Source organism: Amphritea sp. GJ51-11 (assembly GCF_055808735.1).
Window position 1 is genome coordinate 110,001 of sequence record NZ_CM147881.1, and the last position, 230,686, is coordinate 340,686.

A 230,686-nucleotide genomic window follows, 5' to 3' on the forward strand; every position below is an offset into this window, starting at 1 on the left:
CGCCTCGTGTCTCACCATTGGGGGTAGAGCACTGTTTCGGCTAGGGGGTCATCCCGACTTACCAACCCGATGCAAACTCCGAATACCAATGAGTGCAATCACGGGAGACACACGGCGGGTGCTAACGTCCGTCGTGAAAAGGGAAACAACCCAGACCGTCAGCTAAGGTCCCAAAGTTATGGTTAAGTGGGAAACGATGTGGGAAGGCTTAGACAGCTAGGAGGTTGGCTTAGAAGCAGCCACCCTTTAAAGAAAGCGTAATAGCTCACTAGTCGAGTCGGCCTGCGCGGAAGATATAACGGGGCTCAAACCATACACCGAAGCTACGGATGCCACTTGTGGCATGGTAGAGGAGCGTTCTGTAAGCCGTTGAAGGGAAAGCTGTAAGGCATCCTGGAGGTATCAGAAGTGCGAATGCTGACATGAGTAACGATAAGGGGAGTGAAAAACTCCCCCGCCGGAAGACCAAGGGTTCCTATCCAATGCTAATCAGGGTAGGGTGAGTCGACCCCTAAGGCGAGGCTGAAGAGCGTAGTCGATGGGAAACAGGTTAATATTCCTGTACTTTTTGTTATTGCGACGGAGTGACGGAGAAGGCTAGGCCAGCACGGCGTTGGTTGTCCGTGTTTAAGGTTGTAGGTTTAGGACTTAGGAAAATCCGGGTCCTTTTAAGACTGAGAATTGATGACGAACCCTCTTTTGGGTGAAGTGGTTGATGCCATGCTTCCAGGAAAAACTTCTAAGCTTCAGATAACAAGAAATCGTACCCCAAACCGACACAGGTGGTCAGGTAGAGAATACCAAGGCGCTTGAGAGAACTCGGGTGAAGGAACTAGGCAAAATGGTACCGTAACTTCGGGAGAAGGTACGCCGATGTGGGTGATAGGACTTGCTCCTTAAGCTTACGTCGGTCGAAGATACTAGGTGGCTGCGACTGTTTATTAAAAACACAGCACTCTGCAAACACGAAAGTGGACGTATAGGGTGTGACGCCTGCCCGGTGCTTGAAGGTTAATTGATGGGGTTAGCTTCGGCGAAGCTCTTGATCGAAGCCCAAGTAAACGGCGGCCGTAACTATAACGGTCCTAAGGTAGCGAAATTCCTTGTCGGGTAAGTTCCGACCTGCACGAATGGCGTAACGATGGCCACACTGTCTCCACCCGAGACTCAGTGAAATTGAAATTGCGGTTAAGATGCCGTATATCCGCGGCTAGACGGAAAGACCCCGTGAACCTTTACTATAGCTTCGCAGTGGACTTTGATATTACTTGTGTAGGATAGCTGGGAGGCTTTGAAATCTGGACGCCAGTTCAGATGGAGCCAATCTTGAAATACCAGCCTGGTACTATTGAGGTTCTAACTCAGGTCCCTTATCGGGATCGAGGACATTGTGTGGTGGGTAGTTTGACTGGGGCGGTCTCCTCCTAAAGAGTAACGGAGGAGTACGAAGGTGCGCTCAGCATGGTCGGAAATCATGCATCGAGTATAAAGGCATAAGCGCGCTTGACTGCGAGACAGACACGTCGAGCAGGTACGAAAGTAGGTCTTAGTGATCCGGTGGTTCTGTATGGAAGGGCCATCGCTCAACGGATAAAAGGTACTCCGGGGATAACAGGCTGATACCGCCCAAGAGTTCACATCGACGGCGGTGTTTGGCACCTCGATGTCGGCTCATCACATCCTGGGGCTGAAGCCGGTCCCAAGGGTATGGCTGTTCGCCATTTAAAGTGGTACGCGAGCTGGGTTTAGAACGTCGTGAGACAGTTCGGTCCCTATCTGCCGTGGACGTTTGAGATTTGAGAAGAGTTGCTCCTAGTACGAGAGGACCGGAGTGAACGAACCTCTGGTGTTCGGGTTGTCATGCCAATGGCATTGCCCGGTAGCTACGTTCGGACAGGATAACCGCTGAAAGCATCTAAGCGGGAAGCCCCCTTCAAGATGAGATCTCACTGGGGCCTTGAGCCCCCTGAAGAGCCGTTCAAGACCAGGACGTTGATAGGCTGGGTGTGTAAGCGTTGTGAGGCGTTGAGCTAACCAGTACTAATTGCTCGTGAGGCTTGACCATATAACGCCAAAAGCGTTTGGGAAGCTGATAAAGAAAGATACCGACTGAAAAGTCACACGGATTAGAGCTTGTACAGCTCATCTCAAAGCAGCACCGTTACAGGATTCTAATGACGCTTGAACTAACAAATCGTTTAGTTCAATCGTTAGAGCAACCAGTTTTGCTTGGCGACCATAGCGAGATGGAACCACCCGATCCCTTACCGAACTCGGAAGTGAAACGTCTTAGCGCCAATGGTAGTGTGGGGATTCCCCATGCGAGAGTAGGTCATCGCCAAGCACCTAATAAGATAACCCCTTGCACAGAGTGCAAGGGGTTTTTTTATGTAGGTATGTTATGACCGAATCGAGCGTGTGCGACAACAGCGCGCAGCGCGTTGAACGCCGGAGCGTGTGACGGCGGCCCCGAAGCACGCAGTGCTGAGAGGGTGAAGGCGAAGCCTGAATAAAGTAGGTCATCGCCAAGCTTCAAATAAGAGACAGCCCCGATCATTAGTTTGGTCGGGGCTTTTTCGTTTTCGGGTGTTTTGGAGATGTTGTTTGCCAGCATAAGAGCTAACCATCAGCCGGTGCTTCAATCATCACCACGATTTTTCCTTTCATGCTGTTATACTGACCGGACACTATGTTCTTGTCGCTTGATAGGCGTCTAGCTGTTTACTTTGTTGGGATTATCAATGTCTGAAACAACACTTTATATTTTGATCGCACTAAACTTACTGATTGTTATTGGTCTGGTTAGCTATATTGTGCGTCTGTTACAACAACAGAAACAAAAGCGTCTCGAGACTGAACGTAAACTACAGAGCATAGCGGCTGATGTGAGTAAGCATCGTTTGCATTTAATTGAGAGTTTGCAGGTGATTAGTCGCGCCATTCTTAACGAAGAAATTCCGTTAACTGAGGCGAGTATTCGCTGTAAAGTGTTGCTTGATAACTTAGATCCGCAGTTGGCTCAGTCAGAGGCGTACATCGTTTTTAACGAGGTTTTTGAGCAGAGCAAGCATATCCCCCGCCTAGCTGCGTGGAAGCAGCTGAAAGGCCCTGAGAAGCTCGAGTTTATCGCCCATATGGAAACACTGGAATCAGACTATAATGATCAGGTTGTCACTGCCGCTAGGTCTTTATTAGCTGAGGACTTCAATCGTTATCATTGAGGTGCCGATGGAATTTGTCGTCGTTTTTTTAGTTTGCCTTTTTGTTCTGATGTTGTTGGTCGTTGGGCTGCTTTTTGGCCGTGCTCCAACTTACCGGCCCGAGCGAGAATATGTGTTAGGGTTACTGCAGGGGGTTGAAGACCGATCAACGAACGAACAAGCTTGGAGTCTGTTTGTGCATACTCCCGTGACTCATGATCTTGATTTAGAAGTATTCCGCCTACGTTGTTATCAGTTTGATCAGGGCGAGGTGGTGGGTGTTAAGGCAAGGCAGGGTCTAAATGGTTATCTGTATGATGCTAAAGGGCGTTCTTATATTAAGCAGGTAGCGGAGGAGTTTGATCTTTTTATTCGTAATGCACCCTTGTCTGTTGATTTTTAGTCAAGGTATTGTTGGTGTGTTATAAGGCGTTCTAGGCGCCATAATACCTGCCACACATCACGTATCTTACCCGCCTTCGCGGCTTCATTTAGTTCAATGCTGCAGTTTTCAAGTTCTGGCAGTTCGCACAGCCCTGCCAACCCTGTTAGCTGATGGCTGTGATCTCGTATCCCCTTAATATTCTTTTGGCTAAATGCCTGCCTTAAACGACTCACTTGCGTAGTAAGCTCCTCATGAAGGTCTGATTTACTTAACTGGTATCGTGCTAAGTTGATATCGCTTGAGGGTGAGGCGGGGGGCTCCAGCGCTAGTGTGGCTGTGGAGGCTTTTTTGTGACAAAGGGTTGTCAGTAACTTGATCAGTCTCGTGTCATTAATGGGCTTATATTCAATTTGGCTAATGCCTGCTTGTCGTAATGCCTGTTCTTCGCTGGCGATAACATCGGCGGTTAAAGCGATAATCGGGATCTCTGGGAAGTCTTTTCGTACCTCTTGGGTTGCTTCAATGCCATCCATAATCGGCATATGTACATCCATGATAACGATATCTGGCTCTACCTCATGAATACGTTTGATGGCGTGCGCGCCATTGCTGGCTTCAAACACGGTGGCGCCGGCGGATTCAATAATTTTTCTTAACAACAACCGGTTAAAATCATTATCTTCGGCAATCAAAGCGGTTTTGTCGGCTAAGGGGTACGACGTATTGTGTAAAGGCAGTAATTCATGGTCATCAATTGGGGTATATCCCAGCCATTTTCTCAGCATTTCGCGGTGTAAAGGTTTGCTGTTAATCGTTAAATGAGGCTGTTTTCCAAGGTGAGCGAATTCATCCAGATTGCCTGTTAATGCGGGCATTAACAGCAGTATATTGCCTTTAAATGAGGCAAATATGGTCGCTATTTTAAGCTTTTGTTGCTTCGCAATATCGGGGTTGGCACTTAGACCAAAAATGAGTGCTGATGAATCCCTTTGAGTGTTTGAAATGGCTTTTTCTAACTCTTGAAGTGTTGCACAAGCATGTACTTTTGATACCAGGGGTTGAGTGATAAAGCTTAGTGATTCAAGACTTTCTGGATGGCGATCAAAAATAATCACGTCACTTTGATTTGGGTAGGCGATCTGTTGTGGCTGCTCAGCAGACGCTTTTTTAACGATAAAGTTACAACAGATTTCAGTGCCTCGTGCTGGCTTACTGCTGAGCGTGACATTTCCGTGCATCAACTCAACGAGCTTCTGCACAATGACTAACCCTAGGCCACTTCCACCGAATCGGCGGGTGATGGAGGAGTCTGCCTGAGCAAATGCATTAAAGAGCCCTTTTTGTTGCTCATCGGTGATGCCGATACCGGTATCTTTAACGCAGAAGCGAATCTTTTTCTCTATCGTGTTTTCATTTTCCACTTGCAGCAAGACAAGTACCTGACCTGAATCGGTGAATTTAATCGCATTGCTAATCAGGTTGGTGGCTATTTGGCGTAGCCTTGTCGGGTCGCCTAATACGTCTGAATAGGCCGCCTCATCGACTTGATAGGCTAACTCCAAACCTTTAGCAGCAGCACTCTGTGACTGCATTTCTAATGCTTCAAAAACGACCTGTTCCGGGTTGAAGGTTATCTGTTCCAGTTTAATGGCGTCAGACTGTAGCTTTGCGAAATCCAGTATGTCATCGATAATGGATAGCAACATGGTCGAAGTTTGATTAATGATTCGACAATGTTCCTGTTGTTCAAAATTGAGATCGGTTTGTCTCAACATATTGGTAAAACCAAGGATGGATGTTAGCGGGGTACGCAACTCATGGCTCATCTGGGCGAGGAAGTTATCCTTGGCTTTATTTGCTTGATCGGCATGCTGTCTCGCTTGTTGTAGTTCAGCGTTTTGCTCCGTCAACTCTTGCATCGTGTGACGTAGTTGAGCTGTCGCTTGCTGAATTTCACTTTCGAGCTTTTGCTTCGAACTTTGAACCTGTTCCGCGAGTAGATTAATACCTTTTTCTAGCGACCCTAGTTCAGCGTAGGATTGTGTTTCTACTCGAGCGTCGAGTTCTCCAGTTTCAAGTTTTTTAACAAGAGATGTTAGGTTGATGATGGGTTTTGTTAGGGTTTCTGCAAAGCGGGCGGCAATAATAAAAGTGCCAATAAGGCCTCCCAGTAAAATCAGCAGGCTATTAGTGACGATCTGATTTTCTCGACGATGCATCGGTGTGGTCGACATTGCCACAGAGACCCAGCCTAATAGCTCCCGTTCGATCTGGCGGGATTTCGTTTCGGGAGAGTCGCCAATGATAATGCCTTGGGTGGTGACAGGCATGGTAAACAGCCAAATATCGGTACCTAAATATTGGCTTGGCTGTAGTTTGCGCTCGAGGTTGAGTTCGAAAGTGTCAGATCGGTAGAGTATATTTCCAGATAGGTCGGTAAAAATCACATCTGCGACATCGGCTTCTTGTATCGGTCCTTGACTGAGGGCTGCTAATTGATGGGTTAAACCTGAGACTAGACCGAACTCTGAAGCTTGGGCAAGCAGTCGTGACATGGTTTCACCTCGCTCAATCAGGGCTGATTTGTTGTCATCAACCCGGGTCGAAACAAAGTAACCGGCTAATATTAACGTCATTATCACCAATGGAATAAGGGTAATGAATAATACTTGCTGGCGAATACCATAGCGGTTGTTCTTTGTGTCCGTCACAGTAACTCATCCTCGATAATCGCTTGCTGGAGAGCATCTGCGGTTTTTATTGGCAGTCCGAGCTGTTTTGCAACCCGCGGATTAGTAATAATCGTAAAATAGGGGCTATGAGCGGGAGGGGGACGGTGCCTTCAACGATTAGGTGCAATTGCTCAGCGGTGTATCGTCCGATATCTTCCGGCGTGGTTATACAGGCGGCGACCGCACCCGCTTTGACATAATTTTGTGAGAATGCCAAGAGCGGCACTTTGTTTCTTAGCGACATATATAATAGCCACTTAGCGGTGGTTCTGTTTAGCGTACTTTGGTCTGGGATAACCATAAACAGATCGGTGCTTTCCATAATGGGCTGAATACGTTGAATCGGGTTGCTCTCAAGCGTCAGAGTCTGATACTTGAGCGTTATATTTATCTTGGCGGCAGCGGTTTCTAATTGCGGAAGTAGATATTGGGAGTCTGGGCCAAGTGTGAACCCCAGCTTTTTTATCCCGGGCATAATATGAGTGGCCAGTCTTAATTGCCGCTCTAGAGGTTGATCAAGGTATATAGCGCTGCTGCGCACCCTTTTCTGCGTAAGCTGTGCCGCATATGTTTCTGAAAGTGCTTGATATCGTTGGCTGGGGATAAAGGTGCTAAGGATAATGCTATCTGGCGCAGCAAACTGCATGGCAAATTCAGAGGCTTTACTGCCGATAGCGATCAGCAGACGATAAGAGCGTAGGTGTTCTTCAGTGTTATCCGTCAGGTTGTCCGGGTATGACGTATCCATACGGATAGCCGGACCTTGGCTGATAATTGATGCGGCCACATTTTGATATGCGGGGCTATCAGAACTTAATAGTAGCAATGCGTCAGAGGCTTTTACAGGAGTGCAGACGAGAAAAAATGCTATCAGTAAACAGAGTGTCTGACAGTGGTGTTTAATCTTAGTGACTACTTCCCATGTAGCTTTTAGCATATTCCGTTCAAGCAGAAGTTTAAAAGCTTAGCTGAGCTTGTAGGTAGGCTCGTTGTTCAAACATGTTTGCAGCATAAAACTCTGAATAGTGTTTATCCAGTAAGTTCTGCACTATCAGGGCAATACTTAGATCACTTTCGGGTGAAAGCTTAAAAGCCTTGGCTATTTTAAGGTCTGTGCGGTGATAGCTTGGATTGGGTGGGCTGGTATCGCTAACGGCTTCTTGCCAACGAACCGCGCTTAGATAATAGTGACTTAAGCTAAGTTGCAGCCTGCTAGGTAAGGTGATGCTGGCGAGTGCCGAAGCGGTATGCATGGGGTTACGAGTTTCCAAGCGATCGATAATGTCGGTAGGACTGCCATTTTGATTGCCATCGTTGCGATAGCCGTTGCTGTCGATATAGCCATAATTTAAAACAAGTAACGGTTTGAGTTTGGCATCAGACTGATATTTGTATTGTAACTCTATGCCGCGGTTGCTCCACTGTGCGCGATTCATATAGGCGCGATACACATCATCCAAAGGCGCTGATGCTTGCATCGTCGAATCGAGAAGTTGGTAACTCGGTGTTATACCGTCCTTTATGTTTTCATAAAAGATACGGGTATCCAATTGTGAGTGCTGTTCAGGCCAACTAATCATTAAGCCGAGGTCTATCGAATCGAGTTTTTCCGGTGAAAGGTCTTCATTGGCTAAAAATTCATAGTCATAGACCTCGCCAAACACACTGGAATAGGGCGCGGGAATATAGATAACCCGTTCAAAATTGGCTTCTAGCAGAGAAGGCATTCGGTAAGCTCGGCTGACAGATGTTCTTATCGAGCTGTGTTCTGATAACTGATAATTAGCCGCTACACGAGGAGATATGCGGGTAGCACTGTTGCTGATATGCTCGAGCAAGGCACCGGTATTGAGGGTCCAGTCGTTAAACCCTGAATATTCCCAGTTAGTAAATAAGCGTGCGCTTTCCTCTTTTACCCATTCATCGGTATTCAGTAATTGACGATTTTGGGCACTGCCGGCTCGGTAAGCGATACCGGATATCAGCTGAGAGTTGAACGTGGGTTGCTGTTTTAGTGTGATTTCTAGGTCATGCTGCTTAACGTTACCTGTTTCCGTTGTGACTAATGCCGGCGGGTTGGTATCTATCAGCGCTTGAGCAACAATTAAGGGTTGCCGTATTAACTTTGAAACCTCTGCAGCGGTTAGCTGCCGGGCATCAAAATTATTGACAGAATGGGCATAACTCACTTTGAGTTCAGCGGAACCATTGAGAATGTGAGACCAGTTGATTTGTTGAAAATTTGTTTCAAATTCCCTGCGGTGGAAGTCCCAGTTAGGTTTTGCACTGATGTCCCCAACCGAGCTGTAGCCTTCTGTATAGCCCAAATCAAGAGTAATGGTATCGAGTAATGTTGGTGAGATAGTGCCTTCAAAGCTAATATAACGCTTCAAGTAGGGGTCCTGCGCATCATTGGCAAAGGTATTGCCATCATTACCTAAGATGCCGGTTGAAACACGGTAATGTCCATTGGCGGTTTTTTGATTATGTTCCGCCTGAATGTTACGGGTATTGAATTCGCCATGGGTGTACTGGATAAAATCTGACTGATCACTGAGCGGCGTGTGAGTGATAATATTGATTGCGCCAAGGAAGGCATTAGAGCCTTGGGTTACGGTGTTGGTGCCTCTTATAACTTCAATGCGTTCAATATCAGCGATGGTAATAGGGAGTGTGTCCCAAACGACCGTGGAAAATAATGGGATATAGATCGATCGCCCATCAATCATCACTTCCATACGTGAAGGAAACTTATTACTCATGCCATGATAAGCCGCGGCAGAGGTATTAGTGCCAGTATGATAGGACTGCATACCCGGTACGAGTCTAAATAGCTCTGAAATGCTGGTCGCACTAGAGGCGTTGATCATTCGGCGGTCAATGATCGTCACGGATGCTGGCGCTTTACTTAGGGTTTGAGGTAGTCGTGTCGCGGAAAAAGTGACAGGTAGGTCGGCCAAGTAATCCACTTCTGATAACACATCGAGTTCTGAACTGAGTGCGGGAATAGGGCATAACAGTGTTGTGACAAACAGACCGTGAAGGGTTCTGCGAAAATCAAGAAATAGCATGGCCGTGGTTTTACCTATGGGTAGGTTAGATAAAATCCGTGTATCAACCTAGATAACAAAAAACCCTTTCAGTACGGTATTGGATAACGCAACGATAAGTTTGATTATCCAAAACATATGCAGGACTTCGTTATGTTTACTTGCCCTGTAAACATACACCCGGCATTAATCAGGGAGAGTAATGCCGTTAAATATACCGGATATCGACATCTCGGTCGATTCGCATTTAGACGCAAATGTTATTTTTTGATCGCTTTGAGAACCACAAATTTTTTATTACTCGCGATGGTTTCGCAAGAGCCAAAGAGTTTTTTAAGTTTAATATGATAATTCAGATGACGATTACCGATAACCCAGAGTTCGCCGCCCTGCTTCAACGCAGTTTTAGATTCGTTAAACATCTGCCAAGCAATAAAGTCACCGATCGCATTTTGCTGATGAAATGGCGGATTATTTAATACCAGGTCACAACTGGCAGGGGAGATGCCATTTAAACAGTCGGTGACCGAATATTCAGCAGTACGATCCGGGAATGCATTTTTAAAGTTAGCCTTGGCGGAGGCGACCGCCATATAAGATTCATCAACAAAACTAATCGTTGCGTTTGGGTTAGCGGTTGCTGCCATCAGCCCGACAATACCATTGCCACAGCCTAGATCGACAATTCGTTGATAGCGCTGATCGACGGGTAGGTGTTCGATCAGGAAGCGGGTGCCAATATCGAGCCTTTCTCGAGAAAAAACATTAGCGTGATTGAGAATCTGATAGGGGGTGTTTTCTAATGGGTATGATTTGGGGTAGTTGTTTTCAGGTGGTGTGAGTGCTGGGTTAAACGTACTAAAAATAAGCCGGGCTTTTTTTCGCGCCAGTGATGTTGTGGTCTGGCCAATAATGGTGTCAAACAGTTGTAGTGTTGAGCGATGAATCGCCTTAACCATCCCCGCGGCGATGATTATCGTATTTTCATCCACATAGGGTCTAATCCGATGTAACTGATCTTCCAACTGAGCGAGGCTTTTGGTGATCTTTAATAGCACAATATTATAGGGCTTATCGGAAGTACCATAATCCATCAACGAATGATGAAATAGCACCGCATCGGGATTCTGTTGATTTAACTTAAGGTTATTGCGCATCCCTTGTTGGGCAATAAATGAATCACTAACCGAGAGAGTCTGATAATCGGCGAGGGCACAGGCGAGAGCACCAAAGCTATCGTTCAATAACAAAACTCGGCTATCAATCGTGAGCAACTGCTGGTCGAACAGATAATTGAGTAGGTATTCATCGGCCGCATCCCAGGCGCGCAGAGTTTCCTGCTGACGTACTGGATAGCGTGACAGTGAAAAGGTGCCTTGGGGAACGACAAGGGTTTCCATTGTAATCCTGTATGTTGAGGGTTCGAGTTATTGCTGGCCGATTATAAAGAATTAACGCCGTGTGGCCAGAAAAACACCGGCACTGATCATAATCGTGCCAGCGGATTGATTAAGTCGTTTAGTGGCTTTGGCGGATTGTAAGCGCTTGCTAGCCCAGTGAGCACCGTAGGCAATGAGCATCAAGCCCAGCATAAGCGCGATAAGCGTGAGCCCCGCCGCTAGCAAAATATCATTGCCGTTAAGACGGCTAAGATCCATAAATGTCGGGAGAAAGGCGATATAAAATAGAATGACTTTAGGGTTGGATGCTGAAATCAAAAAGCCTTGTATAAATTCCAATGACGAGCGGCGCGTTGTCGGTGCTGATGTGGCCAGTGTGGGTTGGCTGGTAAACAGCTTAATGCCCAACCAGATAAGGTAAGCAGCACCGACCCAGCGTATTAGCGTGAAGAGTTCTCCCCAATGTTCAGCAATAGTCGCGAGGCCTAAGCAAGCGAGGGTCAGGTAAATAATATCGCTGACCACCATACCGAATGCCAACATAAAACATCGACGACTACCTTCCACCATGGCTTTCGCTAGAATGGCAAAAACGCCGGGACCTGGAGTGATACCAAAAATAAAAATAGCGATAAAAAAAGTCGCGGCGCTTTCGAAAGACATCATTGTCTCACAGGAAAAGGGAGTGAAGCCGCAGTTTACCTGCTGTGCTGGTTGGAGGCTATATGGTTAACGTTTACACGGGCTTATTGGCAGGTAAGGCATGCTTGTTAGCTGTCCTGTGACGCTGAGGATAATCGAACCGACTATCGGTCTACCGGGTTATTTAAGCGATGTTTATCAAATAAACTGCATTTTTTAGGGCTATTGTGCGAAAATGGCCGCCCAAAATTTTACCAATTGCTGCAGGAATGAAAATGTTCAGGAATCTAGTGCGTGGATTGTTACTGATGTTGCTGGCGGGTGCGGTGAATGCCGCTCCGGTGTTTGTTTTTACGGCTATCCCCGATCAGGATGAAACCCAGCTGAAGCAACGCTTTCAGAAAGTGGCAGACTATTTACAAGCGGAGCTGCAAACCGAGGTGCGTTTTGTCCCGGTTAAGTCCTATGCGGCAACGATTACAGCATTCCGCAATAATCAGGTGCAGCTAGCTTGGTTCGGTGGTTTGTCCGGTGTAAAAGCACGGGAATTAGTGCCCGGTTCCATCGCCCTAGCGCAGGGTATTGAAGATCCTGAGTTTAAATCATTCTTTATTGCCAACACGAGTACTAGGCTCAAGCCTGCTGATAGCTTACCAGAGTCGGTGCGTGACCTGACCTTTACTTTTGGTTCTAAAGGGTCGACCTCTGGTCGGTTGATGCCTGAATATTATCTGCGTGAGCAGTTTAAAGAGAGCCCTGATGAAGTGTTTAGCCGAGTCGGTTATAGCGGTAATCATTCGCGCACGATTGCGTTGGTTGAATCGGGAGCTTATCAGTTGGGTGCGTTGAACTACAAAGTTTGGGAAGCGGCGGTTGCTGACGGTAAAGTTGATACTTCTAAAGTAAGCGTCATCTGGGAAACGCCAACCTATCCTGATTACCAGTGGACGTTGCGTGGCGATATGGATGCGATTTATGGCGAAGGCTTCTCAGAGCGTGTGCAACAAGCTCTATTGAAAATGACCGATCCCGAGCTACTTAGCAGTTTCCCACGTTCAGGCTTTATCCCTGCCTCGAATGATGATTTTGAGCCTGTTCGCATTGTCGCTAAGCAGGTCGGCTTGCTGGATTAATCACAATGTCTGCACTGACGATCCAGAGTGATTCTCTGGGGTATGGTGGTCAAACGGTGCTGGGGCCTGTCAGTCTGGAAATTCGGACTGGCGAGCATCTGATTCTGTTGGGTAAAAGTGGCTGTGGTAAGTCGACACTGCTTAATCATATCTATAGTGAAAACCGTGCCGAATGTGCCCTGATTCCTCAGGGGCTAGGCTTGGTCGGCAGTTTAAGCGTATTCCATAATATCTACATGGGCCGCTTATCGCGTCATAGTGCGTTGCATAATCTGCGTAACCTAGTGATGCCGTCTAAGGCGCGGGTGACTGAAATAGCACCACTGCTCGAACGGTTAGGGTTGAGTGATAAATGTTTTGCTGCTGTGGCCGATCTATCCGGTGGTCAGCAGCAGCGGGTCGCCGTCGCACGGGCCCTATATCAAGGGGCTGATGTGTTGTTGGCGGATGAGCCTGTGTCAGCGCTTGATGGCCCGGAAGCGGATCGGGTAATGTCCTTATTGAATCAGCATTTCAATACGGCGGTGATTACGTTGCATGATGTTGAGCGGGCGCTGCGCTATGGTCAGCGAATTATTGCGATTCAGGATGGTGCCTTGGTGCTAGACGAACCTGCGGCACGCCTCTCGATCAGTGCATTGAATGCGTTCTACTAAATCCATGGTGAACTCAAACTATCATTGGCCTCGGGGCGTGCGTATCGGTCTGTGGTTTATCCTGCTGGCGTTGTTGTGCATCCCTTTTGCCGATATGGACATCTCTAGTCTTGATCCTTGGACTGATTTGGGACGCTTGCTGCAGGGCTTTATTTCGCCGCAGATGATGGCTTTTGATATTGTCATAGAGGCGTTATTGGCGACTTTGGCGTTCGCCTTTGGTGGCGTGTCGTTGGCGGTTGTTTGTGGCTTTATACTGGCCTTGGCTTTCCATCACCCATTAATGCGCGGTCTCTGCGCATTGATGCGCTCGGTGCATGAGCTATTCTGGGCACTGATTTTCTTACAGTTTTTTGGTCTTCATCCGTTAACGGGTTTACTGGCGATCGCCGTGCCATATTCGGGTATTTTTGCCCGCATGTTTGCTGAAATTCTTGATCAGGTAGCAAAGCAACCGGAACAGGCTCTTCCTGCACGCACTGGCTATTTAAGTGCGCTACTGTATACCCGGTTACCCCTAGCTTGGCCGCATCTGGTGAGTTATACCTCTTATCGTCTTGAATGCGGTATTCGCAGTAGCGCAATCTTGGGTTTTGTTGGCTTACCTACGCTGGGTTATTATCTTGAGTCATCGTTTTCTCAGGGGTATTACCCCGAAGTTGCGGCGTTATTGATACTGTTTTACCTGCTAGTGGCAACGAAAAAACTTTGGCTGCGACGTTGGACACTGCCTGTCTTTATTGTTGGTTCTCCCTTTTTTATGGGAGAGGGGATGCCGATTATCTGGGGCAATGTTTGGCGTTTCTTTTCCGAGGATATTGTCCCGGCTCCGCTACGCGCCAGTGATCCAAGCTGGGCGTCATTGTCTGATTGGGGCAGCAATATTTTATTACAACAGGCGTTACCGGGCATCTGGAATACATTGGTGCTGTCTCAGATGGCGCTCGCGGTGACCGGTATCGTTGCCCTCTGTTTGTTTCCGCTGATCAGTCGTCACTGCTTTAGTGCTACCGGGCGGTTACCGGGCCATATTTTACTGGTGATCGCGCGGTCTACCCCTGAATATCTATTGGCTTATATTTTATTACAGTTACTCGGGCCTTCGATGCTGCCGGCGGTTATCGCGCTGGCGATCCATAATGGCGCGTTGATCGGTTACCTAACTGGACGTAATAGTAATGAGATTAAGTTGAGGCATGATGCTCCCGATAGGCGGCTAGATCGCTATTGTTATGAACTGCTACCCCGTACCTATCCGGCTTTCTTGTCGTTTATGCTATATCGCTGGGAAGTGATTATGCGTGAAACGGCGATTCTGGGTATTCTCGGTATTCAGACTATCGGTTTTTTTGTTGATAGCGCGATTCAGGAGATCCGTTTTGATGTGGCTCTGTTGCTGATTCTGATCGCGGCGATGATGAATATCATGGTGGATATGATCGCCCGTCGAATTCAGCAAAAAGTTTCTCGCTAAGCTTTCCCTCCCTCTAGCGGCTAAACCTTCTCACCTTGAGTACCAAGGCATTACCTATCGTTAGCTCGACTTAAATAAATCTGATGCGGTTACGATTCCAATGTTTTCTGTTGGTCGACTAGCAGGCGGCATTTGATTTCGTAGGTGAGTCGATGGTAGATTGCGGTTCAAATAATAATTTAAAACAAGTGTTTGTTAGTCTGGTTTCTGTTGTTTTGAGTTGATGTCATTAGCACCATGACAGCCAGTGTCGAATCGCTTCTTTTGTTCGCCGTCTTGCTGGTATGTCTGTGCGTTAACTCTTATAGATCATAGATTCTGATATATCTAACCAATACGATCGGAAGCCTGCTATGAAACTCGTTCCGTTTGTGAAATACACGTCATGCGGCAATAACTTTGTAATCGTTGATGAAACGGAACATTCACAACTCTCAGAAGCGGATATGTCACGCTTCGCCTTTCAAGCAACTAATACCAGTTTTGGTGTTGGGTGCGATAATCTGCTGGTTATTCAGCGCTGCACACCTGAAGTACTAACATCTATAGCGGAGGATCGAGGTTATTGGCCTGTGCTGCCTAATGCCGATCAAGCTGATTATCTGTTCCGTATGTTTGAGCCTGATGGCGAAGAAGCTCTTTGCTGTGGCAATGGTTTGTTGTGTGTGGCCGGTCATCTACTCAACAAACACGGCATTTCAGCGGCATCTATCTTGACCGAAGTGCCACTGGCGCAGCCCAAGGTTATTCAAATTGGGGCGCAGAGTGATCCATTCGGTGGTTGGGTGAATCTAGGTCATCCCCGCCGCACACCTAATGAGTTAGCGCTGGGTGGACAAGAGATCCCTCACAGCCAGACAATTGATCTTTATTCACAGATAAGCATCCAGTTCCGGGTCGGCGACCTTCGCAACGTGAGTGGCTCTCCCGAGTTGCAGATGAAAGCTCATCTGGTCTTTACCGGAGAACCCCATTTGGTCATCTTCCCAGATACCGACTTTTCGATACCGGAATTAGCGGATTATATTTTTAGCCCTTCAGAATCGTGGCCAGTTAAAGATCGTCGTGAAAGTTTTGGTACTTGGCTGGTGGAGCATATCGGGCAGTATCTGAATCATCATTATCAGGCGCAGTTCCCCGCAGGGATTAATGTTAATTTGGCGCGCCGACAAAGCGATGGAGTGATCGAAAATCGTTGTTTCGAGCGGGGTATTAATCGTGAAACGTTGGCCTGTGGCACCGGAGCGCTGGCGGTAGCCTATGTTTATCGTCACTTTAATCAATCAAACTCGGGAAAGATTGATATTTTACCTCACCGTTGCCGGTGGCATGATGATCAAGCGCGGATTCGTATACATCTCAATGATGCTGGCTGGTCTCTGTCCAGTCATCCTGTGATGCTATTTGACGGTGTCTACCGTCTGTTAGCGGATCAACCAGTCGGTGATCCAATGATGGCTATCTCGATGAGCGATGATGGAGTGATAACATGAATCGCGGCACCGTGTTTAACTCGGCTCAGCGATTATTTCTAGCGGGCAGCTTACAGTTGATCTGCATCCTGATGATGGCCGTTTTTCTGCTATTTGCCGCGTATCAGCGGGCTGATGTTGAGGTGGATCTGAGTGAGATAGCCAGCTGGGGGGGCTATGCAGCACTGGTTTCGCTGAGCTGCTTGCTCGGGATTCAGGTTTTTCGTCATAAAAGGGATCCGTTGAGTGGTAAGGGTATTAGTCGGCTGATGATGGGGCTCAGTGGTGCCGCGCTCGGGATACTTTGCTTACAGCATTTCAGCTTTGGTTATCAGGCGTTGAATCTGTTTGATCTGGCGAGCATTCTCTTAATTAGCTTGCTGATTGCGCTAGAGTTGGCGGTATTACAGCAGAGTCGCTGTCGATTGATACCCGCAGGTTCTGAACGCTATAAACAGATGCGCCCGGCGATATTCCTATTTTTATTTGGCATCGACCTGTCGATGGCATTTATTCCGTTACATATGGAGACATTGCCTCAGCGCTTTAGTGGCATCAGTGCGGAGATATTGATCGGTCTGCCGATCTCAGTGGAGTTTTTCTGTGTTGGCCTCGCGATTCTTTTTTGTGGTGTCTGGTTGGATCGACGGGGCTGGCAAGCTCCTTTCTATTGCGGCTTAGGCTTAACGGGAGTGGGGTGTTTGTATTCCTGGCTGGCACCTGATGCGTTGCAGTTCATTCTTTCCCGTGGGGTGCTGGGATTTGGTTATGGCTTAACACTGCTCGCTTCCCAAGGGTATGTGATTCGTCATACCGATAAAACGAATAAGTCTCGCGGTTTGGCTCATCTCTTTGCTGGGCTTTATTCCGGCAGTATTTGCGGTGCGGCTACCGGTGCTGTTTTAGCCGATCAGTTTGGTTACGGGCCGGTTTTTCTCTTAGGTGCGTTGATTGTATTCAGCGTAGTTATATATGCGGTGGTGTTATTAAAGCCATCGGCCGCTGAACTAAAGGCTGTACCTAGATTTCTTGCCCCAGAAAAACCGAAACAGTCGGCGGCTTTTTGGCGTTTCCTCCGTGACCGGCAGGTTTTGGCGGCGATTTTATTCAGTAGTATGCCTGCCTCGATAGCGGTGGTTGGCTTTCTTAATTACTTTAGTCCGGTTTATCTGAATCGTGCTGGCGTGAATGATGCGGCTATCGGTCAAGTGTTAATGCTGTTTGGGGTTGTGCTTGCGCTCTGCGGCCCTGCTATTGGTCGTTTTGCCGATCAGAGTGACACGAAACGGTTGCCTATTATTTTAGGGTGTTTGTTGGGCGGCGCTGCTTTTTTAGTCTTTAGTGTGTTGGATGGTGTGATCGCCGTTACGCTTGCGATTCTGTTGCTCGGATTGTCCAATTGTTTAGTGCTTTCTGCACAGAGTGCCTTTGTTTTAAATCAACCTGTAACCGCTGCCTATGGTGAAGGTAAGTCGATGGGAATCTTCCGTTCCAGCAGTCGTATTGGACAAATGCTTGGGCCGGTTATTTTTGCGGCAATTATTGCCATGACCGATATTGAGTTTGGGGTGATGCTGTTTGGCCTAGCCTATCTGCTGACGGCGGCACTCTTCGCGCTATTGAGCTGGACGCCTCGCCAGACGGCTGAATCGATTAAATCGACCGGGCGGCAATAGTCATATGTTGAGTGAGAAACGTAACCCGGCCTGCGGCGCAACGCCAGAGGCACGACTGGAGGCGTTACTTCAGTCGGTAGCGGTTCGTGCCTCGGTAATTGAGCGGGTGTTATCGAGTGCGGGTCAGCAATCCTTATTAGAGTACTTAACCAGTATCTGTTGCATCAGTCCGGTTAGTTTTCAGTCTCGTGATGACCTAGCTGGCGTCGTTGAGCAGTATCTGATGCCGCTGTTAGGCGATTCGCTGGCTAAGCAGGCGGCATTAGATCTGTTGCAGCACCCGGTGGCACTGACTGCCAACCATCATGGGGTGGATTTCTTCGCTCAATCGGTGCAGGGCAGCTTTCTGTTTGGCATAGCGAAACAACAGGTACCGGGTATATGCACTATCCCTGTATTTTCATGTGCCAACATTCCTTTGGACAATTTGACCTACCCCCGAGGAGCACTGCTTTATGCCAGTGATCCTCAGCAGAGTTGGCCACAACGGATCCCTTTTTTTCCAATAAGCTGAGGCGACAGCCGGTTGCTCGAGTTAAAGGGCTTGATCGACCGATGTTGCAGCAGGCGGCAAAGCAGGTTCGTCGCTTGATCGAGATTGGACAAAATACTGCCTCCCTTGAGTGCTTGTTGGATGTGTTGGAAACGGAGTATATGGCTGAGGACGTGTTATCTAAACCGGGCTACTCTGCCCAGTCTGTGATCTTAAATCAGCGGATCTGGAGCCGTCTGTTTTGTCCATCTGCTATGATGCCTGAACTGATTACTATTGAACTTGAAACACTGGCTGAGGGGTTGTTTCTTAAAGACCTATCGAATAGTGAAAGTTTAGTATCGGTGTTATTTGCCATGCCCATGATCAGTGAGCTCTACCGACAATTGGATGGTGTAGGCGGTTGCTGGAATGATCAGCAGCTGCAACAGCGCTGGGCTGATAGGCGGGGGGCTGAACCTTTGAAAACATCGGGTTGTGGTACCTTTTGCTTTTGGGGGGTTGATCAACGCCAACGGCGGATTCCGTTAATGCTGGCCTCTGTAGCAGGAGTACTCATGTTACAAGGGTGTGATGATAATGGTAATGAGTCTCAGTTTCATATAAATTCAAAAGCATTAATACAAGCGATTGAAGAGGGGCGGCTACTTCCTTCGGTGTTTGGTTGTTTTCTGGTGATTGCGCTGGCGCGGGGAGTTACCTGCTTAGGTGGCTATTATCAGGCTGAGTATCTGCCACAAATGCAAGCTGGAGTGATCGCCGTGTTACGTCAATATGACCGTTTGGATATTGCCGCAATACTGGCAGAATGTTGTACTGATGGTTATTTGTCAGGGATGCAAGCGGTAATGGTTGAGCAAGCTGGTGCGTTGTTACCAGCAGGGGTGCTAGAAATTTTGGCTAGCGGTGCCATAACGGCGACCGAACTTGCTTTTATCCGTACCATCTCGCTGCGCGATGCTCATTATGCTTCGCTGGCTGAAACCACTGCGGATCTTATGCCTCAAAAAATGGATTCACAGAGCCGAGTATCTCTGATGATAGATCAACACAAGTATTTGTTAGATAAAGTTATTTTGAGACAATGAAGTTGAATGTCATTAGAATTCAAACAAGCGTATAAAATAGTGTATGGTTTAGTTAATCGAATAGGAGTGAGTTATGCGTTTTATTAAGAGCCTGTGTACGGTATGGCTCTGTATGTTAATGATACCTTTTGCTGTCGCAGGTGCTGCTGATAAGGGCGTTTTTGCAACAGCTCCGGTCATGAACAACGGCGAACGTTGGCGCATTGGTTACTTTGAAGGTGGCGAGTATATCGATTATCAGAAAGTGCTGACCGAAACAGTTAAAGGGCTAATGGCGCTTGGCTGGATCGATAAAACCGAGATTCCGGCACAGCCTGGCGAGCAGACCGCTCAGTTATGGCAGTGGTTGAATAAAGTGCCTAGTGATTATATTGAGTTTGTGCCCGATGCCCATTATTCCGCGCATTGGGATGAAAGCAAGCTTGATGGCGTGACTGATAAGGTTATCAAACGCCTTAACCAGCATGACCTGGATTTGATGATCGCTATGGGAACGCTCGCCGGCAAAGCGCTATCGAATGATCGTCATGATACGCCGACCATGGTGTTATCAACTAGTGATCCTTTAGCGACGGGTATTATCAAAAGTGTAGCAGACTCCGGCTATGACCATATCCACGCCACGGTTGACCCCAATCGCTATGATCGTCAGGTGAGGGTGTTCCACGATATTGTTGGTTTTAAAAATTTAGGTGTGGCTTATGAAAATTCAGACAACGGTCGCAGTTATGCGGCGTTAGATGTAGTTGAAAAACTAAGCGCTGAACGTGGCTTTAATATTGTTCGCTGTTATACCCAGAGTGATATCAGCGATATGACGGTGGCTGAAGCGAGTGTCGAGAAATGTTTTCGCGAATTAGCACCGCAAGTGGATGCCATCTATGTAACGGTTCAAGGGGGGTGAATGAACAGAGTATTGCCTCCTTGGTGAAAATTGCTAATGACAATGGCGTGCCTACGTTTTCGCAGTCAGGCGCAGATGAAGTGCGCAAAGGCTTTTTATTGAGTTTGTCGCAAGCGGGTTTTCGTTATGTCGGTGAGTTTCATGCACAAACCTTTGCCAAGGTATTTAACGGCGCAAAGCCTAATCAGTTAGCACAGTTTTTTGAAGAGCCACCGCGTATGGCGGTAAACCTGAAAACCGCAGAAATTGTTGGTTTTAACCCGCCGTTGCTGTTGTTGGGTGCCGCTGATGAGGTTTACCGGGACATCCCGGCAGACTGATGGCCGCTTGGAACGAGATCGGCCTTAAGCTTCAGATCCTGCGGATAACGCAGGCATTGGCGGGTTGGTGTTTATCCGCCATGCTGTTGTTTGTGATCTCAATGCCGCTTCAGGCTGGTAATGAGCAGAGCCCTGTTTTAAATCAGGGGGAGAAGTGGCGTGTCGCCTACTATCAGGGCGGCGAGTATTACGATTATTACCAATATTTAAAAGCTACGACCGAAGGATTGATGGCGCAGGGGTGGATCTCGCCTGCAACGATTCCCTCAGAATATTCAACTACGGCGCAATTGTGGCGTTGGCTGGTGGATCATGCCCAGAGCGATTATCTGACCTTTTTAGCCGATGGTTTTTATAGCCCGGAGTGGGATCGCCATGATCGCGAATTATTGCGCCCAAAGGTGCTCGAGCGGTTACGTCATAACCACGAGGTGGACCTGCTGTTAGCGATGGGCACTTGGGCCGGTATGGATATGGCAACGGATGATCACCGAGTGCCCACCATCGTCATGTCGGTCAGCGATCCTCGTGGTATTGGGTTGCTGACTGAGCAAGGTTCTCTTTATCCCCATCTTTATGTTAGCGAAGACCCGCAACATTATGAGCGACAGGTAGCGTTATTTCACGACCTTATTGGTTTTAAAACACTCGGAGTGGCCTATGAAAATACCCTCGAAGGGAGTAGTTATGCATCCATTGAGCTTATCCATCGGCTAGCACAAGAACGTGATTTTAAGGTGGTCAGTTGTTTTACTCAGAGCGATGTGAATGATCAATTAGCCGCTAACACATCCGTTATTGGTTGCTTCCAGGCATTAGCGGGGCAGGTTGACGCTATCTATGTGACCGCCCAAGGGGGCGTTAACAATGACACCATTCCGCAGTTAGTTCACATCGCTAACCAAAACAGCATTCCGACCTTTTCACAGTACGGACAACGTGAGGTGAAAATGGGCTATCTTATGAGTTTGTCGCAAATTGAAGGTTATCAGCGCGAGGGAAAAATATTATCCGGTGTGGCGAGTCATATTTTGCATGGATCAAGTCCCGCTTCTGTTGGTGAAAAACAGAGAAACAATAAACGGAATTAGTCTGAATCTGAAAACGGCAGAGCAGATAGGTCTTTACCTGAACGCAGACCTATTAGCGGCTGTGGATCATTTTTTTTGGCAGATAGAGCAACCTTGAGTACTGAGTATGTTGTCCAGTTTTAAATTTAAAATTATCGCCCTGATTGTTGCGGTGCTGTTATGTACTGCGGCAGGGGTGATGTATTTTACTCAACAGGGGGTGGGTCAGGCCATGCTGGTTGTTGAGCAAAAATCCGCGCGAAACGTGCTGCAGTTGGCTGATTTGAATATTCGAGCGGGCTATAACCAGCTGGTCAGTAAAAAGGTGGATATTCTTGACGAAATAAAATCGGATATGCAGCGTTTGGCCCGTATGGCCCAAGCGACACTGGCGAGTTATGCGAACGCGGCAGCACAGGGCGTGATCAGTGAAGAGGTTGCTAAGCGTATTGCCATGCAGTGGATATCGAATGTGGATGTTCAGAATGGCGATCTGATTATATTCGCGCCGGATGGCATTATTGTGAGCTCAACGGATGACCAGTTGATGGGTATATCGATCGAAGGGCTGCGTGATATCAAAGGGCGTGACGTGAATCACGCTATGCGGTTTGATCGTTTAAGCTCTGAGGGCGATAGTAGTATTTTTTTCTGGCATAAGCCGGGCTTCTCCGCCAGCGATCGGTATATGGGACATTTCCTACCCCTGAATGACTGGGGTTGGACCGTGGCATTGATTGTTAATTTTGCTGAGGTTGAGCAGGAAAGTCAGAAACAGACAGATGTTATTATCGATGCTTTGCGGCTGACATTTAATAAACTTCAGGTCGCGCAGAGCGGCTATGCCATTCTGTTCAATGGCGATCAACAAATACTGATCGGGCCGCCCGAGCATTCCTTTAATAGTGAACATTTAGATTGGAATAAAGTCTCCGTGCTCGAGCAAATTATGGCGGCTTATGAGCGGGGTGAAAGCTCAATTAGTCATCAGAGTGAGTTTACAGGGGGACGTCAGGTACAGATTTTCTTTAGCTACTTTAAAGCTTTCAACTGGTATTCGGCGGTTGTTGTTCCGGTATCTGAAATTGCCGCGCCGGGGCGGGCGCTTGCGGCTCAGCAGAGTATGATTATCGGTTTGATTTTCTTACTCAGTATTGGCGCTGCGTTCATTTTGATCCTTCGTATGGCCGCGCCGTTGAACACTCTAGCGGCCTACGCGAAATCATTGCCAGAGCAGGACTTTATTCGACCGGTGGAGCAGAGTCGTAAAATTGTCAATCTTGCGCAGAATAAATCGGATGAGATAGGGCGACTCGCGGAATCATTTCTCTTTATGGAGAAAGCGATTAGAAATACGATCCAGCAGGTACATAAAGAGAAAGAAATCGCGATCAATGCCAGTCAGGCGAAAAGTGAATTTTTGGCCACCATGAGCCACGAAATTCGGACACCCATGAACGGTGTGCTGGGGATGGCTGATCTGGCGTTAGATACTGATTTAAGCCCTGAGCAACGGCGCTTTATTGAGATGATACGTTACTCCGGTGAAGGGCTGCTGGATATCATCAATGATATTTTAGACTTTTCTAAAATTGAAGCGGGTAAGTTGCAACTGGATTATCAGCCGCTGAATCTCGCTGAGCTTATTCAGGCTCAGACATCTATTTTGAGCTTGCAGGCACAGCAAAAGGGGCTCGATCTCAGTTGTGAGCTGCCAGCTGAGCTCAACACCGTGGTCTTGGCGGATAGTATTCGCTTAAGGCAGGTTTTGACGAATCTGATCGGTAATGCCATCAAATTCACGCCTGCAGGGACGGTTAAAGTCTCGGCTGAACTGCTGGCGGAGCACGACCAAGATATTGAATTTAAACTGTTGGTCAGTGATACCGGTGTGGGCATTGCTGCCGCCCACCAATCCGTTATTTTTGAATCATTCTCTCAGGCCGATAGCTCAACGACGAGGCACTTTGGCGGTACCGGGTTGGGCTTGGCGATCTCTCGACAGTTGATTGAGATGATGCACGGGACGATTGATTTTAGTAGTGAGCCAGACAAAGGATCGACTTTCTGGTTTACGCTGACACTGTCGAAAAGTGATGCGCAACCGGTGTCGGAACTGCCAGACATTAAGCCGCTGGTGGTCGCGGATACAATGGTTGGGCGTATTCTGTTAGTCGAAGATCACCCTGTGAATCAGGAGTATGCACGTCAGTCGCTCAGAGGATTGGGGGTGACCGTTGATCTTGCCGGCAATGGGGTTGAAGCACTGAAACTACTCAAGAAAGGCGATTATCAACTAGTATTAATGGATTGCCAGATGCCCGAGATGGATGGTTACCAGGCCACCGCTGAAATTCGTCGTCGGGAGATGGCTGAAGGGTTGACTCGTCTGCCGGTGATCGCCTTGACCGCTAATGCGATGGCTGAAGATAGGCAACGTTGCTTGCAGGCGGGTATGGATGATTATTTAGCCAAGCCGTTTAATCAACTGCAGATCCAGCAGATACTTAAGCGTTGGCTGCCTCAAACAGGAATTACAACGGCGGCATCGGTGGACATAAAGGCGGATACGAGCGCTAGTGATGATACCGCTATATCTATTGATAATACTGCGATTGATGAACATGTCATCTCGCAGTTAATTGATATGGATATCGATGGGACTTTTCTACATAAAATGATTGATGCGTATCTTGAAAAATCCCCGGATGACTTGGAACACCTAAGCCACGCCCTTGCCGAGCATGATGCGGAGAGACTGAGAGTGGCAGCCCATAGCTTTAAATCAAGTAGCTATAATTTGGGTGCATTAACATTAGCCGCATTATGTAAAACTTTAGAGCACGTAGGTCGAGATGGAGCATTGGCGCAAGCGCCTGTATTACTGCAAGAAATTGAGAATGAATATCTGAGAGCAAAGCAGGTATTGATAACCATTAGACAGACAAAAGGGGTATAACCCGGTGGCCATTGATAAAGTCTCAACACCTTTTCGGGTGTTGGTTGTAGATGATGATCTTACTGCCCGTATACTGGCAACACACTCTCTGCAGCAGGAGGGGTTTGAGGTTCTGCTCGCGGATAATGGTGTGACCGCTATTCAGCTGTTTCAACAAGCGCAACCCGACATCGTGCTCATGGATGTGGAGATGCCTGGGTTGAATGGATTTGACGTCTGCCGACAACTACGCAGTATGCCTTATGGCAAATTAGTACCGATCTTGATGGCCACGGGGCAGGACGATATCGATTCGGTGCGTGAGGCCTATGCGGCTGGCGCCACCGATTTTGTTTCAAAACCCTTCAATTGGAAAGTCTTAGGCCATCGGCTTAATTATATGATTCGGGCCAGCAATACCAATGAACAGCTACGTCAGTTACAGAAAAGCGAAGCGCGTCTGGGGAATGCTCAGCGGATTGCCCGCTTGGGCAACTGGGAATGGCACATCAGCACCGGCGAAGTGTATTGGTCCGATCAGTTTTATCATTTACAGAACGCTAAGCCAGGGGTGACTTCCCGTAGCCTTCGCTCATTTCTACGTTCGGTTCCTGCGAATGAATGGCCTCAATTAAGACATTGGTTTCGAGAGCTGCTTAACTGCCACTATTCAGGCTTTATGTCGGGTATTAATCATAGTATCTGTTTAGCCGACGGCGATATTCGAAATATGCAGCATCAAGCTGAAGTATTTTGTGACAATCAAGGGCGAGCCTCACTGATTTCGGGCACGATGTTAGATGTGTCAGAGCTTAAGCAGGCTCAAGATCAGGTACTAAAACTAGCACGCTTTGACAGTTTGACTGGGCTTTCTAACCGTAGTGTCTTCTGCGAGCGGGTTCAATTGGCAATGGATCAAGCCGAACGCAATGGTAGCCTTGGCGCGGTGCTGTTTCTTGATCTTGATAATTTTAAGCGGATCAATGATACCTTTGGTCACGGGATGGGTGATCTGCTATTGAAAGAGATGGCTACTCGCTTGTCACAGAGTATCCGTGTGGATGAGATTGATTCCGTTGATGGGGAGTCCTCGGGTAATCTTTCGAGCGATAGTGAAACGATTGATTTGGAGACGAGTGAGGCAGAGCCGAACCGGTTATTACCGCAAGTCGCCCGTTTTGGTGGTGATGAGTTTACCGTGCTGCTGCCGGAAATTAGCCAAGTTAAAGATGCTGAGCAGGTTGCTCGACGTATTTTGGATACTATTGGTCGATCGATTGACCTCGCGGGTCAAGAAGTCGTGATTACCCCCAGTATTGGCATCGCTGTTTTCCCCCATCATGGCGAAACGGTTGATAGTCTGATGAAAAACGTTGATGCCGCTATGTACTATGTCAAACATGCGGGTAAAAATGGCTATGAACTGTTTGTAAAATCGATGAACGTGGTCGCTAAACGCCGTTTGGCACTGGAAAGCGCATTGCGTCATGCCATTGAAGATAATGAACTAACCTTGAACTATCAGCCTCAGGTTGATATGTGCAGCGGCAAAATTGTTGGGGTTGAGGCACTACTGCGTTGGAACAGCGACCAGTTAGGCTTCTGTCTCGCCAGTGGAGTTTATATCGGTGGCTGAAGAAACGGGGTTTATTTCGGCCATTGGTGAATGGGTGATGCGTGAAGCCTGTCGGCAAACTCGGCAATGGCAGCTAGACGGATTACCGCATGTCCGCATAGCGGTTAACTTATCGGTGCGTCAGTTTGCTAAGCAGCATCTCGAAAAATTAGTGACTCAGGTGTTAAAGGATACCGGGCTGCCGGTTAACTGTCTGGAACTCGAGATCACTGAAAATATGTTGATGGATGATGTTGAAGGTTCGGTTGAAACTCTGCATCGTTTGAAGGCGCTGGGGATTCAACTGGCCATTGATGACTTTGGTACAGGGTATTCCAGTCTCAGCTATCTTAAACGTTTCCCCATCGATCGTTTAAAGGTCGATCGCTCCTTTATTACCCATGTGACAACAGATTCAGATGATGCTGCGGTGACCCAGGCGATTATCGCGGTAGCCCATAATATGGGCTTGAGCGTCACGGCTGAAGGGGTGGAGGACAAAGATCAACTGGCGTTCCTTAAAGAGCATGCGTGCGAAGAGGTGCAGGGTTATCTCTTTAGTCGTCCACTGACCCCAGACGATTTAGCGGCACTGCTTAAAAGCGGCAATGGTTATATCTCCCTTGCACCTAATGGGTGATTGGGGCTTCACTCGTCCAAGCCACCCCCTTATATCTCGTGCTGTTGTTTTAACTTAGGTGCTCGGCGAGGTAATCGACGAGCATTCTTACTTTCGAGGAAAGGTGTCGATTATGGGGATAGAGTGCCCAGACCCCTTCTCCTGAGTGTTGATAGTTTTGCAATAATGCGAATAACTCTCCACTGGCGAGGTAGGGTTCGACATAATAGTCGGGGAGCTGAACGATACCGATGCCTTTAAGCGCCGCATCGAGCAGGGCTAATCCGCTGTTACAGTGCAGGTTGCCGCTCACTTTGATATTGCGTTCCAGTTTTTGCTCATTGAAGCGCCAATATTCTAAGGTTCCGAGCAAGCAGTTATGGTGACTGAGTTCGCTGAGTACATGGGGTTCACCATGGGTGGTTAGGTAATCGGGTGACGCGCAAACAAATAGCTGACGTGAAATCAGCGGGCGGGCGATCATGGTGGAGTCTTCTAATTTACCTAGCCGGATGGCTAGATCAAATCCTGAAGCGACTAAATCAACGGTTTGGTTGGTGAGATGACACTGTACTTCTAACTCTGGATAGAGGCAGATAAAGTCATTGATCAATGGCATTATCTTTTGTTCGCCGTAGGTCGCAGGGGCGGTGATTTTGAGTTTGCCACGGGGTGTATTTTGTAGATTGGTGACGGCTCGCTCGGCTTCTTCTAAGCCGTTTAGAAGTTGCCGGCAATATTGATAATAGGTCTGACCGGCTTCGGTGGCAGTGACTTTACGGGTGGTGCGATAAAATAGCTTGGTGCCGAGGCGGTTTTCCAGTGCACTGATCTGACGACTGACCTGAGCGGTGGAGATCCCCAGTTTTTTGGCAGCGGCAGTGAAACTCGATGTTTCTGTCACGGCGATTAGCTCAGAAACCCCTTCCCAACGGCTCATTGTTACAGTCTCGTAAAAGTATATTAATGAAAAGCTAGATTATCTTGTTTTCATAAACAACTACAATGAATACTTACTGTCTTATGTTCGTTTGAAACCGAATCTGAAATTTAACCCGCAACGAGTTGAAGAAAATGACCATGATTAAGTCTAAAGCTGCCATTGCTTGGGGACCAAACCAGCCCCTGTCTATCGAAGAAGTTGATGTTATGCCGCCTCAGGCGGGTGAAGTGCTAGTGCGCATTGTGGCTACCGGTGTTTGTCATACCGATGCGTTTACCCTTTCTGGTGAAGATCCAGAAGGTATTTTCCCGGCGATACTGGGTCATGAAGGTGGCGGTATTGTTGAGCAGGTCGGCGAAGGTGTGACCAGCGTTGCCGTAGGCGATCATGTTATTCCGCTGTACACCCCGGAGTGTGGTGAGTGTAAGTTCTGTAAATCAGGTAAAACTAACCTGTGCCAAAAAATCCGTGAGACCCAAGGCAAAGGGTTGATGCCTGACGGTACCACTCGTTTCTACAAAGATGGTCAGCCAATTTATCACTACATGGGCTGTTCAACATTCTCTGAATATACCGTGCTGCCAGAGATCTCTTTGGCGAAGGTTAATAAAGAAGCGCCATTAGAAGAAGTTTGCCTGTTGGGTTGCGGCGTAACCACCGGTATGGGCGCCGTGATGAATACTGCCAAGGTAGAAGAGGGCGCAACCGTTGCTATCTTTGGTATTGGTGGGATCGGTTTGTCCGCGATTATCGGGGCGACGATGGCGAAAGCTAGCCGTATTATCGCGATCGATATCAACGAATCTAAGTTCGATCTCGCCCGCAAACTGGGTGCTACGGATTGCATCAATCCAAAAGACTATGACAAGCCGATTCAAGACGTGATTGTTGAGCTAACCGATGGTGGTGTGGATTACTCGTTTGAGTGTATCGGTAATGTAAACGTGATGCGTTCGGCGCTGGAATGTTGCCATAAAGGTTGGGGCGAGTCGGTTATCATCGGCGTGGCCGGTGCGGGCCAAGAGATCTCTACCCGTCCGTTCCAACTGGTCACTGGGCGAGTCTGGCGCGGTTCTGCTTTCGGTGGTGTTAAGGGTCGTTCTGAGCTGCCAGAAATTGTTGAGCGCTATATGCAAGGGGAGTTTGCCTTGAATGACTTCATTACTCACACCATGGGTCTGGAAGACATCAATACGGCGTTCGACCTGATGCATGAAGGTAAGAGTATTCGCAGTGTAATTCATTACGATAAGTAACGATCTATGGCCGAGGCTATCGCGGCCATCGCGATAGCCTAAACGGTTGTTGTTAATCGAATCCTAAGGAATTCACCTATGAGTTTAGAACTTGTAAGCCAGACGAAGAGCTTCGGCGGCTGGCATAAGCAGTATAACCATCCTTCAGCAACACTGGGTGTGAGTATGCGCTTTGCGATCTTTCTGCCGCCACAGGCTCAGAGTGGCGAAAAGGTACCGGTACTGTATTGGTTGTCCGGTCTGACCTGCAGTGATGAAAACTTTATGCAGAAGGCTGGTGCGCAGCGGGTTGCTGCCGAGCTTGGTATCGCTATTGTGGCGCCGGACACCAGCCCTCGTGGTGATGATGTCGCTAACGATGATGGCTATGATCTGGGGCAGGGGGCCGGTTTCTATGTTAATGCGACCCAAGCGCCTTGGAACGAACATTACCGGATGTACGATTATATCGTGGATGAGCTGCCTAAACTGATCGAAGCGACTTTTCCGGTATCACAGCAGCGGGCGATCGCTGGCCATTCGATGGGAGGGCACGGTGCGCTGATGATTAGCCTGCGTAATCCCGGACGCTATGCGTCGGTATCAGCGTTTAGTCCTATCAGCAACCCTATGAGTTGCCCTTGGGGGCGTAAAGCTTTTAACGCCTACTTAGGCGACGATGAAAGCAGTTGGGAGCAGTACGATACTACGGTCTTGTTACGTAACCAGCCTGAGCATCTGCCAACACGGGTTGATCAAGGGCTGGCCGATGATTTTCTGACTGAACAATTACAGCCAGAAAAACTTGCGGCCGCTGCAGCTGAATCGGGCTATCCGTTACAGCTAGAGTTGCATGAAGGTTATGACCATAGTTACTACTTTATCGCCAGCTTTATCGAAGCGCAGCTGCGCTTCCATCACCGTTATTTAACGGCACAATAGACGCGATGTAGGTAAGTGCGACGATCTATAGAGGGCCTTCTGGCCCTCTTTTTCGTTGCCTTAGCCCTGTCTAATTGACCAATTTGAAGAGCGGTTCAAGTAAGCCACTGCCCTGTTGATACTGATCAAACAGCAACTTAGCGGACATCGTTAGAGTCACGACCACAACCAGTGGCCGAATCAGTTTAACCCCATGGCTGACGACTAGCTGTGCACCGATTTGACCGCCAGCCAGTTGCCCGGCGGCCATAATAAAGCCTGCCAGCCAGATAATATTGCCGCCGATGGCAAAGAAAATCAGCGCGGCAATATTTGAGGTGAAGTTTAGGATTTTCGTATGGGCTGTCGCGCGGGCCATACTGAAACCTAGCAGAGATACAAAGCCCAACGCAAAAAAGGTGCCGGTGCCGGGTCCGAAGAAACCATCATAGAAGCCGATCGCTGCCGTAAAGACAAAGGCAAACAGGGCATCGCTAACCTTACGTGCTTTTTCGGTATCACCGATCTGCTTGGACAGCATAAAGTATAGGGCGATGAGTACCAGTAACAACGGCATAACCGATGCCAGCAGACTGGTATCGAGCTGCTGTACGATTACTGTGCCTGTGACGGCGCCAACAAAGGTACAGAGAATCATCAGTTTCATCTGTGTCAGGTCGACGAGTTTTTTGCGGACAAAATATAATGAAGCGGCAAAGGTGCCAAAACTACCCTGTAGTTTGTTAGTCGCTAGCGCTTCTACCGGGCTCATGCCCGAGATCAGCAACACCGGCAGGGTAATCATGCCTCCGCCGCCCGCGATTGCGTCAATGACGCCGGCGGCGAGTCCGGTCAAAATAAATAATAAAATGAGTGCTACATCAAGCTCCATAAGCCTATCCTCGTTTGATCAGCGGCACTTTAACAGCTCAGTGGCTCACGGTGATAGCGCTATTTAATCCGAATATGGACTAACCAAAGCCTTATCGAGGAATAGTTCGTCTTAGGTTTATATATCCCACTCTGAGCTAATTGGTGATACTTAAAGCACCTAAGTTGATGTTAAAGTGCATCTTTACCGTTGAATGTAAGGTTAAGCCATTTGTATTGCTTACACTGCTTCATATAAATGCGGCTATTGAAGGCTGCGTAGATGCCGCTTGTTATCCATAGTATTGGGGAGCTAAATGCTGAATGATTGGCTGAAAACCGTTTGCTTGATGCTGAGCGGGGTCAAATTGGCGGGGGTGTTCTCGGTTGCAAGAGGGCTGCCCGAGCTAATCGGCCGTTGGCCTGAGGATAACGAGGACGCTTTGGCGCCTCTCCTCCCCCAAGTTGATCTGGCGGCAAACAGCGATAACCCGGTGATTAGTTATGTTAATGTTAACGGCGATTCAGTCTGTGTTATTAGTAAGCAGTTTATCGGCCCAGACGGCCAGCGGTTGGTCTTTTTAGCCAGTTTTACCGGCGTTGATGTGAATCCGCGGTATCAACTCTCTCTGATCGATTGGAGCTTGGTTTGGTATCAGCTACTGGCTCGCAAAGTGCCGCTCAATGGTGAGTTATCGGCCCACAGTGCTTCGGTTCCCGCTGAGCCGAGGCGATCTCCTTTGTTTCAACGGTTCTACGAATGGCTTAAGTCTTATCCTGCCTACCTGTTGGCGGGATTGGTGTTTGTCATTGTCGCGTTATATCTGCCGGTGGATCAGTCTATTAAGTCGCCGGTAGTGGTTGAAGGCAGTGTGCAACGCTCGATTACCATTCCGGTGGACGGCTTCATTAAAAGTATTGATGTGTTGGCCGGTGATATTGTCAAACAAGGCCAGCTAGTCGCTGCGCTGGATGATGCGGATATTCGTCTACAACTCGATCAGTTATTAAATGATGTGGCGGTGGCTGAGAAGCAACATCGTCAGGCACTGGCGCAACTTAACTACTCCGAAGCACAGCAGTTCTCTCTGCAAGGCGATATCGCCAAGATTGATATTCGGTTATTACAACAAAAACTTGATCGATTAGCGCTGCGAGCCCCGATTACCGGGCAGATTATCAGTGGTGATATGGGACGGGCCATTGGATCGGTTGTGAAGCAGGGGCAAGTGTTGTTTGAAATGGCACCGGTTGGACAGTATCGGCTAGTGTTTGAAGTCGATGAAGGTGATATTCGTTATGTTCGTCAGGGCGATAAAGGCGAGATTTTGTTAACGGGTTTGGGTAATCAGGCTTATCCGGTCATGTTAGATGCCGTGTCGGCTGTTTTTACCGCTCAAGCTGGACAGCGATTTTATCGAGTCGAGGGACATATTGAAGGTGAGATAAGTGCTGACTTGAGGCCGGGGATGAAAGGTGTAGCGGATATTGTGGTCGGGCGAACTCGGCTAGGTTCGCTGCTGTTTGATCCGTTAATTCAATGGTTCAGGTTTAAAAGCTGGCAATGGCTACCATGACGGAGAGGATCATCGGGATAAATGTTGAGGATTGGTGGGCTAAGTTAAAAAACGCCCAGCTAGTCTGTGCACCGGGTGTTAAGTTCAGTCATCGTGTTGATGGGGGAGCCTCTTGGTGGTTGATGCAAAAAGAGGGTTCGGAGCATCAATACCGTATTGATGATCTGACACGTACAGTGCTGCAGCAGTTAAATGGTCGCGTGAGTCTCGAGCAGATCTGGTTGCGTGAGCCCGTCGTGGTTGCTCCAGATATGTTGGCAAAGCAGATTGCTCAGTTGATCGAGTTGGGGCTGGTGATGCCCGTCGCCAATAGCGGAGCCCCCTTTGAAGTCCCGGAGGGGCGTGCGAGGAAAACCTTCAATCCGGTGAGTTTTGTTTTTTTTACCTTTAATCCAAATGCCATCTTGGCGTTCCTGTCGCCGTTGAGTCGCTTGTTTTTTAGTAAAGTGTTTGCCATCGTCTGGTGTTTAGTGATCGGCGTGGGATTACTGTTATGGCTCAATCATCAAACTGAGCTCTATACTTATTTAGCGATGCGAGCGAGCGATCCTGCTTATCTGGTCTGGTTTTGGCTGGTCTATCCATGCTTAAAGGCGGTGCATGAAATTGCCCATGGGCTGGCCGTTTGGAAGGGCGGCGGGCGGGTTAAAAAGGCTGGTTTAATGTTGCTGGTTTTTATGCCGGTACCGTTTGTCGATGCTTCAGATAGTTCTCATTTTAGCGCTAAGCAAACCCGTATGCTGGTGGCCGCGGCTGGGGTGATGGCCGAGCTATTTCTAGCTTCAATTGGATTGATGGTTTGGTGCTTTAGCGAGCAGCCGGTGTTACAAGAGATCGGCTTTGTGGTCGCACTGATCGGGTCGGTATCCACGCTGTTATTTAATGCGAACCCTCTGCTGCGATTCGATGGTTATTATTTTTTCGCTGATTGGATCGAGGTGCCCAACTTAGCGACTCGGGCGCAGCTTTACTTTCGTCAGGGTCTCTTGCGCCGGGTGTTTGGTTTACAAATTGCAAAGCCCTTAGTGTGTCAGCCCCGAGAAAAGATATGGTTGTTGCTTTATGGCCCCGCCGCGCTCTGTTATCGGCTGGTTATTATTCTGGTGATCGTGGCGCTAGTGAGTGATTATTTTTTGTGGCTGGGTGTCTGTATCGCGGTTTGGGCACTTTGGATTCAGTTGTTTAGACCGCTAGGCCGCATCATTTATGATATTTGGCTGAGTGCGCGCACCCAGGGCCGTGTTACACGCTTTAGTACGGTGATGCTAACGGCGGTATTGTTGGTTGTGCTGGTGTTATGTATACCTTTACAAACGACGTTGCTGACGGAAGCGGTGATCGTGTTACCGGAGCAATCACAGGTACGTGTTGTGACGGAAGGGATGGTGAAGCAGTTGCATAACCCCGGCCGTGAGGTTAAGCCAGGTGATTTAATCCTCGCGTTGGAAAACCCTGATTTATTGGCTCGGCGGGACAAAGTCAGTGCTGAACTGAAAATTAAGCAGAACCTGCGTAACTCAGTTTTGTTAGCGGAGCCTCAACGGGCTTCTCTGTTACTAGAGCAGATAGGCTCGTTGCAGAAGGAGCTTAGCCATCTGGATAAAAAGATTGCTGGGCTATCAATCATAGCGTCGGAATCTGGCATGTTGGTTATTGATCGATGGCAGGACCTAGAAGGTCGCTATATTGAGAAGGGAGAATTACTAGGCTTTGTTTATCAGTCGGGGCATTATGAGGTACAGGCGGTTGTGTCTGTCGCTCAGGCTAAACGCTTAAAAAGAGAGGGCGTGACTGCCGAGGTGCGTTTTGCCAGTTATCCTGATCATAGTCTCGCGGTTAAGCAGATTAGGGCGGTGCCTCAGGCGATTACTTACTTGCCAGATGCCGTGCTGGGTTCGGCTCATGGGGGAGATGTTTTAGTTGATATGACCGACGACACTGGTTTGAAAACATTACATCCAATGTTTCAGTTTAATCTGGATTTGGCGATAGCCGGTGAGGCATCGGCTTGGGAAAATATTCTTAATCAGCGTGTGCCAGCAAAAACGGCGCTGGTGAAGTTTACCCATAGTCCGCATAGTTTACTGAGTGAGTTAATTTATCGAGGACGTGAGTTGTTGTTTCAAAAGGCGTTGTAGAGATCACTAGGCTTAACCGTTAAACAACATAATGAAGAGGATGTTTAATTTGAGATCACTGATCAATTTTTTTATCTGTATAGGGGTGTTGCCCTCCTTGGTGATGGCCGAATCGGAGCAACGTGAGCCGTTACCGGCTTTGGATTGCGTTATTAGTCCTTCCAAGAGTATCGACCTGAGTAGTTCGTCACCGGGTGTGCTAACCGAAGTGTTGGTGAAGCGGGGAGAGCGGGTAGCGAAAGGGCAAAATATCGCCCGGCTTGATGATCGAGTCGAGTTAGCGTCGGTTAAGCTGGCTAAAGCACGGGCGGCGATCAGCTCTGATTTAGATGGTGGCTTGATAAACCTTAACTATGATCGTTTGTCTTATGAGCGAATGAATGAAGTCTATCTAACCCATGCCGCTTCCTCGCAGGATAAAGAACAGGCTGAACGTGCAGTTAAGTTATCAACGGCCTCAGTTAAACAGGCGAAAGAGCAGTCGCAGATAAGAGCGTTGGAGCTAAAAAGAGCGAAAGCGTTGCTAGATCAACGTGTTATCACTAGTCCTATTGATGGTGTGGTGCAACGTAATCTTAAGTATCAAGGTGAGTATATTGATGAAGACCCGGTGGTCCGCCTCGTTGCCCTAGACCCTCTGTATATCGAAGCGATGGTGCCTATTCAGTATTTTGGCAAGCTATCGCTTGGTTATTTAGCCGATGTTTATCCTGAGGTTGATGCTCAGCACGCGAGGACTGCTCGAATTATTGCTATCGATCCTGTTGGCGATGTGGGTAGTAGTGCTTTTGGCGTTCAGCTTGAAATGGATAATCCGGAGCTAAAAGTACCGGCTGGGATTAAATGTGACCTTAAATTTACCGATGCGAGCTTGAACGCAGAGCCTGTGAATAACTAAGAATTGTTAGCTCACGGGCTGTTAAACGGTTGTTAGCGAGTGAATATTTCGACGGTTTAAAGGAGAGAACAGAGGAAGACTTTAAAAAACAGTCATCAATATGAGAGATCAAAGGTTGGAGTAGGTCGAATATCTTAGTTATTGTGTATGCCTATGAAAGATATTGTGAGCGCCATGCTTAAATGGTGATCGGCTTGCCACTTAGAGACTAGTGTTGAGAGCCTGCTGGAATTAAAGACTTGTGTTGTTTGATGGTTATGAGGATGCATCTACTGGACTGGAGGCCTGATGTCAGAATCACATATAAGTACTCGCCCAGTAGCTGTGCTATTGTTGGAAAGAGCTGAACCAAGATTGTTGTTATCAGCCGATCCGGTGACGTCTGTACTATCGGTGGCAATGGATTATGCCGATGACATGGATAGCGATAATGGGGTTGATCTTGACCAGCTAGTGATCACTAATTTCCCTGAAAATAGTCCGGCCGATCAGTCGCCACTGACTGAAGTGGATTACCCACAATCCCTATCTCCGGATATAGGCTTAGCAGACCCATTGGGCGGTTTGGGCGAAATAACCACCGTTTCTGAACTGATTATTGTTGATAGTCGGGTTGCCGATGCCGGTACATTACTTGAAAGTATTAGCCCTACCACCCAAAATGCCTTAACGATTTTTATCAATCCAGACCATGACGGTGTTGAGAACATTACCGCCGCCTTAAATGGTTATTCCGGTATTCAGACTATTCACCTGATCAGTCATGGCGATGATGGTGCTCTCCAGTTAGGTAACAGCACATTAAATAGCGATACGTTAAGCCAATACTCCGATCAACTTAGCCTTTGGCAAGAGTCACTAACCGATAGCGCCGATATTCTTATCTACGGTTGTAATGTTGCCCAGTCAGCCGCAGGGGAGGCCTTTGTGCAAGCACTGGCTAGCCTTACGTCGGCGGATATTGCGGCCAGTGATGATTTAACCGGCGATGCTTCGCTCAGCGGTGATTGGCAGCTTGAGTATCAAGTAGGGCAGGTCGACGCGACAACACCTCTTAGCGTAGGTCCGGCGGGGTGGTCTGGAACATTGGCGACCAATGCTTTTTGGTTTTCTACCGACGGCGATGTGGATTTGGATAATGGATTTCAAGCCTTGACTTGGAATGATGCTGAAATTGTTAATTTCCTGCCTGTCCCTATCCCTCAAACGACTATCGGTGGCTTTGGTAGTTCTTCCGGAGGAATCCTCGAGACAACGGGTTTTGATATTGAAAACTTCTCCAATAATACAAATATTGATGCGCTTCATCATGTAGCCCGAGATATTAGTATTGGCACAGAAACTCCGATTGATTTACAGACCGGCGATATCTTACTGTCCATCACTAATGATCAAACCTTAACGGACTCGAATTTAAATAGTCTTGATGTTGATAAAGGCGATATTGTTATTTTCAGGCCAGACAGCCTCGATGACTATAGCGCGGGAACTTTTTCGTTATTGTTTAGCCATCCTTCCGATAAAGATATCACTGGTATTTCGTTGGTTGAAGAAACAACTATTGTGGGCGATACCAGCCTGCCAGCCGGTAGCTTTCTGTTTACCGTGCAAGGTGATGGCAGTAATGATCAGGGAATACATCTATTTACCCCAGGCGATCTGACATCCGGTGCGACAAATGGCACGGTTACAACCTTGATTGACGGCACTGAAAAAAATGCTGCAGGCGATGAGCTATTTAAGGATAAGTTAGTAGGTATTGAGCTGGTTGAAAATGATTACACGATAGGTACTGTCGATTTAACGGCGGGTACGATTTTAATAACCCTTAGCGGCAATAATGGTGTTGCTGCCGATAATGTTGAGTTAGGTGAGCGTCAGGATATCTTTGCCCTGAATGTGTCGCAAACGACCTTAGTGAGTGGGTCTACTGCAGCAACAGTCTCACTATTTTTCGATGGTTCCGATCTCGGTTTAGTTGAAAACAAAGAAAGTCTCGATGCCATTAGCTTTTACGCCGCGCAAGGTAGCACCAACGCGGAGCCAGAGGGCGGGGTAAGCATTAGTGGGACAGCGGTTGAAGACCAAGTTCTCATGGCAGATGTCAGTGCTTTATCAGATGCTGATGGTTTAGGCGCTTTTAGTTATCAGTGGCAGCGTGATGGCGTCACCATTGCAGGCGCCACGGGTAGTCAGTATCGACTAGACGATGTCGATGTTGGCGCGGTTATTAATGTGGTTGTTAGTTACATGGATGGCGGTGATACCCATGAGGTTGTGATTAGCACGGCGACCGCGGTTGTAGGTGCCGTGAACGATTCGATCAGTGGCTTGCCGCAGGTTAATGGTAATCCTCAGGAAGGTCAGATGTTAACGGCGAATACCAGTGGTATTTCCGATGACGATGGTTTAAGTGCCGGCTTCGACTATCAATGGCAGCGTTCCGCCGATGGCACAAATTGGAACGATATTGGCACTGCAACCGGTGTCAGCTATACGCTGGGTAATAGTGATGTCGGGCAGCTTATACGTGTTGTGGTGAGTATCACCGATGATCAAGGTTTTGCTGAAGGGCCTTTATTAAGTAGTGCTGTCGGTACGGTCAGTGGAACAGATGATGGCATCAGTGGGCAACCTGAAATAAACGGTACTGCTGAAGAAGATCAGACGCTGAGTGTTGATACTAGCAGTATCAGTGATCCGGATGGCCTAAATAACAACAGCTTCACCTACCAATGGCAGCGTTCTGCCGACGGTGTGAATTGGAGCGATCTGTCTGGTGCTACTCACGCGACTTACACACTCGATGATGCGGATGTCGGCCATTATCTAAGAGTCGCCGTGAGCATCACCGATGATCAGGGGTTTGCCGAAGGGCCATTAATCAGCAGTGCAACCGACGCCATCAGTGCTGTGAACGATCCTATCGTTGGCCTGCCACTAATTAGCGGCAGCGCCGCGGAGGATCAAATTCTCACTGCCGATACCAGCGGTATCAGTGATGTGGATGGCCTGAGCAATAACTTCAGTTACCAATGGCAGCGTTCCACCGATGGTGTGAACTGGAGTGATCTGACGGGTGCCACCGCGGAGACGTATACCCTCGATGATGCTGACGTCGGTCAATATCTAAGAGTCGCCCTGAGCATCACCGATGATCAGGGCTTTGCTGAAGGGCCATTAATCAGCAGTGCAACCGATGCCATCAGCGCCGTCAACGATCCTAGTGTTGGCCTGCCACTGATCAGCGGCAGCGCCGAAGAAGACCAAACCCTCACTGCCGATACCAGCGGTATCAGTGATGTCGATGGTCTGAATAATAGCTTCACCTACCAATGGCAGCGTTCCGTCGATGGCATAAACTGGAATGATCTCACCGGTGCAACCGATGTGACTTACACATTGGATGATGCCGACGTCGGTCAATATCTAAGAGTCGCCGTGAGCATCACCGATGATCAGGGCTTTGCCGAAGGGCCATTAATCAGCAGTGCAACCGATGCCATCAGCGCCGTGAACGATCCTATCGTTGGCTTGCCACTGATCAGCGGCAGCGCCGAAGAAGACCAAACCCTCACTGCCGATACCAGCGGTATCAGTGATGTGGACGGCTTGAGTAACAGCTTCAGCTACCAATGGCAGCGTTCCACCGATGGTGTGAGCTGGAGTGATCTGACGGGTGCCACCGCGGAGACGTATACCCTCGATGATGCGGATGTCGGCCAATATCTAAGAGTCGCCGTGAGTATCACCGATGATCAGGGCTTTGACGAAGGGCCTTTGGTCAGCAGTGCAACGGCTGCCATCAGTGCCGTGAACGATCCTATCGTTGGCTTACCATTGATCAGCGGCAGCGCTGAAGAAGACCAAGTCCTCACTGTCGATACCAGCGGCATTAGCGATGTCGATGGCTTGAGCAACAGCTTCAGCTACCAATGGCAGCGCTCTGCCGACGGTGTGAATTGGAGCGATCTATCTGGTGCTACTAACGCGACTTACACACTCGATGATGCCGATGTCGACCAGTATCTCCGGGTGGCGGTGAGCATCACCGATGATCAGGGCTTTGCTGAAGGGCCATTAATTAGCAGCGCAACGGCTGCCATCAGTGCCGTGAACGATCCTATTGTTGGCTTGCCATTGATTAGCGGTAGTTCCGCTGAGGATCAAACCCTCAGTGCCGATACCCGCGGCATTAGCGATGTTGATGGCTTGAGCAACAGCTTCACCTACCAATGGCAGCGTTCCGTCGATGGCATAAACTGGAATGATCTCACCGGTGCAACCGATGTGACTTACACATTGGATGATGCCGACGTTGGGCAGTATCTCCGTGTGGCCGTGAGCATCACCGATGATCAGGGCTTTGCCGAAGGGCCGTTGGTCAGCAGTGCAACCGACGCCATCAGTGCCGTCAACGATCCTATTATTGGCTTGCCATTGATCAGCGGCAGCGCCGAAGAAGACCAAACCCTCACAGCCGATACCAGCGGTATCAGTGATGTGGACGGCCTGAGCAACAGCTTTAGTTACCAATGGCAGCGCTCTGCCGACGGTGTGAATTGGAGCGATCTATCTGGTGCTACTAACGCGACTTACACACTCGATGATGTCGATGTCGGTCAATATCTAAGAGTCGCCGTGAGCATCACCGATGACCAAGGCTTCGCTGAAGGGCCATTGGTGAGCAGTGCAACGGCTGCCATTAGTGCCGTGAACGATCCTATCGTTGGCTTGCCATTGATCAGTGGTAGCGCCGCAGAAGACCAAACCCTCACAGCCGATACCAGCGGTATCAGTGATGTGGACGGCCTGAGCAACAGCTTCAGTTACCAATGGCAGCGTTCCGCCGATGGCATAAACTGGAATGATCTCACCGGTGCAACCGATGTGACTTACACATTGGATGATGCCGACGTTGGCCAATATCTAAGAGTCGCCGTGAGCATTACCGATGACCAAGGTTTTGCCGAAGGGTCATTAATCAGTAGTGCGACCGATGCCATCAGTGCCGTCAACGATCCTATTGTTGGCCTGCCACTAATTAGCGGCAGCGCCGAAGAAGACCAAACCCTCACTGCCGATACCAGCGGTATTAGCGATGTGGACGGCTTGAGCAACAGCTTCACCTACCAATGGCAACGTTCCACTGACGGTGTGAGCTGGAATGATCTTACCGGTGCAACCGATGAGACGTATACCCTCGATGATGCCGATGTCGGCCAATATCTCCGTGTGGCCGTGAGCATCACCGATGATCAAGGCTTCGCCGAAGGGCCATTAGTCAGTAGTGCCTCCGGTGCGGTCAGCGCGGTGAATGATCCGATCGTTGGATTACCGTCAGTGAGTGGCAGCGCCGAAGAAGACCAAGTCCTCACTGCCGATACCAGTGGCATCAGTGATGTGGACGGCTTGAGCAACAGCTTCACCTACCAATGGCAGCGTTCCGTCGATGGTGCGAACTGGAATGATCTCACCGGTGCAACCGATGTGACTTACACATTGGATGATGCCGACGTTGGCCAATATCTTCGTGTGGCCGTGAGCATCACCGATGATCAGGGCTTTGCTGAAGGGCCATTAATTAGTAGCGCAACGGCTGCCATCAGCGCCGTGAACGATCCGATCGTTGGCCTGCCACTAATTAGCGGCAGCGCCGAAGAAGACCAAACCCTCACAGCCGATACCAGCGGTATCAGTGATGTGGACGGCCTGAGCAACAGCTTTAGTTACCAATGGCAGCGCTCTGCCGACGGTGTGAATTGGAGCGATCTATCTGGTGCTACTAACGCGACTTACACACTCGATGATGTCGATGTCGGTCAATATCTAAGAGTCGCCGTGAGCATCACCGATGACCAAGGCTTCGCTGAAGGGCCATTGGTGAGCAGTGCAACGGCTGCCATTAGTGCCGTGAACGATCCGATCGTTGGCCTGCCACTAATTAGCGGCAGCGCCGAAGAAGACCAAACCCTCACTGCCGATACCAGCGGCATCAGCGATGTTGATGGCCTGAGCAATAGCTTCAGTTACCAATGGCAGCGTTCCGTCGATAGCATAAACTGGAATGATCTCACCGGTGCAACCGATGTGACTTACACATTGGATGATGCCGACGTCGGTCAATATCTAAGAGTCGCCGTGAGCATCACCGATGACCAAGGCTTCGCTGAAGGGCCATTGGTGAGCAGTGCAACCGATGCCATCAGTGCCGTGAACGATCCTATCGTTGGCTTGCCATTGATCAGCGGCAGCGCTGAAGAAGACCAAGTCCTCACTGCCGATACCAGCGGTATTAGTGATGTGGACGGCCTGAGCAATAACTTCAGTTACCAATGGCAGCGCTCTGCCGACGGTGTGAATTGGAGCGATCTAGCTGGTGCCACTAACGCGACTTACACACTCGATGATGCCGATGTCAGCCAATATCTAAGAGTCGCCCTGAGCATCACCGATGACCAAGGCTTTGCCGAAGGGCCATTAATCAGTAGCGCAACCGATGCCATCAGTGCCGTGAATGATCCGATCGTTGGCCTGCCATTGATCAGCGGCAGCGCCGCAGAGGACCAAGTCCTCACTGCCGATACCAGCGGCATTAGCGATGTTGATGGCCTGAGCAACAGCTTCAGCTACCAATGGCAGCGCTCTGCCGACGGTGTGAATTGGAGCGATCTATCTGGTGCTACTAACGCGACTTACACACTCGATGATGTCGATGTCGGTCAATATCTAAGAGTCGCCCTGAGCATCACCGATGACCAAGGCTTCGCTGAAGGGCCATTGGTGAGCAGTGCAACGGCTGCCATCAGTGCCGTGAACGATCCTATTGTTGGCCTGCCACTAATTAGCGGCAGCGCCGAAGAAGACCAAACCCTCACTGCCGATACCAGCGGTATCAGCGATGTCGATGGCCTGAGTAATAGTTTCAGTTACCAATGGCAGCGTTCCACCGATGGTGTGAACTGGAGTGATCTGACGGGGGCCACCGCGGAGACGTATACCCTCGATGATGCCGATGTTGGCCAGTATCTAAGAGTCGCCGTGAGTATCACCGATGATCAGGGCTTTGACGAAGGGCCATTAATCAGTAGTGCAACCGATGCCATCAGTGCCGTCAACGATCCTATCGTTGGCTTGCCATTGATCAGCGGCAGCGCCGCAGAGGATCAAATTCTCACCGTCGATACCAGTGGTATCAGCGATGTCGATGGCTTGAGCAATAGCTTCACCTACCAATGGCAGCGCTCTGCCGACGGTGTGAATTGGAGCAATCTATCTGGTGCCACTAACGCGACTTACACGCTCGATGATACCGATGTCGGCCAATATCTAAGAGTCGCCGTGAGTATCACCGATGACCAAGGCTTTGACGAAGGGCCGTTAGTCAGCAGTGCAACGGCTGCCATCAGTGCCGTGAACGATCCTATTGTTGGCCTGCCACTAATTAGCGGCAGCGCCGAAGAAGACCAAACCCTCACTGCCGATACCAGCGGTATTAGTGATGTGGACGGCCTGAGCAACAGCTTCACCTACCAATGGCAGCGCTCTGCCGACGGTGTGAACTGGAGTGATCTATCTGGTGCTACTAACGCGACTTACACACTCGATGATGCTGACGTCGGTCAATATCTAAGAGTCGCCCTGAGCATCACCGATGATCAGGGCTTTGCTGAAGGGCCATTAATCAGTAGTGCGACCGATGCCGTTAGTCCTTTTAACCATGAACACACCGGTAGTTTAACGATTAGTGGCAATGTTGCGGTTGGTGAACGGTTGATGCTTGATAATACTCTGGCAGATCCTGATGGAATCAGTGCTATTGCATACCAATGGTATCGCAGTGGTGTGGTGATTAATGGCGCCACCGAACAGAGTTATGTTTTAACCGCGGCTGATGCCGGTAAAGAGATCTATGTGATTGCTCGTTATGTTGATTTACTGGGGCGTGCAGAATCCGTGACGAGTAATCAGGTCTTTTTGAGCGTTCCAGAAGTAGAGAGTGTTGTCGTTGCTATACCGGAGGCCGAACTTGAGGAGAGTGAAGAGGCTCCAGATGTTGCCTCGGGGCCTGCTGATTCAATAAATACACCTGAGCCGGTGGTTGTGGTGATGGAATCGGATAAAGTTATTACGGTCTATGAAACGCCACAATTTATTATTGATACCGCCGATCATGTAAAAGAGCAGCTAGGTGCGAATAAGCTGAATAAAGCCATTGCGCAAGAGATTAATACTCTGCGATTCCAATCGGTTCTCGATACGATGGCCCAACCGTTAACGTTGCATAAATTTGATCAATTTATGGCTGGTATTGACCAGCTTCAGGACGAAGCCGATCAACAACATGCCTTGAATACCATGATGGTTGGTGGATCCATCGCACTGTCTTCTGGTTTGTCTGTTGGCTATGTTATCTGGCTGGCGCGGAGTGGCGTGCTCTTGAGCACTGTATTGACGTCTTTGCCTGCGTGGCGCTTTATTGACCCTCTGCCTATTTTGTCTAAGACCTCAACCAATGAAAGTAATGCCGCAGGTGCTGGGCAAGATGAGGAAACGCTGGGTTCGATGGTCGAAGGAAACGATGAAAGCTCAGATGGTTCAGACGACGAGAGCAAGGATGACGACGATGAAGCGGATAAAGAGGGCCAACCATGATATGGCTTAAGCGATTGTTCTTAGCGAGAAGTACAACCAGTCGTATCGCCGTGGGTCAGGTGAGTATGTTTATCAGTGTGGCACTGATTGCGATTATGTTCGGTATTTTACCGGATTTTTTAGGGACTCGGTTTAAGGATCGTGTGGCGTTAGCGGAAGCGATTGCGGCAAACAGTTCGATGTTGATCACTCAGACCGACGTGATACGGCTGGAGTCAGTATTAACGTTGGTGGTGGAGCGTAATGCCGAGATTTTGTCCGCTGGTGTTCGTAGTGCATCGCAGCGATTGGTTGCAGAGGTTGGGGATCATCGGGATGCATGGCTGACGAATAGTGCAGATCGGCAAGTGGATGAACAGATGAGCGTACCTATTTTTGCGGGCAATCAGCAATGGGGCGCGTTAGAGCTTCGTTTTAAACCGCTCTATGGGCAGGGCATTATTGGTTTTTATCAGCGTCCAACAGTACAGTTCTTGCTATTTTGCTCCGTTATTCTGTTTTTGTTGTATAGCCTCTATTTACGCAAGATGTTGAAGCAACTAGATCCATCCCAAGCGATACCGGACCGAGTCCGCTCTGCTCTCGATACTATGGCAGAAGGGTTAATTGTTCTCGATAGAAAATTCCAGGTGGTGTTAGCGAATAAGGCATTTTCTGACCTATTAGGTCGTTCAGCAACGTCATTGATGGGTTATGAAGTGCGTCGCCTACCTTGGCGTCGAGGCGATAGCTCGACCTCGGCTGATTTCCCTTGGCAAACCGCGCTGACCAGTGGCGAAACGGTGATGAACAAGACTGTGCGTCTCGAGCTGGAGGATGGGGTGCGAACCTTTATGGTTAACTGCTCGCCGGTGTTGGCCGATAAAGGTAAACCAAGCGGCGTTTTGGTGAGCTTTGATGATATTACCGAACTAGAAGAAAAAGAGATTGAGCTGCGTCGCTCTAAAGAGGAAGCCGAGGCGGCAAACCAAGCAAAAAGTGATTTTCTGGCGAATATGAGTCATGAAATACGCACGCCGATGAACGCGATTCTTGGCTTTACTGAGGCTTTACGGCGTGGCTATGGCAAGGATGAGCAAAGTAACGACCATTATCTGAGTACCATCTTAGTCAATGGTGAGCATCTATTGAATTTAGTGAATGATATTCTTGATCTGTCCAAGGTGGAGGCTGGTCGCTTAGAAGTCGAGTCTACAAGATGTAAGCCTTACCAGATTATTAAAGAGGTTATTCAGGTGTTGTCGGTTAAGGCGGCAGAGAAAGGTGTTGAACTTAAATATACTCCCCAAGGTAGCATTCCCGAAACATTACTCAGTGATGCGGGTCGTTTACGCCAGATAGTGACTAATTTGATTGGCAATGCGATTAAGTTCACGCAACAGGGAAGTATCGTTGTTTATACTCGTATGAGTAAAGACCATAAGCGATTGATTATTGAGGTTGCAGATACCGGTATTGGTATGACCGAAGCGCAAGTGGCGACGGTCTTTGATCCTTTTGTCCAGGCAGATGCGTCAATTACTCGTCGATTTGGCGGCACAGGGCTTGGCTTAGCCATTAGTAAGAAGTTTGCAGCGGCCATGCATGGCGATATTTACGCAACCAGTAAAGAGGGCGCGGGAAGTCAGTTCTTTTTTGAAATGGAGATCAAGACCGAAGGCCCTGTGGCGTTAATTGGTGCGCCTGCGATACAAAATTGGCAAGATCAGTTAAGTGTGGCAGAGGGCGCGCGATGGGTATTCCCTGCAGCTCGTATATTAGTTGTGGATGATGGGGCCGAAAACAGAGAATTAATCAGTCTTGTCTTACAAGAACAGGGGCTGCATACTGATGAAGCAGCGGATGGAATAGAGGCGTTGTCGCTCATTGAATCACACTCTTATGATCTGATTTTGATGGATGTACAGATGCCGCGTATGGATGGTTATACGGCCGTGAAGGCTATTCGTGCACAGGGTAGTAAGGTACCGGTCATTGCGTTAACGGCCCATGCGATGAAAGGTATCGAGCAGCAATGCCATGCTGCGGGTTACTCGGGATATATGAGTAAGCCCATCAGTATTGATAAATTATTATTGCTGCTGGTTAAAGAACTCGGGGCAGTGAAACAAACTGATACCGTCGTTAAAACGGCAGGGGACGAGGTTATCTACGTCGATCAACAGGAAATACTATCAGTCACTTCGCCTTTAAATAGTTTGAGTCCGCTCTATTCAGAGCTGCCTTTGAGTAATCCTAAGTTTGCACCAATTATTGAGCATTTTATTGTTCGTTTGAATGACGTTTTTCGCTTGATGCAGGCCACTTTTCAGCAGCAGGATTATTCGGCTTTAGGTCGTCATGCTCATTGGATGAAAGGATCGGCAGGTTCTGTTGGTTTCCCAAAGTTAACGGACCTTGCTCGACAGCTTGAGCGCGCGTTGGTGGATGTTAATGAGGCGGAAATTGAGTTGCTGCTGGCGGAAATGGAAAACCTCGTGGCGCGTATTAATGTAGCCGGCCCTCGGCCGGTTGACGCCGAGGCAATGGCGCCTAAAGATAGCTCAGTGGCGAATGCGCGTTGGCCCGTGCCGGATCAAGTAACCTCCGAGCTTGCTGCTAATAGTGATAAATTTAGAGCGATAGTTGAAAAATTTGTAGATAAGTTGGGGTTTAAAATTCAAGCGATGGAGGATGCCGTTGAGGCGGCTGATTTTGACGCGTTACAACAGGATGCCCATTGGTTGAAAGGGGCGGGTGGTTCAGTTGGCTTCGATATATTTACTGATATATCCAGTGCTTTAGAAAAAGCCGCCGGTGCACAAGATCGTGCTGAATGTAGCACCTTGCTTAAGGTTATAAATCAAATTAATCGCAGGATTAAGATTTGAATATTCTGCAGCCCGAGACGTTAATATGAATGTGTTAAAGGATAATAACGCACTCATTATGATGGTTGATGACGAGCCCATCATGATGGAAATTGTTCAGGCTCACTTGGAAGAGGCCGGATATTCGCGTTTTATTAGTATCGATGACTCAAAACAAGCATTTGATGTGTTGAATCATCGACGGCCGGATATTTTATTTCTTGATCTGGTGATGCCCGACGTCAGTGGTTTTGATCTGCTCGAGCGGATAAGAGCCCATGAAGAATTTACCTATCTGCCGGTTATTATTCTGACCTCATCTACGGATTCTTTTTCTAAGTTAAAAGCCTTAGAGCTAGGGGCCACCGATTTCTTAGCGAAACCGGTTGATGCCAGTGAGCTGAAACTTCGGTTGCGCAATACTCTGACATTGAAAGCTTATGTTGATCAACTTTCGAGTTTTGACGCGCTCACTGATTTCGCTAATCGGAAGTCGCTGAGTGAAAAAATGGTTTGGGCGTTGAAGTTTGATCAGTTAAATGAGAATAAAACAGCCTTGTTAAGCATCGGTTTAGACCGCTTTGGCCAGGTGAATGAATCCTTTGGTATACAGTGTGGTGATTCGTTGTTACGTCAGGTGGCGCAGCGGATTAAGTCGGTGGTGGACAGCCGGAACAACTTATTCGGTGTTCATAGCCAAGAGACCGAAATTTACCCCGCACGGCTTTCCGGTGATGAGTTTGGTGTGTTAGTTCCTTCGATTAAGGAGCGTAACCATGCCGCATCAATCGCTAGGCAGATTATTAAAGAGATCTCCAAGCCCTTTGATATTAATGGCAATGAGCTTTTTATTAATGCACGTATTGGTATCACGGTGGCGCCTGATGATGGCATGTTGAGCGATGAGCTTATTAACACGGCCAGTACGGCGATGCGCCAAGGGAAAACCGAGAGTGTTGAAACGGTGCGTTTTTATTCGCAAACCGATAGCGCAGAGCTGAAAGAGAAAATTGAACTTGAAACGGCGTTACACAAGGCCCTCGAAAATAACGAATTATTGTTACATTATCAGCCTAAGATTGATCTGCGAACTCGACGGGTAACCAGTGCCGAGGCGCTGGTACGCTGGCAACACCCAGAAAAAGGTATGATCTCCCCCGTGGTGTTTATTCCGTTGGCGGAAGAAAGCGGCTTAATTCTCGATATCGGTGATTGGGTGCTTAATGAAGCTTGCCGTCAGGCCCAGGAATGGGAGTCTTCGGGACTTGGCAGTATCGGTGTATCCGTGAATGTCTCGAGTCAGCAGTTTAAAGAGGTAAATTACCGACAGCATGTGAAAGCGGCCCTGCTTAAATCAGGGTTATCTCCCTCTTTATTGATGTTGGAGTTAACAGAGAGTCTTGCGCTGCAGAATGTCGAAGCCAATGTGGAATTATTAACCAGCTTGAAAATGCTGGGTGTCGGCCTATCGATCGATGACTTCGGTACCGGTTTCTCGTCCTTGAGCTATTTGAAACGCTTTCCTTTGGATGAACTTAAGGTCGATCGATCTTTTATCTCGGGGATTCCTGAGAGCGAAGATGAGGTGCAGATCGTGTTAGCCATCATTGCATTGGCAAAAGCGTTACGTTTGACTGTGACAATCGAAGGGGTCGAGACGGAAGCGCAGATGAAGCTTCTTCAAGGCACCCAGAGCGATCTTATTCAGGGGTTCTATTTTAGTAAGGCGCTTTCAGTCGCTGACTTCAGGGCGTTCGTTGAGCAATTTAACCGTTAGTCGCGTACTTACCTTTTTAGCGTCTGGTATTGCCCTAGCCTAACGCTTAGATAATGTATACGGTCGCAAATTTCCTCGGGGCGCTTTGCTTAATTGGTATTGTTTCTTCGGTGTCGTTTCTGCAAGGCTATAGGTTTCCTACACACTTGTACTCCCTTGTATCATTAGCCAATGATCTCCTTCGTTTTTAGAGTGTTTGGGGTGTTCAATACCGGCTATGTTGAGTGGTATGTCTTAATGGGGACAAGCGTTGTTTTCGATAGCAGAAACCGGAGCAGTTGCTCCGGTTGTGTTGGCTGGGAATTGTTAGGATTTCATCCGCGCACCGCTCGGGTCATAAAAGGGCCGTAAAGAGGCATCGGCACTAAAGCGTTGTTTCGCTACTTCAATTTCAAACTGAGCGTTTTTAAGGCGTTCGGCATTTAACGAGGGCACATCCACGTAGCCCATTCCGATAGCCCCACTAACACTATGACCATACATCCCAGAGGTTAGGTAGCCAACAATGTCGCCATTCATAACGATGGGTTCATTGTGATACAGCAGCGGTTCTGGATCCTGTAAGCGGAACTGCACCATACGTCGATCGGGTAAACCGGCCATTTTGGCGTTGAGAAAGGCATCACGGCCGATAAAGTCACCACTATCGGGGCTGGCGGCGAAGCTCAGGCCTGCTTGCAGTAGATTATCTTCAGAGCCGATATCATGGCCCCAATGGCGAAATCCTTTTTCAAGCCGCAGGCTGTTAACGGCGTGTAGGCCGACATTACATAGCTCATAGGCGGCTCCGGCTTGCTGCAGAGCATGGAAAAAGGCCGTTGCTTGGAGGGCCGGGACGAAAATCTCCCAACCTAGCTCGCCGACATAGGAGAGTCGTTGTATCCAGACATCAATGCCGGCGACCTGGGCAAAACGGCCAGTCCCGAACAGAAAGCTATCAACGCCGAGGTCAGTTTCGGCGATCTGTTCCAGCAAGACACGTGCATTAGGGCCTTGCACGGATAGGCAAGCATAGTTAGCGCTGATATCCCGTAACTGCACATTGCCTTTTAAGTTTTTCTTCAGGTGCCACCAATCGCGATAAAAAGAGCCAATGCCGGTGGTGATCATGAAACGATCATCGGCCTGCTTGGACACGGTCACATCCGCCTCGATTCCGCCGCGAGGGTTAAGCCATTGGGTATAGATGAGTGAGCCGACCGGTTGCGCAATATTACCGGCGCAGATCCACTGTAAGGCTTGTTCGGCATCTGGGCCAGAAACTTCAAATTTGCCGAATGAGGAGATATCGTAAACGCCGACATTCTGCCGTACCGCCAAATGTTCCGCTTGATAGAACTTAAACCAGTCTTGACGTTTATAGCTGTAATGGTATTCGGCTTTTGCGCCGTGCCGGGCAAACCAGTTGGGGCGCTCAAAACCGCCCACTTCTCCGAAGCATGCACCTTGTTCCAGCAGTGTCTGGTGCAGTGGTGACTGGAGCTTATTGCGCCCTGTTTCATATTGGTAGAAGGGCCAATGCATCGCATAAGTGTGGCCTAAAGCTTCGGGAATCCGTGTTTCAATATAGGCTTGCTCACGTTGAACCGGATTGTGTCGACGCACGTCACACTCCCAGACATCGCCCGATGGATAGCCATCAATAATCCAGTCGGCCATTAGTTTGCCTAATCCGCCGCCGGCTCCGATGCCCTTGGAGTTAAGACCGCAGGCAACGAAAAAGTTATCCACTTCCGGCGTTGGGCCCAGCAGGTGTAGATTATCCGGGGTGAAGCTTTCTGGGCCGTTAAAGAAGGTACGGATACCGGTTTGTTCCAGTTGCGGGAAAGTTTCCATGCTGTTGAGTAGGTATTCTTCGATATGATCAAAATCGCAGGGAAACTCATCGAAGCAGAAGTCTTCGGCGATGCGAGTCATAGGACAGCCTCGAGCATTATGCTCGAACCAGCCAATCAGCATCTTGCCGGCATCTTCTTTAAAGTAGATGCCTTTATCAAAATCCCTCAGTACAGGGCGGCGGCTGAGCTGGTCCATCTCTTCGGTGACCACATAGAAGTGCTCACAGGCGTATAGCGGCAGATCGACGCCTATTTTAGCGGCGATATCACGGGACCAGAGACCTCCGGCAAGAATAACCTGATCGGCTTTAATCGTGCCTTGCTCCGTTTGCACCCCCACCGCGCGCCCATCTTCAACCAGTATCTCTTCTACTTTTACGTTTTCGAGCACCTTAGCGCCGCCCATGCGGGCCCCTTTAGCCAGCGCCATGGTGGTGTCGACAGGGTTAGTCTGCCCATCTTTTTCAATATATAGGCTGCCAAGCACGCCTTCGGTATCGATACCGGGGTACAGCTCAACGAGGCGCTGATTATCAATCATTTCGGATTCCACACCAAAGACGCTGGCCATCGATGAGGTTCGCTGTAACTCTTCTAAGCGTTCAGGGGTTCGGGCGATCGACAGACTACCGATCCGTTTATAGCCAGTGGCTTGACCGGTTTCGGCTTCCAGTGAGGCATAGAGTTCATGGCTGTATTTAGCGAGGTTAGTCAGTTCCGGTGTTTGCCAGAGCATGCTCACTAGCCCCGCCGCATGCCAGGTAGTGCCGCAGGTAAGCTGTTTACGTTCGAGCACCACTACATCGGTGACTCCCCGTTTGGTGAGGTGGTAGGCGATTGAGCAGCCAACAATACCGCCACCGATAATAACGACCTGTGCACGGGATGGTAGTGGTTTTTTTGCTTCCATCGTTGAATCCTTATCTAAAGAGGTAACCGCGCAGTTTCTCGGTGTGGGCCTAGCCTAAGTCTGCCACACCGACCGCCATGATTGATTATGAGAAGCTAGATGTTGGAATACCTACCGGCACAGTACAATTGATAAAAATTTCCTTAATGGTTAGTTTTTTTTGTTATTTCATGGGGCGCAATCCCGTGCGATCATGCTTACACTAAACATCCTTCTAAATGACCAACTGACGACACCCCCGAGGTCCTTAATGCCGCAGCCGCTTGATATTAGAAAGTTACCTCCGCTAAAGGCGCTGAAAGGCTTTGAGGCGGCGGCCCGCTTGCTGAGTTTGCGTCAGGCGGCGGAGGAGTTACATCTGACACATGCCGCCATTAGCCATCAGATTCGCGCTCTGGAAGACGATTTAGGTTGCGAACTTTTTACCCGTAATGGGCGAAATGTTGTGCTGACGCCTCAGGGGGCACAACTCTATCCGGTGGTTCGTGAAGTAATTGAGATGTTGATCAATGGCGCGGAAACCATCCGTCGAGCCGGCGCACCCTCGGTGCTGAGTGTGCAAACCTATGTGACGGTATCAATTCGTTGGCTATCCCGGCGTTTGCCACGGTTTAGAGGGCTCTATCCCGACTTAGATTTACGGGTGTCATCTCAAATTGTTAACCAGCAGTTTGATGAGGCGAATGCGGATATCGGCATCATCTATAGTCAGACCCTCCCGCCGGATCACCTGCACTGGACGCCTTTGTTCAAGCCTAGTTTGTTTACCGTCTGTAGCCCAAGCCTGATTGGTGCACGGGGCACCGAACTGCAACCGGCTGACTTGTTGGATTATCCGTTAATCACGGTGAATACCGAAAAATGGCAGTGGCCTGATTGGCTGATGTCGGTTGGTCTGGAGGGCATCTTGCCGATGCAGGCGCTGGTGGTTGATACCACGGCAACCGCTTTGGAGATGGCTATCGACGGTGAAGGTATCGCGCTGGTGAATGGCCCGTTTGCGGATGATGATCTTAAATCAGGTCGGCTGATTCGGCCGGTGAGTCATGCGATGCTCAGTCCGGGTGAGTGGGGCATTATTTGTCGTAAGGATATGCTGAATGATGAGCGGGTCAGTATCTTTATGAGTTGGTTGATTGCTGATGTTAAGGGTCATGGTTAATCGCAGCTGTTAGGGCGGTTAACGCGCGTTTGTGCACAGGCATCACTTGTTGGTGTGTTTAATATTTACTCTCCTCTGTTTCTCGGTTGTTGATGTTCCGTATTCATCGGATGTTATTCATTAGCTGAAAATCTCTTCGCCTTAACCCGTGGAAAAGTCGATTTGTGAACGCATAGGCCGCATTGAGATAAATGGTTAATTTTCTTTGTGGTTTGTACAAAAAATGTATGAGTTGGCTTCATTGACACTAAAAAGCGGCTATATGACTATGTAAATCGAACTTACTAGTGTTTTTTACTCATATAGCACGGCACGTATTAGACGCACTGCTGAGCTATGCCCCTGTAATGGTTGTCACCTCGGTGGCGGATGGCCGGAGAGCGATAAAATGACGAGTCGAACGTTTAGAATTGTACTAGATTGTCCAGATCGGGTTGGTATCGTGACTCGGGTATGTGAGGCGATTACCTCCAACGGCGGTTGGATCAGTGAAGCAGCCCATCACTCTGATGTCGATAGCAACTGGTTCTTTTCTCGTTTTGAGATACAGGCGGATACTCTACCTTTTGGCCTGGATAAGCTAGAGCAAATCCTGATGCCGTTACAGCAAGAATTAAGCATGAATCTTAGGCTGGTGGATAGCGATCAGCCGAAGCGGGTGATGTTGATGGCGAGTAAAGGTAGCCACTGCCTATCAGATCTGCTGGATCGCTGGCGCAGCGGTGATTTGCGGTGTGATATTGTCGGGGTGATCTCTAACCATGAGGGTATGCGTGGGCTGGTGGAGTGGTATGGTATTCCTTATCACCATGTGGTGATCGATAAAGCGGATAAAGCCACTGGGTTTGCCAAGGTTGAGGCATTAGTTGAGGCGAAGGAGGCCGACTGTGTTGTGTTGGCCCGCTATATGCAAATTTTGCCGCAAGCGCTCTGTGAGAAATTGCGCCATCAGGTGATCAATATACATCACAGCTTTTTACCTTCATTTATGGGCGCCAAACCCTATCATCAGGCGTCTCGGCGAGGCGTTAAGTTGATCGGAGCAACCTGTCATTATGTGACCGAACAACTCGATGAAGGGCCGATTATTGATCAAGACGTGGTACGCGTATCCCACAGCGATAAGGTGAGTGATTTAGTGCGTCTGGGTAAAGATGTCGAGAAAAGCGTTTTAGCGCGGGGCTTACGCGCTCATTTAGAAGACCGAGTGCTGGTGCATGGTAATAAAACGGTAGTGTTTAATTAACCACGTGGATTGATTCGATCTGTATTTGTTGTTTCCGGGACGATGTTTGATAACATGACCCGCCGATAGGGTATTCAATGGCTAAGGTCGAACAATAATAGAGAGGATTAATGAATGTCTGCACTGATTCTGGATGGTAAGGCGGTCGCAAAGCATCGCGAGCAGCAACTGCACACCGCGGTTGAAAAGCTCCGGGCGGATGGCGGTATCAAACCCGTATTGGCAACCATTCTAGTCGGCAGTGATCCAGCATCGGCGACCTATGTGCAGATGAAAGCGAATGCTTGTGAACGTGTCGGGATGGGATCTGTGCGGGTAGATATGCCTCAAGCCACGACCACTGACGAGTTATTAGCGGTAATTGATCAGTTGAATCGGGATAGCGATATCTGTGGTATTTTATTGCAACACCCGGTGCCAGCGCAGATCGATGAACGACGTTGTTTTGATGCCATTGCGATTGCTAAAGATGTGGACGGCGTCACCACCCGAGGGTTTGGTTTAATGGCGATGGGTGAGGCCGCCTTTGGATCGGCGACTCCTGCGGGCATCATGACACTATTGCGACACTACGATATTCCCTTGGCAGGTAAACATGCGGTGGTGGTCGGACGCAGCCCTATTTTGGGTAAACCGATGGCGGCAATGTTACTCAATGCGAATGCCACGGTAACGATTTGTCACTCCCGGACAGTCGATCTTGCACAACAGGTTGCCCGGGCTGATATTGTCGTCGGCGCCGTTGGCCAGCCGGAATTGATTAAAGCGGAATGGATAAGCGCCGGTGCGGTTGTCGTAGATGCTGGCTATCATCCGGGTGGCGTTGGTGATATAGAAAAGACAGGCTTGGCTGAGCGTGTTGCCGCACTGACACCGGTGCCCGGTGGTGTCGGCCCGATGACCATCAATGCGCTGATCAGCCAAACATTGGATGCGGCGCTACAACGTTAACGGCGTTATAGATCTAAACCATACAGCGGCTGTGTTTGATCCTGGCTGATCATAAAGTCGCTGATAATCTGCCTAACTTTTAGTACTTCGGGTCGTTCACTGTGTTCAAGTGACGACCAGAGTGCGATATCACGACGGGATGAGGCCACTCCCTCTACCTGAAGCATTTGCTGGGGGTTTATCTCCTTGGTCATTAAGGCCAAACGGGCGGGTAACCAGACCAGCATATTAGTGGTGTTGAGTAGATGGATAACTGAGCGAATACTGCCGGTAAACGCCATCTGTGCGGCGTCCACCCCGGTGACCTCGGCCTGACTTTCTAGAAAGCCAGCACTAGCCCCCGCGATGATCCATTTTTGCTGGGCGATATCGGCTTTGCTTATCGGTTGTTTAGCATCAATCAGCTTGGATTTCTTCCCTGCAAAGATGCCTGCTCGGTCGCGGAATAATATCTGTCGATCGAGTGATTTCTGCGTCACCGATAAATGTGCTGGGGCAATTAAAAAATCTAATTCACCTTCCTGTAACAGACCTATCTGTGCCGCGGCAGAACCAGTACGGAAATGAAAGGCATAGCGTTTCTCGGTGAGAAAGTAATCGGTCATCTGTTTGACCGTAGCAAACTCCCAGAGCGGGTCGATACCGACCACAAATTCACTTTTATAGCCGCTATGAAACTGTCGAATAACTTCATCTGCTTTCACACTTTCAGCCAGAATTCGCTCACCAATCTGTGAGAGCCGTGCGCCAATCTCCGTAGGGATAACACCATAGCGGGTGCGCTTTAATAGGGGGGCACCGACTTTCATCTCTAACTGCTGAATGCTGCGACTCAGGGTCGGTTGGGTGACGTGCAGTTGCTCACAGGCACTGGTGAGAGAACCCTGTTTGACGATAATGGCTAATTGCTTCAATAAGTTAGGGTTCATCTATGCATATTCTTTATGTCTGATCTTAAAAAGTAATTATTCCTTATATTTATAGTGCTTTAAAGTGGTCTTTGCTATAAGTGAAAATTTGTGCAGCGACAGGCAAGCGACTGATACGGATTAAAACATGCTGCAAACGTTGTTTACGCTACTCTGGCTAGAATTAGGGCTATGCTAAAAAGAGGGATATCCAATTCGCGAGGGTTTACTGCTGGGTCGGCAAAGAGTGTCGCCGTCGTCGCCATGGGTTTGCGGGTTGTTTTATCAGCGTAAAGCAGACAATGGGTTTCTAAGACGGTTGTGTTTTAGAGATAGAACAAAAATAACATCAATGGATACTATGCAATGAAGAAAACAATTTTAACGGGTGTACTGGCGGTCACCGCTGGTTTAATGGTGCAAACCACGCAGGCGGCGGATTACACGTTACGTTTAGCTCATTTTTTCCCACCGGTAGCAGCGATACACAAAAATGTCGCGCAGGCTTGGGCAGATAAGGTCACCGCAGAATCTGACGGGCGTATCGCCGTTGAAGTGTATCCTTCGTCGACTTTGGCTAAACCTCCGGCACTGTATGATGCGGTGACTAATCGGATCGCCGATGTCTCGCTGACGGTGCAAGGCTACACCGCAAACCGTTTCCCCCTGACCCAGATTGTCGAACTGCCGGGAGTGGCGAAAAGTGCCGCTAATGGTTCTTGTATTATTCAGCATCTGTATGACGAGCAGCTGATTAGCGATGAGTATAAAGATACCAAGCCGCTTTTCCTCTTTACCCATGGGCCGGGCCATATTCATACCACTGAAAAACTGATTAAAGAGCCAGCCGATTTTGAAGGTTTAAGAATTCGTCGTCCAACCGCGGTGGTCGCAAAGCTGTTGGAAGGTTTGGGCGCCAAACCGGTGGGTATGCCTGCACCTCAGGCTTATCAGTCGGTGCAACGCGGCGTTATTGATGGTGTTGCACTGCCATGGGAAGGGCAACTGACGTTCCGTATGAATGACCTGACGCCTTACCATACTGAGATTGGTGGTTTGTATACCTTGTCGTTCTTGATGACCATGAATAAAGATGTCTACAATAGTATGCCTGCTGATCTGCAAAAGGTGATCGATAATAACTCCGGCGATAGCTGGTCGCAGATTGCGGCGAGTGAGTTTGATGCGGCCGATGTCCGAGGTCGGGCACAGGCTAAAGCTGAAAAACATGAGATCTATCGTGTTAAAGATGGCGTTAATAATCCGGCTTGGAAGCCCGTGTTAGATAAGGCGGCAGAAGAGTACCTTGCGGCGCTGGAAGCTAAGGGATTAGCGGCAAATAAAGTTTATGCTCGGGCACAGGAGTTGGCGCAAAGCTGCCAATAACATGCTGCTGCGGCCTATCCATATAGGCCGCAGTTGATTCCTCGATTGAGACTAAGGTGATGTGCTTAGCGCTACCGCGCTATTGAACCTTAAGTCATCCATCTATTCTCTATCTCTCGCAGGGCTTTGCCCCTCTTTGATTGCTCTCGCCAAGTGTGACACCTTTCATCTCCCTGCTTATTCAGTCGTAGTCATGGCGTCATCCATCAAGTCCTTCCATTCAGCCTTTGGCGTTATTGAAGTCTGCACTTGGCTGAGCTCTGTGTTATCCATTGGTTAACGGTAAGGCATACAAAAACTTTATATCTGGCATTAAAAATCAATTATTCCTTATATCTGTAATAAGCTAAAGTGCTGTTATCTCAAGAACGACATAACAAGAAGGATGATGCGATGCAATATTATGTGGATGGATTTCGTGGTGGCGATCCCGATAAGAAAAATGCGACCAACACCCGCCGTGATCGTGGCGAGTTTGCGCCGCTACCGGAAAAGGTCGATGTATTAATTGCCGGTTGTGGCCCTGCTGGTCTTTGTCTGGCAGCACAGCTATCGCATTTTCCTGAGATCGATACCATGATCGTCGATCCTATGCCGGGCCCGCTGGAAAAGGGGAAAGCAGACGGTATTAATACGCGCACGATGGAGATGTTCCAAGCGTTTGGGTTCGCCGATAAGGTGAAGCGTGAAAGTTATTGGGTGAATCAGACCAACTTTTGGATGCCTAATCCTGAAAACCCCGCCCATATTAAACGTATTGGCCGAGTACAGGATGTTACCGATGACTCGTCAGAGATGCCGCACATACTGATTAATCAGGCGCGGGTGCATGAACTGTTTCTGGATGATATGAATCAATCACCAACACGGCTGACACCCGACTATAGTTGGTCTGTGGTTGATCTCGAGGTCGATACAACCGCAACTGATTATCCGGTGACGGTGATTCTTGAAAATACCGGTATCAATGCGGGCGAAAGAAAAGTCGTGCGGGCTAACTATGTGGTTGGCTGTGATGGCGCGCGTTCGGCAGTGCGTACGGCGATTGGTGGCAAACTGCATGGTGATGCGGCGCATCAGGCGTGGGGCGTGATGGATATTCTGGCGAATACGGATTTCCCCGATATTCGACAAAAATGCCTTGTTACTTCGGCTCATGAAGGGAATGTGCTGATCCTTCCCCGTGAAGGGGGGTATCTTTTTCGGATGTATGTCGAGCTAGATAAACTGAATGCCGATGAGCGCGTTGCTAACCGTAACTTCACCGTGGATCATTTGATTGCTGGGGCTAACCGGATCATGCAGCCCTATAGTTTGGATGTGAAAGAGGTCGTTTGGTGGTCGATCTATGAGATTGGTCATCGTATGACTGATCGCTTTGATGATGTGCCTGAGGGGGAATCAGGTCGCCGCAATCCACGCGTCTTTACTGCTGGGGATGCCTGCCATACCCATAGCCCGAAAGCCGGGCAGGGTATGAATGTCTCGATGCAGGATACCTTCAATCTGGGCTGGAAGCTGGTGCATGTGTTGCAAGGGCGTGCTTCGGCTGACTTGCTACACAGCTATTCCTCTGAACGTTGGACCGAGGCTAAGCGGCTGGTCGAAACCGACCACGAATGGGCCCGCATAATGTCGGCCCCAGTAGGTGAATCCACATTGGATAACGGCGATGAACCCCGCTTTATGCAACAGTTTAAAGCGAACTTGGAATTCACTGGCGGGCTGGCGGTTAAATATGATCCATCGTCGCTGGTTGGTACACCTACCTATCAGGCGCTGGCGAGCGGCGAGGAGATCGGCCGACGTTTCCATTCAGCCCCGGTGGTTAGGCTTGCTGATGCAAAACAGATGCAGTTGGGGCATGTCGCCGAGGCTGATACTCGCTGGCGGATCTATGCTTTTGCGGGTAAAAACGACAGTTCATCGCCGGGTTCTGCGATTCATCAACTGGCGGATTGGTTGCAACATGATCTTCGCTCTCCAGTGCTGACATTTACCGCGGAAGATGAAGATATCGATGGTTTGATTGATCTGCGGGCCGTGTTTCAGCAAACCTTTGATGAGCTGGCTTATGAAGAGATGCCGTCGCTGCTGCGGCCAACAAAAGGCAAGTTGGGTCTTCAGGATCATGAAAAAGTGTTTTGTGTCGATCACAAAGGCTTGGGTGATATTTATGATATGCGGGGTATCGATCGTGAGCAGGGCTGTATGATTGTTGTGCGACCGGACCAATACATTGCCCATGTACTGCCGCTGGATGCTTATGACGCTTTAACCGCGTTCTTTGCCGGGATCTATTTGCCCACAACCCAATGATAAAAAGATAGGGAAAACGGATGAAAGCAGGTGTTGGCGTTATCTAGCAGCTGCTTTTTTTATTACCATTAGTCCGGTGTGCAGGCTCAATAGGTTATGTGAGTGATGTGCCGTGATTATTTAGCCAATCGATAAGGACACCCCGATAGCTATTGTGATTCTCTTCAGACGCCGGCCAGACGATATGTAACCCTTCCTGGTCTTTACCTTCGATCTTTCTCAGCACTGTTAGTTTTTGTAGTGCTAACTCCTCCTCTAATAAGAACCCGTGCACGAGTGCTATTCCCTGGCCGTTAACGGCGGCATCAATGGCAAGATAGGAGTGGCTCAAGGTTAATACCTGCCTAGGGGTATGACCGAGTAGGCGAGACCAGGAGTGATGACTGTCCTCTATTAGACGATGATCGGCAAAGTCCGCCAGATCGACAGGCTGTTCCTCTCTCGACAATCGTTGTGGCGCACATACCGCATATAGAACCATGCCTGAGAGCTGCTGATGGTTGAGTTTAGGTTCGCTAGGCGGAGCGCCTAAGCGGATTGCGAGGTCGACATCCTCCGTTGAGAAATTGGTAAGATCTTCGCTGGCGGCGATAGAGACATTGATATCGGGATAGCGTTGGCTAAAAGCAGCCACCCGAGGCATCAGCCATTTAGTGACAACCGACGGTGGAGCGCTTATGGCGAGCCGTTGCCGTTGCCCAGTCAATTCATCCGTCGCCTTGTTAATCAGGCTCAGCGCTTGTCTGATCGATTGGTGATAGGCCTCCCCTTTAGGTGTGAATGTCACTCCCCGAGCGTGTCGGGCAAATAATTTAATACCGATATCCTGTTCTAGCTTTCTAATTCTTTGGGCAACCGCTCCTTGGGTTAGGCATAGTTCTGCAGCGGCCAGCCTGAAATTTAGGTGGCGGGCTGCCGCATCAAATATTCTCAGAGTATTTAGATTGATCTGCATCGGTGATCATGTCCATCTGCTGATGAGGATGTAGATTTTCTACATTCTTATGACAGCTTATATGATTAGTCAATGTCCGCTGTGGATTTTATAGTCATCGACATCGCCTGTGATGCACTTAATATGATGAGGAATAGCAATATGCAGATGATCGCAACCAACCGTTTTTGGCATCGAGACAGAACCGCTTTTTGGCTTAAATGGGCTGCTTCGGTGATACAGATACTGGGCTATTCGGCAACAGCTTTTGGTTACACGCCTATGAATATCTATCTGTTTTTAGTGGGCTTAGTGGGTTGGTTTATCGTCGGTGTACTGTGGAATGATAGGGCGATTATGTTGATTCATGTGATCGCACTGGGAGCGATGTTGGTCGGGATGCTACAGTCGTTTTAAGAGGGGCTAGCCGAGGAGATAGGCTAGGGAAAGCGTCCACAGACCTTTATATATCGATCTGTGGACTTTTTTAGCAAAGGCTGGTTAATGATTATTCATATGAACGGGCAATTTGCCGAAGTTCATTTAAGGCGGATTTAGCGTCCACACCTTGCTCCTTTGCCATGTCGATAAATGCCTGATCCATCCCCTTAATCACCTGCTCAAATTCTTGATAGATAGCATCATGGGTGGTGATTTCGGTAATCTTAACACCATAGGTTTGAGCCGCATTTAATCCATCTGTATCACTTTGATCCCAGGCTCTGCCCGCCATCGCTGAGAGTTTTTCACCCGATACACTGAGTATTGCTTGTTGATCTTCGGTGGATAGGGATGCGAGAAAGTCGGGATTCATGAACATACCAAAGCTTCCTAGGTACATACCTCCCGGGAGTAAGGTGAGATAGGGGGCGACCTCTTTTAAACGCAATGATTTTTGCACATCCGTCGACATAAACACGCCATCAATGACCCCCTGTTGCATCATTTCATATACTTTTGTTGCCGGGGCGCCCACCGCGGTGATACCAAGGCGATGACCGATCTCTCCCTGAATACCACCACCGATGCGGATTTTCTGTCCTTGCAAGTCAGCGAGTGAATTAATTGGGTGAGCGCTGTGTATTTGCCCGGGACCGTGAGTAAACAGCCCAATCACTTCCAGTCCTTCATGTTCGTTGGCTTGGGCTAAGTATTTATTATGTATGCGCCAGTGTGCGACTGACGCTGCTTCGGCGTTGGCTCCGAGTAACGGTAATTCAACCATTTGGGTGAGTTTGAAGCGGCCTGGGACATAGCCATGATAACTCCATCCGGCATCGGCTACGCCGTCTTCGACGAGCTCAAAGATCGTTTTTGGATGGCCGAGTCCATATTCAATCTCTACCCTGACACGGCCCTCTGTGGCTTCCTCTACCCACTTCCCCCACGTTGGGATAACGACGCTGTTTTGTACATGAGATGGTGGTGCCCAACTGGCAAACTTCATCACGGTTTCAGCGGTCGCAGACATTGAGGTGATAAGTGTTAATGAGAAGACGCAACGCTTAGTTATTGTCGATAACATCGTATTTATACCTAAAATTATTATTGTTGTTGAATAGCGCGAAGGTCGCGGTAGAACGGGAGCTCAAAATTTAACGACTTAAAAAACGTTCAGCGTCCAGCGCCGCCATGCAGCCCATGCTTGCTGAAGTAATTGCTTGTCGATAAATATGATCAGCGACATCGCCTGCCGCAAAGACCCCGTTAATACTGGTCTGGGTTGTATTGCCTTCTAGCCCTGCGTTTACCGTGAGGTAGCCATTCTTCATATCAAGCTGTTGTTCAAATAGGGTTGTGTTTGGCTGATGGCCGATGGCAATAAAAACCCCGTCAACATCAATGATTTTTTCTTGATGATTAAAGCGGTCTTTCAAGCGTAAATGGCTTACGGTTTGACCATCGCCTAACACCTCTTCTAATTGATGGTGCCAAAGGATATCGATATTGCCGGTTGCTGCTTTAGCGGCGAGCTTTTCCTGGAGTATTTTCTCCGCCTTTAACTCATCGCGGCGATGAATTAAGGTGACGTGACTGGCAATATTGGCTAAATAAAACGCCTCTTCAACGGCCGTATTACCACCACCAATCACAGCGACTTTTTGGCCTTTGTAGAAGAAGCCATCGCAGGTTGCGCAACCACTGACACCTTTGTTCATATATTCAGCTTCAGATGGCAGACCTAAGTACTGTGCCGATGCACCAGTCGCGATAATCAATGCATCGGCGGAATAACGCACACCGCTATCACCAATTAAGCTAAAAGGGCGGCGAGATACGTCGGCTGAGACAATATGATCGTATATGATCTCTGTCTCAAAGCGTTCCGCATGTTGTTGCATTCGGGTCATCAATTCAGACCCCTGAACGCCGTCAACATCACCCGGCCAGTTGTCCACATCCGTGGTGCCGGTTAATTGCCCGCCGATAGCCGTGCCGGTAATGATCACCGGATTTAGGCCTGCCCGTGCCGCATAAATCGCCGCGGTATAACCGGCTGGGCCTGATCCAAGAATAATCAACGAAGCATGTGTACTCTCAGTCATGGCCGTTATCCACATGTTGATCAAGCCACTGGCTAATCTGACTTTCCATGAGGGCTCCGCTGCGTCGAGCAACTTCTTGTCCGTGCCAGAAAAGAATCAGGGTTGGTGTTGTTTTAATCTCGTATTGGGCGGCAGTGAGTTCAAATACTTCCATATTGGCCATACCTATTTGGAAACGCTCGGGCTGCTTCCCTAATAGTCGTTTTATGGCGGGCCCTACCATTTTGCAGGGCCCGCACCAAGGTGCCCAGACATCCACTAACACAGGCTTAGTTGCCGAGTTGATGAACGTCTCAAAAGTGTCATCAGTTACATCTAAAATATCCATTCGAGGTCCTCTTATACGTGTTTGCCAGCATCCCAACCTTTGTGGCCGACCGCACGTTCAGTTACTTGGGTCGGTAGCTCCTCCAACTCAGTTGCCATCGTGTCGTTCCAACGATTGAGATATCCAAATAGCGCAACGGTCGCCACAATTTCAACAATTTGGCTTTCATCAAAATATTTTTTCAGGGCATCAAAATCTTCTGACGAGACTTCATTTGGTAGCGTGCCACCCTTAATACCGATGGTGATGGCTGCGCGTTCTGCGTCAGTGAATTGTTCACTGGTTTCAAACTCCCAAATGGCAGCGATTTTCTCGTCTGGCGATTTGTAGATGCTGGATAGGTTGCTCATATGTGACTGACAGTAGCGGCAACCTGAGGCGAGGCTGGATGCCAGTGCAACCAGCATTTTGAGTTCTTCAGGTACGCTTCCTTCATATAGAATGACTTGATTTAACTGGCCGAACACTTTCGATATGTTGGGGCGGCGGGCCATTGTTTTTACACTATTCGGGCAGAAGCCACGGGTGTTTTCATAGTGCTCAAACATCTCGCGTAATTCTTGATCTACTTCGCTGTTTTCTAAAGGTCTTAGGTGAGCCATCATTGTTCCTCTTGTCTGTTCTTCTGCTTGAGTGATACTGTTTGAGGTTATATTAGGGATGGCTCGCAAAGCTGTCTGTCCCTCTAAACAGGGACAAATAATTAAGATGTTAAATAAAACCAGTGAGGCCAGATGTCGGTTTTAAATGAAGTAGCAGATTCAGCGTGGGTAGACTCCGTTGCTGAGACCATCATCGCGCTTGGCAGTGCGGGATTCCCCGCTAAGCTTCTCGATAAATTGAATCAGTTTGTGACGGTGAATCACCTATCTCTTGTTCATCTAGAGGAAAATAACCGGGTGACCTATGTGTTTTCGGCCAGTGATCAGCAGGTGAATATCACCAAAACGATGCAACAACTCTATCTGTCTATTTATTACCGCTTAGATCCCAATAAAGATTTTTTCGATCATTTTAATGAGGATTATCAAACCTTAGTGCGTCGGTTACAGCCAAAAGATATTCAAGATCTTGATTATCGAAAGCTTTGGTATGAGCGAATGGGCATAGTTGATCGGCTTTCTATATTAACCAGGGCCGATAACGGGCTTTATTGTTTGAATCTGTTCCGGACTGAAAAAGGCTTTACGGCAGAGGAAGTATCCTTGATTCAAGCTTTGAGTAAGGTATTGTCGGCGTTGGTGGTTAGGCACACACGTTTGAGTGGCTCTTTATCGAGCTTTATGACACGGGGCGCGCAGATTTACACCTTGATTGAAAGGCTTGAAACCATCGATGCGAGCCTGACCAAGCGAGAGAAAGAGGTCTGTTCTCGCATTCTGTTAGGCATGAGTTCGGAAGGCATTGCACTGGACCTCGATATAAAGATGCAGAGTGTCCAAACGTATCGTAAACGGGCCTATGCTCGCCTTAGTATCACCAGCCAGAATGAACTATTTTCTCTATGTTTAACAACTGCTTAAATCGGTCATGATTGGGCTTGTTTAGCCCTGTTCTTCAGCGAGTTCAACGTCATATTAACGGCTTTAGTTGTCGGTTTCTGATAGCGTGCTTAACGGCGGGCTCATGCTTTTGCTGTTGTCGATGCCATGACCGGGTAAGCCGGTGAGTAAGGCGCCAGAAGGGGATCTGTTTGGCACAGATTGCTCCGTGCTTTTTTATTTTTACTGCTTTCAGTTTAGTTTCAGTTTTAATCATTAAAGTGTGAGACATCAAGTAGAGATGAAGCGGCGCTGATGTAAATCGTTTGCTTATATCGATTCGGTGTTGGGCTAGCGATTAATTAAGTTAGCCGATGGATAACCTGATATTAGAGTTATCTACATACCGAAATAGCCTGTGCTTGAATACGTTTAACTCAAAGATTAAATGTAAAAATAACGAAAGCAATATTATCGATTTAACGTGGAGTAATAAAAATGAATAAGGCAAGCTTAGCGACAGCACTACTTCTTGGCGCATCAACTGCACTGCTTAGCGCAGGTGCTGTTGCCGGTCCTAATAGCCAACTTAAAGTCTCTGAAACAGCATCTGCTGAAGTTCAGGCGAAAGTGAATGGTTGGTTAGCGGGCGATAAAATTAGTGGCCGTAAAGATAAATGCTTTGGCATTGCGTTAGCCGGTGAGAATGACTGCGCTGCCGGTGCGGGTACTAGCTGTGAAGGTACTTCAACTCAAGATTTCCAAGCGAACTCTTGGACCTATGCGCCTAAAGGCACTTGCGAATCGATTATCACTCCAAATGGAACAGGTTCTCTTGAAGGTTAATAAATATCGGCCTCTGCCGTCTTTGACAGCAGGGGCGCATCTCGGTGCCGGCCTGGGTTTAAAGGCCGACCATCTGGATGATATTTTAGCCTTGCCGGTGGCTGATGATGCCCCGCAGGGCAATCGCCTTTGGTTTGAGGTGCATACGGAGAACTACTTTGTAGCAGGCGGTCCACGGCGACATTATTTGCGCTCAATCCGTGAACGTTACGAGCTTAGTTTTCACGGTGTGGGCGGCTCACTCGGTTATGACCATCAATCCATGCCTGAGCATATTAAACAGGTTAAAGCGTTAATTGATGAGTTCGAGCCAACCCTGATATCCGAACATGCCGTTTGGTCCCGTTCTGGCGGCGCATATTTTGCCGATTTGATGCCCCTGCCTCGAACACAGGATGCACTGCAGTCATTGGTGGATGGTGTGGATCGTTTTCAATCCGGTATCGGGCGGCGTATTTTAATTGAAAATCCGAGTAACTATTTGGATTTTACCAGTGAGATGGATGAGCCCCAGTTTTTAGTTGAAGCGGCGCAGCGTAGTGGTTGCGGCTTATTAATCGACATTAATAACCTGTATCTCAGCAGTAAGAATACCGGTATTGATGCCGCACAGTACTTATCACAGATCCCCGCTGAGTTGGTGGGCGAAACTCATATAGCAGGACATGATCCTGATCCCGAGTTAGGCCAAGCGTTATTAATCGATAGCCACGCCTCACCCGTTGATTTGCCAGTATGGGAGTTATTACAGCATGCGTTAACGCTGTTCGGTCACCGACCTGTACTGGTGGAACGGGATGCCAATCTACCGCCGTTTGCTGAATTAATGAATGAACGTCAGCAAGCACAAGGTTACTTAGATCAATGCCGCCATGAAGCTGCCTCAGCTAACGTTTCTCTAGGGGAGACTCGGTAATGGCACTTAGCCCTTATATTGATGCTTTTACAGACTACCTGCGTACCGGTGATACACGCGGGATGAATGACTATTGCGTTGATGCAACGCAGATAAAACGGTTAGCGGTTTATCGGAATGGTTTTTATAAAGGCTGTATAGACGCACTAGCCGCGAATTTTCCGGTGTGCGAAAAAAGCCTAGGGCGAGAATCTTTTAACAAGCTTGCCAGTCTGTATGTGGATCACTATCCACCGGAGATCGGCACATTGGTCGGTTATGGAGAATACTTTCCTTATTTTATAAGAGATCTATTGGCGGTATTAGAAGAGCAAGGAGGGCCAATGCTCTTGCCCGCGAGTCTAGTTGATCTGGCACGCTTAGATTATGCCTGGCTTACGAGTTTGATGAGTGCTGATGCGACGCAGACCCTAACCGCCGAAAAAATCACTTGGTTGGTTGAGCATGGTGAGGATTTTACTCAAGTGCAGGTGACATTAAATGCCAGTGTTGACCTGCTGCGCGTTAATGCCGGCACCTTGAATCAATGGATTGGCTTTAAAACGAATAGTCCTGATGTCGAGCCACTGGTGTTGTCTCCAGAAGGGCATATGAATTTGTCTGAGTTGGCGCAGGCGGATAGCACTATAGATGTTGATACTGTGATGTTTTGGCGACTCAACGATGCGGTTCAAGCGCGCTTACTGTCAGCCCCTGAAGTGGCATTGATGCGAGCATTACAGGATGACGGTGTACTCGAAAAAGCGTTTGCTGCCGCATTGGCCTTAGATCCTGACTTTGATGTGAGCGATGTTTTTTCTGCCTGCCTGCAGAATGAAATATTAGATATTGATTTGACGAAATATAATTATAAACATTAGGACATTAATATGAAGATGATAGAGAAGTTTCGCGCGTTATATGTGCAAATGGGTTTACAGCTATCTCGGTTTTTAGAACCCTTAGCTCTATTTTTTCTTCGTTTTATGGTGGCGAAGGTTTTTCTCGATTCGGGCTTGAGTAAGTGGGATGGCTTCCTGCAGTTTAATGTTGATAAGTATGACCTGTTTATGTATGAATTTTTCTGTCCTGATCCGGTGAGGCCGGGAGCTTTGCAGTTATGTAACCCTGAAACACTCGACTATGTTGAAGGCTCATTTGTAGTAAAAATGATTGAGCTGCTGGCGGTATTTGCCGGTATTGCTGAAGTACTGTTACCCATATTATTGATTATCGGTTTATTTTCTCGTTTTGCTGCGTTAGGGCTAATTGGTATGACGATGTTCATTCAACTGGCGGTGTTTCCGACCTGGGATCATTGGATCAACCCTGCATCTTGGTGGGCGATCTCCTTATTAGTGATTGTTGCACGGGGCCCAGGCATCCTCTCGATCGATCGCTTGCTTGGCTTGGACGCAAAGCCAACGTCAGTTCATCATGACGCTAGCCATTGATCTTAAGCGGGCTTGGTTGCTCTTCAACTAGGCTCTATAATAACGGTTTAGTTGGCTATCATAGCGGCTAAACCGAGTGCCGGACGCAATATACCCTAGAGATATGGGTGATTCCTTGTTTTGGGACATTCAATAGGTGAAAAAATGCGTCACATCTATTAGGCTGTACTGAGATTATTGCAATGATGTAAGGATAATGAATGAAGATAGATCAAATGGTCTCTTTGGAAGACTGCTTAACTGATTTAACCTGCGAACAACTCGATAATATTCTGGCTAAAATCCCCGACTTAGGTAGACAAAAACAAAAGAAGCGACAGGAATATCTTTCACGCAAGCTGGCAAGATCAGGCGTGACGGTAGAGCTACCAAAAGTGGGATCTGTTCTTAATGAAGCAGCGACCCTCGGTTATGATTTTGGTGGATTAGTGAAAGATATGGCGCGTTATCAAAAAAACAAACGATAGTCGAAGCGTTCACCGAGCTTTTTCCGTATTTTGTATAATTTTTGTATAAGCTCGAATGTTTTTATCTTTATGAGTACGATTTTATGACCCAGCTGAACTCGCGATAACCTAGGTTGTCGTTTGTTAAGTCTTAGGTGACAAAGATAAAATGCTATTTTATTGATGACATGGGTTGACCCTTGTTAGCTGTGGATAAGTTGAACGGCTAAATGTCTGCTGGGCTGTGTATTAGGTTATATTATTTTTATGAATTTTTAATCGATGCTTTCTTTTTTATTAAGTTGGATAATGAAAGTTAGTCACGATTATTTTTAAGCGGTATGTCTGGACGGTTTTTCGTTTTTTATTCTCTATATAATTATAGCGATAAATAGAAAACCAAGAGGTTAACCGATCTTAACTATGTATTGCTTTGTTTCGCATAATGAATACTTAAATGGCTAAAAAAGCCTGTTTGATGGGATGAAAATCAAACCTGAATAGGCAAATATAAGGGTTAGATTGCGCTTTCAATCAAACTTGTTATTATTCATCCATATAGTCGGGGGGCCGTTAGGCTGAGATTGCATGTTTCGAGACCCGTTGAACCTGATTCAGTTAACACTGGCGTAGGGAACTATAAATCTAGCTTGGTATGATTTGATCCCCTTAAGTCGTAAATCTTCAGCTCGATAAAGTTCCTAGACCCTGGTGTTAGGAGCTTTTATGTCAAATATTACAGCTACGCGGCCGATGCAAGGCTCTTCCACACCTATCGTATTAACGATTGCAGGCTCCGATAGCGGTGGCGGTGCGGGTATTCAAGCCGATATTAAGGCGATCTCCGCGACGGGCAGTTATGCCTGTTCTGTGATCACCGCCATTACCGCCCAAAATACCTTGGGCGTGTCCGCTATTTTTCCGATACCGCTGGAACATGTTGAAAAGCAGCTAGATGCCGTGTTTACCGATCTGAATGTCGTTGCCGTTAAGGTGGGGATGTTGGCTGATTGTGACATCATCAAGATCGTTGCCGCCAAAATAAAACAGTATCAGCCAGCATTCTTAGTGGTCGACCCGGTTATGGTCGCTACTAGCGGTGACTTATTATTACAAACTTCAGCGATCAACACGTTGAAATCAGAATTGCTTCCTCTAGCCGATCTTATTACGCCAAATCTACCCGAAGGGGCTGCCCTGATTAACTGCGAGGTGCCCGACAATGAAGATAGCATGGCGACCATGATCTCTGGCCTTCGTCAGTTGGGCGCAACCGCTGTGTTACTCAAAGGTGGTCACCTAGAGCAGGATGAAAACAGTAATGATCTGCTGATTTTGTCAGAGCAGGTACACCACTTTGCGGCTAAGCGAATTAATACGCGCAACACCCATGGCACTGGTTGTACCCTGTCGTCGGCTATTGCTTCCTATTTAGCTCAGGGCCGTGAACTATTAGAGGCGGTACGGTTGGGTAAACAGTATATCTCTCAGGCGATTGCCCATGCTGACGAATTAGCGATAGGCAAGGGGCATGGTCCAGTCAATCATTTCTTCAGTGGCCATGCGGATGTCCGCTAATCGACTAGCGGCTAATAACCAAGCGGTTAGTATCACTATCTCGGGCGGCTATCTGCGTTACCACGACAGTGACGACGCTATCTTAACCGGATTGAATATTGATGTGCCTAGCCGAGCTTGGACCTGTATTTTGGGCCGTAGCGGTTGTGGTAAGAGTTCATTACTGCGGTATCTAGCCAACCTGCTTGATGATAAAGCGGATTGGCGCGGCGAGTTAAGCACACAACCACCGTGTGACCTGAAAGATCATATTGCCTATATGGCACAACAAGATCTCTTAATGCCGTGGTTATCGGTATTAGATAACGTCCTGTTAAGCACTCAATTTGGTATAGATTCTCAGCCAAGCGCCATCGATGTGCAGCGGGTGAAAGCGCAGGGGTTATTGCAACAAGTAGGCTTGGCGGACCAATCAGACTATTTACCGCAGCGGCTCTCGGGGGGGATGCGCCAACGGGTAGCATTGGCGCGGACGCTGATGCAAGACAAGCCCATTGTGTTGATGGATGAACCCTTTTCGGCGTTGGATGCAGTCACCCGCTATCGATTACAAAACCTAGCCCATCAGTTGCTGCAAGATAAAACCGTGGTATTGATTACCCATGACCCACAGGAAGCGATTCGCTTGGCTGATCGGCTCTATATCATGCAAGGTCGGCCTGCTTTTGCCGAATCCCTAACGGTGCCCGATTCGGCGACACCGCGCGATTTTGGGGCTGAATCTGCACAGTTGCAGCAAACCATTATGGCGCGTCTGGAGCATGATTATGAATGATCTCATTCAGGCCAACGCTGTATCGCGTCAGTTAAAAAACAAAGAACGCATCCCCCATCCGTTGATGCGCATACTTATCAGTGCAGCAGTGATGATTGGGCTATGGCAAGCGGTGGTGGTCTTGTTTGAGATGCCTTCATTTATTCTTCCTAGCCCCGCTGACGTGTTTGCACGGCTGATCGAAAGATATGCGATTTTGTTGCAGCATAGCTGGGTGACGGCGCAAGAGATCTTATTGGGGTTGTTATTTGGCTTAACCATGGGGTTGTTGTTTGCGTTACAAATGTTGCTATTTAAACCGGTTAAACACTGGTTACTGCCCCTTTTGATTGCCAGTCAGGCGATCCCTGTCTTCGCCATCGCGCCGGTACTGATGTTGTGGCTGGGTTATGGTATCGCCTCAAAAATCGTTATGGCGGCGCTGATTATTTTTTTCCGATCACCATCTGTTGTTATGACGGTTTACGCAATACTCCGGTAGGCTATCTGGATCTGGCCAAAACCATGGGGGCGTCAAGGTGGCAAATGTTACGCCGTATTCAACTTCCATCGGCGTTACCTGCACTGGCTTCGGGCATTCGTGTGGCGGTGGTGATCGCGCCGATTGGGGCTGTCGCGGGTGAGTGGGTGGGGTCCAGCGCGGGCTTGGGCTATCTCATGTTGCAGGCCAATGCGCGCATGATGATAGATGAAATGTTTGCCGCGCTGTTTATATTATCCGTGTTGTCTATCGTGCTGTATTTTGTCGCCGACCGGCTGCTGAAAAAACTAATTCCCTGGGAAATCTAATCCCTAGGTCGTTATGAATGTATCGATTCGATGTATGTCGAACAATCGCAATATTAAAGGAAATTTCATGAAAAAGCGTATTCTTTTGGCCGCACTGGCAATGGTGGCAACGTTGCTGTCGGCGACGACTCAGGCAGAAACGAAAAACCTTAGCCTAATGCTGGATTGGTTTGTAAACCCGAATCATGGTCCTATCGTTATTGCTAAGCAGCGGGGCTATTTTGCCGATCAAGGTCTTGAGGTCGAGATTCAAGAGCCAGCCGACCCGAATATGCCACCTAAGCTGGTGGCCGCGAATAAGGTTGATTTAGCGATTAGCTATCAGCCTAATCTGACGATTGATGTCGCCGCGGGTTTGCCATTGATTCGCTCGGCCACCTTGATTGCAACACCGTTGAATATGCTGATGGTGCTAGATAACGATAAGATTAATGATCTAGCAGATCTAAAGGGAAAGAAAATTGGTATCGCGATCGCCGGCACCGAAGAAGCCAGTATCGGCACCATGCTCGATACCGTCGGTGTGAACTATGCTGATGTTGATATTATCAATGTTGGTTGGGCGCTATCAGCGTCACTGGCATCGGGTAAGGTTGATGCTATTTGGGGTGGGTTGCGTAACTTTGAAACCAATCAATTAGCCCTAGAAGGTTTTAAAGCGAAAGCCTTTTTTCCCGAAGAGCATGGCGTGCCGGTGTATGACGAATTGATCTTTGTTGCGAATGCCGATACCTATGATAAAGACGCCATCCGTGGTTTTAATAAAGCGATCGAGCAGGCAACAATTTATATTACGAACCATCCGCAAGCGGCTTGGGAAGAGTTTGTCGCTTACGCGCCGGATACTTTGAACAATGAACTGAACAAGCGGGCTTGGCGCGATACTCTTAACCGTTTTGCTCTGCGTCCTTCGGCGGTCGATCTGCAACGCTATGATGATTATGCTGAATTTATGTATGAACAGAAGATCATCAAGACGTTACCGAAAGCACAGGATTATGTACCTACGCTGTAATACAGGCCCTGAGTATCCGTCGTCGCGGCGGATGCGCACAAGAGTGTAGAGTTAACGGCGTTTCTGACACTGGGGCGAGACGCACGTGACGGATCTGATTGGTCTATCTTTATATCATCAGCTATCGAGGAGTGAGGCATGTTAGATCTATTGGTGCGCAATGTGAATTTGCCCGATGGTCGCAAGGGTGTTGATATTGCCATTAAAGAGGGCAAAATTGTTCAACTTGCCAAGGGGATTGAAGCGGCCGCTGTCTCGGAGATTGATGGACAGGGATATCTGGCGTCACCGCCCTTTGTGGATAGCCATTTTCATCTAGATTCGGCCCTCAGCCTTGGTCAGCCACGCTTAAATCAGAGCGGCACCCTGCTTGAGGGGATCGCCTTATGGGGCGAGCTAAAGCCTCAGCTGACGGTGGAGTCGATTAAGCAGCGGACATTAGCGATGTGCCGTTGGTCTATTTCGCAAGGTACCCTGTGTATTCGTAGCCATGTGGATATATGCGACGATCGTTTGCTCGCTGTGGAGGCGCTGCTTGAGGTGCGCGAAGAGATGCAGCCATATCTCGATCTACAGTTGGTAGCGTTTCCTCAGGATGGATTTCTACGCTACGGACGTGCTCGGGAAAACCTGTTACGGGCACTGGATAAAGGGATTGATGTGGTGGGAGGCATTCCCCATTTTGAACGGACCATGAGTGAGGGGGCCGCCTCGATACGCGAATTATGTGAGATCGCCGCCGCTCGGGGCCTACGGGTTGATATGCATTGCGACGAAAGCGATGATCCTCAATCGCGCCATATCGAGACACTGACCTATGAAACGCAACGCTTGGGGTTGAACGGTCGGGTGACAGGTTCCCATTTGACCTCGATGCATTCTATGGATAATTACTATGTCAGTAAGCTGCTGCCACTGATGTGTGAAGCTGGCATTCATGCGGTTGCTAACCCATTAATCAATATTACTCTGCAAGCCCGCCATGATAGTTACCCCAAACGACGGGGCATGACACGGGTCCCCGAATTAATGAATGCGGGTATCAATGTTGCCTTTGGCCATGATTGCGTCATGGACCCTTGGTACAGCATGGGCACACACGATATGTTAGAGGTGGCGAGCATGGGTTTGCATGTGGCTCAGATGACTAGTCTAAAGGGGATGCAGCAGGCCTATGATGCGGTTACGGTCAATGGTGCAAAAGTGCTGGGGCTAGAAGGCTATGGGCTAGAACCCGGTTGCTATGCTGACTTGGTGATTCTACAGGCTCGCAGCCCGATTGAGGCGTTGCAGTTGAAGCCAGCGCGTTTATATGTGATTCGTAGGGGGAAAGTGATCGCCACCACTCCAGAGCAACAACGTTCTATTATGTTGGGCGGTCAGCAACAGGCGGTTAGCTTTTCCACCGGTCTCATCTGAACTTAAGCCCTGAGCGGCCGCGTTATTCGCTGTCTTTTTGCAGGTGAATCGCCTCTTCTCGACGATGTCGGTAATGCTTCGGTGATTCATTGTATTTACGTTTAAACCAGCGGGTCAGGTGGGCGCTGTCGGCGAAGCCACATTCTTGGGAGATTAGGGTGATGGAGCGGGCGCTATTGGTAAGTAGCCATTCGGCATGTCGGATACGCATATCGCGATAGAAGTCGGAGGGGGTAACATTGAGTGAGTCCATAAAGGCTTTATTCAATTGCCTCATGGTGACATTCAGCTGTTGAGCAATTTCTCTAATTTCCAACGGTTCAGCGATGGTTTTTTCCATCATGGCGACCGCGCGGCGAACGCGAACATCATTCACTTGCAAGACAATATCGGCAAACTGATTACCTATATGGGTTTTACTTTGCTCGTCGTTGCCGTAATCCAAAATAACCAGCTTGAGTGCTTTGCGGGCCAGCAAAGGGCCGCAATGTTTTTTCACTAACTCGGCGGCTAAATAGGCGGGGGCGGCGCCGCCTATGGAGGTAAAACGGTCGCGATCGACGGTATAGGTTTGGTCTGATAAGGGCAGTGGGGCCGAATATTTTTCGGTAAATTCATTAAAGTGCTGAAAGTGAATGCTGCAGCGATAGCCCTCCAGCAAGCCGAGTTCTGCCATGATAAAACTACCGGTGCAGATGCCCACAATTGGTAAGCCATGTTCTGCACCTCGCTGGATAAATTCGCCTAAGGCGTCAGGTAATATATAGCTTCCGCGCAGAATACCGCCGACAACTACGATGTAATCGAAGTCATCATAACTAACCTCCGTGATCAGCTTTTTGGGGGCTATTTCAATCCCCGAGCTGGCACAGATATTATCATTGTTGTTGGACACCACGGTCCAATGACAGAGGTTCATTTGGCTGCGGTCAGCGGTATCACCGGCCAAACGCAATACATCGACGAAGGCCGAAAAAGAGAGCATGCTGAAAAAAGGGCTTAGTACAAAGGCGACACGCAAGTTAGGCTCCTGAGTGTTAATTAACATATCGATGGGCGGGAGAGTTTCATCTGCGTCAGTCATAACAGCAAGCCTGATTAATATCGTTAATTGACTATAGCGTATCGATCAGTAGGCTCAAACCCGTTATGTGACTCTCAGTTAAATAAGGCAGCAATGCTGCCCCAGCGGTATTGTAACTCGTTGTTTTTGATGATTAGATTTCAGGCCCCCAGGTATCTGACAGTGTATATCCCAGCGGGAAGGGATCGGATGGGTCAACGCCATACTCTTCCATCGAGTAGATCCAAGCCCGGCCCTCAATACGCGGAATAATGGCCTGTTTATCGCCGACGGTGGTCTCGGCGACGACTTCGCAGATAAAGCGCCCATCAATCGTGGATTTTATCTTCACCGGCTCATTCATTGCGATCTGATGACGGGCATACATCACTGCTAAGCGGGCGGAGCTGCCGGCTCCGCAGGGAGATCGATCCACTCTACCGGGGTAGATAATATTGGTACTGCGCAACTCGCCCTCATAGTTTCCGGTAAAAATGGCATATTCAATCTTATTCAAGGAGGGGTAGAGTGGGTGTTGGACGCTAATTTGTGCGGCCGCCGCCTGCTTTATACGGGTGCCCAGTTCTACCAAGGTGCGGGCCTCGGATGGGCGTAGTTTTAAGCCCAGGGCATTGGCATCGACGAGGGCAAAGTAGCAACCACCATAAACGATATCAACGGTTAGTTTCCCGAGGCCTTCAACCTCGATCTGCTGATCGAGGGCTTCGACAAAACTGGGCACCATGGTCAATGAAACGCTTTTACACTTGCCGTTTTCGCAATGTGCCGTGGCGGTGACTAAGCCTGCTGGGGTATCCAGTACCACTTCGGTGTGTGGCTCCTGCATCGGTATCATGCCGGTTTCGAGCAGGGCGGTGGTGACGCACATACTGTTGGAGCCCGATAAGGCATGGGCACAATCGGGTTGCATCGGGATAAAGCCAACATCGGCTTCCGGTTGGGTGGCGGGCAATAACAGATTCACGGTCATCTGAGAAAAGCCGCGGGGTTCAAAGAGTGCGAAGCGGCGGATGGAGTCATCGACCGTATTGATATAGTTCATTTTGTCCATCATGCTGCGCCCGGGAATATCCAGTACGCCAGCGGTAATCACTCGGCCAATCTCTCCCTCGGCATGTACGCCCAGCACCGAAATTTTTTTATTCCATTGCATGATATTACCTCTGCTGAGAGTGTCGGCCAGTAGTCTGGCCGACCCCCGTTGCTGCTGTACGATGCTAGTGGTTATATTCCTTCGCGGCGTCGAGCAGCCAGCTCCAGATATACTCGCTATAGCTGCGTTCGACATAGATGTCGAAACTATCGACACTGTGTCGATGCAAGAACACCTTGGTGATGGCTAGGCGGGTTTGTAAGCATTGTCCCGGTGGGAAGGTCGTTTCACTAAAATTAAGACTGCAGCCTTTTTTTAGCAGATCGACACTGGCTTGGCCCTGAAGGTGAAAGCAACATTGCCCATCGGTCACCGACATATAAACCTGACCACTTTGTGCCAGTTTATTCGCCAGTGTCGCTTCCTCTTGCTCTTCACAGATCAGATACCAGCGTTGCGGATTCGCCCAGATAGCGCGAAAGGCACCCGCTTGAGTAACCTCTCCGCTTTGCTGCGGCAGTGTTAATCCCGTTGCGGTAAAGACGGCGTCGGTGAAGTAACTATCCTCGGGATTGCCCCAAAGAATAAATTTACCCCGGAAGCTTTGATCCGATAGTTTCAACGTCTTCAGATTGCTACTTTGCTGTAGCAAGCGGGTTGGAATAGGCCCAATGCGCTGGGCTTGCATGCTCTTAGAGGCGATATTAAGCATTGAGTAGTCCTCCATCTTCGTCATAAAACAGTGGCTTGGTGACCTGAGCGGTCACGGTTTTACCATCAATATGCAGGGTGACTTTTTCGCCCAACCGTTCGAGGCCGTTTTCCAGCAGCGCCATGGCCATTGAGCGACCGAGGGTTGCACTCATATAGCTTGACGACACATGACCTTGCGAGCGTGTTTGCCCGGCAGATTCAAGACGGATTTGAGCCCCTTCGGGGATCACATAAGCAGGTTCATCGGTCAGCAAGCCAACCAGTTGACGTCGGCCAGAACGGGTTAGCTCCGGTAGGCTCAGTGCCCGTTTGCCGAGGAAGTCAGCTTTTTTCTTACCGACCGCCCAGCCCATGCCAAGATCGAAGGGCGTGACCGTGCCATCGGTTTCTAGGCCAACCGCGATATAGCCTTTTTCTGCCCGCAGTCGATGGATCGCTTCCAAGCCGAAGGGTTGAATACCTAGATTCGCACCGGCTTTGATCAACGCATTCCACAGAGCTGGCGCATAGCTTGAAGGCACATTAATTTCATAGCTATGCTCGCCGGTGAAACTGATGCGGAACACTCTCGCCGGTATCTCGGCAACGGTGCCTTCCCTAAATTGCATATGCGCAAAGGCTTCGGTGGAGAGGTCAATATCCGTGCTCACCTGTTGCAGGAGTTCACGTGCATTTGGACCGGCAATCGACACGGCAGCCCATTGTGTGGTTACTGGCGTGACATAAACATCCCAATCACTCCATTCACACTGCAGCCACTCTTCTACCCAGCTATAAACGGTTTCGGCATTACCGGTAGTGGTGGTCATGTGATAGTGGTTTTCACCCAGACAGGCGGTGACCCCATCATCAAAGATAAAACCGTCCTCTTTTAACATCACGCCGTAGCGGCAAGCCCCCGGTTTGAGGGTGTTCCAGCCGTTGGCATAGAGCATATTAAGAAGCTTCAGTGAATCAGGGCCCTGAATATCCAGCTTGCCTAAGGATGAGCCATCAAAGATACCAACCCCTTGACGTACGGCACGGCATTCGCGCAGTACGGCTTGTTCGCGGTTTTCGCCCGCGAGTGGGTAATAATCGGGACGCAACCAGAGTCCTGCCGGTTCAAAAACCGCCCCTGCTTGTTGATGGGTTTCATACAGGGATGTCTTGCGTCGAACTTGGAAAAACTCCCCAACCTGACGGCCAGCAACAGCGCCAAACGAAAGCGGAGTGTAAGGCGGACGGAAGCGGGTTGTGCCAACGGCCGGAATGGTACTGCTCTGTTCTTCGGCCAGAATGGCGAGCGCATTGATGTTGGATGTTCGTCCTTGATCAGGGCCCATACCGGTTGCGGTATAGCGCTTCAGGTGCTCAACGGATCGATAGCCTTCACGGTTAGCCAGTTCTACATCGCTGCTGGAAACATCATTATGCAGATCGACAAAGCGTTTGGTGCCCTGTTTGCGCACCGGCACTCGCCATAAGGCTTGTGGTGTGCAAGATGGCGACTCCTCGGCCCCTGGCCAGTTAGCCTGAGAGCTTTGGAAACCGGCCGCGAGCAGCGCCTGATGAGCGGCTTCAGCGCCTTCACGTAAGGCATCTATCAGACTGAAGTGGCCATTGCAGGCACCCACCGACTGAAGCTGCTGAGGAATGGAGGCGGGATCGGGTCGCAGGCAAAGCTGTGCTTCATCATATAGCAGTTTACCACCGGCCTGTGAAAACAAGTGTACCGTTGGTGTCCAGCCACCGGATTGGATAACCAGGTCGCACTGAATCTGCTGTTGTTCAGAGGTGAGTGTGTTTTGCGCGCTAAGGCCGCCTACTTCAACCGCGGTGACGCGCTTCTTACCCAACACATTGTGTACAACCGAGCCGCTTATTAGCGGGATATTGTGGTTGCTTACTTGTTGGCGTAGCGTTTCCGGTGGCGCTTGGCGAACATCTACAATAGCGGCAATAGTAACGCCTTTTTGCTGTAATTCAATGGCCGTCTGATAGGCCGTATCATTATTGGTAAACAGAACCGCTTTTTGCCCCGGTTTAACGCCAAAGCGATTGATATAGCTACGGGCACCAGAGGCTAACATCACACCTGGACGATCGTTATTACCAAAGACTAACGGTCTTTCGATTGAGCCGGTGGCCAAGATGACCTGCTTGGCTCTGATTTTCCACAGCCGTTCACGGGCAATGCCTCGACGGCGGACGTTTTCCGCCAGATGATCAGTGACACGTTCGAGGGCGGTTAAAAAGTTATCATCGTAATAGCCTGTCAGCGTGGTGCGTGGCAATAGGGTGACGTTGGAAAATTGTTGCAGTTCGGCGAGGCTTTGCTCGACCCACTGCAGCGGTGCTTGCCCATCGATTTTAGCAGTGTCCGCTAATAGGCTACCGCCAAATTTAAAATCCTGCTCGACCAGCAAAATACGGGCGCCACTCGGTGCCGCCTGACGTGCTGCCATGAGACCGGCTGGGCCGGAACCAACGATGACGAGGTCGAAGTGATCATAGCGATATTCATAGGTATCGGCATCCTCGACTTCAGGTGCCTTACCTAGTCCCGCAGAGCCGCGAATAGCATGCTCATAGATGTTCCAGAACTTAGCCGGCCACATAAAGGTTTTATAATAAAAGCCGCTGGGTAATAGGCGTGAAAATGCCCCGACCATCGCGCCAACGTCATGTTCGACACTCGGCCAGCAATGAATGCTGCGGCTGTTGAGACCTTCATAGATCTCAATTTGGGTCGCATTGACGTTGGTGGTGTGTCGCGCACCATTACCCACTTGAACATAGGCGCTACACTCTTCAACACCGGCGGACATGATGCCTCTTGGGCGATGCAGCTTAAAACTCCGGCCGATCAGATCGACACCATTAGCCATCAACGCCGAGGCGAGGGTATCACCGGCGACACCGGTATAGGGCTTATCATTAAAGCTGAAGTTGATCGTCTGTTGCCGGTCGATCAATCCACCTTGAGTGAGACGGTTTTTGGCATGGCTCATTGCAGACCCTCCGGAGCGTCATCGCCCATTTTATACACGGCCTTAAATTGATGGGTCTGGCTGCAGCGTAATGCGTTAAACCACTGGCCACAGCCAAAGCTGTGCTGCCAACGCTCGGCCTGCAGGCCCAGAGTGTTTTTGCGGTAATATAGATAATCAGCCCAGGCTTTATCATCTACCTGTTCTGGATCTACCGGGCGGTTAATATGGGCCTGCCCACCGTAATGAAATTCATGTTCTTCGCGGGCCCCGCAGAAGGGGCAATTAATCAATAGCATGGTTTTTCCCTCTGTTAGTGCACGCCGGACGCCGCGCCTTCATCAATCAGTCGGCCGGATGTAAAACGATCCAGGCCAAATGGTTTCACTAGCGGATGGGCTTTATCATTGGCGACGGTATCAGCCATCAAATCGCCTGCACCGGGTGTTGCTTTAAAACCGCCTGTGCCCCAACCACCATCGAGATAGAGGCCTTTAACATCGGTTAGTCCCATCAGAGGACTACGGTCTGGGGTGATATCGACGATACCGGCCCAGTGACGCATCATTTTGACGCGGCTGAATACCGGATAGAGTTCGAGAATCGCCTGTAGAGTCTCTTCGTTGACTTGCCAGCTGCCCCGTTGCGAATAGGACAGGTATGGGTCATTAGAGGCGCCGATAACCAGTTCGCCTTTATCGGATTGACTAATATAGGCATGCACGGTGGAGTCATTAATAATGGTGTTCATGCAAGGCTTCATGGGCTCAGAGACCATCGCCTGTAACGGTACGCTGACCATCGGTAATTCCAGTCCCGCCATCTTGGTGAGGTGACCTGAGTGGCCTGCAGCACAGAGCAGTACTTTATCGGCTTTGATTGTGCCTTTGGTGGTTTCCACCCCTTTGATCGCATTATTGGTGACGATCAAATCCTGCACTTCGCATTGCTGAATAATATCGACGCCCAGTGCATCGGCACCACGGGCATAACCCCAAGCAACAGCATCATGGCGGGCGGTTCCGCCACGGCGCTGCACAATGGCGCCAGTAATGGGATAGCGGGCAGAGCTTGTTAGGTTGGCATTAGGCAGCCATTTCTTTAATTGCTGCATGTTGAGAATTTCGGATTCGATACCGTTCTCAATCATGGCGTAGTGTCGTTGTAACAGGGTCGACATCTCATGATGGGAGTGTGCGAGGTTGAGCAAGCCGCGCTGGCTGAACATCACGTTATAGTTAAGCTCTTGCGAGAGGCCTTCCCACAACTGTAGGGAGTGCTCGTACAAGCGGGCACTATCATCGCGTAGATAATTCGAGCGAATAACCGTGGTGTTGCGGCCGGTGTTACCACCACCCAGCCAACCTTTCTCAATGACTGCGATACGTTTAACGCCATGTTTCTTAGCCAGATAATAAGCAGCGGCTAATCCATGACCGCCACCCCCGACGATAACGATATCGTATTCACGGGCAGGCGCCGGATTACGCCAAGCGGCCTGCCAGTTTTTATGGTGGCTAAGGCTGTGTTGCAGGAGTTTGAAAAACGAGTACTTCTGCATAATGGACTCCTATAGAGCGTTTATATTTATTGATGCCTTCGAGTGGATGGCCATTACAATTTAAGAAGATATGGCTTGTTTAAATTGAACGCTAAGTGCGTTTTATTGTACAGAGAGGTAATTGCAGGTAAAAAAATGCAGAAGCGGGGCTTCTGCATCAATTGTGGTGTGAATTTGCCTTAACTTGCAGGGTATTAAGCGGATTAAGGTAAACCGATGAAGGTTAAGTGAGAGCGTTTAGGTCCATTCGAGAATGACTTTACCTGAAGCACCAGACAGCATGGCATCGAATCCCTGCTGATAGTCATCGATGTTGAAACGGTGGGTGATAATGGGAGAAAGATCGAGACCACTCTGTAGCATAGCGCTCATTTTGTACCAGGTTTCATACATTTCACGGCCGTATATCCCTTTAATGATCAACCCTTTGAAGATCACCTGACTCCAATCGATGGCCATATTGTCACCAGGAATGCCGAGCATGGCGATCTTACCGCCGTGATTGATGCAGTCGAGCATGCTATGAAACGCCGAGGCAACTCCGGACATCTCCAAGCCTACATCGAAGCCTTCGCTCATGTTGAGTTCCTGCATGACGCTTTTGAGGTCTTCGGTGGCGACATTGACCGCCCGGGTAACGCCCACTTTCTTGGCCAGTTCCAGTCGGTAGTCATTCACATCGGTGATTACCACATGCCGGGCACCGACATGACGACAGATCGCCGCTGCCATAATGCCGATAGGGCCAGCACCGGTAATCAACACATCTTCACCAACCAAATCGAAAGACAGTGCGGTGTGGGCCGCATTGCCGAGTGGGTCGAGAATCGAAGCCATTTCATCACTGATAGAATCCGGCAAATTGAACGCGTTACTCGCCGGAATCACCAGATATTCAGCGAAGGCACCGGGCCGGTTAACACCGACACCGACGGTTTCGCGGCAGAGATGTTGCTTGCCCGCACGACAGTTACGGCAATGACCGCAGACGATATGACCCTCACCGGAGACCCGATCACCCAGTTTAAAACCGGAGACTCCTTCACCGATCTCAACCACGGTGCCAACATACTCATGGCCAACAGTCATGGGTACGGGAATGGTCGACTGGGCCCAACTATCCCAGTTATAGATATGCATATCGGTGCCGCAGATGGCGGTCTTATTAATCTTGATAAGAATATCGTTATAGCCCGGCACCGGTTTCGGTTCATCGCGTAACCAGAGCCCGGTTTCGGGTTTTAATTTCGCCAGTGATTTCATGCGATGACTCCCAGCTCTCGTCCGACCTTGGCAAAGGCCGCGATTGCTTTATCGATATGCTCTTTATCGAGCGCGGCGGATATCTGGGTTCTGATACGGGCTTTACCTTGAGGCACGACAGGGTAGAAAAAGCCGACCGCGTAGACCCCCTCTTCTAATAATCGGGCCGACATGGTTTGCGCCAGTTTGGCATCCCCAAGCATTACCGGAATGATCGGGTGTTCACCGGGTACTAAATCAAACCCAAGTTCACCCATTGCTGCACGGAAATAGGCCGCGTTGTGGTGCAGTTTCAGGCGAGATTCGGCCGATTCTTCCAGCATATCCAGCACTTTTACCGAGGTCGCGGCAATTACCGGCGCCAGAGTGTTTGAGAACAGGTAGGGGCGAGAGCGTTGACGCAGGATCTCAACGACCGAAGCTTTAGCGGCGACATAGCCACCCGAGGCGCCTCCGAGGGCTTTGCCCAACGTGCCGGTGATAATATCGACTCGTCCCATCACATTACAGTGCTCATGGGTGCCACGGCCATTTTCCCCCATAAAGCCAACCGAGTGAGAGTCATCCACCATCACTAGTGCATTATATTGTTCGGCTAAATCACATACGCCCTGTAAATTGGCAATGGTGCCATCCATGGAGAAGACTCCATCGGTGGCGATCAACTTAAAGCGCACACCCGCCGCATCGGCGGCTATTAGCTGAGCTTCTAGATCGGCCATATCATTATTGGCATAACGGTAACGTTTGGCTTTACACAAACGCACTCCGTCAATAATGGAGGCGTGGTTGAGGGCATCAGAGATGATCGCATCCTCAGGCCCTAACAGGGTTTCGAATAAGCCGGTATTAGCGTCGAAACAGGAGGAGTAAAGGATGGTATCTTCCATCTGCAAAAACTGGCTAATACGGTTTTCTAACTGTTTATGGATGGTTTGAGTACCGCAAATAAAGCGCACGGATGCCATGCCATAGCCATATTGGTCAATCGATTCTTTGGCTGTTTCCCGTAGTTGTGGGTTATCAGCGAGGCCTAAATAGTTATTGGCACACATGTTGACCACCTGTTCACCGGTGGTGATGTTAACCTCCGCTTTTTGATGCGAGCTGAGCACCCGTTCGCGTTTAAACAGACCTTGCTGCTCAATGTTTTTAAGTTCGTTTTCAAGGTGATCAAAGAATGATTGTTTCACAGAGGTTGCTCCTCATTAATTATTAGTGGGTAAAAAAAGCGTTGTGCAGGGATTGAACCGCCTGGCTAATATGCACATCATCGATCAGTAACATCAGATTGATGCTTCGATAGCCAAGACTGAGCATCTCGGTGTCGATCTGTTGTGCTTGTAGGATCGCCAACACATCGACGTTATAGCGGATGAAGTCGTTTGGCTGTGGCGCAACAATCGCGATAATGGTTTTGTTATTAACCACTTCACAGTCGCCGAACGCTTTTAGCTCCCGCAGTGCTAAATTAAGTTGAGCAGAACTTTCCGTCGAAAATGATAACGACACTTCTGATGTTGAAATCATATCGACAACAATCTGGTATCGACCCAGTATAGTGAAGATTTCCGCGAGAAAGCCTGAATGTTGCAACATCGCCGAAGAATTGATGGTGACAATGGTTTGGTGTTCTTTATAGGCGATGCTGGTGATGTGATCTCGATGATCCGATGTTGTTTGGCGAATCAGTGTGCCGGGATGCTCCGGGGCGTTAGTGTTCATCACTCGCAGAGGAATGGCTGCGCGAGTGACCGGCTCGAGTGAAGCCGGGTGTAGAATACGGCTGCCAAAACGAGCTAGTTCGGAGGCCTCTCTAAAGCTCATTTGAGGAATATTACGGGCATTGGCAACTAGGCCAGGGTCCGCACTCATGACACCGTCGGTATCACTCCATATCTCGCAGCTGTCGGCGACTAACGCCTCAGCAAATAGGGTCGCACTCAGGTCACTACCATTACGGCCAAGGGTGGTGATATTGCCCTGCTGATCCTTAGCGATAAAACCGGTTACGATGGGAATAACGTTTTCAAAGGTGGTCCGTTGTTTGGCAATCGCCTGTTGATAACCCTCGATAGGACGGGCTGCACCAAAATTGGAATCGGTGATTAAGCCTAATTCCCAAGCATCGAAGGGCAGTGCATTAAGCCCCTGTTGCCGTAGATACCAAGCAATCACTCTGACCGACATACGCTCGCCAAAGCTGGCGACATAATCGAGTGTGCGGGCACTCAGTTCGCGAACCAACGAGATGCCACGTAGTAGGGCGGTTAGCTCTTCATAGAGTGTTTTTAAGCAGGCATCAGGACAGCCCAATGATTGGCAAATTTGCTGTTGTCGAGCCAATGCTAGGGGGATATCAAGATGGCCTTGTGCCGCTTGAGTCGCTGCTTCGATCAGTTGTGATGTCACCCCTTTATGGGCCGAACTAATCACCATCTGAGGCTGGTCAGCACGGCTTTTGATAATGTTGGCTACTTTCTCTATCTGCTGTCGGTCGGCAACTGAGCTGCCACCAAATTTAATTACTATCATCATGTACACCCGGGTTATTATTTTTCTTCTCGGTGCCCCGCGAGAAGACAGGAAGTATAGGTATAACATAAGGGGCAGGGGACTTTGAAGATTGAATAAAAATAGCGTTTTTTAGAATAAAAAAGCAGCCGCGACGAGATGCTCGCGGCTGAAGGGGTGTTCTCAAGCGTTTTAGTGTTCACCTGAACACCGAGGCAAGATCCGCACCATCGATGTAAATATGTTAATTCTGGGTTAGGCATTGGCGAAGATAATGGTTTTACCTTGGTCAACAAAAATCCGCTTTTCAATATGGTATTGCAGTGCCCGGGCCAATGTTTGGCATTCGATATGGCGGCCCTTTTCGGTCAGGCCGGCGGTGCTGTAAGTATGATCAACCGTTTCGACACACTGAGTAATAATAGGGCCTTCATCCAAGTCAGGTGTGACATAATGGGCAGTGGCCCCCACCAGTTTTACACCTTTATCAAAGGCTTGTTCATAGGGCTTTGCCCCTTTGAAACCGGGCAATAGCGAGTGATGAATATTGATAGCCCAGCCATTTAACTGCTGGCATATGTCCTGAGATAGCACCTGCATATACCGAGCTAGCACCACGAGGTCAGCATTTTTTTCTTGGATAATTGCCATCATCTGACGTTCTTGTTCTGGCTTGGTGTCAGCGGTTATCGGCAGGTGATAATAGGGAATGCCATGCCACTCGGCCAGCGACGCCAAGTCGGGATGATTGGAAATGATGGCAGGAATTTCTATTTTAAGCTGCTGGGTTCGGTAGCGATAAAGTAGATCATTCAGGCAGTGATCGTGTTTGGATACTAGTATTACAACCCGAGGTTTTTGGCCTATTTCTGCGAGTTCCCAGGTGATGTCGTGTTGCGCACTTTTAGCTGTGAAAAAACGGTTAAATTCAGCCATATCAAAGTCTTTACCGTCATCAAAACCAAAGGCTGATCGGAAAAAGAATTTATCAGTTTTAACATCGTCGAAGGAGTGAACTTCGTTCATATAGGCGCCAAAATGAGACAGGCTGGAGGTGAGTAGGTCAAGCGCACCGATCTTTCGAGGAGCCGATGCGGTGAGTATATGGGTGGTATCTGTATTCATATTGGCATACCTGTTTCATTTTAGTTGTTATAGGGTGATCTAGGGTATTCAATGCGGCGCGCTAGCATTCGATAACATTGACCGCGAGACCGCCGAGTGAGGTTTCTTTATATTTACTTTGCATATCGATGCCGGTTTGTTTCATGGTTTTGATTACTTTATCGAGGCTGACAAAGTGCTCGCCATCACCGTTTAAGGCGATGCGACAGGCATTGATCGCTTTCACCGCCGCCATCGCATTACGCTCAATACAGGGCACCTGAACTAAGCCGGCAATCGGATCACAGGTCAGGCCGAGATTGTGTTCCATAGCGATTTCAGCGGCATTTTCGATCTGCTGTGGCGTGCCTCCAGAAACGGCGGCTAAACCTGCTGCCGCCATAGAGCAGGCTGCGCCCACTTCGCCTTGGCAGCCGACCTCGGCACCGGAGATCGAGGCATTCTTTTTGCACAGAATGCCGACCGCTGCCGCGGTTAAGAGAAAGCGAATCACACCGCTTTCATTGCCGGAATAATAAAAACGCATGTAGTAATGCAAGACAGCCGGAACAATGCCTGCCGCGCCATTGGTGGGAGCCGTGACGACTCGGCCACCGGCGGCATTCTCTTCATTAACCGCCAAGGCATACAACGACACCCAATCCAGCGCAGAAAGAGGATCACGCAGTGATTGCTCTGGACGGGATGTCAGCTTGCGGTGCAGTTCAGCGGCTCGTCGTTTGACGTTGAGGCCACCGGGAAGAATACCTTCCTGCTGACAGCCTCGATTGACGCAGTCTTGCATCGCTTGCCAGATGATCATTAATTGATCGTTGATCTCGGCACGGCTGCGCCATTGTTGTTCGTTAGCCAGCATGATGTCACTGATCGACAGTCCTTCGCGCTGACAATGCCCTAGCAGTTGTTCCATACTGTCGAACGGGTAGGGTGTTTGAGCGTCGATTAAGTCGCTGTCTGTTGCGGCGGCATGTTTGAGGGCCGCATCATCGACGACAAAACCTCCGCCAATAGAAAAATACTCGCGGTTTAGGAGGGTTATTCCCGCCGCATCTCGTGCGCTAAACCGCATTCCATTAGGATGCTGCGGTAAAGGTGTGAGAATTAATTTGAGATCGCCCGCTTCATTAAATGGAATGCGATGGCCATCAGGTAGGCGCAATTGGCCCTGTTCGCGAATCTCTTTTAAGCGTTGCTGCATCACCTCCGGCTCGGCGGTATCGGGTCGCTGTCCTTCTAACCCGAGGATCACCGCCATATCGGAGGCGTGGCCTATTCCTGTGGCGCCGAGCGAACCCAGTAGTTCGATTTGAATACGCACAACCTGCGGCAGTAGGCCACTAAGCTGCAGTTCGTGGGAAAAACTAGCTGCCGCCCGCATCGGTCCAACCGTATGCGAACTGGACGGGCCGATACCTATTTTAAAAAGATCGAAAACGCTGATGGCCATATATACCTCTTAGGTTCTTAACCTATTATGCGTAGACAGGAAAACGGGCGCAGAGCGCTTTGACGTTCTCTTTTACTTGGGCGATTACGAGAGGGTCTTCGAGGGCGTCCATGACGTCACATATCCAGCCGGTCATTTGGCGGACTTCTGGCTCTTTAAAGCCTCGGCTGGTGATCGCTGGTGTGCCGACGCGAATACCGCTAGTGACAAACGGCGATTGTGGATCGTTAGGCACGGCGTTCTTATTAACGGTAATGTTGGCTTGGCCTAAGGCGGCGTCGACGGCTTTACCTGTCAGTCCTTTATCGATCAGATCAACCAGCATCAGGTGGTTGTCGGTGCCGCCGGAGACGATGTTATAACCCCGCTCAATAAAGACTTCCGCCATGGTGTTGGCATTCGCGACAACCTGACCTTGGTAGTGCTTGAATTCGTCGCTCATCGCTTCGTTAAACGCGACCGCTTTTGCCGCAATGGCGTGCATCAACGGGCCGCCCTGTTGTCCTGGAAAAACCGCAGAATTAAGTTTCTTCTCAAGTTCCGGGTTGGCTTTTGCCAGAATCAGACCACCACGGGGGCCGCGCAGGGTTTTATGGGTCGTGGTGGTGACGACATCGGCATAGGGAATCGGCGTGGGGTAGTGGCCGGTTGCGACCAGTCCGGCAACATGTGCCATGTCGACCATCAGGTAGGCGCCGACACTGTCTGCAATCGCGCGGAATTTCGCCCAGTCAACGGTTCGAGAGTAGGCAGAGAAACCCGCTAAAATCATTTTAGGCTGGTGCTCATGGGCGAGACGTTCCACCTCGGCGTAATCGATCTCGCCACTGGCTTCATCGAGTCCATACTGTATGGCGTGGTACATTTTTCCTGAGAAATTGACATGAGAGCCGTGTGTTAAGTGACCGCCGTGGGCGAGGCTCATACCGAGTACGGTATCGCCGGGTTCTAGCAGGGCCATATAGGCGGCGGCATTGGCTTGTGAGCCTGAGTGCGGCTGCACATTGGCATGGTCGGCATTGAAGAGCTCTTTCGCCCGTTCAATCGCCAGAGATTCGACAACATCGACATGTTCGCAACCCCCATAATAGCGTTTAGCGGGGTAGCCTTCGGCATATTTATTGGTCAGCGAGGTGCCCTGAGCTTCCATCACCAGTGGGCTGGTGTAGTTCTCTGAAGCGATAAGCTCAATATGCTCTTCTTGGCGAATGCCCTCAGCGGTAATGGCGTCCCACAGTGCCGGGTCACTTACTTGAATCGAATTTTTTTATTAAACATAGAACCGATACTCATTAGCAAATCAATTGGAGCGCTAACGTTAATTCACAGTTCGGTCTTTGAAATAGAACGGTTGATACTTAAATTTGAATAAAAGGGTTTGTTAGTGGCTTAACTAAAAAGGCATTTTTCACCCTGTAAGAGGTGTGGTTTCATCGCGTTAAAGCGGTTTCAGCAGAGTGTGTGGCTGGCTTTTCATCAATGGTAGTCGTGGCTGAAGGTGTGGCGGCTGGATCGCTCGTTCTAGAATAAGTTGTCTGCGTTCAATTTTGCTTTGGCGATAACTTGCAGGATGAATAGACATCAAAGCGACGTTCCCCGTCCGGTGTGAGCAACAAATATAACAACGAACTCTTTTAGGGCTACTTTTATGAACAAGATAAAGTCGATATCGAAAAGCATTATTTCTAGTCTTACCATCGCCGCCGCTTGCTTAGGCGGTATTGAGGCTAGCGCGGCCACACGACTGACGATGGCAGGGCAATTTAACGAAGACCACATCGCCACCAAAGCGCAGCGGGTGTTTGCCGAGCGAGTCGAAGCTGAAACCGACGGTCGGGTGCAGATTCGTGTGTTCGCCGCTAATCAGTTGGGTGATTATACTCAAGTGTATGATGAGCTGCGTATCGGGACCATTGATATGGCGTTGATCAGTGTGCCCAGCCAGTACGATAAGCGTTTAGAGCTGGGTTACTTGCACTATATTGCCAAAGATTATGAAGGGATTCGTAAAAATTATTCACCAGGTTCTTTTGTCTATAACAAAATGAACCAGCTCCATAATGAGCAGGGTGTGAAGTTCATGGGGTTCCATGTTGATGGTTTTGGTGGCATCGGACTGACCAAGCTACCTGTAAAAATTAAAGATGTTAGCTCACCTAAGAATGATGTTTTAGTGCGAGTGCCGCCGATGGATATCTTTAAACTCACGGCGGATGACCAAGGCTTTAGAACGGTTTCCATCCCTTGGGCCGATCTTTATACCGCGATGCAAACCGGCGTAGCGGATGGTTGGGTAGGCGGCACGTCGAGCCTCAACTATCAGCAGTTCCGAGATGTGATCAAATACTATGTGGTCAATAACAACTTTATTGAGCACACCGCATGGTTGATGAGCCAGAAATCCTTGAGCAAGGTATCGCCAGAAGACGCCGCTACGATTGAGCGGCTTGCCAATGAATTGGCTGCGCAAAGCATCGATGAAAGTAAAGAGAATGATGAAAAAGGGCTGCAACAGCTCGAAGCCGCAGGCATTCAGGTTATTCGTCTGAATGATACTGAACTGCAAGACTGGGCTAATAATGCCCGGGTTAAAACCTGGTCAAAACTCAGCACCGTTTTAAGTGCTGATCTGATTGAAGAGCTCACACAGGAATTTGTTAAGTAAACCCTGTGTATTTGCGGAGGGTAATCCCCTCCGTTATTTTCGTTCAGCTTTCGATCGGGTATATCACATGTCATTACTATGTAGATTAAACAGACTGCAACTTAAGGGTCAGGCCGTGCTGATGGTGTTGGCTTCAGTCTTTATTGTTATCGGCGTCAGTGCGATGGCGATCATGCGCTATGTGTTTGAAAGCAATCTTTATGGTGCAGAAGAGATCATTTTGATCAGTGCATTTTGGATCTATTTTCTAGGTGCTGGCCATGCCAGTTATCAGCGTAAACATATCTGCGCGGAAGTCTTTTCAGTCTATTGTCGCTCGGAAACGATTAAATCAGCCGTCAAAGTGCTGGCCGAGATGATCACCCTAGGACTCGCGGCGCTCTATACCTACTGGGCAGTTGAGTTTGTCTCACGCAGCTTTCTGGAGGGCGGGGTAACACCGGTTTGGCGAATCCCCTTAGTCATTGTACACGTATCAATTTTAATTGGTTTTATCCTGATTACGCTTTATTCCGCACGGGACTTAAAGCAAACAATAAAAAAATACGTTCATAAAGTTAATCTTTATATTCTAAGGATGGCGGTTCTATGGTTATTGCACTTGCGCTTACTATTCTTATCTTTACCCTGATTATCGGGGTGTCTGTGCCATTCGCTTTTTTGGCCTCGGCAACCTCAATCATATTTCTATATGATTATGATCCAGCATTTATATTGCCCTATGGCTTTAGCCGTATGAATAATATCGTCTTACTAGCCATCCCGCTGTTTATTATTGCGGGTAGTGCTATTAATAAATCTCACCTAGGCAATAAATTGGTTGATCTGATCGAACTGTTTGTTGGTCATATTAAAGGCGGTCTTGGGGCGGTGACGGTTGTCTCCAGTGCGGTCTTTGGCGCGCTAACGGGGAGCGCATCAGCAACGCTCTCAGCGATCGGCACCATTATGTTTCCGCGCTTGGCGAAATCAGGATACCCGGTCGGGCACTCAGCCGCGTTGATTGCCAATGCCTCGGTTTTAGGGTTGTTAATCCCCCCCAGTGCCTTGATGATTCTCTATGCATGGGTGGGTAACCAATCGGTCTTAGCCTCCTTCTTAGCCTGCTTTATACCGGGCATTATTGTCACGTTATTGCTCTGTGTCGTTAACTACTTCCTCCTCCGTAATCACGATGGTCTTACGGTTTCACCCGCGCCAAAAGGGCGTGAGTTTGTCGCCGAGTTTCGTCGTCGCGGTCTGAATTCAATGCCCGCATTGGCGATGCCTATTTTGATCTTGGGCGGAATCTATGGCGGTTTTGTCACCCCGACAGAGGCGGCCGCGTTATCGGTGTTGTATGTCATCCCTGTGGGTATCTTTGTGTATAAAGAGCTGAATCATAAAACCCTGTGGGAGGTTTTTTTAGAGTCCGCCGTTACCACCGGTGTGATTATGATCATGCTGTATTGCGTCATGATTTTGAGCCGTTTGTATGTGATGGAAGACTTGCCCGGCACCATTCTAAGCTTTTTTGATGATCTATCGATTAGCCCAATTATGGTGTTATTACTGATTAACATCGTCATGGTTGTTATCGGTATGCTGATGGATGATGTCAGTGCCGTGTTGCTGGCAACCCCACTGATGTTACCGCTGGCGCTTGAGCTGGGGGTGTCGGGCACGCAGTTTGCCGCCATCGTTGGTGTGAACTTAGGGATGGGCAACATTACACCGCCTACCGCGCCATTACTGTATCTTTCGGGTCAACTGAGTGGGGCGTCTATTAAAGACACCATGAAGCCGACTCTGTATATGATTTGCTTTGCTTGGATACCCACCTTGATGTTGGTAACCTTTGTACCCGAGGTCTCCCTCTGGTTACCGAAGCTAGCCGGTTTAGGTTAGTCGCGGCGTTTAAGCGTTGATAGCGATGGCCTAAATCTCAGCAATGAGGTTTAGGCGATGCTTTGTTGGCTGTTTGAAGAGATCATCGCCGGCTAATCGGTATTAATCTAAACAGCCATCAAGGCTGGCTAGTTGTTTTCCTTGCGCATCAAAGTTGTCCGACGCAAGCCAGCGTTGAAAAGCCGCCTTTTGTCGCGGCCACTCCGTATCTAACAGCGAAAACCATGCGGTATCCCGGTTGCGGCCCTTATACATTGTCGCTTGTCTGAAGATCCCTTCAAACTGATAACCAAGCCGAAAAGCGGCTCGTTTCGATGCTTCATTGCAGGCATCACATTTCCATTCATAGCGTCGATACCCTAGTTCATCGAAAACATACTGCATCATTAAAAACATCGCTTCTGTGGCGATAGGTGTTTTTTGTAAGCGCGGTGAAAAATGAATATGTCCGACCTCTATCACGCCAATGGCTGGCTCAATACGTAGAAAACTGGCGATGCCGACGGCCTTGTCTGTGGCGTTATCGAGGATGCTGTAAAAGAGCGGGTCTTCACCGTTACAGCTGTTTTCCAGCCATTGGTTAAAGGCATCAAAAGAGTCAAAAGGTCCATAGGGTAGATATGTCCAGTTCTTACCTTCAGTATCCTCAGAGAATGCTGTATATAACGATTCAGCATGATTTTTAGGTGAGAGAGGCTCAACGGTACAATAGCTGCCCACCATCGTGGTGCGCAGCGGTCGGGGCCGCGCCGTCCAGTTATCGAGAGGCAATCCTGTCGGTTGTCCTAAAGCATTGATCTGGCTAGTCTGTGGTAACGTATTCTTGAGCATTTGATTATTCCACCTCTGTCGGTTCTGCCCTTATCGCTCTAATCTGCCATTTTATTGCTGCGCTTATCTATTTAGCTGGGGCGTCTTTATTTTTACCATATCTAACAAGGCTTGGGCATTAATCGAGAGGCGTATCGTGATCGCCATGGGGCGGATTATTGCCGCGTTCTAAGATAAACCACCCCTTTTAGTATTCGCTGAAAGGGGCTAACGCAACGGTGTTTATGTTCATGTTGAGATGATTATATAGGTAGAATTTTCCTGTCATATGAGCTGCCGACTAATCACAAAACGGCGATATCAACGGTCATAAAAGCACCGTTTTTAATTGTTGATTGCTTAGAAATTAAGGCCGGTTAAAAGAGCCCCTAAATACTTATATAACGGTATTCCGGGGCGTAAAAGAAGATAACCATCTACTTTTTTCCTACTTTGATGGTTTGTTCATGTAGATCTCGAGGGGGTCTTTGTTGGGTTCCTGTTCGAGACAGCCAAGCGAGTTAAGGAACAGTGAAAACAGCTCGGCTTGAGAGTTAATGTCTAGCTTGGCATAGATGTTTTTACGATGCCGCCGTAGCGTTTCGATCGATATGTTGAGCTGTTCAGCACAGGCTTGGGTGCTATAGCCCTGTAGGGTGAGACCTAAGACATCTTTTTCGCGACCGGTTAAGCATGAGCGGCCAAACAGATCAAAAGCTAAGTTAACGCTTTTTTCAAAACCGGGCATCACTTTTAAGTCTTGCTCTTCTTGCCGAGACAGCTTTAAAAAAGCCCACTGATGTAAACTTAATTCTCTAATAATCGGTTCGACACTGCGCAGAAATGCTAAGGCTTGCTCGCTAAATTTTGAGGAGCTTTTTTTGCGCATTAGCGATATCTGTAAATAGGTATCTTGATCGATCTCGATGATATAGACAATCTCATCGGCGGTATCACATTGGGCGTAATAGCTGCGGTAATATTCGCTTTGTTGAAAGCCTTTAGCACTTAACTCGGTAATGCGATATAAGCCGGGCGATTGCTGGTTGATGAGTGCGGCCAGATAAAAAGGATCTAGCTGGTATGAACCGTCTATATAGGTATCAATTTGTGCTGCGCGCTCTTCTCGGCTGACCTCAAAATAGAGGGCTTTGGGTAGTTTTTGACGCCGATAAAGCCATACTTGAGGGTAGTCAATTTGTACAGACTGCCTGAGTACGTCGATTAAACAGGGGAAAAATGCATCATCTCCCAGTGTTTTCACCAATTTAGCTAACTGTTTGTTCCACTCGGCGAAGCTGGGTGTTGATGAAAGAGAAAGGGATGTCATGGGCTCTTCTAGACGGAATAAACCGCTCGCTTGTCACTATTTATGCATCTTGTTGATGCCCGGCATATAGCATCTGACGCTACGTTAAGGGCATCTCAAAGTCAAACAGCTAGCCTTTATCGAGGCGTGTGCCGCTAATGCTCTCCACAGGGGTGCTTTTCTGTATCGGTAAATTCCACACTAATTTTTTTAGCCCGAGTAACGCTTTAAACCAGCTTTTACTGTAACCAAGGTGGGGTATATAGAACCTTTCGTGCTCTCGTTACACTGAAAGTCAAATCACACCACTCATCTTTACCGGTGGTGATACTTAGGGTGACGTTATGAATGTTATGAACGACGAGCTGTTACAGCAGAAAGCAAAAGACCATCTATGGATGCACTTTACCCGTATGGGGTTTTATCAAAATCGAGAGATTCCCATTATCACTCATGGCGAAGGCTGCTATGTCTATGATACTCAAGGCCGTAAATATCTTGATGGCTTAGCGGGGCTGTTTACATCGCAGTTAGGTCATGGCCGTAAAGATATTGCTAAAGCGGTGGCAGAGCAAACAGAGAAGTTGGGCTTTTTCCCAATCTGGTGTTATGCCCACCCCTCAGCCATTGAATTGGCATCGCGGATTGCGGATATGGCTCCGGGGGATTTAAATCGGGTTTTCTTCACCAGTGGCGGTGGCGAATCCGTAGAAGCTGCATGGAAACTAGCTCGCCAGTACTTTGCCGAAATTGGACAGCCGCGGCGCTATAAAGTGATCTCGCGAAACTTGGCATACCATGGGACTAGCCTAGGGGCATTGTCGATTAATGGTGCTACTGGAATTAAGAATGTGTTCGAGCCGTTGGTGCCGGGTGCTCGCCATGTCGAGAATACCGATCAATATCGTTGCAATGGTGTCGAGTTTAATGACAGTCAGCTTTCTTATGCGAAAAAATGCGCCTTGGATATCGAACGTGCCATTGAGATTGAAGGGCCGGAAACCGTTGCCGCTGTCTTTTTGGAACCCATACAAAATGTGGGTGGCTGTATTGTCCCACCTGACGGTTATTTTCAGGAAGTCAGGAAAGTCTGCGATAAGTACGGCGTGCTGTTGGTCTCTGATGAGGTTATCTGTGCGTTCGGTCGACTCGGCTATATGTTTGGCTGTGAGCGCTTTGATTATATGCCCGATATCATTACCTGTGCTAAGGGATTAACCAGTGGTTTTGTACCGATGGGCGCAATGATCTGCCGTGATTTCTTGATGCAGCCGTTCCTCGAAGATGAAGAGAAACTGTTTCTACATGGTTCTACCTTCGGCGGACATCCGGTCGCTTGTGCCGCTGCGTTAGCGTCTTTGGATGCATTTGAAGCTGAAAATGTGTTAGCTAATGTGCGTGAAAATGAAGCGTTCTTTAAGAGTGAGTTAGATAAGTTACTCGAGTTGCCTATTGTGGGTGATGTCCGAGGGGCAGGCTATTTTTACGGTATCGAGCTGGTTAAAAATAAGCAGACTAAAGAGCATTTTTCGGCAGAAGAATCTGAAAATGTGTTGTTTAAATTCCTCTCGCCAAGACTCTATGAAGAGGGGTTGATGTGCCGTACCGATGATAGAGGCGAGCCGGTTATTCAGCTATCGCCACCTTTGGTCGCAGGGCGCAAAGAGATCAGCGAGATGGCGGCGATTCTTTACAAGGTGATTGCTGAGGCAAGCGAACTAGTGGAAGAGACGTTAGTGACATCGACGGTCTGATTTTTTAATGGATAACCTTGATGTATGTGAATTGAGAGTAGGGTGCGTGTATGAGTAAGCAGCTTTATATTGGTGGTAAATGGGTTAAATCGACATCCTCTAAGACTATCCCAGTGGTCAATCCGGCGACAGAGGAGGTCTTTGATTCGGTTGCGGCCGCTAATGCCGAAGATGTAGACGCGGCGGTTAAGGCTGCTCGTGATGCTTTTGATAATGGTCCTTGGCCGATGATGAGTGGTGCGCAGCGGGCGGTATTTTTACGCCAGATAGCCACCCAAATTGAGCAGCGCAAGGATGAGATTGTTCGACTTGAAGTGCTGGATAATGGTAAGCCTCAGCCTGAAGCCGAATGGGATATTGATGACGCGGTGGGCACCTTTAACTTTTACGCCGATTTGGCTGAAGGGCTTGATGATGCTGATGAGACGATCGAACTCTCGGACGATAGTTTCAGTTCCATCGCAGTAAAAGAACCGTTAGGGGTTGCCGGCGCGATTATTCCGTGGAATTTTCCGTTATTGATGGCGGCATGGAAAGTGGCTCCGGCGTTAGCGGCGGGTTGCACCATGGTGTTAAAACCGTCGGAAGTGACGCCTCTGACAGCCTTGGTCTTGGCTGACATCGTTGATGATGTGAAACTGCCGGCGGGTGTGCTGAATGTCGTTACCGGTTTTGGTGCCGATGCTGGGCGGGCTCTGTCTGAGCACCCTGGAGTGGATAAACTAGCGTTTACCGGCTCGGTACCCACCGGTTCGACGATTATGCGTGCGGCCGCTAAGGATGTTAAAAACATCAGTTTAGAGCTAGGCGGCAAGTCGCCGTTTATTGTCTTTGCCGATAGTGATATTGAGGCGGCGGTTGAATGGATTATGTTTGGTATCTTCTGGAATCAGGGACAGGTGTGTTCCGCGACCTCTCGTGTTCTGGTAGAAGATTCTCTGTACGCCCCACTGCTCGAACGGTTGGTTGAAGAAGCGAATAAGATCACCATAGGGCCAGGCAATGAAGCGGTCTTACTTGGCCCGTTAGTGAGTGAGGCGCAATACCAGAAAGTGTTGGCGGCTATCGCTCAGGGGGTGAAAGAGGGGGCTAAGATCGCCTGTGGTGGTCAGCGTCCGGCTGGAATGCCGCGGGGCTATTATGTTCAGCCTACCGTGCTGATCGATATGGCTGAAGAGAGCGAAGTTTGGCAGGAAGAAATCTTCGGCCCAGTGGTCTGCGTAAAGCCCTTTAGTAGCGAAGCTGAGTCGGTTCGTATGGCTAACGATTCTCGCTTTGGTTTAGCGGCCGCGGTGATGTCGAAGGATGACTCTCGGTGTGATCGAGTTGCTCGCAAATTGCGTGCGGGCATCGTCTGGATTAACTGTTCTCAACCAACGTTTACCGAAGCGCCCTGGGGCGGTTATAAGCAATCGGGAATTGGCCGCGAGTTAGGCAAATGGGGATTAAACAATTACCTGGAAACCAAACAGGTGACCAAATACAACAGCGATAAGCCTTGGGGATGGTATCTAAAATCGTAACACTGAGCGTTGCCTGATCGCAGAACATACTGTGACAACTTGAGAAGCTTAAGTGCTGCCGCCGACATCAGCGGGGCAGCCATTATAAAAAATATAATCGATATGGCTCTGATAAGCGCCGTTTACGGCATTTAATGAGTTCAAGCTTATACGATGAAGCGGCTGAAATTGTGACATCGAAAGCACCTTAATTGGAGCATCACATGAATCTGAAGAAGTTAAGTCTTACTGCTGTTGTAGCTATGTCAGTGTCCATGAGCGCCTCGGCCAACGAGTCGATCAAGTTCTATAACTGGTCTGACTATATTGCCCCGGACACCCTGTCTAATTTCGAAAAAGAGAGCGGTTTACCTGTCACCTATGATGTGTTTGATAGTAACGAGGTGCTTGAAGCGAAGCTAATGGCGGGTGGTTCTGGCTTTGATCTGGTTGTGCCTGGCTCTCAGTTTTTGGGTCGTCAAATTATGGCTGGCGTTTTTCTAGAGCTTGATCGGGATAAGCTGCCCCATTATAAAAACCTAGACCCGGGCTTGATGAAAGTGTTGAGTGAAGTCGATCCGGGTAACCGTTATGGTATCCCTTACCTGTGGGGGACGACGGGTATTGGTTATAATGTGGACCAGGTCAAAAAAGCGCTGGGAGATGATGCACCGGTGAATAGTTGGGATCTGATTTTCAAACCCGAAAATCTAGAGAAACTTGCCTCCTGCGGTGTTGCTCTGCTGGATGCCCCCTCTGAAATACTGCCGATCGCGTTGAACTATCTGGGTAAGAATCCAAATAGTATGGAAAAGGGCGATTATCGTCGTGATGCTGAGCTCGGTCAGCTACTGTCAGCGATCCGTCCGAGTATCTCTTACTTCCACTCTTCAAAATATATCAATGATTTGGCCAATGGTGATATCTGTGTTGCCGTGGGTTGGTCTGGCGATATTCTGCAGGGGGCGACTCGAGCAGAAGAAGCGGGTAACGGGGTCAAGGTGGCTTATAGTATTCCGAAAGAGGGAACTGCGGTTTGGTTTGATATGCTGGCGATCCCTTCAGATACGAGCCAACCCGATAAGGCGCATAAGCTACTCGATTACCTACTTCAGGCCGAGGTGATCGCTGGCGTGTCTAACTATGTTGCCTATGCGAATGGTAATAAAGCATCCTTACCGTTAATCGACACCGCAATTACCAGTGACGAAACCATTTATCCAAGTGAAGAGGTGCAAGCCAAGTTGTTTTCGCTGAAGGTGATGCCGAAGAAAATCGACCGAGTGTCAACACGGCTCTGGACCGACTTTAAAGCTAATCGATAAGCTTTCAGCTTTCGGGGGCTGTAGGCCCCCGATATTAATTTGAGTGCTATCAATAAATCAGAGTAGCGGCTGAGGTTGTTATTTAACGAGTGATATCCCTGTTTCCCCGTTTTACCAAGGCTCCACTATTTAAGGCCCAGTAATTAAGGTTAAAGCTTTCCTTCTGAAGCGGCTTGGCTTCTTTTTACAACAGCTCTGCCTCGGCGAAACGGATGCCGTTTATATTGTTGTCGTTAAGCAAAAGATGATTCTATTCACCACAGGGCTGCATAATCGTTTGAAAAGATCTACCTGATAAGTAAGCCTTAATGGCATCCTTTCATCAGCCAGATCTATTTTAAATCTATCTAGTGGCTATCTTTTCGCTTTGCGTGATGGCTTGTGCCGTTTTATCAAAGCACCCTGCGACGCCTCAGAACGACTAAGTTAGCGATAAACATCAGCGCGCCACCTAACACTAATGAGATCTCAAACGCCTCGGCATAGAGCGAAATGCCAACAAGGGCGATTAACGGAAGTCTCAGAAAATCTAATGTAATCACCTTCGTTACTTCCGCATATTGCATCGCTTTCGCCATGCAAAAGTGGGCAGACAGTGCAGTCATGCCGATAATGACCAACCACAGCCATTGCAAGCCAACCGGCCAAGACCAGTTACCAATAGACAGGAATAGGCCAATGGGAAGCTGAATTAAGCACATATAAAATAAGATAGAGATCGCCGATTCAGAGGCACTTAAGGACTTTGTCGCCGTATGTGATATGGCATAACAAACAGCGGCACCGAGTACTATTAATGATACGGGATCAACGATGGCATAGCCGGGTTGAACAATAACTAAAACCCCCGCCATCCCGAGTAATACCGAGACGATTTTGGTGAGCGTAACTTCTTCTTTGAGAAAAATAGCCGCGATAATCAATGTCCATATAGGGACTGTGAACTCAAGGGCAAAAACCTCAGCTAACGGAAGAGCGCCTATCCCTAAAAACCAGCCGTACTGCCCGGCAAAGTGGAAAATATTGCGAAAAACGTTGAGCCCTAATCGTTCTGTGCGCAGGTTGATTTTTTGGCTGGAAAACGCGATAACGGCCGATATGCAGAGTAGCCCGATTACACTACGACATAGTAGGATTTGAAATACTGACAATTCACCACTTAATTCTCGGGCACCAATGGCCATTAGGCAAAATGAGAAAAGTGTTCCCGACATCCATGCGACAGCATACATTTGAATTCAACTCCATCAGCACAAATCGGTGCTATTGATGAAGAGTGTATCCTCATCGTTATTATTTTGATTCCCCAGCAGCAAGATAGGGCGACCTATGTTGGGCAGCGGCAGTCGTCACCATTGGTGTCTTTCAACAACAGACAGGCCACCGATATCGGGCCCAGAATAGTTAGCTTCAATACTAGATGCAAATCGGTAGAGCATAGAGGGTAAAGAATTGCTTGCCGGGGGAGCCTATGGAACCAACTTGTCCATCGAGCCTTGGGCTTTTTTGGGGACGTTTGTCGCTGGTGGTGAGCTTGATCACATCCTCTTATGTGAGGTGTATAAGGGAGTTTAGTTCTTTGGAGCTGGGTTTGCTCGGGTGGCCTAAAGTGAGGAAGGTGTACTCGGTGGCTGAGCATGAATCGCCAAGCCCGTGAAGGACATATTATGAACCCGTTATGACTACCTATTTGATCATACCGGCATATCGCTTCTCTACATGCCTCTACATGGATATTTTAGTGTGTCTTCATTGTTTTGGCTTTAGGATCTTGAATCAGCGCGTTTTTAAGGTCGGGCAAAAGTCTTATAGAAAGCGAATCTCCGATGCCTATTACTCAAGTTACAGACACAAAAAAGCCCTGCTAAGAAGCAAGGCTTAAATGATTTACGTTTGTGGTACCAGTGGCCGGACTCGAACCGGCACGCTTTTAGGGGCGGGCAGAGATCTTATAGAAAGTGAATCCCTGATGCCTTTTACTCAGATTACAGACACAAAAAAGCCCTGCTAAGAAGCAAGGCTTAAATGATTTACGTTTGTGGTATTAGCGCCGGATTTGAATAGACACGCTTTTAAGGACGGGCAAAGGTCTTATAGAAAGCGAATCTCCGATGCCTATTACTCAAGTTACAGACACAAAAAAGCCCTGCTAAGAAGCAAGGCTTAAATGATTTACGTTTGTGGTACCAGTGGCTGGACTCGAACCGGCACGCTTTTAGGGGCGGGCAGAGATCTTATAGAAAGCGAATCCCCGATGCCTTTTATTCAAATTTCAGATACAAAAAAGCCCTGCTAAGAAGCAAGGCCTAAATGATTTACGTTTGTGGTACCAGTGGCCGGACTCGAACCGGCACGCTTTTAAGGGCGGGGGATTTTGAATCTAATTGGCTTACAATTACTACTTAAGTTTCAGTGGCTTAGGTGGTATTATTGTGAACTCTACAGGTTTGTCTACATATGATTGGCAAAGGAATGGTGTTCGTATGGAAAAATTGGATTTTATCCAACTCGTCACTAGGATGGATGAAAAACAGTATCAGATGCTGCTGTCTCAGCTGGATCTGAACAAAGTTTTATCCTCTGATTCGGATGCTGATTTAGCCCCCTCAAAAGATACTGATTGGGTGTATGTCAATGAGTACATCTCGGTGTATCGGCAGAAAAGTAGAACAAAGTTTTGGTCTGCTAGGATCAAAATCGATGTGGATGGCAAGGTTAAAGAAAAGCGCTTTTCAACGAAAAAAGAGCATGTTGAAGACGCTAAAGTCTTTGCTACTGAACAGCGCTTGAAGTTGATGGGCAAAGTTGAGTCTGGCTACTCCCTCGATTTGAATTCAGATCTTTCATTCAGAGTCGTCGCCAACAAAGCAATTGCAGAGATGCAGGCCGTTATCGATAACCCCGCATTAAAAAATACGACATACAAAGACTATATCTCCTTACTGCAAAACCACATCATTGAGTTTTTTGGTGATACTAATATCAAGAATGTCGATTACCCCATGCTCATGGAGTATTTCGAGCAAACGACCGTGCGTTCAAAGTCTCGGATTGTTATGCAAAAGACCAGTATTCGTAAGGTCTTTGCCTATGCAGTGAAAAAGCGTTTGGTAAGCGCGATGCTCGTACCTGACATGCCAACTGACATAGTTATTAAAGACCCTGATTATAATGTTCAGCCATTCAGTGAACATGACCTCAAAGTGCTTCGGGATAACTATCCGAGCTTTATTGAAGCCAGTCGGACGAAACAAACAAGGCACTATCGTGAAGCATTCCAGCACTACTTTAGCTTCTTGTTATCCACAGGTGTTAGGCCGGGTGAAGAGCCTAAAGGTATTGCTTTTAAGGACATATCCAAGCATTTAGATAAAGAGAGTGGCAATCACTACTATGTGATTCGATTACACAAGGGTAAGACGCAAACGAGTAAAAATAAGTATCGAGATATTGCGATTGATGCCACGGCGGTTCTGGCAATCGAGCATGTGAGTAAAACGCTCATGGGCTTCAAAACGACAGAGCGTTTGGATTACTTGATTAAGAATTTCCCTGATCGCTTTGTGTTTAAAAGCTATGTTTATGACACTTATCCGGCCTATGAGCGAATTTTTAGTCGGCAGCAGTACTTGGATTACGTCAGTGACAAGTTACATCATGACAAGTATGTGACTTACAGTGCTCGACATACCTATATCAATAACCAATTGGCAGCCAATATCACCCACAATGACATCGCTGAGCATTGTGGTAACTCGATTCAAGTCATTGAAGCTCACTATCAAAAAGCGAAGCTATTGAACAAAGCACCGCAGCACATCGCCGGTAATATCGTTGATTACAGTACCCCTACAGGCTTGCGAGAGGGACTGGATAAGCTAGGTTTTTTGGAAGCTAATCCGAGCTATAAGCTATAACCAAAAAGCGAAGTTGTTGAACAAAGTGACGACATTTAACAGTTATATGATGTTATTTAACACGGCTGTCGATGTATATCTACATCGTACATGTGTACACGGTGTCGATGTTAAACAAACCGCTTCGCGAACGGGTAGAGGTGATTAAGCGTTACCCCATAAAGCCAAAGGTGGTAAACCACAGTTGATGGTCAATCAACTTCTACTTTTAGCGCCTGCTAAACAGGAGAGGATTACCGCTAAATAAATTATTTCCGTCATGCACTACAATTATTTATTGAAAAAGAATTACAGTGCTTAGGAGTCAATTTTAAGATTGTTATTAATTGATAAGCACTTAAAAGTCGGGCTGAGACGCTATTAGACGGCATTGATAATGCCAACTTTAATAAGTTGGATTTTAACTGGCAGACAGTGTTCGTTTTCGATACAGTATAGATAGTCTAAATTTTAATGTTAGGCTTCTGAAAATTCCACACAGTTAGTCGTATATAGCCTTCTTAAAGTTATATGATAATTATCGTTATCTGAATTTATTTAAGCAGGCTAAAAAATATTTTCTAGGGCTAGTGAGTACATTCGTCAACACAAGTATTCCATAGGAAATTAATAATATATAAAAAACCATTAAATATTTAAGATATATGGAAAAATGTATTAAATAATTATAATCAGATATTTTGTATATTTTTATTTCTATTTCTGATATGTGAATTATGTTTGAAAAAAAATCAAGAGTAGGTGCCCATGATGATATAAGAATCGATATGAGCAGAAGTGATATAGATATAGTTATTATTAAAATACCATCCTTGGAATATTCTTTTCTTGACGTGTTGTTGATAACTTCACAATCTATCCCATTTTTGTTTAACAATGCTTTTATTTTTTCAGCTTTAGCTAAAGGTATGTTTTCTTTTATAACGGGTTTGCTATTAATGTAATCAGAAGTTAGTGACTTGCTTTTATTTTTAAATATTTTTTGGGCAAAGGTGATTGATAGATTCCTGTCTTTTGTAAATCGCCCAGTGAGCTTTACGCTATAAATAGAGTCATTCATTACATAAATTCCTTTTATGATTTTCATTGATGTAGAATAGAATAGAATAGAATAATAAATTTCAATATATATTTAATTTTTTGAAATTTGATGACTCTAAAGTATCTAAATTTAGAGGGTTGTCTTTCTAAAAATTTATATATGTATTGTCCTATTTTTCTGAAGAATATTTCTCAGAAAACTCTGCTCTTGATATTTTTGTTTGCGGTTCTGAATTTTATTAATAATTGACTGGTTAACTTTGTTCTCTGAGCATCCAGCCCTAATTATTAAGGTCAAACTAACGATTTTTAGCGCAATTTCTGTCCTAACTTGCAATGCTATCATCCTGATTTCTCCCTTTCAGTCTAAGTTTGTTTAGATTAACGAAGTTATTGTCTTCGATATGAGTACTCCAAATATCCTTCTTATTGGAGTATATCGTAATGATTGTGTTGATAGCTAGGTCGCTTTTACTCGAATCGGCCTGTTTTTTGACAGGTTAACAGAGTTCTAATGAGATGTGCATTGGCACGAAATAGACTGGAACGTTAACCTACAGTTGCTCCGGCGCTTTTTGGTCGCTAACCGACACGAAGTCGTTTTTTTAGTCTATTTCTTTGTGAGTAAAAAGGGAAAGGTATGGATAGCAATATTTTCTTAAGTTTGGTTATATTGAAGATGTTGTTAAACCTAATAATTCTAGCGGTAAAAACAGTATTTTTTCTATATATAAATTGCTGGGCAATATGCATGTTAGTTATTACCAAAATATGATGATGTCTTGGATTGTGTCGATGGCCTGAAGGGATTTCCCGAAGCAATTAATACGGTCTTTCCTAAACACCGCTCGGTATCGTACATATGGTTCGCAACTCGGTTAAGTACGTCTCATGGGAAGACTGCAAAGCCGTTGCCGCCGATCTCAAACAAATCTATCAGTTTGTCACGGAAGAGGAAGCCCTGCTGGCACTGAAGTAATTCGCTGATCGATGGGACGAAAAATACCCCCAGATTAGCCGCTCTTGGCGTGCACACTGGGAAAATCTGAACACCTTGTTCGATTACCCTCAGGACATACGCAAAGCGATCTATACGACCAACGCGATCGAGTCTCTCAACAGCGTTATCCGTAAGGCGATCAAGAAGAGGAAGCTGTTTCCGACGGATGACTCCGCACGAAAGGTGATCTATCTGGCGATTCTGGATGCTTCCAAAAAATGGACGATGCCCATCAGAAACTGGAAGCCCGCATTGAATCGATTTATTATTGAATTTGAAGACCGCTTAACTGATTATATTTGAACTTGGCAGTTACACAGAATTATTTACAGGGTCCATCGTTGATAGTCGCTTAACTTCTACTTTTAACGCCTGCTCAAAAAGGGGGGGGATTACCCCAAACTGAGGGTTCTGCCATATCCTGACGCAACTCTTCTAGTTCGCAGGGAGTAAGCCGATGCACTGCTGGGCCTTTATAATCCTCGGTTACAGTAGTTGTTCTGCGCACTTTATAACTTGCCTATTCATCATCTGGCCAACACAAATAATTTAACGTGAGGCTTTTCATGGATAATTCATCTTCTTTGGAGAAATCTGAAGGAAATTGCGCATAACTTACGTTATTGAGTACTCCTTCTGCATCGTCTACATGCTGTAGCATATTTAAGTTTGATTTTCCTTCAGATGACTGCTCATGTAGGTTTTTGCAATGAATAGCAAGTCTCTCTTCGAGCATCTCCTGAATGTCCTGAGGACACCTCAAATCAAGCAACAACACTAAAGCCACATCGTAAGAATTTGCATATTCATCTTCAGGATAAACATAAGCATATACATCTATGATTTGATCATGATTTTCTTCAAGCAGATCAGAAAAACCTTCCGTATTGTTCCATATATAAGGTAGGAAAGCTCTATTAAAGCCGTCAGGGAACGGTTTACGTATATATTTAGAACTAATCCAAGTCAGGATAATCTCTTGGTTACGAGGACTAAGTTCACCATTATTAAATTTTTTTCGTTGTAGTGCACTTATAAATAACGCCTTATCTACAGAGCTAATTGAGGATGTATTAAAATCCCAATAGCCATGGTCTATTTTCATAACAAGGCGCTGATAGTTTCTGCTTTTGTGATATCTTACGTCACGTTTTCCCTTATTGGTAGCTCTATGCTTACCAACGACAACATCCACCGTTGTTACATTAGGATTATATAAATCACAATCTTGAGAAATTAAGACAAGGATATCGGTATCTTCTATTTGAAGATCTCTACTAGAAATATCGCTTCTTGCAGATACTACGTTCAATCTAAGTTCTTCGTCGAGATCGGTACAAGACAACCAAACACCTTGGTACAAACCCAAAGCGTTAATTTGATCATGTATATTATCAACTTCTGACATTCGTAATCCTAGCGGAGACTAGAAAGGTTTCTTTTTACTTGTTCAATGTGAGGAATCTGCTTAACCACTTTCTCTGGCTGTTTCTTCATCGCTTCATGAACATATTCGAGCATCAAAGCTTGTTCATATTGTCCTGACTGTAAGTGACCAAGTAACGTTTTTCCATTAACTTTCACTGACTTCAATACACGTCCCACAGATGAATAATGCTGCCTCACCTGTACAGCTATGTCATACAATTCACCGTAACAGTCGGCAAAGCCTTCTCCCTTCAAGTGATTATACACCGTAGGCCTTGAAACATTGACTATACGTGCAAGTTGAGAAAGGTTTAAACCAAAAATATCTTTGATAGTTGCAATCATTTCAGGAACAGATACAGCGACAACATCACTGTATTGTTTTAACTCGTCAACTACATTTTCAGCCGATTCTCTACAATCAATACTTAAACTGTATACACCATCAACAGCTTTCAAAATATGAACGAGCTTGTCACTTATAGCGCTTTCAAAAACTCGGTTCACTTTCCGTACTAGGTTATACTGTGAAGCCTCATGTTCCTCAAAATCGACAGAATCATAGCTGAAATAGCTATTATACGTGCGAGAGACAACAATATTCTGAAATTCAGAACTATCTAAATGGTAGGTTTTCATAATTAGACCTTTTCCTTATATACCCAGACGTTGTCACTAACATCTCTATTTAACATATTAAGAAAAACCTCTTTACTGTGAATATGAACTTTATCAAATAGCTCAAAGTCAAAAGAAGCTAACCTTGTATTCTCTGATGGTAACGTTGATGCCTGAGACATTAGTAGCGCATAATGATTGTCAGTACTCTCTACCAGTGCTTTTTCCAACGCAATTGGCATTCCAAACGATTTGCTGCTTTCCATTAGTAAATCAGGTATCAACTTTTCAGCTTTTATAGGCAACTGCTCTAATGACACATACACCTTTAAGTTGGGTTCTATCACTCTAGAAAAGTCCAATTTACCCATTTGAATTATATCACTTTGATAATACTGAGATTGACTCTCTAGTGGTAGCACAATGGAGTTGCAAAAGAAATCACTAAGCTTATATTGCTCATCAAAAGAAGCTACAACATCTACATAAGACAAAGTGACCTCTTGCACCAATGCATTGTGGTAAAAGTTAAAAGCTTGGTTTAACTGACTAAGTATGGATTTAAATCTACTTATAAAGTCATCAAACCCCTGATAATCAGTTGTTCTATACTCAATGGCATCAGGTTCTACTACAAGTGAGCTTCTCTTATCTGGCGAGTGATAACACCTTCTTGCATGTGGCGTTGTTTTGGCTGCGTTACCATCTTCTGGTAAAATGTTAAATTCTAGTTTTGTGACAGTGTCTTCGCTCGCATAGATGAAGTCCATTTGAGACATAACTTGCTGTAAATGAACAGCTTGCTCTGCTAACAACGGGGCTAACTCGGTAGTCTTTATACGTCCTACAACATAAACTAACGGCGCTTTTTCGAAATATCCACTCATACGAGATTAACCATCTTTACACTTAATTTAACACTTATAGTATAGACATCATAACTAAAGGTGAAGTTCAAAAAAAGATAAAATGTTAAGGCGAGTGGTAATCCTCCCGAAAAATAACGGCGCTCAGGTGTAGAGTTGCCTCATAATCGATGCACAAAGTTGTTCTGCACGAACGAATCATTTTATTTATCGAAGAGACACCTAGAGAGCCGGTCTATCACGACTTAAATTGAGGTCTTCTGTGCTACCAAATCTTTATCAATGCGGCTCTATGCCTGGCTGCGTATTTCGGTGATTGCGAACGCTTGTTTCGGTTTATTCCGAACACCTGAACCAGCACTTTTTCTCTTTCCCTATTTTTACTCTAAGTGTTCGGATTGCGCCAGTTTTCTCATTGACTCTCCTCCCAGTTCTATTCGATGACTATTGTGAACTAGACGATCCATTAGAGCGTCTGCGACGGTGGCGTTGCCGATCATGTTGTGCCACTCCTTGACAGGTAACTGACTGATGACGATTGTGCTGCTGTTTTGGTAGCGGTCTTCAAGCACTTCTAACAAGTGACCAGCATGCTCTTGAGTCAGTTTTTCCATCCCCCAGTCGTCTAGGATAAGCAGGGCTTTTTTAGCGAGAGACTGAAGTTGCTTTTGATAGCTACCATCCAGACGACCTGCGGTCAGATCATCAAGCAAGCGAGTTAAGCGGTAGTATCTGACGGTTTGCTGTTGGTCGCAGGCGCTGGTTGCCAGAGCGCAACCAAGATAGGTTTTTCCTGCACCTGTTGGGCCTGTAATCAAGATATTCTGGTGCTTGTGCAGATAACTCCCCGTCAGAAGTTCGCTCATCTGTTTGCGATTGAGGTTTCGTCCCTCCTTGTAGATGAGTTGACTCGGTTGCGCATCCACTCTCAGCTTAGCTTGTCGTTTTAAGCGTTGTATTTTGCTCTGATTACGGTTCAAGATCTCGCTTTCCAGAAGCAAGCTTAACCGCTCCTCGAAGTTCAGCTCTGCGTAAGTGGTCAGTTGCTCTTGTTGCTGCTCTAACGCTTTCGCCGCATGGCTCAAGCGGAGGCTTTTGAGTTGATCATTAAGTGCGTTCATATCTTTTCTCCTAGTGATAACAGGTCGGGCCTCGAACATTGCTGTGAACAAGGTTCGGCGTATTCGCTTTGTCTTTACTCAGTTGCCCTTCACGATTGTTCTTGAGTAGATTGTTGACGAAGGTGTAATTGGGTTTTGTCAGCATCAGTGCATCTTTACAGGCTTGCTCTAGGCGCGATTCACCATGGGCTTTGCTTAGGTTGAGTAACCCCAGACAAGAACGATAAGACTGCTCTGGATGAGGCTTGGAGTTAAGCATCTTATTGACAACTTCTCGTGTGGCTGGGCCGATATTGGCTCCCCAGTTGAGTAAGCGTCCAGGCGACCACTTTTGATGTTGATGATGACTCGGCATGTGCTCTGGTTGAGTGCTGTTTCCGTGCTCCCTTTGGCTACGTGGGTGCTGAGCGACCAAGTTACCTTGATGGTAGATTTGCACCAAACGGTTGGAAGCTTCCAGTTCGACATGATGGCCAACAAGCTGATGAGGAACCGAGTAGTAATGGCGGCGATATTCGATGTGATAATCAGGCCCCACTTTGGCTCGTTTGGTTTCGGTATATAGGTATCGCTGCTTAGGCAGTGGCTTCAATGCAGGTTTATCGAGTTTGTCGAACAGCGCTTTACGACTTGCACCATACTGTTTCATCTCACGTTGATTTAAGTCATTCATAAGCTCACGGATGGCCAAGTTCAGCTCTTTGAAGGTATGGAAGGTTTGGTGTCGTAGCCGCATCATGATCCAACGTTCCACTAGGAGCACGGCATTCTCTGCCTTGGCTTTGTCTTTCGGTTTGTAGGGGCGAGCAGGCATCACAGCAGTTTGATAGTGATTTGCCAGTTTTTGATAGCTGTCATTAAGTCTCGGCTCATAGCGATTAGCTTTGGTGACCGCGCTACGCAGGTTATCGGGAACCAAGAGCTGTGGTACACCGCCGAAGTGTTCGAACACATTCGCATGCGCCTCTAACCAGTAAGACTTACCTTGACTAGGGAAGGCTTCAACATAGGTGTAATTTGACGCGCCTAAGGTCGCTACGAACACTTCGGCTTCGCGCACTTCACCTGTATCAGGGTTGACGACTTGAAGCCGAGGCCCACAGTAATCGATAAACAGCTTGTCACCTGCAACATGGAGCTGACGCATGCTGCGCTTTTGGGTTTTGAACCAGCGAGTGAAGTGCTCGCAGAACTGAGTGTAAGCGTAAGCCTGCTCTTGATATTGCTCATGGTATTCCTGCCACAACAACATCTTTGTCATGCCTTTACGCTTGAGTTCGACAGCGTACTGAGCGAAGTCTGGCATGACCTTGTGTCGACTGGCTTTCTTCGAATGATAAAGAGCTTTAGTAAGGTCTGTATCACTGCAACCTTCTGGGAGAGGCCAGCCTATCTGACTTTGCTTAAAGCGAGCGACAAGTTCTGAGACTGTTGCAAGACTGACATTGAGACAACTGGCAATACTACGGTAGGACAACCCACACTCGTACTTAAGGCGTAATACCTCTTTGATTTTGTTCATTGGCGTTCTCTTTTTAGCCATTGTCGCTTCCTTACGTTCTTTTTTAAGAAGTAAAGAATAGCGAGCTATTGATTTAAAAGAGAAAAAGGAAGGATTTCGGGCATTCCGAACGCGGTTTTCGCTATTCCGAACGCTGATTTCGGAGTTCGCTTAAAAGTGTTCGGATAATCGCGGAATGTGCGTTCGGATTAAACCGAAATAGGTGTTCGGGTCATACCGAAATGGCTGTTCGGAATGCTCCGAAATACGCAACCAAGACCACAGATATTGAAAGTCTGCTGCCTTGGAATATCAATCTCAATGACTCTCAGGTAACCGAAGCGATCTAGGGTGTAAGCAGTCTACGCTTACCGTTATTTTTCTAGGAAAAGTCTAATAAACGCAAAGCTTTATGGTTGAGTTAAATAACTGTTGAGAATTAAAACAGTTTGTGTGTAAATGTATTTTCAGTCAGAATGCCTCTAAAATAATAACTAACCTAAAGGATAAAATATGAATATTGTAACGTATGTCAGGAAACCACTTGTTGTATGTCTGCTGGTCGCGGGTTCCAGCAGTGCAATGTCTGCAGATGCAGAGTACAGATTAAAATTGCATCACTTTCTTCCCCCTCTCTCGATGGCTCACTCTCAATTCCTGAAGCCTTGGGCTGATAAGGTTATGAAAGAGTCTAATGGTCGTATAAGAATCGACGTATATCCCTCAATGCAGCTTGGGGGAAGCCACCTGCATTATTCGATCAAGTTCGAAAAGGTATCGTCGATATCTCTTGGACTATCTGTGGGTACACCCCTGGACGTTTCCCTAAAGCCACCGTGTTTGAATTGCCCTTTATAGCAAGTAAAGCAAAACCAATGAGTATGGCTATCCAAGACTTCGCTGAACAAGAGATGAGCGATGAGCTTAAAGATGTTCATCTACTTGCAATGCATGCACACGCACCAGGATCCTTGCATTCACGAGAGAAAGCCATTCATACAGCTAAAGACCTTAAAGGCATGACATTGCGAGCGCCAAACAAGATCATGGCAGATGTATTTTCTAAACTGGGAGCGAACTCAGTTTTTATGCCTGGTCCACAGATACCTAGTGCACTTTCCAAAGGTGTTCTAGATATTGCATCAATGCCTTTTGAGGTTGTTAAGCCATTAAAAATCCATCAACTGGTTAAGCACCACACTGAGATCCCGGGTAAACACGGCCTTTATACTAATGTATTCCTATTTACCATGAATAAAGATACTTATGAAAGGCTTCCAGCAGACTTGCAGAAAGTGATTGATAATAATTCTGGACTAAAGCTAGCCGCCCATATAGGTGAACTTTTTGATGAGTCAGAGGAGGTCGGTCGTCAAGTAGCGATTGATCAAGGCAATGAATTTTATACCTTACCTGAAGCAGAGATTTCGAACTGGAAATCTAAAGTTAACTTTATCACTGAAGGTTGGCTGAAAGATATGAAATCTGATGGCTATGAGTCTCAGGCTCTACTCGACAAAGCTAATGAGCTTATAGCTAATTACGATTCGGAGAGCAATTAAAACTTCATACACTCCTGAGCCACCTCCTATAAATTCCAATTACCGGAGGTGGTTTACCTTATCCGATCAGCCCAATCTTTCGTGCACAGGTAACCGCTTGTGTCCTATTATTCGTCTCTAATTTAAGGTTTATGCGTTTCAGGTGGGTTTGGACAGTGTTTCCAGATATATCCAGTAACCGTGCAATCTCTTTGTTCGAGCGACCATCACTCACTAGTTTGAGGAGACTGGTTTCCCTAGGAGTAAGAGGGTTTTCATAAACAACAGCTTTTGCTTTATTGAACTCCTTAAAATTGGATTTATTTATAGCTTTGGATAGTTTGTCTAAATACGAAGTACTGACGGATCTAAGGCTGGATTTGAATTGAGTGATAATATCTGGGAGATACCAAGGCTCATCGGCTAGAACACGGATAAGACCGTGTTTTTCACAAAACAGAAGAGCTGTTTGGAAAGTCTCCAGCGACTCTGAAAGCTTATTGTTAATGAAATAGGCTTGAGCAAGCATATTTTGCAGATGTGCTCTGCAATAGAGCCTCTGCTTTTCTGTTGCATCTGTTATCTGATTTTGTAATTTTTCAATAATCTTATTATCAGGCTTGCCAGTAACAAGTGATAACCTAATTGGCGCGGTATCATAGTTTTCAAACTCGTTAGAAAACAGGTCCAGTTTAGCGTGTGGTTCCCATATTTTAGTGTTACTCCCTAAGTCTAGGTAGCGACGTGCGGAATCGAAGTTGCCTCTAAGCAAACTTAATCGGTACTTTTCCAGCCAGGCTGAGCCTTTTGCTCTGCTAGCTCCGCGTCTATCTCCAATATCCCCCAGCTCTGATAATAAGGTGTCTGCTGTGTGATTGTCTCCATCCATGAATGCACATCGAGCTGCCAGGCGGTATGTCATAATGATGCTATCAATATCGGCTGTATCTCTTATCGTTTTAATGTGCTCATTAATAAGACTGGATGCTCCCAGTAGATCATCCGATTCGTAAAGTGATTTTGCAATGAAAGCAGATGCTATGCTGTACGCTGCACCTATTGCCCCTTTCTTGCCTGATTCAAAAAAGACGTTGGCAGCGTCTAAGTTTCCATGAAGAAGTTCAATTAAGCCTTCAAAGCAATATGAATAGGTTTTAGACCAAGAGCGAGATTTTGAATTTTCGTAGGCTTTTTTGGCGCAACTTAATGAGCTTAGGGCCGCTTCAAATCGACTGTTTGCTATATAGTGATATGCAGAAATATTGTGAGCAATACTCACCAGAAGTGGGTCATTATCTTTAATATTATCTGGAAACTGCTCGATCTCTTTGGCAGAAAGGTCATGCCTATCGCTGAATTCGTGTAAAAGAGCGAGCTGAACCAATACTTCCAGTGATACATCATCATCTGTTACTAATGCAAGTTTACTGTATTGGTTTAACGCCTTTTCTGCCTCTTCATATCGGTGTAAAGCGATCATTGAATAGGCTTTAGCTCTCTGAATATTAATAAATGTGCTTGATACCTCAGGGGGCAGAGTATCTACCCAGTGGGCGACAGTTTCTAATTGTGCAACTTCGACCAGTCCTATGATGCAATGGTTCATCATCGTGGCAGCTAATTGAATATCTTCAGATTGAAGCGCATGATCAACTGCGAGCCTGAAACGTTTTCGTCCATAAAACCATTCTGCAGCACGACGATTTAAAATAGGTATGAGGCCTTTATTTTCTTTAATAAGTTGTTGATATAAGAACTCTCTGAATAACGAATGAAACTTGTAAGATTCAGCGTTTGGTTCCAAAGGTTGGTTCATTTTAGAGAGAAAAAGATTACCCTCTTCAAATATTTTCAAATAGTCATTACTATCCGTCTTTTCCAGAACATAATCGCAAAGATCACTGTTTAATTGTTCCAGAACACTGGAATACAATAAAAATTTTCGAGCTTTTTCAGGCAACTTAGAAAGCACATTCTCAGCCAGATAGCGCGCTACATTCTCATTTGTTACCGATAAGGATGCCAGCCAGCTAGCGTAATCTGGTTGATTCTGCATTGATAAGAGGAACAAACGTAAGCCTGCCGCCCAGCCCTGAGTACGAGATATAATAAGTTCGATCTCTTCATCGGATAGTGAGTGGTTAGACTGATGACTGAAAAGCTGTTTAACTTCCTCGAAATTGAAACGAAGTTTAGAAACTTCTATTTTTTGTAGTTGGCCAGATAGTTCAAGCGACGAGATAGATAGCTGATTAATAGAACGTGAGCTGATTATTATCTTATGTTCACTGGGAAGATAGTCCAATAAATCCTGAATTACCTGGAGTACATCCATGTTTTGTATGTGTTCCAATTCATCGATGAAGAGATAAAACGGATATGGAGTATCAGATAGCAAATTGATTATTGAAGTAACGTCATTTCTCATCCCGAAATACTCTCCGGGCCCCGATGTTCTGAGGCTTGGAGGCGGTGGAATATCTGATGGTAATAGTCGGGAAACTGTTTGGTTTAGATATGCAAGGAACCGGCCCAAATCGTTATCTCGTTGGTCTAAGGTAAGCCAGCTTGCCGGTATCTTATGCTGAGTAACCTGCTGATAAATCTGAGCCATAGCCATTGATTTGCCGAAACCGGCAGGGCCAACCAAGAGAGTAATACGTTTGTCCGATTGTAGGGCTTCTTCAATTAGCTTTGTGCGTAAAATAGCATCCATCGTCTGATATGGAGCGATCAGTTTACCCATTAATAAGCGAGGGATAGTTACCTGATTTACGGTGTTTTGGGCTGTATGTGCCTTGTTATTATTGTCCATGTTATGAAAAATCGCTTTATTATTATTTTATATGCTCATCAAAAACGTTTTAATCACTGAGCTGAATTGTAGCATACCTCCTTCTTAGTCGATGTCACTGGTTTAAGTGATTGTTCGAGTCCGCTTACTTATCGCAGAATTGAGCCAACACCGAACTATTCCATTTTTCGTTATAGCGACTTGCTATGCCATATGGAAGACGCAGCATCAACAATAAAAAATTATTAAGGAGTTATATATGCATACCGACATGGCAGCAGACTCAATGAGTTCTGAACACCGCCCAGACCGCCCACCCTTCACATGGCCGTTGAAGCCTCAGGTAAAACTCCCCGATACGGGGGCTGATGCGCAGTTATCAGAACTTGAGTTAAGTATGCGTGACATTATTCACTCCTTTGCTGAAAAAGTTATGCGCCCCACCGGAGTTGCCCTGGATAAGCTAAGTCCTGAAGAGGTTATTGCAGAAGGCTCACCTTACTGGACTTATCTTGAAGAACTGAAAAAGCTTGAAATTACACCGCGCACTTTTATGGAGTTGTCGCCAGAAGAGCGTGGGCGGTTATTTCCGATTGTAATGGAAGAGATGGGGTGGGGTGATGGCGGGCTTTCTATCATCTACGGAGCCTGTTCTCTACCGCCGTTAATGGCCCTTGCATTTAATCGAGAGTTTCTTATCGAGCGCTTCCCGGACACTCTCCGGGGGTGTTGGGCAATTACGGAGCCAGATCACGGAAGTGATTCACTTGATGTTAGTCGTCAGGCATTCCATGCGGAAGGAAGCTATGGCCGCCCTAATTGCGTAGCAACAATTCGCGGCGATAAGGTGACTATTAGCGGCCAGAAAGCGGCATGGGTATCCAATGCTCCTACAGCTGAGGTTTGTGTTCTGTATTGCTCTGCAGATATAGGTGATGGTGCAGATACTACGCATGGAGTGTGTGTATTAGTTCCAATGGATGTTCCCGGAGTCACTCGAGGAAAGCCATTGGATAAGATGGGGCAGCGCGCTTTACCACAAGGGGAAGTGTATTTTGATAATGTCGAGTTAACGACTGACTATATTGTCGCGGGTCCGGAAGACTACCAACGTGCGGTTTACTTCATTCACGCTGAAGCTAATAGTCAGATGGCGTGTATCTGGACAGGTGCTGCACGCGCAGCCTATGAGATGGCATTTGAATATGCGCATGAGCGGAAACAGGGCGGTGTACCTATCATTCGCCATCAGGCTGTTGCTTCCCGTCTTTTCCATATGTTTAGAAAAATTGAGGCATCAAGAGCCCTCGCTCAGCGGGTGTCTCTGCATAATAGTACAGCTGAAATTCCTGCGCTGCAGTCTGCAATGGCGGCAAAAATCACCGCAACTCAAACAGCGTTTGAAGTAGCAAGCGAAGCCCTGCAAATCTTTGGCGGTAACGGACTGACCAAGGAGTATCAGATCGAAAAGATTCTTCGTGATGCCCGTGCATCTATGATTGAGGATGGCTGTAACGATCTTCTGGCTATCAAAGCAGGATTTAACATGATTGACCCTGATCTGCTTTGAATTGTGCTTTATAACCAGACTAATTAAGGAGTTTTTATGAAATCTAATGCGATTATAGCGGGAACCGGAATGACTACATTCGGTAACCATATGAGTAGAAATCTCAAGTCGCTAGCAAGCGAGGCTATTCGTCAGGCATTAAATGATGCTGGTATCTCCCCCGGGGAGTTGCAAGCGGCCTATATGGGAAATGCAGCAGCAGTCATTACTGGGCAGATCTGTGTTCCTGGTGAGATTGTGTTACGAGAAGTGGGCATTGGGGGAATTCCAGTAGTTAATGTGGAGAATGCCTGTGCGACGGGCTCAACCGCCTTCAATCAGGCTGTCGCAATGGTGACCGCGGGAGCTTATGACATAGTGCTTGCCTGTGGATACGAAAAACTCGTACACGAAGATAAGGCTAAAAGTTTTTCGGTATTTGCCGGTGCTGCAGATATTGAGCTTCAGGCAGAGCTAGAAAAAACCGTTGATATACGTATGCAAGCTGCCGGTATGACCGTAACACAGGGCGGTCAGCGTTCAGTGTTCATGGATATTTACGCCATGATGACTGCAGATCATATGAAGAAGTATGGCACCACGCGGGAGCAGATCGCAGCAGTCTCTGCCAAAAACTCTTTCCATGGAAGCATGAACCCTCGTGCTCAATTTCGCGATGTTGTGTCCGTAGAACAGGTGTTATCTGCGCGGGAAATCGTATACCCACTGACACTGCCGATGTGCTCCCCGATTGGGGATGGTGCCGCGGCTGTGATTATTATCAGTGAGCGAAAGGCACGCGAAATGGGACTGAATAAACCGGTACGCGTGCTCTCTTCTGCCTTCAAAACCGGTTGGGACTTCAGTGAAGGCGAGAGTGAAGCTACAGTGTTTGAAACAACCATTGCTCAGGCTTATGAAGAGGCGGGTATCGGGCCTGAAGACCTCAGCGTTGTTGAGCTTCATGATGCATCAGCGCCATCTGAAATTATTCACACAGAGTATCTGGGGCTATGTGCTAAGGGTGAAGGAGGTCCTTTGGTTGAATCAGGAGCCACTCGACTGGGCGGTCGTATCCCTGTCAGTACATCAGGCGGGCTGCTGCGTAAAGGCCACCCTATTGGTGCGACAGGTATTGCTCAGATCGTAGAACTGACAGAGCAGCTACAAGGCCGTTCTGGTCCCCGGCAAGTTGAAGGGGCGACGATAGGATTGGCTGAGAATGGTGGTGGATTTGTAAGAGACAGCGTTGCTGCACTCATTGTCACCATTCTTGCTAAATAGTGGAAAGTAATTATGAAAAACATGAACATTGTTGCAAATATTGTGGCTGCGGGTGTCGAGCGAGATCCAGATCTGGATGTGCTGACATTTGTTGGCGTTGGGTTGGAGGAAGAGGTTCGTACATATCAACAGCTGTGGAATAACAGTCAACGTATTGCGAAGTCTTTAAAAGATAAAGGTATTCAAGCAGGCGACCGAGTCGCACTGTTGATGCAGAATCATCCTGAGTTTGTCGAAACAATGATCGCTGGATCGATTTTGGGAGCTGTCATGGTGCCTATCGATCCACGTACAAAGGGCGAGAAGTTGGCGTTCATGCTAAATGATGCTGGCTGTCTCGGTATTGTCTGTGCAGATTATTCCTTATCCACTCTGTTGGAGTGTGTTGAGCAAGTGTCAAGTCTGGTGCTTGCTTATGTTGTGGGAAGTGATTGGGTTCCCGAGACCAACTCATCGATTACGCCAGTTTCATTAACTGAGGCACTAAAAGGTCCGGTCCCTGAACTTGAGGTTCAGGCAAACGATGATTTTTCCCCTATGCAGATCATGTATACCTCCGGGACTACCGGTGATCCTAAGGGGGTGATAGTTCGTAATGCCCGATTTGGTTTTGTTGCAAATCAGGGGGAATCGGTGTTTGGTTATAAGGGTGATGACCGTCCCTATACAGGTTTATCCCTGACCCATGGCAATGCTCAGTTTTTGACGCTTGCTCCATCGTTGAAAATGGGGTTAAGAGCGGTTATCAGCCAACGATTCACCAAATCACGTCTATGGGAGATTATTCGTCATTACAGATGCACAACCTTTTCACTGCTCGGTGGAATGGTTACCGCAATTTATAGTGAACCTCCGAAGGAAAGCGATAATGACAATTCCATACGCCTGGTGATTAGCGCAGGTATGCCTGGTGCTCTGTGGAATGATTTTGCTAAGCGCTTTGATGTTGAAATATTCGAGTTCTATGGCGCAATGGAAGGTGGTATGACCATCAATCCTCCTGGCGAAGGCCCTGTTGGCAGTTGCGGTAAGGTTCCACCTATGCTGATTTCCAAGGTTGTGGACGATGACGGGCAGGAAGTCCCCCTGGTACTCCCGGAGAAATATTGTTTAAGCCTGCCGATGGTTCCTCTGCGAAAGTCGATTATTTCAATAATTCTGAGGCATCAGAGGCTAAAACGCTGGGAGGGTGGCTACACTCCGGGGATGTCGTGATCATGGATGCTGAGGGCTGGGTATTCTACCAATATCGCAAAGGCGGGGGCATTCGGCACAATGGTGATTTTATTAATCCAGCCTTTCTGGAGAAGGTTGTCGCAGAGCACCCTAATGTCAGTGACTTGTCAGTCTATGGTGTCCCTGCGGCATCCGGTGCACCCGGCGAGAACGATATAGTTGTTGCTATTATCCCCGAAAACAGTAGTTGTTTTGATCCTCAGTCAGTCTTCGAATGGTGTCGCGGAAAGCTGGAAAATAACATGATTCCACAATATATCCATATCCTCGAAGAGCTGCCTAAAACAGCTACTGAGAAAGTTCAGACCCGGTTCCTTCAGCAACAATTTAGCCAGGGCTCTGAGCGTATCTATTCCGACTTAAATGGGCGCTGAAAAGTAAAAGGCATTGTATGCCTCTTTACCCCTTATCCAAAAATAATAAGTGAAAGGTAATAATTATGAACTCACCCAAAGTAGTTATCTATGGTGCAAGTGGTTACACAGGAAAACATGTGGCCTGGAAGCTAGCTGAGAGAAAGATCCCCTTCATTGCTGCTGGCCGAAATAAAGAGCGGCTGGAGCAACAGTTAGGTGCAATGGAAGAGCTGGACGGCGCCGAATATGAGGTGGTTGCAGTCGAGCATACTCAAGAGTCTCTGACCAAACTGTTTATTGGAAAAGAGGTCGTTCACAATCTGGTAGGGCCGTATATGCAACTTGGTAAGCCGGTAGTGGAAGCTGCGTTGGCGGCGGGCTGTCACTATCTTGACTGCACCGGTGAACAGGACTGGATGTATCTCCTGAAGTCAGAATACAGTGAACGGTTTGCCGAAAAAGGGCTAGTGCTGTTACCAGCGACATCGGCAATGTGGAATCTTGGCTTGATGGTATCAGAAATGGTACTGGAAAACGGTGATATAGACTCGCTGGATATTACCTATACGCTGTCAGGTGTTCCATCAGTCTCTTCTACTTTGTCGTTCATGCGTATGTGCTGCCAACCGCAATATCATTTACAGAACAGCGAGCGAGTCGCCTGGCCGATCGGTGGTGTCAGCATGGTGGTGCCGGGTATTCATGAGGTTTTAACTGGACTGCCTTGGAGTGGTGGTGGTGAGTCTGTCTGGTTTGAAGGTGATGAGCGAGTCATTAATTGCTCCACGCTTGTAACATTCCGAAATCAGGCACTCATGGATCTCGTTACTACACGTATGAAAGAGTTTGCCAATGATTATCAGCATCGGTCACCGGAAGAACAGGAAGAGGCTACTAATCGCTGGGCGATGGAGATTGCCCCTCAAGAAGAACCACCCCGTGAAGACTTCGATATTCATCGTGGATTGATCACCTGCCATGGTCGGGGGCGCACTAGTATGAAGTCAATTTCCCTGCCGGGTGTCGCGTTTGGTTATGTCGGAACCGGTTCTATTGGTGCATTTGTTATCGATACTTTACTGCGTGGACAGCAACGAGCAACAGGCATGGTACCAGCCGCTTATGTTGTTGGTGTGCGTGAGCTTCATGCTGAACTGAGAACCCAGAATGTTGCCGGAGAGATGGTAGATATCATCGGCTAATACTGTTTACCCCAGTCGCGATTCATGAACCTATGAATCGTGTCATCCTACCTGCTTCTGGGAGTATTATGAAAAGCAAAAACTATAGTGTTCGTTATGACGGGCGTTCAGTGCTCGTTACGGGTGGTGGCTCTGGAATAGGTGAAGCGATCTGTATGCGTTTGGCGGAAGAAGGTGCTTCGATTGCAGTACTGGATTACTCCGCTGAAGCGGCGGAACGTGTTGTGCGTAATATTGTTGCTAATGGCGGGAAAGCGATTGCTTTGCAAGCAGATGTCACCTGCCCAGATGAGTTGCATAAAGCAATAGATGAACTCATAGACGTTTTTGGCCAGTTGGATATGGCAGTCAATAATGCCGGAGTTGGTAACCCATTTGCGCCATTGGCTGAGCAAAGCTTTGAAACCTGGTCCCGTGTAATAGATGTAAATCTCACAGGAGTTTTCAATAGTATGAAATTTGAACTGCCACATATGATTGAGAACGGAGGTGTTATTATTAATATGGCCTCTATCACATCGTTGGTTGGTGTTGCTGATATAAGTCCGTACGTTGCAGCTAAACACGGGGTATTGGGTCTTACACGATCAGCCGCACTTGAATACGGGAAATATGGGGTAAGAATAAATGCGGTTTGTCCGACGTTTATTCGGACGCCATTAACCAAGGCCGCACTCCAGGATGAAGAGCAGTGGGCCGCTCTTGATGCATTGCACCCCTTAGGTCGCTGCGCTACATCCGAAAACGTGGCTGATATGGTTGCTTTCCTCGGTTCGGTCGATGCCTCAATGCTGACCGGCAGCGCTTATACCGTTGATGGTGGATACACGACAGGTTAAAGGCAGCCGTATCAGAGAGATACTTTTGTCTTAAGAATTAAAGGAATGTAAAGATGGAACTTAACGGACGTGTTGCGATAGTAACAGGTGCTACTGGAACTATTGGTCGCGGTATCTGCATAACACTTGCTGCCCAGGGCATGAAACTGGTTATTGCCGATCTTGATCAGAAACTCTGCGATAGCTTTGCAGAGGAACTGACCCAGAAAGGATATCACGCTTTCGCGGTGGCTGTGGATGTAACATCCCGGCAGGCTACTCGCGAGTTGGCCGACAACGTTGTGAAGCACTTTGGTTCGATTGATGTATTGGTAAACAATGCAGGGATTATTGCCTTAGGCTCACTATGTGAACTTGATGAAGATGCTTGGGATCGGGTGATTGATGTCAATTTAAAGGGAACGTTTCTCTGCGCCCAGGCTGTTGTGCCCACGATGATACCCCAGCGCCGAGGAAAAATTATCAATGTTTCATCTGTCGCTGCCGCTCGTCCAGCGCCATTACAGTCCGCCTATGCAGCGACTAAAAGCGGAGTCCTGGGGTTAACTAAAGTTTGGTGTCAGGAATTGGCGCAGTTTAACGTCACTGTCAACACGGTCTGCCCTGGATTCGTTGACTCTTCGATGTGGTCTGACCATCTTGGCCCAGCGTATTCTGAAATAGCGGGTGCTGACTCTCAAGAGGTGCTGAATATTCTGGCTAAAGCCAATATGCCCCTCGGGAGACCTCAATCCCCTGAAGACCTTGGAGAGGCAGTGACTTACCTGTCAGGTGCGGACAATGTTACCGGGCAAACATTGTTTGTCGACGGGGGCTTTACGATGGCATGAGTGGCCTGAATTATAGCGGATGCCTGCGAGAGTTTTTGACTCTCAAAGCGTATATGTTGGCGTTTACTTTATTAAGTGTAGAGCTTACTTGCTGGTTATTGATTCAGTGTCCGCATAACAGTTTTTGATTATTTCACCGGCGCGTCAATCATTTGCCCGATAGATGCGTTCGCTTTTATGCGGCCCTGTATTGGGCCGTTTTTTTATAGTTGAGTACGACTAACAGTATAGACTTCGTGATTCAACCCAGGCACTTAATGACGATGCCCGTTGTCCTTAACTAGCCATGTCACTGGTATGAGGGATAGGCAAGGCCTCGCTCTAAAACGAGAATTAATACTCCACATAATAAATACAATATCCGGATGCAGGTTTTAAATTTGCTGTCCATATGAAGGAGTCATTAATGAGTACTTCTACTACTCCCAAAAAGCACTTAGCTAGAGGTGTTTTGATCAGAAAATGCCTTTTATCCACGGCGGTGGGCGCCGCTTTGACGTCTGGGTTCATAGAAAATGTATCAGCAACTTCTATTAATACAGGGAATCCTGATCTTAAAGTTCGTTGGGACAATACTTTTAAGTACACGGCAGGTTGGCGGTTGGAGAACCCTGACACCTACGTTGCCCATGGTGCATCAGTTACAGACCAGCCAAATACCGATTTCGGTGACCTTTCTCATGATAAGGGATTGATTAATAATCGGCTGGATGTTCTTTCAGAGTTTGATCTTCTCTATAAAAATATCGGTTTCCGTGTTTCAGGTGCCGCTTGGTACGATGATCATTATATGGATGATTATAATGATTACCCCGATTCAGGGGTGCCGAACACACAAGCAGCTCTGGCCGGTGGTAGTAATAATCGTAATCCGTCTGAAGCTCAAGACATTATGGGCCAGAATTCCGAAATTCTGGATGCTTTTTTATATGGGCGTTTTTCGTTGGGAGATGAATCCGCTATAACGGTTCGTGCAGGCAAACACACTCAACTATACGGTGAAACTTTATTTTTAGGCGCTAATGGTATCGCTGCAGCACAAGGGCCTATTGATCTGGTAAAAGCTTTCTCTTTGCCAAATGCTCAATTCAAAGAGATTGCGATGCCTGTGGGGCAGCTATCTACCGATATCCAGCTCTCTTCAAAAGTGTCTGTTGGTGCTTACTACCAGTATGACTGGAAACCGTTTCGTTTTCCTGGCGCAGGTAGTTATTTTGCGCCTGCAGATTTTGTTTCCGATGGAAGTGATCTCCTGTTGTCTCCTTTTGGTCCCGCCCCTCGTACTGGTGATCTGAAAGGAAGTGACTCAGGGAATTACGGTGCACGGGTGAAGTTCAAAATTAGTGACACGGAATATGGTCTATATGCCGTCAGATACGACGAAAAAGCGCCGATCCCTGTTCTAGATGCGACTAACCTAGCGGACCCGCATTATAGTCTGATGTATGCAAAGAATATCAGTGTATATGGTGCAAGTTTTTCCACGGTGGTTGGTGATACTAATATCGCAGGTGAGATGTCTGTGCGTAAAAATACACCGTTGGCTCCGCTTGGGGATCTGGTGATCAGTACTATGGTTGGTGCTGATAATGACCGCAATACCCCGTATGCACGAGGCGATACCTTTCATCTTAACTTTTCCGCAATATCGGTATTTACCGAATCCCCCTATGGGATGGTGCCAGTTTGGTTGGTGAGATCGCGTACAACCACCTGATGGATGTGACTCATAACCCTAATGGGCTAGGGATATCCGCACTCAACACCACTCATACTCAAGACCACATAGGTTTGAGAGTTCTGTTTCAGCCTGAGTATTTCCAGGTGATGCCTGGTATTGATTTACAGGTGCCGATCGGCCTGGGTTATGGCCTGAGTGGGCGTTCAGCCGTATTTCAGATTGCGCCAGAGAATGGTGGGGACGTATCGATAGGTGTCAACGCTGATATTCATCGCACATGGAAAGCTGGTGTCAATATCACTCACTACTTTGGCGATGACGGCCCTGCACCAATGCTTCCGTCTGTTGACGCGGCTGCCAGCAGCTATGCCAGTTATGATCAGTACTATGGAGATCGGGATTTTATGACCTTCACAGTGCAGCGATCGTTTTAAAAGTTAAGAGGATAAAAATATGAAAAACTATAAAATAACAGCTTTAGCGGCGATTTTCCTATCTGTTGCCGCAACACCTGGCTTTACACAGGCCGCCGTAACTGCGGATGAAGCAGCTCAACTGAAAACAACCCTTACGCCGCTGGGTGCTGAACGTTCAAGTAATTCTGACGGATCGATTCCAGCCTGGACCGGCGAGAGTGCACCTAAGGTAGCCAAACAGTCCACTGGACATGCCGGTGACTCGTATCCGAACGAAAAGCCATTGCTTAGTATAACCGCCGCTAACCTTGATCAGTACGCAGATAATTTAAGCGAAGGCGCTGCAACTTTGATCAAGAAATTTCCATCCTTTCGGATAGACGTCTACCCAACGCACCGCACGGCAGCGGCGCCGGAGTACGTTTATGCAAACACAGTTAAAAATGCGACTCAAGCAGAGTTGACTGAAAGTGGTCAAGTGGTCAATGCCTTCGGTGGTATCCCTTTTCCAATACCAAAATCAGGCGAAGAGGTGATTTGGAATCATATCCTGCATGCCCGGATTAGCTCTACTGAGTTCGGTCTGAAAAACGTTGTTGGATCTGCAAACGGCAAATGGACTATTGCAACGCGTGCAGAAAACAATAATCAGACGCCCTATTACTCACGTGCGGGTAACACCAATGATTGGAACGGTGACTACTTGCTTGCACGTTTTGTGAACACCGATCCGCCTTTCAAGGCCGGCGAGGCTTTGGTTATCCGGGATAGCATTAACCTTGATAACAGTCGTCAGGCATGGCAATACCTGGTGGGGCAGCGTCGTGTTCGTCGTGCGCCAACCGTGGGATATGACACACCGGACTTTGTTGCATCAGGAGCTAACTATTTTGATGAGGTTATCGGTTTCTATGGTGCTCCAGATCGCTACGACTGGAAACTGGTTGGCAAGAAGGAGATGTACATTCCCTATAACACCAATAGGTTCCAAGCGACGCCGATAAAGGATGCTGTAGTACCTTATCATTTTAATCCGGATAAAGTGCGTTGGGAAAAGCATCGTGTTTGGGTTGTGGAAGCTACAACAGTCTCTGGCCGCCGCCACGTCATTCCTAAACGAACATTTTATTTTGATGAAGATACCTGGGCAGTGGCAATGAGTGATGGATACGACGCAGAAGGTAAAATGTGGCGAGCATCTTTCGTGCTACCTACAGTAGAGCCTGATTACCCTATCGTCGTGTCAGATACTACTTTTGTATATGACCTGCAAGCTAATACTTACAGCTGCGCGCAGTGTTTCAATGAAGAGTATTTCCGCGTTGTTGATGATAAGCCCAACAGTTTCTTTACAGGTGATTCCTTGGGCGCGAGCGGTCTCCGATAAGTTTAGCTGACGGGGAATGGCTCGCTATATAAGGCCAGCCATTCCAAAGCTGTCACAGATACTATGTTATATAAGGAATTTCCATGACTAATCGTATGTTGAGGCTTGCCCTCAGCTTTGTACTCGCTTTACCTGCAGTGCAAACTTTAGCTTCAGAGATGGCACTGGACCCCATATCAAGTCCCAGTATTCAGTCATCTCAGGTAGCAAAATTGCTGATGAATTCTGTTGTTCGTGCTGGAAAACGTTTGGTTGCCTGTGGAGAAAGAGGCGTGATCCTTATCTCTGATGATAACGGTGTAAATTGGCACCAGGCAACCGCTGTTCCGGTTAGCATTACTCTGACAAAGCTTTTTTTGTTAATGAACACAAAGGATGGGCTATCGGTCATAGTGGAGTCGTTCTTGCGACTTCCGACGGTGGTGAGCATTGGATAACCCAGCTTGATGGTTATAGGGCCGCAAGCATTGAAAATGAGGCAGCCAAAGCAGAGGGTACTGACAAGAAAAGAATAAGACAGTCTGACTATCTGGTTCAGGATGGGGCAGATAAGCCATTCCTAGGTATTCATTTCACTGATGAACTAAACGGCATTGTTACTGGTGCCTATGGGCTCGCGTTTAAGACCGAGAATGGTGGACAGACCTGGCAGTCGATCATTGGCCGTATTGCAGATGAGAGTAAACGTCATCTATACGACGTAGTGAGTCTTGGTCATGAGATATTTATTGTGGGCGAACAGGGAGCGTTTTTTCACTCTAAGGATAGTGGCCTTACTTTTGAGGCAAAGGATCTTAAGTGGCATGGAACCCTGTTTGGCATCTTACCTATTGATGAGCAAAAAATTATCACTTATGGCTTAAGGGGACATGCATATCTAAGCCTTGATCATGGAATAAGCTGGAGCCCTCTTCATCTCCCAGAATCTTCAATTGTATCAGGACAAGTGCTGTCCGATAGAATGATCGTTCTGGGCGAAGAGTCGGGTCATATATTGTCCAGTAACGATGGGCTGACATTCGACTTGCGAGAGGTTCCGGTCACATCACCTATTGCCGATTTTGTTGAAGCCGCAGATCAGAGCCTGATCCTTGCTGGTATTAACAACCTATCGCGTCAGTCACTCGAATAACATTCAGAGAGTACAGGTTGTGAAACACTCTAAATCAGATCATCCGGTTATCCGGAATATAAACGATTTTAATTTAAACTCGGGTTCATTGGCGGAGCGTTTGTTGTTCAACAACCGGGCTCTTGTTATGGGCTTCTGCCTCTTTGTGACACTGATTCTGGTATCTCAGGTGGGACGCCTGCAGATGGCGGCATCATTTGAAAAGATGATTCCGACCAGTCATCCGTACATAGAAAATTTTTTCAATTATCGGACTGAGCTCTCCGGATTGGGTAATGCCATACGTATTTCCGTAGAAAATACACACGGCACCGTCTACGAAGCTGATTATTTAAAGACCCTTCGCAAAATCAATGATGAAGTATTTCTCATAGAAGGAGTTGAACGACCCTACATGAAATCGCTATGGACGCCCTCTACTCGTTGGGTTGGGATAACCGAAGAAGGACTGGATGGTGGTCCGGTTATGCCCGATGATTATGATGGTACTTCACAAGCTTTGGCCCAGGTTCAAGCTAATATTGAACGCTCCGGTGAGATCGGTCAGTTGGTCGCTAGTAATCTACGCTCCAGTATTATTTTCATGCCACTGCTTGAACGTGATGATTCAGGAGGGCGACTGGATTATCACAGTTTATCGAATCGACTAGAGAAGTTACGCAGTGATTATGAATCCGATAATACCCGGATTCACATCACCGGTTTTGCAAAAGTAGTTGGTGATCTGATTGATGGACTGCTTCAGGTTCTGGGCTTCTTTGCTATCGCTATCGGGATCTGCGTCTGTGTACTTTACTGGTACACACGGTGTATTCGCAGTACCCTATTAGTTGTAGCTTGCTCACTGATCGCGGTATTTTGGTTGCTCGGCTTATTGCCTATCCTGGGTTATGACCTCGACCCTTATTCTGTTCTAGTTCCCTTTCTTGTCTTTGCTATCGGCATGAGTCACGGTGCACAGAAAATGAACGGTATCATGCAGGATATTGGTCGAGGTACTCACCGGCTGGTTGCCGCTCGCTACACTTTTAGGCGTCTCTTTTTAGCGGGTCTGACCGCATTGGGCGCTGATGCTATAGGTTTCGCTGTTCTAATGGTGATAGATATTCCCGTCATCAAAGATTTAGCTATTACCGCCAGTATAGGTGTGGCTGTTCTGATATATACCAATCTCGTGCTTCTCCCCATTCTTCTGTCATACACCGGTGTGGAAAAAATAGCCGCACTTCGCAGCCTTAGATCAGAGTTGTCCGATAAGGCAGATGCTGCACACGAAAAACATAAGTTCTGGGACTTCCTGGATCTGTTTACCCAACGGAAATGGGCGACCTTCGCGTTGTTAATCAGTGCGGGAATGGCCGGGGCTGGTATCGTCGTAAGTCAGCAGCTGAAAATTGGTGATCTGGACGCGGGTGCTCCAGAGCTTCGCCCGGATTCACGTTATAATAGGGACAATGCATTCATCAGCCAAAACTACTCAACCAGCAGTGATATTTTTGTCACCATTGTCAAAACGCCTCAGTATGAATGTGCAAAGTATGAAACCTTAGTCAAAGTTGATGCGCTTGAATGGCAACTTCAACAGTTGCCAGGAGTCGAATCAACCCGTTCGTTAGCGACACAGGCAAAGGCTGCTGCTGTCGGGATGAATGAAGGAAGTCTGCTTTGGTATGAGATTCCCAGGTCACAGTCATTGATCAACTCGATCGTGACCCGTGCCCCTCGAGAATTGTTCAACCAGAACTGTGACTTGCTCACCATCTATACATATCTTAAAGACCATCGCGCAGATACTCTGGATCGAGTGGTTCAGACAGTTGAAGCCTTTGCGTCTGCTCATAATAGTGACGATGCCACATTTATGTTGGCAGCGGGAAGCTCAGGTATTGAAGCGGCCACAAACATTGTCGTACGTAAAGCCAATCTGCAAATGCTGCTTTTGGTGTATGCGGCGGTGACTATCCTGGCTTACATCACTTTTCGTTCATGGCGTGCAGTGGTTTGCGCGGTAATTCCATTGGCCTTGACCTCTATTCTGTGTGAAGCACTAATGGTGTTCCTCGGCATTGGTGTGAAAGTGGCGACCTTGCCGGTTATAGCACTGGGTGTTGGTATCGGGGTGGATTATGCGCTCTATATTTTATCGGTAACGCTCTCAAATCTTAGGGCGGGAGTTAGCTTATCCGAATCCTATTATCGTGCTCTGTTGTTCACCGGAAAGGTTGTCGTTCTAACGGGACTCACCTTGGGTATAGCGGTATTAACATGGGTCTTTTCACCTATCAAATTTCAAGCTGATATGGGCATCCTGCTGGCATTCATGTTTGTCTGGAACATGCTGGGGGCGCTGATCCTGATACCCGCTTTAGGGCATTTCTTACTCCACCCATCACCGTTGACCGGGACCCAGCATAAACGCATCAGAGAAGGAGTAGGCAGTCATGTTTAAGCACATGCTAGTTCCACTTGATCAGACAGAACTCGCATATTCACTCTGTGACTATGCGGTTGAGATGGCTCAAAAAATGGGATCTAGAATTACGTTTCTGACTATCAGTGAAGACTTTGGGGCAACCAGTGAGGGGGCTTTGCAGCGCACCCTGTCTCCCGAGAATTTTTCAGATAGAGCCGCCCAAAGAGCCAGAGAAGTTTTGAGCTATTCAGTTGATAAGGCCGAGGAGGCTGGCGTTGATGCTGAGTCCATACTCCTGATTGGTGATAACCCTTTCAGCTACATTATCGATGCCGCCAATACAAATGATTACGACATTCTGGTGATGGCATCACACAGTCGCCAGGGCCTAGAAAAGTTGATGATTGGCTCTCAGACACAGAAGGTTTTGAACCAGGTGTCTAAACCGGTACTGGTTATTCCATTCCATTGATTTATAGGCATATGCACAATCATAAATTATCAAGGCATAGCGCTTTGTGAACTAATTGGATAAGGGTAAAAATGATAAAAGTTACGGTAATGTATCCCTCTCAGAAAGGGGGGAGTTTAATCTGGAGTACTACTGCGATAGTCATATTCCGATGGTGCAGTCGCTGTTGGGAGATGCTTGTCTTGGTCTTACCGTGGAGCAAGGAATTTCGGGAGCTACACCTAACATCTCACCTCAGTTTGTCGCTGTAACTGGGCTCATTTTCGAGAATATTGAAAGCTTTGAACTAAGTTTTGGCCCTGCGGCAAGCAGAGTAATGGATGACCTGCCTAACTTCACAAACATTGAGCCACGTATCGAAATCTCCCAAACCTGTCTAAATGTAGGTAAATCAGAATGAAAGTATTAGTTACTGTTAAGCGCGTTATTGACTACAACGTAAAGATACGAGTCAGATCAGATAATTCGGATGTTGATCTTGCCAACGTGAAAATGGCGATAAACCCTTTCTGTGAGATAGCCGTTGAAGAGGCGATTCGCTTAAAAGAAGCGGGCTGCGCAACAGAAATAATCGCTGTATCTGTTGGTCCTAAAGCCGTTCAAGAACAGTTGCGTACTGCATTGGCTCTGGGTGCTGACAGAGCTATTCATATCGATACAGAAGAGATGCCAGTGCCGCTCAACGTAGCCAAACTATTGGCCAAAGTAGTCGAGGCGGAACAGCCTGGTCTGGTTATTCTGGGGAAACAATCGATTGATACCGATAATAATCAGACCGGACAGATGCTAGCTGCATTGACCGGGCGGCCTCAGGGTACATTCGCTTCAGAAGTCAAAATTGAGGGGAATAAGGCGATCATTACTCGTGAAGTGGATGGTGGACTCCGTACTATAGAGCTGGCTCTCCCCGCTATCGTTACCACCGATCTACGCCTGAATGAGCCGCGTTATGCTAAGATGCCGGACATCATGAAAGCAAAGAAAAAGCCTTTGTATATAAAGACTGCTAAGGAACTTGGTGTGGAACTTAAGCAGCATACTCAGCTACTTAAAGTCGAAGCCCCGACAATGAGACTGGCCGGCATAAAAGTCGGAAGCGTTGATGAGCTGATGGATAAACTAAAAAATGAAGCCAAGGTTATTTAAGGAATAAAATATGTCTATTCTACTGATCGCTGTACATAATAATCAGACCTTGAGTCCTGTTACGCTTAACACACTTAATGCTGCTAAACAGATAGGCGGCGATATTACGCTCCTTGTCGCAGGCTCAGGCTGTCAGATGGTAGCAAACGAAGCTGCAAAGATTATAGATATAACCAAAGTTCTGCTAGCTGATAATCCTGCTTACGAGAAGGGAATGGCAGAAAATCTGGCCTCGTTAGTTGTTGATCTGGCTGATGGATATAGTCATATACTGACTCCATCCGGCACGACAGGAAAGGATTTTTTACCACGCGTGGCCGCGTTACTTGGTGTGAATCAGCTGTCAGATATAATTTCAGTTGAGTCTCCTGATACATTCAAACGGCCGATCTACGCTGGCAACGCTATTGCTACCGTGCGCTCACTTGATCCAGTTAAAGTCATCACCGTGCGGACCTCAGCGTTTGACAAGGTTGTATCTGATGGAGGATGCGCTGTCATTGAACGCCGCGATCATGTTTTTCAGTCCAGTGAGTCTGCTTTTCTTACAGAAGAAATAGGTAAGTCAGAGCGACCTGAATTATCCAGTGCACGAGTTATCGTCTCTGGTGGTAGGGGGATGGGTAGTGGTGAGAACTTTACTTTAGTTGAGTCTCTCGCTGACAAGTTAGGTGCCGCAGTAGGTGCTTCTCGTGCTGCTGTAGATGCTGGCTTCATCAGCAATGATCACCAGGTAGGCCAGACGGGTAAAATTGTTGCTCCAGATCTTTATATTGCTGTGGGGATTTCCGGCGCAATTCAACATCTTGCAGGCATGAAAGAGTCCAAAGTAATAGTAGCTATTAACAAGGACGAAGAAGCGCCTATTTTCCAGGTGGCCGACTATGGCCTGGTTACTGATCTCTTTGAAGTATTGCCAGAGATGACTGCAAAAGTATGAAGATGCAGTCAGTAATTTTACGGGCAACTCAAATGTTCCATTTTATTAGATGGATATTCTCTTAGTACTGCATGATGTTGATAAATCATTAGGTTTATAAACGTTTCATCTGAGCCCCCTGTTTCATCTAGGGGGAGTTGGGGTGCCTTCATGGCACCTCTTTTTTTAGGTTGGTTTTATAGGTTTTAAACAGTAGTGGAATATTTTTGAAGAGTTCTTCCAATGCATCCGAAAGTGCTGCAATTTAAAGTTGAATTCGCGCTGTATGTTTTCATTCTACAAACAGCTCAAATATCAGCTTTCTGAACCATATATTGCCGGTATCTTGATTGTAACGGCGGTGCCAGAAGGTATTGATCTGGTAATCCCCCCGAAAGATAACGGTGCTTAGGAGTAGAATTTTCTCGTGATCTATCCACAAAACTGTTCTGCACGAACGAATCATTTTATTTATCGAAGAGACGCCTAGAGAGCCGGTCTAACGACTTAAATTTCTATATACAAATCTTTATCAATGTGGCTCTATGTCAGGCCTTGGCCGGCCCCTTGCTGCATGATGATTTTGCTTGATCCATCGGCTTATATTGTTGAGCGTGATTGACTCATCTTTATGTTTTGTCAGGCGGTGTTGGTTACGTTTTTGAACCTGCTTAACAATAGCTTTATCCGGCTTCAAGTACTTTCTTGAGTGCTGAGCGCTACGAGGATTCCCATACACTTCAACGCTACTAACCGATTGATGACCCATAATCGCTGCGATTTCCTCCGGCGGCATATCACTTGCCTTTAAGTCTGCACCAAGCTGATGTCGCCAAGTATAAAGGCTTGGCCGCACTTTACGTTTCGGCCAGAGTTTGTGTGTTAGGTTATCAAGCCGCTTCTGTACATATCTGACAGGGTCTGCATAAGAGGCATTTATCAAGCGTTGATGGTGCTCCTTCAAGCGTGTGAATAAAGCACTGTTCTCTATCTCAAAGAGGCGGTCTAACCCTCTTATTCCATCTTTTGTTTTTTTCGCAGACGGGATATTGATGTAGCGAGAACTGATGAATTTTAGTTGGCGAAGTTCTGCGGGTCGACACCCCAAGTATCGAACAAGTGTAACTGCCGCAAAAACGGTTATCTCTTCATTATCAGCTAAGTAACTAAGCAGCTGCTGTTCATCGGCAGCTTTGATTGATTTTTGACGAGCCTGTTTCTTTTTCACGTTCTTCCGCTGTTTAGGATCGGAAGTCATTGGGTTCTTCGTTGCTTTGATTTTATCGGCTGCTTTGTAAAAGCCGCTTTCTTTTGCAACGAGAGCTAGAGCAGTACGTAGGCGACGCCAATAGTTTGGTCGGTAGTCTGCTGCACACTGTTTTAGCGCATCGCTAACTGTTTTAGCAGTCGGTTTTTCTATTCCATTTTTCTTGTAAAAATGCTTTGCTAGTTTTCTGTATTCTTCTTTTGTTTTTTCATTCATAGTGACACTCCATATCATTGTGTTTTTGACGACAATCCTTGTCGCTGCAAACTAGTATAGTGCTTAATTTTCAAAAGGTTGTGTTTATTTTTAACTAAAATAATCATTTTGGGTGTATGGCTAAAACAGCAAAAAAATGCTGTTTTTAGGTAAGCGATCAATAAACCCCATCTAATAACTTTGCGACTTACCCGCTAACCTGCACCCTCACAGTAAGCAGAGGGCAACGCCATGACGACCGAACAAAAACGCACTTTTTGGCAAAATCATATCGACTGTTGGCAAGGAAGTGGACAATCACAGACAGCCTATTGCAAGCAACACGGACTGAAACTCGCTAACTTCGGCTATTGGCGTACCCGCTTGAGTAAAACCCAGCGCAGCCATAAATTCATACCGGTCGATCTGGAGCCAAATGTACAGGCCAGAGTATCATTGCCTAATGGCATCCGCCTGGAAGTGCCCGTTCATACTCTGGCCGATGTATTACCGTTACTGAGTCGAGCCGCTCTGGAGGACTACTGATGCTTCGCCCCGCAGACAGTATGCAGGTCTACCTGTATGCCGAACCGGTCGACATGCGTAAGTCTATTGATGGTCTGTCCGTGCTGGTTGAGCAGGAAATGATGCTGTCTCCCAGCAGGGATGCGCTGTTTGTGTTCTGCAATCGTGGTCGCGACAAAATTAAACTGCTGTGCTGGGAGCGTAATGGTTTTATCGTCTGGTACAAGCGGTTGGAGAAGCAGCGTTTCCGCTGGCCCAAGTCTGAAGACACACTCAGCCTCACCGGTCAGGAGCTAAACTGGCTATTAGATGGCTTCGATATTTTTAACAATCGCCCTCATCAGCCCCTGTATTTTGACTCGGTAAGCTGAGCATTCAATGTTAAAATCCGCGCTATGAGCGCGGTAAATACACAATTTCCAAACGACCTTGAGGCGTTAAAAAAGATCATTGAGCAGCAGGCGAATCGCATCGCCGCGCTTGAAGAGTCTCTGCGGCTGCAAAAACTGAAGAAGTTTGGTGCCAGTAGCGAAAAGTCTCCCGACCAGCACGACATGTTCAACGAAGCCGAGCTGTCGGTCGTGGTTGAGGCGTACCTTGCTGAAGATGAGGTGGAGCCAGCGCACACCGAATCCAAAACACCAAAAGCCAAGCCCGGCCGTAAACCGCTGCCAGCGGAACTGCCTCGCGTGCGTATTGAGCATGATCTGTCCGAGCCTGAAAAGCAGTGTCCCTGCGGTCATGAACGCACCGAGATCGGCGAAACGACCAGTGAACAACTAGACATCATTCCGGCGCAGATCCGGGTACTAGTCAACGTGCGCAAAAAATACGCTTGTCCAGCCTGTGAAGACGGCGTCAAAACCGCGCCGCTGCCGCCACAGCCCATCCCCAAAAGTAACGCCAGCCCCGGATTATTGGCTCATATTGCGACCGGCAAATACCAAGATGCATTGCCATTGTATCGCCAGGAAGCGGTACTGAATCGTTCCGGTATTGAGATTCCTCGCAACACTCTGGCCAGTTGGATGATCAAGGCAGGTGAACTGATCCAGCCATTGCTTAATTTATTAGAAGATAAGATGCTGGCCTATCCGGTACTGCACTGCGACGAAACCAGTGTTCAGGTTTTAAAAGAACCTGATAAAGAGGCCTCCAGTAAATCCTACATGTGGGTGCGGGTCGGCGGGCCACCCACGCAACCGGTACGACTCTTTCATTATGCGGACAGCCGTAAAGGTGAGGTCGCCTGTCAGTTACTGGCGGGATATGAAGGTTACCTGCAAACCGACGATTACGCCGGCTACAACGCCGTGGGCTCGGACGGGGTTATCACGCAGCTGGGGTGCTGGGCGCACGTGCGTCGCAAATTTATCGATGTACAGAAAGCGACTGCCAGCAAAAATAAAAAAGTGGGCAAAGCCCATATGGCCGTCAGCTTGATTAGCAAACTGTACGCCATCGAGAAAAAGATCAAAGCCGAAAGTACAGAAATAAGGTATCAAACCCGGCAACAGGAGGCAGTACCGCAGCTTCAGAAGATCCGAGCCTGGCTGGATAATACCTTGTACAGCACGTTACCCAAGGGGGTACTCGGCAAAGCGCTGGCATATCTAGATAAAAACTGGGATAAGCTCACCGTTTACACGAAAGACGGTCGCCTGGCCATTGATAATAATCCGGCAGAAAATGCGATCCGTCCCTTCGTGGTCGGCCGTAAAAACTGGCTCTTCAGCGCCACGGTTCTGGGTGCTAAGTCCAGCGCCAACCTCTACAGCCTGATCGAAACGGCGAAAGCCAATCAACTGGAGCCTTACCAATACCTACGCCATATCTTTGGGCAACTGCCTAAAGCGAAAAGCATCGATCAAATCGAGGCACTGCTACCCTGGAATGTCACATTGCAAGACGTTGTTAACTGACCGCTTACGTTTTTAGTACATCTGAATGCTATTGGTGTGTTAGCTTATAATATGTAAATAAACTCAAATATTGCGATTATTTAAGCTATTTTGACCATGCGTAGATGATGTCTGATCAGTGGGTGGCGATAGTGGAAGCCGCGCTTATGAGTGAGTGCTAAGCTTAGCCGCTGTCTTTTTACATTAGCTATCTTCTGGTTAAGCTGGCAATTTTATATGTTTGTTGCACCCAAATAAGCACCTTTTCAAGGTGCGCCCGCCATTTCAATGGCTGCTCCAAGCGTCAAGCTCTACTCAAAATTACTGCGTAATTTTTCCGTTCCAGCTTGACCCTTTCCGCATCCATTTCCATTCAGGGCTGGGGTTCTCACCCCTCTCCGCTCCTCCGTCGCTGCGGGGGATTCCGTCGTCGGTACCCGCCGAACACCCCCATACTTGCCCGGGCAAGTATGGGTAAAGCGGTTGGGTGCAAGTATGCCTGTTGATGGCAAAAATGTTGGCGCTATTATTTCTATGCTCGCAGCTTGCCGACTTGATAGTCAGCAATCTGCTCGCGCTAATTGTTAACGTGCAAATGTTTCGATTACTCATCGTTATCGAGTTGATTTGAGTCAGTCCGTTTGAGTGTTGATTGGCTAAGCCTTGTCTGAAAAGTGATATATTTTTATTCCCAAGTTCTGCTAACCATTGGCTTGAGCGGTATCAATAGGCTATAACATATTGTCAATATTAGAAATAATTCGAACGAGTTAAGTTTGGCTGTTATTTTGATTCTTTCAGAGATTGTAAAAACTTGGCTCTAATATAGAGCAGCGGTTCTCCAGAGGGAATGTCTGGGAATGTATGTCTAGATAAGGGATATCACAGGGATGATGGAGCAACTGACTGACCTTAAAGCAATATTGCACTCGAAGCGGGCCAACATCTATTACCTGGAAAAATGTCGGGTAATGCAGAAAGATGGGCGCGTCCTCTATCTCACCGAAGCTAAGAATGAAAACCAATATTGGAATATTCCAATAGCTAACACCACCTGTCTCCTGTTAGGTACTGGAACATCTATTACTCAAGCCGCAATGCGTATGCTGGCCTCAGCAGGGGTACTGGTAGGTTTTTGCGGTGGCGGTGGGACACCGCTGTTAATGGCGACTGAAATTGAATGGTTATCTCCGCAAAGTGAATATCGTCCGACTGAATATGTTCAGGGGTGGATGTCTTTTTGGTTTGATCCAGAAAAACGTTTGTTGGCGGCAAAGCAGTTTCAGCTTGCACGCATTGAGTTTATGCAAAGGGTTTGGTCGAAAGATAGAGATCTACAATTGCAGGGGTTTAATCTTAATGATGACACTATAGTGCCAGCGTTAAATCGATTTACCCATAAAACAGAAAACGCCATGACTGTTACAGAATTGCTTCAGGTCGAGGCACAGTTAACCAAGCAGCTTTACAAAATAGCAGCTAACCATACCCAATATGGCGATTTTGTTCGCACAAGAGAAGCGGAAGATAACGCTAACGCTTTTCTCAATCATGGTAACTACCTCGCTTACGGACTTGCTGCGACGACGCTATGGGTGTTGGGTATTCCTCACGGTTTTGCGGTGATGCATGGTAAGACCCGCAGAGGCGCGCTTGTCTTCGATGTGGCTGATCTAATTAAAGATTCTCTGATTCTGCCTTGGGCTTTTATTTGTGCGAAAGAGGGGGCAACTGAGCAAGAGTATCGTCAGCAATGCCTACAGGCGTTTACCGATCATAAAGCGCTGGATTTTATGTTTGATAAAGTCAAAAGTATTGCGATGAAATCAGACTGGGATGAAGAGGACTTCTCAAAATGATGGTCACTTTTGTTTCCCAGTGTGAAAAAAACGCTCTGAAGCGAACCCGCAGAGTGCTAGATGCTTTTGCTAACCGGATCGGCGATAACACTTGGCAGACAGTGATTACCCAAGAAGGTTTATTAGCAGTAAAAAAATTGCTGGGAAAAACCGCGAGTAAAAGCACAGCGGTGAGCTGCCACTGGATGCGATCGCGGTCACGCAGTCAGTTGTTATGGGTTGTGGGGAATAGGAAACAGTTTAATGCTGAAGGTTATGTGCCGGTTAATAGAACTGAACAGGATTTGCCCAGTAGTGATATGGCAGATAATTGGCGTTATTTACCTTTAATTAAAACTTTTACCGGACTGGCCGCTCTATTGCACGACTGGGGTAAAGCCACCAAGCTGTTTCAGGATAAGCTGAACCCTCAATCAAAAAATAAATTCAAAGGTGATCCGTTGCGCCATGAATGGATCTCCAGTTTATTGCTGATGTCGTTGATCCGTTCCAGTGATAACCCCGCGCAGGATCAAAGCTGGCTGGCTCCTTTGATTGAGAAAAAGTTGGACGAAAGCCAGCTGCAAAATGCTTTGTCTATACAAAAGGATCTACCCCTACCTTTTGAAAATCTGCCCGATGCAGCAAGTCTAGTGCTTTGGCTGGTGTTGTCGCATCACAGACTGCCGAAAGCTCAAGATCGGGATAAGGCTAGCTGTGCTGATCGAACCAACGAGACTCCCCAGCAGTTGCTCGCTCGAATCAGTTGTCACTGGGGCTATGAGAACCACTTTGATGACGAGGAGTTTCAACAGCGTCTGCCCGATTGCTTTGTCTTTCCGCAGGGCTTGCTGAGTGAGTCATCTAAGTGGTGTACAGAACTTAGCCATCGTGCCCGTCAACTCAGTGAGCATTTGCCGTTATTTTCCACGGCGGTTAACGATGGTAGCTGGCGAACGATTGCTCACCATGCCCGCTTATGCCTTATGCTAGGCGATCACTATTACTCTTCAAAAGATAACGACAAAACGTGGGATTCCCCTGTTGATCTTTATGCTAATACGGGCTTGGGTCAGGATAATGAGCGTCAGTTAAAGCAGAAACTTGATGAGCATCTAGTTAGGGTGGCAGAGGCGGGTGTAGATGCCTGTCGTTTACTACCGGATTTTGAGACTGAATTGCCGTTAGCTCAGGATATAGCAGAACTTACGCCAAAAAAACGCTTGTCACCGGAACTGAAAAAGCAGTTTGGCTGGCAGGATAAAGCCGTGAACGCTCTCAAAAACTATCGAAAAGAGACTGAGGACAAAATTAGCGGTTATTTTATCGTTAATATGGCCAGCACTGGACGTGGTAAAACGCTGGCCAACGCTAAAATAATGCAGGCACTCTCAGAAGACCAACAAAGCCTACGCTTTATTCTGGCGTTAGGTCTTAGAACTCTAACTTTGCAGACCGGTGATGAATACCGGGACCGAATCGGCCTAAAAGAGGATGAGTTGGCAGTATTGATTGGATCAAAAGCTATTCTGGAACTGCATCAAGGGGATAAGGTTCCTCACGAGAAAGAAGAACTCGATTCTGAAGAGGAAGGTTTGGGATCAGAGTCTGAAGAGTCTCTTTTAGATACAGGTGAGCAGATTGACTGGAACGAAAATGACGAATGCTGGCAGAACCTGTTACCGGAAGAAGGCCTGACGACCGTATTAGAGAATAAAAAAGACCGAGCACTGCTTTATGCACCAGTACTGGCCTGTACCATCGACCATATTATGGGGGCGACAGAAACCATACGAGGCGGTCGTTATATTTTACCTTGTCTGCGATTGATGTCATCGGACCTAGTGATTGATGAAATTGATAACTTTGTCGGTGAAGACCTAGTGGCTATTGGTCGTTTGATCCACTTGGCTGGCATGTTGGGGCGCAAAGTGATGATATCCTCGGCCACTATTCCGCCGGATTTGGCGCTGGCTTATTTTACCGCCTATCAAAAAGGTTGGTCGCTATTTGCCGCTAGCCGTAATCAGAACGATCAGGTTGCTGCGGGTTGGACTGACGAGTTTAAAACGCAATGCATTACTGTGAATCAGGACGATAGAGCAGTCGCATATTATCAGGCTGCGCATAGTAGCTTTGTTGATAAACGTGTTACCAAGCTGCGTGACGAACCGGTTAAGCGTCGGGCGGAGATTCTACCATTACCAAAACCTGATGATGGAGAATCTACCACTGAATGTTTTTATACAACCGTACAACAAGGGGTATTAGCCAAGCATCAGCAGCATTTTTCCACTGATGAAAAAACCGGCCATCATGTCTCTTTTGGCGTAGTACGCTGTGCCAATATCAAACCCTGTGTTGAGCTTACTGAATACTTGTTATCGGCTGACTGGCCTTCAGATACTGAAGTACGGGTCATGGCCTATCACAGTCAGCAGGTGTTGCTGCTTCGCCATGCCCAAGAGCAACATTTAGATAAGGTATTAAAACGCAAAGATCCGGTCAACGACCCTAAAAAAGGCGCATTTTTTCAGACGGAGATTCGTCAACATCTGGATGCCTGTAGCACAAAAAATCTAATCTTTATTTTGGTCGCGACGCCTGTCGAGGAAGTAGGACGAGACCACGATTTTGATTGGGCTGTGGTGGAGCCTTCTTCCTATCGTTCCATTATTCAGTTGGCTGGAAGGGTACGCAGACATCGAGGCGTACCGGATAATGACAGCCCCAATATGGCCCTGCTGCAATATAACCTGAAAGGTTTTCGTGATCCGCAGGCTGATAATGTTTTTAGCAAACCAGGTTATGAACAATCGAAAAATAATGAACGTGATACATGGCAGCTCTTTTCCAGAGATATGCATGATCTAGTAGATATTAAATCAATAGAAAAAAGAATTGATGCTGCTCCGCGTGTGGCCAAAGATTCCAGCTTTCAATTGGCAGCAATAGAGCATTTTGCTATTGGCCAAACTTTAGGCTGTCATTATTTGAATGGAGAGCTTGAACCTGAAGATGCACCGGAATGTAGTCCGAAAAACCTCTGGGGCTACACCGATGATTATTGGTGGATGACCGCACTGCCACAGCAGTTTAACCGTTTTCGCCACAGTGCTCCTAGTCTAAGTTTGTATAGGGTATTGGATGAAAAATCAGGCCCAGTTTTTAAGATTTATGATCGCGGAAATAGGTGCTGGGTACCCGTTGAAGATGAGCTGGGAATACGGGTACAGCAACTGGAATCGCGGTGCAGCAAGCGTTTATGGCTAGTGCGGGATTATGAAGTGCTTGTGGCAGAACAGAGCAAAACCAGAGATGAAGACCCAGAGCGCACATCACAGCGATTGGGCGAGTTAAATTTGAGTTTTAATCAGGACGGCAACCGCTATCGATATAATGATCAGTTGGGGTTGGTAAAGGGGTAAGTATGGCAAAAATTAAATCTGAGTTTTTAAAAAATCTTAGCAAGCTTAAAAAGATGCGAAACCTTGACGTCAGTGATTTTGATGGGTTAAAGATTTTTTTGGAGAAGGGGGTTTCAGGTTTTTTTCCTGTAAATAAGGCTGAGTGTGATGCATTGCTACTGTTGAGCAGCTATCCGCTCATTGAACGGCAGGGGGTGTTTAAGGTCACTAATAGTTTGCTGTATCTTTGTAAAAATAAGCATCCGTCTATAAATGAACTTTTTGATTCAATGGATTTATATGATGCTGATCGAGACCATTTTCTAAGTCTTATGGATAGATACAGTTTAGATGTTTTGGATTATTACAATCTTTTTAGAAATGAAAAAATCCATGATGATTTATCTGATTTTAACTTATCAACCGTTCGTGATTTTTGTTTTTCAGTGGCAGAGAAAAGTAAAGCAGGGACAGTTGTCAGTCATCCGGTAAAAATGACCGATCCTGCTTGTAAACAACCCCGAGTTTTTTTTGACGGCTCTGGTGATAAAGACGGATTTGTAAGAACCGGTAATGTAGATGTTGAGTTTGATATTCATATTAATGCTACGCAACTGGTTGTTTTCAAGTTCTTATCTTTGCCATATAGAGGTAAAAATCTTTGGGAGTGTATCAAAAATAAAGAAGTATCAGTCTTGTCAGAAATTTTCTCTCTTCGTGAAAAGGAAGCCAATGATTTAATAGAGATTTTTTCAGTATGTTTGGAACCCAATACGGAGCAGTCAGGAAGTAAAGTACGGCAAGTCTATTTCCCAATGTCAGAAGGCTATCATTTACTTTCTATTCTAAATCCGTCTGGACTGGTTTTTTCCCTTAAAAACAAAGTTGATTGGATTAACCATAATTCTCCCGAAAGTTATTTAGGTCGGAAGTCAAAAAATGACGGGAAAATATATCGATCGAGTTATCAGCAATTATTTAATCTTACAGTGACCCGACATGGTGGCGACCATCCCAAAAATATTTCAGGGTTAAATAATAAATACCAAAGCTATTATCTTCTTCAGAGCTTGCCGCCGGAGCTGAGTGCCAAACATATCCGCCTCCCCCATCGTAATTTTTTTGCTGATGTGCTGTACCCCAAGCCACTACAGGAAACCTTTCAGGCTTTTCACCGGCTGATCAGTGCGGATCACAATAATATCAATATTCGTAAAGGGTTGGATTACCGGATTGAGGAGTATCTGGATCATCTGATCTTAAAAATGTGGCAGGTTCGAAAAGGATTCTCAGAGCAAACGTATAGTCGTCCAGAAGCTTTGCCGAGCTACCAGAAACAGTGGTTATTCCCAGAGCATAAACAGAGCCAGTCCGATAATGAGGCTTGGTTGAGTGAGCTGATTCGAGAGGCAAGCCGTCATTTTAATGCCAGCTATAAAAAAGTGCTGGGCAAGTCTGCACTGATACTGGGGGATGACTTGATGCGGCGTGTGACCGACATTATCGAACAGAACAAGGAGGCACTGTTATGAGCGTTCGTCGATTATTACTACTGCCACATCTCAACGTGCATAACGCCAATGCGCTTTCCAGTCCCTTTACCATCGGCTTTCCCGCTATGACCGCCTTTATGGGGTTTGTCCATGCTCTGCAACGTAAACTGAATGTCAGTGGCTACCCAACACTGACATTCACCGGTACCGGTGTTATTAGTCATCAGTGCGACTTGCAAACTTATCAGGGGCCAGGGGACTTTGTGCACTCCATCATCGGCACGGCTAACCCGTTGGATAAAGACGGCAATCGTTCAGCTTTTATTGAAGAAGCGCGCTGTCATCTGGAACTGTCCCTATTGATCGAATATCAGGCAGATGAAGCCACAGAGGATTCTCTGCTGCAGCCGGAAGTACCTGAACTTATTGGTCAGCACTTGATGCGGATGAAAGTTGCCGGCGGGGATCTGCAGCACTTTAAAACGCCGGTTTTGTCGGTGATTGATGACAGTGATGAACAGGCACAGAAAAAGCTGATGCGCTCTCTGATGCCGGGCTTTGCTCTGATTGAACGTCGAGAGCTGATGCAGCAGGAAATGAAACAAGGCCGTGATGGACTGGATGCAATGTTGGAATATCTCACGGTTCATCACATCTGCACACAAGATGAAGATGGCAAAGTAGAGTGGAAAAGTCAGCGTAAGCTGGATAGCGAAGGTAATAAGCCTGGCTGGATTATGCCTATAGCCACCGGTTTTCAGGGCATTAGTGAGCTGGGGGCAGCGAAAAACCAACGGGATCCTGAAACACCACACCGCTTTGCAGAGAGCGTTGTTACCTTGGGTGAGTTCAGAATGGCGCACCGAATTACGCAGCTGAATGAGATTTTCTGGCATTACCACTCTGATATTCAAAAGAATCTTTATCTGTGCCAGCAGACACAGAAGACTCAAGAAAAAACTAAAAAAGTTCGTAAGTATTAAAACCATTAAGGAAGAAATGGAGAAACCCCATGGCTAAAGCAAAAGATATCGCATCTGTATTGGCGTTTGAGAAAAAACTGGTACCGTCCGATGGTTATTTTTACGGCACCACCTGGACAAATAAAGCGGAATGTACCCCGTTGGTACTGCAGGAAAAATCGGTTCGAGGCACCATTTCTAACCGTTTGAAGGCAGCGATAAAGAATGATCCGGCCAAACTGGATGCAGAAGTTGAGAAACCTAACCTGCAAACCGTGGATGCCTGTGCGTTAGGCACGGAACAAGACACCCTAAAACACTACTTTACCCTGAAAATTTTGGGCGGTGTTGAAACCCCATCCGCCTGTAATAATGCCGTTTTTAAAGCCAGTTACCAGCAAGCGGCCAAAGATTATATCGAAAAAGAGGGCTTTAAAGAGCTGGCGCATCGTTATGCGGTCAATATCGCCAATGCCCGTTTTTTATGGCGTAATCGCGTTGGTGTTGAACAGATAGAGGTACAGGTTAATGTCCTGAATAAAGGGCAGGAAACCCGCTGGGTCTTTGATGCGACCCAGTACAGCACTCGTCACTTTGACTATAAAGATGCCCAGATCAGTCAGTTGAGTGAGAAAATTGCCCATGCTCTGTCTACCGCAGATGGTTGTCTAATGCTGGAAATTACCACCTATGCTCAACTGGGTAAGGCTCAGGAAGTTTACCCATCAGAAGAGCTGGTGCTGGACAAAGGCAAAAGCAAAAAGAGTAAGGTGTTGTATCAGGTAAAAGGTCATGCGGCGATGCATTCACAGAAAATTGGCAATGCGTTACGTTCGATTGATACCTGGTATCCTGCTTTTGAAGATGAACAAACCACCGCTGGGCCGATTGCCATTGAACCCTATGGTGCAGTGACTAATTTAGGCACGGCATTTCGCACACCAAAAGAGAAGCAGGATTTTTATACCCATTTTGACAAATGGGCTAGGGGTGAAGCCGTGCCAAGAATAGAAGATGAACATTATGTGATGGCAGTGTTGGTGCGCGGTGGTGTCTTCGGCGAGAGTGATAAGTAGGAGTCCGCTATGAACTACTACCAAGACATCACGCTACTGCCGGAGGCTGATATTGCACTTGGCTTTCTTTGGCAGAAAATCTATCAACAAGTACATATCGCCTTAGTTGAACAGAAAGTCGATGCACAACGTAGCGCAATAGCAGTCAGCTTTCCGGCTTATGGCTGCAAAGGATTTTCCTTGGGCAACAAACTGAGGGTACTGGCTAAAGAGAAAGAGCAGCTGGAAAAGCTTAATCTAGCGGGTTTTCTGAGTCGATTCGAGGATTACACACACCTTAAATCAATACAGCCTGTGCCAGAAGGAGCGCCCCATACTGTTTTTATTCGTAAGAAGGTAAAAGGTCATACCCGTATTGAAAAGGATATGCAGGTGAAAGCTGAACGTTGGGCAAAAAAGTCAGGACAAAGCATTGCAGATTGCTTAAAACAGCTTGAAAAAACCAAGCCAAAAGCAGAATCAAAAGAGCCTTTTGTCTGGATGGAAAGCCAAGAAACCAAAGCGAGTAATCCCAAGGGGACCGCCAGATTTCCACTGTTCATTGAACGAATAAAGGTCAGTAATGCGCAAGAAGGGCTCTTTAACTGCTACGGCTTGAGCGCCTTAGGGGGAGATCAAGTTTCTACAGTTCCTGACTTTTAACCCAAAAAAACAGCTCTTTAAAAATAAGTAATAAAAACAGATGGTTACAGCAAGGCTGAAAATAAAGGTATTTATTGGTATTTTTATTTAAGTCTTTGTTGTGACTGTTTTTTGTTGTACATTTTTAGGGTTCACTGCCGCACAGGCAGCTTAGAAAAAGGTAAGTGGCTGGGTGTGTGTGCTGGCGAGGTTCACTGCCGCACAGGCAGCTTAGAAAACATGCACTTTAGATTCGCGCACAATGTTTGCGTTCACTGCCGCACAGGCAGCTTAGAAATTCATGCCCCGGTGGTTGCGCTGAACATTGGTGTTCACTGCCGCACAGGCAGCTTAGAAATCAAAAAACCCCGCGCCGCCGCAGGGTTATTGTTCACTGCCGCACAGGCAGCTTAGAAAGAGACTTGGTATAAAATCGGCGGCCTTCTTACGTTCACTGCCGCACAGGCAGCTTAGAAATTAAAGCGCTGCGGGTTGAGATCAAAAAAGAGGTTCACTGCCGCACAGGCAGCTTAGAAATGAAGGCTTTCTCTATCGGGATCAGCGCCTATGTTCACTGCCGCACAGGCAGCTTAGAAATAGCCAGACGCGCCCGCCGTCTTGCACTTCAAGTTCACTGCCGCACAGGCAGCTTAGAAAAGGTGCAGCAGCGGGTATTTAGGGAAATACACGTTCACTGCCGCACAGGCAGCTTAGAAAACCGATGACTGACGCTAAAGAACGGTTGATTGGTTCACTGCCGCACAGGCAGCTTAGAAACGCTCATTTGCTTGCAAGCCTCAACGAAATTAGTTCACTGCCGCACAGGCAGCTTAGAAAAGATCAATCAGACTGACTGAAGACATGCACGATGTTCACTGCCGCACAGGCAGCTTAGAAAGGCGTAATACCACCAACAAAGTTTCCTTTAGTGTTCACTGCCGCACAGGCAGCTTAGAAAAACACAGTAGCAACACCGTTATTTTCTGTTGAGTTCACTGCCGCACAGGCAGCTTAGAAAAACGGGCTGAAAGCCTGATTGAATAGCCGTCTGTTCACTGCCGCACAGGCAGCTTAGAAAGCTGCCGCGATCGGGCTGATCAGTATCGTGTTGTTCACTGCCGCACAGGCAGCTTAGAAAAAGATGAATTTGATAACGCTGTACTTATGGTTGTTCACTGCCGCACAGGCAGCTTAGAAAAATACGCGCTAATCAACAAAACAACAGGCAAAGTTCACTGCCGCACAGGCAGCTTAGAAACGTTTCCCGCTCTTTTAGTTCAACGGTTTCGTGTTCACTGCCGCACAGGCAGCTTAGAAATGCATTATAGCTATTTAATAGCCTACCTTCATGTTCACTGCCGCACAGGCAGCTTAGAAAAGTACTTTAATCGTTAGCAGTTCCCGCACCTGGTTCACTGCCGCACAGGCAGCTTAGAAATCACCAAAGCGGCACCCGCCGTGGCGCCATCAGTTCACTGCCGCACAGGCAGCTTAGAAAGACATAGGCACGTTTCAGACTGCTAACTGGCAGTTCACTGCCGCACAGGCAGCTTAGAAAATTGTCGGATATTTCCATTGCAACCATTGGGTGTTCACTGCCGCACAGGCAGCTTAGAAATGTTACCTCGTTCAATTGTTCGACCCTAGCGCGTTCACTGCCGCACAGGCAGCTTAGAAACATTGGTGCCCGCGATTATTAAACATGAAAACGTTCACTGCCGCACAGGCAGCTTAGAAAGACTACATCCGCGACCCCCGCCGCCGCTTTTTGTTCACTGCCGCACAGGCAGCTTAGAAATGATATCTTCAGCAACTATCTGACCGCCTGTTGTTCACTGCCGCACAGGCAGCTTAGAAATATCCACCACGCGCCTTTAACCGATAACAAACGTTCACTGCCGCACAGGCAGCTTAGAAAATCACCGCCCGGAACCAATACCATCAACTGAGGTTCACTGCCGCACAGGCAGCTTAGAAAAACATGAACGCGCCACTATGCTGCCCAGGTACGTTCACTGCCGCACAGGCAGCTTAGAAAACCGCCAGGCGCTGCGTCTGATAAAGATATAGGTTCACTGCCGCACAGGCAGCTTAGAAACCCATCCCATTGCACACAACACAAGGCATGTGGTTCACTGCCGCACAGGCAGCTTAGAAAAGCTTGCAGGAATGGCGCGTAATTTTGTTGGGGTTCACTGCCGCACAGGCAGCTTAGAAACAGGTACTGCACGACTTTTGAAACCGGCGACCGTTCACTGCCGCACAGGCAGCTTAGAAAATTAAAATCATTGCAAGTAATACGATCCATCCGTTCACTGCCGCACAGGCAGCTTAGAAAAATCGAGTTGTTATTGTCTGCCGGTGTGAATTGTTCACTGCCGCACAGGCAGCTTAGAAATGTAAACCGTCAACTCCGTGCCCCATGCTTGCGTTCACTGCCGCACAGGCAGCTTAGAAAATCAAATCATCCTTAAACACTTGCTCAGAATCGTTCACTGCCGCACAGGCAGCTTAGAAAACCGCCACCGGCAACCCCGTGGCCTCATGAATGTTCACTGCCGCACAGGCAGCTTAGAAAGTCCACAGACTCGCCGCCGACAGGATCAAACTGTTCACTGCCGCACAGGCAGCTTAGAAATGCTCCTGCTGAAACTCATTAACCGACTTTGCGTTCACTGCCGCACAGGCAGCTTAGAAAAAATTGTTCGCGGCCTGTTGCCCAGGCTTTGAGTTCACTGCCGCACAGGCAGCTTAGAAACGAGCTGAACATTAACCACACCCTCACTGAATGTTCACTGCCGCACAGGCAGCTTAGAAATCTGATTGGTTTTGATACTGATATTAGTGAGCGTTCACTGCCGCACAGGCAGCTTAGAAAAATCCCGCGAATTCAGCCAAGTAAGAACTTCAGTTCACTGCCGCACAGGCAGCTTAGAAATCTGCGATTTTGTTCAGCGGCACTCGCAAAGCGTTCACTGCCGCACAGGCAGCTTAGAAAACTGGCAATCCCATCCAGGGATTCGCGCCGTGGTTCACTGCCGCACAGGCAGCTTAGAAAATGTATTCCACTTCCATAACGTCGAGTTTTTCCAGTTCACTGCCGCACAGGCAGCTTAGAAAGTGACAGCCTATCGTCTCATCAATAACTAAGTGTTCACTGCCGCACAGGCAGCTTAGAAACGCACGAGTCAACAGAATCATACCCGCTACGTGTTCACTGCCGCACAGGCAGCTTAGAAATTGGCGCGTGGGTTGATGGTGCTGTTGATTGGGTTCACTGCCGCACAGGCAGCTTAGAAACAGCGCCTTAACCGCATTACGGATGAAGATGTGTTCACTGCCGCACAGGCAGCTTAGAAAATTTACCGTTCCCCAAAACTAAAAGATAAGTTGTTCACTGCCGCACAGGCAGCTTAGAAAACAATGCCCGCATGGTGCAGGGCGATGGCATCGTTCACTGCCGCACAGGCAGCTTAGAAATATTTATTCTTTGTTTGCAGGTAAGCCGCTTAGTTCACTGCCGCACAGGCAGCTTAGAAAATTATGCGGTGGCACCGATAGAGCACACTATAGTTCACTGCCGCACAGGCAGCTTAGAAATTTTTCAGCTAGACAGTTAAATCCATATCTGCGTTCACTGCCGCACAGGCAGCTTAGAAACAAATGATATCGAATCGCCAGACTGTGTTGCTGTTCACTGCCGCACAGGCAGCTTAGAAATTCTGTGTTGGTATGACATATAAATCTGAATCGTTCACTGCCGCACAGGCAGCTTAGAAAGGATCATAGAGATTGCCGTCTCTACCGGGCTAGTTCACTGCCGCACAGGCAGCTTAGAAAAAGTCAAAAAAAGAGCAATTCCCAGCAGGAAGTTCACTGCCGCACAGGCAGCTTAGAAAATCATCCTAGACGCAATGAAAACCGCCCGCACGTTCACTGCCGCACAGGCAGCTTAGAAAGTGACTGGGCCAAGGCTCCAGCCAAAGTTAAGGTTCACTGCCGCACAGGCAGCTTAGAAAGCGTCATCAATAAGTTGCTCGTCGGTTACAGGGTTCACTGCCGCACAGGCAGCTTAGAAAGAATGAATGTATGTCCAGGTTTAACTGCTAGAGTTCACTGCCGCACAGGCAGCTTAGAAATGCGTCGCTGTCAACAGTAGTGCTAACTGCTGGTTCACTGCCGCACAGGCAGCTTAGAAAAGATCACAAGCCCTTTATCGTTTCTTGGGACCAGTTCACTGCCGCACAGGCAGCTTAGAAAATGATAGAGATGATAGCCGCCCCAGTAGCGGCGTTCACTGCCGCACAGGCAGCTTAGAAAGCTACACTACCGAGATTGTGGCGAGTGATATGGTTCACTGCCGCACAGGCAGCTTAGAAAAGCCTAAATTCTCATAACTGAGCCAATCGAACGTTCACTGCCGCACAGGCAGCTTAGAAAGATGTGATAGCGCCCAGCAGGTATACGAGTCTGTTCACTGCCGCACAGGCAGCTTAGAAACGTTAGGCTTGGGGGTGAAGTCGTTTTCATCCGTTCACTGCCGCACAGGCAGCTTAGAAATACTTTCTGCCGCCTGTACCGGCTAAGCCAAAGTTCACTGCCGCACAGGCAGCTTAGAAACAGTGCGGTTTGAGTCGTGCATATTTGCAGAAGTTCACTGCCGCACAGGCAGCTTAGAAACATTCTCACCGCCTGACTTTTCGTACAACTCAAGTTCACTGCCGCACAGGCAGCTTAGAAATTATACGTTATGAACACTTCGCCACGTTCAGCGTTCACTGCCGCACAGGCAGCTTAGAAAGCTTAGTGATTCAATCCCTATCATGCTTAACCGTTCACTGCCGCACAGGCAGCTTAGAAAATGTAGCAGTAAATATCCTGCTTCTCTGTCAGCGTTCACTGCCGCACAGGCAGCTTAGAAATTGCCCACGTTCTCATTTCCTCTCTGAGCTAAGTTCACTGCCGCACAGGCAGCTTAGAAATGCAACATACCCCGGTGAAACTCAGGGAATTTGTTCACTGCCGCACAGGCAGCTTAGAAATGAGTGAGTGACTACCGGCGTACCTGAAGACTGTTCACTGCCGCACAGGCAGCTTAGAAAGCACCAGTTGCCGCAGCAGACGCAACGAATGCGTTCACTGCCGCACAGGCAGCTTAGAAAGTCGCCTCTTTACCGGCTGACGCTACATCACTGTTCACTGCCGCACAGGCAGCTTAGAAATGATTCGACGGTGACGGCGCTCAACACCGATGGTTCACTGCCGCACAGGCAGCTTAGAAAACCTTTGAAGCTCCGGCGTACCTGTGACATCAGTTCACTGCCGCACAGGCAGCTTAGAAAGGATTTCACACCCACTTTGAACCACCGATGACGTTCACTGCCGCACAGGCAGCTTAGAAATGGGCATAGGCCCCGGTAATATCGGTGATCGTGTTCACTGCCGCACAGGCAGCTTAGAAAACAACATGCTGAGCAAGGGTGAATAGCTCTCCGTTCACTGCCGCACAGGCAGCTTAGAAATGAACGCGCTTGAGGAATAACACGAACAATTAGTTCACTGCCGCACAGGCAGCTTAGAAAACTTTAAAAAACTTGCTGACGAGATTTCGAAAGTTCACTGCCGCACAGGCAGCTTAGAAATGATGCCGCTTTTACTATCCGCACCTTTGATGGTTCACTGCCGCACAGGCAGCTTAGAAAATCAAGCCACATCTGATAAGACGCCGCAGCCGGTTCACTGCCGCACAGGCAGCTTAGAAAAATCAGGGCGCGTGTTGTGCTTGTTTAATATGGTTCACTGCCGCACAGGCAGCTTAGAAATGATCTTCATCGTACTTGAAGCCAATAAAGTTGTTCACTGCCGCACAGGCAGCTTAGAAAAGGTCGAAAGATGACAATAGCAATCTCCCCTGGTTCACTGCCGCACAGGCAGCTTAGAAAATGCCGGGGTTGCCTTTGCCAGCCGCTTCGGTGTTCACTGCCGCACAGGCAGCTTAGAAATTCAACAGCTCTTATATAATATTGCTCCACTGGTTCACTGCCGCACAGGCAGCTTAGAAAAGCGTATTTTAGAAGCCGCGGGGATGGTGACGGTTCACTGCCGCACAGGCAGCTTAGAAAAAACTCGCGGCGTTCGCGGTGGTTATACATCGTTCACTGCCGCACAGGCAGCTTAGAAATCATCGGATGCGTCACCAAGCGAGGCGACAAAGTTCACTGCCGCACAGGCAGCTTAGAAATTGATCCTCAGTATGAAACAGAGTTTTGCATGGTTCACTGCCGCACAGGCAGCTTAGAAATTACGTTTATCGCAATCCCACGCACTGGTTTCGTTCACTGCCGCACAGGCAGCTTAGAAATCGCCGTCGTGATTGCACAGAAACCCCAGCAGGTTCACTGCCGCACAGGCAGCTTAGAAACACCGTTTGATTTGCGGGCGCGGCGGCGGGTGGTTCACTGCCGCACAGGCAGCTTAGAAAGCACCACCGCACACGGCAATGATTGCGTCTCGGTTCACTGCCGCACAGGCAGCTTAGAAAAATGCTTATCTGTATCATAATCAGCCCGTTTAGTTCACTGCCGCACAGGCAGCTTAGAAAAACAAAACCAAACTCAGCAGCTCGTGCCTTGGGTTCACTGCCGCACAGGCAGCTTAGAAACAGCCGCTCCGGCCAAAATCAATCAACCGTTCGTTCACTGCCGCACAGGCAGCTTAGAAAAGACAGGGGCGGAGTTAGTAGGGCATGAAGAAGTTCACTGCCGCACAGGCAGCTTAGAAAATTCACCCACTGATCAATAACAGCACCGTGTTGTTCACTGCCGCACAGGCAGCTTAGAAAGATTGCTCCGTATGATGATGGCGATGATTATTGTTCACTGCCGCACAGGCAGCTTAGAAAACGACACGAGATAAACGGTCATGGGCAAAGTAGTTCACTGCCGCACAGGCAGCTTAGAAAAACAGATCGACCTGTTTGGACAGGATCACCCCGTTCACTGCCGCACAGGCAGCTTAGAAAATGATGACGATTGCGACAGAAGCAAGCGGTGATGTTCACTGCCGCACAGGCAGCTTAGAAACTCAAGTCAATTTTTATACGGACAAAATTAAAGTTCACTGCCGCACAGGCAGCTTAGAAAGTAGGCTTGCAGATACCAAGGCGGTATTACATGTTCACTGCCGCACAGGCAGCTTAGAAATGATTAAATCATTCATTTAAACCTCTATTTGTGTTCACTGCCGCACAGGCAGCTTAGAAACATCTCGCACACTTTCCCCTCTCCATTTTGGGGTTCACTGCCGCACAGGCAGCTTAGAAAATAGTCAGAAGAATAGCGCAAAAATGATATATGTTCACTGCCGCACAGGCAGCTTAGAAATGCACAGACATATAACCCGGACCGTTGTTCAAGTTCACTGCCGCACAGGCAGCTTAGAAAGCTCGCGTGATACTTTATCCAGAGCTGCGTAGGTTCACTGCCGCACAGGCAGCTTAGAAAAATGACTTTAAAAGAGGCCCAAACATTCAAAAGTTCACTGCCGCACAGGCAGCTTAGAAAGAGTCATCGAAGGTTGGTACTTTCATCGGTTAGTTCACTGCCGCACAGGCAGCTTAATAGAAAAAATTATTAGGCTTCAAGTAGGGCTGTTGCATGACTTAGCTCTGCAAAAAAATCTACACGGAAAGGGCGTTTTTATGGGCTATTTTCTATATGGAAAGTCTACATGGAGATTTCTGTAGACATAAAAAAACCGAGGGCTAAGTCAGCACTCGGTTATCTATTTAGTAGTTTTGAATCAATGAGTTAAGTGGTACCAGTGGCCGGACTCGAACCGGCACGCTTTTAAGGGCGGGGGATTTTGAATCCCCTATGTCTACCAATTCCATCACACTGGCGCAGACACTTAAACTCTACATGGCTCTACATGCCATTTTTAACGCTTGAACTTAACAATTTACTATAAAAATCAAATTGTTGCAGTAGTTTTCTTGCTAAAGGGGTTGAATTTTGAATCCCCTATGTCTACCAATTCCATCACACTGGCGCAAACGTGGAGCGTATTATACGGTTCGTTTTCATCGGGTCAATGGGGTTCATGAATATTTTTTAAAATCATGAACCTTATGGCCATTTTTAGCGCTCTACGAAGGCGCGTTCGATGACGTAATGGCCGATATGTCCATTGCGGGCTTCTGTAAAGCCCATGCTGTCGAGGATGTTAGTGGTGTCTTTGATCATGCTGGGGCTACCGCAGATCATAAAACGATCATCATCTGTATTAAGATCTGGCAAGCCAAGATCCTTGGTCAGTTTCCCCGTGGCGATCAGGTCGGTCAGGCGGCCCTGATTACGGAAGGGTTCGCGGGTGACGGTGGGGTAATACAGCAGTTTATCGCTGATCATATCGCCAAAGTATTCGTTGCTTGGCAGATGTTCTTGAATCACATCGGCGTAGGCCAGTTCTGAAAGCTCACGCACCCCGTGGGTGAGGATGACCTGATCGTATTGCTCATATATTTCCGGGTCTTTGATGATGCTCATAAAGGGCGCTAGGCCGGTGCCGGTGCTGATCAGATAAAGATGCTTACCCGGTAGCAAGTTATCATTGATCAGGGTGCCGGTGGGCTTGCGGCTGATCAGTATCTGATCGCCGACTTGAATGCGTTGTAGTTTAGAAGTGAGGGGCCCGTCCTGCACTTTAATGCTGAAGAACTCCAGTTGATCCTCATGATTGGCACTGGCAATACTGTAAGCGCGCATCAGCGGGCGGCCTTCGTGTTCTAGACCGATCATGGTGAAGTGACCGTTTTTAAAGCGAAAGCTAGGGTCTCTGCTGGTGGTGAAGCTAAATAGGGTATCGTTCCAGTGATGTACGCTGAGAACTTCTTCGCGACCGATATTAGACATGGAACTACCTCATACTAAATGGGTGATAGTGGTTTGTATTCAGGTTATAAAAACTGAATCACTTATTTCTTAAGTGCATATTAAACCTACCTGCTATATTGTTAAAGACGATTGTTATGATAATGCTTATCGGAAAAACAGATTATGAAATATACCTTGCGGCAATTAGAGGTTTTTTTGGCGGTGGCGCATTTCGATAATATCTCGCGAGCGGCGGATAGTTTGTCGATGTCTCAGTCGGCTGCCAGTGGTGCGCTGCGTGATCTTGAATCTCAATTCGATATTCAGTTGTTTGATCGTATTGGTAAGCGATTGAAAATTAACGAGTTGGGACGGTTGCTACGGCCCCGTGCTGAGGCCTTATTAGAGCGTGCCCGAAGTTTGCAGTTGGATATGTCTCAGCATCAAGCGGTGGGGCAGTTGAAAATTGGGGCTACCATGACTATCGGTAATTATCTGGCGGTGGGCTTAATGGCCCGTTATCTGGATGAGCAGCCTCGCGCTAAGTTGGATCTTCAGGTGGCTAATACATCGGTCATTACGGCTCGGCTGATCAACTTTGAGTTGGATATCGGTTTGGTGGAGGGTGAAGTGCAGCATCCCGATCTGGAGGTGATTCCCTGGGTGAAGGATCAACTGGAGGTGTTTTGTGCGCCGGATCATCCCTTGGCTAGCAAGCACCAGTTGAGTGATACTGATTTGCTCGCGGCTCGTTGGGTGCTACGTGAGCAGGGCTCAGGTACTCGTCAGGCGTTTGATTGGGCGCTGCATGGGTTATTGCCCAACTTGAATGTACTGCTAGAGTTGGAGCACGTCGAAGGGATTAAGCAAGCGGTGATGCAGGGCTTAGGGATCGGTTGTTTATCCCGCATTGCATTGCAGGAATCTTTTGAACTGGGTTCCTTGGTGCCGTTGCGTGTGGCGGGCCGTGATTTTAGTCGACAGCTATATTTGGTGATCAATCGGCATAAGTATCGCAGTGCCGGTATCGAACGCTGGATAGAGTTATGTCATCAGACGGCCAATCCCGTTTAAGCGATGCGCTATTAGGTGTGATTGGTGACGACCGATGTTTTACAAATTTCTTACAAAATCGATAACTTCATCTGACTTTTTAATATCGGGCTGAGGGTAGAGTCACTACAACGGTGGCTTACGCCACTAGATTCTCAACTCAGGAAGGTGACCATGAAAACTCAAGCTGATAAACATATGTTAAGACGATCCATTCGGACATTGGGCTGCCTATTGTTAACCTTGTTGCCGGTGTGGGCTCAGGCGAATCAGGTTAGTCTGAATATTAATCTGGCCACTCCGGTGATGCAGGCGGATCAATCCCATCGGGCCTTTATTAAAGTGTCGCTGGAAGGTTTCAAACAGCAGGATAAGCAGGCTCGGATACCGGCTAATGTTGCGATTGTGTTGGATAAGTCCGGCTCTATGGGTGGCGATAAAATTCAGTATGCCCGTGAAGCGGCGATTATGGCGATCAAACGGCTGGATGAGCGGGATATCGTCTCGGTGGTTAGTTACGATTCACGGGTTCAGGTAGTGGTGCCTGCCACCGAGGTGCGTGATCAGCAGCGTATTTATGATGCAATTCGTCATATCCATGCCAATGGCAATACCGCGCTGTTTGCCGGTGTCAGCAAAGGCGCCAATGAACTGCGTAAGTTTCTCAGCCGCAATAAAGTGAATCGGGTGATTTTGCTCTCCGATGGGCTGGCCAATGTTGGCCCGCAATCAGCCTCTGAGTTAGGTGAGTTGGGGGCGTCGTTGGCGAAAGAGGGGATCAGTGTCACCACTATCGGTTTAGGGCTAGGTTATAACGAAGACTTAATGACCCGCTTAGCTGGCTTTAGTGATGGCAATCATGCCTTTGTCGAAAACGCGGAAGACTTAGCCTCAGTATTTCAGTATGAGTTTGGCGATGTGTTATCGGTGGTAGCGCAGGGGGTTAATATTGAGATCCATTGTCAAAACGGCGTTAAACCGATTCGTTTGCTCGGCCGGGAAAGTGAGATTATGGGTAATCGGGTGACGACACGGCTGAATCAGCTGTATAGCGAGCAGGAAAAATTCGTTATTCTGGAGGTCGAAGTGCCTGCCCAGCAAGCGGAGACCGAACTGGAGTTAGTATCGGTGAACGTGGCTTACGATAATCTGTTCACTCAGCACGAAGAGCAGTTATCTGGCCAGAGTATTGCCCGCTTTAGTGGTTCACGTCAGGAAGTTTCTGCGGCGCGGGATGATAAAGCGCTGGAAGCGGCGGTTGAGCAGGTGGCGAACGAATACAGTCGGGATGCCATTGAAGCGCGGGACAGCGGTGACCTCGAAGGGGCGAAGAAAATCCTGCAAGATAGTGCTTCTTATTTGGGTTCGCAGGCTAAATCTTTGAGTTCGCCACGGTTGCAAGAGCAGCAAGAGGAAGCCCTGCAAGATGCGGATGCCCTAGAAACCGAGCAGGACTGGAACAAACAGCGTAAAGAGCTGAAAGCGCGCCAATACAAACGTGCCACGCAGCAGACCTATTAATATCGACTAACCACGCTGGGGTAAACCAAAGGGTTAACCCCATGCATAGCGGAAGACTCTGTGAAAAGACGAACACCTTTGTTGCTTGCTGTCATCATCGCCCTGCCGCTGCTATTGCTAGCGTGGTTTGGGGTGCGCCTGCAGCTAGATCAACAGCAGGTGGTGGCTCATCAACTGAATAACTTAGTCAACGATCGACTACAGAGTATTGATGCCCAGTTTCAAGAGCATTTTTTTCTGCTGCAGCAGGGTTTTATTCGTCAGGCTGAAGCCTTGCAGCAAGAAACAGCGGGGCAGTATAGCGTTGCGTCAATGCGTCGTTTAATCTCGCAGTCGGCGGTGGTCAAGCAGATGTTTGTGTTGTCGCCTACAGGGGAACGTCGTTTCCCTCCGCTAGATCAGCCGTTAACTCAGCAAGAGCAAGACTTTGTCGAATTGACCCGTAAACTACTGCGTGAGCCGGAACGCTTTACCATGCCGATGTTAGATCCCGTAGGTCAGGCAAATATAGGTGCTGTTTCGGCGAATCGTGGTGAACTTCAGAGCGCGCGTCTTAGCGAATCGGTGGCTCAAAAATCCCGTTACAGCGCCGATGTCGCCGTGCAAGCACTGGCGGACACCACGGCGATCAGTGCGCCGGAACACCCTCATGGTTGGATCGCTTGGTATGCCGAAGCCGGCTTACAGCAGATCTTTTGGTGGCAAGACAGGGATGGCAATACCATCGGTTTTGCGCTGAATTCGCCTCGCTTGTTATCGGACCTGATCAACCAGTTGCCCTCTAGCGCGGTGATGGCCGAGGGCGACCAAGCTGCAGATGCCGATAGCAATAACGAAATCCGCTTGATTAATGATCGAGGCGAAACCGTCTATAGCTGGGGCGGGCTACGCCCTGCAGAGACTCAAAAGCCGTTGCAAACGATGCCCTTGAGTCACCCGTTGGCGAGTTGGTATCTGGCCTATTATGCCGCTGAACTGCCGGTGGCGATCACCGGTTGGCTAGGATTAGTCCTGTTATTGGTGTTGCTCGGGGCGGGGTTGTCGACGCTGGCTTACTTGTTGTATCGCGAACATAACCGTGAGCTAAGAATTGCAGAACAGCGAGTGAATTTTGTGAATCAGGTCTCCCATGAACTGAAAACGCCGTTGACCAATGTGCGCCTATATACTGAGATGCTGGAACAAACACTGCCGGATGATGAGCCGCTGGCGCAGCGCTATTTGGGCGTGATTAGCAGTGAAGCGGGGCGATTGTCGCGTTTAATTGATAATGTACTGAGCTTTTCCCGCGCGAAGCGCGAAGGCGTCAGTGTTCGCTATCAGCAGGGTGTTATTGATCAATGTCTTGCACAGCTGGTGGCACTGTTTACGCCGGTGTTAAGTGCGCGACAATTAAGCCTGCGCTTTAGTGGCAAGGCGACGCAGCCGTGCTATTTCGACAGTGAAGCGCTGGAACAGATTATGAACAATCTACTGAGTAACTGTGAAAAGTATGCCGCGGCGGGGCGTTTTGTCGATATCCATAGTTGGCAAGCGGAACAGGTGGACGGCTTATATAGTTATATTCGGGTGAGCGATTTTGGCCCCGGTGTCGCGGCGGATGATGCCGAAAAACTGTTCGAACCCTTCTACCGTGGCAGCGATAAACTCACCGAAGGGGTGAGCGGCACAGGGATTGGTTTAGGGCTGGCGCGGGATTTGGCCAGAGCGCACCAAGGCGATCTTATTGTTGAATCCCGTGATACGGATGCCGCCTCGGGCGCTTGTTTTTTACTCACGCTGGCAACGCCGGTTAAGATAGAAGCCGCCTCTACGGAGGCATCCCATGTATAGACGGACCCTGTTATGAAGCTTTTGATTGCCGAGGATGACCTGCATATTCGTCAGGGGCTAGCACTGCTGTTGGAAGCAGAAGGCTATGAGTGTCTTGAAGCGGCCGATGGTGAGCAGGCCTGGCAGTTATACCAGCAGCATCAGCCGGATCTGGTGTTGTTGGATATTATGATGCCAAAGCAGGATGGCTATGCAGTGTGTCGGCGTATTCGGCAACAGAATGAGCAGCTACCGGTGATCTTTATTACCGCTAAGTCGGAAGAGATCGACCAGGTGTTGGGTCTAGAACTGGGCGCGGATGATTACATTAAAAAGCCCTTCGGTAGCCGAGAGGTGATTGCCCGGATTCGGGCGGTGACGCGGCGGGCACAGCGTCCGGTGGTCGATCTGGCCGAGTCGGATAGCTTTGTTATGGCCGATCTTGAGATTAGGCCCGCTGAATTTCGTGCGCTGCGGGATGATCAGGTGATTGAGTTAAGCCTAAGAGATCTGAAAATACTGCGCTTGCTGTTCGAGCAACAGGGCAAGGTGGTGGATCGCGATGCGCTGTTTAATCACTGCTGGGGGCGGGACTATTTTGCCAACAGTCGCACGCTGGATCAGCATATATCGAAACTACGTAAAGCGATCGAGTTGGATGCTAAGTCGCCGCGGATTATCACCACGGTGCATGGTGTAGGCTACCGCTTTGATGGGGTGTGTTGAACGGGTGAGAGTTGAGGAGAGAGACTAAGAGGGCGCTTGATGCGCCCTCTTAGGTTCTGTTTATTGGCTTTCGTGTTGGGCTTCACGCAGTTGCTGCTTGAGCTCGCGTCGTTTGCTGCTGGTATCGTTAGCGTCGGCACCGATATGGGCTTCGCCTCGTTGTTCTGCTAGCTGCATCTGTTTCTGTCGTTCAATGAAACGTTGACGCTGCTCATCGCTGAGGCTGTCATAGCAGTTCGGGCAGCTGATGCCTGCCTGATACTGTTCGCTTTGCATCTGTTCTTCGGTCAGTGGTAAACGGCAAGCATGACACTGATCGTAGCTGCCTTTTTCAAGCTGGTGGTTGACGGTTACGCGGTTATCAAACACAAAGCATTCGCCCTCCCACATAGACTGTTCCTGTGGAACCTCTTCCAAGTATTTAAGAATACCGCCTTCTAAGTGGTAGACCTCATCGAAGCCTTGCTCTTTCAGGTAAGCGGTGGATTTTTCACAGCGGATACCGCCGGTGCAAAACATCGCGACCTTCTTGTTTTTTTGCGGGTCTAGCTGCTCTTTAACATAGTCAGGAAACTCGCGGAAGGTGTTGGTGTTGGGATTAATCGCTCCTTTAAAGGTGCCCACCTGTACTTCATAATCATTACGGGTATCCACCAGTGTTACTTCAGGATCAGAGATCAAGGCGTTCCACTCGTCGGGTTTAACATAGGTGCCGACGATCCGTTTGGGATCGATGCCGTCCACGCCCATGGTGACAATCTCTTTCTTCAGCTTAACTTTGGTGCGATGAAAGGGGTTGCTGTCGTCAATGGATTCTTTATAGCCAATATCGGCTAGGCGAGGGTCGTTCTGCAACCAGCTCAGCAGGGCATCAATACCGGCGCGGCTGCCAGCCACGGTGCCGTTAATGCCTTCACGCGCCAGCAGCAGAGTGCCGCGTACATCGTTGTTCAACATAACGTTGTGCAGTGGTTCGCGTAGGGCTTCAAAATCTTCAAGCACGACAAACTTATACATCGCGCAGACTATAGTCTGTGACATCTGTTCTCCTCAGCCGACCGAATCGTAAATCCGGAGCCTATGGTTAATAAAGGGTTAATAAATGGTTGATATAATTAAGAGGGTTAAAAAGATCAGGGCGGCATTATACGCGCATCCAAGTACTATTAAGACGGATAAATAGTAGGGGCTTTAGTGGGCGGCACAGAAAATCGTTCAGGTTTTTTGTAACTTATTGATTAAAAAGAAGGTTAAGGCGTTAGTTGATGACTATGCAAGCCAGTCTTACGCTCGGAGACTTTTGCTTCCTTCTTCTGAACCACCGTAATGTCGAATTAACGCTTTGATTTAACAGGATGTGGCTATTATGCTTGAAGTACGTTTATGGCAGGGATGCAGCACTATAACTCGTTGTTAAGTGCCTTAGCCGCAAAAGCAATACTGTTTTGTAAAGATGATACAAGGAAAGAACATAATGGATATATTTAAAACGTTATTAAGCATCACCTTGCTTATTCCCACTTTAGTATTTGCCCAAGGCGGGAACACTCCTGTTCCAGGGATTGATATAATCATTAAAAGCATAACTATGTCTGAAACAGTGGAATTAAATGAGGGTCAGTTAAAAAGAGTCAGCGCGTTAAAAGACGAAGCCCGCTCATATTACCTTTCTGAAGTAATCCCTCCGATGCTGAACAAAGCGATGGGCGTAAAATACAATGAAAAAGAACTACAGAATATCCTGCTTAAACAGTTGCTCGCTAACCGATGTAACCCCTGTAAAGCTTTTGAAACTTTCTCGTATAAAGCTCAAGATTCTCGAACAAAAGAGACTTATTCCGTCACGTTTAATCTACATACTCAAGTTGATATTTCAAAACCACAGCGTAAGGTGGCTGAAGTGAGTGCTTCACGCGAACTCAAAGTGAAAGCCGTTCCTGATGCAATAAAATCTAAATAGGATGCTTAATATAACGCGCTGTTAAGTGCCTTAGCCGCAAAGCAATGTTGCTTTGTAAAGATGACACAAGGAAGAATATTATGAATATATTTAAAACGTTATTAAGCATCACCTTGCTTATCCCCACTTTAGTATTTGCCCAAGGTGGGGATACTCCTATTGAAGGGATTGATATCATTATTAAAAGCGTAATTATGTCTGAAAAAGTAGAATTAAATGAGGGTCAGTTAAAAAGAGTCAGCGCGTTAAAAGACGAAGCCCGCTCATATTACCTTTCTGAAGTAATCCCCCCAATGCTGAACAAAGCCATGGGCGGTAAATACAATGAAAAAGAACTACAGAATATCCTGCTTAAACAGTTGCTCACTAATAGATGTAACCCCTGTAAAGCTTTTGAAACTTTCTCGTATAAAGCTCAAGACTCACGAACAAAAGAGACTTATTCCATCACGTTTAATCTACATACTCAAGTTGATATTTCAAAGCCTCAGCGTAAGGTGGCTGAAGTGAGTGCTTCACGCGAACTCAAAGTGAAAGCCGTTCCTGATGCGATAAAACCTAAATAGGGTGTTTCATAAATTAAACGGTGATTCATATGGTAAGTGCAACAACGCTTAGTTGAATTTGCGAAATAGGTCATTTCATAACAGATTGCTGCAGTGGAAAAATACTGGCCCGCGCTCGTATTTTCCGTTTTCACGTTTATTTACGGGGCCGGGGTGCCATCTGCTGTGAATGAACGGCATGATTAAGTAGCTAATTGGTTGTTTGGTAAGGTAATACCGTGCCTTCTATTCTTTATGTGCTTTCTCTCGGCGCGTCGAACCGTGAGAGACGTATGTTCCCACGCTTTCCTCTGTCGTCATCGCGGTGTATCCCGTTGCTAAATCATTAGACTCTACTCGTTAATATAGCTGAAGTTTAAAGGGGACTCGGGTAGAATATGCCCCCTTTTGTCGGCTGAGCGCAGGTTACGTGGTCAGTCATAGCTGAATCACTGAGTTTAGGTTAGCGTTTTTCTATGCAGGTTAAAGATTTTCATTTCGATCTACCCGATGAGCTGATTGCCCGTTATCCGCTGGAAAAGCGTAGCGATAGCCGCTTATTCTGTGTCGACGGCAATAGTGGCGAGTTTCAGCACCGACAGTTTTTTGATGTGTTAGAACTACTGGAACCCGGTGATTTAGTGGTATTTAACAACACCCGGGTGATTCCCGCGCGCATGTTCGGCGAGAAAGCTTCTGGCGGTAAGATCGAAGTGCTGATCGAGCGGGTGCTGGATGAGCGTTCGGCGCTGGCGCATATTCGCTCGAGCCGTTCGCCGAAACCGGGTGCCGAATTTACCCTCGATGGTGGCTTAAAAGCGACCATGGTGAGACGCCATGATGATCTGTTCGAGCTGGAGTTTGATCTGGCGGAAGGGCACCTGATCGATGCGCTAGAGCAGTTTGGCCATATGCCGTTGCCACCTTATATGAAGCGTGAAGATGAATTGTCGGATCGTGAACGTTATCAGACGGTGTATAACGAGAAGCCCGGTGCGGTGGCTGCACCGACAGCCGGATTGCATTTTGATGACGCCCTGATGCGCAGCTTGGAAGAAAAAGGTGTAAATAAAGCCTTTGTTACCCTGCATGTTGGCGCGGGTACTTTTCGTCCAGTGAAGGTCGATAATATTCAGGATCACAAAATGCATGCTGAATATATTGAGGTGTCCGAAGAGGTGTGTCAGGCGGTTCGAGAAACCAAGGCGCGGGGTAATCGGGTATTGGCCGTGGGTACAACTTCGGTTCGTTGTCTCGAAACGGCCAGCAAAAGTGGTGAAATTGAGCCGTTTTTTGGTGATACCGATATTTTTATCTTTCCGGGGTATGCGTTCCGCACGGTGGACCTGTTAATTACCAACTTCCACCTGCCCGAATCGACCCTGCTGATGTTAGTGTCGGCATTTGCCGGGTATGACCATATGATGGCAGCCTATCAAGAGGCGGTGGCGCAGCGCTATCGTTTCTTTAGTTATGGCGATGCGATGTTGCTGACTAAGCAAACAGTGAAATAAACCCGGGTGACGGCTTGGCGATGCTGTTGCAGCGAAAGTAACGGCCGTTGACGCAGGTAAAAATGGCGATGAGCCTTTAATTTATGTAATTCAGCCTTATATAGGGAAGAGATGGCCGTTCCCCTGGCGAAACCAGACAGTAGGAAAGCGTGTGACCAGAGAATGTTTTATGAAGTTTGAGCGTTTTGCGACCGATGGCAAAGCCCGTCGTGGCCGCTTGAGCTTTCCCCGAGGGGATGTTGAGACGCCGGCCTTTATGCCGGTGGGAACCTATGGTTCGGTTAAGGGGATGTTGCCGAAAGATATTGAGGCGATTGGCGCTCAGATTATTCTGGGTAACACCTTTCACCTGATGCTGCGTCCCGGCACTGAAGTGATTAAAGCCCATGGTGATCTGCATGACTTTATGAACTGGAAAGGGCCAATTTTGACCGACTCCGGTGGCTTTCAGGTGTTTAGCCTAGGCGCGATGCGCAAAATCACTGAAGCAGGGGTGCATTTCCAGTCACCGGTGAACGGCTCGAAAGTCTTTATGGGGCCGGAAGAGTCGATGCAGGTGCAGCGTGATCTTGGCTCTGACATTGTGATGATCTTCGATGAGTGTACGCCATACCCTGCCACTGAGACGGAAGCGGCCGAGTCGATGCGTTTGTCATTGCGCTGGGCTAAGCGTTCTAAAGCGGCCCACGGCGATAGCCCTTCTGCGCTGTTTGGTATCGTACAGGGCGGCATGTTCCCCCATCTGCGGGATGAGTCGATCGAAGGACTAAACGACATTGGCTTCGATGGTTATGCCATTGGCGGATTATCCGTCGGCGAACCGAAAGAAGAGATGGTTAAAGTATTGGATCATCTGGCGTATAAAATGCCGGAAGATAAGCCGCGTTACCTGATGGGCGTGGGTAAGCCAGAAGACCTGGTTGAAGGTGTGCGCCGTGGGGTCGATATGTTCGACTGCGTGATGCCGACTCGAAATGCTCGTAATGGTCATCTATTTACCCGCAATGGTGTGGTAAAACTGCGTAACTCCGCCAATAAAACGGATACGCGGCCATTGGATGAGCAATGTACGTGTTATACCTGTCAGAATTTCAGCCGTGCCTATTTGCACCATCTTGATAAATGTAAGGAGATCGTTGGCTCGCAGCTAAATACGATCCATAACCTACATTACTATCAGGAGCTTATGGCTGGATTGCGTCAGGCCATTGAACAGGGTAAATTGGACGACTTTGTTGACCAGTTCTACCAGCTTAAGGGGATGGAAACACCGCCCCTTAATGATGACGTTTGATTTTATTTTTATTAATTATTGTAAGTATTAGGAGAAGCCTTAATGAGCTTGTTAATCTCTTCAGCACACGCTGCAGACGCTGCCGGACCGGGTGGTTTGGACCCAAGTATGTTCAACCTGATTTTTCTGGTGGGCTTCGGTGTTATTTTCTACATGTTTATGTGGCGTCCACAAGCTAAACGCGCCAAAGAACATAAGGCGCTGCTCGGTGGTCTAACCAAAGGTGATGAAGTGATCACTGCTGGCGGACTGATTGGTAAAGTCGTGCGTCTGAACGAAGACTACGTAGTTCTCAGTGTTAACGACACCACTGAACTGACTTTCCAAAAGACTCATGTTAGTGCTGCGTTGCCAAAAGGCACCATTAAACAGATCTAATCATCAAGAGATAACAAAACGCCACTATCGTGGCGTTTTTTTGATGTGATGAAGCCATGCCTGCCAAGCGGGTTTGGCTTTTTAACCGTTTAAATCTAAATACTGGTGCCCGGACGGGGACGTGCCTGTTTTAACCATGCACTGATCCATCGCCGGGCTAGTTAGGGACAGAGCGCCATGCTCAATAAATATCCACTGTGGAAAAACGCGCTGATCGTGCTGATATTGCTGATCGGCGGTATCTACGCTGCGCCTAACCTTTATCCTGATGATTACGCTGTTCAGCTTTCCGGTACTCGGGAATCGAACATCGTTAACCAGCCGTTGCTGGATCGGGTTAAACAAGCGCTGCAGCAGGCTAATGTTAGTGTTAAAGGTGATGAGCTGACCGATAAAGGTGGGTTGATCCGCTTTAAAGACAGCCGTAGTCAGCTTGAAGCTAAAGAGATTATCAGCCGAACCCTGGGTGATAGTTATGTTGTGGCGCTTAACCTAGCACCAACAACGCCTGAATGGCTCAGAGCTGTTGGCGCAGGACCGATGAAGTTGGGTCTAGATTTGCGCGGCGGTGTCCATTTCCTGTTGGAAGTCGACATGGTGTCTGCCGTGGCACAGCGCCTGGATGTCTATGTTAGCGAGATTAAAACTAAGCTGCGGACTGAGAAACTACGTTACCGCTCGGTTGATCATCGCGAAGATGGCAGCCTAGAGCTGAAGTTCTCAACGGCCGATGTGCGTGATCAGGCCGAAAGCCTGTTACGTAAGGATTACACCGAGTTTCTGATCAATAATGACGACAAGGACGGTGCTTTCTACGTCACTATTAATCTGGCTGAGAGCAAAATTCGTGAGATCGAAGACTATGCGATTAAGCAAAACCTGACCACCCTGCGTAACCGGGTGAACGAGTTGGGTGTTGCTGAGCCGCTGGTGCAGCGTCAAGGACGTAACCGTATCGTTGTTCAGTTGCCGGGTATTCAAGATGCCGCTGCGGCTAAACGGATTATCGGTAAGACGGCTAACCTTGAGTTCCGTCTAGAAGCGACCACCGATGCCTCACGGGCGACCACTGAAACTTACGAGTTCCGTGATCAAAGCCGTGATGCCACTCTCGAAAAAGACATCATCATTACTGGCGCTAGTGTGTCTAATGCCCAGTCGTCCTTTGATGAGAACGGCCAGCCACAGGTTAATATCTCGCTGGACGCTAAAGGCGGTCAGATGATGAACCGTACAACGCGTAATGCGATTAAGCGTCGCATGGCGGTACTGTTTGTCGAGCATAAGAGCCGCACGCTGTATGAAACCGTTGATGGCGAGCAGGTTGCTAAGCGTATTCCGTATGTCGAGAAGCGGATTATCTCACTGGCGACGATTCAGAGCGTATTGGGTGCTAGCTTCCGGATTACCGGCTTGGATAGCGCCACCGAGTCTTCAGAATTGGCCTTGCTACTGCGGGCGGGTGCCCTGGCGGCCCCGATCTACTTCGTTGAAGAGCGGACCGTTGGCCCTAGCCTGGGTGAGCAGAATATTGAGCTGGGTATGATGTCGGTACAGATCGGCTTTGCCTGTGTCTTGCTGTTTATGGTGGCTTATTACCGGGTGTTTGGTCTGCTGGCTAACATCGCCTTGACGTTTAACTTGATGATGCTGTTGGCGGTAATGTCGATTCTTTCGGCGACTCTAACGCTGCCGGGTATTGCTGGTATCGTGTTGACCGTAGGAATGGCGGTGGATGCGAACGTGTTGATCTTCTCGCGAATACGGGAAGAGCTCAAAAATGGACTGCCCGCGCAATCGGCAATCAGTGCTGGATTTGATCGGGCGTTCTCAACCATTTTTGATGCCAATATCACCACCTTATTGGCGGCGGTTATTTTGTTTGCGATGGGTTCAGGACCAGTGAAAGGGTTCGCGATTACCCTGTCGGTCGGTATTCTGACCTCTATGTTCACTGCGATCATGGTGACCCGGATGCTGGTTAATCTGACTTACGGCGGTCGTGCGCTGAAGAAACTGTCGATCTGACGGAGTAGAGTAAGATGACGACTGAAAAAATCTATAACTTTATGGGGCTGCGTAAAATCGCAGCGATGCTGTCGATCACTTTATTGCTGATCTCTATCGGTTCTCTGGCGATCAACGGGCTTAAGTTTGGCTTGGATTTCACCGGCGGCTCGTTGATCGAGGTGGGTTATCAACAGGAACCGGATCTGAACGGCATTCGTGACAAGTTACAGGATGCTGGCTATGACGATGCGGTGGTGCAAACCTTTGGTTCGCCAGTTGATATCCTTATTCGCATGGGTGTTGCCCATGACCCGAAACTGGGTGATCAGGTGCTGCAGACGCTGCAAAGCGATGAAACCCAAGAGTTGACCCTGCGGCGTAACGAGTTTGTCGGTGCGCAGGTAGGTGAAGAGCTGCGTGAGCAGGGCGGCTTAGGGATGTTGCTGGCACTGTTTATGGTGATGGTCTATGTGGCCTTCCGTTTCCAGCTGAAATTCTCGGTAGCGTCCGTGACGGCGTTAGCGCATGACGTTGTGATTGTGCTGGGCTTTTTCTCACTGTTTAAATTCGATTTCGATTTGACGGTGTTGGCCGCTATCTTGGCGGTCATTGGTTACTCGCTGAACGATACCATTGTGGTCTCTGATCGGATTCGGGAAAACTTCCGTAAGTTGCGTAAGGGCGATGCGTTGGAGATTATCAATGTCTCCTTGAGTCAGACCCTTGGGCGGACGTTAGTGACCTCGTTCACCACCTTGTTAGTACTGGTTGCACTGGCGGTGTTCGGTGGTGAGATGATTTTTGGTTTCGCTATTGCGCTGCTGGTTGGGGTGTTTGTGGGTACTTACTCCTCTATTTATGTGGCGGCGAATGTCCTGGTCTTGATGGGGCTGACTAAAGAAGATCTATTACCACCTGAAAAATCAGAAGGCGAAGAAGTCGACGAGATGCCTTAATGGCTGTTATTGCGCTTGTCTTAGCCTAGGGTTGTTGAACCGCTAGGCTAACGATCGAAAAAACCGTGACTGATGTCGCGGTTTTTTTTCGCCTACGAAATTAGACCCGTTAGACGGTGCTGCCAGCTATTGCTGGTTTTAATGTCGGTCCGTTTTAAGTTTGATCATTGCCGTCCCAGAGAATGGCGCTATTATTACGGCTGTAGCGGGAAGTGTAACTTTCGGCTTTTAAACATGATTCTGGTCCGGCAAAACGAGCCAGATTAAGGTATTGTTGAAGTATCGTTATTTCAAACCTACATAGCAGAAGATGATGCATGTCAGACTCAAAACATTTTTCTGAAGACCCCCATGCCGACCGCGAAGCGGAGAAATATGAACGTCCGATTGCCAGCCGAGAGATGATTATGGCGCTGTTGGCGGAGCAAGGCGAGCCCTTGACCCGACCGCAGATTGAAGTGCTGCTGGATATTGAGGATGAAGAAAGCGGGGAGGCGTTACGCCGTCGCCTGCGAGCGATGGAGCGTGATGGTCAGTTAATGCGTGATCGTAAAGCCCATTATATTTTGTTGAGTAAGTTGGACTTGGTGGCGGGTCGGATTGCGGGGCATCGGGATGGTTTTGGTTTTCTTATTCCGGATGAGGGGGTGACGATATCTTTCTCTCGGCCCGGGAGATGCGGCAGGTTTTCGACGGTGATCGCGCGCTAGTGCGAGCCACTGGGGAAGATCGCCGAGGCCGGACAGAAGGTGCCATTGTTGAGGTATTAGAACGCAAAACCCGGAAGTTGGTGGGCCGCTTTCATGGTCACGGCGGATTCGGTTATATGACGCCGGAAAATCAGCGCATCAGTAATGATATTCAGATCCTGCCTGATCCCGATGGTAAGTTGGAATACAAGCAGGGTCAGTTGGTCGTGGTTGAGTTGATCACACCACCTTCTAAGCGAGCTAAGGCGACGGCTCGGGTGACCGAAGTGCTGGGCGATCATATGGCGCCGGGGATGGAGATTAAGGTTGCCATCCACAACTATGATATTCCCAACGAATGGAACGATGCGATACGTCAAGAGGTCAGTGAATTTGGCCCGGATGTGCCAGATTCAGCGATCGAGAATCGCGTCGATCTGCGTGATCTGCCGCTGGTGACCATAGATGGTGAAGATGCTAAGGATTTCGATGATGCGGTCTACTGTGAGCCAATACGTTCCGGCGGCTGGCGCTTATGGGTGGCCATCGCCGATGTCTCCTCCTATGTGCATCCGGGTAGTCAGTTAGATATTGAGGCACATCTGCGGGGTAACTCGGTGTATTTTCCTGAGTTTGTGGTGCCGATGCTGCCGGAAATTCTATCGAACGGCCTGTGCTCGCTGAATCCGGATGTGAACCGTTTGGCGATGGTGTGTGAGATGACCATCAGTGATGCCGGTAAACTAACCGACTATACCTTCTATGAAGCGGTGATTCGTTCTAAGGCACGGCTGACCTACACCAAGGTCGGCGCCATGCTGGAAGAACCTGATTCTGAGCAGGGTATCGCAATGCGTCAGCAATATGCCGAGGTGTTGCCGCATATTATCCACCTGCATGATCTCTATTTTGCCCTACGTCGCGCCCGTGAAGAACGTGGCGCTATCGATTTTGAAACCACTGAAACCCGGATTTTATTTAGCGAAGAGCGCAAGATCGAGAAGATCGTGCCGGTGGTGCGTAACGATGCACATAAGATTATCGAAGAATGTATGCTCTGTGCCAATGTTGCAGCAGCGAGTATCTTGCAGGGCATGAAGCAGCCTGCATTGTTTCGGGTGCATGATGGCCCGAAAGATTCAAAACTGCAGACTTTGCGCACCTATCTTGGGCCTTTAGGTTTAAGCTTGGGCGGCGGCGATGAGCCGACCCCACCGGATTATCAAGCGCTATCGGAATCGTTAGAAGGGCGCGCTGATAAGCATGTTATTCAGGTGATGATGCTGCGGTCTATGTCGCAGGCGGTATACAGCCCCGAACATAAAGGTCATTTCGGGCTGAATTATGAGGCCTATGCCCACTTTACCTCGCCGATTCGTCGTTATCCGGATCTGTTGGTGCATCGGGCCATACGGGGCCTGATTCACTCAGAAAGTAACAGCCCTCATATCACTCGGCCGGCTAACTTTAAGCTCGATAAGCGCTTTATCCACCGTTATACCCTAGGGCAGATGGTTGAGTTGGGCGAGCATTGCTCGATGACCGAGCGGCGGGCCGATGATGCCACTCGGGATGTGATGTCGTGGCTCAAATGTGAATATATGCAGGATTGCGTCGGTGATGAGTTCAGCGGAGTGATTTCGGCGGTGACTGGTTTTGGCGTGTTTGTCGAACTGGAAGAGGTTTATGTTGAGGGCTTGATCCATATCTCGGCTTTGCCGGGTGATTATTATCACTACGATGCGGCCCTACAACGGTTGCACGGTGAGCGTAGTGGTAAATCATTCCGTCTAGGAGATCGGGTACAGGTGCTAGTCGCTAGAGTCGATCTCGATGACCGTAAGATCGATTTCGAACTGGTAAAAAAACTAGAAGCTGGGGATAAGTTGGACAGTGATGCTGATAAACCCGAACCGAAGCGTTTGAGTAAGCGGGAGCTGTTGCGTCAGGGCAAGCTGTCTCTGGCCGAGCTAGAAAGCCGACAGGGACGCAAACCTACGGGAGGACGACCGTCCGCTAGACCTTCTAAATCGACTTCAGGAAAGCCTGAGAGCAAACGCTCTCGTCAGACGTCGGAATCGGAAGCGCCTTGGGCGAAGTCAGATAAGCGCGATGGCGCTCGGCCACCCCGTAAGCGTGGAACCGAGCCGAAAGAAGGTAGAGGCTCACGCCAGCCACTGGAAGCGAAACCGGCGAAAAACGGCGCGCGTCTGAGTGAAACAGAGCTAGAGCTGACTCGCCTATCCCGTAAGCCCGCCAAGGGGCTAAGCAATCGAGCGAAAAAACGAAAACTGAAAAAACTGCGGGGCAAACGCTCGGATAAATAATGGCCTAAAGCCATAGCCTGTAACGATTAACTGATGTTAACGAGGGCTTTTACGGTGAATTAATTAAGGCAGATATCATCCTCGATGGTATCTGCCTTTTTTGTTTTATAGCTGAGCTTTGGCAAGGGGGGCATATGGTTTTTAACCGTCCATCGTTATTAAGGGGGTTAAAACGAATCCTTTATGCGATAAAAAATTTTAATACTTGATAATTACTCAATATAGGTAATCTTTTTTCTATATTAGCTAATGTTAATTTATTGTTTTTGTTGATATTTCTTTTCGTCTTGCGATTATTGATGATTTATTGCCGATAGGGAGAGGTAAAGGTCTATTGACAATTATATTGTTTGAACTTTGATTGAAAACTAACCATACTCTTTGGGCTACAAGAGTAATCTATGCTGATAACAATTAAAAATAACTAAAGATAGCATCGGATGCTGACTCTCCTGTTAGGTTACCAGAGAGAGACTCCTCAGGATGAGGCCGAGGGGGAACCATGGAAAACATAAAAATAACCCGCGCTATTGCAAGTGCGGGTTTCTGTTCTGTATTGCTCTGTTCTGCTCCGGCCCAAGCCGAGGATTTGATGGATGTATGGCGAGTAGCCGCAGAAAACGACACCAAATACCTTTCTTCCTACTATAAATTCCGCGGTGATCAAGAAATTGTCAATCTGAGCCGTGCGGATCTATTACCAACCATTTCGCTCCAATACGAGCATAAAGAAACGAGCAAAACCATTAATGAGTCGGACAACCTTGTCTTCTATGGCAACTCCGCTGATTACCCCACCGATAGTTACGGCCTAACACTGACCCAATCAATCTTCGATTACTCTCGCTGGCAGCGTTATGACCAATCTAAGATTAGCGCTAATCGGGCCGAAGTCGAATATACGTTATCCAAGCAGCAACTGTTATTAAGGCTGTCCGAAAGTTATTTCTTAGTGCTTGAGCGGATTGATCAGTTGGAAGCCGTTGAGGCCGAAAAGAAAGCGATGCTTAAGCATTTTGAAGTGTCTGAAAAGAAGCATAAAACAGGGCTCGTCAGAACTGTTGATTTACAGGACGCTTCGGCACGTTACTTGAATGCCCTGAGTAAAGAGGTCGAGTTACAGAGCCGCTTAATGGATAGCCGTTATGCCTTACGGGAGTCGTTAGGGAAGATGCCGGGTTATCTATCCCGCTTACGCGCAGATATTGAGCTTGAAATGCCGGTTCCGTCTGACCCTCAAGAGTGGGTTAAATTGGCCGCCAGAAACAATCCTGAACTCACCATCCTTAATCTCTCTTTAAAAGAAGCAGAGAAAGAGATTAAAGCTCTCCGTGGTGGTCATTATCCTACGGTCGATTTCACCTTAACTCACGGTAATGAAGCCATCGAAGGTTCACCGTTTGGTGGGACGAGTGATATCGATACCACCGAGATGTCGGTGAGATTTAACCTACCTTTATATTCGGGCGGCAAGACGTCAGCTAAGCTGCGTCAAGCTATCGAAAAGCGCAGCAGTGTGCTTGAAGATCGTAACGATATGCAGCGCTCTGTTGAGCGTTCAGCGCATGATGCGTACTACCGTATTAACGAGGCTATTGTGCAAATCGGCGCGCTGGAAAAGTCTTTGCAAGCACAGGAAGGTCGTTTGCGCTCTAAATCAGCAGGATACCGTGGCGGTCAAAATAGCTTGGTAGAGGTGCTGGATGTTGAACAGGACCTTTCTGACGCACGGCAGTCTTTGATCAAGGCTCGTTATGATTATGTACTGAATGTTCTGCGTTTGAAGTTCTCCGTGGGCGCACTGCAGGAGGACGACCTGTCTGCCATCAATAGCTGGCTGGTCAGTGATGAGTCATAAGGGCTATGGCTGCGCTTATGTCAGTGCTTTTTAGGCACTTATATCGTCACTGCAGCCTAGTGCGTTTGCATCATTGAATCGCAATACCCATCTGTCACCGGTATTTACTGAAAAAGCGTATTGGTTCGCTGCTTTTTCGAATGAAAAAATCATTGGATGAAAATTATGTCGTATATATTCAATCGTCTACTAAGAATGCGTTATGACAAATTCCGCAATTTAAGACAATATATTTGGAGCAGCCAAGGGATTACTGCTCGACGACGTAATACTTACATGATGGAACAGATGGAAAACCGTTATCTGTTATCCGCGGATGCAGCCCCTCTGGCGTTAAGTGCTGAGCTGCTTAACGAAGAGGTGATGGTTGAGCAGCTAATCGATGCAGGTTTGGCTGAAGCGAGTAATTCGCAAACGTTACAACTGGTTCGCCAGCATGATGACGTCGACAATGCTGAGACGGGTAGCGATAGTCTTGCGGATATTGAAAATCTGAATTTGGCTGATCTTCAGGTGACTGCTGCAGAGCTAGATGAATTAGTGGCAGTGCAGTCGAAAGAGGGGGCTGAAGCGCAAGTCAGTGCGAGTGGTGAAGAAACCACTAGAGCGGTGGCCGCTACCGTTACGATTCAACATATTCAGCAGTTGAGTGGGCATCAGTTCGTTGTTATTGACCGTTCGGTTGAGGATTATCGTGCACTGTTGAGCACCTTTATGGGGGATGCGGGTCGTGACCTTGAATGGCATACCGAAGCGACCAGCGCGGGTAATGTTTTAGTCGCGGATTGGTATCCTGCGAACGAGAGTGCTAGTGAAACTTTAGAGGCTGACGCTGAACTTGCCGCTGAATTAGCTGATGTGCCGGTTGCTCGCCCACAAGCGGAGCGTGTCACGGTTGTTCTACTGGATGCTGAAGGTGATGGTGTTGAACAGCTCGCCGATGTTCTTTCTGCCTATGAAGATATTGCCGCGTTGCATGTGTTATCTCATGGGGCAACCGGTTTGCTGCGTTTGGGTACGGCTTCTTTGGGAAATGCTTCGTTAGAACGTTACCGTCAACAGCTTGAAGCTTGGGGGAAAGCATTAAAATCTGACGGAGATATCCTGATCTACGGCTGTAATGTTGCCCAAGGTGAGGTCGGTATAGCGTTTGTTGATCGATTGGCGGGCGCAACACAGGCCGATATTGCCGCGTCTGATGACCTAACCGGAAATCGTTTTATCGGTGGCGACTGGATACTGGAAACTGAATCAGGCTATGTCACGCATACCCTTGATATGATGTCTACCGAACAGTTCTCTTTCGCATCGAATGATCCTCTGTATAGCGGGTTGTTAGCGGCTGATAAATCGGTGAATATCGGTGAGCTAAATGGCACGGCTGCGCCGGTTATCCTAACGGCAGGCACAGATACCATTAACTTTACCGGCGTTGGCAGCGATATTCGCGTCACTGTGACCGGGAAAACCGCCACCACTCCGTTTAAAATTACTGCACAGGCGATTAATGAAACTACGGGTGCATTAGTGCCCAATACGTTGCGTACTTTTCAGTTTGCCGACGGTGATGATGCCACTATTAAGAACATTAAAGTGGGTCGGCTTGGATATAAAACCGAGCTTGAATTACAGACTAAAATAGATGTTTTAGACACATCGACACTGTCGTCTGCCCACATTGCTATCAGTAAAAAGGGTACCGCCCTTTCGAGTGATGATGCTTATAAATGGGTTAAAGACTATGTGGTGATGGGGGTTGATCCTAGCGCAACGGATGCTGCTACCCAGTTAGATGCTAAAAACGCAATTGCAGTGGTCACTAGCGGGACGGGTGAGATTGGCAAATTATCGATTGGTAAGGCCCTGGATGCAGGGAATACCCGACTTATTATCGATGATATTGGCGCGCCAATCGATATTGATAAAGCGAATACGAATTACAGCGGCAAAATTGATCTGTTGTATAACTCCGGTGCTTCAAATGCCGTGTTGACCAATTACGTTAATTTGTCGGCAGGCAATATCATTAAGGGGGTCGATACTTTAACGGGCTTTAGCACGGCATCATTTTCATCATTTACCGCCGACAAGGGCAAGCAAAAATTTGATGTTACCGGTTTAACTGATGTAACTGTTGCTGCCGGAGCGGGTGAAGATTATTTAGTCGGTGGCGCCGGAAGTCAGACCTTAGTGGGCGGCGCTGGAAGCGACAGTTATGTGTTTAAAGATAACTGGGGTGTCGATCAGGTTATTGAGAAAGCCGATACCAAAGATGGTTTAACGGTGATTAAGGGCGGCGATGCTGATGCGTTAGACTTTTCTGCGCTTACTCAGGCGATTACGGTTGAGTTTCATCCATCGGTTAAATCGACAGAGCCATTGTCGACCCCCACAACGCCGGCTATACCGGTGGTATCTGAAGTGTCAGATACTGATCGAACATCGACCGATAAATATGGTGTGCAGGTCTTCCAAGGCGCAAATGTAACCACCAGTACTCATGCGGTAAAAAATGCCATCAATGTTGAGAAAGTGGTCGGTGGTCTGGGTGATAATACCTATAAGTTCAATAATGACTGGGGACAGGTGTATCCGGATACGACGCCTGCGTTGACTGAGACCGTTAACTTTTTTATTGATGACACTAAATCAACCAGCAAAAAGGGGACGTTGGATTTCCGTGAGGTCACCCACGATTTAATCTTTGAGTTGGACAGCGTCAGCACAACCTCTACCGGGACGCCAGCAGTCACGACGATAACATCTTCAGTGAAAGTGACGGCTGTTGTCGAGAAGCAGATTAATATCGGGACAGCCGCTGCACCTATATTAAAAACAATTACTTATACCTATGTTGTGAACGCAGATAACGTTGCTAACATCATTGGTGGTCAGGGCAAAAACACTTACATTATCAAAGACCAGGATGCCTTGCAGGGCAAGATCTTGACCGCGAATACAAGCGGTAGCTTGGCTGAAGGCTTGGTGACCGGTAACGTCTATGTGGCGGGTGCCACTATTGCTAAAACCGATGGCGTTAATATTCTCGACTATTCGCAATACAAGTCTACGAACACTAACAATGTGGTTGTTGATCTGGGTGAAACGACACCGGGTGTTGCCAAAAGAGCTGTCACAGGTATTCTGAATAACGTCGATGGTACCGCCGCACCGGCGGCTACCAATGAAGTGCAAAAACTGACGGTGCCAAAAGTTAAAACGTCACCAACCGTTGCCCAAGAACTGACTAATATCACCAGTTTTAGATTGTCTCTGGGTGGTGTCGAAACCATCGATATTAGCAATTCAGGAACTGCCGCTTCAATAGCAACAGAGATGGCTGCTGCGCTGAACTCTCTGGTGTTGAAAGCAACGCCGGTCACGACTACCAGTACAACCACTCCTCCTGTAACGACTCCTGTAACCCCAGCACCATTAGTCACTGTTACGGGGAGTGGTTCGGCTAGCGGAACGGCGCCTTACAACTTTACTATTACGTTTCAATCGTTATCGGCTGGACTGAATATTCCAGACATTAAACTGATAGCGGAAACTCGCCAAGAGAAGAGAACTACAGGGGGAACCACTCAAGCGACGGTTGTTTTAAGTGCTGAGACTGAAACTCATCCCGATCCTCTTACTATCGTCAAAGCATATACATCCAGTGGGCCAACTCCCGAAGATCGCTACACCCTGACCACGACCGTTAAAACCATCACCATTGATGCCGTAGAATTGACAGCCGCCAGTACGGGATTAAAAGCGGGCGCCATTGACCGTATAGATGGTTTGAAAGGCACCTCTGATTCAGGTGCGGGTACGGTTAAGAGCATGACCGTGTTAGGCGACTTTGGTTTGTTAGTTAATAGTACGGGGAGTGGTGACGACCTCATATTCTCTGATAACTATACCCAGGCTGTCAGTGTTAAAACTGGGCGTGTCTGGGATGGTGGTGCTGGCCAAGATGTTATTACCGGAACACTTCAGGGCGATATCCTTTATGGCGGGTTGGATAATGATGCCATCGGCGGCGGTGGAGGTGATGATAACCTCAGTGGTGGTGCAGGCAATGACCGAATCAGCGGCGGTTTAGGTAACGATGTTATCAGCGGCGGTGCTGGTAATGACCACCTCAGTGGAGGCTTGGGGGATGATAGTCTCGTGGGGGGGCCGGTCATGACGTTCTTTATGGCGGCATAGGTGACGATACTCTCATCGGTGGTAAAGGTTACGATCATTATGTGTTCATCAATGATTGGGGCCAAGACAACGTTATTGAAAGTCAGAAAGGTAAAGATGACAAAACCACGGATGAGGGATTAAAAGCCCGTGGTGATGTGCTCGATTTCTCCAATGTTACTCAGGAGATGACCTACTTATTTAACAGTTCTAATCTGTTGGCGGGCACCGGCACTTTCATTAAAGATAAAACGAGCTGGACTAAAACACTGACGGGGTTTGGTGATGTGTCTGGTCATTTTGCCCTTACCGCCAATACTGTGCGTGTTAACAGTGAAGGTAACGCTAATGAAGTGCAGCGAATATTTCTCGGTGGCGCTAAATCTGGCAACTTTACAGTAAAACTGAATAATTTTCCTAAACCCGATGGTACTGTTGAAACGATAGCATCGATCTCAATAACAGTCGGTGCCACCACGACGCTCACAGCGGCGAATATAAAAACGGCACTGGAAACAAAGCTTGGAACGCTTTTGACTGATAATGGTGTAGCGCCCGTCGGTGATCTGGTATCGGTTAAGTCTGCAGGGGCAGGGACCGGTGCTTTTGATGTTGAATTTAAGCAACCGATCTATACCAATATCCCATTAATGACGATTGTCAGTACAACTGGACTGACCTATACGCCGCCGGTGGTTGGCACCGTGGTGCCGGGTGTTAATACCGTTGATCCGGCGACTAATTTAATTACTAAACACACTAATGGCTCAATTAATATCGATCTAGGCCTCGCCGAATCTGGCAGCTTTACCTTAGGTTTTGAATATTCTAAAACAGTTGCAGGGGTCGAAACGCCGAATCAGTCTGTATCCATTACAGTGCCTATCGCCTCCGGTTCTACCCCGAACGATATTGCCGCCCAGATTCAGCAAGAATTAAACAGTCATAATCCACAGATATTTGCCAGTGTGGTGGTTTCCGGTGCCGGCAATAAGTTTGAAATTACCGTATTAAACCCTGAAATCAGTAAGCTTCATACGGTCGCGATTACAAACGCCACATCGCTTAAAGGTAAGCCTGACATCTGGTCTACTGTTGAGGGTTCTTCGGTTCGCGAGATTAAGCAGCTGACTCTTAATAATGTTACTGAAGGTAGCTTTGTTTTAACGATTGGTAAGTATTCCACTGGCCCAATTACCATTGACACGACGGCAGCGTCGGTTGATCTGCAAAAAGAAAATACGCGCTTAGCTATTCAGACCGAACTCAATAAGCTTAAGCGTAATTTTGTGCAGAAATACACGGTGGAAGTTCGCACCGATAGTTTTACTGATGCATTGAAAGAGTGGGAAATTACTTTTAAAAAGCCGGGTGAAAATGATGTCGCGGATATGTCTGTCGATGTGACAGGCTTAACAGGGACTAATAATTTACAGGGCCGTGTGACGACTCTGGCCGATGGTAGCCGGTCTGGCAATATCCACGCGTTTGAGACTATTCTGGCGCCTAATGCGGATGCGACCTTTATCTTTGGTTCTGCGTCGATAACCGATATGTTAGCGGCTATTGCGGTTCCGGAAGTGTTACGCAAAACGAACTCGGTTACCATCGATACCAGTACTTTGACGGCTAATGACCATGTGTTGGATATCGATTTTAGCCAAGTTGCTGATGAACTTAATTTTAATTTTGAACAGAAGGGGGCGGTTAAAGAGGTACAGCCGCTTATTATTAGCAACACCACGACAGGTGAATTTGCGCTTGATTATAAGATTCAAGAAGTTCAGCGATTGGCCTTTACCGGTGCGGAACAGCCGAGTGGAACCTTTAAGTTAAGTTTTACTGATCCTGGTGGCTCTCACGCCGTTAAAACCACGGCCACCCCGATTCAAATCATTACCGATGCAGCGACCGGTAAAGTAGACGTTAAAGCCACCGCTTTAAAAATTCAAACCGAACTGAATAAACTGACATTCACATCCGCTTCTGGCTCTCAGACCCTTAATGTGAAAGTGACCGGTGTAACGGTTGATGGCTCCCCTATAACCGCAGAAACTACCAACGAAAGCTTTAAAGCCAACAGCTGGAATATCACCTTTATCAATAAAGAGTTGGTCGATGTCGACTTGTTACAAGTCAGCTCTGCAACGGTGACCCCTGTGGTCACTACAGTCAAAGATGGCGTACACAAAGTAACCGATAAGATTACCTTTGTTGCAGGGAATAAAGAGGCAAATATCACCGAGCTGAGCAATAAGCTGAACGAATTACTGGGTGAAGGCTCGGTTACCGTTAAGGAGCCGCGCTTTGGCAGTACGGCAGCTCAAACAGAAGCTGAATATTACCTTTAATAATCCAGGTGATGTGGTCTTAACAAAGGCTTTGAAGAATTTAGATGGTTCGGCTCTGGGGTATACCACGCCCGTGACGGGCCGATTGGATTTGGCGACGACAGCTGCCAACGGCAAAATCGATGGTAACACCGGTCAACTATCGCTTACTGTCGAACGTGTTGCTCCGAGACCTACGGCGTTAAGCACCGATGCTCAGGCGTCGGGCTTTGTTGATAAATTACTGGGCGAAAGTGTTTTTGAGACCTTTGTCTTCACCGATGTCGGTGATAATACCATCGTCCGTGGTGGCGTTAACTCGAATACGTTCGCCATCTCCGGTAATACGACGTTTAAGGGAACGATTATTGGTGGTACAGGCCTTAAGCCTCTATCCGCGCAGCTCAATGTTGACGGTTTGATCGACTTGTTATCGTTAACCGCTCCGGATTTCGCGGTAAAAAATACTGTTGATATATCGGGGGGAATTTCGCGGATCTGACCAAAATTTCGTATGTGAATTTAGCCGAAACCTCCAAATCATCCGTTGCTGTTGATACGGTTGTTGATGGTCATCGAGGTGCTGAAGTCCAGCGCCTGTCTATCCCCGAAGCCCAGCGTGGCGGTTTTACATTAACCGTACAGGGTGACGCGACGACGGTAACCACGGCCCCTATCTATATGACGCCGCCGGTTCAGCAACAGCTGTTGGTCACCGACTCGACGGACTTTAATCTGACCTATGTCACAACCATCGCCGGCGTTCAAACCGTTCAAACCATTACCGGTTTAAACAGCGGTGTAGCAACGGGCGATCATTCAACGGCTATTGCGGATAAAATAAATACGCAATTAGCCACAGAGTTTAGTTTGGCTGCTGGTTCAAAGGTCGTTTCGGTGACTAAGAATGAGGGAGGCTACCTCATTGCTTACACGAACCAGAATAACATGGTGGAATTTACCGGCGTCCTAACTTCTGCGTCAGGTAGTGTGGCGGTATTTACGCAAGAAACGGCAACATCGCTTAATGATGTCGCTCTGGCACAGCGTATTGAAAACGCGATATATGCTGCGATGGCTCTGCCGACGGGTACGCCAAAAGCGGTTTTAGTCACGGCGGGTGACGCGGGAACATTTGATCTGCGCTGGCGTGTGGAGGGGGATAAAGCGGTTACTACGCTGACTAATATTTCTCTTTCTGCACCAGCGGTTGATCTCGTTTTAACACCATCAACGATGACTGCGCCACAAGTTCACTCAATTACTATTACTCACGGTGCCAATACTGATCCTTATAATTTATTTATTGGTAGCCATAAAACAGTAGATTTAGCTCAGGACGCCGATAAGGATGCTATTGAGGCTGCCTTACAGCAGCTTATTAATCAGCAATCGAGTTTGTCGGGTACCGTGACAGTGACGGGCACTGGTCCCTTCATTATTAGTATTGCGGGTGGCTCTGTTGCATCCATCGTGGCCAAGAACAGTCTTTTTTCAACGGTATTGGGCACATCGACTATTACCAGTCAGTCGACCAATGGCCAGGAAAGCCAAGTTCTCAATATTAACGACGCTTCGCAGGGCATCGTGGGGCTGAAATACAACCTGAAGACCTTGGCTGATAACAGTCCGGTCACCGGCTCCGTCTATGTGGATGTTGCGCTACAAACAGGCGAGACAGCCGATACTCTGCGTGGGCGTATCGAAGCGGCACTGAATACCCAATTGGCGGGTATGGCGACAGCCGTCGTTACCCTCGTTGGCGATAATTTCAGTATTAAACTGACACCGTCTACTACGCATATTGTCGAATCGATGGGGGGCACCGGTTATGGCTTATCATCGGCCACGACCGATCAATCCTTAACGCCGGTAAAAGTAGGGCCAATAGATGCCTATCTGGATCGCACGGATAGTAGCAATGCTTCTCTAGTTGAGACCAACCGGATCTATAAATTTGCTATGCCGCCGGTGGTTGCCGGTGAGGCTATTAGCGGTACATTCACGCTTAACTTTGGTGGTGTGACCACCGGTTCCATTGATTATGACGCTAACAGTAGCACGCTGCTAACGAATATTAATGCAGCTTTGACGACATCCTCTATCAATGCCTTACCCGCCACTTTAGTGGGAAGTGAGTTTGTCGTTGAAATCGTGGTTGATCTCAGTGCGGCTGAACAGCCTTTTATTGTTGATGGCTCAAACTTAGCGATGGTTAAGAGTACCGCCGTTGCTGCACCCGGTGTAGCTGCCAATATTGTCACCATTGCCAATGGCAGTACGGTGAGTGTGGCTGAAAAACAACGTGTTACGTTGGTGGATCAGTCACTGCCCTCTTTCCGCCTGTCCGTTAATGGTGTCAGCACCCTGGATATTCCGGTCAATCAGAATGATGAGGCTACCAAGGTCGCCATTCAAAGCGCACTGAATGCGGCCTTAGGGGCAAACAAAATTACCGTTACGGTCAATCCTGATAGCAGCAAGACTAAGTCATGGATACTGGAAGTCACCGGAACCACTCGCCTTAGCGATACGGATAATCTTGTTGTTGGTGATAATGCTAATGCCATTACTGGCTATGCGAAAGACGACTTTACTCAAACGGTTTTAACCAGCTTATTGGGTAAACAGGCAGGTTTTACTGGCCGCATTCAGAATATCGATAATGTGACCTACGGTGCTGGTTTAAACATTGTATTGAATACGACACTCAACCCTGTGGCTGCATTGGGTAATGCCTCTTTGGGCAGTAATGTGTTTGAGGTGGGCGGTAACTTAATTGAAAACTCAATCACTAACCCTGCCGCGCAATTTATTGCAAATGCGGTGGTTGCAACGGCGATTAACGGTGAGCCTTCACTGTTTTCAGATAATGTTGTCGCACCGGGTATTCATATACTTGCAGGTGGTTGGGGCGCAGATACCTATAAATTTAGTGGCTTATGGGGGGCTGCTGCGGTTATTGAAGCGCCTGATATCAAGATTGCAGGTGTCAGTGATTTCTTTGATACATTAGACCTTTCCGACGCAGGCTATGGTCTTAAAGACCAGCTGGGTAGCGGTGAAGTTAAAAATACGCTGCATTACGATATTTGGGAAATCACGACCGATAATATTAGTGAGTTCACCGACCTTATCAGTGTTGGACGAGATGATGCTGAAGTGCCTCTGCTATCGATTGGTGCTAATTTTATTATGGTCCGTGACGAGATATTCGGATCAGCATTGAAGCGCTTAGGTATTCCGTTGCCTGATGATATTTTATTAGGCAACTACGTATTTGCCACCGGTATTGAAAATATTGTTGGCGGTGGCGGTGATAATATCTTCACCTTCCATGACAATGCTCGTTTGCGAGGGGTAATCTCTTCTGAGGGTGATATCACTCTTAATTATCAAAATTATGATAATAATCTTGATGCTTCAGATGTCGTTGAGGGTGTCACGGTAGATGGCACCGCGGGTATTGCTTATACCTTATGGGAAGCTGTTGAGGTGCCTGTTTGGGGTGAGATTGCTGAGTCTAAAGTGCTATTTGGTAGTGCGACCTCGGTATTGGGGGAGCGTTGGAACTCGCTTTCCGGAGTCATTAATGCAGCGGTGGCTGCCGACTCACAGTACAACCTGTCTAATAATGGTGTAGCCGGCTTTACCAAAGTGATCGGTTCGAGCGGTGATGACACCTTTGTCGGTAACAGTAACGATAATATCTTTGTTATTGGTCAGGGGGAGTTGATACGATTGATGGGGGGAAACCGACAAAAATGGCAATACCCTTAGTCTGGAAGGCCAAAGTGCAGACTATTCTATCGATTTAGCACTGGGTACAGCGTTGCGAGCTCAGGGGGATGAACAGCAATCTTTAGTGCTTAATGCTGTTGAGGGCGACCAGTTTACCCTCGAGTTACCTTCAAGTGATGATTCGGCGGTTGGTGGCTTTACCACCGCGGATATTGCTGTTGGGGCAAATGCCATTGCGACCGCCGCGAATATTAAAGCTGCGCTTGAATTATTCCTTGGGGCTAATAGTATCGGCGTAACCCCCGATGACGTGACGGCGGGTAAGTTTGCGATTACCTTCTTGAATCTGGACCGGTTTGATAATCCCGAACAGCTGATCTTTGCTCCAACCCACTTAACGGCTTCGAGCGATACGTCGGTTCAATCGGCGGTTGCGGCGCAGTCTCCATTAGATGGTACTGAGCAAAACTACATTCATCAGGTTGCTTTGGGCAATCAGGTCAGCGGCGGTGAGTTTACGCTTAGCTTTGATCACCCCGATGGTGCGAGTGGCTTGGTCACCGTTGTTATCCCTGCATTGGCCGATTATTCGGCGATGATGCAGCAGATTGAAGATAAACTGAATGGGGTTGCAGACCTCGCGGTCAATGTGACTCAGCCGGATCCTGCTTTGGCAGAAGATCAGCGTAACTTCACTTTTAATATTGAATTTATTACCCCCGCTTACACCGGTGTGACGAATGTTAGTTTGGCTACAGGGAACCTAGAAAATGGGTCGACCATGGTCACGGTTTTGGATGGTTCTATCATTGTCGCCAACTACAAAAATATCCAAAACTTGGAAAGCGGTGAAGGCAATGATGTTTTTATCGATAATAGTGGTGGCGTGGTTGTCTCGGATCTGGTGGATAGAAGTGCAAATCCGACCGACCCCGCCTCGTTTGAGCTAGATTTTACTGCCAATAGCTTTAATGAAGGTGAATTAGTCACCCTGTCTTTTGCTAATTTTGAAACAACCGCGGGTGTGACACCCGATCCCGCGCGTTTGGCGGCGGTTTTTGCTATTGGTGCCGATAAAGCCGAAACACTCAGCAATATGGAAACGGCACTGAATGAGTTAGCGGGTATCACGGTTGCGGTTAGCAGCACGGTTGATGGTAAGTTTACGGTACTATTTTCAGCCTCGCCGGCTCCTGTGGTGAGTGATTTCAAGGTGGATTTGGCTAAAACCACGTTTACCTTTAATGATAAATTCGGTCAGGATCAGGTTTTTTCCACCGGTACATCAGATGTACTCGACTTTTCTTCGATCACGGCAAAGATTACTCAATCGGCACCGCAAACAGATAGCGATGGTGACTATACCTCATACTCTTACAGCGACGAATCCGGCACCCTTCATGAGGTTAAAGCTTACGGCACTTTCGAAACGAAAGGGTTGGAGGCCGTTGCATCGGGAGAGGGGTTGTGGACGGCCTTTAAAACATCTCAGGGCTTCGGCGATTTTGTTACGACGGCTGCAGTGGGTACTGGCGCGACGATTGACACGACAACGGATGCCGCAGCAGTAGATAGATTAAAAGCGGAAGCGATTGCCCGGTGGACGGCCGTGTTGCCTGCTGCAGCGGTGACCGACTTACAGAATATTGCGGTTACCATTGGCGATATTGGTGGGACTGATGGTGTTGTCGGTAGAACCACGAGTGCAGTTGGCACGAATGGTTTGGAGTACACCATTACGCTTGATGATAATGCCGCGGGTGCGACTTGGTATCTAGACGCTACGGCCAGTGATGACACCGATGATGGTGTTTATGATGGTATCGACCTGCTGACAGTATTAATGCACGAAATGGGTCATGTGTTGGGCATGAGTCACCCTGATTTCGCTACCACCGATCTGATGATGGAAGTGATTGATAAAGGCCAGCGTTTGTTGCCTACATCCGATCACTTTAAGAGTTTATCGGATCAAACCAAGTTAAGTATTGGCTTGGGCGAGCTGGCCACTTGGTCATCGCATATCGGCACTAAAATTGATAACTATCTGGATGACTCAACGGCTATTCCATTTACCGATTTATCCTTGTCTGACCTTTTAGGAGACAAAGTCACTAATCTCGATGGCACGATCCAAACTAAAGTACAGTCCTTTGTCGACACCATTGATGCCTATCTCAATCTAAATAGTTCGGCCACTACTAAAGATCTCTTAGAACATTTACAAACCACCGGTTCGACTGATGGTTTTGCCATCAATGTCGCCTCGTCCTCTAATTTAAAAGAGTATAGCGTTGCGCTGACGCTCGAAAGCTTTAGTGAATTGGTCAATCTAGATCTGAATGAACTGATCTCATTTGGTGACTTTAACTTTGACCTGCCGATTGATATTACTCAGTCTCAGCCTCTGGTGATCAGTGGCGGTATCGACTTTATGTTTAACTTTGGTGTTGACGATGACGGCGCCTTCTATGTTCGAGACCCTGGGTTAGATGCGCACTTCAATTTTGGCGAAGAATATATTGATATTGTTGGTATAACGGCGGGTTCTGTCGATACCACACCGGCGACCGTGACTATTGCCGGTAATCATATCGGCGCAATAAAAAGTACCAGTGCCGGTCAGTTTATGGTCGGTGATAGTTTTTACCTACAGGGGTCTGGTAATACCGATGAGCTCTACACCGTTGCAGCGATAGAATTAAGTTCAGATGGTCGCTCAACGATTATTACGCTCGCAGAGGAAATTTCAGCCTCAGATCTGTCTGATGAGGTTGCAGGCAACCTGATAAAAGCGTTCGATTTTGGTGTCAATTTAGGGCCGGTTGGTTTTGAAGTAAATGACGCGGCGCTATCCTTGGGTGCATCGATCGGTATGGGCTTCGATGGTGTGCTGAATTATCAGGACATGCTCAGCGATAGCACTGCATCGCTAATGGGCTTGCCGAGCTTAGAAGGCGATGCTCACTTTGAGGTGTTGCTACCGGTATCACTCTCGGGGGCGCTGGATGGCTTTAGTAATGAAGTAGGCTTTATCACCGCTAGTAGCAGTGATTTGCCTGAAGATGCCTCAATGGGACAGTTTCTCGCCAGTGTTCCAAGCTCGGTTCAGTTTGATAATTTAGAAGAGGTCTTCTCATTAGGTGGCTTGTCACTCGATATGATTATCGGCGGTATCGATGAGCTTCTTAAAGATGTTGTCGGCACCGATCGCGAAGTATTGGGTCAGCAGACCGGTAATACTGTCAGCTTTTATGAAGAGCGTTGGGGGGCCGGTTCTGTTCTGGCGACGGATAGCTATGACATTTCACCGGCCGGTGGACCACAGGCCAGTCGTTATGAAATTCTTGAAGACGGTACCGGCATTACCCTGTTTGAATGGACCGAGACGGCCAGTGGCGATAGTTTCTGGGGTGTTGAGCTGTTCGAAAGCGATGTGCGCGTTGTTCAAACCTACGCCCATACTGCATGGGAATTAATGGGTAGCTATGATGCTGATGATGTATTGGTTGAGCCGATTACCGAAAATGAGGTCACAGGCGCTACCTTTATCGATACAACCGGGGCTACCTCCTCTACGACGGGCGAGACGCTGTCGCGTTTCAACATTAAGGACGGCGTGCTTTATGACAAAATCGCCCTCATTGATGCCAGCCTCGCCGATATCTTAGGTGATGGCGGTGTCAGTTTTGCGGCGGGCCTGAGTAATGCCGTCAGTACTGTGCGTGATGCGGCGCGAAATGTTCAGCAATTGGAATATATGCTCAATGAAGAGCTGCGCATTTTATTGGCGCCTCTGGGTATTGCTTCAGATGCCGACATGGTTGATATGAGTTATATCAATTCAGCGTTTGATTTCGATCTAAATCTGGATCTGATTGCGGAAAAAGAGTTCGACCTCGCACTCGATATTGATGATCTTGGTTTAGATACATGGTTAGGCCTGTCGGCTGGTGCCTTAGATGCCATCAATGTGGAAGCGAATGCGAAAATAGATCTAAAAGCTGAAGCCGGCTTAGACCTTGGTTTTGGCTTTGATTTAAGCGATGTCACTAAACCGGTTTTCTACATTGATGAAATGACAGGTATCCATGCTTCATTGCATGGCGGGGTTGACGATCTCGATATTGAGCTAGGCTTTGATGCAGGCGCGTTGGGCACCATCGGTCTATTGGGCAAACAGGGTAGCGCCAATATCGATCTAGGGTTTTACGCCAATATGGGCAACCCTGGCGCTGACTCGAATGGTAACGGCTATCTAGATTTAACCGAAGTGACAGACGGTTTCCAAGCCTCGGCTTTTGGTTCTGCTGACCTGAACCTACCGATGTTCTTCCCCATTGAAGCACTACCTCTGGGCGGAACAGATAAAGATCTTGATGCTGATGGCGTTGCGGATAACGTCCTATTTGCCAAAGCGGCATTTAGTATCGATCAAAGCCAGAACTTTGTGAGTACCTTCGATTATAACCTGCCGAAATTCGATATGAATTTCGATGTCATCGTACTGTTATTGGATCTATTGAATGATCCAAAAACGGTTCGGGAAGGTCTGGAGGGTGCGTTCTCAGCCATCAACGAAGTGGCTAACGGTATCGATAATATTGCACTGCCGCTGGTGGGTGATGAACCGTTTGATGATCTGGCCAATAGCCTGCGTAGCATTGAAACCAGTGTGCTGGGTGAAAAAGATGCCAGCGGTTATATCAACGGGTTGGGTAAGAAATTACAAGACCTTGAAGCCGTCGGCGGTAAGGTATTTGAAGCCTTGCTTAATGAGATTCGCCAAGGGCTTTATGAGGGGCTGAAAACCATTAACAGCCCGCTATTTTCCTTTGTGGTGCCATTGTTAGATGCTTCCGGTGCCGTTCAATATGATAACAACGGTAAGATCAAAACGCGGCTACCGACAAGCGCTGATGATATTGAACTCACCTTTTCTGCCAATGGTTTATTAAGCTTCAATCTTAAATTTGGCGGTGTCTTAGTCGATGGTGAATTGCCGGTTGATTTTAATAAGACAATGCCCGGTTTAGGTTTGGAGATTGATGCCGCTTTAATTGCTGAAATTGATTATCTGATGGGCTTGGGGATTGGCTTAGGTAATATGGCGGCGGTAGGTAGTGGGCCTGATTTTGGCCTGTTCCTCGATACCTCGGGTATTAACGCGAAGGGTGAAGAGATTGCGCTCGATGTCGATGCACGGCTTAAAAATGGTTCCACTGCACAGGGCACGTTGGGCTTCCTAAAGGTTGATGTGACTGACGAAACCGATGGCAAGGTGCTGCAATATGATGCGGCTGGCAATGTCATTAATGACAAAGGTGCAGGTATTAGCGGCCACTTTGGTTTTGATATTAAAGATATTGGTGGCAAAACCGGAACCGTTGCAGCTGATGGGCGTTTAGAGTTAGGCGAAAAAGTCGAATTGGTCATTAATGCCAACGCTTATGCTGAGGCGAAATTGTTTACGAAGGTGTCGACGTCAGCCGCTGATGTGTTGCCATCAATCGATACCACCATCGTTTACTACCAAGATTTAGCCAGCGGCTCGCTTTCGACGACCAGTGGCGCGAGTGTTTCGTTTGGCGATCCTAATATCACGTTGCAAAGTGTTCGCTTAGACGCGGGCTCGGTATTTGAAAGTTTCTTAGGCGATACTTTCGATACTATTGGCGATATCATTTTGCCACTTAAACCGGTTATTGATCTGCTTAATACCGAGATTGATATGGGTGTTGCCAAGCTTAAAATCTTGGACATTGCGTACCTTCGATTGCCCGCGACAACAGTTGATACTGCCAAGAAGGTGATCGCAGCTCTAGCGGCGACCATCGATTTCTTAGAAAAAGCGCAAACGTTAAAATCAGCGGGTTATATCGATTTTGGTGATTTCAACTTAACCGGTGGCTATGCGACGGATACTTCAGCGGCGGTGACATCGAAAAATACCGCAGGGGCAAAATCAGAGACTGATCGTAATGCACAGTTAGGTTCTCACGCATCAACCATTGCTGGCCCATCACAAGACGGTGTTGAAGGTGGTAAATCCAGCGCAAATCAGTCGTCGACGAATAACCGGGCCACCTTTGGTAACCCCGCAGGACAGAAAAACTTCAGAATTCCTATTTTGGAAGACCCTGCCAGTTTGCTGCAATTTATTACTGGTCGAGGTGAAGTAGACCTATTCTGGTATGACCTACCTGACTTAGATCTGTTTTTTGAATATCAGAAGACCTTCCCGGTTTACCCTGGCTTTAACGTAGGTTTCTTCGGTGAAATTGGTGCTAGTACCAACTTTGACTTTGGCTTTGATACCCGTGGTTTCCGCGAATGGATGGAAACCGACTTCGATGTGGCTGAATCTTGGCGCTTAATTAATGGTTTCTATTTAGATGACCACGGCATTGAAAATACCACGGAAGATAAAGCCGAAGTGACACTGCGCGCGGCGGTCGGTGTTATCGCTAGTTTGGGGCTTGGTGGCCTAGTTGAGGCGGGCGTTAAAGGTGGTATTGAAGCGATTATTGGTTTCGATCTTAACGATATGGAAACCAACTTCCTCGACGACTTGCCGGTTGGTGATGGCAAGCTTTATGGCTCCGAACTGATTGAGCGAATTACCCATGGCCCGCAATGTTTGTTTGATATGACGGGTTCGCTCAACCTATTTTTAGAAGCTTTCTTGTGGGTCGGTATTGATGCCGGTATCAGTAAGATAACCCTGTTTGAAGCACGTAACCGTTTTGTGAATCAAGTGTTGGCAACCTTTGAGCTGGAGTGTATTCACAATGCGCCAGATCATATTGCTTCTTGGGAGAATGATGATCAAAGCACGGGCAACCTTATCCTAAGTTATGACAAAGGTGCGGATGCTGATGCTCACAATTATACGGTTGATGTTATTACGCCCGATATTGATTTAACCCTACAGAAGCTGTCAGAAGAGGGATATCTGGACACCGAGTATTACACCAAAGCGGAAGAAACCGCGCTGCGTGATCGTATACGGACCTTGAAAAGTGACAACCCGGGTGAAGATATTATTGTTGTGAGTACCGGGCTTGTGGCCGAGGTTTATCTTGCTAAAAATGTCAGCACATTAACGATTGCGGGCACCTCCGGTAACGACCGGTATAGCTTAAAACGCTTAAATGGTCGGGTCGATCATATTGATGTTGAGCTTGGCGGTGGCAGCGACTTCATTGAGATGATTGCCGATACTGAGAATACGGAGATCTTGGCCGGTTTGTATATCAGTGGTGGTGCGAATAGCGGTGCTGCATTGGTAGCAGGGGTTGAAGATGATGTTATCTCTGTCGATGCGGGTTATTTCGGCTCCGGTAATGCTAATGATACCTATGAAATCGTCACCGGTGACGGTAATGATCAGGTGGTGGTGACCGGTGAAAATTTTGCTTACGACGGCTTAACGGTCCGGGGTAACGCCGGTGATGACATCATCTTTACCGGTGAAGGTCACGACCGCGTCTTTGGTGGTGAAGGTTTCGATACCATCGCCACGTATGGTGGTAATGATTATGTTGAAGGTGGCGATGAAAATATAAGCACTGATATTGCCACCTTTACCGATCCGGATGGCAATCTACGGTTAACGCCAATCTATCAATTGGATGGTACGCCTTATGCGCATTATAACGATCAAGGGATGCCAACCGACGGTGCGGGCGGGGCTGCTTTAACCATTACTAAAGAAAACTCACAGTTTAGAACCCAGTTTGGTGATTACATTGACGGTGGCTTAGGCGATAACACTATCAGAGGTGGTGCCGGTAATGATGAGATATCGGTGGGTGGTGTCGATGATGACGGTAATCCTATTCTGGGTGGGGTGAATGATATTCAGGGTAATGCTGGAGACGATATCATTAATGCTGGCACCGGCTCCGTTAATGTTGATGCCGGTGATGGTGATGATACCGTGGTCTGGAATTATGCACCGTTAGCGGCCGGCGCCAATCTGGTTATGCTGGGCGGCTTGGGTACCGATAGCTTTGATATCACGGTGAATGACGATGCCAGTCATGTCGATTTACGCAAGCTCAATGCAGCGCTTTTCTTAGCCGATGGAGTGACCAAAGATACCCGGGCTAAATTAACCATCGATTATGCGTCTGATTATATCGTGATGGATGATATCGAGTCATTAAAACTCGATACTCAGAAAGAAAGTGACGACATCACTATTGGCGATTTGATGGATACAGGGTTGCTCAGTGTCGACATCACTCTAGGTCAGGATAAAGCGCGAGAATGGCAGCCAGACCGTGATGTTGACGGTAACTATCAGGTTTATCCCGCGGATTACTCCGCCTTCCTTGCACAAACGCCTCAGTTGGATGACAACGGGGATGCGGTCAAAGACTCTAATGGCAACGTTATTTATGTGCCGGTAGAACCTCAGAGCTATATCACCAATGTGCGTCAGGGCGAATACTTCTATCGTTTCGATTTACAAGAGGGAGGCCAGTATCTGAGCACTTCCGATGGTGCGCCGATACTCGAATCGATTGTCAATGTTGCCGATTATTTAGCATCGTCGCCTGAAAATAACCAACAAGAGCTGTGGTTAGCTGACGGACTGGATAACGTGACTCTGTTTTACGGCTACGATGACACCAAAGCCGATGACGGCCGCACAACGGGTAATTCAGCAACAATTACTGCCGGTATGAGTGCTGCAGAGGTGCAGGCTGTGCTTGAGTCTATAACCGCTATTGGTGTGGGTAACGTTACTGTTACGCCTGCCGCAGCGGCAACCGAGAGCACTCATGGTACGCAAGCGAATCCATGGGTGATTACCTTTGATGGTGCGACCACAGATTTGAACAGTAACTATTTGGTTCTGGCGCATCAGTATTTAGTACAGAAGCATAGCGGCCCAATGACTGAGCGTGACGATACACGTGCACAGCAGTATCTGTATCATCTGGATGTGGTGGGTGCTGACTATTTGTCGAATGCTGATCATACTCCTGATGTCACCACCATCACTGATACCATGAGTGAAGTCCCACGCAACAGTGCGCAGCTGTTGGCCTTTGATGTGCTGGATTACAACGAAGACGCACCTGTGGAGGTGAATGGTATTGTTTGGTACAACAACGAAGGTGTTGCTGTATCGTCATTAATGACAACAGACGAAGTGCAGACTGCACTCGAAAGCCTGACTGATATTCCCGCTAACAGTGTGGGCGTGAGTGGTCAGGGAACGATTAATAATCCATGGTTGATTCGCTTCTCTGATAACCCGTCTGGGCCGGCAGCTGTCGAAGCCACCAAAGGTGTGGATGGTAACTTCCATACCCTCGAATTTGTTGTCGGTGGTAATGTCTTAGACGCTGGAATCATCACTAAAACAACGGTATTGGGTGATGATATTAATCTTCCGACTAATATCGAGCAGTCATTTACGCTTCCTGCGAGTAGCAAAATAACGGCTGTTAGCTACGGTGGCGGCACGGTGACCGTCGATGCTGATGATACGCAAGCGTCCATAGAACAGGCATTGTTAGCGCATTTCGGTATTGATGATGTGGTCGTGACTGAGGGTGATACTGCCGACAGTTGGGTTGTCCAAATACTGGATGCTATTACCGATGCTGATGGTAACTATAGTCTCTTGAGTTTTGAGTTAGTGGACAGTGTCTCTGACGTCAGCACACAAACGGCGATATCTTCGACGCTGACTGACCATGTGGTTTTCCCAGCTCATGATCGTCAGGCGCTCACTATTCCCGCCAATATTTTTGCCGCTGAATTCGCCTATAACGGTCAAACGGTAGCGATCTCCTTAGATCTGCAAGCCTCAGAAGCCGTGACATTAGCACAAGCCACGGCTAACGCCATCGAAGCGGCACTGCTAAACCATCCCGATATTAGTGCAGTTAAAGCGGCCTCGGGTTCTGAGCCCGGTCAGTGGGTTGTGCAATTATTGGATGCTGCCACGGATGCGCAGGGTGACTTCTTTGGTTTGAGCCTGACCGTATCAGAGCATATCGCTGATGCATTGGTCGTTCCGGCTAGTACAACAATACTGGTAAACCCTAGTTATGTTGACGGTGTTAGCGATCCCGCGGAGGCGGTGTTCAGCTTCACTAATGGCGAACAGAAGCTCCATTTCAGTACCGACACGGCCATGGTTTGGTATGGTACAGAGAAAGTGTTATTGAACAGCAGCATGAGCGAGGCGGATATTCTCGCTGCATTTGATAGCATCGATGCGTTAAGAGCATCGGCGGTGACGGTTGTGCAAGGTGTCGATAGTTTAGGTGACCCGAATTGGACGATTAGCTTTGCGCCTCTGGATATCAGTGACACCCCTTATGAAGTGATGAAATTGGCTGGAATTTCGTCTGTAGCGATTGTTGATCAAGCCAGTATTGAGTCACAGGTGTTGGAAAACGCAGGGCGGGTTCAGAACCTCACGTTGGCTGCCGGCCCTGTTTCGCTTTGGTATGGTGATCAAGCGATTGATATCAGTGTGTTGAGTGCTGCAGCGATAGAAGCAACTCTAGAAAAATTTGATGCTATTGATGATGTGCATGTTACTGGAACAGGCTCTGCTACCGATCCGTGGCAGGTTACCTTCTTGCAAGCCGACCAGTTAGATGATGGTTCATACAAGCAGTTGCGTTCCGAACAATACACACAAGATCATTCTGTTGTTCAGGCTTCAACCGCATTTTCACGCGATCTTAGTCATGGTGTTGTCGCCACTCAAACACTGTATCTGGAAGACTGGCAGGATCATGCTTATTTCTCCTACAACGGCGAATCGGTGGTCTTACAGCGTGATATGAGCGCGCTTGAAGTGGAGTTGTATCTTGAAACGCTTGATACCATTACTGATGTTTGGGTCGGTGGTACGGGTATTGAAAATGACCCATGGACCGTTGCCATCATTGATGCAGAACTGGATAGCGGTGCGAACTATGTATTCGAACGCTTTATTAATATCCAGAATATGGAAGTTAAAGCGGATGTAAATACGGCTGATAACAAACAGCAGCAATACATCGATAAGGCAGACGTTGTTGCCGGAACCTATCTGTATTACGGTGACTTTAGTGTTGAACTGGAGGCTGCCGATCTAACGGCGGCGGGTTTGCAAACGGCATTGATTAGCGGTGGCATCAATGTCGCTGTGTATGATGAAACCAGCGTTTTCAGAATAGAGTTTGTCAATGCCGCGAGTCAGGCCATTATGGTCAACCCTGCAGGGGGCGGTTCAATTGATAAGTTAACGGTAGCGCAGGACATTAATGTCCAAATGACGCTGCCTTTGGGTGTTTCCAGCACAACCTTTACTCACCCAGACTATGCTTCAATTACGGTTGATTTGACCGCGCTGAATGCGGCTAAAGTTGCCGGCGATGCGGCGGCCATTACTGCGGCATCGAATGCGGTTGTTGCTTATCTGGAAACTCAGTTTGGCGCTTGGGGCGTTGTTGATCAATTAGGTGTGGCGACGCAGATCATTGTTGCTGGTGATGGTTTAAGCCGAAATACGATGTTTACTATTGAGTTAAACGGCTTCTCATCGCAGACACCGATCACTCAAACCTATGATTTCAGCGGTCTAGGTGTACAGGCACTGATTGATAATATTTCATCCAGCTACAAAATTATCGAGCGGGTGGACACTGCAGGTAACTGGAACATTGAGCTCGATGGTGCCGGTGATTACGCTGTGCTGCCGCTGAATTCACTGACAGGCACGGCTGAAGGATATTTATCATCGTTCCAGACCATTGAGCAAAATGTGCCACGTATGGTTGAGAAACCGACTTGGTCGATCCCTGATGGTGGTGGTGAAGCCGAACTGGACGGTGGCACTGATTGGTTTGAAGATCCTACCTACAATACCGATAACGCTAACGATAGCGTGTTAATTGAAGGTGGCGATGATGCCAGTATCCGAGATTACTTTACGGTCGGTCACGAGCTGCAGGACACCGGTCTTGTTGATGCGAGCCTCGATCCTGTCCTGCAGAAAAATACCGATACTGTGCAAGTTGTTCACCGTCGGGTTGATTTAGCCGAAGCGGATAACCTCAGCCAACGTCAAGTGACGATCACTATTCGGGGTATCGATCGCAAAGCGGATGAAGCGGATACCTCCGATAAATTCGACACCATTAATATTAATGCCTTGGGCGGTGATGATTTTATTATTGCTGGCTTTAGTCCAAATGAAGAGAAGATTCTGGGCAACACCATTAATTCTGATTCGGTCATACTGTCCCGTGCTGTGGATAACCTTGGCCTCAGCGGTGGCGACGGTGATGACCGGCTAATTGGTAGTCAATATAACGACCTTATCAATGGCGGTGAGGGCAATGATGTTATTACGGGTGGCCGTGGTACCGATATCTTTGATGATGTCGATCTTGATGATAATGACATTGATACCCTGATAGAGCAGCGTGATTTGAACTTCAGCTTGTCGGATGATTCATTCAAGGTAACAAGCCAGCAGCAATCATTGCTTGATCCGACAGAAGACGTTGCTGTGTATGAAGATGAAACCAGCGTTGGCGTGTTTGAGCAGTTTGAAATATACGGCGGCGCGAGCAGCAATAACTACGGCGTTTTAGATTTTACCAAAGGCGCCTATTTCGACGGTGGCTTTGGTTCCGATAGCTATGTGACGACCCTGAGTGGGGTTGTCGATGATCAGTCAAACGTTCATATCATGGACAGTGGCACGGGGGCCACTGAGAGCGATACGTTAGAAATTCGCGGTGCCGATGATGCGGATGATCTCTTCCACCTAGATGTCGATACTCAGTATCAACTGTTAGAGAGAGCGAGAGATTTAATAACCCATGCGTTGAGCGATTTTGTGCTTAGCTATGACAATATAAGCATCAATGTCCTTACCTCTGATACGGCCAGCAGCCTACAAACTAAATTGGCGAGTGCCGGTATCACGGCTCGCGTAGCTGAGGTGGGCGGCGATGCGCTGATGATCGAGCTGATAACCGCACCGCAAACGTCAGAAGAAAAATTCATGCGTTTTGAGGTGTCGGATGCCGCGGCGGCTTCGGTCTCTGTTATTCGCTCATTTGTCGAGCGTTTGGCCGAAGATGGCACGGGCGATGCGTTGCTGGCGGGTAAGCCCGATATCGATGCTATGTTCGAACGCCAAGATAATGAGATTCAGGTTTACAGCATATTACCGGGCCAAACCGGCAGCTATACCTTGAGTTACGATGGTTTCACAACCGACTTATTAAGTAGCACCGATGATGCAGCGACTATTAAAGCGGCGTTGTTGGCGCTCATCGACCCAGCGACCGGTGAGAATGTCATCAGAGAGCTGAACATAAAAGGTACGGGGACTAACCGCGATCCTTGGTATGTCAGCATTAACGATGCGACGCAAGATATCCAAGGCAATTTCTACTTGTTGCAGTCGAGCAATGCCGCACTGATCAACAAACCGGTTGATATTGCGGATGCGATTGCCAGTACGACACCCTCAATCTCAATGGCAGATCCAGAGTTCTATCAACGGGTTTATTACACTGATGGCCTAAGTACTGTGTTGGTGAATGGTGGCGGCGGTAACGATACCTTCGTTGTCGATGGCACGGTGGCTTCTCTGAATGTTTCTGGTGATGAAGGTGATGACAACTTCGTAATCGGACGTGTGATCGACACGCATTTTGTTGATGATGGCCATGGCGAGTTAATCGAGGTGGTCAAGGGTCTGAATGGTATTACCGCCGGTGTTAATGACAATAGCTTCTTCTATGGCGGTATCGGCGACGACTATTTTGAGGTTAACCATAATATTGGTCAGTTGTCCTTATACGGTGAAGCGGATGACGATACCTTCTTCCTAAAATCCCATTTACAAAGTGGGGTGTCGGCTTCCAGTGTGGCAAGTGACACCGGCGGTGGCGGTATTGTTGCCGGCGCAGGCGATGAGAATAATCTCACTGCCGAAGATGAAAAAGACACCATGATTAACTATGTGCAGAATAATCGTGTGTCTATTTTTGGTGGCTCTGGTTTCGATACGTTGATTCTATCGGGCACACGTCAGGGTGATGAGTTTAATATTTTCACTGACGAAAACGATAAGCAGTACATCTATGGTGCAGGCCTTAAAATTGAAGGTGTTAGCGGCATCGAGCGATTAGCCTTGCTCACCGGGACAGGTGAGGATGTTATTAACCTCTATGGCTTGAATGCCGATATCACTCTGTTGTTGAGTCTGGGGTCCGGTAATGACCACATCAATTACGGTGGTGCAGGTGACACCTTTGAAGTCATTTATCCTGAATCCAATGCGACTTATACGGTTGAGCAGGATGTGTTGCAAGATATACTGGATGCGCAAAGTGTGACTAATAATGAAGTTGTCTTTTCGAAGCGGGAAAACAGTTTTGATGCTGCCGCATGGGAAGCATTCTTCCAAAAATGGGTGAAGGCAGATGCCAATCCTGTTATTGATGAGGCCCATTGGCGGTTATTTGAGGCTAACTTAACCGTTGCTTTAAAACTCTTCGCTCAGGGCGTTGAACGAGCTCGCACCAACCCGGTGAATGGCGTCAGCTTGTCTAGCCTCGAAAGGAAAAACTTCGGTCCCTGGACATTCACTGTTCGTCAGGACAATACCGCTGCAGTTGATGCTTATGTACAAAATACCAATCTACTCGAAGACGCGTTGAACTTTACGGGTCAAGAATGGGGACAAAGTTTCTCTGATGGTGATTGGGAAAATTACTTCGCCAGTTACGCGCCGATCGAAGCTGTCAAAGTTAGCGAATTGGGGCATGCGATCGCGCCAGCGTTGCCGGATGAAATTGACTTTGACCTGTTCAATAGTCTCGCTGATACGGGATCGATCAATGCCGGTAATAACGCGCTGGATGATGTTTTCTTCGGCACCTACTTAAACTGGGTAATAGGCCAGACAGTCACCGGCAGTATTATTCAAAGTGATGGTGTTCGTTTAGGCTCATCTAATAACGACACAGAAATTGATAACTGGGGCTATGACCCCGATCTGTATTTGACGGATCTCTATACGCGTAATGTGCCGGTTTATCATCAGGCGAGTTACTGGTTCTTTGGCACGCATCACTATACCTATACCACGGCTTGGGAGGGGGTGACGGGTGTCGGCGAAGAGAAGTATGCTTCAAACGATCGTATCGGTGTAGCAGGAACAACCCCTGGCAAAGATATGTTCTGGGATATGATTTCGCTGTTTTATGATGTTGAGGCGAAGAAGGAAAGCGATACGACGATTAACGTCGTGCAAGATTATAGCGCCGATGAAGTGACCGGTACCGCCGCGTATAAATTCGATAATTTACCTGAGCGTAGCGTACTTAAAATACTGCCTGAAAACTACGATATGTCGCGTATTGCGGGCTTGGTTAGGGTTGTGGGTGGTGCTGATACCGATACGGTCACCGTTAATGCGCGGGACAGTGCGGGCCTAGATATAACCCTAGAGAAACAAGCGTTAGAAACGGTTGATTTTGACTTTAATCTCACCAAATTAGCAGAACTGACCGATGGTACTGGCTTTACGCCGGATGATTTGAAGAGTGCTTTAATCCGTGCTCATAACGACACTCAAGTCGGTGTTCTTGATGATCTACTCAATGGTGATGTTGCTGAAGTCAGCGTCACCTTGTCGAAAGACTTGTTGGTTGAGGCGTTTACCGCACTCGAGTACCTCAACCCATTGCAGGCGGCCGTCACGGCATTGGCTAACACCAATCCCGTTGTCTCGGATACGACCTTTATTGAGCGATTAGATGGCTTTGTGAAGCGCGGTCTGCAGTTAATGGGTGAAAACCTGATTAGCACCTATGATTTCTCTCTCGATGTATTGGATGCTTTGCTGATTGACCCGATGCTGGATGAAATATCTTCTTCTAGTCTGAAGAGCGATGTTGTGGCTCACCTTGAAGGCTTGAGAAGCTATCTTGATCTGTCCGGTGTCCGTGCGCAATTGAAAGATGGCAGTTTGCCGGGTGGTCGAGTTTATGACATCGCCTCTGACTCTGCGCTTAGAGTGTATAAGCAGACTCAACTGGATACCTCAATACGATCAACGAGTTATGAATATTCTCAGAATATTTGGGATAACGAAACCTGGGATGCAGCTTATGATTGGAATGCTTCGCTGGGCGAATATGTTCGCCGTTTAGATCCTAACGCTGATGATGTACAAGCGCTGACGCGCAACGATAATGGCTATGGGGATGGCCCACAGGCCGATAGTACCGCGGGTAAAACCAACTATAGCGTCGACCGTGAGATCGATACCCGTGAAATTTTAGCGATCAATTACACCGTGGGTGATACCGCAGGAATCCAAGGGGTGAATTGGGTCAGTGGTACGGTGGGTAATACCGATGCGACCCGGGGTAAAGATATTCTGCTTAATAATCAGTATGCAGAGATCGTGGATAATCTGGATCACTCTTATTACAGCTATTCCTACTACGGGGTTGGTGCTCAGCACGAAGAAATTCTGGAAGCGGTTGCGCTACGTCGCTTTAATCAGGATAGCGGTGCCAATGATGTGGCGGCGAGCAATCAATTAGATGACGGCGTGTATCTCACGGCGGATAACTGGAAGGATTACACTATTGCTGTTGGCCAGAGTGCCCTGGGTGATCTTGACTTCAACGATGCCAACGTTACGCGTTTAATCGAAACCCTTGATGGTGGGCAGGCTCTGCGTACCGATGTCGAAGCACCGTTGCTGGATGGTTTAATCATTACCCGTGATATCAATGGCATTGCCGTGGATCACGAGATAAATATCAATGCTGTGCAGGATGACTATGGTTTCTATCTAGCAGAGTCGGTAGAAATAATCATGACGATCAACGAAACGCTGGTGGTCACCGATGAGTTTGTCACCGGCAAAGGCGCCGTTGAGAATGTTGTCGCTTTCGATACGCTGCAAGGCTTAGGCGAATATGCTGTGCGCATGGTCGGTGTAGAAGACATCGTGCTTAACCTGAATGCCGATGATGCCAATGACAACAGCCAAGTGGTGGTTGATAAGGTCTCGGTTGAAAGCCTGCATCACGCAACAGACATTACGGTGAATACCGGTGCTGGTGGCGACAAGCTTTTTGTTGCAGCCGCGGGTGCGGAGAATATTCAATTGAACTCGGGTGAGGGTAATGACTTCATCACCCTGTCTGATACCGGCACATACGCTGAAGTCAATGCGGGAGCCGATAACGATACGATTCGGGTTAATTACAACGCTAATGATTTGCAAACCAATGTGAATGGCATTGCTGGTGAACTCGTCTTACGCGGCGAAGCGGGCTCCGATTGGTATTACATTGGCCTAGCCGGTGAAGGTGAGTCAGTTATCAGTATTGATGACGATGCGGCTGATACCGGTTTTGACCGAGTGGCGATTCAGGGTACTGACCAAGCGGATAACTTTTTATTCCGTCCAGATACTATTTTTGCACTAGAGGTGGATGCCGATGGCAACCCACTGATCGGTGCGCCCATTCAACGTGTTAATTACAACATCGATAGTAATGATGAAATCAATGTCTATGGTCGTGATGGACATGACAGCTTCACCTTTGATGACACCACTGCGAAGATGTCCGTTTACGGTGATGCCGGAGACGATACCTTCCAAGTAGGTCAAGTATTTAACGCCGCTAGAAATAATGTTGAATCAGGTCTGGCGCCGGAAGATTATTTTGATACAACCTTGGTAACGCAGGGCTATATCAGCAATGGTATTAGCTACGATGCTTCGCTCAATGGTGGTATTGGCGAGGATAATTTCATTGTCTATCGCAACGTTGCTTCTGTTGATTTGAATGGTGATGAAGATAACGATACGTTCTTAGTTCGCAGTTTCGTACTGGTTGATCCCGATGATGAAAATGCGCCGGTTGCCAATATTAATGGTGGTCAGGGCGCTGACTTCATCAACTACGCGATGAATGCACCGGTTAATATACGTGGCGGCGATGGTTTAGATACCGTGACTATTCTGGGGACTGAGTTTGGTGATGATTATGTCATTACCGAACAGGGCGTTTTTGGAGCGGGCCGCTTTATTGGTTTTGAGGGCATTGAGCGGTTAATTATTAATGGCATGGAAGGTAATGATAACTTCTATGTTTATAGCACCAGTGAAAACCTCGATCTAAACCTGATCGGTGGCTTAGGCAGCGACACCTTTAATACCGCGGGCGGTAATGACGGTGAGTCGATTACCGTGGTGGCGGATGATCTACAAGGCCATAGTGGCTTGTTGGAACACACCTTAACCACGGGCGATACTCGCTTTCAGGCATTGACCCAAACCATCTCTGTCGATGTGATGGACGATGATGAAGCCGGCGTTATTGTTCGTCCCGTCGGTTCATCAATTCGCACATACGAGAAAACCGCCGGCGTTGTTTTAGCCGATCGCAATAAAACCAATAACACCTATGAAGTAGTTTTGACCCGAGCACCGCAGGATGTTGTGCGGGTGACTGCCAGTGCCGTTTTGGCGACAGAACTGGAATTAAAACAGGGTGGTAAAGGAGTTGCCTTGAATGGTAGCGAAGACACCACCACGCTATTGTTCGATCGTACCAATTGGTTTATTCCACAGTTGGTGACGGTCACCGCGCCCGATGATGATCTGGCTGAAGGTGTCCGTAATATCGTGATCCGTCATTCGGTGAAAGAGGGTGATACTGATCAGGATGGCGATGAGTATGATCGTATTCTGGTGGGGCAGATTACAGCAGAAGTGGTGGATGATGATTTAACATCCCATAAAGTGATTGATGCCAACCCCGATGTTGCCGTGACCTTAATGAGCAATAATCGTTATGAGGTTGCGTTATCGCAAGCGCCTACGGCGGACGTTGTGATAGAGATCGAAACGCCAGACTCAATGGAGACGGATAAAACAACGTTAACCTTTACTGCAGCAGATTGGGGGCCACAAGTGGTCGCCTACAGTGATGCGAGTGGTGGCGCACCGGATGGTCTGATTTCTCACTTAGTGATTACCGATGATGCCTTCTTTAGTGGGCAGGTCATGGGCAGCATCGATGTGCGCTCGGTATCGCCAACCATCTTAATCGCTAAGAGTAGTAGTGAACCGTTGGTTGCTGAAGCGGTAGCCGCTTTGCGCAGTGATAGCTATGAGGTGATGTTAAGCCATCAACCGTCTGACAATGTGACGATTACCATTGCGAGCGATGGTCAGTTAGCCACCGATGTGACTGAGTTGACATTTACGCCAGGTAATTGGAGTGAGGCGCAAACGGTTACCTTTACGGCTATCGACGATGCCGATGTTGAAGGCATTCATTACGGTCGTTTAAGCCATACCGTTAGCAGTGCTGATCCGTATTACGATGATCTGACGATGAGTGTGGTCGACGTCACGATCGCGGATGATGAATCGCCCTCGCTGCTGATCATTCAGGAGAATGGTCGTGCGCAGGTGAAAGAAACCGATGCTGCGGGTGTCCTCGGTGAAGGCATGGTGTTGGTTGATAGCACGGGGCTTTCGGTTCAGGCGAGTTTTGGTTTGGCTGAAGTGAACGAGTTGCAAGGCAATGATAGCGTGAAATCAGCGCAGGATTTAAGTGCTGCCCGCTGGACAACCGCTACAGATCCAACCATCGCAAACTCTAAAGCACTTCCGCACATTACTGTTAATGGCCGTGGCGATGGCTCGAAGGATTACTTCAAATTCACCGTTACTCAAACGATGATTGATGATGCAGGCTCTGCTGGCATTGATTTCTGGGCCGATGTGGATTCCGATTATGCTGCAGGTGATAGTGTTTACTGGCAGAGTAAAACGAACCTGTTGACATTAGATCAGGGTAAAACGTCGGTGCTGCCGGTTACTTATTACAACGACAGTTACATTAATTACAACATCACGGATGCGGGCACCTATTTTGTTGAGGTTGAAGGTAATATCAATCGCAATAGCCCCGTTTGGGAAGGTGTGCCAGAAGGCACCGATTATAAGCTGCACCTCAGCTTGCAGGAGCAGGTGACGACAGCGTTCGACTTTACCCAGTCACCGCTGCTCGAAGCTGAGAATGAAACAGCCTTCTATAACGGCACTGGCGGTCAGCTTATCAGTGATATTGATGGCGTGAGTGGTACGGGCACTGACAATAAGGGCTGGTATACCGATCCTAATATTCTGGTTGGTAATACTGATGTCGGCGGTGTCATTAATGACACTATGTCGCATATTACTATTGAAGGTGGCGGCTCTTATAAAGCGGATAGTTACCTCTTCGAAGTCACGGATGATATGTTGTTCAGCCCCGCGGGCTCGGTTCATGCGGACGACTCCAACTTAGGCAGTAAAAGCGGTTGGTACACCTCTGCGGGTATAAACTTCCCAGCGTCGGTTAAAGTGGGAGACCAGTGGCATGTGACTGTTTCTGGTGTGACTTATGATGTTGAGGCGATGGGCACCAGTGGTGCTGACCTGGCTGCCTCATTGTTAACTCAACTGAACGGCTTGGATAGCTTCTTTACCGCAGCTATCGGGAGTTCTGCCGACGATGTAGTGATAACGAATATCGAAAACGGCTTTAAGCTGTCTATTACCCATGAGTCGGCTTATGCCGCTGATCAAACCTCGATCTCTTTGCAAGAAACCAATGTCGTGCTAAAAGCGCCATCATTTGGTGTGGGAAATGGACAGGATTGGATAGTCACCATTGATGGTCAGGATTACACCTTTGATAAATCGTCCGGTGCTAACAACCTTAATACCGTAGGCGCTGGTTTAGTTGGCGCGGTTAAGGATGTGCTAGGTACTGATTATCGTATTAAGTACGACGATGCTAGCAAAACCCTCACCGTGACGGACGATGCCAGCAAAGCGGTCAGCGTTCGCGTGGTTGATGATCGCTCTGTTGATGCGGGTTCAACCCAGTTAATTGAGCGTAAGTTCACCATCGACACAGGTGTTGCCAACAATCGTACTTGGTCTGTTACTGTCGATGGAGAAACGGCTGAGTACACGAGTAGCTATACCGGTGCCGCTAATGCGCCAACATTGGCTGCAATCACTGACAATATTCAAGCACAACTGGATAGTAAGTTAGATGGTAACTACAGCATTACCTATACCAGTGGTAATACATCCTTTGTCGTGAAACGCTCGGATGGCAACGGCATGACGACATCCGATGCGCGTTTCTCTACTTCAAATGAAGTACATCAACAAAAACTGGTGCTGGATAGCACCCTTACTGCTGAAAACTGGCGCGTATTGTCGGGCGCTAGTGCGGTGGCCAGTAATGCTTCAGCTACCGATGTAGACATTGTTGGTGCGGATCTCGCTACACAGCTGACCGCAGGTGATTATGTTGCTCATTATGAAGCCTCGAGCAATACACTGGTGATAACCCGAGATAATGGTGCCAGCCCAGATTTGACGTTGAACGCGATGGTGACTGAAGATACCGAAGCGTCTCAAAGCACCGTTAATGTGACGGTTTATTCTCAGGCTTTAACCATTGATTCTGGTTACAGCCATAGCAGTAGTGATGTTTGGACAGTAACGGTTAAGGATAGTAACGGTGATGATGTCTCATACAGCGGCGCTTCATTGTCGACCATTTATGGCACTGCTGGAGCAGCTGGTGGATTAGCGGGTGTAGCGACAGCACTGACCAATGGCTTAGCTGGGATTACGGTAACCGTCGATACGGGTGCCTTAGTATTTGTTGCCGATGATGAGAGCCGCGTCTCTGCGAGCTTGAGTATTGAAAATATCGAAGCTCTACAGGGCCCACAGGTCGACGATAGAGATCGTTGGGATACCTATGCGTTAGATCTTACTGATGATGCTCTACCCGCGGTGGGTGATGCTTGGTCGATTACGGTTAATGGCATCACTTATACGTATCTCGTGAGCCAAACTGATATTGATGCGCCTGAGTCGATTAATGACAAGGTTGCTACCGGTTTGATGGACCTGCTTCATGCTGCAGGCTTGAGTAGCACTGTAACAACCATCGGCAATCGGGTGTTGATTGATACGGTCGATGATGCCCTTGTTTCAAATGGACGTAAGACTCAGGTTCAGGGCTTGTTCGATATCGATTACGGTTCTTCTTTTAGTAACAGTTCGACTAACGTCTATCAAAGTGAGTCATTTTCATCTTCAGGTAATATTTTTACGACTCTCACAGAGACCAAGCGTGTAGTAGAAACACGGGTGACCTCTACGCAATCCTATTTGCCGTACATGAAAGTGTTTGATATGACGTCTGGTGCTGTTAATGGCACAGAGATGACCTTTGATAAAGACTTTAGCTGGCTGGCGGACAACGGCAGCAGCAGTCAGGGAGATCCTATGTTGGAGTTCCTGTTTGCTAATAAAGGCACTTATCGAGTTGAAGTGGGTTATTCGGTTACCTATACCAGTGATGTGAATGTGCGCACGGAAATTACCACGTTAGAGCGATCGTTATTTAATACCACTATCAATACATCGGTAACCACTAACGGCAATAGTTATTCAAATACCTACCTAGAAGGTATGACAGAGAACTATAAGCTGAATATTTCACTCGAGGGTCATGCCACCGATAGTAACTATGTGAAGATGGATGGCATGTTATTGACGCTGACTTCGGGCGATAACGCAGGTCAGACAGCCATTATCGAAAGCTATGACGCGCTAACCGATACCTATAATCTCAAGTCCAATCTGGTGTTGAGCGCAGGTGATCGTTTCGAAGTGAGTTATCTGATGAGCGGTGTGGATGGCTACGCTAATGAAAGCTGGCAAGATGACTCTTATCAAGTGGTCTTGTCGGGTGCGCCTATGGTGCTTGATCCAGTCACGGGCTTGCTGGTGCCGGATTTAGTGACCATTGATTTTGCCGGCATTGAAACACGGACTTATCATAGTAATTACGCTTTCGAAGACGGTAAAACGGCCGAGCATAATCAGGTTCAGGTAGGCACAGACACATCGAGTATTACCTTTGTAGGTGGTACGCCCGGTGCCGGCCAAGTAGCTTGGGATGATATTCAAACGATTACCTTGTCAGCGGCCGATGACGACATTATTGATGGCGGTGATGCCCAAGTCTTTGCTCCGTTAGGCGAGCGTCTTAATAGCATTCGCGGGCCGATCTCTATCGATGGTGGTTTGGCGGATAGTGCCGCTCAAACTCTTAATAATCCGCTGCTGTTACCGGAAGAAAATAACTGGTACAAAATTGAAGGCACGCTTACATCGATTGATAATGTTGGCGGCCATATAGTGGTGACTGACAGTGCTGCTGAATATTGGGATAAAGATGAATTTAAACACAACCCCGGCTTTAATTTAGATCTTAAGAACGGACTGTTTGAATTGGTTATGGTTGATAATGCTAGTGGCGAAACGGTCACCATGGAGATCGTTGCGCAAAATGGCCAAACCTTCACCCTAGCGGGAGACTGGCCAAATGGTGTTGCGCCAATGGCGCGCGACTATTACATCAACCCGGTCAATATGAATACTCGGGTTACTGAAGATACCCAAGTCGATGTACTTAATTTGTATAACAGCGCTAGCCCTGCAGCAGAAAAAGGCATATTAACGGCGGATACGATCACTGGCTTTGGTATGGGGGATAACATCAGGCTGGGCGATGAAGAGATTGCAGGTGGTATTCGTTATGCCAACCTTGAAACGCTGTCGATTGAATTGGGCAATGGCGCTGATGATCTAACGATTCAGTCTACTCATGCAGGTAGTACAACTATCGATACCCGAGGAGGCGATGATCTCGTTAGCGTTGAAACAGTGGCTGGTGCTCTGACCCTGAAAACAGGCGATGACGACGACATTGTTACCGTCGGTAGCCAGCAACAACTAGCGGATGAGATCGCGGCATTGTTAGTGGTTGATGGTGGAGAAGGTGATAACCAACTGATCGTTAATGATTCTGGTGATGCTGATAGCAATGAGTTGTTCGTCACTTATGACAGCATAACGGGCTTAGATATGCCGTCGCTGTCTGAGGTGCAATCGCTCTATATACGGGCAGTGTCTGGTCATTACGTTCTGGATATTGATGGTGTCGCGATAGCTATTCCTGATCTTGAAGAAGCAACGCTATTGACGGCCTTGAAAACTCACTTTAGTGCCGGCCCAGGTTTAGCGGTTGAGCGTCAAGCGGTTGTTAACGGTTACCGCTTTACCATCACCTTTGGTGGTGAAATGGCAGGTCAGTCTATTCCTCAGTTGGAAATTACCGATATAACGGGCTTAAATGCTGCAGCCGATGCAACCGTTGAGGTTAAAACAAGCACCATTAGGCAGGCGGCCTTAACAGCACAAACCGGTCAGGTTCAAACCTTAACGCCGGCGTCAACAGGGGCTTTCCAGTTAGAGGTTTTGGGCCAGCTAACAGCGTCTATCGCGGTAACAGCAACACCAGCTGAGATTATTGAAGCGTTGCGCCCAATCTTAAACCCGAATAACAAACCTGCGTCGTTAGTTAATGACGATCTATCAGATCAACAGGATTTCTTACCGTACACGGATAATATTTCAGTTATTCGGGTGGGTAATGAATGGTTGGTTCAGTTCCAAGGTGCATATGCAGGTGTTGAAATTACGAGCGTTGTTGGTGATGCCTCCGTTGAGAAACGTATGGCTGGCATCAACTATTACAACATTGGCCAGCTGGATATTAACTTAGGCAGTGGCAGTGATGTTGTTAATGTTCAATCAACTCATCAGGACACTGAAACCAGTATTAACACCTTTGTGGGTGAAGATTCGATCTACGTTACTAGCGATGCTAACGCAGACTTGACCAATCAGCCTGATGCCCACGGTACTTTGGATGGCATTAATGGTTTGTTGAATATTGATGCGGGCAGCGGTGAGAACGCACTGTATATCAGTGACTTTGATGATGTTGATGCTGATAACGCGAGCTTAAGTCGTGATCGCCTCAGCGGCATGGCTTTAGGTGATATTACCTATACAGCAACCAGTGGTAATTATAATAACGACTTGGTTATTTGGGCCGGTAAAGGTGCCGATCAAATCTTGGTTAACAGCGTGTATGTTGAGGGCGTTAGCGTAACCTCTCTATATGCTAACGATGGCGACGATACTATTAGGGTAACGGCTAGCGATAACTTGTCGAATCCAGCTCACGCAGCGTTGGCGTCACTGGGAGACAGTGAAGCCCGACGTTTGGATATCTTTGGTAACACAGGTGAAGATGAAGTTTATGCCGGCACCGCGACTATGGCTATCCGCGTTTACGGGAATGAAGATAATGACCTAGTCTTCGGTAGCCAGGGCGACGACATACTGTATGGTCATGAAGGTGATGATCGTATTTACGCGAATGAGGGTAACGATATCGTTTACGGTAATGCCGGGCGCGATACATTAGACGGCAACGCGGGTAACGATAGAATAAAAGGCGGTTCTGAGGACGATATTATCAGAGGTAATGCGGGTGATGACTTCATCTTAGGTGAAACCGGTAACGACATCATCTTTGGTGAAGGAGGCTCGGCACAAGATGCTGCAGGCAATGACTTGCTCGCCAGTGAGCTGGATGCGCTCGCATTGATCACCAGCGCTGACTTCAGTGCTGATGGCCGCGATACGATTGATGGTGGTGAAGGTAATGATCGCATCATAGCCGGTTTAGGTGGTGACGTTGTCACTGATATGGTCGGCGATAATATTGTGCTGGGTGACCTAGGCGCAATTGGTTATACCGATGTTAGTGCCTTTAGCGCCGGCGTTGTTACCTTAGTTCGCTCAAGCAGCGCTCAGGGTGGTGATGATGATATCCGCGTGGGAAGTCTTTCAGGTAATAATATTGTGATGGGCGGCCAAGGCGCAGACTTTGTTGAGACGAGTGTCGGTCATGACCGCATTATTGGTGATAACGGTGAAATCGTTATAGGCAACGATGGCGTTATCCAGACAATGCAAACCACTAATATTATTAATGGCGGTGATGATGTCATTATCACCGGGGGTGGTAACAATACTATTTTCGCGGGTCAGGGGAATGACCGAGTCACGGCGGCTGCCGGTGATGATGATATCTTTGGTGATAACGGCCTGATTGAGTATGTGGATGGGTTGGCGGTGCGTTTGGTGTCTACGGATATCGATGCAACAACCACCGGTCTGGATACCATTGATGCCGGCGAAGGCAGTAACCGCGTGATCGGCGGCTTTAGTGCCGATAACGTGACCACCGGCGATGGTGTGGATGTCATTCTTGGTGATGCCGGTGAGTTGATCTATGTTAATAATGTTATTACGCGAGTAACGTCAGCGAAAACCTCAATCGGTGGTGCTGACACTATTCAAAGCGGAGATGGTGATAACGTTATTTTGGCTGGTCCAGGGGCGGACAGGGTTGTTACCGGTGTTGGTGAAGACGTTGTTCTAGGCGATACCGGTGAAGTGTTATTCGAAACGGGTCAACTGCAAAGCATTATCACCAGCAATGAGGGTGGTGATGATGACAATATCAGTACTGATGCGGGCGATGACATTATATTTGGCGGCTTGGGCAGTGATGTTATCAACTCCGGCGCAGATAATGACATCGTTATTGCTGATACCGGCGCTCTGTCTTATAACTTTACGACAGAGCCCGCCGTATCAATTAGAAATGATATTGACGCTCTTTTAGGGGGTAATGATATTGTCAACTTAGGTGCGGGTGACGATATAGGGCTCGGTGGCGCCGGTTCAGATTCGATTCGTGGTGAAGAGGGGGAGGATGCCATCTTTGGCGACTTTGTTGATATTTCGATCACAACGTCAGGGTTGAGGGACTTCCAGTCGACCTTGCCGACCTTCGGGGCGAGTGACATTCTGTCGGGCGGAGATGGATTTGATATTCTCGTAGGTGGCAACGACTTTGATTATTTCGATGGTAATTTAATCACCGATGTCATTATCGGTAACTATGCCCGTATTCAGGATTCAGCCGACTTCACTTCTCTCTTGATTGTTTCAGACCCAACCGGCCGAGAAGTTATATCTTCTAGTCTGTTTAGCATCTATGGTGTTAATACGGGCTTAGAGCGAGAGGAGGGCAATGATATCTTTGAGGATGGCTATTCCTCTGATGTTGAGCCGTTGCGAACCGATACCGCGTTACGTTTAACACCACTGTTGAACGGCGAAGCGCTTTCTCGGTTGTCCGATAGTGAGTTGCAAGAATTTTTACGGAATCTGCCTTTACTCGGTGTCGAGCATCGAAGAGGGGCTGGGCATGCGTCTCAAACGGCTCAGGAAGCTGTTCCGAATGGAGAGCAGAAACCTACTGTACCTGTAGCGCCAGAAGATGCCATACTCCCAGTCGTTCTGATCGATCAATGGTTAGAAAAAGAGGGAGTTTCGTTACCAACTGATCGTTATTCGGAGCATAGTGTTGAGGGTGAAGCGACGAGTCATGACTATGCGGAACCTTCGGGTGAATCCTTATCTGACTCATTGGCCATTGGCCTGCTGTTGGCGGCGAATGTGGCTGGGCAGCGTGGATGGAGGTTAGGCCGCTTAAGTAATGAAGACAATGTTATTCAGGGCGATTTGCAGGATTTGCGAAAACTACAGTCCAGTCGGAGATATTCTCTGTGGCAGAAAAAGGACTAAACATGACGTTATTTAAACGAAAACATTGAGGAAGTGAGATGTCTGGCGATACGGTAGAAAATAAGAAGACCAGCGGACCGACAATTCGTTGGGACGACAGTAAGATGCGTAGTACTTACGCCAATGTATGTAATGTTTCCAGCACCCGCGAGGAAGTGACACTGTTATTTGGCACTAATCAAGCATGGCGAGCGGGTCAGAAAGAAGTCGGTATCGAATTAACGGATAGGATGATCGTTAGTCCTTTTGCGGCGAAGCGTTTATCGCTGTTGTTGAATGGTGTCGTGGAAGAGTATGAAAAGCGTTTTGGCAAGCTTGATGATGTCGGCGTAAACAAAAATTAATGAGTCGCGAGTGAGTGAGTTTATAAACGCTTCGGTATGTTTTGGCATGCCGGGGCATTTTTATATTTAGAAAAATAAAAAAAGAATTTATTTATGGGTGAGATAACTGCTTCGTTGCCGGACTCTATTCAGCAACTGAATGGGTTGCTAGATACCCAGCATGATAATTGGCATTTTACCTGGCTTGAGTGGTTGAGCAGCCAACTACCCCAGATTCGGGTCGCATTAATTGTCGCCGATGAAGCACAAAACGGACAGTTCCATTCGCTAGCCGTCTGGCCAGAGGTGGGCACCCAGGATAAATTATTGCTTGATGCTGCTGATGAGACACTGAAGAAAAAACAGCCGCTAATCATGCCCTTAGATGATGGTAAACATCATATTGGTAGTTACCCCGTGTTTGTTGATGGCCGGTTACGAGCCGTCGTCACGGTACTACTGAGTGCCGCAGATGAAGATGAATTACACAAAGCATTAGCCGTTATCGAATATTGCGCTGGCTGGCTTGAATTACGGTTATCCCGTCACTTGTTAAATGTGGTTGCGCGGGATAATCAGCGGCAACATATCGTCATCGACAGTATTGCTCATGTGCTGGGTGAACGCGATTTTGACCATGCCGCGCTGCGCTTTGTTAATTTGATGGGGCAGTCGTTAGATGCTGAGCGGGTGGTGCTCGGGTTTGTTAAAAATGCTGAGTTAGAAGTCCATTCTGAGTCAAATAGTAGTGGCCATAGCAAGAAACATGAGCTGGTTAAGTTAACCACTCAGGCTATGCAAGAAGCCGTCGATCAACAAGAATCGATCTTATGGCCGGCCTTGGATGAGCATAATCGTGTCACGCACGCACATAGTATTTTAGCCGGTGAGAAAGGGCAGCGCGCCCTGATGACGATTCCCTTAGTCGATAAAGAAGTCTGTTATGGTGCTGTTCTTTTTGATCGTCCGTTAGATCGGCCGTTTAGCCAAGAAGAGCAACTCACTGCTGAGGCACTGACGAACTTTGTCGGCGTGGTGCTCGAAGAAAAGCGTCAGTCTTGTTTGCCCTTGTATGCCTATGTTTATCGTAGTTTTAAAAATCAATTGAGTTTGTTGCTTGGCCCGGGTCATCTTGGCCGCAAAATCACCCTGTTTTGTTTGCTCTTCTTATCCCTCTTTTTTAGCTTGATGCCCGGCCGCTACAATATCAGTGCTGATGCTGTTATTGAGGGCGCGGAGATCCGTTCGATCGTTGTACCCTATGATGGCTACTTACAGAACGCGACGTTTAGGGCGGGCGATACGCTGACAAAAGGGGCGTTGTTAGCCGAGCTGGATACCCGTGAATTACGTTTGCAGTTGATGAGTTGGGTAAACCAGGAGGCTACATCGCGGCGTAAGTATGAAGAAGCTTTAGCGAGGAATGAACGCACCCAGGTGCAGATCAATAATGCTCAGGGTCAGCGGGCACAGGCTGAAATTGAGCTGCTTGAGTATCGGATATCGCAGGCGGTCATGAAAGCACCGTTTGATGCATTAATTGTGTCGGGTGATTTGAGTCAGCGAATTGGCACGCTGGTTAGGCAAGGCGATGTGTTATTTGAACTATCCCCTCGGCGTAACTTCAGGTTAGCAATGTATGTGGATGAGTTTAGGATTAATGATATCCGCCAAGGGCAAACCGGTCAGTTGGTGCTGGCGGCGCTACCCGACCAGAAGTTTTCTTTTACCGTAACACGTATCAACCCTATGGCCGAAGTGCTTGAAGGTTCCACTGTGTATCGTGTTGAAGCGGATTTTGAAAACAAAGATGAGATGTTACGTGTTGGCCTTGAAGGGGTGGCGCAGATATATGTCGATGAACGTCTGTTGATCAGTATCTGGACGCGCAGCATGATTGATTGGATGAAACTTCAATGGTGGCGTTTCTGGGGATAGTACCGTGCTGTTACGGTCAGATAGGGAAGTAGCATGAGTGCTAATTTGTTTTCCAGCGATTGGTATCAAATTGCCGAATTGAAACCCCGGCTACGACATCATGTGACGGTGAATGCTCACCGTTATAGAGGACGGCGTTGGTATGTTCTTGAAGATCATGTCACGGGACAGGTAAGACGTCTTTCTCCCCAGTCTTATCTCATCGTCGGTCTAATGAACGGTGAGCGTACTATCGACCGGTTATGGGAACTATCATCCCAGCGTCTTGGTGAGGAGATGCCGACGCATGAAGAGATGCTGCAATTACTGGCAAGCCTGTATCAAGCCAATCTTATCGGCATGGACACGAGTGGCGATATCGGTGAATTATTTGAGCGCGGTAAAGAAGCAGAAAGAACCCGCTGGATGTCCAAACTGAAGTCACCGCTGTCAATTAAAATCCCATTAGTGGATCCTGAATGCTTCTTAGTTGCCACCCAACAATATATAAGACCTCTCTTCTCCATGACGGCACTATGTGTCTGGTGTCTCATGATTATCGGTATGCTGTTCATGGTCGGCCAGCATTGGGAGGAGTTAACCGCGAACGTTACTGACAGAGTGTTAGCCGCGGATAACCTAGTGCTTTTATGGTTTATCTACCCCGTGATAAAACTCATCCATGAGCTGGGACACGGCTATTGTGTCAAACGAGGGGGCGGTGAAGTCCACGAACTAGGCGTGATGCTATTGGTGCTGCTACCCATGCCTTATGTGGATGCCTCGTCAACCAATGCCTTTGCGGACAAGAAACAACGCATTCTAGTGGGGTCTGCCGGTATTATCGTCGAGCTGTTTATTGCTGCGGTGGCGATGTTTATCTGGGTGAATGCTGAGCCCGGCATGGTTAAATCTATCGCGTACAATATTATCTTTATCGCTGGATTATCCACCGTGATGGTGAACGGCAACCCTCTGCTTAGGTTCGATGGTTATTACATACTGGCTGATTTGATTGAGATACCTAATCTTGGTCAACGCTCGAATCAATATTGGGGATGGCTAACCAAGCGCTTTATGTTTGGTGTTGGCGGCTTGGCCTCACCTGCCTACGACCGGCGCGAAGCACTGTGGTTGTTCTTTTACGGTTTTGCCTCCTACATCTATCGTATGTTTTTGATGGTCACCATTGTGCTATTTGTGGCGCAGCAATATTTCTTTGTTGGTATTGTGCTCGCGATTTGGGCGTTGATTGGCACTTTAATTCTGCCAAATTTCAAACTGCTTAAAAAAGCCTGGCAAGACTCCGATATTCGTACGGGACGGCGCAGCCCTACGGTGATGATTCCCGTGACGGCGGGCATTGTTGCGCTGCTTTTATGTGTCATGCCGCTACCCTTGACGACCAGTATTGAGGGTGTGGTGCAGATGGATGAGCAACGTCGAGTGTTGGCGAAAGAGAACTGTTTTGTTGAGCAATTGCATCAACCGTCCGGTGCAATCGTTCACCAGGGTGATTTACTGGTTAGCTGTATCAATCCTCAATTGCATACTGAACAGCTCGTGCTGCAGCAGCAGTTCCTAGAGGCAAGCGCCGAACGTCAGGGGGTTTGGAACAACCCTGTACAGTTAAAAATATATGATGACCAATTAGCGCGCTTAAGCCTCGAGCAGAAAGAAAGCGAAGCGCGGTTAGCGTCGTTAAACCTCTATGCTCAGGCCGACGGTATTTGGTCGCTGAGAAACCCTGCCGATCTACCGGGGATGTTTTTAAAACGAGGAGACCTGATCGGCCATGTTATCAGCAATAACAATGTGTCTATTCTTGGGATGGTGCCGGAAGCGGATATTGAATTAGTGCGTGATAAATCGATGGCAATTTCAGCCCTGCAAACATCCGATCTTGATAGCCAATTAACGCCGAAAAGCTGGTCTGTTTTCCCGGCGGTGACCAAAGAGCCTGTTAGCGGAATACTGACTGAAACAGCGGGTGGTAGCATCATTATGGACCCTTCCTCTTCTACCACGGGGACTCCTCAGTCATTGAGACGATACTTTATCGTTGCACTAGAATTTGAACGTTTTCCCAATGTGTTTGTTGAAGAGCGCATTCATCTGAAGTTTGAGCATCCCTCTGAAGCTGTCATTTATCGGCTCTATCGGTTGGTCCGTCGTACTTTCTTGGAGTACTTCGATGTCTGAATATGCGAGTAAACAGCCGGTTATCGCGGGCTTGCGCAATGAATATCAATGGCAAGATAGTAATCGCCTCGATACTTTTCTGAAGAAATCGAAAGAGCAGGCAAAAAAAATAAGTGGCAAGCTTTTGCGCCGTAATGAACGGATTGTGACAGCCATTTTTAAGCGTTCGGCGGTACTCGAACATTACGAAGCACAAGAGCTTGAATTGGCGTTGGTTAGTATTCGCCAGACATTGCGTTTGGAAGGCATCAGTACCGCAACGATTATCGAAGCGTTTTCCGTTATAAGAGAGATCAGTGGTCGAGTGCTCGGTATGCGTCATCATCATACGCAGATTAGAACCTCATTGGCGATGTTGCGCGGTGGGATCGCTGAAATGTCGACCGGTGAGGGGAAAACTTTAGCAGCCACTTTAGCTGCGGCAACGGCGGCTCTGGCGGGCATTCCGGTGCATGTGGTGACGATTAATGACTATCTAGCGGAACGAGACGGTGAAGAGATGCAGCCGTTATATGAGGCATTGGGGTTAACCGTTGGCATTATTATCCATGAACGCGAGTTACATGAGCGGCGAGAGATTTATGCCTGCGATATCTGTTATTGCAGTAATAAAGAGCTCACCTTTGATTTTTTAAAGGACAGCTTGGTATTAGCCCACAGAAAAACCACGCGGATTCAGCAAGCATCGTTACTGACCGGGGATTCGTCCTGGGCGGATAACTTATTGCTACGAGGGTTACATTTTGCCATTGTCGATGAAGCCGATAGTGTTTTTATTGATGAAGCGAGAACTCCATTAATTATCTCAGGCCAAGAAAAATTTGGTCAACGGGAAGAGCGCCTGCTGAAGACCGCGATGGATATCGCAGGTAAGTATAAAAAAGAGGTCGATTTTAAGCAGGACGAGAACGCCCAGATCCATCTAACTTCCGCAGGACAAGCACTATTAGTGACCTGTTGCGAGCCGCTGGATGGCTTGTGGAATAGTAGTTTTTATCGTGAACCCTTGGTGAAGCAAGCTTTAGCCGCGCTGTATGTTTATCACCTCGATAGGGATTATATTATTGATGATGAGGGTGCCATCCAAATTGTTGATCTGTATACCGGCCGTGTGATGCCCGGACGAAGTTGGGGGCAGGGCCTGCAGCAAATGATAGAAATGAAAGAGGGTTGTGAACTGACGAAACCGCGAGAAACAAACGCGGAAATAAGTTATCAGAATTTTTTTAGAAAATACCATCATTTATGTGGCATGACCGGTACTGTTCGTGAGGTTGCGGGTGAGTTATTAGATGTCTATCGGTTGCGCAGTGAGACAATCCCCTTGCTGAAAAAAAGTCAGAGAAAAAAAGGCTATTGTGAGGTGTATATCACTGAGCAGGCGAAGTGGCAGCGGGTTGCTGAGGTAACCCGTGAACTTGTGGCTCAGGGGCAAGCGGTCTTAATTGGTACCAACTCGGTGGCTTCGTCGGAAGCCATCAGCGATGTGCTGACGGCTGCGTCGATTGAGCATAAGATATTGAACGCACGACAGGATCAAGAGGAAGCCGATATTGTCTCTGTCGCCGGTCACCCCGGTGCGGTCATGGTTGCTACCAGTATGGCCGGACGCGGAACAGATATTAAGCTAACGGATGAAACCCGTGCCGCCGGTGGTTTACATGTAGTCATTACCGAGCTGCAGGATGCTGCTAGGATAGATAGACAGCTAGCCGGTCGAAGTGCACGTCAGGGCGACCCCGGGGTGGTTAGTGAAATCTTATCGTTTGAAGACCAGCTGGTTAAAAGGATGGCGGGACCGTTAATGAAAAAGCTTATAACACTGATCAGCACGACCGGTGTTATGCTGCCTCACCGGTTGGGTTATCGCATCCAGTTAAGTTGCCAGAACAAACTCTCACGAAGCCATTACAAGCAGCGTATACAACTCATCAAAGTGGATACTCAACGTCAGCGAACGTTGGCGTTTACGGGAGACAAAAAATGAAAAAACAACATCTGATGTTTATGGCTGCCTTAGGTTTTATCTTTACTCAAAGCCAAAGTCTCCAGGCTGAAGAATTAACGCTATCAACCTTGGGCTGCATGTTAGAGCCAAGTGAAAAGGTGGATATAAGCTCACCGGTGATGGGGGTGCTGGATAAGGTGATGGTGAAGCGTGGTGATAGCGTTAAAAAGGGACAGTCGCTATTTCAGCTTAAAGCCGGTGTTGAACAGGTAGGGGTCCAGTTGGCTAAAGTTAGGGCTGAGTTTGCCAAAAGAAAAGAGCGACGTAACCAAGACCTCTATGATGACGATATTTTAACGGCCAGTGAACGGGATGAAATTGAGACCGAATTGTTGATCGCCCAGTCTGAGCTTCGTTTAAAACAACAGGAGCTTGCATTGCGTAGGGTTTCAAGCCCAATTAAAGGGGTGGTTGTTAACCGCTTCAACAATGCCGGTGAGTTTGTTAACACCGATCCTATTTTGTCTCTCGCAACCTTAGATCCACTGCATGTCGACCTACTATTGCCTGCTAATTACTTTGGCCATGTTTCGCTTAAGCAAGAGTTGCTGATTAAACCTGACTCAGAGATGATCGATGCAAGCCCTGCTACCGTGATTATTGTGGATCCTTTAATTGATTCCGCTAGTGGTACTTTTCGGGTGCAGTTAGTGATGCGTAATCCTGAGGGTAAAATTCCGGCGGGTCTTCGCTGTACCGCTCAGTTGGTGAGCAAACCCTAGTGAAACCTGAGGCGTGTTCGCTTCAGTCGAGAGAAGTGCACTTTGAGTGCCTGAGAACATGCTTAAAACAGCGGGATCAAATACCGTATCCGCTTCGATCTTTAACAGTATTAAATTATAGCGGTGGTATAATCTGCCCATCTTCAGCACGTATTGCGAATAGGTCATGAAAGAGATCATCCTGCTTAACATCTCCGGCCAAGATAAGCCGGGCGTCACATCGTCTATCACCCGTATTTTGACCCAGTTTGATATTAATATTCTTGATATCGGTCAGGCTGTCATTCATAACACCTTGTCATTGGGCATCCTTATTGGGGTGCCTGAAAAGGCGGAAGCATCCAGCTTATTGCGGGATGTGTTGTTTAAGGCCCATGAGCTGGATATGAATATCCGTTTTGAGCCGGTGACTGAAAGTGAATATCAAAGCTGGGTGAATGAGCAGGGTAAGTCGCGGCACATCATTACCCTGTTAGCCCGTAAAATCACCGCAGAGCATATCGGCAAGGTCACTCAGACTGCCGCTGACCATGGTTTAAATATCGATAATATCAGTCGTCTATCAGGCCGCTTGTCTATTGATGAAGTCTCGAAGGGACAAACCGGTGAAAAGACTCGGGCCTGTGTCGAATTTTCGGTGCGGGGCGCACCAGCGGATTCTGCGCAATTACGCGAAGAGTTTCTGCGGATTGCTAGCGATTTAGATGTCGATATCGCCTTCCAGAAGGATGATATTTATCGGCGGAACCGCCGCTTAGTCGTGTTTGATATGGACTCCACTCTGATTGAAGCCGAAGTGATCGATGAGCTGGCTAAAGAGGCGGGTGTTGGTGAGCAGGTGGCTGAGATTACCGAGGCCGCGATGCGTGGCGAGATCGACTTCACCGAGAGCTTTAAGCGGCGTATGGCGCTGCTGAAAGGGCTAGATGAGTTGGTATTGGAGCGTATTGCCCATAACCTACCCTTGACTGAAGGGGTAGAAGAACTGGTGTCTAAGTTGAAGGCGCTGGGCTTCAAAACCGCGATCTTATCCGGTGGCTTTAATTACTTTGCCAATTATCTGCAACAAAAGATGGGTTTCGACTACGTCTATGCAAATGAGTTAGAAATCGTTGATGGCAAGGTTACCGGTAATGTTACTGGTACGGTGGTTGACGGTAAACGTAAAGCGGAACTGCTACGTAAGATTGCTGAAAAAGAGGGTATTCGTTTAGAGCAGACCATTGCCGTGGGTGATGGTGCTAATGATCTGCCAATGCTCTCCATCGCGGGTCTCGGGATCGCGTTTAGGGCTAAACCCTTGGTGCGTCAGAGTGCTAAGCAGGCGATTTCTACCTTGGGGCTCGATGGGATTCTTTATCTTATCGGTTTTCGAGATCGGGATCGGTTATAACACATCCGTGTATTAAGAACGCATTAAGTGAAAAACCGCCAATTGGCGGTTTTTTGCTATTCAAAGAAGTCGTAGTTCATCTCTTCAGAGGGTGGTTGTAGATAGTACCCCTGAATATAATCTACACCTAACTTCCACAGCTTGCCCATCAGACGGGTGTCTTCAACCAGCGGGGCGATATTACCGATATCTGCGTGCTTAAGATTTTTGATCAGTTTGGCAAAGGCTTTATCCGATTCTGCTGAGCTACTGAGGTCCTGAATGTAGGAACCATCCAGCTTAACTAGATCGGGCTTGAGTTTAATTCGCAATAACTCGCGATTTTCAGAAATGCCGAAATGTTTGATACAAAACTTACAGCCTAGTTTCTTAAGCCCAAATCTAAATTGTTCCGCTTGTTCTTGGCTGGTGCTTAAATCGGATTCGCTGGCTTGAAAAACGATCAACTCAGCGGGAATACGATACTCCTTGAGTTTGTCTGCGATCCAACTGAGTTCTTCTTGGTCTTGATAGAAGCTAGCGGTCAGGTTGATAAATACTCGGCTGCGCTGGGATTTTTTCAGTTGTTCTGCAACCTGCATAAAGGTGTGCTCGATAACCCAACGATCGAGCTGAATACTGGTATCGTCGTGATCCATCGTGGAGAGGAAGATATTAGGTGATAAGCCTTCTTCACCTTTATTTTCCTGCAGCCGTAAGAACACTTCGTAGTTCCCCCAGCCATTGGCGCTGGCCAGCGCAACAATCGGTTGAAACAGAATGCGGAACTTATCGTTAGCGAGCGCATCGTGGATCATTTTGATGGAGTCGTCGTCGATATCATCCTGTTCATCAGCCGGTGTTTCAAACAGTTTGATCCCATTGCCCCGTTGGCCATCGTTACGGGCCTCATCGGCGGCTAGGCGAGCTCGATTGATGAGTTCGACATAGTGAGGGGCGTTATCATTGATCGTGCAGACACCGATGCTACAGGTTGTTTGTACTGTAGTGCCGGTGACTTCAATTTTAAGCTGCGCAATCGAGCGACACAGTAGGTCAGCTAGTTTCATCGCCTTATCGGGGCTAGGGTCGTGAAATAAAATAGCAAACACATCTTCTTCTAGACGGGCGCAGATATGGGTTTTATTGATTTTTTGTCGCATGAGATCGGCGACGTCGGATAACACAATATCGCTACCGGTGACGCCTAGCTCGGATTGCAGTGCGCTGTAGTTATCAAAGCGGATATAGAGAAAGCTGCAATCTGAGCCGCCGATTAGCGCCCGGTGAGCCGCTTGTTCAAGTGCGTTGACGATGTAATTACCATCATACAGGCGGGTTGTCGGATCGAGGTTCTCAAATGAGGTTTCTATGTTTTCACTATCCGGACTAATCATGACTTGCAGGCAGTCCTGATTTAGATAGTGCGCATGTTGAATCGTAAAAGCCGCTTGGAAGTTGGTGCCATCGATACGGCGGGCTTTGAGTTCCGTTTTGATAATATGATTGTTGTTATCGAGGGCGTCCTGTAACGCGGTTTTTAGGCGGTCACGATCTTTTAAAACCGTAAATTTATCCAGCGTTTCCTGTTGTAAGCCGTTAGTGTCATCCAGTCCAAATAGATCGGCAAAGGCTGGATTGCTGTACATCGGTATGAAGTCGGTCGTGAGATAAATGATCGGTAGACTGGCAAGGCTGGCTAAGTGCTGACACTGCTTTTCAGTTTGCGCTAATTCTGCTTCGATGATACGTAAGCGTCGTCGCGTTTCGAGTTGTTCTAATTGGCGACGGACCTGAATTAATAGCAGTTCCTGCTCATCTAAAGATATGACCGCGGCCATCCGGGCTTTTAGACCCTGTAGAAGTGCTTGGCTATTACTTTCAGGTACTAACTGAATGATGGGGATATCTTTATTCAGTCGTTGCAGAATTTGAGCCGCATCTTTGGCGCCAAACGTCCCCTCGATCTGCGGACTCAGAATTAGATCCCAAGAGCGCTCGCTAAGCGCGGTGTTGAACTCTTCAGCGGAGTGTACCTGCTGACCTCTAGGGGCCAGCCTCGCGCCGCGTAACAGCGTGATAATAGGATCTACTTCCTCGGCCGTGAGGCTGAGAAATAGAATGTGTACATTTTTGCGTAATCGTTGGCGCTTCTCTGAAATAATCCTTTTGTATAGACCACTCGGAGCGCTCGTTGTTGCTTGTCCACTCATTGTATTCTTCTACTGTAAAACTCCCTTTGTAGGTCGAGTGTATCTGCTTTGAGTCACTCTGTCAGTGGGCAATGTTGTAAAAAACTGCCGCTATGGGCTGGGCATTAGGTCATGGGGATTTTTAGAGTGGCGTTGCTCAAATATTGCAGAGGGTTAAGAGGCGTTGTTTGTGTTTCAAACGTTTATAAACAGCGTGTCTAGTTCGTCGCTAGGAAAAGGCTTTTTAACTGAGCAGGTGATGATTTAATGAGTCAGTGTTTTGTAACACTGTGGTTCGATTGGTGTGCTAAAACTGAGCTGTTTTTTCAAGCGGCAAGCCATGTATGGCTTAAATGCTGAGACGTTAGATTTATTGAGGATTTAGTTAAAAGGAAAAGCAATGAGATAGAAAAGAAATGGCTGGGGTAGGAGGATTCGAACCTCCGCATGACGAGATCAAAACCCGTTGCCTTACCGCTTGGCGATACCCCAGCAAAAAATGGTGGCAATAGCGGGACTCGAACCTGCGACCCTCGCATTATGAATGCGATGCTCTAACCAGCTGAGCTATATTGCCATCTATATAACAGTGGGTTTAATAACCGTTATACAAATATGATCGATAATTAACAGGCTTACACCTGATGTTCACCAATCTTTCTTAATACTATTAAATAGTCGTAAGAAGATGGCTGGGGTAGGAGGATTCGAACCTCCGCATGACGAGATCAAAACCCGTTGCCTTACCGCTTGGCGATACCCCAGCAATGTTGATAAGTGAATGGTGGCAATAGCGGGACTCGAACCTGCGACCCTCGCATTATGAATGCGATGCTCTAACCAGCTGAGCTATATTGCCTTAGCACTTATCAAGGCCGCGAATTATTCTCTTTTTTGGTAATCATGTCAACTGATTAGAGGGAAAAAACCGTTAATTTCTCGCGCTTATGCGGGGCAAAAAAATAGCCATGCTGAATGACTCCAGAATGGCTATTTTTTGTACGGTAATTTACGTTAGATAATGCTGTAAATTAGGCGGTTTTCGGATTTAAACATTAAACCGGAAATGCACCACGTCACCATCTTTAAGAATGTACTCTTTACCTTCAAGACGCCATTTACCAGCATCCTTGGCGCCCGCTTCACCTTTATATTGAATAAAGTCTTCATAGGCGATCACTTCAGCGCGGATAAAGCCTTTCTGGAAGTCGGTATGGATAACACCGGCGCCTTCAGGTGCGGTAGCGCCTTGCTTAACCGTCCAGGCACGTACTTCTTTAACACCGGCGGTGAAGTAGGTGTGTAGTCCTAGCAGTGAGTAGCCTGCTCGGATCACCCGGTCGAGACCGGGTTCTTCCATGCCCATCTCTTGCAAGAATTCGAGCTTCTCTTCATCTTCTAGTTCAGAAATTTCCGCTTCCATCTTATTGCAGATAACAACGACGGCCGCGCCTTCTTCTTCTGCTAAGGCGATTACTTTGTCTAGGTGTGGGTTATTCTCGAAACCGTCTTCCGCCACGTTGGCAATATACATCGTCGGTTTGATGGTCAGTAGGTGGAACTGATGGATCTCTGCATGTTCTTCATCATTTAGCTCGAGTGCGCGAACAGGTTTTCCCTGTTCCAGTTGGGCGAGTACTTTTTCCAAGATGACTTTTGATTTCAGTGCATCTTTGTCGCCGCTTTTGGCTACACGCATCACTTTATTCAGCTGTTTTTCAACCGACTCAAGGTCGGCCAACGCTAATTCAGTGTTAATAATATCGATATCATCAATAGGATCGATCTTATTGGCAACGTGAATAACGTTTTCATCTTCAAAGCAGCGAACAACATGCGCAATTGCATCAGTCTCGCGGATGTTAGCGAGGAACTTGTTACCCAGACCTTCGCCCTTTGAGGCACCAGCAACGAGACCGGCAATATCAACGAATTCCATCGTGGTGGGTAATACGCGCTCTGGCTTAACAATAGCTTCGAGTGCATCCAGACGGGGATCTGGCATAGGTACAACGCCTGCGTTTGGCTCAATCGTACAGAAAGGAAAGTTCTCTGCACCAATACCTGCTTTGGTCAGGGCGTTAAACAGAGTAGATTTGCCTACGTTTGGCAAGCCTACGATGCCGCATTTGAAACCCATGGCTGTGATCCTGTCGTCAGTTGTTCGGCTTAAAGGAGTGTAAAGTGGTCATCGCTTTGTGCCAGTCGCCACCAGCGGCTTGTTCCAGCACGCGTAAGGCTTCATCGCCAGCGGCTTCCGTCAGACTAAATTCAGAGGACGGTGCTTTTTTGAGGACAAAACCGACAACCTCGCTTGCGCTGCCCGGATGTCCGATGCCGATGCGCAAACGATAAAAATTCTTGTTGTTGCCTAGTTTGCTGATAATGTCGCGTAAACCGTTGTGTCCACCGTGACCACCGCCCAATTTAAAACGAGCAACGCCGGGAGGAAGATCTAGTTCATCGTGAGCGACAAGAATATTTTCAGCAGGAATCTTGTAAAAGTTAGCCAGCGAGGCAACAGCCTGGCCACTGAGATTCATAAAGGTGGTTGGGATCAGTAGGTGAACGGCTTTGCCATTCAGGCTGATCTTTCCATACAGGCCGTGAAACTTGGTTTCTGGCTTGAGTTGGATAAGATGTCGGGCAGCAAGCTGCCCGACGAAGTCGGCTCCGGCGTTGTGACGGGTCTGCTCATATTTTTGGCCGGGGTTACCCAAGCCTACGATCAGTTGTATCTGGTCTTGCATACCGAAGCCTGTGGTCAGCTATTAAGCGCCTGCTTTAGCTGCGCGTGGTGCGTAAGCCTGAGCAATACTTTGGTCACGGTCAGCACCGCGACGCAGTTGTACGATCTCAACGCCTTCTGGCAGAGAGATATTAGACAGGTGAATAACCTGATCCATATCAACACCAGACAGGTCAACTTCCAGAACTTCTGGTAGTTTTTCCGCTAAGCAGCGAACTTTAGCAGTGTTCTGTTGAACAGTGTATTTACCTGACGCTTTACCTGCTGGAGACAGGTGAAAGTTAACAAAGCTCAGTGGTACAACAATCTCGATTGGCGCAGATTTAGTAACACGTTGAAAGTCAATGTGCATTACAGAGTCTTTCGCTGGGTGACGTTGCAGATCTTTAACGATAACTTTTTCTTCTTTGCCTTCCAGGTTCAGAGTCAGGATAGAAGAGAAGAAGCTTTGATCTTCAAGCTGTTTAACCAATACGCGGTTTTCCAGAGAGATAGACACAGGCTTTTTACGTTTGTCTCCGCCGTAAACAACAGCAGGAACAAAACCAGCATGACGTAGGCGGCGGCTCGCACCTTTCCCTTCGTCAGTACGAGGCTGTGCATTCAATACAAAATCGGTCATTTTGATACCTTCAGTAAAAACAAAACTGCAAACACCTTGCGACCAGGTCTTTGCAGTTATTTCAGTAAGCCCGTAATGGGCGCGTTTTCCCGTATGGGATGTTTATCAGCTACCACTAAGCTCGCGGGCTTAGCGGAACATTGCGCTAATAGATTCTTCGTTGCAGACGCGACGTACCGCTTCGGCCAACATCGGCGCCAGTGTTAACTGACGGATTTGACTGCATTTCTGCGCGGCTTCGCTCAGCGGAATGGTGTCGGTTACAACCAGTTCATCGAGATCAGAACCGGTGATGTTGCTGATCGCTGCACCCGATAGCACCGCGTGGGTGGCATAAGCCACAACTTTGTCGGCGCCATTGGCTTTCAGTGCTGCGGCAGCTTTGCATAAGGTGCCCGCGGTATCACACATGTCGTCAACCAAGATGCAGGTGCGGCCTTTAACGTCACCGATCAGGTTCATCACCTGGGCTTCGTTGGCTTTCTCGCGACGCTTATCGATAATCGCCAGATCGCAATCCAGTTGTTTTGCCACTGCACGAGCACGAACAACACCGCCTACATCAGGGGAAACAACAATCGGATTGTCATAGCACTGACGGGCAATTTCATCTAGCAGGACAGGTGAGCCGTAAACGTTATCTACAGGGACATCGAAGAAGCCCTGGATCTGATCCGCGTGTAGATCGACGGTTAATACCCGGTCGATACCGACACCGGCCAACATATCGGCAACCACTTTAGCGCTGATGGCAACACGAGCAGATCGTGGACGACGATCTTGACGGGCATAGCCATAATAAGGGATAACCGCGGTAATCCGACTGGCAGAGCCACGACGCAGAGCGTCAGCCATGACGATCAGTTCCATCAGGTTATCATTGGTTGGCGCGCAGGTGGATTGGACTATAAATACGTCTTTACCACGCGCGTTCGCATGAATCTCAACGCTGATTTCACCATCGCTGAACTTCGTTACAGTGGCTTCGCCCATTGGAATATCGAGGCGTTCTACAACTCTTTCAGCCAGCTGGCGATTTGCATTGCCAGTGAAGACCATCATTTTAGACACGGTGTCTACCTTCTCAGATCTGCAGTCGTTTAATTGAGATTTGTTCATATTATTTGGCAGGGCTGGCACTCTATTTAAACCTCAAAATAAAGGCTCAGAGCCGCTTCCCGGCCGGGTCCTTTCAAAGCCGAGCCATAAGCTCAAGCTTAAAATTGGCTGGGGTAGGAGGATTCGAACCTCCGCATGACGAGATCAAAACCCGTTGCCTTACCGCTTGGCGATACCCCAGTAATTCTAATTTACGGAACAGGTCCGCAAATGAGGCGCACATTTTCCCGGATGCGTGCGTTAAAGTCAAACGAATGGCTGCGAAAAGGAGTAATTTTACTGTGGTTTTTGCCACTCTTTAGCGATTATGGTCAATCGCAGGTTGTTTCGGCTAATCGTTAATTTTTCAGGAAAGGCAAATTCATTTTGATAATTATATCGTAAGTAGCTGATTTTCCAGCCGTTTTGGGTCAGTTTGTGGGCCAGTTGTTGCTTAAGGCTAAGATCGTAGTAGCTACCGGGGGCGGGGATGCCGCGCACCCAATAGCGTATGTCTTGAACTGGGAACTGCCAGCCGAGAGTCTGCTCCATTAATGCTTCCGGTGTGGCGGCCCAAAGTGGCTCTTCGCCAGCGATATCGATGCTAATGCCATCCGTATTACCTTCGATACGAGCGCCGCCTTGACCTAGCGGGCCGCTTAGTTCGATCAGGTAATGCTGTTGCAGCTGCTGCCAAAAGAGGTTGGCGCTATGGCTTTCCTGGGGGCTGCGGATGCCAATCTTACCGCTGAGCTGCCAGCTATCTGCAGCCAATAGCGCCTGGTAATGCTCGCTCCAAGGGCGTTCGGTTATCGGTTGCTGCTGTTGCGGCGTTAGACCTGAACAGCCAGAGAGCAGCAGCGCGAGGATGATAAAACTTGCTAAGCGCATGATTTAGTCCTGAGGGGCGTTGATCGTGAGTGCCGCTTGGCGTAAATATTCATTATCAGGGTGCTTGAGCTGCTCTTTTTTCAATAGCGATAATGCTCGTTGTGGCTGTCCGGCGGCATGGTAGGCCTGAATCAGGTGCGCACTGACTTCGGGATCGGGAAAGCGTTGATAGGCTTGTTGTAGAAAATCCACGGCAGCTTTTGCTTTACCCTGTTTAAGCAGTATCCAGCCCATACTATCGAGAATGGACGGGTCGTCAGGGGATAAGGTTAATGCAGCGTCGACTAGATCATAGGCTTCATCAAAACGGTCGGTGTAGAGCGATAGGGTGTAACCCAGAGCATTGAGTGCCATGCTGTTGTCGGGTTCAAGTTTTATGACCTGTCGCAGATCTTTCTCAATCAGGTCGATATCTTGGGGCGCAAGGGTCATTGCTCGGGTGTACAGCAGGCTGGCATCGTCGCGATGCTGCTGCAGCGCTTCATCGAGAATGCTTAACGCTTCATCTTTGAAATCATGCAGGTTGAGCCATTCGGCTTCGATCGCATAGAACTGAATATCGGCTTCAGGCATGTTGCTACGGGCATCCTGCAAAATGCTTTGCAGTCGATCGCGATTCTCTGAATGATCCAGCAGTGCCGCAATACGTCTATAGGCGGGCAGAATATTATTGTTGTCTTTTACATTGAGAAAATGCTTGATAGCGGATTCGACATTGCCATCATGTTGGTCAATCAGTCCAAGGTAATAGTGTGGCGTGGTGTTGTCGGGGTAGCGTAACAGTAACTCCTGCATAATCTTGCGGCTTTGAGCGACCTGATCATTTTCCAGTAGCAAGAGCGCCGCATAGAAGGTTAACTGCGGCTCTTCGGGAAAGGTTTCAACCAGTAATAAGGCTTGCTGAACACCTTTTTTAGGTTGTTTTGATTGAAATAACAGTTGCACATAAAGAGTAAAGAGTTGCTGATTAGGCTGTTCCGCTTCCAGATGAGGTTCGAGTACCGCAATCGCTTGGCGAAAAGCGCCTTGCGACCGAAGCAGTTCTGCTTTTTGTAGAATCGCTTCCATATGATCCGGATCATCTAGGATAGCGGCGTTAAAGCGTTGCAGGGCCTTAACGTTGTTGCCCTGCTGGGTATACAGAATACCTAGTGTCGTTAATAGGGTCGCGCTAGCGTCTTGCTGGGCATACTCTTCCAATAGCTCTATATAGGCATTGGTTTCTTCAAGGCTGAATTGATCGGCCTGGGCGCTAATAACGATCAGCGTTTGTTTGTCCGATTGACTCAGAGCCTGGCGCAGCAGCGGTAAGGCCGCCGCAAAATCCCCCTTGTGGAGCAGTAAGCTTGCAGCTATCTGGTAGGGTTCGGGGTTTTGCGGATCGGCTTTTTGCCACAGACTGGCGGCTTGCAACAGTTCGTCGGGGCGTTGTAAATACTGGGCGATATAGGTGGCGCGTTCAGCGATCACAGGGTCGCCGGTTAACTGCGCTTGATGTAGGTAGTTCTCGAGTGACAGATCAAACACTTTACGCTGCCCGGCAATTTCCGCCACGATCAAATCGTAAAGAGTCTCTCGGTTGAGTTCACCCGGACGGTATTCTACGTTCGGCAGCGGTTCTGCCGTCGGTTGTGCAACGGGTTGGCTTTGCTGACTGCTACAGCCGCTTAAACTCAATAATATGGCCATTAGTGTGGCAGTAAAGGGTGTTACCACGTTGGTGGCTGATACGGGTAGGGACATAGGTACTTTCATTCTGCTGATATTAGCTGTCGCAAAGAGATTGATGGCTCCACTATAGATTAATCGCAGGGGTGTTGTCATATATGGCTGTATTTCGCAAAAAATTGATCTGATCCGTGCTGGGTTTTTTAACCTTTGAGCGAATAAAGTGTATCATTACGCGCTATTTTCAACCTGGGTGTTATTTTCCTATATGGCTTTGCTCGCGTTAGGCATTAATCACAAGACAGCATCGGTATCGGTCCGCGAGAAGGTTGCGTTTGCACCGGAACAGATGGCTGATGCGCTGGCACAGGCCTGCCAACTCGCACATCTGAAAGAGGTGGCGATTCTCTCGACCTGTAACCGGACAGAGCTTTATTGCTCGACAGAACTTGAAGGAACCCGTGCACTGCTAGAGTGGCTGGGGAGTTATCATAGCCTCGATCCGGATGAGTTACAGGTTTGTAGCTATGCCCATTGGGGGCAAGAAGCGGCGCAGCATATGATGCGGGTCGCCAGCGGGCTGGATTCTTTGGTGCTGGGCGAACCGCAGATTCTCGGGCAGCTTAAATCCTGTTATGCGGTGTCCCAGAGCGCGGGTGTTGTGGGTGCAGAACTGGATCGATTGTTTCAGCAAACCTTTGCTGTGGCGAAGAAAGTGCGAACCGATACGGCGATTGGCGAAAATCCGGTCTCGGTTGCCTATGCCTCGGTGAGTCTGGCGCAGCATATTTTTGCTGATTTGAGCCAGAGTAAGGCGTTATTGATTGGGGCGGGTGAAACCATCGAATTGGTCGCCCGACATCTGTCCGAAGCTGGTGTGCAACAGATGACTGTGGCTAACCGTACGTTGGTACGTGCCGAAGCCCTCGCGGCGGAGTTTGATGCTAAGGCTATATTGCTCGGTGATATTCCCGAAGCCTTAGAAGATGCCGACATTGTTATCTCTTCCACTGCGAGCCAATTGCCTATTCTAGGTAAAGGTGCAGTAGAATCTGCGTTGAAAAAACGTAAGCACCGACCGGTATTTATGGTCGATATTGCTGTGCCACGGGATATTGAGCATGAAGTAGCCGACCTCGATGATGTTTATCTCTATACCGTTGATGACCTCAAAGAGGTGATCGAGGAAAATGTACGTAGCCGCGAAAGTGCGGCCCGTGAAGCGGAAGCGCTGGTTGAAGTGGGGGCGATGGAGTTTATCCGTCAACTGCGCTCGTTAGGCGCGGTTGAAACGGTGATGTCCCTGCGTCAGCAGGCTGAAGCGTTGCGCGATGTTGAACTGGATAAAGCCCTGCGGCAATTGAGTAACGGTAAGGATGCCGCCTCGGTGTTGAACAACCTAGCCCGTGGTTTAACGAATAAATTAATTCATAGCCCGACAGTGCAGTTGCGTAAAGCCAGTGCTGAGGGACGTGATGATTATCTTGAGATAGCCCAGGATTTATATCAGCTATCTCCTACTGCGAAAGAAGACTGATTAGTGATGAAAGAATCGATAACCCTCAAACTCGAAAGCCTAGCGGACCGTTATGAAGAACTGGCGGCGTTGCTGGGGGATGCCGGGGTAATCTCTAATCAGGATAAGTTTCGTGCTTATTCGATGGAATATGCCGAGCTAGAACCCGTCGTGAAATGCTTTCAGTCCTATCAGGCCGCTGAAGCTGATTTAGAAGAAGCACGTTTGATGCTGGATGATTCTGATCCAGATATGCGGGAGATGGCGAAGGAAGAATTTTCCGCAGCTAAGGACAATATTGAAGCACTGGAGCAGGAGTTACAAATACTGCTGCTGCCAAAAGATCCTAATGATTCACACAACGTGTTTCTTGAAGTCCGTGCCGGCACTGGTGGTGATGAAGCGGCGATCTTCTCCGGTGACTTGTTACGCATGTACACCCGTTTTGCTGAAACCCAGGGGTGGAAGCTTGAAATTATCAGCGCCAACGAAGGTGAACATGGTGGCTATAAAGAGGTGATCACCCGGATTATCGGTAAGGATGTGTATTCCCGTCTGAAATTCGAATCCGGTGCCCACCGGGTACAGCGAGTGCCAGAAACCGAATCACAAGGGCGTATCCATACCTCTGCCTGCACTGTCGCGGTGATGCCTGAAATGGACGAAGTCAGTGATATCCAGATCAATAAAGCCGACCTGCGAGTTGATACTTTCCGTTCATCCGGGGCCGGTGGTCAGCACGTTAACAAAACGGATTCAGCGATTCGATTAACCCATATTCCCACCGGTGTGGTGGTAGAGTGTCAGGAAGAGCGTTCGCAGCATAAGAACCGTGCTAAGGCGATGTCATTGCTGGCTTCTCGTCTGCAAGCGGCTGAACGGGAGCGTCATGCGGCGGCTCAGGCCAGTACGCGAAAATCATTAGTCGGCAGTGGTGATCGTTCCGAACGGATTCGCACCTATAACTTCCCGCAAGGGCGGATTACCGATCACCGCATCA

General features: G+C 47.9%; 144 protein-coding genes, 6 tRNA genes, 2 rRNA genes, 4 pseudogenes, 1 CRISPR repeat array and 1 riboswitch (2 of these 158 only partly in view). Of the genes and pseudogenes, 103 read left to right on the forward strand and 53 right to left on the reverse strand.

Going from position 1 to position 230,686, the window contains the following annotated elements; translation table 11 throughout:
• Both AC0L4K_RS00525 and rrf read left to right on the forward strand, forming a co-directional pair.
• Window positions 1-2,065: ribosomal RNA gene (locus tag AC0L4K_RS00525) — 23S ribosomal RNA — on the forward strand (it extends 828 nt beyond the left edge of the window).
• 163 nt (window positions 2,066-2,228) lie between these two features.
• A 5S ribosomal RNA gene (gene rrf / locus AC0L4K_RS00530) occupies window positions 2,229-2,344 on the forward strand.
• Window positions 2,345-2,386: 42 nt separating this feature from the next.
• Here the strand turns inward: rrf and AC0L4K_RS00535 are convergent.
• A complete protein-coding gene (locus AC0L4K_RS00535; RefSeq protein ID WP_473267860.1) occupies window positions 2,387-2,614 on the reverse strand; it encodes a hypothetical protein in 228 nt (75 codons plus the stop codon).
• Window positions 2,615-2,741: 127 nt separating this feature from the next.
• Between AC0L4K_RS00535 and AC0L4K_RS00540 the strand changes: the two genes are divergently transcribed.
• Window positions 2,742-3,221 carry a DUF2489 domain-containing protein gene (locus AC0L4K_RS00540; RefSeq protein WP_417228348.1) on the forward strand — a complete coding sequence of 160 codons (480 nt, stop codon included), beginning with the start codon at window positions 2,742-2,744 and terminating at the stop codon, window positions 3,219-3,221.
• Between the two features lie 7 nt (window positions 3,222-3,228).
• On the forward strand, window positions 3,229-3,603 hold the full coding sequence (locus tag AC0L4K_RS00545) for a hypothetical protein (protein ID WP_417228347.1): 375 nt from the start codon (window positions 3,229-3,231) through the stop codon (window positions 3,601-3,603).
• On the opposite strand, the gene AC0L4K_RS00550 is transcribed toward AC0L4K_RS00545, so the two are convergent.
• The 5 genes from AC0L4K_RS00550 to AC0L4K_RS00570 form a co-directional block, all read right to left on the reverse strand.
• On the reverse strand, window positions 3,600-6,296 hold the full coding sequence (locus AC0L4K_RS00550) for an ATP-binding protein (protein WP_473267861.1): 2,697 nt from the start codon (window positions 6,294-6,296) through the stop codon (window positions 3,600-3,602). The two genes, AC0L4K_RS00545 and AC0L4K_RS00550, sit on opposite strands and share 4 nt — an antisense overlap.
• A gap of 46 nt (window positions 6,297-6,342) precedes the next feature.
• Window positions 6,343-7,065: an ABC transporter substrate-binding protein gene (locus AC0L4K_RS00555; RefSeq protein WP_473267862.1), complete on the reverse strand. Its 723-nt coding sequence runs from the start codon at window positions 7,063-7,065 to the stop codon at window positions 6,343-6,345.
• Between the two features lie 208 nt (window positions 7,066-7,273).
• On the reverse strand, window positions 7,274-9,388 hold the full coding sequence (locus tag AC0L4K_RS00560) for a TonB-dependent receptor plug domain-containing protein (RefSeq protein ID WP_473267863.1): 2,115 nt from the start codon (window positions 9,386-9,388) through the stop codon (window positions 7,274-7,276).
• A gap of 239 nt (window positions 9,389-9,627) precedes the next feature.
• Window positions 9,628-10,767: a methyltransferase gene (locus AC0L4K_RS00565; protein ID WP_473267864.1), complete on the reverse strand. Its 1,140-nt coding sequence runs from the start codon at window positions 10,765-10,767 to the stop codon at window positions 9,628-9,630.
• A gap of 51 nt (window positions 10,768-10,818) precedes the next feature.
• Complete coding sequence (locus AC0L4K_RS00570) at window positions 10,819-11,430, reverse strand: LysE family translocator (RefSeq protein WP_473269185.1); 612 nt, start codon at window positions 11,428-11,430, stop codon at window positions 10,819-10,821.
• 254 nt (window positions 11,431-11,684) lie between these two features.
• Between AC0L4K_RS00570 and AC0L4K_RS00575 the strand changes: the two genes are divergently transcribed.
• The 13 genes from AC0L4K_RS00575 (at window position 11,685) to AC0L4K_RS00635 (ending at window position 26,888) form a co-directional block, all read left to right on the forward strand.
• Window positions 11,685-12,542, forward strand: a complete 858-nt coding sequence (locus AC0L4K_RS00575; protein WP_473267865.1) for a putative selenate ABC transporter substrate-binding protein — start codon at window positions 11,685-11,687, stop codon at window positions 12,540-12,542.
• 5 nt (window positions 12,543-12,547) lie between these two features.
• The gene (locus tag AC0L4K_RS00580; protein WP_417228340.1) at window positions 12,548-13,198 is read left to right on the forward strand and encodes an ATP-binding cassette domain-containing protein; all 651 of its coding nucleotides are present in this window, start codon (window positions 12,548-12,550) and stop codon (window positions 13,196-13,198) included.
• Entirely contained in the window at window positions 13,185-14,672 is a 1,488-nt protein-coding gene (locus AC0L4K_RS00585) for a PhnE/PtxC family ABC transporter permease (protein ID WP_473267866.1), read from the forward strand. The genes AC0L4K_RS00580 and AC0L4K_RS00585 overlap by 14 nt, the downstream gene beginning before the upstream one ends.
• Window positions 14,673-15,025: 353 nt before the next feature.
• Window positions 15,026-16,165, forward strand: coding sequence for a diaminopimelate epimerase (gene dapF / locus AC0L4K_RS00590; protein WP_473267867.1), 1,140 nt, complete (start codon window positions 15,026-15,028; stop codon window positions 16,163-16,165).
• On the forward strand, window positions 16,162-17,820 hold the full coding sequence (locus AC0L4K_RS00595; RefSeq protein WP_473267868.1) for an MFS transporter: 1,659 nt from the start codon (window positions 16,162-16,164) through the stop codon (window positions 17,818-17,820). The genes dapF and AC0L4K_RS00595 overlap by 4 nt, the downstream gene beginning before the upstream one ends.
• Window positions 17,821-17,824: 4 nt before the next feature.
• Window positions 17,825-18,334: a hypothetical protein gene (locus tag AC0L4K_RS00600; protein ID WP_473267869.1), complete on the forward strand. Its 510-nt coding sequence runs from the start codon at window positions 17,825-17,827 to the stop codon at window positions 18,332-18,334.
• A gap of 41 nt (window positions 18,335-18,375) precedes the next feature.
• A complete protein-coding gene (locus AC0L4K_RS00605) occupies window positions 18,376-19,401 on the forward strand; it encodes a hypothetical protein (protein WP_473267870.1) in 1,026 nt (341 codons plus the stop codon).
• A 73-nt stretch (window positions 19,402-19,474) separates the two neighbouring features.
• Window positions 19,475-20,305: an ABC transporter substrate binding protein gene (locus tag AC0L4K_RS00610; protein WP_473267871.1), complete on the forward strand. Its 831-nt coding sequence runs from the start codon at window positions 19,475-19,477 to the stop codon at window positions 20,303-20,305.
• Entirely contained in the window at window positions 20,302-20,625 is a 324-nt protein-coding gene (locus tag AC0L4K_RS00615; protein WP_473267873.1) for a hypothetical protein, read from the forward strand. Before AC0L4K_RS00610 ends, AC0L4K_RS00615 begins: the two co-directional genes overlap by 4 nt.
• Window positions 20,625-21,716, forward strand: coding sequence for an ABC transporter substrate-binding protein (locus AC0L4K_RS00620; RefSeq protein ID WP_473267874.1), 1,092 nt, complete (start codon window positions 20,625-20,627; stop codon window positions 21,714-21,716). The genes AC0L4K_RS00615 and AC0L4K_RS00620 overlap by 1 nt, the downstream gene beginning before the upstream one ends.
• Window positions 21,717-21,822: 106 nt before the next feature.
• Window positions 21,823-24,654 (forward strand): response regulator, encoded by a 2,832-nt coding sequence (locus tag AC0L4K_RS00625; protein WP_473267875.1) that lies wholly within the window; start codon window positions 21,823-21,825, stop codon window positions 24,652-24,654.
• Between the two features lie 4 nt (window positions 24,655-24,658).
• Window positions 24,659-26,269: a two-component system response regulator gene (locus AC0L4K_RS00630; RefSeq protein ID WP_473267876.1), complete on the forward strand. Its 1,611-nt coding sequence runs from the start codon at window positions 24,659-24,661 to the stop codon at window positions 26,267-26,269.
• Window positions 26,262-26,888: a putative bifunctional diguanylate cyclase/phosphodiesterase gene (locus AC0L4K_RS00635; protein ID WP_473267877.1), complete on the forward strand. Its 627-nt coding sequence runs from the start codon at window positions 26,262-26,264 to the stop codon at window positions 26,886-26,888. Before AC0L4K_RS00630 ends, AC0L4K_RS00635 begins: the two co-directional genes overlap by 8 nt.
• Window positions 26,889-26,937: 49 nt before the next feature.
• On the opposite strand, the gene AC0L4K_RS00640 is transcribed toward AC0L4K_RS00635, so the two are convergent.
• Window positions 26,938-27,807 carry a LysR substrate-binding domain-containing protein gene (locus tag AC0L4K_RS00640; RefSeq protein WP_473267878.1) on the reverse strand — a complete coding sequence of 290 codons (870 nt, stop codon included), beginning with the start codon at window positions 27,805-27,807 and terminating at the stop codon, window positions 26,938-26,940.
• 134 nt (window positions 27,808-27,941) lie between these two features.
• Between AC0L4K_RS00640 and AC0L4K_RS00645 the strand changes: the two genes are divergently transcribed.
• Both AC0L4K_RS00645 and fghA read left to right on the forward strand, forming a co-directional pair.
• Window positions 27,942-29,066: an S-(hydroxymethyl)glutathione dehydrogenase/class III alcohol dehydrogenase gene (locus AC0L4K_RS00645; RefSeq protein WP_473267880.1), complete on the forward strand. Its 1,125-nt coding sequence runs from the start codon at window positions 27,942-27,944 to the stop codon at window positions 29,064-29,066.
• A gap of 78 nt (window positions 29,067-29,144) precedes the next feature.
• Window positions 29,145-29,987, forward strand: a complete 843-nt coding sequence (gene fghA, locus AC0L4K_RS00650) for an S-formylglutathione hydrolase (protein ID WP_473267881.1) — start codon at window positions 29,145-29,147, stop codon at window positions 29,985-29,987.
• Between the two features lie 70 nt (window positions 29,988-30,057).
• Here fghA and AC0L4K_RS00655 read toward each other — a convergent pair whose 3' ends face one another.
• On the reverse strand, window positions 30,058-30,858 hold the full coding sequence (locus AC0L4K_RS00655) for a TSUP family transporter (RefSeq protein WP_473267882.1): 801 nt from the start codon (window positions 30,856-30,858) through the stop codon (window positions 30,058-30,060).
• Window positions 30,859-31,153: 295 nt separating this feature from the next.
• On the opposite strand from AC0L4K_RS00655, the gene AC0L4K_RS00660 reads away from it, so the two are divergent.
• The 6 genes from AC0L4K_RS00660 to AC0L4K_RS00685 all read left to right on the forward strand — a co-directional run bounded on the left by AC0L4K_RS00660 (window position 31,154) and on the right by AC0L4K_RS00685 (window position 48,730).
• The gene (locus AC0L4K_RS00660) at window positions 31,154-32,413 is read left to right on the forward strand and encodes an efflux RND transporter periplasmic adaptor subunit (RefSeq protein ID WP_473267883.1); all 1,260 of its coding nucleotides are present in this window, start codon (window positions 31,154-31,156) and stop codon (window positions 32,411-32,413) included.
• The gene (locus AC0L4K_RS00665; protein ID WP_473267884.1) at window positions 32,410-34,551 is read left to right on the forward strand and encodes a hypothetical protein; all 2,142 of its coding nucleotides are present in this window, start codon (window positions 32,410-32,412) and stop codon (window positions 34,549-34,551) included. Before AC0L4K_RS00660 ends, AC0L4K_RS00665 begins: the two co-directional genes overlap by 4 nt.
• A gap of 49 nt (window positions 34,552-34,600) precedes the next feature.
• The gene (locus tag AC0L4K_RS00670) at window positions 34,601-35,449 is read left to right on the forward strand and encodes an efflux RND transporter periplasmic adaptor subunit (protein WP_473267885.1); all 849 of its coding nucleotides are present in this window, start codon (window positions 34,601-34,603) and stop codon (window positions 35,447-35,449) included.
• 288 nt (window positions 35,450-35,737) lie between these two features.
• Window positions 35,738-44,104, forward strand: coding sequence for a DUF4347 domain-containing protein (locus tag AC0L4K_RS00675; RefSeq protein WP_473267886.1), 8,367 nt, complete (start codon window positions 35,738-35,740; stop codon window positions 44,102-44,104).
• A complete protein-coding gene (locus AC0L4K_RS00680) occupies window positions 44,101-46,974 on the forward strand; it encodes a response regulator (protein WP_473267888.1) in 2,874 nt (957 codons plus the stop codon). Before AC0L4K_RS00675 ends, AC0L4K_RS00680 begins: the two co-directional genes overlap by 4 nt.
• Before the next feature lie 25 nt (window positions 46,975-46,999).
• Entirely contained in the window at window positions 47,000-48,730 is a 1,731-nt protein-coding gene (locus AC0L4K_RS00685) for a putative bifunctional diguanylate cyclase/phosphodiesterase (protein ID WP_417227848.1), read from the forward strand.
• A gap of 306 nt (window positions 48,731-49,036) precedes the next feature.
• On the opposite strand, the gene AC0L4K_RS00690 is transcribed toward AC0L4K_RS00685, so the two are convergent.
• A complete protein-coding gene (locus AC0L4K_RS00690; RefSeq protein WP_473267889.1) occupies window positions 49,037-51,478 on the reverse strand; it encodes a GcvT family protein in 2,442 nt (813 codons plus the stop codon).
• A gap of 250 nt (window positions 51,479-51,728) precedes the next feature.
• Here AC0L4K_RS00690 and AC0L4K_RS00695 point away from each other — a divergent pair, with 250 nt between their 5' ends.
• From AC0L4K_RS00695 to AC0L4K_RS00705, 3 genes are all read left to right on the forward strand, one after another.
• A complete protein-coding gene (locus AC0L4K_RS00695) occupies window positions 51,729-52,640 on the forward strand; it encodes a LysR substrate-binding domain-containing protein (protein WP_417227850.1) in 912 nt (303 codons plus the stop codon).
• Window positions 52,641-53,028: 388 nt separating this feature from the next.
• A complete protein-coding gene (purU, locus tag AC0L4K_RS00700; RefSeq protein ID WP_473267890.1) occupies window positions 53,029-53,886 on the forward strand; it encodes a formyltetrahydrofolate deformylase in 858 nt (285 codons plus the stop codon).
• Between the two features lie 114 nt (window positions 53,887-54,000).
• Window positions 54,001-54,837, forward strand: a complete 837-nt coding sequence (locus tag AC0L4K_RS00705) for a tetrahydrofolate dehydrogenase/cyclohydrolase catalytic domain-containing protein (RefSeq protein ID WP_473267891.1) — start codon at window positions 54,001-54,003, stop codon at window positions 54,835-54,837.
• A gap of 5 nt (window positions 54,838-54,842) precedes the next feature.
• On the opposite strand, the gene AC0L4K_RS00710 is transcribed toward AC0L4K_RS00705, so the two are convergent.
• Window positions 54,843-55,766, reverse strand: coding sequence for a LysR family transcriptional regulator (locus AC0L4K_RS00710; RefSeq protein ID WP_417227853.1), 924 nt, complete (start codon window positions 55,764-55,766; stop codon window positions 54,843-54,845).
• A gap of 345 nt (window positions 55,767-56,111) precedes the next feature.
• Between AC0L4K_RS00710 and AC0L4K_RS00715 the strand changes: the two genes are divergently transcribed.
• Together AC0L4K_RS00715 and AC0L4K_RS00720 are read left to right on the forward strand one after the other, a co-directional pair.
• Window positions 56,112-57,131 carry a TRAP transporter substrate-binding protein gene (locus AC0L4K_RS00715; protein WP_417227854.1) on the forward strand — a complete coding sequence of 340 codons (1,020 nt, stop codon included), beginning with the start codon at window positions 56,112-56,114 and terminating at the stop codon, window positions 57,129-57,131.
• Between the two features lie 393 nt (window positions 57,132-57,524).
• Window positions 57,525-59,450, forward strand: coding sequence for an FAD-dependent monooxygenase (locus AC0L4K_RS00720; protein WP_473267892.1), 1,926 nt, complete (start codon window positions 57,525-57,527; stop codon window positions 59,448-59,450).
• A gap of 94 nt (window positions 59,451-59,544) precedes the next feature.
• Here AC0L4K_RS00720 and AC0L4K_RS00725 read toward each other — a convergent pair whose 3' ends face one another.
• On the reverse strand, window positions 59,545-60,405 hold the full coding sequence (locus AC0L4K_RS00725) for a LysR substrate-binding domain-containing protein (protein WP_473267893.1): 861 nt from the start codon (window positions 60,403-60,405) through the stop codon (window positions 59,545-59,547).
• A gap of 141 nt (window positions 60,406-60,546) precedes the next feature.
• Between AC0L4K_RS00725 and AC0L4K_RS00730 the strand changes: the two genes are divergently transcribed.
• The gene (locus tag AC0L4K_RS00730; RefSeq protein ID WP_417227857.1) at window positions 60,547-60,801 is read left to right on the forward strand and encodes a DUF6552 family protein; all 255 of its coding nucleotides are present in this window, start codon (window positions 60,547-60,549) and stop codon (window positions 60,799-60,801) included.
• 91 nt (window positions 60,802-60,892) lie between these two features.
• On the opposite strand, the gene AC0L4K_RS00735 is transcribed toward AC0L4K_RS00730, so the two are convergent.
• The 4 genes from AC0L4K_RS00735 to AC0L4K_RS00750 all read right to left on the reverse strand — a co-directional run bounded on the left by AC0L4K_RS00735 (window position 60,893) and on the right by AC0L4K_RS00750 (window position 63,863).
• On the reverse strand, window positions 60,893-61,909 hold the full coding sequence (locus AC0L4K_RS00735; protein ID WP_417227858.1) for a TRAP transporter substrate-binding protein: 1,017 nt from the start codon (window positions 61,907-61,909) through the stop codon (window positions 60,893-60,895).
• 70 nt (window positions 61,910-61,979) lie between these two features.
• Window positions 61,980-62,930, reverse strand: a complete 951-nt coding sequence (gene trxB / locus AC0L4K_RS00740; protein WP_473267894.1) for a thioredoxin-disulfide reductase — start codon at window positions 62,928-62,930, stop codon at window positions 61,980-61,982.
• Window positions 62,923-63,258, reverse strand: a complete 336-nt coding sequence (locus tag AC0L4K_RS00745; RefSeq protein ID WP_473267896.1) for a thioredoxin family protein — start codon at window positions 63,256-63,258, stop codon at window positions 62,923-62,925. The genes trxB and AC0L4K_RS00745 overlap by 8 nt, the downstream gene beginning before the upstream one ends.
• Window positions 63,259-63,269: 11 nt before the next feature.
• Window positions 63,270-63,863 (reverse strand): carboxymuconolactone decarboxylase family protein, encoded by a 594-nt coding sequence (locus AC0L4K_RS00750; RefSeq protein WP_473267897.1) that lies wholly within the window; start codon window positions 63,861-63,863, stop codon window positions 63,270-63,272.
• 129 nt (window positions 63,864-63,992) lie between these two features.
• On the opposite strand from AC0L4K_RS00750, the gene AC0L4K_RS00755 reads away from it, so the two are divergent.
• From AC0L4K_RS00755 to AC0L4K_RS00805, 11 genes and pseudogenes are all read left to right on the forward strand, one after another.
• Window positions 63,993-64,781 carry a helix-turn-helix transcriptional regulator gene (locus tag AC0L4K_RS00755; RefSeq protein WP_417227862.1) on the forward strand — a complete coding sequence of 263 codons (789 nt, stop codon included), beginning with the start codon at window positions 63,993-63,995 and terminating at the stop codon, window positions 64,779-64,781.
• Window positions 64,782-65,237: 456 nt separating this feature from the next.
• Window positions 65,238-65,585 (forward strand): BufA1 family periplasmic bufferin-type metallophore, encoded by a 348-nt coding sequence (locus AC0L4K_RS00760; protein WP_417227863.1) that lies wholly within the window; start codon window positions 65,238-65,240, stop codon window positions 65,583-65,585.
• Window positions 65,575-66,501, forward strand: coding sequence for an MNIO family bufferin maturase (bufB, locus tag AC0L4K_RS00765; RefSeq protein ID WP_473267898.1), 927 nt, complete (start codon window positions 65,575-65,577; stop codon window positions 66,499-66,501). The genes AC0L4K_RS00760 and bufB overlap by 11 nt, the downstream gene beginning before the upstream one ends.
• Complete coding sequence (locus AC0L4K_RS00770) at window positions 66,501-67,361, forward strand: HvfC/BufC family peptide modification chaperone (RefSeq protein WP_473267899.1); 861 nt, start codon at window positions 66,501-66,503, stop codon at window positions 67,359-67,361. Before bufB ends, AC0L4K_RS00770 begins: the two co-directional genes overlap by 1 nt.
• 9 nt (window positions 67,362-67,370) lie before the next feature.
• Complete coding sequence (locus AC0L4K_RS00775; protein ID WP_417227866.1) at window positions 67,371-67,934, forward strand: DoxX family protein; 564 nt, start codon at window positions 67,371-67,373, stop codon at window positions 67,932-67,934.
• A 200-nt stretch (window positions 67,935-68,134) separates the two neighbouring features.
• The gene (locus AC0L4K_RS00780) at window positions 68,135-68,401 is read left to right on the forward strand and encodes a hypothetical protein (protein WP_417227867.1); all 267 of its coding nucleotides are present in this window, start codon (window positions 68,135-68,137) and stop codon (window positions 68,399-68,401) included.
• A 532-nt stretch (window positions 68,402-68,933) separates the two neighbouring features.
• Window positions 68,934-69,033, forward strand: a riboswitch (TPP riboswitch).
• A 73-nt stretch (window positions 69,034-69,106) separates the two neighbouring features.
• Window positions 69,107-69,958: a bifunctional hydroxymethylpyrimidine kinase/phosphomethylpyrimidine kinase gene (gene thiD, locus AC0L4K_RS00785; RefSeq protein ID WP_473267900.1), complete on the forward strand. Its 852-nt coding sequence runs from the start codon at window positions 69,107-69,109 to the stop codon at window positions 69,956-69,958.
• Entirely contained in the window at window positions 69,948-70,733 is a 786-nt protein-coding gene (locus tag AC0L4K_RS00790) for an ABC transporter ATP-binding protein (RefSeq protein WP_473267901.1), read from the forward strand. The genes thiD and AC0L4K_RS00790 overlap by 11 nt, the downstream gene beginning before the upstream one ends.
• Before the next feature lie 283 nt (window positions 70,734-71,016).
• Window positions 71,017-71,522 (forward strand): annotated as a pseudogene (locus tag AC0L4K_RS00795) (ABC transporter permease).
• 67 nt (window positions 71,523-71,589) lie between these two features.
• Window positions 71,590-72,537: an ABC transporter substrate-binding protein gene (locus tag AC0L4K_RS00800; protein WP_473267902.1), complete on the forward strand. Its 948-nt coding sequence runs from the start codon at window positions 71,590-71,592 to the stop codon at window positions 72,535-72,537.
• Window positions 72,538-72,675: 138 nt separating this feature from the next.
• Window positions 72,676-73,956 (forward strand): amidohydrolase family protein, encoded by a 1,281-nt coding sequence (locus AC0L4K_RS00805; RefSeq protein WP_473267903.1) that lies wholly within the window; start codon window positions 72,676-72,678, stop codon window positions 73,954-73,956.
• Between the two features lie 22 nt (window positions 73,957-73,978).
• Here AC0L4K_RS00805 and AC0L4K_RS00810 read toward each other — a convergent pair whose 3' ends face one another.
• The 12 genes from AC0L4K_RS00810 to glyA form a co-directional block, all read right to left on the reverse strand.
• Window positions 73,979-75,040, reverse strand: a complete 1,062-nt coding sequence (locus AC0L4K_RS00810; protein WP_417227873.1) for a GlxA family transcriptional regulator — start codon at window positions 75,038-75,040, stop codon at window positions 73,979-73,981.
• Window positions 75,041-75,173: 133 nt separating this feature from the next.
• Window positions 75,174-76,193, reverse strand: a complete 1,020-nt coding sequence (locus tag AC0L4K_RS00815; protein WP_473267904.1) for a proline racemase family protein — start codon at window positions 76,191-76,193, stop codon at window positions 75,174-75,176.
• A 64-nt stretch (window positions 76,194-76,257) separates the two neighbouring features.
• Window positions 76,258-76,845 carry a sarcosine oxidase subunit gamma gene (locus AC0L4K_RS00820; RefSeq protein WP_473267905.1) on the reverse strand — a complete coding sequence of 196 codons (588 nt, stop codon included), beginning with the start codon at window positions 76,843-76,845 and terminating at the stop codon, window positions 76,258-76,260.
• Window positions 76,838-79,840: a sarcosine oxidase subunit alpha family protein gene (locus AC0L4K_RS00825; protein WP_473267907.1), complete on the reverse strand. Its 3,003-nt coding sequence runs from the start codon at window positions 79,838-79,840 to the stop codon at window positions 76,838-76,840. Before AC0L4K_RS00825 ends, AC0L4K_RS00820 begins: the two co-directional genes overlap by 8 nt.
• The gene (locus AC0L4K_RS00830; protein WP_473267908.1) at window positions 79,837-80,118 is read right to left on the reverse strand and encodes a sarcosine oxidase subunit delta; all 282 of its coding nucleotides are present in this window, start codon (window positions 80,116-80,118) and stop codon (window positions 79,837-79,839) included. Before AC0L4K_RS00830 ends, AC0L4K_RS00825 begins: the two co-directional genes overlap by 4 nt.
• A gap of 14 nt (window positions 80,119-80,132) precedes the next feature.
• On the reverse strand, window positions 80,133-81,380 hold the full coding sequence (locus tag AC0L4K_RS00835; RefSeq protein WP_473267909.1) for a sarcosine oxidase subunit beta family protein: 1,248 nt from the start codon (window positions 81,378-81,380) through the stop codon (window positions 80,133-80,135).
• A gap of 237 nt (window positions 81,381-81,617) precedes the next feature.
• Entirely contained in the window at window positions 81,618-82,643 is a 1,026-nt protein-coding gene (gene tdh, locus AC0L4K_RS00840) for an L-threonine 3-dehydrogenase (protein WP_473267910.1), read from the reverse strand.
• On the reverse strand, window positions 82,640-83,836 hold the full coding sequence (locus tag AC0L4K_RS00845) for a glycine C-acetyltransferase (protein WP_473267911.1): 1,197 nt from the start codon (window positions 83,834-83,836) through the stop codon (window positions 82,640-82,642). The genes tdh and AC0L4K_RS00845 overlap by 4 nt, the downstream gene beginning before the upstream one ends.
• A gap of 22 nt (window positions 83,837-83,858) precedes the next feature.
• Window positions 83,859-85,181: an aspartate kinase gene (locus AC0L4K_RS00850; protein WP_473267912.1), complete on the reverse strand. Its 1,323-nt coding sequence runs from the start codon at window positions 85,179-85,181 to the stop codon at window positions 83,859-83,861.
• Between the two features lie 231 nt (window positions 85,182-85,412).
• Window positions 85,413-86,282 carry a formyltetrahydrofolate deformylase gene (gene purU, locus AC0L4K_RS00855; protein WP_473267913.1) on the reverse strand — a complete coding sequence of 290 codons (870 nt, stop codon included), beginning with the start codon at window positions 86,280-86,282 and terminating at the stop codon, window positions 85,413-85,415.
• Window positions 86,283-86,343: 61 nt separating this feature from the next.
• Window positions 86,344-87,729 carry an L-serine ammonia-lyase gene (locus tag AC0L4K_RS00860; RefSeq protein ID WP_473267914.1) on the reverse strand — a complete coding sequence of 462 codons (1,386 nt, stop codon included), beginning with the start codon at window positions 87,727-87,729 and terminating at the stop codon, window positions 86,344-86,346.
• Between the two features lie 25 nt (window positions 87,730-87,754).
• Entirely contained in the window at window positions 87,755-88,987 is a 1,233-nt protein-coding gene (gene glyA / locus AC0L4K_RS00865) for a serine hydroxymethyltransferase (RefSeq protein ID WP_473269186.1), read from the reverse strand.
• A 390-nt stretch (window positions 88,988-89,377) separates the two neighbouring features.
• Between glyA and dctP the strand changes: the two genes are divergently transcribed.
• From dctP to AC0L4K_RS00880, 3 genes are all read left to right on the forward strand, one after another.
• Entirely contained in the window at window positions 89,378-90,394 is a 1,017-nt protein-coding gene (gene dctP, locus AC0L4K_RS00870; protein WP_473267915.1) for a TRAP transporter substrate-binding protein DctP, read from the forward strand.
• Window positions 90,395-90,461: 67 nt separating this feature from the next.
• Window positions 90,462-91,025, forward strand: coding sequence for a TRAP transporter small permease (locus AC0L4K_RS00875; RefSeq protein ID WP_473267916.1), 564 nt, complete (start codon window positions 90,462-90,464; stop codon window positions 91,023-91,025).
• Window positions 90,983-92,281, forward strand: coding sequence for a TRAP transporter large permease (locus AC0L4K_RS00880; RefSeq protein WP_473267917.1), 1,299 nt, complete (start codon window positions 90,983-90,985; stop codon window positions 92,279-92,281). The genes AC0L4K_RS00875 and AC0L4K_RS00880 overlap by 43 nt, the downstream gene beginning before the upstream one ends.
• A 102-nt stretch (window positions 92,282-92,383) precedes the next feature.
• On the opposite strand, the gene AC0L4K_RS00885 is transcribed toward AC0L4K_RS00880, so the two are convergent.
• Window positions 92,384-93,112, reverse strand: coding sequence for a GNAT family N-acetyltransferase (locus AC0L4K_RS00885; RefSeq protein WP_473267918.1), 729 nt, complete (start codon window positions 93,110-93,112; stop codon window positions 92,384-92,386).
• 427 nt (window positions 93,113-93,539) lie between these two features.
• Entirely contained in the window at window positions 93,540-94,421 is an 882-nt protein-coding gene (locus tag AC0L4K_RS00890; RefSeq protein ID WP_473267919.1) for a helix-turn-helix transcriptional regulator, read from the reverse strand.
• 323 nt (window positions 94,422-94,744) lie between these two features.
• Between AC0L4K_RS00890 and AC0L4K_RS00895 the strand changes: the two genes are divergently transcribed.
• The 3 genes from AC0L4K_RS00895 to AC0L4K_RS00905 all read left to right on the forward strand — a co-directional run bounded on the left by AC0L4K_RS00895 (window position 94,745) and on the right by AC0L4K_RS00905 (window position 98,981).
• Window positions 94,745-96,154, forward strand: a complete 1,410-nt coding sequence (locus AC0L4K_RS00895; RefSeq protein WP_473267920.1) for an aspartate aminotransferase family protein — start codon at window positions 94,745-94,747, stop codon at window positions 96,152-96,154.
• 50 nt (window positions 96,155-96,204) lie between these two features.
• Window positions 96,205-97,677 (forward strand): aldehyde dehydrogenase family protein, encoded by a 1,473-nt coding sequence (locus tag AC0L4K_RS00900; protein ID WP_473267921.1) that lies wholly within the window; start codon window positions 96,205-96,207, stop codon window positions 97,675-97,677.
• Between the two features lie 203 nt (window positions 97,678-97,880).
• Complete coding sequence (locus tag AC0L4K_RS00905) at window positions 97,881-98,981, forward strand: extracellular solute-binding protein (RefSeq protein WP_473267922.1); 1,101 nt, start codon at window positions 97,881-97,883, stop codon at window positions 98,979-98,981.
• A 392-nt stretch (window positions 98,982-99,373) separates the two neighbouring features.
• On the opposite strand, the gene AC0L4K_RS00910 is transcribed toward AC0L4K_RS00905, so the two are convergent.
• Window positions 99,374-100,213, reverse strand: coding sequence for a DMT family transporter (locus AC0L4K_RS00910; protein ID WP_473267923.1), 840 nt, complete (start codon window positions 100,211-100,213; stop codon window positions 99,374-99,376).
• Between the two features lie 1,251 nt (window positions 100,214-101,464).
• Between AC0L4K_RS00910 and AC0L4K_RS00915 the strand changes: the two genes are divergently transcribed.
• Window positions 101,465-102,898, forward strand: coding sequence for a hypothetical protein (locus tag AC0L4K_RS00915; protein WP_473267924.1), 1,434 nt, complete (start codon window positions 101,465-101,467; stop codon window positions 102,896-102,898).
• Between the two features lie 523 nt (window positions 102,899-103,421).
• On the opposite strand, the gene AC0L4K_RS00920 is transcribed toward AC0L4K_RS00915, so the two are convergent.
• On the reverse strand, window positions 103,422-103,958 hold the full coding sequence (locus tag AC0L4K_RS00920) for a hypothetical protein (protein ID WP_473267925.1): 537 nt from the start codon (window positions 103,956-103,958) through the stop codon (window positions 103,422-103,424).
• A gap of 754 nt (window positions 103,959-104,712) precedes the next feature.
• Between AC0L4K_RS00920 and AC0L4K_RS00925 the strand changes: the two are divergent.
• A pseudogene (locus tag AC0L4K_RS00925) lies at window positions 104,713-105,242 on the forward strand (IS256 family transposase); the annotation flags it as partial.
• A 217-nt stretch (window positions 105,243-105,459) separates the two neighbouring features.
• On the opposite strand, the gene AC0L4K_RS00930 reads toward AC0L4K_RS00925, so the two are convergent.
• From AC0L4K_RS00930 to istA, 5 genes are all read right to left on the reverse strand, one after another.
• On the reverse strand, window positions 105,460-106,347 hold the full coding sequence (locus AC0L4K_RS00930) for a hypothetical protein (protein ID WP_473267926.1): 888 nt from the start codon (window positions 106,345-106,347) through the stop codon (window positions 105,460-105,462).
• A gap of 8 nt (window positions 106,348-106,355) precedes the next feature.
• Entirely contained in the window at window positions 106,356-107,006 is a 651-nt protein-coding gene (locus AC0L4K_RS00935; protein ID WP_473267927.1) for a hypothetical protein, read from the reverse strand.
• A 2-nt stretch (window positions 107,007-107,008) separates the two neighbouring features.
• Complete coding sequence (locus AC0L4K_RS00940) at window positions 107,009-107,872, reverse strand: TIGR04255 family protein (RefSeq protein ID WP_473267928.1); 864 nt, start codon at window positions 107,870-107,872, stop codon at window positions 107,009-107,011.
• A 359-nt stretch (window positions 107,873-108,231) separates the two neighbouring features.
• Window positions 108,232-108,972 (reverse strand): IS21-like element ISVch3 family helper ATPase IstB, encoded by a 741-nt coding sequence (gene istB / locus AC0L4K_RS00945; RefSeq protein WP_473267100.1) that lies wholly within the window; start codon window positions 108,970-108,972, stop codon window positions 108,232-108,234.
• 10 nt (window positions 108,973-108,982) lie between these two features.
• A complete protein-coding gene (istA, locus tag AC0L4K_RS00950) occupies window positions 108,983-110,515 on the reverse strand; it encodes an IS21 family transposase (protein WP_473267329.1) in 1,533 nt (510 codons plus the stop codon).
• Between the two features lie 743 nt (window positions 110,516-111,258).
• Here istA and AC0L4K_RS00955 point away from each other — a divergent pair.
• A complete protein-coding gene (locus tag AC0L4K_RS00955; protein WP_473269187.1) occupies window positions 111,259-112,035 on the forward strand; it encodes a TRAP transporter substrate-binding protein in 777 nt (258 codons plus the stop codon).
• 58 nt (window positions 112,036-112,093) lie between these two features.
• Here the strand turns inward: AC0L4K_RS00955 and AC0L4K_RS00960 are convergent, their stop codons facing one another.
• Window positions 112,094-114,829 carry a helix-turn-helix transcriptional regulator gene (locus tag AC0L4K_RS00960; RefSeq protein ID WP_473267929.1) on the reverse strand — a complete coding sequence of 912 codons (2,736 nt, stop codon included), beginning with the start codon at window positions 114,827-114,829 and terminating at the stop codon, window positions 112,094-112,096.
• A gap of 238 nt (window positions 114,830-115,067) precedes the next feature.
• Between AC0L4K_RS00960 and AC0L4K_RS00965 the strand changes: the two genes are divergently transcribed.
• The 17 genes from AC0L4K_RS00965 (at window position 115,068) to AC0L4K_RS01045 (ending at window position 131,691) form a co-directional block, all read left to right on the forward strand.
• Window positions 115,068-116,378, forward strand: coding sequence for an acyl-CoA dehydrogenase family protein (locus AC0L4K_RS00965; protein WP_473267930.1), 1,311 nt, complete (start codon window positions 115,068-115,070; stop codon window positions 116,376-116,378).
• A 36-nt stretch (window positions 116,379-116,414) separates the two neighbouring features.
• Window positions 116,415-117,641, forward strand: coding sequence for a thiolase family protein (locus tag AC0L4K_RS00970; RefSeq protein ID WP_473267931.1), 1,227 nt, complete (start codon window positions 116,415-116,417; stop codon window positions 117,639-117,641).
• Between the two features lie 12 nt (window positions 117,642-117,653).
• The gene (locus AC0L4K_RS00975; RefSeq protein ID WP_473267932.1) at window positions 117,654-118,856 is read left to right on the forward strand and encodes a class I adenylate-forming enzyme family protein; all 1,203 of its coding nucleotides are present in this window, start codon (window positions 117,654-117,656) and stop codon (window positions 118,854-118,856) included.
• A gap of 2 nt (window positions 118,857-118,858) precedes the next feature.
• Entirely contained in the window at window positions 118,859-119,251 is a 393-nt protein-coding gene (locus AC0L4K_RS00980; RefSeq protein WP_473267933.1) for an AMP-binding enzyme, read from the forward strand.
• Between the two features lie 65 nt (window positions 119,252-119,316).
• Window positions 119,317-120,435, forward strand: coding sequence for a DUF5938 domain-containing protein (locus tag AC0L4K_RS00985; RefSeq protein ID WP_473267934.1), 1,119 nt, complete (start codon window positions 119,317-119,319; stop codon window positions 120,433-120,435).
• Window positions 120,436-120,503: 68 nt separating this feature from the next.
• Entirely contained in the window at window positions 120,504-121,274 is a 771-nt protein-coding gene (locus AC0L4K_RS00990; protein ID WP_473267935.1) for an SDR family NAD(P)-dependent oxidoreductase, read from the forward strand.
• A 53-nt stretch (window positions 121,275-121,327) separates the two neighbouring features.
• Window positions 121,328-122,104 (forward strand): SDR family NAD(P)-dependent oxidoreductase, encoded by a 777-nt coding sequence (locus AC0L4K_RS00995; protein ID WP_473267936.1) that lies wholly within the window; start codon window positions 121,328-121,330, stop codon window positions 122,102-122,104.
• Window positions 122,105-122,510: 406 nt separating this feature from the next.
• Window positions 122,511-123,821, forward strand: a complete 1,311-nt coding sequence (locus AC0L4K_RS01000; RefSeq protein WP_473267937.1) for a DUF1302 domain-containing protein — start codon at window positions 122,511-122,513, stop codon at window positions 123,819-123,821.
• Window positions 123,791-124,219 carry a DUF1302 family protein gene (locus AC0L4K_RS01005; RefSeq protein ID WP_473267938.1) on the forward strand — a complete coding sequence of 143 codons (429 nt, stop codon included), beginning with the start codon at window positions 123,791-123,793 and terminating at the stop codon, window positions 124,217-124,219. Before AC0L4K_RS01000 ends, AC0L4K_RS01005 begins: the two co-directional genes overlap by 31 nt.
• 19 nt (window positions 124,220-124,238) lie before the next feature.
• The gene (locus AC0L4K_RS01010) at window positions 124,239-125,588 is read left to right on the forward strand and encodes a DUF1329 domain-containing protein (protein ID WP_473267939.1); all 1,350 of its coding nucleotides are present in this window, start codon (window positions 124,239-124,241) and stop codon (window positions 125,586-125,588) included.
• A gap of 83 nt (window positions 125,589-125,671) precedes the next feature.
• Window positions 125,672-126,025, forward strand: coding sequence for a hypothetical protein (locus tag AC0L4K_RS01015; protein WP_473267940.1), 354 nt, complete (start codon window positions 125,672-125,674; stop codon window positions 126,023-126,025).
• Window positions 126,026-126,117: 92 nt separating this feature from the next.
• Window positions 126,118-126,720, forward strand: a complete 603-nt coding sequence (locus AC0L4K_RS01020; protein WP_473269189.1) for a WD40/YVTN/BNR-like repeat-containing protein — start codon at window positions 126,118-126,120, stop codon at window positions 126,718-126,720.
• Window positions 126,721-126,739: 19 nt separating this feature from the next.
• Entirely contained in the window at window positions 126,740-129,169 is a 2,430-nt protein-coding gene (locus AC0L4K_RS01025) for an efflux RND transporter permease subunit (RefSeq protein WP_473267941.1), read from the forward strand.
• Entirely contained in the window at window positions 129,162-129,605 is a 444-nt protein-coding gene (locus AC0L4K_RS01030; RefSeq protein ID WP_473267942.1) for a universal stress protein, read from the forward strand. Before AC0L4K_RS01025 ends, AC0L4K_RS01030 begins: the two co-directional genes overlap by 8 nt.
• Window positions 129,606-129,660: 55 nt before the next feature.
• Window positions 129,661-130,005, forward strand: coding sequence for an EthD family reductase (locus AC0L4K_RS01035; protein WP_473267943.1), 345 nt, complete (start codon window positions 129,661-129,663; stop codon window positions 130,003-130,005).
• Entirely contained in the window at window positions 130,002-130,751 is a 750-nt protein-coding gene (locus AC0L4K_RS01040) for an electron transfer flavoprotein subunit beta/FixA family protein (RefSeq protein ID WP_473267944.1), read from the forward strand. Before AC0L4K_RS01035 ends, AC0L4K_RS01040 begins: the two co-directional genes overlap by 4 nt.
• A gap of 10 nt (window positions 130,752-130,761) precedes the next feature.
• The gene (locus AC0L4K_RS01045; protein WP_473267945.1) at window positions 130,762-131,691 is read left to right on the forward strand and encodes an electron transfer flavoprotein subunit alpha/FixB family protein; all 930 of its coding nucleotides are present in this window, start codon (window positions 130,762-130,764) and stop codon (window positions 131,689-131,691) included.
• 511 nt (window positions 131,692-132,202) lie between these two features.
• Here the strand turns inward: AC0L4K_RS01045 and AC0L4K_RS01050 are convergent.
• A complete protein-coding gene (locus tag AC0L4K_RS01050) occupies window positions 132,203-133,153 on the reverse strand; it encodes a hypothetical protein (protein WP_473267946.1) in 951 nt (316 codons plus the stop codon).
• A 231-nt stretch (window positions 133,154-133,384) separates the two neighbouring features.
• Between AC0L4K_RS01050 and tnpA the strand changes: the two genes are divergently transcribed.
• The 9 genes from tnpA to cas6f all read left to right on the forward strand — a co-directional run bounded on the left by tnpA (window position 133,385) and on the right by cas6f (window position 144,976).
• A complete protein-coding gene (gene tnpA, locus AC0L4K_RS01055) occupies window positions 133,385-133,678 on the forward strand; it encodes an IS66 family insertion sequence element accessory protein TnpA (RefSeq protein WP_473267104.1) in 294 nt (97 codons plus the stop codon).
• Window positions 133,678-134,028, forward strand: a complete 351-nt coding sequence (gene tnpB / locus AC0L4K_RS01060; RefSeq protein WP_473267105.1) for an IS66 family insertion sequence element accessory protein TnpB — start codon at window positions 133,678-133,680, stop codon at window positions 134,026-134,028. The genes tnpA and tnpB overlap by 1 nt, the downstream gene beginning before the upstream one ends.
• Before the next feature lie 24 nt (window positions 134,029-134,052).
• Window positions 134,053-135,579 carry an IS66 family transposase gene (gene tnpC / locus AC0L4K_RS01065; protein WP_473267106.1) on the forward strand — a complete coding sequence of 509 codons (1,527 nt, stop codon included), beginning with the start codon at window positions 134,053-134,055 and terminating at the stop codon, window positions 135,577-135,579.
• A gap of 869 nt (window positions 135,580-136,448) precedes the next feature.
• The gene (cas1f, locus tag AC0L4K_RS01070; protein WP_473267947.1) at window positions 136,449-137,417 is read left to right on the forward strand and encodes a type I-F CRISPR-associated endonuclease Cas1f; all 969 of its coding nucleotides are present in this window, start codon (window positions 136,449-136,451) and stop codon (window positions 137,415-137,417) included.
• A complete protein-coding gene (gene cas3f / locus AC0L4K_RS01075; protein ID WP_473267948.1) occupies window positions 137,414-140,824 on the forward strand; it encodes a type I-F CRISPR-associated helicase Cas3f in 3,411 nt (1,136 codons plus the stop codon). Before cas1f ends, cas3f begins: the two co-directional genes overlap by 4 nt.
• A gap of 2 nt (window positions 140,825-140,826) precedes the next feature.
• Complete coding sequence (locus AC0L4K_RS01080) at window positions 140,827-142,335, forward strand: type I-F CRISPR-associated protein Csy1 (RefSeq protein WP_473267949.1); 1,509 nt, start codon at window positions 140,827-140,829, stop codon at window positions 142,333-142,335.
• A complete protein-coding gene (gene csy2 / locus AC0L4K_RS01085) occupies window positions 142,332-143,279 on the forward strand; it encodes a type I-F CRISPR-associated protein Csy2 (RefSeq protein WP_473267950.1) in 948 nt (315 codons plus the stop codon). The genes AC0L4K_RS01080 and csy2 overlap by 4 nt, the downstream gene beginning before the upstream one ends.
• Before the next feature lie 29 nt (window positions 143,280-143,308).
• The gene (gene csy3 / locus AC0L4K_RS01090; protein WP_473267951.1) at window positions 143,309-144,334 is read left to right on the forward strand and encodes a type I-F CRISPR-associated protein Csy3; all 1,026 of its coding nucleotides are present in this window, start codon (window positions 143,309-143,311) and stop codon (window positions 144,332-144,334) included.
• 9 nt (window positions 144,335-144,343) lie between these two features.
• A complete protein-coding gene (gene cas6f / locus AC0L4K_RS01095; RefSeq protein ID WP_473267952.1) occupies window positions 144,344-144,976 on the forward strand; it encodes a type I-F CRISPR-associated endoribonuclease Cas6/Csy4 in 633 nt (210 codons plus the stop codon).
• Between the two features lie 129 nt (window positions 144,977-145,105).
• Window positions 145,106-152,577: a CRISPR direct-repeat array (repeat unit 28 nt; unit sequence GTTCACTGCCGCACAGGCAGCTTAGAAA).
• A 191-nt stretch (window positions 152,578-152,768) separates the two neighbouring features.
• Here the strand turns inward: cas6f and AC0L4K_RS01100 are convergent.
• Window positions 152,769-152,855, reverse strand: a tRNA-Leu gene (locus tag AC0L4K_RS01100).
• Between the two features lie 238 nt (window positions 152,856-153,093).
• Window positions 153,094-153,867, reverse strand: coding sequence for a ferredoxin--NADP reductase (locus tag AC0L4K_RS01105; RefSeq protein ID WP_417227893.1), 774 nt, complete (start codon window positions 153,865-153,867; stop codon window positions 153,094-153,096).
• 144 nt (window positions 153,868-154,011) lie between these two features.
• On the opposite strand from AC0L4K_RS01105, the gene AC0L4K_RS01110 reads away from it, so the two are divergent.
• The 4 genes from AC0L4K_RS01110 to AC0L4K_RS01125 all read left to right on the forward strand — a co-directional run bounded on the left by AC0L4K_RS01110 (window position 154,012) and on the right by AC0L4K_RS01125 (window position 158,940).
• Window positions 154,012-154,902, forward strand: coding sequence for a LysR family transcriptional regulator (locus AC0L4K_RS01110; protein WP_473267953.1), 891 nt, complete (start codon window positions 154,012-154,014; stop codon window positions 154,900-154,902).
• Window positions 154,903-155,055: 153 nt separating this feature from the next.
• Window positions 155,056-156,402, forward strand: a complete 1,347-nt coding sequence (locus AC0L4K_RS01115) for a vWA domain-containing protein (RefSeq protein ID WP_473267954.1) — start codon at window positions 155,056-155,058, stop codon at window positions 156,400-156,402.
• Window positions 156,403-156,462: 60 nt separating this feature from the next.
• Window positions 156,463-158,235, forward strand: a complete 1,773-nt coding sequence (locus AC0L4K_RS01120; protein ID WP_473267955.1) for a sensor histidine kinase — start codon at window positions 156,463-156,465, stop codon at window positions 158,233-158,235.
• A 12-nt stretch (window positions 158,236-158,247) separates the two neighbouring features.
• Complete coding sequence (locus tag AC0L4K_RS01125) at window positions 158,248-158,940, forward strand: response regulator transcription factor (protein WP_473267956.1); 693 nt, start codon at window positions 158,248-158,250, stop codon at window positions 158,938-158,940.
• A gap of 60 nt (window positions 158,941-159,000) precedes the next feature.
• Here the strand turns inward: AC0L4K_RS01125 and trhO are convergent, their stop codons facing one another.
• Window positions 159,001-159,981 carry an oxygen-dependent tRNA uridine(34) hydroxylase TrhO gene (gene trhO / locus AC0L4K_RS01130; RefSeq protein ID WP_473267957.1) on the reverse strand — a complete coding sequence of 327 codons (981 nt, stop codon included), beginning with the start codon at window positions 159,979-159,981 and terminating at the stop codon, window positions 159,001-159,003.
• A gap of 433 nt (window positions 159,982-160,414) precedes the next feature.
• Between trhO and AC0L4K_RS01135 the strand changes: the two genes are divergently transcribed.
• The 20 genes and pseudogenes from AC0L4K_RS01135 to serB all read left to right on the forward strand — a co-directional run bounded on the left by AC0L4K_RS01135 (window position 160,415) and on the right by serB (window position 218,971).
• Window positions 160,415-160,900 carry a hypothetical protein gene (locus AC0L4K_RS01135; protein ID WP_473267958.1) on the forward strand — a complete coding sequence of 162 codons (486 nt, stop codon included), beginning with the start codon at window positions 160,415-160,417 and terminating at the stop codon, window positions 160,898-160,900.
• An 80-nt stretch (window positions 160,901-160,980) separates the two neighbouring features.
• Entirely contained in the window at window positions 160,981-161,466 is a 486-nt protein-coding gene (locus tag AC0L4K_RS01140) for a hypothetical protein (RefSeq protein ID WP_473267959.1), read from the forward strand.
• A gap of 455 nt (window positions 161,467-161,921) precedes the next feature.
• Window positions 161,922-162,959 carry a tRNA preQ1(34) S-adenosylmethionine ribosyltransferase-isomerase QueA gene (gene queA, locus AC0L4K_RS01145; RefSeq protein WP_473267960.1) on the forward strand — a complete coding sequence of 346 codons (1,038 nt, stop codon included), beginning with the start codon at window positions 161,922-161,924 and terminating at the stop codon, window positions 162,957-162,959.
• 169 nt (window positions 162,960-163,128) lie between these two features.
• Window positions 163,129-164,253, forward strand: coding sequence for a tRNA guanosine(34) transglycosylase Tgt (gene tgt / locus AC0L4K_RS01150; RefSeq protein WP_473269190.1), 1,125 nt, complete (start codon window positions 163,129-163,131; stop codon window positions 164,251-164,253).
• A gap of 42 nt (window positions 164,254-164,295) precedes the next feature.
• Window positions 164,296-164,631 (forward strand): preprotein translocase subunit YajC, encoded by a 336-nt coding sequence (yajC, locus tag AC0L4K_RS01155; RefSeq protein WP_303580050.1) that lies wholly within the window; start codon window positions 164,296-164,298, stop codon window positions 164,629-164,631.
• Between the two features lie 177 nt (window positions 164,632-164,808).
• On the forward strand, window positions 164,809-166,659 hold the full coding sequence (gene secD / locus AC0L4K_RS01160; protein WP_473267961.1) for a protein translocase subunit SecD: 1,851 nt from the start codon (window positions 164,809-164,811) through the stop codon (window positions 166,657-166,659).
• Between the two features lie 14 nt (window positions 166,660-166,673).
• The gene (gene secF, locus AC0L4K_RS01165) at window positions 166,674-167,597 is read left to right on the forward strand and encodes a protein translocase subunit SecF (RefSeq protein ID WP_417225283.1); all 924 of its coding nucleotides are present in this window, start codon (window positions 166,674-166,676) and stop codon (window positions 167,595-167,597) included.
• A gap of 317 nt (window positions 167,598-167,914) precedes the next feature.
• Window positions 167,915-170,613 (forward strand): annotated as a pseudogene (gene rnr / locus AC0L4K_RS01170) (ribonuclease R).
• Window positions 170,614-171,115: 502 nt separating this feature from the next.
• Window positions 171,116-172,471: a TolC family outer membrane protein gene (locus tag AC0L4K_RS01175; RefSeq protein WP_417225279.1), complete on the forward strand. Its 1,356-nt coding sequence runs from the start codon at window positions 171,116-171,118 to the stop codon at window positions 172,469-172,471.
• Between the two features lie 279 nt (window positions 172,472-172,750).
• A pseudogene (locus AC0L4K_RS01180) lies at window positions 172,751-176,620 on the forward strand (DUF4347 domain-containing protein); the annotation flags it as partial.
• A 92-nt stretch (window positions 176,621-176,712) separates the two neighbouring features.
• A complete protein-coding gene (locus tag AC0L4K_RS01185) occupies window positions 176,713-179,001 on the forward strand; it encodes a hypothetical protein (RefSeq protein WP_473267962.1) in 2,289 nt (762 codons plus the stop codon).
• Window positions 178,958-179,482 (forward strand): hypothetical protein, encoded by a 525-nt coding sequence (locus AC0L4K_RS01190; protein ID WP_473267963.1) that lies wholly within the window; start codon window positions 178,958-178,960, stop codon window positions 179,480-179,482. The genes AC0L4K_RS01185 and AC0L4K_RS01190 overlap by 44 nt, the downstream gene beginning before the upstream one ends.
• Before the next feature lie 14 nt (window positions 179,483-179,496).
• Window positions 179,497-182,760: a hypothetical protein gene (locus AC0L4K_RS01195; RefSeq protein WP_473267964.1), complete on the forward strand. Its 3,264-nt coding sequence runs from the start codon at window positions 179,497-179,499 to the stop codon at window positions 182,758-182,760.
• A gap of 52 nt (window positions 182,761-182,812) precedes the next feature.
• Window positions 182,813-210,406: a hypothetical protein gene (locus AC0L4K_RS01200; protein WP_473267965.1), complete on the forward strand. Its 27,594-nt coding sequence runs from the start codon at window positions 182,813-182,815 to the stop codon at window positions 210,404-210,406.
• A gap of 38 nt (window positions 210,407-210,444) precedes the next feature.
• Window positions 210,445-210,750, forward strand: coding sequence for a DUF3467 domain-containing protein (locus tag AC0L4K_RS01205; protein WP_417225275.1), 306 nt, complete (start codon window positions 210,445-210,447; stop codon window positions 210,748-210,750).
• A gap of 93 nt (window positions 210,751-210,843) precedes the next feature.
• Window positions 210,844-212,667, forward strand: coding sequence for a GAF domain-containing protein (locus AC0L4K_RS01210; protein ID WP_417225274.1), 1,824 nt, complete (start codon window positions 210,844-210,846; stop codon window positions 212,665-212,667).
• 33 nt (window positions 212,668-212,700) lie between these two features.
• A complete protein-coding gene (locus AC0L4K_RS01215) occupies window positions 212,701-214,848 on the forward strand; it encodes a hypothetical protein (RefSeq protein ID WP_473267966.1) in 2,148 nt (715 codons plus the stop codon).
• Window positions 214,841-216,835, forward strand: a complete 1,995-nt coding sequence (locus AC0L4K_RS01220) for a preprotein translocase subunit SecA (protein ID WP_417225270.1) — start codon at window positions 214,841-214,843, stop codon at window positions 216,833-216,835. Before AC0L4K_RS01215 ends, AC0L4K_RS01220 begins: the two co-directional genes overlap by 8 nt.
• Entirely contained in the window at window positions 216,832-217,578 is a 747-nt protein-coding gene (locus tag AC0L4K_RS01225) for an efflux RND transporter periplasmic adaptor subunit (protein WP_473267967.1), read from the forward strand. Before AC0L4K_RS01220 ends, AC0L4K_RS01225 begins: the two co-directional genes overlap by 4 nt.
• A gap of 166 nt (window positions 217,579-217,744) precedes the next feature.
• Window positions 217,745-218,971, forward strand: coding sequence for a phosphoserine phosphatase SerB (gene serB, locus AC0L4K_RS01230; protein WP_417225266.1), 1,227 nt, complete (start codon window positions 217,745-217,747; stop codon window positions 218,969-218,971).
• Window positions 218,972-219,027: 56 nt separating this feature from the next.
• Here the strand turns inward: serB and AC0L4K_RS01235 are convergent, their stop codons facing one another.
• The 12 genes from AC0L4K_RS01235 to AC0L4K_RS01290 all read right to left on the reverse strand — a co-directional run bounded on the left by AC0L4K_RS01235 (window position 219,028) and on the right by AC0L4K_RS01290 (window position 228,245).
• The gene (locus AC0L4K_RS01235) at window positions 219,028-221,163 is read right to left on the reverse strand and encodes an EAL domain-containing protein (protein WP_417225264.1); all 2,136 of its coding nucleotides are present in this window, start codon (window positions 221,161-221,163) and stop codon (window positions 219,028-219,030) included.
• 396 nt (window positions 221,164-221,559) lie between these two features.
• Window positions 221,560-221,634, reverse strand: a tRNA-Gln gene (locus tag AC0L4K_RS01240).
• A gap of 8 nt (window positions 221,635-221,642) precedes the next feature.
• Window positions 221,643-221,719 (reverse strand) — tRNA-Met (locus tag AC0L4K_RS01245).
• 112 nt (window positions 221,720-221,831) lie between these two features.
• A tRNA-Gln gene (locus tag AC0L4K_RS01250) sits at window positions 221,832-221,906 on the reverse strand.
• Window positions 221,907-221,924: 18 nt separating this feature from the next.
• Window positions 221,925-222,001 (reverse strand) — tRNA-Met (locus AC0L4K_RS01255).
• 189 nt (window positions 222,002-222,190) lie between these two features.
• Window positions 222,191-223,282, reverse strand: coding sequence for a redox-regulated ATPase YchF (ychF, locus tag AC0L4K_RS01260; protein ID WP_417225262.1), 1,092 nt, complete (start codon window positions 223,280-223,282; stop codon window positions 222,191-222,193).
• Between the two features lie 16 nt (window positions 223,283-223,298).
• The gene (gene pth, locus AC0L4K_RS01265; RefSeq protein ID WP_417225260.1) at window positions 223,299-223,892 is read right to left on the reverse strand and encodes an aminoacyl-tRNA hydrolase; all 594 of its coding nucleotides are present in this window, start codon (window positions 223,890-223,892) and stop codon (window positions 223,299-223,301) included.
• A gap of 21 nt (window positions 223,893-223,913) precedes the next feature.
• The gene (locus tag AC0L4K_RS01270; protein WP_417225258.1) at window positions 223,914-224,513 is read right to left on the reverse strand and encodes a 50S ribosomal protein L25/general stress protein Ctc; all 600 of its coding nucleotides are present in this window, start codon (window positions 224,511-224,513) and stop codon (window positions 223,914-223,916) included.
• A gap of 129 nt (window positions 224,514-224,642) precedes the next feature.
• Window positions 224,643-225,584 (reverse strand): ribose-phosphate pyrophosphokinase, encoded by a 942-nt coding sequence (locus AC0L4K_RS01275; protein ID WP_417225256.1) that lies wholly within the window; start codon window positions 225,582-225,584, stop codon window positions 224,643-224,645.
• Between the two features lie 153 nt (window positions 225,585-225,737).
• Window positions 225,738-225,812 (reverse strand) — tRNA-Gln (locus AC0L4K_RS01280).
• A gap of 96 nt (window positions 225,813-225,908) precedes the next feature.
• A complete protein-coding gene (lolB, locus tag AC0L4K_RS01285) occupies window positions 225,909-226,502 on the reverse strand; it encodes a lipoprotein insertase outer membrane protein LolB (RefSeq protein WP_473267968.1) in 594 nt (197 codons plus the stop codon).
• A 3-nt stretch (window positions 226,503-226,505) separates the two neighbouring features.
• A complete protein-coding gene (locus AC0L4K_RS01290; RefSeq protein WP_417225252.1) occupies window positions 226,506-228,245 on the reverse strand; it encodes a tetratricopeptide repeat protein in 1,740 nt (579 codons plus the stop codon).
• 193 nt (window positions 228,246-228,438) lie between these two features.
• On the opposite strand from AC0L4K_RS01290, the gene hemA reads away from it, so the two are divergent.
• Window positions 228,439-229,707, forward strand: coding sequence for a glutamyl-tRNA reductase (hemA, locus tag AC0L4K_RS01295; RefSeq protein WP_417225250.1), 1,269 nt, complete (start codon window positions 228,439-228,441; stop codon window positions 229,705-229,707).
• A 6-nt stretch (window positions 229,708-229,713) separates the two neighbouring features.
• A protein-coding gene (gene prfA / locus AC0L4K_RS01300) for a peptide chain release factor 1 (RefSeq protein ID WP_417225248.1) crosses the window boundary here: on the forward strand, window positions 229,714-230,686 show its 5' portion. The gene runs 116 nt beyond the window's last position; the window shows 973 of its 1,089 coding nt (coding positions 1-973); the start codon lies at window positions 229,714-229,716; its stop codon lies beyond the right edge, outside the window.

What these genes read in the sequence shown, in the direction of transcription:
- AC0L4K_RS00535 (WP_473267860.1), bottom strand. Translation starts at nt 2,614, where the DNA reads ATGCTGGCAAACAACATCTCCAAAACACCCGAAAACGAAAAAGCCCCG.
- AC0L4K_RS00540 (WP_417228348.1), top strand. Translation starts at nt 2,742, where the DNA reads ATGTCTGAAACAACACTTTATATTTTGATCGCACTAAACTTACTGATT.
- AC0L4K_RS00545 (WP_417228347.1), top strand. Translation starts at nt 3,229, where the DNA reads ATGGAATTTGTCGTCGTTTTTTTAGTTTGCCTTTTTGTTCTGATGTTG.
- AC0L4K_RS00555 (WP_473267862.1), bottom strand. Translation starts at nt 7,065, where the DNA reads ATGGATACGTCATACCCGGACAACCTGACGGATAACACTGAAGAACAC.
- AC0L4K_RS00560 (WP_473267863.1), bottom strand. Translation starts at nt 9,388, where the DNA reads ATGCTATTTCTTGATTTTCGCAGAACCCTTCACGGTCTGTTTGTCACA.
- AC0L4K_RS00565 (WP_473267864.1), bottom strand. Translation starts at nt 10,767, where the DNA reads ATGGAAACCCTTGTCGTTCCCCAAGGCACCTTTTCACTGTCACGCTAT.
- AC0L4K_RS00570 (WP_473269185.1), bottom strand. Translation starts at nt 11,430, where the DNA reads ATGTCTTTCGAAAGCGCCGCGACTTTTTTTATCGCTATTTTTATTTTT.
- AC0L4K_RS00575 (WP_473267865.1), top strand. Translation starts at nt 11,685, where the DNA reads ATGTTCAGGAATCTAGTGCGTGGATTGTTACTGATGTTGCTGGCGGGT.
- AC0L4K_RS00580 (WP_417228340.1), top strand. Translation starts at nt 12,548, where the DNA reads ATGTCTGCACTGACGATCCAGAGTGATTCTCTGGGGTATGGTGGTCAA.
- AC0L4K_RS00585 (WP_473267866.1), top strand. Translation starts at nt 13,185, where the DNA reads ATGCGTTCTACTAAATCCATGGTGAACTCAAACTATCATTGGCCTCGG.
- dapF (WP_473267867.1), top strand. Translation starts at nt 15,026, where the DNA reads ATGAAACTCGTTCCGTTTGTGAAATACACGTCATGCGGCAATAACTTT.
- AC0L4K_RS00595 (WP_473267868.1), top strand. Translation starts at nt 16,162, where the DNA reads ATGAATCGCGGCACCGTGTTTAACTCGGCTCAGCGATTATTTCTAGCG.
- AC0L4K_RS00600 (WP_473267869.1), top strand. Translation starts at nt 17,825, where the DNA reads ATGTTGAGTGAGAAACGTAACCCGGCCTGCGGCGCAACGCCAGAGGCA.
- AC0L4K_RS00605 (WP_473267870.1), top strand. Translation starts at nt 18,376, where the DNA reads ATGTTGCAGCAGGCGGCAAAGCAGGTTCGTCGCTTGATCGAGATTGGA.
- AC0L4K_RS00610 (WP_473267871.1), top strand. Translation starts at nt 19,475, where the DNA reads ATGCGTTTTATTAAGAGCCTGTGTACGGTATGGCTCTGTATGTTAATG.
- AC0L4K_RS00620 (WP_473267874.1), top strand. Translation starts at nt 20,625, where the DNA reads ATGGCCGCTTGGAACGAGATCGGCCTTAAGCTTCAGATCCTGCGGATA.
- AC0L4K_RS00625 (WP_473267875.1), top strand. Translation starts at nt 21,823, where the DNA reads ATGTTGTCCAGTTTTAAATTTAAAATTATCGCCCTGATTGTTGCGGTG.
- AC0L4K_RS00640 (WP_473267878.1), bottom strand. Translation starts at nt 27,807, where the DNA reads ATGAGCCGTTGGGAAGGGGTTTCTGAGCTAATCGCCGTGACAGAAACA.
- AC0L4K_RS00645 (WP_473267880.1), top strand. Translation starts at nt 27,942, where the DNA reads ATGACCATGATTAAGTCTAAAGCTGCCATTGCTTGGGGACCAAACCAG.
- fghA (WP_473267881.1), top strand. Translation starts at nt 29,145, where the DNA reads ATGAGTTTAGAACTTGTAAGCCAGACGAAGAGCTTCGGCGGCTGGCAT.
- AC0L4K_RS00655 (WP_473267882.1), bottom strand. Translation starts at nt 30,858, where the DNA reads ATGGAGCTTGATGTAGCACTCATTTTATTATTTATTTTGACCGGACTC.
- AC0L4K_RS00660 (WP_473267883.1), top strand. Translation starts at nt 31,154, where the DNA reads ATGCTGAATGATTGGCTGAAAACCGTTTGCTTGATGCTGAGCGGGGTC.
- AC0L4K_RS00665 (WP_473267884.1), top strand. Translation starts at nt 32,410, where the DNA reads ATGACGGAGAGGATCATCGGGATAAATGTTGAGGATTGGTGGGCTAAG.
- AC0L4K_RS00675 (WP_473267886.1), top strand. Translation starts at nt 35,738, where the DNA reads ATGTCAGAATCACATATAAGTACTCGCCCAGTAGCTGTGCTATTGTTG.
- AC0L4K_RS00680 (WP_473267888.1), top strand. Translation starts at nt 44,101, where the DNA reads ATGATATGGCTTAAGCGATTGTTCTTAGCGAGAAGTACAACCAGTCGT.
- AC0L4K_RS00685 (WP_417227848.1), top strand. Translation starts at nt 47,000, where the DNA reads ATGAATGTGTTAAAGGATAATAACGCACTCATTATGATGGTTGATGAC.
- AC0L4K_RS00690 (WP_473267889.1), bottom strand. Translation starts at nt 51,478, where the DNA reads ATGGAAGCAAAAAAACCACTACCATCCCGTGCACAGGTCGTTATTATC.
- AC0L4K_RS00695 (WP_417227850.1), top strand. Translation starts at nt 51,729, where the DNA reads ATGCCGCAGCCGCTTGATATTAGAAAGTTACCTCCGCTAAAGGCGCTG.
- purU (WP_473267890.1), top strand. Translation starts at nt 53,029, where the DNA reads ATGACGAGTCGAACGTTTAGAATTGTACTAGATTGTCCAGATCGGGTT.
- AC0L4K_RS00705 (WP_473267891.1), top strand. Translation starts at nt 54,001, where the DNA reads ATGTCTGCACTGATTCTGGATGGTAAGGCGGTCGCAAAGCATCGCGAG.
- AC0L4K_RS00710 (WP_417227853.1), bottom strand. Translation starts at nt 55,766, where the DNA reads ATGAACCCTAACTTATTGAAGCAATTAGCCATTATCGTCAAACAGGGT.
- AC0L4K_RS00715 (WP_417227854.1), top strand. Translation starts at nt 56,112, where the DNA reads ATGAAGAAAACAATTTTAACGGGTGTACTGGCGGTCACCGCTGGTTTA.
- AC0L4K_RS00720 (WP_473267892.1), top strand. Translation starts at nt 57,525, where the DNA reads ATGCAATATTATGTGGATGGATTTCGTGGTGGCGATCCCGATAAGAAA.
- AC0L4K_RS00725 (WP_473267893.1), bottom strand. Translation starts at nt 60,405, where the DNA reads ATGCAGATCAATCTAAATACTCTGAGAATATTTGATGCGGCAGCCCGC.
- AC0L4K_RS00730 (WP_417227857.1), top strand. Translation starts at nt 60,547, where the DNA reads ATGCAGATGATCGCAACCAACCGTTTTTGGCATCGAGACAGAACCGCT.
- AC0L4K_RS00735 (WP_417227858.1), bottom strand. Translation starts at nt 61,909, where the DNA reads ATGTTATCGACAATAACTAAGCGTTGCGTCTTCTCATTAACACTTATC.
- trxB (WP_473267894.1), bottom strand. Translation starts at nt 62,930, where the DNA reads ATGACTGAGAGTACACATGCTTCGTTGATTATTCTTGGATCAGGCCCA.
- AC0L4K_RS00745 (WP_473267896.1), bottom strand. Translation starts at nt 63,258, where the DNA reads ATGGATATTTTAGATGTAACTGATGACACTTTTGAGACGTTCATCAAC.
- AC0L4K_RS00750 (WP_473267897.1), bottom strand. Translation starts at nt 63,863, where the DNA reads ATGATGGCTCACCTAAGACCTTTAGAAAACAGCGAAGTAGATCAAGAA.
- AC0L4K_RS00755 (WP_417227862.1), top strand. Translation starts at nt 63,993, where the DNA reads ATGTCGGTTTTAAATGAAGTAGCAGATTCAGCGTGGGTAGACTCCGTT.
- AC0L4K_RS00760 (WP_417227863.1), top strand. Translation starts at nt 65,238, where the DNA reads ATGAATAAGGCAAGCTTAGCGACAGCACTACTTCTTGGCGCATCAACT.
- AC0L4K_RS00770 (WP_473267899.1), top strand. Translation starts at nt 66,501, where the DNA reads ATGGCACTTAGCCCTTATATTGATGCTTTTACAGACTACCTGCGTACC.
- AC0L4K_RS00775 (WP_417227866.1), top strand. Translation starts at nt 67,371, where the DNA reads ATGAAGATGATAGAGAAGTTTCGCGCGTTATATGTGCAAATGGGTTTA.
- AC0L4K_RS00780 (WP_417227867.1), top strand. Translation starts at nt 68,135, where the DNA reads ATGAAGATAGATCAAATGGTCTCTTTGGAAGACTGCTTAACTGATTTA.
- thiD (WP_473267900.1), top strand. Translation starts at nt 69,107, where the DNA reads ATGTCAAATATTACAGCTACGCGGCCGATGCAAGGCTCTTCCACACCT.
- AC0L4K_RS00790 (WP_473267901.1), top strand. Translation starts at nt 69,948, where the DNA reads ATGTCCGCTAATCGACTAGCGGCTAATAACCAAGCGGTTAGTATCACT.
- AC0L4K_RS00800 (WP_473267902.1), top strand. Translation starts at nt 71,590, where the DNA reads ATGAAAAAGCGTATTCTTTTGGCCGCACTGGCAATGGTGGCAACGTTG.
- AC0L4K_RS00805 (WP_473267903.1), top strand. Translation starts at nt 72,676, where the DNA reads ATGTTAGATCTATTGGTGCGCAATGTGAATTTGCCCGATGGTCGCAAG.
- AC0L4K_RS00810 (WP_417227873.1), bottom strand. Translation starts at nt 75,040, where the DNA reads ATGACTGACGCAGATGAAACTCTCCCGCCCATCGATATGTTAATTAAC.
- AC0L4K_RS00815 (WP_473267904.1), bottom strand. Translation starts at nt 76,193, where the DNA reads ATGCAATGGAATAAAAAAATTTCGGTGCTGGGCGTACATGCCGAGGGA.
- AC0L4K_RS00820 (WP_473267905.1), bottom strand. Translation starts at nt 76,845, where the DNA reads ATGCTTAATATCGCCTCTAAGAGCATGCAAGCCCAGCGCATTGGGCCT.
- AC0L4K_RS00825 (WP_473267907.1), bottom strand. Translation starts at nt 79,840, where the DNA reads ATGAGCCATGCCAAAAACCGTCTCACTCAAGGTGGATTGATCGACCGG.
- AC0L4K_RS00830 (WP_473267908.1), bottom strand. Translation starts at nt 80,118, where the DNA reads ATGCTATTGATTAATTGCCCCTTCTGCGGGGCCCGCGAAGAACATGAA.
- AC0L4K_RS00835 (WP_473267909.1), bottom strand. Translation starts at nt 81,380, where the DNA reads ATGCAGAAGTACTCGTTTTTCAAACTCCTGCAACACAGCCTTAGCCAC.
- tdh (WP_473267910.1), bottom strand. Translation starts at nt 82,643, where the DNA reads ATGAAATCACTGGCGAAATTAAAACCCGAAACCGGGCTCTGGTTACGC.
- AC0L4K_RS00850 (WP_473267912.1), bottom strand. Translation starts at nt 85,181, where the DNA reads ATGATGATAGTAATTAAATTTGGTGGCAGCTCAGTTGCCGACCGACAG.
- purU (WP_473267913.1), bottom strand. Translation starts at nt 86,282, where the DNA reads ATGAATACAGATACCACCCATATACTCACCGCATCGGCTCCTCGAAAG.
- AC0L4K_RS00860 (WP_473267914.1), bottom strand. Translation starts at nt 87,729, where the DNA reads ATGGCCATCAGCGTTTTCGATCTTTTTAAAATAGGTATCGGCCCGTCC.
- dctP (WP_473267915.1), top strand. Translation starts at nt 89,378, where the DNA reads ATGAACAAGATAAAGTCGATATCGAAAAGCATTATTTCTAGTCTTACC.
- AC0L4K_RS00875 (WP_473267916.1), top strand. Translation starts at nt 90,462, where the DNA reads ATGTCATTACTATGTAGATTAAACAGACTGCAACTTAAGGGTCAGGCC.
- AC0L4K_RS00880 (WP_473267917.1), top strand. Translation starts at nt 90,983, where the DNA reads ATGGTTATTGCACTTGCGCTTACTATTCTTATCTTTACCCTGATTATC.
- AC0L4K_RS00885 (WP_473267918.1), bottom strand. Translation starts at nt 93,112, where the DNA reads ATGCTCAAGAATACGTTACCACAGACTAGCCAGATCAATGCTTTAGGA.
- AC0L4K_RS00890 (WP_473267919.1), bottom strand. Translation starts at nt 94,421, where the DNA reads ATGACATCCCTTTCTCTTTCATCAACACCCAGCTTCGCCGAGTGGAAC.
- AC0L4K_RS00895 (WP_473267920.1), top strand. Translation starts at nt 94,745, where the DNA reads ATGAATGTTATGAACGACGAGCTGTTACAGCAGAAAGCAAAAGACCAT.
- AC0L4K_RS00900 (WP_473267921.1), top strand. Translation starts at nt 96,205, where the DNA reads ATGAGTAAGCAGCTTTATATTGGTGGTAAATGGGTTAAATCGACATCC.
- AC0L4K_RS00905 (WP_473267922.1), top strand. Translation starts at nt 97,881, where the DNA reads ATGAATCTGAAGAAGTTAAGTCTTACTGCTGTTGTAGCTATGTCAGTG.
- AC0L4K_RS00910 (WP_473267923.1), bottom strand. Translation starts at nt 100,213, where the DNA reads ATGTATGCTGTCGCATGGATGTCGGGAACACTTTTCTCATTTTGCCTA.
- AC0L4K_RS00915 (WP_473267924.1), top strand. Translation starts at nt 101,465, where the DNA reads ATGGAAAAATTGGATTTTATCCAACTCGTCACTAGGATGGATGAAAAA.
- AC0L4K_RS00920 (WP_473267925.1), bottom strand. Translation starts at nt 103,958, where the DNA reads ATGAATGACTCTATTTATAGCGTAAAGCTCACTGGGCGATTTACAAAA.
- AC0L4K_RS00930 (WP_473267926.1), bottom strand. Translation starts at nt 106,347, where the DNA reads ATGTCAGAAGTTGATAATATACATGATCAAATTAACGCTTTGGGTTTG.
- AC0L4K_RS00935 (WP_473267927.1), bottom strand. Translation starts at nt 107,006, where the DNA reads ATGAAAACCTACCATTTAGATAGTTCTGAATTTCAGAATATTGTTGTC.
- AC0L4K_RS00940 (WP_473267928.1), bottom strand. Translation starts at nt 107,872, where the DNA reads ATGAGTGGATATTTCGAAAAAGCGCCGTTAGTTTATGTTGTAGGACGT.
- istB (WP_473267100.1), bottom strand. Translation starts at nt 108,972, where the DNA reads ATGAACGCACTTAATGATCAACTCAAAAGCCTCCGCTTGAGCCATGCG.
- istA (WP_473267329.1), bottom strand. Translation starts at nt 110,515, where the DNA reads ATGGCTAAAAAGAGAACGCCAATGAACAAAATCAAAGAGGTATTACGC.
- AC0L4K_RS00960 (WP_473267929.1), bottom strand. Translation starts at nt 114,829, where the DNA reads ATGGACAATAATAACAAGGCACATACAGCCCAAAACACCGTAAATCAG.
- AC0L4K_RS00965 (WP_473267930.1), top strand. Translation starts at nt 115,068, where the DNA reads ATGCATACCGACATGGCAGCAGACTCAATGAGTTCTGAACACCGCCCA.
- AC0L4K_RS00970 (WP_473267931.1), top strand. Translation starts at nt 116,415, where the DNA reads ATGAAATCTAATGCGATTATAGCGGGAACCGGAATGACTACATTCGGT.
- AC0L4K_RS00975 (WP_473267932.1), top strand. Translation starts at nt 117,654, where the DNA reads ATGAAAAACATGAACATTGTTGCAAATATTGTGGCTGCGGGTGTCGAG.
- AC0L4K_RS00980 (WP_473267933.1), top strand. Translation starts at nt 118,859, where the DNA reads ATGGATGCTGAGGGCTGGGTATTCTACCAATATCGCAAAGGCGGGGGC.
- AC0L4K_RS00985 (WP_473267934.1), top strand. Translation starts at nt 119,317, where the DNA reads ATGAACTCACCCAAAGTAGTTATCTATGGTGCAAGTGGTTACACAGGA.
- AC0L4K_RS00990 (WP_473267935.1), top strand. Translation starts at nt 120,504, where the DNA reads ATGAAAAGCAAAAACTATAGTGTTCGTTATGACGGGCGTTCAGTGCTC.
- AC0L4K_RS00995 (WP_473267936.1), top strand. Translation starts at nt 121,328, where the DNA reads ATGGAACTTAACGGACGTGTTGCGATAGTAACAGGTGCTACTGGAACT.
- AC0L4K_RS01000 (WP_473267937.1), top strand. Translation starts at nt 122,511, where the DNA reads ATGAGTACTTCTACTACTCCCAAAAAGCACTTAGCTAGAGGTGTTTTG.
- AC0L4K_RS01010 (WP_473267939.1), top strand. Translation starts at nt 124,239, where the DNA reads ATGAAAAACTATAAAATAACAGCTTTAGCGGCGATTTTCCTATCTGTT.
- AC0L4K_RS01015 (WP_473267940.1), top strand. Translation starts at nt 125,672, where the DNA reads ATGACTAATCGTATGTTGAGGCTTGCCCTCAGCTTTGTACTCGCTTTA.
- AC0L4K_RS01030 (WP_473267942.1), top strand. Translation starts at nt 129,162, where the DNA reads ATGTTTAAGCACATGCTAGTTCCACTTGATCAGACAGAACTCGCATAT.
- AC0L4K_RS01040 (WP_473267944.1), top strand. Translation starts at nt 130,002, where the DNA reads ATGAAAGTATTAGTTACTGTTAAGCGCGTTATTGACTACAACGTAAAG.
- AC0L4K_RS01045 (WP_473267945.1), top strand. Translation starts at nt 130,762, where the DNA reads ATGTCTATTCTACTGATCGCTGTACATAATAATCAGACCTTGAGTCCT.
- AC0L4K_RS01050 (WP_473267946.1), bottom strand. Translation starts at nt 133,153, where the DNA reads ATGAATGAAAAAACAAAAGAAGAATACAGAAAACTAGCAAAGCATTTT.
- tnpA (WP_473267104.1), top strand. Translation starts at nt 133,385, where the DNA reads ATGACGACCGAACAAAAACGCACTTTTTGGCAAAATCATATCGACTGT.
- tnpB (WP_473267105.1), top strand. Translation starts at nt 133,678, where the DNA reads ATGCTTCGCCCCGCAGACAGTATGCAGGTCTACCTGTATGCCGAACCG.
- tnpC (WP_473267106.1), top strand. Translation starts at nt 134,053, where the DNA reads ATGAGCGCGGTAAATACACAATTTCCAAACGACCTTGAGGCGTTAAAA.
- cas1f (WP_473267947.1), top strand. Translation starts at nt 136,449, where the DNA reads ATGATGGAGCAACTGACTGACCTTAAAGCAATATTGCACTCGAAGCGG.
- cas3f (WP_473267948.1), top strand. Translation starts at nt 137,414, where the DNA reads ATGATGGTCACTTTTGTTTCCCAGTGTGAAAAAAACGCTCTGAAGCGA.
- AC0L4K_RS01080 (WP_473267949.1), top strand. Translation starts at nt 140,827, where the DNA reads ATGGCAAAAATTAAATCTGAGTTTTTAAAAAATCTTAGCAAGCTTAAA.
- csy2 (WP_473267950.1), top strand. Translation starts at nt 142,332, where the DNA reads ATGAGCGTTCGTCGATTATTACTACTGCCACATCTCAACGTGCATAAC.
- csy3 (WP_473267951.1), top strand. Translation starts at nt 143,309, where the DNA reads ATGGCTAAAGCAAAAGATATCGCATCTGTATTGGCGTTTGAGAAAAAA.
- cas6f (WP_473267952.1), top strand. Translation starts at nt 144,344, where the DNA reads ATGAACTACTACCAAGACATCACGCTACTGCCGGAGGCTGATATTGCA.
- AC0L4K_RS01105 (WP_417227893.1), bottom strand. Translation starts at nt 153,867, where the DNA reads ATGTCTAATATCGGTCGCGAAGAAGTTCTCAGCGTACATCACTGGAAC.
- AC0L4K_RS01110 (WP_473267953.1), top strand. Translation starts at nt 154,012, where the DNA reads ATGAAATATACCTTGCGGCAATTAGAGGTTTTTTTGGCGGTGGCGCAT.
- AC0L4K_RS01115 (WP_473267954.1), top strand. Translation starts at nt 155,056, where the DNA reads ATGAAAACTCAAGCTGATAAACATATGTTAAGACGATCCATTCGGACA.
- AC0L4K_RS01125 (WP_473267956.1), top strand. Translation starts at nt 158,248, where the DNA reads ATGAAGCTTTTGATTGCCGAGGATGACCTGCATATTCGTCAGGGGCTA.
- trhO (WP_473267957.1), bottom strand. Translation starts at nt 159,981, where the DNA reads ATGTCACAGACTATAGTCTGCGCGATGTATAAGTTTGTCGTGCTTGAA.
- AC0L4K_RS01135 (WP_473267958.1), top strand. Translation starts at nt 160,415, where the DNA reads ATGGATATATTTAAAACGTTATTAAGCATCACCTTGCTTATTCCCACT.
- AC0L4K_RS01140 (WP_473267959.1), top strand. Translation starts at nt 160,981, where the DNA reads ATGAATATATTTAAAACGTTATTAAGCATCACCTTGCTTATCCCCACT.
- queA (WP_473267960.1), top strand. Translation starts at nt 161,922, where the DNA reads ATGCAGGTTAAAGATTTTCATTTCGATCTACCCGATGAGCTGATTGCC.
- tgt (WP_473269190.1), top strand. Translation starts at nt 163,129, where the DNA reads ATGAAGTTTGAGCGTTTTGCGACCGATGGCAAAGCCCGTCGTGGCCGC.
- yajC (WP_303580050.1), top strand. Translation starts at nt 164,296, where the DNA reads ATGAGCTTGTTAATCTCTTCAGCACACGCTGCAGACGCTGCCGGACCG.
- secD (WP_473267961.1), top strand. Translation starts at nt 164,809, where the DNA reads ATGCTCAATAAATATCCACTGTGGAAAAACGCGCTGATCGTGCTGATA.
- secF (WP_417225283.1), top strand. Translation starts at nt 166,674, where the DNA reads ATGACGACTGAAAAAATCTATAACTTTATGGGGCTGCGTAAAATCGCA.
- AC0L4K_RS01175 (WP_417225279.1), top strand. Translation starts at nt 171,116, where the DNA reads ATGGAAAACATAAAAATAACCCGCGCTATTGCAAGTGCGGGTTTCTGT.
- AC0L4K_RS01205 (WP_417225275.1), top strand. Translation starts at nt 210,445, where the DNA reads ATGTCTGGCGATACGGTAGAAAATAAGAAGACCAGCGGACCGACAATT.
- AC0L4K_RS01210 (WP_417225274.1), top strand. Translation starts at nt 210,844, where the DNA reads ATGGGTGAGATAACTGCTTCGTTGCCGGACTCTATTCAGCAACTGAAT.
- AC0L4K_RS01215 (WP_473267966.1), top strand. Translation starts at nt 212,701, where the DNA reads ATGAGTGCTAATTTGTTTTCCAGCGATTGGTATCAAATTGCCGAATTG.
- AC0L4K_RS01220 (WP_417225270.1), top strand. Translation starts at nt 214,841, where the DNA reads ATGTCTGAATATGCGAGTAAACAGCCGGTTATCGCGGGCTTGCGCAAT.
- AC0L4K_RS01225 (WP_473267967.1), top strand. Translation starts at nt 216,832, where the DNA reads ATGAAAAAACAACATCTGATGTTTATGGCTGCCTTAGGTTTTATCTTT.
- serB (WP_417225266.1), top strand. Translation starts at nt 217,745, where the DNA reads ATGAAAGAGATCATCCTGCTTAACATCTCCGGCCAAGATAAGCCGGGC.
- AC0L4K_RS01235 (WP_417225264.1), bottom strand. Translation starts at nt 221,163, where the DNA reads ATGAGTGGACAAGCAACAACGAGCGCTCCGAGTGGTCTATACAAAAGG.
- ychF (WP_417225262.1), bottom strand. Translation starts at nt 223,282, where the DNA reads ATGGGTTTCAAATGCGGCATCGTAGGCTTGCCAAACGTAGGCAAATCT.
- pth (WP_417225260.1), bottom strand. Translation starts at nt 223,892, where the DNA reads ATGCAAGACCAGATACAACTGATCGTAGGCTTGGGTAACCCCGGCCAA.
- AC0L4K_RS01270 (WP_417225258.1), bottom strand. Translation starts at nt 224,513, where the DNA reads ATGACCGATTTTGTATTGAATGCACAGCCTCGTACTGACGAAGGGAAA.
- lolB (WP_473267968.1), bottom strand. Translation starts at nt 226,502, where the DNA reads ATGCGCTTAGCAAGTTTTATCATCCTCGCGCTGCTGCTCTCTGGCTGT.
- AC0L4K_RS01290 (WP_417225252.1), bottom strand. Translation starts at nt 228,245, where the DNA reads ATGTCCCTACCCGTATCAGCCACCAACGTGGTAACACCCTTTACTGCC.
- hemA (WP_417225250.1), top strand. Translation starts at nt 228,439, where the DNA reads ATGGCTTTGCTCGCGTTAGGCATTAATCACAAGACAGCATCGGTATCG.